The 230,686-nt window shown below is 53.2% G+C and carries 194 protein-coding genes (1 of these 194 cut by a window edge); 109 read left to right on the plus strand and 85 right to left on the minus strand.

The genetic code is table 11. The features are described from left to right. Nucleotides 1–200 precede the first annotated feature (200 nt). Entirely contained in the window at nucleotides 201–1,673 is a 1,473-nt protein-coding gene (locus tag ACO2Q8_RS09495) for a M14 family zinc carboxypeptidase (protein ID WP_423344562.1), read from the plus strand. 2 nt (nucleotides 1,674–1,675) lie between these two features. On the opposite strand, the gene ACO2Q8_RS09500 is transcribed toward ACO2Q8_RS09495, so the two are convergent. The 3 genes from ACO2Q8_RS09500 to ACO2Q8_RS09510 form a co-directional block, all read right to left on the minus strand. After that, the gene (locus ACO2Q8_RS09500) at nucleotides 1,676–2,557 is read right to left on the minus strand and encodes an alpha/beta hydrolase (RefSeq protein WP_423344563.1); all 882 of its coding nucleotides are present in this window, start codon (nucleotides 2,555–2,557) and stop codon (nucleotides 1,676–1,678) included. A gap of 158 nt (nucleotides 2,558–2,715) precedes the next feature. Then, nucleotides 2,716–4,404, minus strand: a complete 1,689-nt coding sequence (locus ACO2Q8_RS09505) for an IPT/TIG domain-containing protein (protein ID WP_423344564.1) — start codon at nucleotides 4,402–4,404, stop codon at nucleotides 2,716–2,718. A 34-nt stretch (nucleotides 4,405–4,438) separates the two neighbouring features. Next, nucleotides 4,439–7,324 carry a TonB-dependent receptor domain-containing protein gene (locus ACO2Q8_RS09510; RefSeq protein WP_423344565.1) on the minus strand — a complete coding sequence of 962 codons (2,886 nt, stop codon included), beginning with the start codon at nucleotides 7,322–7,324 and terminating at the stop codon, nucleotides 4,439–4,441. A 739-nt stretch (nucleotides 7,325–8,063) separates the two neighbouring features. Between ACO2Q8_RS09510 and ACO2Q8_RS09515 the strand changes: the two genes are divergently transcribed. Further along, on the plus strand, nucleotides 8,064–8,528 hold the full coding sequence (locus ACO2Q8_RS09515; protein WP_423344566.1) for an RrF2 family transcriptional regulator: 465 nt from the start codon (nucleotides 8,064–8,066) through the stop codon (nucleotides 8,526–8,528). A gap of 219 nt (nucleotides 8,529–8,747) precedes the next feature. Here ACO2Q8_RS09515 and ACO2Q8_RS09520 read toward each other — a convergent pair whose 3' ends face one another. The 8 genes from ACO2Q8_RS09520 to ACO2Q8_RS09555 form a co-directional block, all read right to left on the minus strand. Next, nucleotides 8,748–10,223: a DUF4301 family protein gene (locus ACO2Q8_RS09520; RefSeq protein WP_423344567.1), complete on the minus strand. Its 1,476-nt coding sequence runs from the start codon at nucleotides 10,221–10,223 to the stop codon at nucleotides 8,748–8,750. Between the two features lie 124 nt (nucleotides 10,224–10,347). Then, nucleotides 10,348–10,800 (minus strand): rRNA maturation RNase YbeY, encoded by a 453-nt coding sequence (ybeY, locus tag ACO2Q8_RS09525; protein ID WP_423344568.1) that lies wholly within the window; start codon nucleotides 10,798–10,800, stop codon nucleotides 10,348–10,350. Nucleotides 10,801–10,910: 110 nt separating this feature from the next. Then, nucleotides 10,911–12,065, minus strand: coding sequence for an acyltransferase family protein (locus ACO2Q8_RS09530; protein WP_423344569.1), 1,155 nt, complete (start codon nucleotides 12,063–12,065; stop codon nucleotides 10,911–10,913). A gap of 111 nt (nucleotides 12,066–12,176) precedes the next feature. After that, the gene (locus tag ACO2Q8_RS09535) at nucleotides 12,177–14,453 is read right to left on the minus strand and encodes an ATP-dependent helicase (RefSeq protein ID WP_423344570.1); all 2,277 of its coding nucleotides are present in this window, start codon (nucleotides 14,451–14,453) and stop codon (nucleotides 12,177–12,179) included. A gap of 234 nt (nucleotides 14,454–14,687) precedes the next feature. Then, a complete protein-coding gene (locus tag ACO2Q8_RS09540) occupies nucleotides 14,688–15,257 on the minus strand; it encodes a cupin (RefSeq protein WP_423344571.1) in 570 nt (189 codons plus the stop codon). Between the two features lie 69 nt (nucleotides 15,258–15,326). Further along, nucleotides 15,327–15,974, minus strand: a complete 648-nt coding sequence (locus tag ACO2Q8_RS09545; RefSeq protein ID WP_423344572.1) for a redoxin domain-containing protein — start codon at nucleotides 15,972–15,974, stop codon at nucleotides 15,327–15,329. Nucleotides 15,975–16,323: 349 nt separating this feature from the next. Beyond that, nucleotides 16,324–17,595, minus strand: coding sequence for an MFS transporter (locus ACO2Q8_RS09550; RefSeq protein WP_423344573.1), 1,272 nt, complete (start codon nucleotides 17,593–17,595; stop codon nucleotides 16,324–16,326). Between the two features lie 139 nt (nucleotides 17,596–17,734). Beyond that, complete coding sequence (locus tag ACO2Q8_RS09555) at nucleotides 17,735–18,982, minus strand: peroxiredoxin family protein (protein ID WP_423344574.1); 1,248 nt, start codon at nucleotides 18,980–18,982, stop codon at nucleotides 17,735–17,737. 197 nt (nucleotides 18,983–19,179) lie between these two features. On the opposite strand from ACO2Q8_RS09555, the gene rsmH reads away from it, so the two are divergent. The 6 genes from rsmH (at nucleotide 19,180) to ACO2Q8_RS09585 (ending at nucleotide 25,360) form a co-directional block, all read left to right on the plus strand. Continuing rightward, nucleotides 19,180–20,106, plus strand: coding sequence for a 16S rRNA (cytosine(1402)-N(4))-methyltransferase RsmH (gene rsmH, locus ACO2Q8_RS09560; RefSeq protein ID WP_423344575.1), 927 nt, complete (start codon nucleotides 19,180–19,182; stop codon nucleotides 20,104–20,106). 34 nt (nucleotides 20,107–20,140) lie between these two features. After that, nucleotides 20,141–20,695 (plus strand): hypothetical protein, encoded by a 555-nt coding sequence (locus tag ACO2Q8_RS09565; protein ID WP_423344576.1) that lies wholly within the window; start codon nucleotides 20,141–20,143, stop codon nucleotides 20,693–20,695. Between the two features lie 4 nt (nucleotides 20,696–20,699). Continuing rightward, nucleotides 20,700–21,242 carry a hypothetical protein gene (locus tag ACO2Q8_RS09570; RefSeq protein ID WP_423344577.1) on the plus strand — a complete coding sequence of 181 codons (543 nt, stop codon included), beginning with the start codon at nucleotides 20,700–20,702 and terminating at the stop codon, nucleotides 21,240–21,242. A 66-nt stretch (nucleotides 21,243–21,308) separates the two neighbouring features. After that, nucleotides 21,309–21,710 (plus strand): FtsL-like putative cell division protein, encoded by a 402-nt coding sequence (locus ACO2Q8_RS09575; RefSeq protein WP_423344578.1) that lies wholly within the window; start codon nucleotides 21,309–21,311, stop codon nucleotides 21,708–21,710. Next, nucleotides 21,707–23,884: a penicillin-binding protein gene (locus tag ACO2Q8_RS09580; RefSeq protein WP_423344579.1), complete on the plus strand. Its 2,178-nt coding sequence runs from the start codon at nucleotides 21,707–21,709 to the stop codon at nucleotides 23,882–23,884. Before ACO2Q8_RS09575 ends, ACO2Q8_RS09580 begins: the two co-directional genes overlap by 4 nt. Before the next feature lie 27 nt (nucleotides 23,885–23,911). Next, nucleotides 23,912–25,360 (plus strand): UDP-N-acetylmuramoyl-L-alanyl-D-glutamate--2,6-diaminopimelate ligase, encoded by a 1,449-nt coding sequence (locus ACO2Q8_RS09585; protein ID WP_423344580.1) that lies wholly within the window; start codon nucleotides 23,912–23,914, stop codon nucleotides 25,358–25,360. Between the two features lie 524 nt (nucleotides 25,361–25,884). Here ACO2Q8_RS09585 and ACO2Q8_RS09590 read toward each other — a convergent pair. Then, complete coding sequence (locus ACO2Q8_RS09590) at nucleotides 25,885–26,619, minus strand: hypothetical protein (RefSeq protein ID WP_423344581.1); 735 nt, start codon at nucleotides 26,617–26,619, stop codon at nucleotides 25,885–25,887. A gap of 112 nt (nucleotides 26,620–26,731) precedes the next feature. Here ACO2Q8_RS09590 and ACO2Q8_RS09595 point away from each other — a divergent pair, with 112 nt between their 5' ends. The 11 genes from ACO2Q8_RS09595 to ACO2Q8_RS09645 all read left to right on the plus strand — a co-directional run bounded on the left by ACO2Q8_RS09595 (nucleotide 26,732) and on the right by ACO2Q8_RS09645 (nucleotide 35,091). After that, nucleotides 26,732–27,118: a helix-turn-helix domain-containing protein gene (locus ACO2Q8_RS09595; protein ID WP_423344582.1), complete on the plus strand. Its 387-nt coding sequence runs from the start codon at nucleotides 26,732–26,734 to the stop codon at nucleotides 27,116–27,118. Nucleotides 27,119–27,209: 91 nt separating this feature from the next. Next, nucleotides 27,210–28,427, plus strand: a complete 1,218-nt coding sequence (gene mraY / locus ACO2Q8_RS09600; protein WP_423344583.1) for a phospho-N-acetylmuramoyl-pentapeptide-transferase — start codon at nucleotides 27,210–27,212, stop codon at nucleotides 28,425–28,427. A gap of 79 nt (nucleotides 28,428–28,506) precedes the next feature. Then, nucleotides 28,507–29,232: a hypothetical protein gene (locus ACO2Q8_RS09605; RefSeq protein WP_423344584.1), complete on the plus strand. Its 726-nt coding sequence runs from the start codon at nucleotides 28,507–28,509 to the stop codon at nucleotides 29,230–29,232. A gap of 126 nt (nucleotides 29,233–29,358) precedes the next feature. Beyond that, nucleotides 29,359–29,808 carry a 50S ribosomal protein L13 gene (gene rplM, locus ACO2Q8_RS09610; RefSeq protein WP_423344585.1) on the plus strand — a complete coding sequence of 150 codons (450 nt, stop codon included), beginning with the start codon at nucleotides 29,359–29,361 and terminating at the stop codon, nucleotides 29,806–29,808. Nucleotides 29,809–29,899: 91 nt separating this feature from the next. After that, nucleotides 29,900–30,286 (plus strand): 30S ribosomal protein S9, encoded by a 387-nt coding sequence (gene rpsI / locus ACO2Q8_RS09615; RefSeq protein ID WP_379848018.1) that lies wholly within the window; start codon nucleotides 29,900–29,902, stop codon nucleotides 30,284–30,286. A gap of 159 nt (nucleotides 30,287–30,445) precedes the next feature. Then, nucleotides 30,446–31,282 carry a 30S ribosomal protein S2 gene (gene rpsB / locus ACO2Q8_RS09620; RefSeq protein WP_423344586.1) on the plus strand — a complete coding sequence of 279 codons (837 nt, stop codon included), beginning with the start codon at nucleotides 30,446–30,448 and terminating at the stop codon, nucleotides 31,280–31,282. A gap of 160 nt (nucleotides 31,283–31,442) precedes the next feature. Beyond that, nucleotides 31,443–32,276, plus strand: coding sequence for a translation elongation factor Ts (tsf, locus tag ACO2Q8_RS09625; RefSeq protein WP_423344587.1), 834 nt, complete (start codon nucleotides 31,443–31,445; stop codon nucleotides 32,274–32,276). Between the two features lie 196 nt (nucleotides 32,277–32,472). Then, nucleotides 32,473–33,084, plus strand: a complete 612-nt coding sequence (locus ACO2Q8_RS09630) for an RNA polymerase sigma factor (RefSeq protein ID WP_423344588.1) — start codon at nucleotides 32,473–32,475, stop codon at nucleotides 33,082–33,084. A gap of 26 nt (nucleotides 33,085–33,110) precedes the next feature. After that, nucleotides 33,111–33,311, plus strand: a complete 201-nt coding sequence (locus ACO2Q8_RS09635; protein ID WP_423344589.1) for a hypothetical protein — start codon at nucleotides 33,111–33,113, stop codon at nucleotides 33,309–33,311. Nucleotides 33,312–33,331: 20 nt separating this feature from the next. Continuing rightward, nucleotides 33,332–34,156, plus strand: coding sequence for a mechanosensitive ion channel family protein (locus ACO2Q8_RS09640; RefSeq protein ID WP_423344590.1), 825 nt, complete (start codon nucleotides 33,332–33,334; stop codon nucleotides 34,154–34,156). A gap of 38 nt (nucleotides 34,157–34,194) precedes the next feature. Next, nucleotides 34,195–35,091 carry a DUF3078 domain-containing protein gene (locus ACO2Q8_RS09645; RefSeq protein ID WP_423344591.1) on the plus strand — a complete coding sequence of 299 codons (897 nt, stop codon included), beginning with the start codon at nucleotides 34,195–34,197 and terminating at the stop codon, nucleotides 35,089–35,091. Between the two features lie 7 nt (nucleotides 35,092–35,098). Here ACO2Q8_RS09645 and ACO2Q8_RS09650 read toward each other — a convergent pair whose 3' ends face one another. Next, on the minus strand, nucleotides 35,099–36,964 hold the full coding sequence (locus ACO2Q8_RS09650; protein ID WP_423344592.1) for a histidine kinase dimerization/phosphoacceptor domain -containing protein: 1,866 nt from the start codon (nucleotides 36,962–36,964) through the stop codon (nucleotides 35,099–35,101). Nucleotides 36,965–36,998: 34 nt separating this feature from the next. Next, nucleotides 36,999–37,775, minus strand: coding sequence for a response regulator (locus ACO2Q8_RS09655; RefSeq protein ID WP_423344593.1), 777 nt, complete (start codon nucleotides 37,773–37,775; stop codon nucleotides 36,999–37,001). Nucleotides 37,776–37,993: 218 nt separating this feature from the next. Between ACO2Q8_RS09655 and ACO2Q8_RS09660 the strand changes: the two genes are divergently transcribed. Further along, nucleotides 37,994–38,371: a LytR/AlgR family response regulator transcription factor gene (locus ACO2Q8_RS09660; RefSeq protein ID WP_423344594.1), complete on the plus strand. Its 378-nt coding sequence runs from the start codon at nucleotides 37,994–37,996 to the stop codon at nucleotides 38,369–38,371. A 79-nt stretch (nucleotides 38,372–38,450) separates the two neighbouring features. After that, nucleotides 38,451–38,807: a LytTR family transcriptional regulator DNA-binding domain-containing protein gene (locus ACO2Q8_RS09665; RefSeq protein WP_423344595.1), complete on the plus strand. Its 357-nt coding sequence runs from the start codon at nucleotides 38,451–38,453 to the stop codon at nucleotides 38,805–38,807. A gap of 94 nt (nucleotides 38,808–38,901) precedes the next feature. On the opposite strand, the gene ACO2Q8_RS09670 is transcribed toward ACO2Q8_RS09665, so the two are convergent. Beyond that, on the minus strand, nucleotides 38,902–39,840 hold the full coding sequence (locus tag ACO2Q8_RS09670) for a hypothetical protein (RefSeq protein WP_423344596.1): 939 nt from the start codon (nucleotides 39,838–39,840) through the stop codon (nucleotides 38,902–38,904). A gap of 307 nt (nucleotides 39,841–40,147) precedes the next feature. Between ACO2Q8_RS09670 and ACO2Q8_RS09675 the strand changes: the two genes are divergently transcribed. From ACO2Q8_RS09675 to ACO2Q8_RS09685, 3 genes are all read left to right on the plus strand, one after another. After that, nucleotides 40,148–40,975: an Fpg/Nei family DNA glycosylase gene (locus ACO2Q8_RS09675; protein WP_423344597.1), complete on the plus strand. Its 828-nt coding sequence runs from the start codon at nucleotides 40,148–40,150 to the stop codon at nucleotides 40,973–40,975. Nucleotides 40,976–41,179: 204 nt separating this feature from the next. Further along, nucleotides 41,180–42,370 (plus strand): acyltransferase family protein, encoded by a 1,191-nt coding sequence (locus ACO2Q8_RS09680; RefSeq protein ID WP_423344598.1) that lies wholly within the window; start codon nucleotides 41,180–41,182, stop codon nucleotides 42,368–42,370. Between the two features lie 99 nt (nucleotides 42,371–42,469). Further along, complete coding sequence (locus tag ACO2Q8_RS09685; protein ID WP_423344599.1) at nucleotides 42,470–43,582, plus strand: glycoside hydrolase family 18 protein; 1,113 nt, start codon at nucleotides 42,470–42,472, stop codon at nucleotides 43,580–43,582. A gap of 3 nt (nucleotides 43,583–43,585) precedes the next feature. Here ACO2Q8_RS09685 and ACO2Q8_RS09690 read toward each other — a convergent pair whose 3' ends face one another. From ACO2Q8_RS09690 to ACO2Q8_RS09705, 4 genes are all read right to left on the minus strand, one after another. Beyond that, a complete protein-coding gene (locus ACO2Q8_RS09690) occupies nucleotides 43,586–44,278 on the minus strand; it encodes a thiopurine S-methyltransferase (protein WP_423344600.1) in 693 nt (230 codons plus the stop codon). A 156-nt stretch (nucleotides 44,279–44,434) separates the two neighbouring features. Continuing rightward, complete coding sequence (locus ACO2Q8_RS09695; protein WP_423344601.1) at nucleotides 44,435–45,334, minus strand: alpha/beta fold hydrolase; 900 nt, start codon at nucleotides 45,332–45,334, stop codon at nucleotides 44,435–44,437. 205 nt (nucleotides 45,335–45,539) lie between these two features. Next, complete coding sequence (locus tag ACO2Q8_RS09700) at nucleotides 45,540–46,055, minus strand: hypothetical protein (RefSeq protein WP_423344602.1); 516 nt, start codon at nucleotides 46,053–46,055, stop codon at nucleotides 45,540–45,542. A gap of 4 nt (nucleotides 46,056–46,059) precedes the next feature. Beyond that, nucleotides 46,060–47,304: a TCR/Tet family MFS transporter gene (locus tag ACO2Q8_RS09705; RefSeq protein ID WP_423344603.1), complete on the minus strand. Its 1,245-nt coding sequence runs from the start codon at nucleotides 47,302–47,304 to the stop codon at nucleotides 46,060–46,062. A gap of 73 nt (nucleotides 47,305–47,377) precedes the next feature. On the opposite strand from ACO2Q8_RS09705, the gene ACO2Q8_RS09710 reads away from it, so the two are divergent. Beyond that, complete coding sequence (locus tag ACO2Q8_RS09710) at nucleotides 47,378–48,244, plus strand: aldose 1-epimerase family protein (RefSeq protein WP_423344604.1); 867 nt, start codon at nucleotides 47,378–47,380, stop codon at nucleotides 48,242–48,244. A gap of 102 nt (nucleotides 48,245–48,346) precedes the next feature. On the opposite strand, the gene ACO2Q8_RS09715 is transcribed toward ACO2Q8_RS09710, so the two are convergent. The 3 genes from ACO2Q8_RS09715 to ACO2Q8_RS09725 form a co-directional block, all read right to left on the minus strand. Next, a complete protein-coding gene (locus tag ACO2Q8_RS09715) occupies nucleotides 48,347–49,186 on the minus strand; it encodes an OmpA/MotB family protein (protein ID WP_423344605.1) in 840 nt (279 codons plus the stop codon). Nucleotides 49,187–49,319: 133 nt separating this feature from the next. After that, on the minus strand, nucleotides 49,320–50,516 hold the full coding sequence (lhgO, locus tag ACO2Q8_RS09720; protein ID WP_423344606.1) for an L-2-hydroxyglutarate oxidase: 1,197 nt from the start codon (nucleotides 50,514–50,516) through the stop codon (nucleotides 49,320–49,322). A gap of 111 nt (nucleotides 50,517–50,627) precedes the next feature. Continuing rightward, nucleotides 50,628–51,827 carry an anhydro-N-acetylmuramic acid kinase gene (locus ACO2Q8_RS09725; RefSeq protein WP_423344607.1) on the minus strand — a complete coding sequence of 400 codons (1,200 nt, stop codon included), beginning with the start codon at nucleotides 51,825–51,827 and terminating at the stop codon, nucleotides 50,628–50,630. 81 nt (nucleotides 51,828–51,908) lie between these two features. Between ACO2Q8_RS09725 and ACO2Q8_RS09730 the strand changes: the two genes are divergently transcribed. The 3 genes from ACO2Q8_RS09730 to ACO2Q8_RS09740 all read left to right on the plus strand — a co-directional run bounded on the left by ACO2Q8_RS09730 (nucleotide 51,909) and on the right by ACO2Q8_RS09740 (nucleotide 55,088). Beyond that, nucleotides 51,909–52,787 (plus strand): fructosamine kinase family protein, encoded by an 879-nt coding sequence (locus ACO2Q8_RS09730; protein WP_423344608.1) that lies wholly within the window; start codon nucleotides 51,909–51,911, stop codon nucleotides 52,785–52,787. Between the two features lie 105 nt (nucleotides 52,788–52,892). Then, complete coding sequence (locus tag ACO2Q8_RS09735; protein WP_423344609.1) at nucleotides 52,893–54,239, plus strand: DEAD/DEAH box helicase; 1,347 nt, start codon at nucleotides 52,893–52,895, stop codon at nucleotides 54,237–54,239. A gap of 72 nt (nucleotides 54,240–54,311) precedes the next feature. Continuing rightward, the gene (locus ACO2Q8_RS09740; RefSeq protein WP_423344610.1) at nucleotides 54,312–55,088 is read left to right on the plus strand and encodes a tetratricopeptide repeat protein; all 777 of its coding nucleotides are present in this window, start codon (nucleotides 54,312–54,314) and stop codon (nucleotides 55,086–55,088) included. 74 nt (nucleotides 55,089–55,162) lie between these two features. Here ACO2Q8_RS09740 and ACO2Q8_RS09745 read toward each other — a convergent pair whose 3' ends face one another. From ACO2Q8_RS09745 to ACO2Q8_RS09760, 4 genes are all read right to left on the minus strand, one after another. Then, nucleotides 55,163–55,861, minus strand: a complete 699-nt coding sequence (locus tag ACO2Q8_RS09745) for a DUF2306 domain-containing protein (protein ID WP_423344611.1) — start codon at nucleotides 55,859–55,861, stop codon at nucleotides 55,163–55,165. Between the two features lie 153 nt (nucleotides 55,862–56,014). Further along, nucleotides 56,015–56,890: a LytR/AlgR family response regulator transcription factor gene (locus ACO2Q8_RS09750; protein ID WP_423344612.1), complete on the minus strand. Its 876-nt coding sequence runs from the start codon at nucleotides 56,888–56,890 to the stop codon at nucleotides 56,015–56,017. Nucleotides 56,891–56,962: 72 nt separating this feature from the next. Then, nucleotides 56,963–57,583 carry a rhomboid family intramembrane serine protease gene (locus ACO2Q8_RS09755; protein ID WP_423344613.1) on the minus strand — a complete coding sequence of 207 codons (621 nt, stop codon included), beginning with the start codon at nucleotides 57,581–57,583 and terminating at the stop codon, nucleotides 56,963–56,965. 47 nt (nucleotides 57,584–57,630) lie between these two features. Further along, nucleotides 57,631–58,614, minus strand: coding sequence for a polyprenyl synthetase family protein (locus tag ACO2Q8_RS09760; protein WP_423344614.1), 984 nt, complete (start codon nucleotides 58,612–58,614; stop codon nucleotides 57,631–57,633). A 177-nt stretch (nucleotides 58,615–58,791) separates the two neighbouring features. Here ACO2Q8_RS09760 and ACO2Q8_RS09765 point away from each other — a divergent pair, with 177 nt between their 5' ends. Then, nucleotides 58,792–59,973, plus strand: coding sequence for an alpha/beta hydrolase-fold protein (locus ACO2Q8_RS09765; RefSeq protein ID WP_423344615.1), 1,182 nt, complete (start codon nucleotides 58,792–58,794; stop codon nucleotides 59,971–59,973). A gap of 10 nt (nucleotides 59,974–59,983) precedes the next feature. Here ACO2Q8_RS09765 and miaA read toward each other — a convergent pair whose 3' ends face one another. Further along, nucleotides 59,984–60,907, minus strand: a complete 924-nt coding sequence (gene miaA / locus ACO2Q8_RS09770) for a tRNA (adenosine(37)-N6)-dimethylallyltransferase MiaA (RefSeq protein ID WP_423344616.1) — start codon at nucleotides 60,905–60,907, stop codon at nucleotides 59,984–59,986. A gap of 134 nt (nucleotides 60,908–61,041) precedes the next feature. Beyond that, nucleotides 61,042–61,758: a S24 family peptidase gene (locus ACO2Q8_RS09775; protein ID WP_423344617.1), complete on the minus strand. Its 717-nt coding sequence runs from the start codon at nucleotides 61,756–61,758 to the stop codon at nucleotides 61,042–61,044. Between the two features lie 118 nt (nucleotides 61,759–61,876). Here ACO2Q8_RS09775 and ACO2Q8_RS09780 point away from each other — a divergent pair, with 118 nt between their 5' ends. The 11 genes from ACO2Q8_RS09780 (at nucleotide 61,877) to ftsZ (ending at nucleotide 74,509) form a co-directional block, all read left to right on the plus strand. Next, nucleotides 61,877–63,154 carry a DNA polymerase Y family protein gene (locus ACO2Q8_RS09780; protein ID WP_423344618.1) on the plus strand — a complete coding sequence of 426 codons (1,278 nt, stop codon included), beginning with the start codon at nucleotides 61,877–61,879 and terminating at the stop codon, nucleotides 63,152–63,154. 178 nt (nucleotides 63,155–63,332) lie between these two features. Beyond that, nucleotides 63,333–63,896: a thioredoxin family protein gene (locus ACO2Q8_RS09785; protein WP_423344619.1), complete on the plus strand. Its 564-nt coding sequence runs from the start codon at nucleotides 63,333–63,335 to the stop codon at nucleotides 63,894–63,896. A gap of 295 nt (nucleotides 63,897–64,191) precedes the next feature. After that, complete coding sequence (locus ACO2Q8_RS09790) at nucleotides 64,192–64,974, plus strand: transglutaminase family protein (protein ID WP_423344620.1); 783 nt, start codon at nucleotides 64,192–64,194, stop codon at nucleotides 64,972–64,974. A 99-nt stretch (nucleotides 64,975–65,073) separates the two neighbouring features. After that, nucleotides 65,074–65,406 (plus strand): large-conductance mechanosensitive channel protein MscL, encoded by a 333-nt coding sequence (mscL, locus tag ACO2Q8_RS09795; RefSeq protein ID WP_423344621.1) that lies wholly within the window; start codon nucleotides 65,074–65,076, stop codon nucleotides 65,404–65,406. A 131-nt stretch (nucleotides 65,407–65,537) separates the two neighbouring features. Continuing rightward, on the plus strand, nucleotides 65,538–66,890 hold the full coding sequence (murD, locus tag ACO2Q8_RS09800; RefSeq protein ID WP_423344622.1) for a UDP-N-acetylmuramoyl-L-alanine--D-glutamate ligase: 1,353 nt from the start codon (nucleotides 65,538–65,540) through the stop codon (nucleotides 66,888–66,890). 95 nt (nucleotides 66,891–66,985) lie between these two features. Further along, nucleotides 66,986–68,140: an FtsW/RodA/SpoVE family cell cycle protein gene (locus tag ACO2Q8_RS09805; RefSeq protein ID WP_423344623.1), complete on the plus strand. Its 1,155-nt coding sequence runs from the start codon at nucleotides 66,986–66,988 to the stop codon at nucleotides 68,138–68,140. 45 nt (nucleotides 68,141–68,185) lie between these two features. Further along, on the plus strand, nucleotides 68,186–69,283 hold the full coding sequence (murG, locus tag ACO2Q8_RS09810; protein WP_423344624.1) for an undecaprenyldiphospho-muramoylpentapeptide beta-N-acetylglucosaminyltransferase: 1,098 nt from the start codon (nucleotides 68,186–68,188) through the stop codon (nucleotides 69,281–69,283). A gap of 138 nt (nucleotides 69,284–69,421) precedes the next feature. Then, a complete protein-coding gene (gene murC / locus ACO2Q8_RS09815; protein ID WP_423344625.1) occupies nucleotides 69,422–70,804 on the plus strand; it encodes a UDP-N-acetylmuramate--L-alanine ligase in 1,383 nt (460 codons plus the stop codon). A gap of 31 nt (nucleotides 70,805–70,835) precedes the next feature. Further along, on the plus strand, nucleotides 70,836–71,612 hold the full coding sequence (locus tag ACO2Q8_RS09820) for a cell division protein FtsQ/DivIB (RefSeq protein ID WP_423344626.1): 777 nt from the start codon (nucleotides 70,836–70,838) through the stop codon (nucleotides 71,610–71,612). Further along, nucleotides 71,609–73,012, plus strand: a complete 1,404-nt coding sequence (gene ftsA, locus ACO2Q8_RS09825) for a cell division protein FtsA (protein ID WP_423344627.1) — start codon at nucleotides 71,609–71,611, stop codon at nucleotides 73,010–73,012. Before ACO2Q8_RS09820 ends, ftsA begins: the two co-directional genes overlap by 4 nt. Before the next feature lie 87 nt (nucleotides 73,013–73,099). Then, nucleotides 73,100–74,509, plus strand: coding sequence for a cell division protein FtsZ (gene ftsZ, locus ACO2Q8_RS09830; RefSeq protein ID WP_423344628.1), 1,410 nt, complete (start codon nucleotides 73,100–73,102; stop codon nucleotides 74,507–74,509). A 92-nt stretch (nucleotides 74,510–74,601) separates the two neighbouring features. Here the strand turns inward: ftsZ and ACO2Q8_RS09835 are convergent, their stop codons facing one another. Then, a complete protein-coding gene (locus tag ACO2Q8_RS09835) occupies nucleotides 74,602–75,162 on the minus strand; it encodes an NADPH-dependent FMN reductase (protein WP_423344629.1) in 561 nt (186 codons plus the stop codon). Nucleotides 75,163–75,239: 77 nt separating this feature from the next. Between ACO2Q8_RS09835 and ACO2Q8_RS09840 the strand changes: the two genes are divergently transcribed. From ACO2Q8_RS09840 to ACO2Q8_RS09850, 3 genes are all read left to right on the plus strand, one after another. Continuing rightward, nucleotides 75,240–75,938, plus strand: coding sequence for a DNA alkylation repair protein (locus ACO2Q8_RS09840; protein WP_423344630.1), 699 nt, complete (start codon nucleotides 75,240–75,242; stop codon nucleotides 75,936–75,938). 88 nt (nucleotides 75,939–76,026) lie between these two features. Then, on the plus strand, nucleotides 76,027–76,869 hold the full coding sequence (accD, locus tag ACO2Q8_RS09845) for an acetyl-CoA carboxylase, carboxyltransferase subunit beta (protein ID WP_423344631.1): 843 nt from the start codon (nucleotides 76,027–76,029) through the stop codon (nucleotides 76,867–76,869). A gap of 9 nt (nucleotides 76,870–76,878) precedes the next feature. Then, a complete protein-coding gene (locus tag ACO2Q8_RS09850) occupies nucleotides 76,879–77,856 on the plus strand; it encodes a radical SAM protein (RefSeq protein WP_423344632.1) in 978 nt (325 codons plus the stop codon). A 49-nt stretch (nucleotides 77,857–77,905) separates the two neighbouring features. On the opposite strand, the gene ACO2Q8_RS09855 is transcribed toward ACO2Q8_RS09850, so the two are convergent. Further along, complete coding sequence (locus ACO2Q8_RS09855) at nucleotides 77,906–79,000, minus strand: T9SS type A sorting domain-containing protein (RefSeq protein ID WP_423344633.1); 1,095 nt, start codon at nucleotides 78,998–79,000, stop codon at nucleotides 77,906–77,908. A gap of 122 nt (nucleotides 79,001–79,122) precedes the next feature. Here ACO2Q8_RS09855 and ACO2Q8_RS09860 point away from each other — a divergent pair, with 122 nt between their 5' ends. Next, entirely contained in the window at nucleotides 79,123–79,941 is an 819-nt protein-coding gene (locus ACO2Q8_RS09860) for an enoyl-CoA hydratase/isomerase family protein (RefSeq protein WP_423344634.1), read from the plus strand. Nucleotides 79,942–80,154: 213 nt separating this feature from the next. Here the strand turns inward: ACO2Q8_RS09860 and ACO2Q8_RS09865 are convergent, their stop codons facing one another. The 9 genes from ACO2Q8_RS09865 to ACO2Q8_RS09905 form a co-directional block, all read right to left on the minus strand. After that, a complete protein-coding gene (locus ACO2Q8_RS09865) occupies nucleotides 80,155–80,616 on the minus strand; it encodes a nuclear transport factor 2 family protein (protein ID WP_423344635.1) in 462 nt (153 codons plus the stop codon). 186 nt (nucleotides 80,617–80,802) lie between these two features. Further along, entirely contained in the window at nucleotides 80,803–82,146 is a 1,344-nt protein-coding gene (gene accC, locus ACO2Q8_RS09870; RefSeq protein WP_423344636.1) for an acetyl-CoA carboxylase biotin carboxylase subunit, read from the minus strand. A gap of 108 nt (nucleotides 82,147–82,254) precedes the next feature. Continuing rightward, nucleotides 82,255–82,722, minus strand: coding sequence for an acetyl-CoA carboxylase biotin carboxyl carrier protein (accB, locus tag ACO2Q8_RS09875; protein WP_423344637.1), 468 nt, complete (start codon nucleotides 82,720–82,722; stop codon nucleotides 82,255–82,257). A 94-nt stretch (nucleotides 82,723–82,816) separates the two neighbouring features. Then, on the minus strand, nucleotides 82,817–83,380 hold the full coding sequence (efp, locus tag ACO2Q8_RS09880) for an elongation factor P (RefSeq protein ID WP_423344638.1): 564 nt from the start codon (nucleotides 83,378–83,380) through the stop codon (nucleotides 82,817–82,819). 108 nt (nucleotides 83,381–83,488) lie between these two features. Beyond that, nucleotides 83,489–84,475, minus strand: a complete 987-nt coding sequence (locus ACO2Q8_RS09885) for a beta-ketoacyl-ACP synthase III (RefSeq protein WP_423344639.1) — start codon at nucleotides 84,473–84,475, stop codon at nucleotides 83,489–83,491. A 129-nt stretch (nucleotides 84,476–84,604) separates the two neighbouring features. Further along, nucleotides 84,605–85,543 carry a phosphate acyltransferase PlsX gene (gene plsX / locus ACO2Q8_RS09890; RefSeq protein ID WP_423344640.1) on the minus strand — a complete coding sequence of 313 codons (939 nt, stop codon included), beginning with the start codon at nucleotides 85,541–85,543 and terminating at the stop codon, nucleotides 84,605–84,607. A gap of 183 nt (nucleotides 85,544–85,726) precedes the next feature. After that, nucleotides 85,727–85,921, minus strand: coding sequence for a 50S ribosomal protein L32 (gene rpmF / locus ACO2Q8_RS09895; RefSeq protein ID WP_038121838.1), 195 nt, complete (start codon nucleotides 85,919–85,921; stop codon nucleotides 85,727–85,729). Between the two features lie 74 nt (nucleotides 85,922–85,995). Beyond that, nucleotides 85,996–86,589 (minus strand): YceD family protein, encoded by a 594-nt coding sequence (locus ACO2Q8_RS09900; RefSeq protein ID WP_423344641.1) that lies wholly within the window; start codon nucleotides 86,587–86,589, stop codon nucleotides 85,996–85,998. An 18-nt stretch (nucleotides 86,590–86,607) separates the two neighbouring features. After that, complete coding sequence (locus ACO2Q8_RS09905) at nucleotides 86,608–88,125, minus strand: ArnT family glycosyltransferase (protein ID WP_423344642.1); 1,518 nt, start codon at nucleotides 88,123–88,125, stop codon at nucleotides 86,608–86,610. Nucleotides 88,126–88,323: 198 nt separating this feature from the next. Here ACO2Q8_RS09905 and ACO2Q8_RS09910 point away from each other — a divergent pair, with 198 nt between their 5' ends. Beyond that, nucleotides 88,324–88,899, plus strand: coding sequence for a phosphatase PAP2 family protein (locus tag ACO2Q8_RS09910; RefSeq protein WP_423344904.1), 576 nt, complete (start codon nucleotides 88,324–88,326; stop codon nucleotides 88,897–88,899). 296 nt (nucleotides 88,900–89,195) lie between these two features. After that, nucleotides 89,196–90,479, plus strand: coding sequence for an anthranilate phosphoribosyltransferase (locus ACO2Q8_RS09915; RefSeq protein ID WP_423344643.1), 1,284 nt, complete (start codon nucleotides 89,196–89,198; stop codon nucleotides 90,477–90,479). Between the two features lie 55 nt (nucleotides 90,480–90,534). On the opposite strand, the gene mog is transcribed toward ACO2Q8_RS09915, so the two are convergent. Beyond that, on the minus strand, nucleotides 90,535–91,071 hold the full coding sequence (mog, locus tag ACO2Q8_RS09920) for a molybdopterin adenylyltransferase (RefSeq protein ID WP_423344644.1): 537 nt from the start codon (nucleotides 91,069–91,071) through the stop codon (nucleotides 90,535–90,537). A gap of 93 nt (nucleotides 91,072–91,164) precedes the next feature. Between mog and ACO2Q8_RS09925 the strand changes: the two genes are divergently transcribed. After that, nucleotides 91,165–92,826: an ArnT family glycosyltransferase gene (locus tag ACO2Q8_RS09925; RefSeq protein WP_423344645.1), complete on the plus strand. Its 1,662-nt coding sequence runs from the start codon at nucleotides 91,165–91,167 to the stop codon at nucleotides 92,824–92,826. 20 nt (nucleotides 92,827–92,846) lie between these two features. Here ACO2Q8_RS09925 and ACO2Q8_RS09930 read toward each other — a convergent pair whose 3' ends face one another. Next, entirely contained in the window at nucleotides 92,847–93,269 is a 423-nt protein-coding gene (locus ACO2Q8_RS09930) for a DUF1801 domain-containing protein (protein WP_423344646.1), read from the minus strand. 166 nt (nucleotides 93,270–93,435) lie between these two features. On the opposite strand from ACO2Q8_RS09930, the gene ACO2Q8_RS09935 reads away from it, so the two are divergent. Then, nucleotides 93,436–94,995: a M81 family metallopeptidase gene (locus tag ACO2Q8_RS09935; RefSeq protein ID WP_423344647.1), complete on the plus strand. Its 1,560-nt coding sequence runs from the start codon at nucleotides 93,436–93,438 to the stop codon at nucleotides 94,993–94,995. Nucleotides 94,996–95,065: 70 nt separating this feature from the next. Here the strand turns inward: ACO2Q8_RS09935 and ACO2Q8_RS09940 are convergent, their stop codons facing one another. Together ACO2Q8_RS09940 and ACO2Q8_RS09945 are read right to left on the minus strand one after the other, a co-directional pair. Beyond that, on the minus strand, nucleotides 95,066–96,001 hold the full coding sequence (locus ACO2Q8_RS09940; protein WP_423344648.1) for a CPBP family intramembrane glutamic endopeptidase: 936 nt from the start codon (nucleotides 95,999–96,001) through the stop codon (nucleotides 95,066–95,068). Between the two features lie 137 nt (nucleotides 96,002–96,138). Beyond that, a complete protein-coding gene (locus ACO2Q8_RS09945) occupies nucleotides 96,139–97,104 on the minus strand; it encodes a polysaccharide deacetylase family protein (protein WP_423344649.1) in 966 nt (321 codons plus the stop codon). 3 nt (nucleotides 97,105–97,107) lie between these two features. On the opposite strand from ACO2Q8_RS09945, the gene ACO2Q8_RS09950 reads away from it, so the two are divergent. From ACO2Q8_RS09950 to ACO2Q8_RS09965, 4 genes are all read left to right on the plus strand, one after another. Continuing rightward, entirely contained in the window at nucleotides 97,108–98,001 is an 894-nt protein-coding gene (locus ACO2Q8_RS09950; RefSeq protein WP_423344650.1) for an EamA family transporter, read from the plus strand. A gap of 96 nt (nucleotides 98,002–98,097) precedes the next feature. Beyond that, nucleotides 98,098–99,072 carry an NADPH:quinone oxidoreductase family protein gene (locus ACO2Q8_RS09955; protein WP_423344651.1) on the plus strand — a complete coding sequence of 325 codons (975 nt, stop codon included), beginning with the start codon at nucleotides 98,098–98,100 and terminating at the stop codon, nucleotides 99,070–99,072. A gap of 109 nt (nucleotides 99,073–99,181) precedes the next feature. Beyond that, nucleotides 99,182–100,351, plus strand: a complete 1,170-nt coding sequence (locus tag ACO2Q8_RS09960) for an acyl-CoA dehydrogenase (protein ID WP_423344652.1) — start codon at nucleotides 99,182–99,184, stop codon at nucleotides 100,349–100,351. A gap of 171 nt (nucleotides 100,352–100,522) precedes the next feature. Beyond that, nucleotides 100,523–101,449 (plus strand): helix-turn-helix domain-containing protein, encoded by a 927-nt coding sequence (locus tag ACO2Q8_RS09965; protein ID WP_423344653.1) that lies wholly within the window; start codon nucleotides 100,523–100,525, stop codon nucleotides 101,447–101,449. A 78-nt stretch (nucleotides 101,450–101,527) separates the two neighbouring features. Here ACO2Q8_RS09965 and ACO2Q8_RS09970 read toward each other — a convergent pair whose 3' ends face one another. The 4 genes from ACO2Q8_RS09970 to ACO2Q8_RS09985 all read right to left on the minus strand — a co-directional run bounded on the left by ACO2Q8_RS09970 (nucleotide 101,528) and on the right by ACO2Q8_RS09985 (nucleotide 103,820). Beyond that, on the minus strand, nucleotides 101,528–102,316 hold the full coding sequence (locus tag ACO2Q8_RS09970) for a geranylgeranylglyceryl/heptaprenylglyceryl phosphate synthase (protein ID WP_423344654.1): 789 nt from the start codon (nucleotides 102,314–102,316) through the stop codon (nucleotides 101,528–101,530). Further along, nucleotides 102,279–102,740: a hypothetical protein gene (locus ACO2Q8_RS09975; RefSeq protein WP_423344655.1), complete on the minus strand. Its 462-nt coding sequence runs from the start codon at nucleotides 102,738–102,740 to the stop codon at nucleotides 102,279–102,281. Before ACO2Q8_RS09975 ends, ACO2Q8_RS09970 begins: the two co-directional genes overlap by 38 nt. Before the next feature lie 77 nt (nucleotides 102,741–102,817). Further along, complete coding sequence (locus ACO2Q8_RS09980) at nucleotides 102,818–103,243, minus strand: phage holin family protein (protein WP_423344656.1); 426 nt, start codon at nucleotides 103,241–103,243, stop codon at nucleotides 102,818–102,820. Nucleotides 103,244–103,436: 193 nt separating this feature from the next. Continuing rightward, nucleotides 103,437–103,820: a TraR/DksA family transcriptional regulator gene (locus tag ACO2Q8_RS09985; RefSeq protein ID WP_423344657.1), complete on the minus strand. Its 384-nt coding sequence runs from the start codon at nucleotides 103,818–103,820 to the stop codon at nucleotides 103,437–103,439. 336 nt (nucleotides 103,821–104,156) lie between these two features. Here ACO2Q8_RS09985 and ACO2Q8_RS09990 point away from each other — a divergent pair, with 336 nt between their 5' ends. From ACO2Q8_RS09990 to ACO2Q8_RS10005, 4 genes are all read left to right on the plus strand, one after another. Beyond that, nucleotides 104,157–105,431, plus strand: a complete 1,275-nt coding sequence (locus ACO2Q8_RS09990) for a Glu/Leu/Phe/Val family dehydrogenase (protein WP_423344658.1) — start codon at nucleotides 104,157–104,159, stop codon at nucleotides 105,429–105,431. Between the two features lie 163 nt (nucleotides 105,432–105,594). Further along, on the plus strand, nucleotides 105,595–106,254 hold the full coding sequence (locus ACO2Q8_RS09995; protein WP_423344659.1) for a phosphatidylserine decarboxylase family protein: 660 nt from the start codon (nucleotides 105,595–105,597) through the stop codon (nucleotides 106,252–106,254). An 83-nt stretch (nucleotides 106,255–106,337) separates the two neighbouring features. After that, nucleotides 106,338–106,715, plus strand: a complete 378-nt coding sequence (locus tag ACO2Q8_RS10000) for a DUF5618 family protein (RefSeq protein WP_423344660.1) — start codon at nucleotides 106,338–106,340, stop codon at nucleotides 106,713–106,715. A 163-nt stretch (nucleotides 106,716–106,878) separates the two neighbouring features. Then, entirely contained in the window at nucleotides 106,879–107,316 is a 438-nt protein-coding gene (locus ACO2Q8_RS10005; RefSeq protein ID WP_423344661.1) for an SRPBCC family protein, read from the plus strand. Nucleotides 107,317–107,408: 92 nt separating this feature from the next. Here the strand turns inward: ACO2Q8_RS10005 and gcvP are convergent, their stop codons facing one another. After that, a complete protein-coding gene (gene gcvP, locus ACO2Q8_RS10010) occupies nucleotides 107,409–110,291 on the minus strand; it encodes an aminomethyl-transferring glycine dehydrogenase (protein WP_423344662.1) in 2,883 nt (960 codons plus the stop codon). 180 nt (nucleotides 110,292–110,471) lie between these two features. Between gcvP and ACO2Q8_RS10015 the strand changes: the two genes are divergently transcribed. The 4 genes from ACO2Q8_RS10015 to ACO2Q8_RS10030 are packed head-to-tail and all read left to right on the plus strand — an operon-like array spanning nucleotide 110,472 to nucleotide 113,716. Beyond that, on the plus strand, nucleotides 110,472–111,275 hold the full coding sequence (locus ACO2Q8_RS10015) for a glycosyltransferase family 2 protein (protein WP_423344663.1): 804 nt from the start codon (nucleotides 110,472–110,474) through the stop codon (nucleotides 111,273–111,275). A gap of 3 nt (nucleotides 111,276–111,278) precedes the next feature. After that, nucleotides 111,279–112,046, plus strand: coding sequence for a DUF268 domain-containing protein (locus tag ACO2Q8_RS10020; RefSeq protein WP_423344664.1), 768 nt, complete (start codon nucleotides 111,279–111,281; stop codon nucleotides 112,044–112,046). After that, complete coding sequence (locus ACO2Q8_RS10025) at nucleotides 112,043–112,840, plus strand: FkbM family methyltransferase (RefSeq protein WP_423344665.1); 798 nt, start codon at nucleotides 112,043–112,045, stop codon at nucleotides 112,838–112,840. The genes ACO2Q8_RS10020 and ACO2Q8_RS10025 overlap by 4 nt, the downstream gene beginning before the upstream one ends. Nucleotides 112,841–112,843: 3 nt before the next feature. Further along, complete coding sequence (locus ACO2Q8_RS10030) at nucleotides 112,844–113,716, plus strand: alpha-1,2-fucosyltransferase (protein ID WP_423344666.1); 873 nt, start codon at nucleotides 112,844–112,846, stop codon at nucleotides 113,714–113,716. Here ACO2Q8_RS10030 and ACO2Q8_RS10035 read toward each other — a convergent pair whose 3' ends face one another. Genes ACO2Q8_RS10035 through ACO2Q8_RS10045 form a run of 3 tightly spaced genes read right to left on the minus strand, consistent with a single transcriptional unit; the run spans nucleotide 113,717 to nucleotide 116,689 of the window. Further along, nucleotides 113,717–114,100, minus strand: a complete 384-nt coding sequence (locus ACO2Q8_RS10035; RefSeq protein WP_423344667.1) for a DUF2304 family protein — start codon at nucleotides 114,098–114,100, stop codon at nucleotides 113,717–113,719. It abuts the gene before it with no gap. Then, the gene (locus ACO2Q8_RS10040; protein ID WP_423344668.1) at nucleotides 114,097–114,780 is read right to left on the minus strand and encodes a glycosyltransferase family 2 protein; all 684 of its coding nucleotides are present in this window, start codon (nucleotides 114,778–114,780) and stop codon (nucleotides 114,097–114,099) included. The genes ACO2Q8_RS10035 and ACO2Q8_RS10040 overlap by 4 nt, the downstream gene beginning before the upstream one ends. Next, nucleotides 114,773–116,689, minus strand: a complete 1,917-nt coding sequence (locus ACO2Q8_RS10045) for a DUF7657 domain-containing protein (protein ID WP_423344669.1) — start codon at nucleotides 116,687–116,689, stop codon at nucleotides 114,773–114,775. The genes ACO2Q8_RS10040 and ACO2Q8_RS10045 overlap by 8 nt, the downstream gene beginning before the upstream one ends. A gap of 4 nt (nucleotides 116,690–116,693) precedes the next feature. On the opposite strand from ACO2Q8_RS10045, the gene ACO2Q8_RS10050 reads away from it, so the two are divergent. The 3 genes from ACO2Q8_RS10050 (at nucleotide 116,694) to ACO2Q8_RS10060 (ending at nucleotide 119,734) form a co-directional block, all read left to right on the plus strand. Further along, nucleotides 116,694–116,888, plus strand: a complete 195-nt coding sequence (locus ACO2Q8_RS10050; RefSeq protein ID WP_423344670.1) for a hypothetical protein — start codon at nucleotides 116,694–116,696, stop codon at nucleotides 116,886–116,888. Between the two features lie 57 nt (nucleotides 116,889–116,945). Beyond that, entirely contained in the window at nucleotides 116,946–117,995 is a 1,050-nt protein-coding gene (locus tag ACO2Q8_RS10055; RefSeq protein ID WP_423344671.1) for a lysylphosphatidylglycerol synthase transmembrane domain-containing protein, read from the plus strand. A 143-nt stretch (nucleotides 117,996–118,138) separates the two neighbouring features. Then, complete coding sequence (locus ACO2Q8_RS10060; protein WP_423344672.1) at nucleotides 118,139–119,734, plus strand: M28 family peptidase; 1,596 nt, start codon at nucleotides 118,139–118,141, stop codon at nucleotides 119,732–119,734. A gap of 108 nt (nucleotides 119,735–119,842) precedes the next feature. Here ACO2Q8_RS10060 and ACO2Q8_RS10065 read toward each other — a convergent pair whose 3' ends face one another. Continuing rightward, on the minus strand, nucleotides 119,843–121,468 hold the full coding sequence (locus ACO2Q8_RS10065) for an amidohydrolase family protein (protein WP_423344673.1): 1,626 nt from the start codon (nucleotides 121,466–121,468) through the stop codon (nucleotides 119,843–119,845). 263 nt (nucleotides 121,469–121,731) lie between these two features. Between ACO2Q8_RS10065 and ACO2Q8_RS10070 the strand changes: the two genes are divergently transcribed. Continuing rightward, nucleotides 121,732–122,508, plus strand: coding sequence for a hypothetical protein (locus ACO2Q8_RS10070; protein ID WP_423344674.1), 777 nt, complete (start codon nucleotides 121,732–121,734; stop codon nucleotides 122,506–122,508). Between the two features lie 10 nt (nucleotides 122,509–122,518). Here ACO2Q8_RS10070 and ACO2Q8_RS10075 read toward each other — a convergent pair whose 3' ends face one another. Genes ACO2Q8_RS10075 through ACO2Q8_RS10095 form a run of 5 tightly spaced genes read right to left on the minus strand, consistent with a single transcriptional unit; the run spans nucleotide 122,519 to nucleotide 129,546 of the window. Then, nucleotides 122,519–123,109 carry a chemotaxis protein CheB gene (locus ACO2Q8_RS10075; protein ID WP_423344675.1) on the minus strand — a complete coding sequence of 197 codons (591 nt, stop codon included), beginning with the start codon at nucleotides 123,107–123,109 and terminating at the stop codon, nucleotides 122,519–122,521. Continuing rightward, on the minus strand, nucleotides 123,091–123,900 hold the full coding sequence (locus tag ACO2Q8_RS10080; RefSeq protein ID WP_423344676.1) for a CheR family methyltransferase: 810 nt from the start codon (nucleotides 123,898–123,900) through the stop codon (nucleotides 123,091–123,093). The genes ACO2Q8_RS10075 and ACO2Q8_RS10080 overlap by 19 nt, the downstream gene beginning before the upstream one ends. A gap of 10 nt (nucleotides 123,901–123,910) precedes the next feature. Then, the gene (locus ACO2Q8_RS10085) at nucleotides 123,911–124,276 is read right to left on the minus strand and encodes a response regulator (RefSeq protein WP_423344677.1); all 366 of its coding nucleotides are present in this window, start codon (nucleotides 124,274–124,276) and stop codon (nucleotides 123,911–123,913) included. Between the two features lie 47 nt (nucleotides 124,277–124,323). Beyond that, nucleotides 124,324–127,935, minus strand: a complete 3,612-nt coding sequence (locus ACO2Q8_RS10090) for a response regulator (protein WP_423344678.1) — start codon at nucleotides 127,933–127,935, stop codon at nucleotides 124,324–124,326. Nucleotides 127,936–127,956: 21 nt separating this feature from the next. Continuing rightward, the gene (locus tag ACO2Q8_RS10095) at nucleotides 127,957–129,546 is read right to left on the minus strand and encodes a hybrid sensor histidine kinase/response regulator (RefSeq protein ID WP_423344679.1); all 1,590 of its coding nucleotides are present in this window, start codon (nucleotides 129,544–129,546) and stop codon (nucleotides 127,957–127,959) included. Nucleotides 129,547–129,847: 301 nt separating this feature from the next. Between ACO2Q8_RS10095 and ACO2Q8_RS10100 the strand changes: the two genes are divergently transcribed. Together ACO2Q8_RS10100 and ACO2Q8_RS10105 are read left to right on the plus strand one after the other, a co-directional pair. After that, nucleotides 129,848–131,137 (plus strand): Gfo/Idh/MocA family protein, encoded by a 1,290-nt coding sequence (locus ACO2Q8_RS10100; protein WP_423344680.1) that lies wholly within the window; start codon nucleotides 129,848–129,850, stop codon nucleotides 131,135–131,137. Nucleotides 131,138–131,142: 5 nt separating this feature from the next. Continuing rightward, a complete protein-coding gene (locus ACO2Q8_RS10105; RefSeq protein ID WP_423344681.1) occupies nucleotides 131,143–132,069 on the plus strand; it encodes a sugar phosphate isomerase/epimerase family protein in 927 nt (308 codons plus the stop codon). Between the two features lie 108 nt (nucleotides 132,070–132,177). Here the strand turns inward: ACO2Q8_RS10105 and ACO2Q8_RS10110 are convergent, their stop codons facing one another. The 6 genes from ACO2Q8_RS10110 to ACO2Q8_RS10135 form a co-directional block, all read right to left on the minus strand. Then, nucleotides 132,178–133,800 (minus strand): M28 family metallopeptidase, encoded by a 1,623-nt coding sequence (locus tag ACO2Q8_RS10110; protein WP_423344682.1) that lies wholly within the window; start codon nucleotides 133,798–133,800, stop codon nucleotides 132,178–132,180. 96 nt (nucleotides 133,801–133,896) lie between these two features. After that, nucleotides 133,897–136,587 carry a TonB-dependent receptor domain-containing protein gene (locus ACO2Q8_RS10115; RefSeq protein ID WP_423344683.1) on the minus strand — a complete coding sequence of 897 codons (2,691 nt, stop codon included), beginning with the start codon at nucleotides 136,585–136,587 and terminating at the stop codon, nucleotides 133,897–133,899. Nucleotides 136,588–136,827: 240 nt separating this feature from the next. Beyond that, entirely contained in the window at nucleotides 136,828–137,820 is a 993-nt protein-coding gene (locus ACO2Q8_RS10120) for an aspartate-semialdehyde dehydrogenase (RefSeq protein WP_423344684.1), read from the minus strand. A 113-nt stretch (nucleotides 137,821–137,933) separates the two neighbouring features. Next, complete coding sequence (locus ACO2Q8_RS10125; RefSeq protein WP_423344685.1) at nucleotides 137,934–138,581, minus strand: hypothetical protein; 648 nt, start codon at nucleotides 138,579–138,581, stop codon at nucleotides 137,934–137,936. A gap of 115 nt (nucleotides 138,582–138,696) precedes the next feature. Beyond that, nucleotides 138,697–140,331, minus strand: coding sequence for a sodium/sugar symporter (locus ACO2Q8_RS10130; RefSeq protein ID WP_423344686.1), 1,635 nt, complete (start codon nucleotides 140,329–140,331; stop codon nucleotides 138,697–138,699). A gap of 165 nt (nucleotides 140,332–140,496) precedes the next feature. Next, a complete protein-coding gene (locus ACO2Q8_RS10135; protein ID WP_423344687.1) occupies nucleotides 140,497–141,966 on the minus strand; it encodes a TonB-dependent receptor in 1,470 nt (489 codons plus the stop codon). An 85-nt stretch (nucleotides 141,967–142,051) separates the two neighbouring features. On the opposite strand from ACO2Q8_RS10135, the gene ACO2Q8_RS10140 reads away from it, so the two are divergent. Next, nucleotides 142,052–142,441 (plus strand): gamma-glutamylcyclotransferase family protein, encoded by a 390-nt coding sequence (locus ACO2Q8_RS10140; protein WP_423344688.1) that lies wholly within the window; start codon nucleotides 142,052–142,054, stop codon nucleotides 142,439–142,441. Between the two features lie 55 nt (nucleotides 142,442–142,496). Here ACO2Q8_RS10140 and ACO2Q8_RS10145 read toward each other — a convergent pair whose 3' ends face one another. Both ACO2Q8_RS10145 and ACO2Q8_RS10150 read right to left on the minus strand, forming a co-directional pair. Continuing rightward, on the minus strand, nucleotides 142,497–143,942 hold the full coding sequence (locus ACO2Q8_RS10145; RefSeq protein WP_423344689.1) for a S41 family peptidase: 1,446 nt from the start codon (nucleotides 143,940–143,942) through the stop codon (nucleotides 142,497–142,499). A 260-nt stretch (nucleotides 143,943–144,202) separates the two neighbouring features. Next, nucleotides 144,203–144,874, minus strand: a complete 672-nt coding sequence (locus ACO2Q8_RS10150) for a hypothetical protein (protein WP_423344690.1) — start codon at nucleotides 144,872–144,874, stop codon at nucleotides 144,203–144,205. A gap of 175 nt (nucleotides 144,875–145,049) precedes the next feature. On the opposite strand from ACO2Q8_RS10150, the gene ACO2Q8_RS10155 reads away from it, so the two are divergent. The 7 genes from ACO2Q8_RS10155 (at nucleotide 145,050) to ACO2Q8_RS10185 (ending at nucleotide 151,666) form a co-directional block, all read left to right on the plus strand. Then, nucleotides 145,050–146,087 carry a YCF48-related protein gene (locus ACO2Q8_RS10155; protein ID WP_423344691.1) on the plus strand — a complete coding sequence of 346 codons (1,038 nt, stop codon included), beginning with the start codon at nucleotides 145,050–145,052 and terminating at the stop codon, nucleotides 146,085–146,087. 173 nt (nucleotides 146,088–146,260) lie between these two features. Further along, complete coding sequence (locus ACO2Q8_RS10160; protein ID WP_423344692.1) at nucleotides 146,261–146,737, plus strand: MarR family winged helix-turn-helix transcriptional regulator; 477 nt, start codon at nucleotides 146,261–146,263, stop codon at nucleotides 146,735–146,737. 133 nt (nucleotides 146,738–146,870) lie between these two features. Next, nucleotides 146,871–149,324: a 3-hydroxyacyl-CoA dehydrogenase/enoyl-CoA hydratase family protein gene (locus ACO2Q8_RS10165; RefSeq protein ID WP_423344693.1), complete on the plus strand. Its 2,454-nt coding sequence runs from the start codon at nucleotides 146,871–146,873 to the stop codon at nucleotides 149,322–149,324. 7 nt (nucleotides 149,325–149,331) lie between these two features. After that, entirely contained in the window at nucleotides 149,332–149,718 is a 387-nt protein-coding gene (locus ACO2Q8_RS10170; RefSeq protein ID WP_423344694.1) for a hypothetical protein, read from the plus strand. A gap of 286 nt (nucleotides 149,719–150,004) precedes the next feature. Beyond that, nucleotides 150,005–150,226: a hypothetical protein gene (locus ACO2Q8_RS10175; protein WP_423344695.1), complete on the plus strand. Its 222-nt coding sequence runs from the start codon at nucleotides 150,005–150,007 to the stop codon at nucleotides 150,224–150,226. Nucleotides 150,227–150,278: 52 nt separating this feature from the next. Next, a complete protein-coding gene (locus ACO2Q8_RS10180; protein WP_423344905.1) occupies nucleotides 150,279–150,455 on the plus strand; it encodes a type II toxin-antitoxin system RelE family toxin in 177 nt (58 codons plus the stop codon). 35 nt (nucleotides 150,456–150,490) lie between these two features. Next, complete coding sequence (locus ACO2Q8_RS10185; RefSeq protein WP_423344696.1) at nucleotides 150,491–151,666, plus strand: acetyl-CoA C-acyltransferase; 1,176 nt, start codon at nucleotides 150,491–150,493, stop codon at nucleotides 151,664–151,666. Nucleotides 151,667–151,700: 34 nt separating this feature from the next. On the opposite strand, the gene ACO2Q8_RS10190 is transcribed toward ACO2Q8_RS10185, so the two are convergent. Next, complete coding sequence (locus ACO2Q8_RS10190) at nucleotides 151,701–153,668, minus strand: LysM peptidoglycan-binding domain-containing protein (RefSeq protein WP_423344697.1); 1,968 nt, start codon at nucleotides 153,666–153,668, stop codon at nucleotides 151,701–151,703. Between the two features lie 390 nt (nucleotides 153,669–154,058). Here ACO2Q8_RS10190 and ACO2Q8_RS10195 point away from each other — a divergent pair, with 390 nt between their 5' ends. Beyond that, nucleotides 154,059–155,858 (plus strand): acyl-CoA dehydrogenase family protein, encoded by a 1,800-nt coding sequence (locus ACO2Q8_RS10195; RefSeq protein ID WP_423344906.1) that lies wholly within the window; start codon nucleotides 154,059–154,061, stop codon nucleotides 155,856–155,858. 116 nt (nucleotides 155,859–155,974) lie between these two features. On the opposite strand, the gene ACO2Q8_RS10200 is transcribed toward ACO2Q8_RS10195, so the two are convergent. Beyond that, nucleotides 155,975–156,499: a pyridoxamine 5'-phosphate oxidase family protein gene (locus tag ACO2Q8_RS10200; protein ID WP_423344698.1), complete on the minus strand. Its 525-nt coding sequence runs from the start codon at nucleotides 156,497–156,499 to the stop codon at nucleotides 155,975–155,977. 226 nt (nucleotides 156,500–156,725) lie between these two features. Between ACO2Q8_RS10200 and ACO2Q8_RS10205 the strand changes: the two genes are divergently transcribed. The 4 genes from ACO2Q8_RS10205 (at nucleotide 156,726) to ACO2Q8_RS10220 (ending at nucleotide 164,680) form a co-directional block, all read left to right on the plus strand. Then, nucleotides 156,726–159,527, plus strand: coding sequence for an MG2 domain-containing protein (locus tag ACO2Q8_RS10205; RefSeq protein ID WP_423344699.1), 2,802 nt, complete (start codon nucleotides 156,726–156,728; stop codon nucleotides 159,525–159,527). Beyond that, nucleotides 159,493–162,186: an alpha-2-macroglobulin family protein gene (locus tag ACO2Q8_RS10210; RefSeq protein ID WP_423344700.1), complete on the plus strand. Its 2,694-nt coding sequence runs from the start codon at nucleotides 159,493–159,495 to the stop codon at nucleotides 162,184–162,186. Before ACO2Q8_RS10205 ends, ACO2Q8_RS10210 begins: the two co-directional genes overlap by 35 nt. 247 nt (nucleotides 162,187–162,433) lie before the next feature. After that, nucleotides 162,434–162,607, plus strand: a complete 174-nt coding sequence (locus ACO2Q8_RS10215; RefSeq protein WP_423344701.1) for a hypothetical protein — start codon at nucleotides 162,434–162,436, stop codon at nucleotides 162,605–162,607. A 135-nt stretch (nucleotides 162,608–162,742) separates the two neighbouring features. Continuing rightward, nucleotides 162,743–164,680: a glycoside hydrolase family 9 protein gene (locus tag ACO2Q8_RS10220; RefSeq protein WP_423344702.1), complete on the plus strand. Its 1,938-nt coding sequence runs from the start codon at nucleotides 162,743–162,745 to the stop codon at nucleotides 164,678–164,680. Between the two features lie 13 nt (nucleotides 164,681–164,693). Here ACO2Q8_RS10220 and ACO2Q8_RS10225 read toward each other — a convergent pair whose 3' ends face one another. Next, entirely contained in the window at nucleotides 164,694–164,990 is a 297-nt protein-coding gene (locus ACO2Q8_RS10225; RefSeq protein ID WP_423344703.1) for a hypothetical protein, read from the minus strand. Nucleotides 164,991–165,060: 70 nt separating this feature from the next. Here ACO2Q8_RS10225 and ACO2Q8_RS10230 point away from each other — a divergent pair, with 70 nt between their 5' ends. The 3 genes from ACO2Q8_RS10230 to ACO2Q8_RS10240 all read left to right on the plus strand — a co-directional run bounded on the left by ACO2Q8_RS10230 (nucleotide 165,061) and on the right by ACO2Q8_RS10240 (nucleotide 169,747). Continuing rightward, a complete protein-coding gene (locus ACO2Q8_RS10230; protein WP_423344704.1) occupies nucleotides 165,061–165,906 on the plus strand; it encodes a polysaccharide deacetylase family protein in 846 nt (281 codons plus the stop codon). Nucleotides 165,907–166,150: 244 nt separating this feature from the next. Beyond that, nucleotides 166,151–168,979 (plus strand): outer membrane beta-barrel protein, encoded by a 2,829-nt coding sequence (locus tag ACO2Q8_RS10235; protein ID WP_423344705.1) that lies wholly within the window; start codon nucleotides 166,151–166,153, stop codon nucleotides 168,977–168,979. Between the two features lie 21 nt (nucleotides 168,980–169,000). After that, nucleotides 169,001–169,747 (plus strand): GLPGLI family protein, encoded by a 747-nt coding sequence (locus tag ACO2Q8_RS10240; protein WP_423344706.1) that lies wholly within the window; start codon nucleotides 169,001–169,003, stop codon nucleotides 169,745–169,747. A 72-nt stretch (nucleotides 169,748–169,819) separates the two neighbouring features. Here ACO2Q8_RS10240 and ACO2Q8_RS10245 read toward each other — a convergent pair whose 3' ends face one another. From ACO2Q8_RS10245 to ACO2Q8_RS10260, 4 genes are all read right to left on the minus strand, one after another. Continuing rightward, on the minus strand, nucleotides 169,820–171,532 hold the full coding sequence (locus tag ACO2Q8_RS10245) for a GMC oxidoreductase (RefSeq protein ID WP_423344707.1): 1,713 nt from the start codon (nucleotides 171,530–171,532) through the stop codon (nucleotides 169,820–169,822). A 107-nt stretch (nucleotides 171,533–171,639) separates the two neighbouring features. Continuing rightward, nucleotides 171,640–172,395: a LytR/AlgR family response regulator transcription factor gene (locus tag ACO2Q8_RS10250; RefSeq protein WP_423344708.1), complete on the minus strand. Its 756-nt coding sequence runs from the start codon at nucleotides 172,393–172,395 to the stop codon at nucleotides 171,640–171,642. Then, entirely contained in the window at nucleotides 172,392–174,413 is a 2,022-nt protein-coding gene (locus ACO2Q8_RS10255) for a histidine kinase (RefSeq protein ID WP_423344709.1), read from the minus strand. The genes ACO2Q8_RS10250 and ACO2Q8_RS10255 overlap by 4 nt, the downstream gene beginning before the upstream one ends. Further along, nucleotides 174,410–176,449 (minus strand): histidine kinase, encoded by a 2,040-nt coding sequence (locus tag ACO2Q8_RS10260; protein WP_423344710.1) that lies wholly within the window; start codon nucleotides 176,447–176,449, stop codon nucleotides 174,410–174,412. Before ACO2Q8_RS10260 ends, ACO2Q8_RS10255 begins: the two co-directional genes overlap by 4 nt. A gap of 325 nt (nucleotides 176,450–176,774) precedes the next feature. On the opposite strand from ACO2Q8_RS10260, the gene ACO2Q8_RS10265 reads away from it, so the two are divergent. Together ACO2Q8_RS10265 and ACO2Q8_RS10270 are read left to right on the plus strand one after the other, a co-directional pair. Next, nucleotides 176,775–177,374 (plus strand): hypothetical protein, encoded by a 600-nt coding sequence (locus ACO2Q8_RS10265; RefSeq protein ID WP_423344711.1) that lies wholly within the window; start codon nucleotides 176,775–176,777, stop codon nucleotides 177,372–177,374. A gap of 36 nt (nucleotides 177,375–177,410) precedes the next feature. Continuing rightward, nucleotides 177,411–179,855 carry an outer membrane beta-barrel protein gene (locus ACO2Q8_RS10270; protein WP_423344712.1) on the plus strand — a complete coding sequence of 815 codons (2,445 nt, stop codon included), beginning with the start codon at nucleotides 177,411–177,413 and terminating at the stop codon, nucleotides 179,853–179,855. 51 nt (nucleotides 179,856–179,906) lie between these two features. Here ACO2Q8_RS10270 and ACO2Q8_RS10275 read toward each other — a convergent pair whose 3' ends face one another. Then, nucleotides 179,907–180,716, minus strand: a complete 810-nt coding sequence (locus ACO2Q8_RS10275; protein WP_423344713.1) for a hypothetical protein — start codon at nucleotides 180,714–180,716, stop codon at nucleotides 179,907–179,909. A 236-nt stretch (nucleotides 180,717–180,952) separates the two neighbouring features. Here ACO2Q8_RS10275 and ACO2Q8_RS10280 point away from each other — a divergent pair, with 236 nt between their 5' ends. Genes ACO2Q8_RS10280 through ACO2Q8_RS10295 form a run of 4 tightly spaced genes read left to right on the plus strand, consistent with a single transcriptional unit; the run spans nucleotide 180,953 to nucleotide 188,022 of the window. Next, on the plus strand, nucleotides 180,953–181,681 hold the full coding sequence (locus tag ACO2Q8_RS10280) for a hypothetical protein (RefSeq protein ID WP_423344714.1): 729 nt from the start codon (nucleotides 180,953–180,955) through the stop codon (nucleotides 181,679–181,681). 2 nt (nucleotides 181,682–181,683) lie between these two features. Next, complete coding sequence (locus ACO2Q8_RS10285; protein WP_423344715.1) at nucleotides 181,684–184,452, plus strand: TonB-dependent receptor; 2,769 nt, start codon at nucleotides 181,684–181,686, stop codon at nucleotides 184,450–184,452. A 6-nt stretch (nucleotides 184,453–184,458) separates the two neighbouring features. Further along, nucleotides 184,459–185,598: a DUF4249 domain-containing protein gene (locus tag ACO2Q8_RS10290; protein WP_423344716.1), complete on the plus strand. Its 1,140-nt coding sequence runs from the start codon at nucleotides 184,459–184,461 to the stop codon at nucleotides 185,596–185,598. Between the two features lie 24 nt (nucleotides 185,599–185,622). Beyond that, the gene (locus ACO2Q8_RS10295) at nucleotides 185,623–188,022 is read left to right on the plus strand and encodes a hypothetical protein (RefSeq protein WP_423344717.1); all 2,400 of its coding nucleotides are present in this window, start codon (nucleotides 185,623–185,625) and stop codon (nucleotides 188,020–188,022) included. 5 nt (nucleotides 188,023–188,027) lie between these two features. Here ACO2Q8_RS10295 and ACO2Q8_RS10300 read toward each other — a convergent pair whose 3' ends face one another. Both ACO2Q8_RS10300 and ACO2Q8_RS10305 read right to left on the minus strand, forming a co-directional pair. Then, nucleotides 188,028–188,849: a hypothetical protein gene (locus tag ACO2Q8_RS10300; protein ID WP_423344718.1), complete on the minus strand. Its 822-nt coding sequence runs from the start codon at nucleotides 188,847–188,849 to the stop codon at nucleotides 188,028–188,030. Then, a complete protein-coding gene (locus ACO2Q8_RS10305) occupies nucleotides 188,849–189,415 on the minus strand; it encodes a hypothetical protein (RefSeq protein ID WP_423344719.1) in 567 nt (188 codons plus the stop codon). The genes ACO2Q8_RS10300 and ACO2Q8_RS10305 overlap by 1 nt, the downstream gene beginning before the upstream one ends. A 136-nt stretch (nucleotides 189,416–189,551) precedes the next feature. On the opposite strand from ACO2Q8_RS10305, the gene ACO2Q8_RS10310 reads away from it, so the two are divergent. Continuing rightward, on the plus strand, nucleotides 189,552–191,177 hold the full coding sequence (locus tag ACO2Q8_RS10310; protein WP_423344720.1) for a CehA/McbA family metallohydrolase: 1,626 nt from the start codon (nucleotides 189,552–189,554) through the stop codon (nucleotides 191,175–191,177). A gap of 82 nt (nucleotides 191,178–191,259) precedes the next feature. On the opposite strand, the gene ACO2Q8_RS10315 is transcribed toward ACO2Q8_RS10310, so the two are convergent. The 3 genes from ACO2Q8_RS10315 to ACO2Q8_RS10325 form a co-directional block, all read right to left on the minus strand. Then, entirely contained in the window at nucleotides 191,260–191,829 is a 570-nt protein-coding gene (locus ACO2Q8_RS10315) for an NADPH-dependent FMN reductase (RefSeq protein WP_423344721.1), read from the minus strand. A 212-nt stretch (nucleotides 191,830–192,041) separates the two neighbouring features. Further along, nucleotides 192,042–192,872 (minus strand): enoyl-ACP reductase FabI, encoded by an 831-nt coding sequence (locus ACO2Q8_RS10320; protein ID WP_423344722.1) that lies wholly within the window; start codon nucleotides 192,870–192,872, stop codon nucleotides 192,042–192,044. An 84-nt stretch (nucleotides 192,873–192,956) separates the two neighbouring features. Next, nucleotides 192,957–194,330, minus strand: coding sequence for a methyltransferase RsmF C-terminal domain-like protein (locus tag ACO2Q8_RS10325; RefSeq protein WP_423344723.1), 1,374 nt, complete (start codon nucleotides 194,328–194,330; stop codon nucleotides 192,957–192,959). A gap of 293 nt (nucleotides 194,331–194,623) precedes the next feature. Between ACO2Q8_RS10325 and ACO2Q8_RS10330 the strand changes: the two genes are divergently transcribed. From ACO2Q8_RS10330 to ACO2Q8_RS10345, 4 genes are all read left to right on the plus strand, one after another. Beyond that, a complete protein-coding gene (locus tag ACO2Q8_RS10330) occupies nucleotides 194,624–197,830 on the plus strand; it encodes a SusC/RagA family TonB-linked outer membrane protein (protein ID WP_423344724.1) in 3,207 nt (1,068 codons plus the stop codon). Between the two features lie 101 nt (nucleotides 197,831–197,931). Next, a complete protein-coding gene (locus ACO2Q8_RS10335; protein ID WP_423344725.1) occupies nucleotides 197,932–199,383 on the plus strand; it encodes a SusD/RagB family nutrient-binding outer membrane lipoprotein in 1,452 nt (483 codons plus the stop codon). A gap of 249 nt (nucleotides 199,384–199,632) precedes the next feature. Then, nucleotides 199,633–202,809, plus strand: coding sequence for a SusC/RagA family TonB-linked outer membrane protein (locus ACO2Q8_RS10340; RefSeq protein ID WP_423344726.1), 3,177 nt, complete (start codon nucleotides 199,633–199,635; stop codon nucleotides 202,807–202,809). An 18-nt stretch (nucleotides 202,810–202,827) separates the two neighbouring features. Further along, nucleotides 202,828–204,354: a SusD/RagB family nutrient-binding outer membrane lipoprotein gene (locus tag ACO2Q8_RS10345; protein ID WP_423344727.1), complete on the plus strand. Its 1,527-nt coding sequence runs from the start codon at nucleotides 202,828–202,830 to the stop codon at nucleotides 204,352–204,354. Between the two features lie 74 nt (nucleotides 204,355–204,428). Here ACO2Q8_RS10345 and lon read toward each other — a convergent pair whose 3' ends face one another. From lon to ACO2Q8_RS10380, 7 genes are all read right to left on the minus strand, one after another. Next, nucleotides 204,429–206,963 (minus strand): endopeptidase La, encoded by a 2,535-nt coding sequence (gene lon / locus ACO2Q8_RS10350; RefSeq protein WP_423344728.1) that lies wholly within the window; start codon nucleotides 206,961–206,963, stop codon nucleotides 204,429–204,431. Nucleotides 206,964–207,169: 206 nt separating this feature from the next. Continuing rightward, nucleotides 207,170–207,670: a DUF6702 family protein gene (locus tag ACO2Q8_RS10355; protein WP_423344729.1), complete on the minus strand. Its 501-nt coding sequence runs from the start codon at nucleotides 207,668–207,670 to the stop codon at nucleotides 207,170–207,172. Nucleotides 207,671–207,761: 91 nt separating this feature from the next. Then, nucleotides 207,762–209,099, minus strand: a complete 1,338-nt coding sequence (gene rseP / locus ACO2Q8_RS10360; protein ID WP_423344730.1) for an RIP metalloprotease RseP — start codon at nucleotides 209,097–209,099, stop codon at nucleotides 207,762–207,764. Nucleotides 209,100–209,390: 291 nt separating this feature from the next. Then, nucleotides 209,391–210,560 (minus strand): 1-deoxy-D-xylulose-5-phosphate reductoisomerase, encoded by a 1,170-nt coding sequence (locus ACO2Q8_RS10365; RefSeq protein WP_423344731.1) that lies wholly within the window; start codon nucleotides 210,558–210,560, stop codon nucleotides 209,391–209,393. Then, a complete protein-coding gene (locus ACO2Q8_RS10370; protein ID WP_423344732.1) occupies nucleotides 210,553–210,951 on the minus strand; it encodes a DUF86 domain-containing protein in 399 nt (132 codons plus the stop codon). Before ACO2Q8_RS10370 ends, ACO2Q8_RS10365 begins: the two co-directional genes overlap by 8 nt. Before the next feature lie 28 nt (nucleotides 210,952–210,979). Continuing rightward, nucleotides 210,980–211,291 (minus strand): nucleotidyltransferase family protein, encoded by a 312-nt coding sequence (locus ACO2Q8_RS10375; RefSeq protein WP_423344733.1) that lies wholly within the window; start codon nucleotides 211,289–211,291, stop codon nucleotides 210,980–210,982. Nucleotides 211,292–211,294: 3 nt separating this feature from the next. Beyond that, complete coding sequence (locus tag ACO2Q8_RS10380; RefSeq protein WP_423344734.1) at nucleotides 211,295–212,797, minus strand: GH3 auxin-responsive promoter family protein; 1,503 nt, start codon at nucleotides 212,795–212,797, stop codon at nucleotides 211,295–211,297. Nucleotides 212,798–213,035: 238 nt separating this feature from the next. Between ACO2Q8_RS10380 and ACO2Q8_RS10385 the strand changes: the two genes are divergently transcribed. The 16 genes from ACO2Q8_RS10385 to ACO2Q8_RS10460 all read left to right on the plus strand — a co-directional run. After that, nucleotides 213,036–214,061 carry a rod shape-determining protein gene (locus ACO2Q8_RS10385; RefSeq protein WP_114404541.1) on the plus strand — a complete coding sequence of 342 codons (1,026 nt, stop codon included), beginning with the start codon at nucleotides 213,036–213,038 and terminating at the stop codon, nucleotides 214,059–214,061. A gap of 82 nt (nucleotides 214,062–214,143) precedes the next feature. After that, complete coding sequence (gene mreC / locus ACO2Q8_RS10390; RefSeq protein WP_423344735.1) at nucleotides 214,144–214,989, plus strand: rod shape-determining protein MreC; 846 nt, start codon at nucleotides 214,144–214,146, stop codon at nucleotides 214,987–214,989. A 45-nt stretch (nucleotides 214,990–215,034) separates the two neighbouring features. After that, nucleotides 215,035–215,541, plus strand: a complete 507-nt coding sequence (locus ACO2Q8_RS10395; protein WP_423344736.1) for a hypothetical protein — start codon at nucleotides 215,035–215,037, stop codon at nucleotides 215,539–215,541. Between the two features lie 80 nt (nucleotides 215,542–215,621). Then, the gene (locus ACO2Q8_RS10400; RefSeq protein WP_423344737.1) at nucleotides 215,622–215,822 is read left to right on the plus strand and encodes a DUF433 domain-containing protein; all 201 of its coding nucleotides are present in this window, start codon (nucleotides 215,622–215,624) and stop codon (nucleotides 215,820–215,822) included. Between the two features lie 409 nt (nucleotides 215,823–216,231). Further along, nucleotides 216,232–217,731 (plus strand): glycerol kinase GlpK, encoded by a 1,500-nt coding sequence (glpK, locus tag ACO2Q8_RS10405; protein WP_423344738.1) that lies wholly within the window; start codon nucleotides 216,232–216,234, stop codon nucleotides 217,729–217,731. A gap of 110 nt (nucleotides 217,732–217,841) precedes the next feature. After that, a complete protein-coding gene (locus tag ACO2Q8_RS10410) occupies nucleotides 217,842–218,651 on the plus strand; it encodes an exonuclease domain-containing protein (protein ID WP_423344739.1) in 810 nt (269 codons plus the stop codon). A gap of 156 nt (nucleotides 218,652–218,807) precedes the next feature. Further along, nucleotides 218,808–219,155, plus strand: coding sequence for an NADH-quinone oxidoreductase subunit NuoK (gene nuoK / locus ACO2Q8_RS10415; protein WP_124908489.1), 348 nt, complete (start codon nucleotides 218,808–218,810; stop codon nucleotides 219,153–219,155). Between the two features lie 122 nt (nucleotides 219,156–219,277). After that, nucleotides 219,278–221,191: an NADH-quinone oxidoreductase subunit L gene (gene nuoL / locus ACO2Q8_RS10420; protein ID WP_423344740.1), complete on the plus strand. Its 1,914-nt coding sequence runs from the start codon at nucleotides 219,278–219,280 to the stop codon at nucleotides 221,189–221,191. 43 nt (nucleotides 221,192–221,234) lie between these two features. Beyond that, nucleotides 221,235–222,689 (plus strand): complex I subunit 4 family protein, encoded by a 1,455-nt coding sequence (locus ACO2Q8_RS10425; protein WP_423344741.1) that lies wholly within the window; start codon nucleotides 221,235–221,237, stop codon nucleotides 222,687–222,689. 99 nt (nucleotides 222,690–222,788) lie between these two features. Further along, nucleotides 222,789–224,180, plus strand: a complete 1,392-nt coding sequence (locus tag ACO2Q8_RS10430; RefSeq protein WP_423344742.1) for an NADH-quinone oxidoreductase subunit N — start codon at nucleotides 222,789–222,791, stop codon at nucleotides 224,178–224,180. Nucleotides 224,181–224,344: 164 nt separating this feature from the next. Continuing rightward, nucleotides 224,345–224,767: a GtrA family protein gene (locus ACO2Q8_RS10435; RefSeq protein ID WP_423344743.1), complete on the plus strand. Its 423-nt coding sequence runs from the start codon at nucleotides 224,345–224,347 to the stop codon at nucleotides 224,765–224,767. A gap of 126 nt (nucleotides 224,768–224,893) precedes the next feature. Next, on the plus strand, nucleotides 224,894–225,085 hold the full coding sequence (locus ACO2Q8_RS10440; protein ID WP_423344744.1) for a hypothetical protein: 192 nt from the start codon (nucleotides 224,894–224,896) through the stop codon (nucleotides 225,083–225,085). A 67-nt stretch (nucleotides 225,086–225,152) separates the two neighbouring features. After that, a complete protein-coding gene (locus tag ACO2Q8_RS10445; RefSeq protein WP_423344745.1) occupies nucleotides 225,153–225,755 on the plus strand; it encodes a SprT-like domain-containing protein in 603 nt (200 codons plus the stop codon). Then, nucleotides 225,730–229,149 (plus strand): type IX secretion system sortase PorU, encoded by a 3,420-nt coding sequence (porU, locus tag ACO2Q8_RS10450; RefSeq protein ID WP_423344746.1) that lies wholly within the window; start codon nucleotides 225,730–225,732, stop codon nucleotides 229,147–229,149. The genes ACO2Q8_RS10445 and porU overlap by 26 nt, the downstream gene beginning before the upstream one ends. Before the next feature lie 114 nt (nucleotides 229,150–229,263). Then, nucleotides 229,264–230,511: a type IX secretion system outer membrane channel protein PorV gene (gene porV, locus ACO2Q8_RS10455; protein WP_423344747.1), complete on the plus strand. Its 1,248-nt coding sequence runs from the start codon at nucleotides 229,264–229,266 to the stop codon at nucleotides 230,509–230,511. Nucleotides 230,512–230,583: 72 nt separating this feature from the next. After that, a protein-coding gene (locus ACO2Q8_RS10460) for a M16 family metallopeptidase (protein ID WP_423344748.1) crosses the window boundary here: on the plus strand, nucleotides 230,584–230,686 show its 5' end (the start). 1,181 nt of this gene lie beyond the right edge of the window; only the first 103 of its 1,284 coding nucleotides appear in the window; the start codon lies at nucleotides 230,584–230,586; its stop codon lies off the right edge, out of view.

Consider the following 230,686-nt stretch of genomic DNA (forward strand, 5'->3'; position numbering starts at 1 on the left):
TCAATGCGTCGTCCTTCGGCACGCCGGGGGTCGGGGAGAGCCGCAAAGGCTTCATAGAGCGTCATACCAGAGAAAATTTGGCACTAATGTAAAAAAAGCAAAGAACTTAACAGCCCTGCCCTTTAGGGGGCTTTAAAACTAGCAGAGCTAAGCCCCCTTCAGGGGTTTGGGGGTTATTAACCCAAAATCAACTTCACCACATGCTGAAATCTACATCATTCCTTGCCACCTTTGCGTATACTTTTTTGCTAATGACCACTGCCCACAGCCAGGATTTGTCTTTTTCCCGACACTTGTTTGATACCTACGACACCTACCGCGAAAGCGCCCTGACCCACCGGCGGTTTAAGCAGGTTGATATTCTTCCCCTGATTGACAAGCTGAAGACCGACGCCCGGTTTGCGGTGACGCAGGTTGGCGAATCGGTTGAGAAACGGCCCATTCAGATGATCAAAGTCGGCAACGGGCCGCGCAAGGTGTTGCTCTGGTCGCAGATGCATGGCGACGAACCGTCGGCCACGATGGCGATTTTCGACATTTTCAACTGGCTCCGGACCGACGGGCCGTTCGATGCGTTCAAGCAGCAATTGCTGACCGAAACGACGCTGTATTTCGTGCCGATGCTGAACCCCGACGGGGCCGAGCGGTACCAGCGCCGGAACGCCCTCGACATCGATCTGAACCGCGATGCCCTGCGGCTGCAATCGCCGGAATCACTGATTCTGAAAGGCTTACAACAGTCGCTAAAACCGGATGTTGGCTTTAACCTTCACGACCAGAGCACCCGCTATAGCGTGGGCCATACGCCCAAACAGGCCACCATCTCGTTTCTGGCGACGGCCTATGACGAAGCCCGGAACATCAATCCGGTGCGCGAACGCTCAATGCAGTTGATCGTGGGCATGAACCGGGTTTTGCAGCAATTCATTCCCGGCGGGGTCGGGCGGTATTCCGACGAGTTCGAGCCCCGGGCGTTTGGCGACAACATTCAGAAATGGGGCACCACACTGATTCTGATCGAATCGGGCGGTTATCCGAACGATCCCGAAAAGCAATACATCCGCAAACTGAATTACATCGCCATTCTGTCGGGCCTGCAAGCCATTGCGACGGAAGCTTACAAAACCGAGTCGCGGTCGGAATACAACACGATTCCGGAAAATGAGCGGTATCTGTTCGATGTCTTGATCCGGAACGCCCAGATCATGCGGGGCGGAAAACCGGTCACGGTCGATTTGGGCATCAACCGCTACGAGGTAAACGTCGGCAACGCGACCACCTTCGGCCACCGGAGCACCATCGACGATTTCGGCGATCTGTCTACGTTTTTCGGCATTGAGGAAATCGACGCGACCGGCCTGACGCTCGCGCCCGGCCGAATTCACCCGGACACGCTGCGCTCGGTGGCTGAGTTGAAAAAATACAAACTGGATTCACTGCTGCACCAAGGTGTAACGACTTTCCGGCTGGCGAATCCCTCACGGACAACGACGCACCTGGAGCCGATTCACCTGCTTCAGCCCACTACCACAGCTGTGCGGCCCGTGCAGACCAACCGGATTCCGACCTTCGTGCTGCGCCGGGGTAATCAATTGCGATACGTGTTCGTGAACGGCTTCTGGTTGGATGTTGCCAACGGGGCCAACAAACTGGCCACGGGCGTGGTGGAGTGATCTTAGTTGTTGCCCAGCGGATACAACAACCGGAACGCATTGAAAACCGCCTGATGCGTGATCGTTCCGTGGTCTTCCTGCGGCAAATAGTCGAAGTGAATTGTCAGGTTGCGGTTTTGGGCGGTTTTTAGCTTTTCAACCAGCAGATTGGCATCGACTTCCATAACGTGCGGGATACTGCCAGGGGCCAGTCCTTCTTTGCCGACACCCACGTAAACAGCGGTTTTCGGGGCAAAACTGGGGTGCAGAACCGCTGGATTCTGGCGTAGCAGCGAGCCGTTGTCCCACCAGAGACTCGGGCTGATGATGATGTAGCGGTTGAATAAAGCCGGTTTTTTGAAGAGAATTTCGGTGGCCAACAGCCCACCCAGCGACTGCCCGATCAGCGTTCGGGCAGTCGTGGTTCGGTACCGGCTCTCGATAAACGGTTGCAACTCGGTTTCCAGGAAGCGGATGAAACGGGCTGACTGGCCGGTAGTCGGAAACCGTTTTTTGTCTTCTTCAATCGTGGTCGGAAACGTAAAATCGCGCCGTCGGTCGGTGTTGGCAATGCCGACTACGATGGATTTAGGAACCCGGTTGATCCACGAAAAGTTGTTGAACTGCACCAGCCCCACAACATGAATAAAGTCTTCGTCGGCCGACCCATCCAGCAAATAGATCACCGGATAGCGGGCCGTATCGGATTGGTTGTATCCTTCGGGCAGGTAAATGTTCAGGATGCGCTTTTCTCCTAACAGCTTCGATGGCAGTTCGTCGATAACGCCCAGTACGAACGGTTTGCCCAAATTGGCCGGGGCGGTTGCGCCCGGCTGACCGAAAAGTGGAGGGGTTAGGAGCAGGAAGCCCAAAACCACAGGAAATACGTTTATGGTGGCAAGCATTTTTTTGAAAACAAACCTATTTGAAAGAAAAAGAAAAAGCGCCCGTTTCCACCAAAAAATCTTTACCCGAGGGTTATCTTAATACAAAAGAAAAAAGCCGGAGCAAAGCCCCGGCCTTTTCGTGCGACACCAAATATAAATTGAATTGATCTTGCGTCTTAGTTATAAGGCGTAGTCTGCGGATTGAAGTTGGTCCAGCCAGTGGTCCAGTTTGTGGTTCCGAAGGCGCCCAGGAAGGTTTCCTTCGTGAAGAAGGCGTCGGCTCCCTTGCCATCCCAGATGGTGGCGCTGCCCGTCAGCAACGGCGAACCCGATTGCGGCAGGAAGTTCGGCGAACCCTCCAGGTTGAAGCTCTGGCTGTTCAGCAGGAGCGAAGATACGTTAGCCGCCGGAATGATCTGGTTTTTGAACGCCGTCGTGTTAAAGAAAGCCGTTGCCTGATCGTTGGTGATTGTTCCGGCACCGCGCACCGGCGTATTTGTGTTGCCCAGAACAACACCGCGAAGTTGGAGGGTGCCTCCCGTTACGTTGCTGTAGGTGCTGTTGCCGGTAGCGTCAGCCGGAGCATCCAGACGAAGCCCTTCGGGGTAACCCAGGAAGACCGAGTTGAAAATGCTGATGCTCGTATTCCGGCGCAGGTGCATGGCCGACTGGTACGAACCGCTACCACCCGACGTCGGCGTGTTGGAAGGCGTACCGCTGGTACCAAACACACTGATATTGGCAAAAACCGGGGCCGTCAGGGGCAAACCGTTATTCGGGCCGGTTGCGGGCGTACCGTTGTTGAAGTTGTCAGACTCGAAGGCATTGGAGCCCGACTGGTCGGCGACGTTCGGATCGCGCAGAATCACACCGTACTGAACCTTCCCGGTAAAGCCCCAGTCCGTATCAAAATCGTCATCGAAGTTGCGGTACGAAACCAGATACTTGGCATTGACGGTACCGCCAAACCATTCGAATGCATCGTCACCCCCATAGGAAACCTGAATGTGATCCATGGTCGTACCGGCACCAACCCCGTACATCGTCAACCCATTGATCTCATTACCAGCCGTTAGGGCAATACCGGCGAACTCAATCCGAACATATTGCAGCACACCTGAGTTGTCGTTGGCATCGGTTCCGGTACCCATCGTTCCCGAAATACCGCCTTCAAAACCGGTTCCGCCGGGGCGGTTGTGCGGAGCGCGTCCGATGATGACGATACCACCCCAGTCGCCGTATTTACGCTGGCCGACCGGCTGATTCGACGTGAAGACGATCGGAGCGCTGGCTGTACCGGCGGCATTGATTCTGGCACCGGCTTCAATAATGAGCGTACCCCCTTTCTGCTGACCGGACGGGTCCTGAGCGGCCCCGGCTCCTTTGATAATCGTTCCCGGCTCAATGGTGATCGTTGCACCGGATTTTACATAGACAAAACCGCGCAGGAGGTAGATATTCCCGGCCGTCCAGGTTTCGTTGGCCGTAATATTGCCGGTTTTTTCAACAACGGCCCGGTTGCCGAGAGAAAACGATTGTGAACTAACAGCACTCTGACCACCGGTTGCGACGGTAATCGGGCCGGTTTGGGCTCCGTTCGGTACGGTTACGACCAATTGAGTAGACGAAGCCGAAAGAATGTTGGCGACGGCATTGCCCGTAAACGTCACCGTGTTGCTGGCTGGCGTGGAATTGAACTGCGTTCCCGTAATCGTGACCGTTCCGTTCACCGGTGCCGTAGTCGGGTTGATACCCGTCACACTCAATACCGCTTCGGGTTCGTCGTCGTTGTCACAAGCTGTAAAGGCTATCATTAAGCCAAACAGAAGGAGGAGCGAATACGGCCACTTGTTGATAAATTGCATAAGGAAATTGTTTATTGTTAGTTGATTATTGTACTCAAGGCACTACGATCCGGCGCCCAAACGTGTAAATCGCACTGACGGTGTAATAGCTTCCCCGCCGGAACTTCCGGATGTTCTGATCGGCATCCGGTGATGCCGAGGTGGCGTCATTACCGATTTTACCATCCCGGTTGAAGTCCTGTGCAAAGCGGACGTACTGGTTCAGAATATCCTGAATACCCAGGCGTAATTCGATTTTCTTGTTAAACTGTTTAGTCAAATTCAGGTCGACAACGTGCCGGGGCATTTCATAAACCGTAGGATTCTGAATGTTCCCGACCGCAAAGATGCGTTGCCCGAACACGTTGTAGAGGACGTTGGCTTGCCACCCGGTTTTGGGAGCCGTGTAGTACAAACCGGCGTTGATCAGGTACGGTGACTGACCAGCCAGCGGGCGCTCGGCATCGGTGACGCCCCGGTATTGCTGAATCTCACCGCCCAAATCCGGGGCCGTAACCACATCGCCAACGTTGACCGTACTCCGGATCAGCGACAGGTTCCCCACCACCGTCAGGTTTTGTAGGAAGGCGCTCGGCGCTTTGGCAAAGCCCTTGCGGATTTCTACTTCAACCCCGTAGTTCCGGGCCGACTGCGCATTGATGAACGTGTAGGCAAAACCGTTCCCCTGGAGCAGCAGGAAGGATTCGACCGGCTTGTTGAAGTGCTTGTAAAAACCGGTTACCGAAATCAATTCGCCCGTTGACGGATAAAACTCCCACTTGGCATCGACGTTCTGGATGGTCGCCGTAGTCAGCGTCGTGTTCCCGCGAATGTCGGCCAGCAGGTTGAAATCGTAGTAACTGAACGGGGCCAGCTCCCGGAACTCTGGCCGGTTGACCGATGACGAATAGGCCAGACGCAGGTTTGTGCGCTCACTCAGCTTGTACATAAAGTTCAGAGACGGCAGCGGACTGAAAATCTTGTTCGACACCAGTTGCCGTTCCTGGCCGACAATCGTCGCCTTGATGCCCTGGTCGTTGTATTCGCCCCGGAAACCGAGCGTCAGGTTCGCTTTCGGGCCGAAGTATACGTCGCCGTTGATGTAACCGGCCACGTACGTGTTTTCACCTTTGTACGAATCCAGATCCCGCGTTCCGTCCAGCAGGGCAAACCCGTTTTGCCCGTTCACATTCGCCGGTGCGAAAGCCTCTCCAATATCCTGTCCGCGAGCCGTTAGGGAGTTGCCGACGGCCTGATAGCCGTAGAAACGGGCGGCATAATCGCGGTTTTTCTGTTCCAGATACACCCCGCCCTTGATGCGGTTAGGTTCGCGATCCGTCGGGTTGCCAAACGTGTGTTCGATATTACCGATAGCTGATACGACGTATTCGTGCAGTTTCGAGTTAAACCGGCCTACTTCGGTCGGCGTCGGGTCATTCGGCGTAGCAATCAGGAACGGTTGTTGTTCGCCGTCAGAACCGCCGGTTTCGGTTGCCCGCAGGTAGCGTGCCCGTCTCCAGTCGGGTTCCCAGCGGCCCGTGTAGCCGAAGCTACCTACCCAATTTACTTTGGTCAGTTCGCTCAGCGTATGTTCCCCGGCCAATTGCGAGGTCAGGATACTGCGGTTTTCGAAGCGTTGCGAATAACTCTGGACATCCGTGCTGTTTTCAACCTGTTGCCCGGTCCGAACCACGGTTTCGGTCGTACTGAGCTGGTTAAACAATGTTTTCCATTCCAGGTTGAACGAGGGTGAGAACCGGAAAGACCAGTTGTGCAAAACGCCCAGGCGGGTTCCCCGGCTGTAGTTGGCGTCGTTGTATTGCTGGGCGACCGAGTTAGCTACCGTACCGTTTTCGTACAACCGGAAGTCGATGTTGGCAAACTGGTGCGTCATCGAATAGTTGATGCTGGTCAGGTTGCTTACCCGCACATCACCAATGTCAAACCGGCGGCCCATGTTGAAGGCCACGCGGATATCCGGCGACACCGAAATATTGTTTAAACCCCAGTTATTGGGCAGCAGCCGGGCATAAGCCGCCCGTTGCAGCGGGTTCAGCGTGTTGAAATCGGAGGAGCGTTGCGGGAAGCTGCTCGGAATTTGCTGGTCGGAGCCCCACAAGCCGAGCCAGTTCAGGCCGCTGCGGGATTGTGATTGGACAGTCTGGAAAGTCGTATTGGCGCGGTAGCCCAGTGTGACACCGGCATCAACGAAGTTCTGATCGGGACGGCGCTTGGTGTAAATCTTGATAACGCCCCCGGCAAAGTCGCCGGGCAGGTCGGCCGAACCGGATTTGAAGACGATCATCCGGTCGATGATGTTGCTCGGAACCAGATCGAAAGAGAAGGAGCGGGTATCGACTTCGGTCGATGGCGTGATGACATCGTTGATCAGCACGGAGTTGTAGCGGGCGGCCAGACCCCGAATCAGCACAAACCGGTTGTCGACAATGCTAACCCCCGGCACCCGGCGGATGGCGGCTGCGGCATCGCGGTCCTGCGAGAGTTGAATCTGCTGGGCTGAAATCCCGACAGCCATCGGTTTTAGCTGCTTGATCTCGGTAATGACGGCCACTTCGGTGTTGGTCGCGCGGTTGGCCCGGACTACGACTTCCTGAAGGACAGTTCCCTCGTCGTTTAGTTCAGTATCAATTACGGTCGTATTCCCCGACTCAACCCGAACACCCGGAATTTCTTTTGTTTTGTAGGAGACGTAGGAGATAATGACTTTGTGGGTTCCGACGGGGACATTGCCCAGGGTAAAGTTCCCGTCCACGTCGGTGGTGGTACCGAGTTGCGTTCCGTCGATGCGGATTGTACAACCGATTAAAGACTCTTTGGTCTTGGCATCTTTAACCGTTCCCCGGACGGTTCCAATGGCTAACTGAGCAAAACCAAGCGGGGAGATAGCCAGGAGAAAGCACAGGAGTAAAATGCGTTTCATGTTGTTTGTTTGGTGTCTTATTGAACACCACAAAGTACCGGATCACGCATTACCCCGATATTCCTTGAATTTTATCAAATTGTTAATAAAGCCGTCAGCACGTGACAATTTGATCACAATCCTTTTTTGCGAAAAGGTGAGCGGATTAGGAAACAAAAAGATATTTATGAATCGAATAGCTAAGATTATTAAAAAATAAAACCCTGTTTTTCAGATATTTATGCTGAGCCGTTAGATTTGTTTTGCGCGAATCGTCTAAAACAAAGCAAAAGGCTTTATTGTGTTTTTAAGAACTTTAAATGGCTATTCAGGAAAATAACAGAATGTTTGTTATCAAAGAGTTACTTAATTGTTAATTTTATTTGGAAACAAAAGTGGTCCATTTAAGGATTATCGCGTATTACCCTGAAGTGTGTACGTTGCCCCGGCTTTCTTCCAAGTACTGAAATTATCGTTCTTTACATAGTTGGAACGGGTTTGATCAGCAGAGGTGTTACACGACTAAATCCATTGGCAAAGTTGTCTAAAGAGGAAAATGTCATTAACTTGCTTGGTAGATAGAGAATTAGTGGTTTAGATGAACTAATTGTTCAGATCTAAATCCGCTACCGGTTTTGCTGCGATCTCAAAACCGCAATTTTTCGGCTATCATGTCTACACGGATTCATAACATTACTGTGTTTGTTGCCCAGTTGGGACACTAGCTTACCGACACCCTGAACGTTAATACCGTAACACGATGATTTCAAAGAAAGCCAAGTATGCGATTAAGGCACTGAAAGTTTTAACAGAAGAATTTGGGAAAGGCCCGATCCTGATTTCCTACATTTCGGCGAAAGAAAATATTCCCAAGAAATTTCTGGAAGCGATTCTTCTTGAACTGCGCAACCACGGGATTCTACAAAGCCAGAAGGGCAAAGGGGGCGGTTATTTGCTGCGGGTTGATCCGGAGCGGGTTAATCTGGCCCAGGTTCTGCGGGTCATCGACGGCCCGATTGCGCCCACACCCTGCGTTTCACTCAATTTTTATGTCCGCTGCGATGACTGCAACGACGAAGTAACCTGCGCCATCCGGCCCATCATGGAGCGCGTCCGCGACGCCAACCTGGCCGTCTACGAGAAAACGACGCTCGGCGCTTTTGCCCGCCGGGAAGCCGAACACCAGGACGTGGTGGTGAATCTGGTGGATACGGAGAATAAATAGGTTATGATTTATGGTTTATAGTGAGGCTGTTTAAACTTTTCTGTCATCCCGACGGCAGGAGGGATCTTCGAGCGCCGGAGGAATGTCAGTCTCACCCGAAGATCCCTCCTGCCGTCGGGATGACAAAACGCATTCATAATGGATTGATTACAAAAAGTTTAAACAGGTTCAGTTTCTGGTGTATTGCTATAAACCATAAATCATAAACTAATGAACCTTCTACGCCGGCTGGTGTTCCTTCCGCAACAGGTCGTTGACGGTTTTGACCGGGTTGAACGTAATCAGCGGGACTTCCACAAAAATCGTGTTCCAGTCGGCCATCGCGCCGTTCCAGAGGCCGGGCAGTTCCTGTGCCTTGAGTTCCTTCCCATCTTTCGATTTTGCCGTAATAAAACCCGTCTGCGGATCTCGGTAGGCGGGCAGGTTGTACTTCTCTCCTTCCCGGTTTTTCAGTGCGCACACCAGATCGACCGGGTTGAAGTGTGTGGCCGTATCAAAAATTTGCTTCTGGTCGGCATTATCCAGGTCGATCTGCGCCGATTCCACAATTTGCAGCGAGACAGAACCGTCAGCATTTTTGGCCCAGAACGGCCCACCGCCCGGTTCGCCCACGTTTTTCACCATCCCGCAGGCCCGCAGCGGCCGGTCGAGCTTCCGGCGGAAATAGTCTACTCTCTCGTCCTGACTCCAGGCATCGAAACCGTTGGGTGGAAGCACGCAAAGCGTCGTTTTCAGGAATTCGTCGAGTTCGGCCAGGTAACCGTCGCTGATCATATCGTCGCCCAGCAACTCCTGAAACCGGAAAATCTGCTGCTGGATGTCGAGCAGAATGGTGCCCAACACTTTTTTGTACGTAATGGTCGGTTCTTTCAAGGCATCCGGCACCACGTTGTCGATGTTTTTGATGAACACCACATCAGCGTCGATGTCGTTCAGGTTTTCGATCAGTGCGCCGTGGCCCGCCGGGCGGAACAGCAACGAGCCGTCGGCATTCCGGAACGGCGTGTTATCGGGGTTGACCGAAATCGTATCCGTTGATTTTTTCTGTTCCGAAAACGTGATCTCGAACGTAACGCCCAGCATCTCCTCGTATTCCGGCTGAACGCGTTCGATGAGGGCTTCAAAGCGGCTCCGGTGTTCGGGCGAAACCGTGAAGTGAATCCGGACGAGCCCGTTCGAGTTGGCGTAGGCCGCTCCTTCGATCAAATGCTCTTCGACGGGGGTGCGCGGGCCTTCGGAATATCGGTGAAACAGCAGCAGGCCTTTCGGCAGGTTGCCGTAGTCGAGCCCTTCATCGGTTAACAGCGCACTCAGGACGTGCTGGTCGGTTTCGCCCGAAACGCCTTTCAGCGCATCGTAAAAGGCAAAATCCGACAGCCGGGCAAAAAAGTCATCCACCGACTTATCGCGTTTGCCTTCCAGCGCGGCAAACAACGACTTAAACATCCGCGTGGCGGCCCCCGACGCCGGGACAAATTTCAGCAACGACAGCGAAGAAGCCTGCCGGTCGAAGCGCGTCACAATGGTGTCCAGTTCTTGCTCATCGACGCGGATAATGCCGTCGCCCACCGTCGCGGCTTTGATGACGGGCAGAAACGGGAATGTATTGATAAAATGCTGGATCTGTTCGTCAACTTGTTCAAGCGTAGCGCCCTGTGACAGAATTTGATGCTGATCTTGTTCCGTAAATTGCATAAATGAACCTGGGATAGAGATGCGGTTTGTACGAGTGGCAAATACGAAAATTTGCCGTACCGAATCAAGCCGTTAGCTACTAAGTTCGTAAACAACGTGGTGGGTTCTCTGAAGGGAAACAGGTTTAGATCCGATGAGACGGGGGTGTGCCCAACGAGTGGTAGTTCCATTCGGCCAGGCTTTCATCTTCCTTCTGCCGCATCACTAGAGCTTCATCGTCGGTTTTATCGCCGTACCCGCAAAGGTGGAGCAGGCCGTGGGCCAGCACCCGGCGCAGTTCCTGCTCGTCGGGTACGTTCAGTTGCCGGGCGTTGTCGCGGACGCGATCGATGCTGATGAAAATGTCGCCCTCCAGCCGGTTTTCGTCTTCCGAGTTGTCGAAGGTGATGATGTCGGTGTAATAATCGTGGTCAAGGTACTCGCGATTGACCTGCAGCAAATACTCGTCGGAGCAGAAAATATAATTCAGTTCACCAACCGAAAAGCCTTCGGCCTTCGCCCGCGCCGTGAGCCATTGGCGCGTCGGTGTTTTTTCGGACAGGGTAAACTTAATGTCTTCCGTGAAAAATCGAATCATGGTGCAAAGATAGGATGGGAACACGGATCGGACGGATGGAACGGATCAGAACTGATTTTTTATCCGTTGAAATCCGTTCCATCCGTCCGATCCGTGTTCCTATCAAAAAACTAAATTTTCACGAAAATCTTGGTTCGGTAGAGGATGTACAGCATCGTCCAGACGAGGGCCAGGGAACCAAGTGCCCGCAGCGAATCGTGCCATTGTTCGGCGGTGTATTTGATCAAACCGCCAAACAGCCGTTGGGAAGTTTGGTCAAAATCGATAAACCGGTAGGCCAGGTAGACCACAATCGAGTTCATCCCGATCACCTTGAAGAAAAAGGCCCATCTCCGGTAACCCAGCACGTCGATGATGCCGTAGAATAACGCCAGAAAGTTGAGCGCCATGCCCGCCGTCAGCAAGATGAACGAGCTGCTCCACAAGTGTTTATTGATTGGGAAATGCAGGCCCCACAATACCCCAACAGCAATAGCATACAGTCCCGGAACGATGAGGGTGACGAGTTTGGTCCGGTCGGTTTTGTCAGATACCAATATTTCTCCGGCCACGGTGCCGATAATTGTCAGGCACATCGCCGGAAACTGCGTCAGCAGGGCGAGTTCGTCGTAGGTTTTCTGCAAGAGCCGCCCCGGCATGAACGTCCGGTCGAACCAGCCGACCAGGTTGCCTTCAAACGACAAATCGCCCGCGCCGTAGCCCGGAACCGGAATCAGGAACAGGGCCGCATAATACGCCACCAGAATGCCAGCCACCGACAATAGCCGTTGTCTGGTGGAGAAATTCAAAAACAAAACCGTAGCGACAAAACCGGCCAAACCGATGCGCCCCAGAACCGTGCCGAACCGGATGTGCGCCGGGTCGAAGAGATCCAGCGGGACGTTTTTGTCAAGAATACCGAGCAGGAACAGAATGCCCCACCGCCGGAGCGCCTTGCGGTACAAAACCGCCTTGTCGACTCCGCGTTCCAGGCTGTTCCGCAGCGAAAACGGAATTGACACCCCGGCCAGAAACAAAAACAACGGGAAAATAAAGTCATAGAACGTGAACCCATGCCAGGCCGGATGGGTCAGTTGCTCGCCCAGCCAGTCGACCCAGGCCAAACCGGTTTTGCCTTTGAGCAGTTCGATGAACGTGCCGCCACCGGCAATCAGCAGCATATCGAAGCCCCGGAGCGCGTCGATGGACAGGAGTCGTGGGGGCTTGCGGGCCGTTTCGGTCGCAACCGGGGACGGCGCAGCGTCGGTTTGGGGATCGGGAAGCATAGCGGGCTGAAGTCAATTTTGCTTAAAAGACTCAGTGTCAGCCGGTATACTTATGAAAAAGCCACTGCCACGCGAGGAATGCGTCTGGCAGTGGCTTGTGAGCACAATTTCTCAGGAGACAATCTTCAACTTCGCAAAACTCAGCAACAGCGTCTTTTCTCCGGCCTGATCGAATTTGATGACGGCTTTGCGGTCGTTGCCGTTCTGGTCGATCTTCTGCACGAGCCCGAACCCGAACTTCATGTGTTCGACGCGCATGCCTTCGGCCAGCTTCGAGGTGTCGCTAGGCGAAAAATCGCTCGACGGCACATGGGCGACAGCCGGTTGCGGGGCTTGCTTGCTGGCGGTTTTCTGAGCCAGGCTCCGCACAAAACTCATGGAGCCGCCCGAGGGCGTTTCGCGTTTGAAATCGTCGCGGTCTTCCCGTTCGTTCTGCCGGACTTTCGCCATTTTTAGGAAATTCGGGTCGATTTCCATCAAAAACCGGCTCGGTTCGCAGACTTTCAGTCGCCCGTAATGATACCGCGACTCGGCGTACGAAACCGTCAGCTTCTTCTCGGCGCGGGTAATGGCGACGTAAAACAACCGCCGTTCTTCTTCCAGATCGGCCCGGCTTTCGAGCATCATCTGCGACGGAAACAAATCTTCCTCCAGCCCCACAATGTATACGTTTCGAAATTCCAGCCCCTTGGCACCGTGAATGGTCATCAACGTCACCTTGTCGGTGTCGCCGTCGTCTTCCTTCTCATCGGCGCTCGTCAACAACGAGACAACTTGCAGGAAAGCGCTCAGGCTTTTGTCGTCGTTGTCCGGGTTATCGACAAATTCCTTGATCGAGTTTAACAGCGCCTGCACGTTTTCGTAGCGCGACAGCCCTTCCACGGTTTTGTCGTCGTACAACTCCTTCAGAATCCCCGACGATTTGGCGATGTGCGCGGCCACGTCGTAGGCATCTTTCTTATCGAGGAGCAACTGAAAGCTCTTGATCAGGTCGGCAAAGCCTTCGATGGCAATGCCCGCCCGCCCGGCCACGTATTTGTTCACATTGGCAACGACGTCCCAAACCGGCACCTGGTTTTCGGCGGCTACGACCGAAATCTTGGCTACAGTGGTGTCGCCAATCCCGCGTTTGGGCAAGTTGATGATGCGTTTAAAGGCCTCTTCGTCATTCTGGTTGACCGTAAACCGCAGGTACGCCAGCAGGTCCTTCACTTCCTTGCGCTGGTAGAACGACAAACCGCCGATGATCCGGTATTTGATGCTCAGCCGCCGGAGCGCTTCTTCAAACGCCCGCGACTGCGCGTTGGTGCGATAGAGAATGGCAAAGTCGGAATTCCGCAGCCCTTCCTGCATTTTGGCTTCGAACAACGAGGTGGCAATCAACCGGCCTTCTTCGTTGTCAGAAGCGGCTTTCAATACCTCGATCAGCGTGCCATCTTCGTTGTCGGTAAAAACATTTTTCTGCAACTGCGCCCGGTTGCGGGCAATGATGGAGTTGGCTGCGCTGACGATGGTTTTGGTCGAGCGGTAATTCTGCTCCAGCTTGATTGTGGTTACATCCGGAAAATCCTTCTCAAAATTCAGGATGTTTTCGATGTTGGCCCCCCGGAACGCATAGATACTTTGGGCGTCGTCGCCCACCACGCAAATATTCTGGTTGACCGCCGACAGTTTCCGCGTAATCAAATACTGCGACACGTTCGTATCCTGAAACTCATCGACCAGTACGTGTTTGAATTTATGCTGGTATTTGTTCAGAATATCCAGGTGATCACGGAACAGCACGTTCGTGTTGTAGAGCAAATCGTCGAAATCCATTGCGTTGGCCTGGAAACACCGCAGAGCGTAAGCTTTGTAAATCCGTCCGATCTCCGGCATTTTGGCGGCTGCATCATCGGCCTGAATCAAGGGGTTGGCCAGGTAGTCTGCCCAGCCCACGAGCCGGTTTTTGGCTCCCGAAATGCGGGAAAAAACCACGTTCGGGCGGTACACCTTGTCGTCCATCCCGAACTCCTTGATGATGCTTTTCAGCAGCGACTTGGAATCGTCGGTATCGTAAATCGAAAAATTGCTGGTGTAACCGAGCGCCTTGGCTTCAATGCGAAGGATTTTGGCAAAAACCGAGTGAAACGTGCCCATCCAGATGTTGCGGGCTTCGGTGCCGATGACGCTCTCGATCCGGTGGCGCATCTCTCCGGCGGCTTTGTTGGTAAACGTCAGCGCCAGAATCCGAAATGGATCGATACCGTTTTCGATCAAATGGGCAATCCGGTACGTCAGCACCCGGGTTTTTCCCGATCCGGCACCGGCAATAATCATCAACGGGCCGTTGTCGTGCAACACGGCCTGCCGTTGGGGTTCATTTAAAGTGGAAATATAATCCGTCACAACGCGTCCGCTTCAGTAGTTGGTCAGTATCGAATAACAGGCAAAACTACGAAAAAAGTTGCGGATGACCGGAACCGTACCCACGGACCGCCGGGCGACCCCGTTTAGTCCGTATGAGTTGGCTTAACCAAATAGGTGAATAAACTCCCAAAACACGGACTAAAGTTTACTTCCTTGAGGGATTTCTGGGTTACGGCTATTTCTAGCTCTCACGGACTGAAGTCCGTGGGTACGTTAGTGCCAGATACGGATTAAACCGGTTTTTGCGCCGTGGAGCGGATCGGTTTTGGGCAGGGGAACGGCAGCGATATTTTGGTCGGCCTGGGGTCGGTCGCCGGGTTCTCCGCGGAGCACGTCGTAGTCGCGGCCGTCCGGGTAAGCGCCCACGACGCCGAAATCCGGGCTGGCTTCCAGGCGTTTGTGGCCGACACCCGCCGGAATGACGATCACATCACCGGTTTGAACGCGGATTTTGCGGCCTTTCTCTCCGCCGAGGTGCAGCAAAGCTGAGCCGCTGTAGACGCCCAGTACTTCGTGGGTAATGCTATGGTAATGGTGGTACGGAAAAACGCCGTTGCGCCAGGAGTTCGTCCAGTTATTGGAAGAAAACAGTTTTTCGAGCCAGGCAGCACCCGCCGGGCCGGTCTCCGAAAAAGCGTTGCGGTACAGCAGCAGCGGATAGCGGCTGTTCGGAATGGAGCCGTCGTCTTGAAAAAGAATCGCTTCGGGTTCGGATGTGTTCATACCAGTCAGGGCGGTTAGGAACACCGAACTGCCGAGGGCCAAAAAGTCACTTCGGTTCATGCGGTATTCACGGGTTTCTTTTGGAAAACCCAAACCGGATAAACTTGTTTCGTTTCCGTGGAGAAACGGTCAGGCGGCTTTTCGCTCGTAAAAACCCAGCGTTCCGACGGCGGTTTGTTGGTCGATCTGATTCAGCGCTTCGGCCGTTGGGAAATCTTCCCGAAAATCCTTGTCGATGTAGCTGAACTGAATCTGCCGGTCGGATGCAACGACAAACAGAGCCGGGAACGGTACATCTTCGGTGATACCGGCAATGCGGTTCCAGATCGGATCATCGATGGAATAAACTCCGAATTTGGCCGCAATTTGGTTATCGACATCCTGTGCCACCGTAAATGGCAAATCCTGTTGCTCTACGAGCGTTTGCAGCGCATCGAACGAATCCGGCGAAACCACTAGCAAGGTGCCGCCCGTTTCCTGAATCCGTATACCCAGTTGCGTCAGTTGGCGGAGGTAGTTTTTGGCATAGCTGTTCCAGCCCGCGCTGTAAAAAGCGACCACCAGCGGGCCGGTTTGCAACCAGTCGTGCAGATGAACGGTTTTGGCGTAATCGGTCTGCCAGGGAAGGTATTGACCGAGGGTCCGCTGGCGCAGGACGCCGAACAGGGGCGCTTTTTCACCGGGTTGCAGAGGATTGATGGGAATCAGTTTACGGAATACCTGTGGTGCAGAATACAAGTCGGTGTCTTCGTGTACGGTGTCAAAAAAGGTAATCATTACAGTAGTGAGTTTATAGACTTTATAGACTTTTTGGCTAACGTGCGTGATTCGGTTTTGGGCCGATGTTTGCTGGGCTGGCGGATAAGCCAACCTACTTGAGAAAACGCTGAGTAAGGACAGTAAGAAGGGAGGGATCGATGAGCCTAACAGCTCAGGGGCATAAACGACCGACAACCACCACCACCGACCCAAACAGTGGACAAAGCGATCACCGGGTTGACCCGGAAAGGGGCGGTATATTGAGCTGAAAGAAACATTTATTCTACTTTGTCAATAGGATATGTGCAAATGTAGGTAATAAAGACAATTCACTCCAAATTTTGGCGCTAAAATTTGAGGATACGGTTTAGCTCGTTTTAACTGGATGCCGGGTTGAGTCGGGCTGCTCAGTCTCAGGCTGTTCTAGATCAAGCTGGGAAGGGCTGTCAGCATCGATCGGTCGCAGGTTTCGGGCAATAAAGATACTGACGAAAATGATCGCCATCGCCAGGTAACCGACCCACGAATAATGGATCAGCGCCCCACTCTCGGTTTTGGTAATCAACAAACCCGCGCCGTAGGTTGCCAGCGCCTGCCCCAGCAACTGAACCGACGAGTTCATGCTCATAAAACCGCCCCGGCGCTGCGGTTCGACGACGGCCGAAACCATCGCCTGAACCGGAATAAACCGGGCGTTGGAGAAAATGAAAAAGAACGCATTAACCGATAAGATGTAGGTCAGGCTTGACGGCTGCATGGACGTTAGCAAAAACATCGGAATCATCGATAGCAGGGCAAATACCACAAAAACCGGGTATTTGCCGCGCTGATCGGCCAGCCGACCCACCAGCGGAGCTGTAAAAATCGTGACCAGACCGCCCACAAGATAAATCAGGTACAGATTGCTTTCGCCCAGGCCCACATTGGCGACCAGGTATGTCGACAGCAGCGGAATGATGCTGAAATGGCCGAGCATGATGGTTGTGGTCAGCCAGAGTGCCCGAAGCTGGTTCGGACTTCGCAGAATGGACGTGATAACGTCGAGCGGATTGAATTTTGTCCCGCCCCGTTGCAGGTGGCCGTCCAGCCGGGGCACGTAGCGGATAATCAGCCCCGTCACCAGCAGCCCCAGGCCACCGATGGCCAGAAACGGCGCGTGCCAGCTAATTTCGGTCGCCAGATACAAGCCCATCGGAACGCCCACAACCGACGCCACTGAGAAAGCCGTTGAGATGATTGACATGGCCTGTGCCCGGCGCTCGTATGGCACTACGTCGGCGACAATAGAAAACACCTGCGCGCCGAGCACCCCGCCGAAGAGTCCGGCCGCGGTCCGGGCCACCACCAGCCAACCGAACGTCGGCGCGAGTCCGCAGGCAATCGTGCCAACGACAAAACCGATGTAGGCCGTTAGCACCACTTTTTTCCGGTCGAACCGGTCGACGAAGAAAGCTGCCAGAAAACCGGAAATTCCGGCGCTCAGGCTGTAAGCCGACACGATAAAACTAAATTCCTGCGGATTCAAGTGAAAATACCGCATCAATTGCGGTCCCATCGGCATCATGATGATGAAATCGACGACGTGCGTAAAGTTGACGCAGGCAAGAATGAAAAGAAGAAGTTTTTCCTGGCGGGACATAAATCAGATTCTGAACCGGGATTACGCGGATGAAAGGATTTTTCGGATTACTATATGCTGGATCAGTAAATCATAAAAACCCTATCGATCACGGTAACCATAGTCCGTAGGTGTGGTAAAAATCAAGTAAATCCGTTAATCAGCGTAATCCCGGTTCAGACACGAGCTTGTCGATCAGCCGGTTGAAATCTTCTACGAACTCGTCGTAGTACTTGCCGGTGCCGGGGCCGCTGAAACCGGTGTGAATCTGGCGAACCTGGCCTTTCCTGTCGATAATGATCGTCGTCGGAAAGCCTACCACCTGGTTAAGCATCGGAAGGGTTTTGGATGCCTCGGATTTGACGTTCGTTCCGGCCAGCAAAACCGGGTAATCGATCTTGAACCGGTCGATCAACCGCTGGATTTTCGGAGCCGACTCGGCCAGCTCGGCGGATTTCTCGTAGGCCAGCCCCACAATTTCGACACCGCGCGCTTTATTCTTTTTATACCACGGACTCAGGAAATTAGTTTCATCCATGCAGTTCGGGCACCACGACCCCAGGATTTGGACCACCACAACCTTGTTTTTAAACCGGGCGTCGCTGAGCGAGACCGGTTTGCCGTTTACGTCCGGAAAGCTGAATTCCAACGTTTTATAACCCGGTTTCAGGTACGTCAATGTGGTGGCATCGGGTAGTTTTGCCGTTGGATCAAAAGTCGCCGTCCAGCTTTCGTACCCGCTCTCGCCCGACCAAAAACCGCCTTCCAGCGTGTTGTCCGGTTTGCGCCGGGCCTTGAACAAGTACAGGTGCGTGCCGTCAAAGGTCGAGAGGAACAGGCTGTCGCCCACGACATTGCCGTCCAGATACCGGTAATCGCCCGTTGTGGTCAGAAACGTGCCGGTCAACTTGCTGCCTTTCTGATCGAAAACGCCCACGGCTACAGCCGAATCGCTGCCGGAGCGGAAGGTCGTGGCCCATTTTCCCGTGACATTGATCGGTGGCGTTTCGGTCTTTGGCGTAAACCTGTATTGAACGCCGTGCCGGGCTTCAAAGGGTAATGAGGTGTAATTCTGAGCCACCCGCCGACGACGCCAGAAGCCCTGCATGGTGGTGCCGGTCAGTTTCGCCCGGATTTCGGCTTCAAAAATGTCAATTGTGAGCCGGATTGAGTCGCCTTTGAGCGTGACCGCGTCGAACCGCAACCGCTCGGCTCCATTCAATGCGTAGGCCGTGTAGCCTTTTCCGTCCGGGTTAGCCGTGAATTCCAGCCCGAACGGCAGTTCCCCGCCTTTATTTTTCACCACCGCCCGCCAGACGCCGGTTTTGAGGGGCGAAACCGCTTGTGACAACCCGAAAAACGGAAGCCCAAGCAGCAATCCAATCCATACGACAGCAATTCTTTTCATACGATAAAAAATAGCAGATCCAGTTTTTGTGGGGTAGAAATAGGGGCGGTTTTGTTAAGTTTGTAACGGATGGCGTTTTTGTTTTAGTTCCGAAACGAATTTTGAAACGAGCAAGTAAACCGGAATCTGATCGAAAAAACCAGGTGACTTCACCAGATCGCGCTTAGCCGCTGGTTTCTAACTCGTTTATTAATCGTATGACAGTAACCAATTACCACGAACCGGTTTTATTGCAGGCTTGCCTCGACGGACTGAATCTCAAGCCCGGCGGTACGTACGTCGACGTGACGTTCGGGGGCGGGGGCCATTCGCGCGAAATCTTGCGGCAACTGCCCGCCGGACCGGAGTCGGCGGGTCGGCTGATTGCGTTTGATCAGGACCCCGATGCCCGGGCCAATGCCGACGCCATCAACGACCCGCGTCTGACGTTCGTAGCGGCCAATTTCCGGCATTTGAAGCGGTATTTACGGTTGTATAAAATTGAGCAGGTCGACGGTATTCTGGCCGATCTGGGGATTTCGTCGCACCAGATCGACACGCCCGAACGCGGTTTTTCGACCCGCTTCGATGCCGATCTGGACATGCGCATGAGCCAGTCGGGCGAGCTGACGGCCCGGAAAGTCATTAACGAGTATCCAGAAGACCAGTTGCACAAGATTTTCGGGATGTACGGCGAGGTGATCAACGCCCGGACGCTGGCGAATGTCATCGTGGCCAGCCGCGTCAACCGCCCTATCGAAACGATTAACGACCTGAAAGCCGTGCTGCAACGCTACGCGCCCCGGGGCAAGGAAAACAAGTATTACGCGCAGGTTTTTCAGGCGCTGCGCATTGAGGTCAACCAGGAACTCGTGACGCTGGAAGAGTTTCTGACGCAGGTGCCCGAAGTGCTGGCGCCGGGCGGTCGGCTGGTGGTGATGTCGTATCATTCGCTGGAAGACCGGCTGGTGAAAAACTTCATCAAATCCGGTAATTTCCGGGGAAACGTTGAAAAGGATTTGTACGGCAACGAGCTAAAACCGTTGCAATCCGTCACGCGAAAACCGATTGAAGCGTCGGCAGAAGAAGTCGACCGGAACCCCCGCGCCCGGAGCGCGAAGTTGCGGATTGCGGAGAAAGTGTAGCTATTGACCGTTTAGTATCCACCCACCAGAGAAAATGCCAACCACTGAAGAGTATATAGACAAAATCCAGCGTACGAGCAAGGATGGGCTTATCAAACTTTGGGAGAAAATAATTGCGCGGACTAAAGTTAGGGGTTGGGCAAAAGGAAAAGCCTTCGAATTTCTAATTCTAAGAGCTTTCGAGCTAGAAGGAGCCATCATAAGATGGCCGTATTCAGTAGATTTATTTGATGAAAAAAATGTCGAGCAAATAGATGGTGCTATACATTTTAATGATGTCAGTTTTTCAGTTCTTGTAGAATCTAAAGATCATGTAACACCTTTAAATATAGAGCCAATATCCAAATTAAGAAATCAATTACTTAGGCGTCCATCTAGTACCATTGGTTGTATTTTTAGTACTTCAGGCTTTACAGCCCCTGCTTTAACGCTTGCTCAGTTCCTGGCACCACAAACGATTTTGTTGTGGGAACCAAATCATATAGACTACTCCTTGAAAAATGGTTTTTTCAAGGAAGGGCTTTTGAAAAAATATAGACATGCTATTGAGCAAGGGAACACAAATTTTGACATCACGTTAGCGATTTAAGAAGATGAGCCAGGAAGTAGCGATAGTGACCGAAGGAGAGTTTGATGCAAAAATTCTGGAAAAACTTTTGCAAGGCAAGAGGGTAAAATCAGAATATAAAATACTACCTGCAAATGGGTATTCATCGGCTCTCTCTAAAGTTAAATCACTTTTGACTCTTAAAAACAAGAAGGTTGTACTTTTGTTAGACACCGATACGATTTCTAAGAATGAGATACGTGAAAAAGAAGAATTTGTAAACTCTTATATCAATGCAACTCTAAATAAAACTAGTTTTAAAACATTTTGGGCTGTTCCAGAGCTTGAAGTAATATTTCTTGATAACAAAGAGTTCATAAAGGAATTGCCAAAAAGTACTTTCAATGACGAGATTATAAAGAATAAAGAATTTATAAACGTAGCTCGTGTTGCTCCAAAAAAAATACTGGAAAATCTTTTCAATTTTAACCGGGAAAAACTTATAAGTCTTCTTGATAAGCCTGAAATTCGGGAAGAATTTTATAAAGAAGGCCTTATTAAAGAAATAGTAGATTATATAGAGAAATAAATGTTTTTGTTTCTGATTAAGACAGTAGATTATTGTAATATATGGTGTTAGAGACCATGTGAGCATATGGCAAAGAATACCTACAAAACACCGCCCAAAGCGCCGATTGTGAAGAAAAAGCGGGAAAACCGGCTTTTGACCTACCTGAATCAAACCATCGGTTTCGACCGGCTTTTCGGGGAGGACAATGCCTGGCCGATCAAGCATTTCGACCGGATTATGTGGGTTTCGTTCCTGTTGATTCTGTACATCGGTTTCAACCACAACGCCGAGCGGCTGGTGCGGAATATTCAGCGGCTGAAGGCGCAGGTGGACGAAAAACGGGCCAAATACACCACGCTCCAGGCCGATTTCATGAAAAGCGGCAAGCAGTCGGAAATCAGCAAGCAAGTAATAGCTACCGGTTTGACCGAACCAGTAACTCCACCGTATAAAATTGTCGTCAAATCGGACGAAACGCAGCCATGAACGTCAAAAAGGACATTTTGCGCCGGGCAACGGTGGCCTCTGTGGCAATCTGTCTGTTTGCCTCCGCCATTATTGCCCGGCTGGCATACGTGCAGTTTTTCCAGAAACAGAACGGGCGGTTGTGGAAAGACCGTATCACGCAGTACCACATCAAGCGCGATACCATTCGGGCTACGCGTGGGAATATTTACTCACACAACGGCAGCTTTTTGGCAACCTCGCTCCCGAACTATTATGTCGGGATTGATCCGTGCGTCGCCAAGCCCGATTCGTTCGAGAAAAAAATCGATTCGCTGGCGATGTTGCTGGCGCGCAAGTTTGGCGAGCGGCCCCGGCACGAATACGCGTACATGATTCGGAAAGCGCGGGAAAACGGGCGGAAGTACGTGCTGCTGAGCCATAAGAAGATTACCTTTCAGGAGCGGATGGAAATGGAGAAGTGGCCATTTTTCCGCCGGGATCGTTCGAAAGGGCTAGGGGGCGGCAAGTTTGATCCGATTTACCAGCGCTATCATCCCTACGGCCGCATGGCGTTGCGGACCGTGGGCTACCTGAATCCCGAAAACGCGAAAGGACTGGTGGGCCTGGAAGCCAGTTTCCAGAACGAGCTGGCCGGAAAAGACGGTGTAGGACTGGTGGAAGAACTGTCGGGCGGGGTTCGAATGCCGCTGGAAGATGGCTCCGACATCAAACCCGAACCGGGACTGGACATTTATACGACGATCGACGTCAATTTTCAGGACATGGCCGAAACGGCGCTGCTGCACGGGCTGGAAAAATACCAGGCTGAAAAGGGCTGTCTGGTGGTCATGGAAGTAAAAACCGGCGAAATCCGGGCGATGGCGAATCTGACCCTGCAAAAAGGCAAGTACGTCGAGAATTTTAACCATGCGCTGGCGGGCGGCACCGATCCGGGTTCGACCTTCAAATTACCCACGATGGTGGCTCTGCTGGAAGAGAAAACCATCCGGCCCGACCAGGTGGTGCATACCGGCGGTGGCGCAGTGCTGTACCGCGGGCGCCGGATTTCGGATACCAAGCGGGGAGGGCACGGCAGCATTACGGCCCAGCAGGTTTTCGAAAAATCGTCGAACGTTGGCGTGCACCTGCTGATGAGCAGTAGTAACTTTTATAACCGGGCAGAAACCTACTGCCGCTATATGCGCCGATTCCGGCTCGACAAACCGATTGGCTTACACCTCAACGGCGAAACCAAACCGGTGGTGCCCAATCCGCAGTCGCCGGGATGGAGTAAACTGTCGCTGAGTTCGATGGCCATTGGGTATGAATTGAAACTGACGCCCTTGCAGATGCTGGCATTCTATAACGCCATCGCCAACGACGGCAACTGGGTACAGCCCATGCTGGTAAAGCAGGTTCGGCGGGCGAATGATGTGGTCAAGGAATACGAGCCCTATGTGTCGCAGGAACCGATTTGCAGCCAGACGACAATCCGTCAGGTGAAAAAAATGCTGGAAGGGGTCGTCGAACGCGGAACGGCGAAGAAAAGTCAAAGCCCATACTACCGGTTTGCGGGAAAAACCGGGACGGCTCAGAAACTTATCAACGGTCGCTACCAGGTAGGCAAGTATTATACCTCGTTTATTGGTTATTTCCCAGCGGAAAAACCGAAATACAGCATTGTGGTGGTGATTGATACGCCCCACGGCGCCAGCATCGATCTGTTGTACGGCGGGAGTGTGTCGGCTCCGGTTTTTCGGGAGATTGCCGACCGGATTTATGCCTATGATGTTCAGATGCACCGTCCCGTGGCTATTGCCGCCAAACCGCCCCGCCAATCAGCCAAAGGCGTGAAAGCCGGATTTGCCGACGACATCCGGACGATTGGTTCTGAACTGAATATCGATGCGCAACCCGGTCCGGAAGGCTGGGTTAAGGCCGATACACAAGGCACACGCGTGCAGTGGATTAGCCAGACAAATCAAAATCGAGTGCCGGATCTGCGGGGGATGACGCTTCGGGATGCCCTGCACCTGCTCGAAAACCGGGGCTTCCGGGTACGCTTTGAGGGCTACGGCAAAGTAGTCGAGCAGTCGGTGCCACCGGGTGATCCCTTACCGAAACCCCGTAAAATAACCCTGACATTACGCCAAACCGCCCGACCGGATACGCTTGAAGTTGCGATGAACAAAAAAACGCAGCCTGAACGCTGATCCGGTCCGAAGGGCTACCAACCTTGTATGCAGTTAAGTACACTCTTGTATAAAGTGCCGTTGCTGTCGACGTCCGGCCATATGAATGTCGAGGTGGAGCAGTTGACGATGGATTCGCGGCAGGCGGGTCCGGGTCGATTGTTTGCCGCTATCCGAGGGACGCAAACCGATGGGCACCAGTTTATTGACAAAGCTGTCGAGCAGGGCGTTACCGTCGTTCTGTGCGAAGAACTGCCCGAAAATCGGGTCGAAACCGTCACGTACGTCCAGGTGGAAGACACCAGTTACGCGCTCGGTCTGCTGGCCGCCAATTTCTACGACCACCCTTCCCGGAAACTGAAACTGGTCGGGGTGACCGGTACAAACGGCAAAACTTCGACGGCGACCTTGCTGTTCCGGCTCTTTCGGCGGCTTGGCTATCGGACGGGCCTGCTTTCGACGGTGCAGAACCAGATCGACGAAACCGTCATTCCGGCCACGCACACCACGCCCGATACCATTGCGCTGAACGAATTATTGGTGCAGATGGTGCAGCGGGGCTGTACGCACTGCTTCATGGAAGTTAGTTCGCACTCGGTCGTGCAGCACCGCATTGTCGGCTTGCACTTTGCCGGGGGTATTTTCACGAACATCACCCACGACCACCTCGATTTTCACAAGACCTTCGATAATTACATCAAGGCCAAAAAAGGCTTTTTCGATCAACTGCCCGCGTCGGCCTTTGCCCTAACCAACCTGGACGACAAGCGGGGGCTGGTGATGCTGCAAAACACGGTCGCCCAGAAAGAAAGCTACTCGCTGCAAACGCTGGGATCGTTCAAGGGCCGGTTGTTGTCGGAAGGTCTGTACGGGATGCAGATGGACATCGACGGTCGGGAAGTCTGGTTCAAGGTGACGGGACGGTTTAATGCCTACAACCTGCTGGCGGTGTACGGAGCCGCCGTGCTGCTGGGCGAAGATCGCGAGGAGGTGCTGACCCAGCTTTCGGATTTGCCGAGTCCGCCGGGCCGGTTCGAGATGGTGATTTCGGCGGATAAGCGCGTCGGGATTGTCGATTACGCCCATACGCCGGATGCCTTGCAAAACGTGCTGGAAACCATTGCCGGATTGCGCCAGGGCAACGAAAACATCATCACGGTGGTGGGCTGTGGCGGAAACCGCGACGCGGCCAAGCGTCCGATCATGGCCGAAATCGCCTGTAAGTACAGCGACCGGGTGATCTTGACCTCCGACAATCCGCGCAACGAAGATCCGATGGCCATTCTGGAGCAAATGCAAGCCGGGGTGCCGCCGGTTTCGTTTAAGAAAACCGAGACGATTGTCGACCGTCGGGAAGCGATTTTCCGGGCGGTTGCCCAATCGCAACCCAATGATGTCATTCTGGTAGCCGGAAAAGGGCACGAAACCTATCAGGAAATCAACGGTGTCAAGTACGATTTTGACGACCGCAAGGTGCTTCGCGAAGCATTTTTTTAAAAAGATATTTAATTTATTTGGCCTTATTTTGATGGGATGGCCTGGAATAATTTTCAAACATTACTTGTGCTTTATGCATTGCAGACTGTTTTCTCAAAAAAATGAGTCCTACTGCGGAGATCGCAAACAGTGTATATATTAATATTAATTTAGAATTGTGGACACTTACTTTCCATGTATAAAACTGAAAAGTATGTAAACGAGGTTTTTGCTTGAAAATAAATGCTCTAAAAAAGATTCCAACAGCTATATATATACAGCCTATAGGAATTAGGGCCGAGTGAATAACTGGAAACTGGGGCAATAGCATGGTGCTCAAGATTAGGCAACCACAAATAGCAAATCCGATAGCGGATAACCAGATTTTATATATTTCTTTCATGATGATTTATAAACGAATATAATTGTTGATTCAATTGTAAAAACGGTTTCTAATTAGATAAAGTTAGTCGCTAACAGTAACATTGATACTACTTACTATTGGCGACTAACTTTATTGGAAAATCGTTTGCAACAAACTTTAATTACGCGTAGCAAGTATCAAAACAATCTCCAAGTGCAACTAAAGCGTAGTTTTCTACAATATAGTACGTAATCACAGCCGATATTATTCCTGCAGCGCCTGCCGCCATGCCAGCAGGGCCGCCAAAAAAACCTGCAACTCCCGCCCCAGCTGCTGCAGTTGCCAAAGTCGCTGCAGCAGCTTCAATAGTATGGTAATATACATTATTACAGTTTCCTCCGCAATTAGCGATACGGGCACTTGGTGGAGAAATCATGTATAATTCGGATATCATCTGTTTAGACATAGAAGTATTTAAGGCTTTAGCAAACACTTCCTGCCTTTGATTCACGGTTAATTCTGAAAAATGAATTCTAGAGTCCAGCTTAGTTAATACATCAGAAAGCTCCTTGGCTGCTGCTATTACTGTTGCAGGGTTACTGAAAAATAGGGATAAATTATCATTCAGCTGCTGGTCAGATTTACTGGATGCAATTATATTTTCTGCATTTTTCTGATTAGACACTTTAACTTTTAGTTGACCTTCCCGTACCTGCCTACTCATTTTTGCTGATACTTTAAACAATTCAGCAAAGTAAGGATCTCTTACAAGATCATTGGCCACCAATGTTGTATTGATTTCTTTAGCTACCAATGTACTTTGCTCAATTTCTTTCTGGCATGATAGCGTAGTGAGCAGTAGTACAACGAGTGTACATTTAAGATAAGTCCGAATTTGTGTAATTGAATTCTGCATAGCTTTATAAAGTTTAAGAGGAATAATATTGTAAAAGTATTTGTTTTTGCACAAGCAATATTATACTTTGTCTACATAATATGTTAACTGCGGATTAATAAATTAAAAATATATGGAGATAGGAGAGAAAATAAGGCATTTTCGGGTGATAAAGAAATATTCTCAAGAGAATATGGCTTACGAATTAAATATATCCATTACTGCCTATGGTAACATCGAGCGCGGAAAATCAGACATAAGTTATTCTAGATTAAAACAAATTTCTGACGTTTTGGAAATGCCTGTTTATATCATAGTTGGTTACAGTGATCAAATATATTTAAATTCGAATAGGTCAGTTCATACCAAGTACGGTCAAAACCGAGTTGAGAGTATTTTTGCTACCAACAGGGACTTTCTGCAAGAATTGCAGGTAGCTGAGCTAAAGATTGAAGCACTTGAGCGGGAGCTTTCACTTACGAATGAACTCCTAGACCTGCTAAAAAGCTCAAGATGTTGAAAAAGCTTTTCAAGTTTGATAACAGTGTACTTATATTTGGACATAAATATGATAGAAATTGGGCGGAAACTACGGGTCCGTTCCTGCAATTATGCTGTATTACCTTTTCACCTACCTCGACCAGCAGTTCGATTTTCCCGGTGCCGGGCTTTTTCAGTATTTGTCCTTTCGGGCGGGGGCGGCCATCACACTCTCGTTGCTGATTGCGGCTGTTTACGGGCGGCAGATTATCGACATGCTGCGAAGCCTGCAAATCGGGGAGGAAATCCGGGATCTGGGGCTGGCGGGTCAGATGCAGAAACGCGGAACGCCTACGATGGGCGGTTTTATTATCTTGGCGTCGTTGGTTTTCCCAACGCTGTTGTTCGCCAAACTGACCAACGTTTACATCGTTCTGCTGCTGGTTTCGACCATCTGGACCGGCCTGATCGGTTTTCTGGACGATTATATTAAGGTGTTTAAAAAGAACAAAGAAGGATTACAGGGAAAGTTCAAGGTCGTCGGGCAGGTCGGTTTGGGCGTGATTGTGGGCCTGACCTTGTATTTTAATGATTATGTAAAAATCCGGGTATACAAACCGGGTGTAATCGACACCTCGATAGGTCAGATAGAGAACGGAGCCTATCAGGACATTAAATCCATGTCGACAACGGTTCCGTTTCTGAAGAACAACGACTTCAATTACAGCGCTTTGATGCCGGATTTTATTCCGGACGGATACACCTGGATTCTGTACGTCGCCATCGTGATCTTTATCATCACGGCCGTATCCAACGGAGCCAACATCACCGACGGCATCGACGGGCTGGCGGCCGGTACGTCGGTCATCATCGGGCTGACGCTGGGCGTATTTGCTTATCTGTCGAACAACAAACCGCTGTCGCAGTACCTGAGCATCATGTACATTCCGAATTCGGGCGAAATGGTGATTTTCTGCGCGGCTTTTGTCGGGGCTTGTATCGGTTTTTTGTGGTACAATTCGTATCCGGCGCAGGTGTTCATGGGCGACACGGGGAGTTTGATGCTGGGTAGCATCATTGCCGTGCTGGCGCTGGCTACCCGGAAAGAACTGCTGATTCCGGTCATGTGCGGTATTTTCCTGGTCGAACTGGTATCGGTGATTATGCAGGTGAGTTATTTTCGGTATACGAAACGACGATTTGGGGAAGGGCGACGGATTTTTCTGATGTCACCGTTGCACCACCATTTTCAAAAGAAGGGCTACCACGAAGCCAAAATCGTGACCCGGTTCTGGATTGTTGGCATTATTCTGGCCGTTATTACGTTAGTGACTTTGAAACTGCGCTAACGTCAGAAGGAAGACTATTCACCTTCCGACGATTTTAGCCATGACCGAAAAAGAACGCTTGAACCAGTTAGAACCTTTGATGGCTGAATTTGCCCTCAAGCAGGACCGGATGCTGGGGCAGATCGGTATGCTTGTTGATCAGGTTTCGCTGCACACTGTCCGCCTGGACGACCTGACCCGGCGGGTCAATGTTATTGACCAGAAAGTTGATTCGCTCGACCAGAAAATTGATTCGCTTGACCGGAAAGTTAATTCGCTTGATCAAAAAGTTAATTCGTTCGACCAAAAAGTTGATTCGCTGGGAAGTGGGTTAGCTACTCTGACCGTTGATGTTCACAAGCGTTTTGACCGGCTGGAGCAGCGGCAAGGCAATCTTGAAGAGGGGCAAAACCGGCTCGAACAACGGCAAACTAAGCTTGAGGAAGGCCAAAACCGGCTGGAGCAGCAGCAGGGTAAGCTTGAGGAAAGTCAAAACCGCCTTGAACAACGGCAGAGCAAGCTCGAAGAAGGCCAAAACCGGCTGGAGCAGCGGCAGAGTAAGCTTGAAGAGGCCCAAAACCGGCTTGAACAGCGGCAGGGTAAGCTTGAAGAGGCCCAAAACCGGCTCGAACAGCGACAAAGTAAGCTTGAAGAAGGGCAGAAACGGTTGGAGCAACGTTTTGACCGTTTAGAGTCCCGGATGGACAAATTTGAATCCCGGATGGATCAATTTGAAACTCGCTTCGAGAAATTCGAAACCCGGATGGAAAAAATGGAGCAAAACCAGGAGCTTATTATCATGCTGTTAAAAGAACATCTGAAATAGCGGAAAATTTCGAACAGCCTTGTATTTCAGAAATATAGACTCTATATTTGCACTCCCGTTTTCGGACGGGAGTTTTTGTGTATAGCGCAAGTAATTGTCTATCAATATATAATCTCCCATAAACAAGTGGATACGTTAAGCTACAAGACCATTTCGGCCAACAAAGCGACGGCGCAGAAAGACTGGGTGGTCATTGACGCGGAAAATCAGGTGTTAGGTCGGTTGGCAAGCCAGGCGGCAAAAATCATCCGCGGCAAGAACAAAACCAACTTTACTCCGAACGCCGACTGTGGTGACAATGTCATCATCATCAACGCGGAGAAAATTAAATTGACCGGCAGCAAGCTGACCGACAAAGTCTACGTGCGTCATACGGGTCACCCGGGGGGGCAGCGTTTCCGGACACCCCGCGAAATGATGGCGAAAAACCCGGCTTTCATTCTGGAACACGCCATCAAAGGCATGTTGCCGAAAAACCGCCTGGGTCGCCGGTTATTTACCAACCTCTACGTGTATGCCGGTGGTCAACACCCGCACGCATCGCAGCAACCGAAAGAAATTAAACTGGAATATTAATAATAGAGGTTAGACGTAAGACAAGAGACAAACGGATTCGAACACCTCGTCTCGTCTCTTCTCTCTCGTCTTTCGTCTCATGTCTTAAACAATGGAACGAATCAACGCATTAGGTCGCCGAAAAACAGCCGTGTCGCGCGTGTACCTGTCAATCGGTACCGGCAGCATTGTTATCAACGGGCGGGATTACAAACAGTATTTTCCTACGGAAGTTCTGCAAATCGTTCTGAAGCAGCCGCTGGCCACCATCAACGCTCCGGAAGGATACGACGTGAAAGTAAACGTTCGCGGGGGTGGGATTTCCGGTCAGGCCGAGGCAACCCGGATGGGGATTGCCCGGGCTCTGTGCGAATTGAACCCCGAGTTTCGGCCCGCTTTGAAAAAAGAAGGCTTCCTGACTCGCGATTCCCGCATGGTCGAGCGGAAAAAATACGGTCGCGCCAAGGCCCGTCGCCGGTTCCAGTTCTCGAAACGTTAATTTTTGCAGTTTAAGGTTTACAGTTTTTAGTTTACAGTTCGGAAATGCTGTGTTAACTATAAATTATAAACTTTAAACTTAAACCGTCCAGACCGTACTTGTTGTTGCCGACGTGCGGTGCTGCGTATTTATTTTTTCATTCTTTATTCTTACTAAAAAATGGCACAAGTCGAGTACAAAGACCTTCTGGATGCGGGTGTGCATTTTGGCCACTTGACCCGGAAATGGGATCCCCGTATGGCACCGTACATCTTCATGGAGAAGAACGGTATCCATATCATTGACCTGAACAAAACCCTGGCGTCGATCGACGAAGCATCGGCTGCCATCAAAGGGATCGTTCGTTCGGGCCGCAAGGTGATGTTTGTTGCTACCAAAAAACAAGCTCAGGAAATCGTAACGGAGGAAGCGCGTCGCCTGAAGATGCCCTACGTGACCGACCGCTGGCTGGGTGGTATGTTGACCAACTTCGCTACCATCCGGAAATCATTGAAGAAGATGCAGGGCATCGAAAAAATGATGAAGGATGAAACGACCTACAAAAGTCTGGCAAAACGCGAACGGTTGACCGTATCGCGGGAGAAAGATAAACTGGAGCGTGTACTGGGCGGTGTAGCCGATCTGACCCGTCTGCCGGCTGCGTTGTTTGTGGTCGACGTAAAACGCGAACACATCGCCGTCTCGGAAGCAAAACGCCTGGGCATCCCGGTTTTCGCCATGTGCGACACCAACTCAAACCCGGATGATGTCGATTTCCCAATCCCGGCCAATGACGATGCCTATAAGTCGATCCGCCTGATTACGCTGGCGATTGGCAAGGCCATCGAAGAAGGGCTGCTAGAACGGAAGCAGGATAAAGACGATCAGCGTCTGCAGGAAGAGGAAGAGGCAAAACGCGCTGAAGATGTCCGGTCGCAGGCCGACGACGATAGCGCCGTAGAAGCGGAAGTGAGCAGCCCGGTGGCCGCCGACGAAACCGACGAGCAGGAGAGCTAAGACTATCTACGAGCAACCATGTTGCCAAACGAATATACCGGATAGCCCGTAGCCTCGCTATGGGCTATTCCGTTTCAGGCGGCCAGTAACGCCTGTTGCCCTTCAAATTGTTTACCAGCACAACAGACCAACGTAATAACCGACAATTTAGACTCAAATCATGGCAATTACCGCACAAGACGTTAACAGACTCCGGCAGGAAACAGGCGCCGGGATGATGGATTGTAAAAAAGCGCTTACCGAAGCCGACGGCGATTTCGAAAAAGCGAAAGATATTCTGCGGAAACAAGGTCAGAAAATTGCTAGCAAACGGGCTGACAATACGACTTCGGAAGGAATTGTGTTGACGCACGTGAGCCCGGACGGAAAAACCGGCCGCATCATCGGCTTTGCCTGCGAAACCGAACCCGTTTCGAACGTGGCCGACTTCCAGAATCTGGCCATGTCGCTGATGGACAATGCCGTAGCCGCCAAACCTACAACCAAAGAAGAACTGCTGGCGTTGCCGCAGGGCGATGGCCGTGCCCTGCAGGAGCACATCACGGACCTGATGGGTAAAATCGGTGAAAAGCTGGACGTCATTGCTTACGAAGTCGTAACGGCTGAGCAGGTCGTGGCTTATAACCACTCGAACGGCAAACTGGGCGTTCTGGTTGGTTTGAATAACCTGAACGGTGCCGAAGTAATCGAAGTCGGAAAGGATATTGCGATGCAGATTGCCGCCATGAAACCGGTTGCGATCGACAAAGACGGCGTGGATTCAAGCATTGTAGAGCGCGAAATCGAAATCGGCAAAGACCAAGCCCGGGCCGAAGGCAAACCGGAAGCCATGCTGGAGAAAATTGCGATGGGTAAGCTGCAGAAATTCTACAAAGAAAATACGCTGCTGAACCAGGAATTCGTGAAAGACTCGTCGCTGACAATCGCTCAATTGCTGGATAAAACCAGCAAAGGATTGACTGTTTCGGCGTTCAAGCGTGTTGCTATCGGGTAATTGCTCGATTCACTATACTAATTTTAGTTTTAGAAAGCCCGGTCTATTTGATCGGGCTTTTTTTTATGAAATATATTACTTTTTGGTTTTATTTGTACATCCAATATATTTGATTGCTAAGACAGTAACAAGGCGTGTGCTTTATGTTATGAAAAGCAAATTACGTAGCAGTTAGTAAGTATAAATCGTCCTACCTATGATTGCACCGTTAGAGATCAAGCGCATGAGCGACGAAGAACTGGTAAGGCTTTACGTCGATAATCAGAGTAACCGGTATTTCGAGCATCTATACAGCCGATATAGTGATAAAGTGTACCGGAAATGCCTCATGTTTACCAAAGACCCGGTAAAAGCAGAAGACTTTACGCACGATATTTTTCTGCGGCTCATTCTGCGGCTCAGTAGCTTTAAGGAGCAATCCCGGTTTTCGACCTGGCTGTTTTCCATTACCTATAATTATTGCACCGATCAGCTACGGACCAACCGGAAGAAAGCTGAAGTGCCGGTTGAGGAAGACATGGACTGGCTTGATGATCAGGACGACGGAAATATGATGGAAATGGAGGCTAGCCGGCTCACGTCAGCGCTGGACCATTTGACGATAGAAGAACAAAGCCTCCTCCTGATGAAATACCAGGATGAAGTCAGTATTAAAGAGATTGCGGACATTCATAACCTCAGCGAGAGTGCCGTCAAAATGCGGTTAAAGCGCGCTAAGGAGAAATTGAAGAAACGGTATATGGAAACCCTGCTGTTCCTGGGGCTGTTGGTTGCCAAATTAGTTGCATGGGCTAAATTTGACAAATAACCCCTGTCCTTTTCAGCAGATCCCTCATGGAATCAATTTACAACGTTTTCAAAGAAATTGAGTTACCGGATGCCTGCCCGCCCAATGTGAAAGAAGAACTGATATCGGAAATCGACCTAATTCGGAATTCGCTTACGGTGGTGGAAGTGTATGTCGACGATTTTTTCGGGGTCGTGTCGGCATTACTTACAGCTCTTCAACTACCCGGCGATTTACCCAAACCGTAACACCAAGCCACATCTTAATCATGGAGCGTATTCCTGCTTTTATCGATATATTAATCAATACCTTTACCTCCCTTATTAATCAGTTTATTGATTTTGTCCCCCGGATTATCGGAGCGGCCTTTATTCTGGCGGTTGGGTTCGGGGTGGCCAAAGGGTTGGCACTACTAGTGTCGAAAGTACTGGAACGGGTTGGTCTCAACCGGATTGGTGACCGGTTGACGGAAATCGATTTCATCAAGCGGCTGAAAACCGAAATCAAGCTCAGCGACATTGTTGCCAAAATTCTGTATTACTTCGTTCTGTTGATTTTCCTGATGGCGGCTACCGAAACCCTCGGAGTGTCGGCCATTACGGAAATGGTTAAGTCGCTGGTTGATTTCATTCCCCGGTTGATTGCGGCTGCGATCATGCTGCAAGTGGGGGTTCTGGTCGCCGACGCGCTGAAGGGGGCGGTTGTAACGCTCTGTCAGTCGTTTAACATTGCGTCAGGGAAGTTGCTGGGCATGATTGTATTTTTCTTTTTCCTGATCATTACGCTTATCAGTGCGCTGGGGCAAGCCGGTATCAATACCGAGTTGCTGGAGTCGAGCTTTAACCTGCTGATTGGTGGCGTTATTTTCGCGTTTGCCATCGGTTACGGGATTGCGTCCCGCGATGTGATGGCTAATATTCTGTCGTCTTTCTATAGTAAAAACCGCTTCCAAGAAGGGCAGGTCATCCGGGTCGGCGAAACGAAAGGAACCATTATCCGGATCGACAATACATCATTAACTCTCCAGACGGGCGATTCGACGACGATAATTCCGTTGCAAAGCCTTCAGGCACAGAACGTTGAAGTTTTTTAGTAGATTTGCCAATCTCCCACCGTTAAGTCCTCTGCCGTATGAAAAAATCTATTGTGCTAGTCACATTAGTTATCTGGAGTACGTTTGCAATGGCCCAAAAGCCAACAAAGCTGGATTCCATCAAGATTATCCCACTCGATACGGTTTACTGGAAGCGGTCGGCCCAGTTCGGAATTAACCTGAACCAGGGATCGTTTAGCAGTAACTGGAAGGGTGGAGGTGTCAATTCGGTGGCACTGGGCGCTTTTTTCAATGCCAAGTCTGACTACATGCAGCGCCGGTTCAACTGGACAAGCGAAGTTCAGTTGCAGTATGGTATCGTAAAAAATGAAGGCCAAAACTCCCGGAAGAACGTCGACCGCATTTTTTTGGATACGAAGGTTGGTAACCGCTTAAGCCCGGTTTGGCTGGCTTTCGGTAATATTAACTTTCTGTCCCAATTCGCACCGGGGTATCGGTACGAAACGTTGCCCAGTGGCGGAGAGCGTAGCGTACTGATTTCTAGTCTTTTTTCTCCGGCTTTTTTGACCGAATCCATTGGGCTGGAATACAAACCCGTTACGTATTTCAATTTGCAGTTTGGCCTCGGTACGATCCGGCAGACATTTGTACTCGATGATGACATTACGATTGGCGAACCGACACGGTACGGCGTTCCGCCCGGTAAAAACGTGCGGAATGAATTTGCGTTTCAGTTAATTGCCAATTTTGATAAGAATGTGGCCGAAAACCTGAATTTGAAGGCCCGGTATCAACTTTTTGCCAATTACGCAACACTCGATGCCATCGACCACCGGCTCGACCTGGCGCTGACAGCCAAAGTTAACAAGTACATCAATGTGAATCTGACCGGTATTTTCCTGTATGATCAAGACCAGGACGATGCCATTCAATACAGCCAGGGCCTGGCCATTGGCTTTTTGTATTCGTTCTGACAATCGGTTAAGCCGCTTCCGACTGCGGCAAATACAGGGGCGGAATCACCAGGCGATAATAGGTTCCATTCCGATTGGAAACTTCCAGCTTGCCGCCCGCCTGTTCACTAAGCGATGTAATCAGCCGTTTGCCAAATGAACTATTCGGAAGCTCCCACCGGCGGAGGTCCAGCCCGGTGCCATTATCCTGCACCTCGAGGGTCAATTGTGGGCGTAACAGGTGTGACTTATCGGAGGCTTCGTCGGCGGCCAGCCGGACGCGAAGAAACGGCTGCTCTACGTTTTCAAAAGCGTATTTGAACGCATTGGTCAGGATTTCATTCAGAATCAGGCCCAGTAAAATCGACAGATCGACATCGAGTTCTTCCTGTTCAATCTGCAACTCCCGGCCAAACGACCGTTTATCGTAGCCGTAGGCCAGCAGCAGGCTATCGAAAAGGTCGGTAATGTATTCCTTCATATTAATGGTCGAAACCGTATCGGTCAGGTAAAGTCGCTGGTGAATCAGGGCCATGGCTTCCACCCGTTGCTGGCTATCCCGAACGGCTTGCACGGCTCCTTCATCTTCCAGCCGTTTGGCCTGCAACCGAAGCAGGCTCGATACAATGGCGAGATTGTTTTTGACCCGGTGGTTTAATTCCCGCAGCAGTGTCTTGAGTTGGACCGACTGTTCCGTAATTTTCTGATAGCTTTCCGAAATAATTCGGTTGCTGGCTTTAAGACGGGCGTTGGTTCGGCGAATCAGGCGGTATTGCCAGAAAAGGATACCGAGTAAAAGAGCCAATGCCGCCAAACCGGCGCTTAACCAGTCCAGTTGCTGGGCTTTTCGATTATTCTCCTGATCCAGATTCTGAATTTGGGCTTCTTTTTCCCGAGCCTGGTAACGACTTTCGGCCAGAATTAATTGACGGGCCTTTTCGGCATTCAGTATGCTGTCGCTGTACATGGTTTTCTGGCGCAGGTAAGCCAATGCTTGCCGGTGCTGACCGCGTTTTTCGTAAATTCGGGTGAGTACATCGAAAACATCTTCCCGAATCTTCAATCGGTCGGGGCCGTTTTCGCTCCATTTCAACGCTAGTTGGGCATACCGCTCGGCTTCATCCAGCCGGTTCATCATCAGCAAAGTATTCGGGAAATTGACGTAAACATAACCCCGAAGGTAATCGTCGTTGTGTTCATCGGCATATTGCAGACACTGCCGGTAAATCTGTTCCGACTGGTCGTACAAACCGGCATTTTTATACTCGATAGCCCGGTTAAACAGCGTCGATATATAATCTTCGTTATGGTCTTTAAAAATAGAAATCGCCTTTTCATTGTAGGCCAGGGCTTTTTGGGAGTTATGCCGGGTATCTTCCAGGTTGGCTAATTCGGAATAGGTATCGCCCATCAAAACACCCAGTTTGTGTTGCCGGGTCAATCGCAACGCCTGGAGGTAATAACGTTCCGCCTGCTTCAGATCATTTACCAGAAAGTAGGTTTGGCCGATTCGTAGCAGAATGATGACCTTTTCGCGGGGGTTGGGGACGGCTTTGAGGTAGTCGAGCCCTTTCTGAAAGTAACCCAGCGCCTGCACAAAATTACCCTGGTCAATTTCGAGCTGGCCCAGTGAAACATATACCCGGCTGAGCTGGTGGTCATCTTTGAGGGCTTCAGCAAGGGTTAAGGCATCGCGTAGAGCGGTCAGGGCATCCCCGACCCGGCCTTTATGAAGGACGGAATCCGCGAAATTCTGATATTCCTTAATCTTGATCGTATCCGGAGCCGAAGCAACTTTTTCTTTAAGACGATCAAATGGCGAGGCAGTATAAGGATGAGCCAGCGTCGACGGGACAAACAGGAGGCTAACCCCAAAAAGAAAAAACCAATTCATGGGTTAAGGGCGGGAAAGGCTGTATGCTGGTGTTTTACCAGACCTGAAATTGTTGAATAAAGGCTTGTTTATATTGGCGGCCGAGGGGTACAGTGTGCTTACCAACGGTTATTTCCCGGTCGGTAAATCCTTCCACCTTTTTAATATGAACGGCATACGAACGATGCACACGGGCCAGTTGCATTTCACTTAGTCGGTCTAGCAGTGTGCTGATCGTGAGCCGAATGGCGTATTTTCGTTCGTTCGTGACAATGGTGGTATAGGCACCGTCGGCTTCCAGCAACAGGATATCTTCCAGCAGGATTTTAACGAACTGGTAATTGTGCTTGATGAAAATGAGATTGTCGATACGCAGAATAGTTTCGCGCGACAGGGGATCTTTTTCCAGCATGCCCTGCAGCCCATCGTCGGGTGTGACGACTTCCTGTTTGTGGCTAAAGTTATGCAGAGCAAGTTCAATGGCAATGCGAAGATTATTGATGAGGATCGGTTTGGTTAAATAAGCTGAGGGCAGGGTTTGCTTGGCCCGTTCAAGGGTTTTTTTGTCAGACAATGCCGTTGTGTAAATAACCGGTACCGGCCGGATAGCCTGAATTTGGGAGATGGTTTCGATACCGTCCCAATCGCCTTTCAGTTGAATATCGCAGACAACCAGATCGACTCGCTGGGTTTTGAAAAGTTCCAGCGCTTTCCGACCATTATTGGCAATGCCGACAACATAATAACCTTCTTCTTCGAGGGTGTCCGATAAATCCATGGCCAGGATAGCTTCATCTTCAATCACTAAAATCTGGATCTGATCGTTTTCCATATCTACACGTTGATTCAGGTACATCCGTAGTTCTTACTAAGACAGGTAACGGGCAATAACTTAATTTCCTCGTTTCTTTCCCATACCAAAATCGGCTGTTCAGGTACCAGGATCAGTCGTTAATTGCCATTTCTAAATACGGAAATTAAAGGGGGTTATATTTGTGAAATTCTTTAATAACGCCTTGTCTACCGTCTTCTTATCTGTAAAGTTAGTGTATGGTTATTCCTATTCCTACAAATGCTGGTCCGGTAACATCTGACGCTGTTCTCCAATTATATTCCCGTGGCTCACGGCAGCACTTTTTTCAGGCAGCGGATTTGATTTGCCTCCAGGGTGATGGTAATTATACCTGGTTGCATTGGACCAATCGGCCGTCGATCATCATGCCTAAAACCCTTAAACAACTGGCAGGGATGCTCCCTTCCGAAAGCTTTATTCGTGTTCATCGCAACAGTATTGTCAATTGCCATTACATTGCCCGGTTAGAACGGCTTAAGTCAGGCCAGGGAGCGGTGCATTTGGTGAACGGAACGATACTCCCTGTATCCCGGCGCCGGTGGGAAGCCATTTCCGAGAAGTTAAGTAACGCATAAAAAATAGATAAACGGACATCGAACCGTAGAAAAGTCGAGATTTATCAGTAAGTTTATTGCTCTGTTCAACCCGTGAATCATGCTGTCTATTACTATCCCTGTCCTCCAGCAGTCTGTTGACTTATTGAACATTCTCTACCTGCATAACGACGGGCCTGAGACTTGGATGGTTTATTTTGATAATAGCATACAACAGTGCACAATTGTTCCCGAATCGTTGACGCATTGGGAAAAACTTTTTCCGGATTTCTGGCGCATCAACGAAAGTTATCTGATTAATCCGGCCCTGATTTATCGCTTCCATCCGGCCGATTTGCCCCATTTCCCTTTACCGCTTATTGAAATGGTAACCGGGCGTACATTGGCCATAAGTCCCCGGAAAACCAAGCAGATCCTGCAAAAATGGGAGCAGAAACAACCGATGTTCTCGGCATAAGTATTACCTGACGATAAAAAAGATAAAATAATGTTCTCATAAAAAAGGCGCGATACCGTTGGGTACCGCGCCTTTTTTTACACGTTTAGGTTGCTTACTTGATGGCAAAAGAACCTTCACCAATCCGGAAACCTTCCGAATAAAATTCGATGGTGTATTTGCCGGGCTTGTAAGGAACCGTACCCCGGTTGTAGGTCAGTTCGACATTCTGATTGTTGTTGGTGAAAGGCACAGTTTGCTTCACCGTGTAAATTTGCTCCTGACCGTTGACCTGGAAAGTACCGGAACCGTTGGCCATATCCGACACAACAGCACCCGTCGGGTCGAGTACCCGAACGTATACCTCTTTTTCTTCCTGTTTGGTCAACGGATTTTCCGGAAGCGTATAAACAACTTTCAGTTTGTCAACCCGTTTTGATTTTACCTGATCCTCGGTTGCATCCCGTTGTTTGCCGCGGGAGTTCAGGGCAAAAACGCGAACATTCTGAGCTTTCAGCGCAGCCGCCCGAGTTACTTTTTCCGACAGATCCTTGTTGACCGTTGCAATATTGGTTACCGAGTCCTGGAGGGATTGCTTTTCGGTTTGCAGCGTGGTATTGGCGTCGGTCAGCGTTTGATTGTTTGTTAATAACACCTGATTCTCCGTGCGTAGTTGCGCGATCAGGGTATCTTTCTCAACCAGGTACGCTTCGTACTGCTTGATTTTTGCTTCATACTTGGCAATCGAGATACGCTGGCCTTTCCGAAGAGTCGCTTTGTCGCGTTCCAATTGCTCTTTCACCCGTTGCAAGTCTGTGATGTCACCGCCTAATTTCTGTACTTCAGCGATTTTAGCATCCAGAGCCGTTGAAATCGAATCAAGTCTTGTCCGGGTCGTGGCTAGTTCCTCAACCCGAGTCGCAATAGTCGCTTCCTGGTTTTTACCTACTTCTTTCTGCTCATACAACAGATAACTTGACACACCGGCCAGGATGGTCATGATTACGAGGGCCGCTACCAGCGCGCCGTTTGCTCTTGGCTTGTTGTTTTCCATAACTACTTTGTGCGGTTTGAACTAATTAGACAGAATTAATTAAACAAAAATGAGTAAATAATCGTCATTCAATCATGTTAGGGTTAAAATTGACCTCTCTGTGAACGGGTCCTGCGAGAATGCACTTATCCATAACGGGAGCTTTCCTAAAGTTAGTGTATCACAGAAATAAATTTTAGCTAAACACCGCATTTGCACTCAATTATCTGCATTATTTCCGGGTAAACTGTTGCTATTAACCGGTTTTCACCGGAATTGTTATATAAAACACTAAAACACTTCAAAATTGTTCCTGCTTTCCTGACTTATGCCCGAACTCCCTGAAGTCGAAACCTACCGTCGCTACCTCGAAACATCGTCGTTACATCAGCCTATTGAAGCTATTGATGTCGAAGATACCCGACTGCTCACCACTCCGCTTTCGGTCCTGCAGGAAGCCCTGATCGGACGCTGGTTTATCGGCACGGAGCGCGTGGGCAAAAACCTTTTTGTATTAACGGATGGCCCCTTTGCGGCCGAAAAACCGGTGATTCTCCACATGCATTTTGGCATGACCGGCGACCTGGAATACTACCATTCGTCGGTCGACCGACCCAAGTATGCGCGCATTGTTTTTCAGTTCCGCAACGGGTTCAATTTGGGCTTTATCTGCCCGCGAAAATTCGAGCGCATTGGCTTACTCAACCACATAGATACGTACTTAAAACGGAAAAAGATTGGTCGGGATGGGCTGTCAATTACGTTTTCTGAGCTAGCGGGACAGCTCCGGCGCAAAAAAGTGATGACAAAACCGGCGCTGATGGACCAAGGTACTGTAGCTGGTTTGGGCAACTGGATCGTGGACGAAGTGCTGTTTCAGGCCCAGGTTCATCCGGAAAAACGTACAGAAACGCTGACCGATGACGAGATTCTGCGGCTCCATGACGCTATCCAGTTGGTACTGACTACGGCCATCCGGCACGAAGCCCAATACCGGGATTTTCCGGCCGGTTTTCTGATTCACGTCCGGGAGTGGGACGACTCGCCGTACGACGATGTGGAAGCGCATAAATTTTGTCCTCGTTGCGGCACCCGGATTGCCAAATCTGAAGTGGGCGGCCGCACGACCTACTTTTGCCCGAACGAGCAGCGTTAATGTACGCACGGACCGCTGGTCCGTGTTTTTTTTGGTGATCCCCCGTCTTTTTAATAGCAACAAATAAAAACACGGACCAGCGGTCCGTGCGTACAAAAACTCCCCAAAATTTCGAGTCGAACGGACTAAACAGGAACGCCTGCCGGTCCGTTGGTTCGTTAGGGAAAAATGCCTTTCTTGCAGCTTCCTAACCCTGTAACTGCCTTGACGACTGCACTACCTGAATTTCGCGCCGGTCGACTAATGTCGATGGACGCATACCGTGGCTTTGTCATGTTTCTGATGGCCGCCGAAATCCTACACTACGGCCGGATTTCGGAAGCCCTGCCTGACAGCACCTTCTGGCGGTTTATGGCCCACCATCAAGACCACGTCGAGTGGTTCGGCTGCACGCTCCACGATCTGATTCAGCCTTCGTTTTCGTTTCTGGTGGGTGTTGCCCTACCCTATTCCATCGCCAGCCGCCAGGCAAAAGGCGGATCATTCGGCACGCTGTTCGGGCAAACGCTCCGGCGCTCACTGATTCTGGTGTTGCTCGGAATCTTCTTGCGGTCAGTCGGCCGTCAGCAAACCAATTTCACCTTCGAAGACACGCTGACGCAGATCGGCCTGGGCTATCCGTTTCTGTTTCTGCTTGGCTTTCGGCCCACGCGCACGGTCTGGATCGCACTGGCCGTACTTCTGGTGGGGTACTGGCTGGCGTTTGTGCTCTATCCGTTGCCCGGACCCGGTTTTTCCTACGAAGCCGTGGGCGTTCCGGCCGACTGGCCCTATCATAAAACCGGGCTGGCCGCCCATTTTAACAAAAACAGCAACCTGGCCTGGGCCTTCGATACCTGGTTTCTGAATCTGTTTCCCCGCGCCAAACCGTTTCTGTACAACGGCGGGGGCTATGCTACCCTGAGTTTCATTCCGACCCTCGGCACGATGGTGCTCGGCTTGCAGGCCGGGCGTTGGCTACGGAGTGATTTAACGACGGATGAAATCCTGAAGCGGTTTTTGATCGCCGGGGCCGTGGGCCTGGCGGGTGGCTGGCTGCTGACGGTGACCGAAATCAGTCCGTCGATCAAACGAATCTGGACGCCCGGCTGGGTGTTGTTCAGTGGGGGCTGGTGCTTTGGGTTGCTGGCGGCTTTCTACTATGTCATCGATGTGCGGCAATGGCGCGGCTGGGCCTTCTGGCTGGTCGTGATCGGGATGAATTCCATTGCGATTTACTGCCTGGTGCATCTGATCGATCATTTCATTATTGAAACGTTCAAAACACATTTGGGGCAAAACGTCTTCGCGCAGTTCGGGCCTTACGAAACGCTGGCGAGCGGGGGTGCCGCCCTGCTGGTTTTCTGGTTGATTCTCTATTGGATGTATAAAAAGAAGTTGTTTATTCGGGTTTGAAAACCGTCACGTACCCACGGACTTCAGTCCGTGTTTTAGGCGTTTTCTACTCTAGATGTTTATACTAACTCACACGGACTAAAGTCCGTGAGTACTAAAATGAAAAAACTCATTTTTCAACTCCTGACTCTCGCCGGTCTCTTCTTAGGCGCTACGTTCAAAGAAAAGCCCAAACCGATTGTGCTGGCGTACGTCGGCGGTTTTCGCGGATTGGTCAATACCGATCAAATCGAGGTTGAAAAATTGACCCATATTAATTACGCCTTCGTGGATGTGAAGAACAACCGCGCGTGGCTGCATAATCTGGCGACGGATTCGACCAATTTCCGGAAGCTCAATTTGTTGAAGCAGCGCAATCCGGATCTGAAAATCCTGATTTCGATTGGCGGCTGGGCCTGGAGCGAAAATTTTTCCGATGCGGTCTTGAGCGACAGCTCACGGCAGGGGTTTGCGGCTTCGGCCGTCGACATCGTGCGTCAGTATAACCTCGATGGCATCGACATCGACTGGGAATATCCGGGCATGAAAGGGGAAGACAACGTGTTCCGGCCCGAAGACAAGGAAAATTTCACACTCATGTTCAAAGCATTGCGCGAACACCTCGACGCTTTGAAGCAGCAAACCGGCAAGCGGTATTTTGTGACGACAGCGCTACCCGGTTTTCCGGAAATCTTTACACACACCGAAATGGGGAAATTGCACCCATACCTCGATTTCGTAAATGTGATGTCGTATGACTTTTTTACGGGCCCGGCCAAAGCGGGTCACCACACCAATCTGTTTCCTGCGGGCGGGCTCGACAACGAGCAGTCGGGCGACCGGGCCGTGAGGCTCTATCGGGAAGCGGGTGTGCCGATGGAAAAGCTTGTACTGGGGCTGGCCTTCTACGGACGTGGCTGGGAACTGGCCAGCGATGAGCATCAAAGATACCCGCGCCCGGCGGTGAAAGTCAATCGCGTCGGGGGCTATACCTATATCAAGGATAGTCTGCTGACCAACCCGGCTTTTGTCCGGTACTGGGACCGGAAAGCGAAAGCGCCGTACCTGTTCCGGCCGGAGCAGAAGTTTTTTATCTCCTACGACGACGAAGAATCGGTACGGCACAAATGTCGCTATGTCCGGAAAAACCGGATGGCCGGTGTGATGTTCTGGGAGTATTTCAACGACCCGAAAGGCTATCTGTTGGCCGAAATCGACCGCCAGTTTCGGTAACCGTCAGGAAAACTCGTAAAAACTGCGGTAGGCCGATTCAACCAGCGACGCATACGACGCGTCGTGCAGTTTTCGCATCAGAAACCCATGCTCTTTTAGGTAGTGCAGATTAAATCTGCGCACCAGGCGGTGGTGTGGAACCGCCGGACTCTCAACGTGGTCAATCAGGTAGTTCGGAAAATACCCGTAGACCTCCTCCGGGGCGATGCTGTAGGGCGCCGAATCCATTTCCGGCGCGTATTCCAGCGTAGTCAGGAAGTACTGCGTGCCCGGCGAGGTCAGTTCTTCCATTTTTTGCAGGTACCCGACCCGCAGGGGAAGCGGTAACGCGGCCAGCGAAGCGCGGTCGTAAACGAGGTTAATCTCACCGACTTCTTCGGGCGTTAAAGCGAACAAATCTTTGCAAAAGATGGTCAGATTGTTCGAGATATACCGCTCCCCAACTTTTTCATACGCAAGCTGGTTTTCCGCAAAAAATTGCAGGATGACGCTCTCGGCCTGCTCCACGCCCACGACGCGCTCCGCAAACTGACTGAAGTACACCAGGTCGAGCGACCGGCCGCAGAGCGGTACCAGAATCGATTTTTCCATCAACGCGAAGGGCGTCAGGTGCTTCAGTACGTAGGGGTGAACGTCCTGGCGGTGGAAGCGGTTGTTCGAGGCTTCCCACGATTCGGCCCAGGCTTGCTTTTCCATTCGTACTTGTTGTTGTTCTTTGTTGTTCAGTAGTATGTTGTTGTTGTCTTTCGACGCTACAAAGTTGGCGGATCAACGCGCGGTTTGGTAGAGGAAATTTACGCTTTCTGCAAAACAGGTACTTTTACGTAACGGGCAACTTTGGAAAGTTTTGGTTTATTTACCTTTACTCCCCTGAGCATCTTTAAGAACCAGTTCAATACTCGAAATGACCAAACCCGGGTCATCCCGATGTACAAAGTGGCCCGCATTGGCACTATAAAAGAAACGGCCTTTGGGTAATGGGTCAATGAACTTCATCCACCGCGCTACCCGAAACTTCGTCTTTGCGTGGAATAAAGCTTCATCGATGGGTTTGGCATTCGGAAACAGGTCATACCGGCCGCTGGTGATAAACGAGACGGGTATGTTGGGAAGGGGTTTATCCTTAAACTCGGCAAACTCTGATCGTCTCAGGTCAAACAGAACTTGTAATTCTTCCTGGAGCGAAGTCGGCATCTTGGGATCAGGGCGAAACGGTTCGGATCGGCGCTGGGCAAGGGCACTGTCCACATGGGCTCGGCTCATACCAACCTCCAGCATATACTGCCCGATGTGTTCATAGGTCTCGGTGAAGTCGGCGGGGTCAATAATCACTAAACCGGCCAACTCCTGCGGGTAATAAACGGCAAAGCCCCGGACATAAGCTCCGCCTAAGGAGTGGCCCACCAGGACATAAGGCGGTTTGACCTGTAAGGCCTGGACTACTTTTCGGAGTTTATCGGCCACATTCTTAATAGTAGGCATCTCCTGATCTGGTTGGGAATCACCAATCCCGGCCCGATCATAAGCGACCACCGGAGCAAGCTTGCTCACAGCCTCAAGGATCGTATCCCAGTGGCCCATCGGGGTGCCGAATCCACTTTCAAAAACAACCACGGGTTCTCCTTCTTTTCTGGTTTCCAGGCCCGCCGTTTGGACGGCGATTTGAGTACCATCGATCGTGATCTTTCTTACTTGTGGGTATGCCTTGCTGAAAAAGCCAGCGAACACTACCAGAAGAAGTAGCTTATTCATGGGGTTAGAAATGATAGACAGCAGAGTAAAATCGGTGACTGGCAGGCAAGATACACAAATAACTAAAAATGTAGTTACAGTGTGTAAACTATTTTCAATCTTGGGCTTGGCAGTCTTATAAAACCGGCATTTAGTAAGACGTTTGAAAGCCTGTCCGGAAGAGAAACTAATTAATGATGCAGCGGTTTCAGTCCATTGGCCTATTTCACTTAGCCACTTCAATCTTCAGAATCCGGTTGGTAACCGTGCCATCGGTGATGACCGGTTCGGCGTAGTAGTGAACCCGCATTCGCATGCCGTCGCGAATCGGAAGCTGCGTTTCGCCGTTGTTCTGAAAACCGGCCGCACTGCCACTTCCTTTAATGTAATACCCGAACGTGACGGTATCGATCCGAAAGCCTTCGTAGTGGTAATTTTGCCATTTGTTGCTGGCATCTTTGTCGCGCCATTTCTTCTCCCAATGCCCGCTGACGAGGCCTTCCGCTTTCAGGCAATCCGGCGATTCGAGCTTGCTTTTCAGGTGGGTGTAATCAAAGTACGGAATGCCGACCGTGACCACCGTAAGGACGCAGGTGACGATGAGAAGGATTTTTCGGTGTTTCCAGGTTCGGAAGAAAAGAAAGACGATCAGCGTCGCCAGCACAAAACCGGCGGAGATATACGCGAAGAGCCACTCTTCGTAACCTTCGGCCGCGATGTCGTAAACGGTGGTGTATTGCATAAAATCAACGGCCGGAAGCGGTTTCTTCCGTTTTGGGTACCATCAGATCGGTTGTTCCCAAGGCCTTTGCCACTAAAAAGACGCTGATCAGCGTCAACACGGCACCCATCAGAAAGGGCGCTCCCGGAAAATACACCGGCGCTTCGGGTTTGGTAAAATACGCAAACAAATGCGTCATGAGCAAGGGGCCGACAATGGCTGTCATGCTCGCCAGACTCGTCAACGCGCCCTGTAATTCGCCTTGCTCGTTGGGAGCGACCTGCGACGAAATCAGGCCTTGCACGGCCGGACCTGCCAGACCGCCCAGCGAATACGGAACCATGAATGCAAACATCATCCAACCCCGGCTGGCAAACGCAAACAGCGTAAAACCGATGGCCGAAAACGCCAATCCCGTAAAAACCGCCCGTTTGGGGCCGAGTTTCGGAATCGCCACGCGGATGACACCGCCCTGCACAATGGCGACCGTCAGGCCGATGAAGCCGAGCGAATACCCGACCCAGGTTTCGTTCCACCCAAATTTTTCGATGGTATAATACGTCCAGATCGATTGCGGAGCCTGCGCGGCAATGTACAGCAACACCATCGAGCCGACCAGCCCGACAATGGCCGGGTAGCGTTTCAGCCGCGCCAGCGATCCGATGGGGTTCGCCCGCTTCCAGTCGAACGCCCGGCGGTTTTCGGTCGGCAGCGATTCGGGCAGGACAAAAAAACCGTATATAAAATTGAGTAGCGACAACCCGGCCGCAATCATGAACGGCACCCGGCTCCCGTACGGACTGAAAATGCCGCCAATAATCGGTCCGACGATGAAGCCCAGCCCGAAGGCTGCCCCAACCAGTCCGAAATTCTGCGCCCGCTTTTCCGGCGGACTCACATCGGCAATGTACGCCGAAGCCGTCGTAAAGCTGGCCCCGCAAATCCCGGCAATAAACCGGGCGACAAACAGCCAGGCAATGTTGGGGGCAAAAACGCAGAATACGTAATCGAGGCCCAGGCCAAATAGCGACATCAGCAAGACCGGCCGCCGACCAAAGCGGTCGCTCAACCCGCCCAGAACCGGCGCAAAGACGAATTGCATGATGGCGTAGGAAAACGTAAGCCAGCCGCCGTATTCGGACGCTTCGCTGAGGTCTCCGCCGGTAAGTTCTTCGATGAGTCGGGGAACAATCGGGGCAATAACACCAATGCCCGTGCAGTCGATCAGAATGGTAATGAAGATGAACGTCAGTGCCCGGTTGCGTGCCATGCAGTAAAATTTTGGCCGAAGTTACAGCTTTCTGCCCATTTTTGTCCCGAAATTGCGGAAACCATCGCTGATCATGACTACACTCGAAAACGACTTTCTTCGTGTCGGTATTCGTCCGAAAGGGGCCGAACTGACCTCCATTTATAACAAGCAAACCGGCATCGAACATCTCTGGCAGGCCGATCCAGCCGTCTGGGCCTGGCACGCACCGAATCTGTTCCCGGTCGTGGGCGGGACGCTCGATAACCAAATTTGGGTTGATGGAAAACCGTATCCGCTGGGTCGGCACGGTTTTACGCGGGAATCCGAATTTGAAATTGTGGAAGCGACGCCCGAAAAAGCGGTTTTTTCCTTGAAAGCCAACGAAAAAACGCGGGTCGCTTATCCCTACGAATTTGAATTTCAGATTGAATACCAGCTTGACAAGCAGGTGCTGACGATCATCTACCGAGTGATCAACCAGGAAGCGAAACCGCTGTATTTCTCGGTGGGGGCACACCCGGCCTTTGCCGTTCCGTTTTTCCCGAATGAAAACTATGACGATTATTACCTCGAATTTCAGAAAGAAGAACCGCTCGAACGGCATTTGCTGTCGCCCAAAGGCTATTTCACGGGCGAAACCGAGCCGGTTTTGACCGTCGGCAACCAGTTGCCGCTGACGACCGATTTGTTCAACAACGACGCGCTGGTGTTCAAAAGTTTGGATTCGCGGGCAGTCACAATTCGGAGCCGCAACCACGAGCAGGCCGTGACGGTCAGCTTTCCGGCGTTTCCGTATCTGGGCATATGGGCCAAACCGGGGGCGAAATTCGTCTGCATCGAACCCTGGCTGGGTTACGCCGACCGCGAAGGATCGCCCGTGCCGTTCGAGCAGAAAGAAGCCATTCAGCACGTCGAACCGAACGGCATTTTCGAAACCGGTTTCACGATCGGCGTATAAAAAAGGGTCGGTGACAGATTTGTCACCGACCCTTTTTTAATAAGAATATTCAGTCAGGCGGTTTTGCGCAGCAAAAATCCTCTGCCCCGCGCCCTCTGCCAATTAACGCTTCTCTGTCAGCAGGTTGAAGAACTCATCCAGTTTCGGCAACAGCACGATTTCGGTCCGGCGGTTGGCCTGGCGACCGGCTTCCGTGGTGTTATCAGCCTTCGGAATGTATTCAGAACGGCCACCGGCGGTCAGGCGCGACGGCGCAACCCCAAACTGCGATTGCAGCGTCCGAACAACCGACGTAGCGCGCATTACGCTCAGATCCCAGTTGTCTTTCAGGAATTGCGTCGAGATCGGATACACGTCGGTATGACCTTCCACGAGCACATCCAGGTTGTTGTGGTCGTTGATCACCTGCGCCACTTTACCCAATACGGTTTCGGCTTGCTTGTTCACGACGTAGCTGGCCGAGGGAAACAGCAGTTTGTCGGAGATCGACACATACACGACGCCTTTTTTCACTTCTACCTGTACATCGCTGTCGTTGATGTCCGAAAGCGAGCGCTTCAGGTTTTTCACAAGCAGCAGGTTGATCGAATCCCGCCGTTGGGCCGACGAAGATACATTCGAGAGCGTTTCGAGTGATTTCCGGATGCTTTCGGCACCGGCTTTGCTGACAATCGACAGATCGGCCATCCGGTCGAGCAGGTTCGTGTTGGTCTTTTTCAGATAGTCCAACTGGCTCTGCAAATCGGCAATCTGGTTCGTCTTGGTTTGCAGTTCGGCATCTTTCGTGCCGAGCGAGCTTTGCAGACTGGCGGTTTTCTTGGAACAATCTTCCAATTCCAGTTTTACCTTATCGTGAACACTCTGCAATTCGGCCAGACGCTTCTTGCTCGAACACGATGAGATGACAGTTACGAGGGCAATAGCAAACAGGATATTTTTCATGTGACTAGTTAGGAAAAACGAATTTTATTTAGGGTTAACGCTTAATCTCTGCAAGTTACGAAGCAAATACGCAAGGTAACAAGTAGAATTTTGGATTATTTCAATTTTTAAGGTTTTTCTAATTATCCGGTCCTTAAAACCGGGTCAGTGCTTTTTCGGCTACCGTCAGCCCGATGGACAGCGAGGAAGTAGCCGCCGGAGAAGGAGCATTGCAAATGTTGATGGCCCGCTCGGTTTCCAGAATGGCGAAGTCGTCGAGCAGCCCGCCGGTGCGGTCACAGGCCTGCGCGCGAACGCCCGAACCACCCTCGATCAGGTCGTCTTCCTGAATGGCCGGAATCAGTTCTTGCAAAGCTTTCGTAAAGGCGGTTTTCGAGAACGACCGGTACATTTCGCCCAGGCCGGTTTGCCAGTATTTGGCCGCCACTTTTTGAAAACCGGGCCAGCTCAGCGTTTCGTAAAATTCTTTTAGGTTCACATCCGACTTCCGGTAGCCTTCCCGCCCGAACGCCAGCACGGCATTTGGTCCGGCTTCGATGCCGCCGTGAATCATACGGGTGAAGTGCACGCCCAGAAACGGAAAGTTCGGGTCGGGAACGGGGTAAATCAGGTTGCGGACGAGGTGCTGCTTTTCGGGCCGGATTTTGTAGTATTCCCCCCGAAACGGTACAATCCGTAGGTCGATTGGCTGCCGCTGCGTCAGTTGCGCCATCTTGTCGGAATACAGTCCGGCGCAGTTGATGACCAGTTTGGTTTCGTACGTCGCTTTTTCGGTAACGACCACCGAGAGCGTGTTGCCAGGCGTAATCTGCACGACTTTTTCGCCCAGCCGGACTTCCGCGCCCAAGTCACGCAGTTTTTCGGCGAATTTTTCGCAAACCTGTGCATAGTCGATAATGCCGGTTTGCGGCACCCACATGCCTTCAACACCCCGGACGTGCGGTTCGATCTCGTTGATTTCGGCCTGGCTTAGCTTTCTGAGTCCTTCCAGCCCGTTTTGCTGCCCACGTTCGTAAAGATTGTTCAGCAGCGGCACTTCCTCCGGCTTGGTCGCCACGACTACCTTGCCGCACAGCTCGTACGGCACGTTTTCCTGTTCGCAGAATTCAATCAGCATCCAGTAACCCCGGATGCAGTTGGTCGCTTTCAGACTGCCCGGTTTGTAATACAGCCCCGAGTGGATGACTCCGCTGTTGTGGCCGGTTTGATGAGCCGCCACCCGGTTTTCTTTTTCCAGTACGGTTACGGAGAGGGCCGGGCGCTGGCGTTTGATCTGCAAGGCCGTTGCCAGCCCCACAATGCCGCCCCCGATGATGATGATATCCTTCATGATACGTAGTTTATCGTTGCTGGTTTATAGTTTATAGTTACGGTTAACCGATTAAAAGTCAGAGGTTTGTTAAAAACTATAAACCATAAACTCTAAACTAATTAACAGGAGCTAATCCGGAAACGAAACTTTCCCCATTGACACTGTCGGAACGCCCTGCCGGTTGCCGAACGAGGTGTGGCCGCCCGCAACGGCTTCGTTGGCCAGCACCGCAAACAGAATGGCCTCCTTGGCGTCGCCCGGAATGCCCAGGTCGTCGGTATTGGCAAAACGAAAATTCGGCAACATTTCGCGTATATGGCTGGTTAAGATGGGGTTGTGCATCCCGCCCCCGCTCCAGTAGACCGAATATGGTTCACCCGGTTTGATCGCTTTCTGAATGGCTTCGACGATGGTTTCGGCGCTAAACCGGGTCAGGGTAGCCAGCAGGTCTTCGGGCGCTAGGTCGCGGTCGGTTTGGCTGCGCTGCCGGGCGGCTTCCACATAAGCAAGGCTGAACACCTCCGGGCCGGTGGTTTTGGGCACGGGCGCGGCAAAAAACGGATGCTGTTTCAGCTCGTGCAGCAAGGCCGGGTTGATGGTTCCCTGGGCGGCAATCCGGCCGTCGGCATCATAGGGCTGGTTGAAAAGCTGCCGGGTAAAGGCGTCGATGAGCGTGTTGCCCGGGCCGGTGTCGGTCGTAAACACTTCGTCGGCGTTCAGATTGCCGGGCAGGTACGTAAAGTTGGCGATGCCGCCCATGTTGAGCATCAGGCGGTTTTCGTCCTTTTTCGAGAAAATAAAATAATCGCCGTACACCGCCAGCGGAGCGCCTTCGCCCCCTTTGGCGATGTGTTTCTGGCGAAAATCGCTGAGCGTGATGATGCCGGTCGTGACGGCCACGTGGTCGCCGTCGCCGATCTGGAGCGTGGCGTTGGGAAACTGCGCAAGCTGGTGCTGGATTTTCGGAGCGTGGAAAACCGTCTGGCCGTGGCTGGCCACCAGGTCTACCTCACTAGCCGTCAGCCCCCATTGCCGCAGGCAGTCATTGACCATTTGCCCGTGCAGCCGCCCGATCCAGGGATTAAGCACACACAGATGTTGAAAATCAATTTCCTTTTTGGCAAAAACTTTCCGTATTTCCGCCTTCAGGTCGTCGGTATACGGAACCGTCTCGAAGTGGGTGAGCGAAACCCGGGTTTGCGGGCCGCTTCCCTGAATGCGACAAAGGGCGACATCAAGGCCATCCATCGAGGTGCCCGACATCAGGCCGATGATCCGGCGTTCCGGGCATTGCGCCAGGTCATAAAGGTGTTGTATCTGCGTGTTCATAGGAAATGGGTTGGCAAAAGTACCAACTGTACACTGGAAATTGAAACGGTGAACCACAGCAACCGAAAACCGTAAACAACGATGTGGCTCGGAGAAGAACAGTTTGATTTTTTTGAAGGATTATTTTTCCAGACGCTGGGCCGGTCGGTCGAAGTGCTGGAGGCCCGGTTTCTGGCTGGGGGCAACATCAATACGGCGGCTCAGGTGTTTTCGTCGGAGGGGCTGTATTTCGTCAAATGGAACCCGGCCGAGAGCGTCGATATGTTTGCCTGCGAAGCGCGGGGCCTGGAACTGCTCCGCTCAACGGAAGCCGTTTACATTCCGGAAGTAATCGGCTACGGAAAATACCGCGACAAGACCTTCCTGGTGCTCGAATATATTGACCCGGTTGTGCCAAAAACCGACTACTGGGAATCATTCGGGCAGTCGCTGGCGTTGTTACACTCACACACCCAATCAAAATTCGGGCTGAACTTCGACAATTACATCGGCTCTTTGCCACAACGCAATGCATTAACAGACAACGGGATTACGTTTTTTATCGAACAACGGCTCCAGCCACTGGCCGGAATGGCCTTGTACAAGGGGCTTCTTTCCAAAGCGTTGTACGATAAATTTCAGAAATTATACATACATCTGCCAGATTTGTTGCCCGTGGAACGACCGGCACTGTTGCACGGCGATTTGTGGTCGGGCAACGTGATGGTCAACGAGCAGGGCGACGCGGCCTTGATTGATCCGGCGGTCCACTACGGTTTTCGGGAAGCCGAACTGGCCTTCACGACGCTTTTTGGCGGTTTCGACGAGCGGTTTTACGATGCCTACGACGAAGCCTTCCCACTGGAAGACGGTTTTCAGGAACGCATTCCGATTTACAACCTGTATCCGCTGCTTGTCCACCTGAATCTGTTTGGTTCGGGGTATCTGAGCGGGATTGAAAAGGTGTTGAAACGATTCTGAACCCGGATTACGCAGATTAAGGGATTAAACAGGATGGCTGCGCAAGGCTACCTTTTATATCCTATTAATCCTTTAATCCGCGTTTAGACAAACGGAAATTAAGATATGACATTCGACGATTTTAAGCTTAACCGGCAGTTGCTGAATGCCGTTGCGGAAGCGGGTTATGAACAGCCGACGCCCATTCAGGTGCAGGCGATTCCGCTGGCGATGGCGGGGCACGATGTGCTGGGCATTGCGCAGACCGGAACCGGCAAAACGGCGGCTTACCTACTGCCGGTTTTGATGAAAACCAAGTTTGCGCAGGGGCAGCACCCGCGGGTGCTGATTCTGGCCCCGACGCGCGAGTTGGTCATGCAGATCGACGCGGCCATCGCCGAATTGGGTAAATATACCGATATCCGGCACCTGGCGCTCTACGGCGGCATTGGTCCCAAAACGCAGATCGAGGCCGTTCAGAAGGGCGTCGATATTCTCGTAGCTACGCCGGGGCGGTTTATGGATATTTACCTCCGGGGCGAAATTGGCGTGAAGCAACTGAACACGATGGTGATGGACGAAGCCGACAAGATGATGGACATGGGCTTCATGCCGCAGATCCGGAAAATCCTGGAGGTGATTCCGGTAAAACGGCAGAACATGCTGTTTTCGGCCACGTTTCCGGCAAAAGTGGAGGAACTATCGTACGAATTTCTGGAGTTTCCGATGCGCGTGGAAGTGACGCCCCAGGCATCGACGGCCGACATGGTGACACAGAAACTCTACGCCGTTCCGAATTTTAAAACGAAAATTAATCTCCTCGCGCATCTGCTGAGCGACGAAGCCGCCAGCCGGGTGATCGTGTTTGCCCGCTCGAAGGAAACCGCCGATAATATTTACAAATTTCTGGCCCGGAAAGTCGTGGCCGACGACCGCATTCGGGTCTTACACGCCAACAAAGGCCAGAATACGCGCATCAACTCGATGGAAGCGTTTAAGGAAGGCAACATCCGGGTGCTGGTAACGACCGACGTGACGGCGCGGGGTATTGATGTAAATGAAGTCAGCCACGTCATTAATTTCGATGTGCCGCTGATTTACGAAGATTATGTCCACCGCATTGGCCGTACGGGCCGCGCCAACCGCAGTGGAGAAGCCGTAACATTCATGACCATCGCCGAGGAATACCACGTTGCGAAGATTGAAAAAATCATCCGGATGCCGATTCCGCGCGAATCCATTCCAGCCGCCGTTGAGATCCCGGAAACACCGTTTGACGAGCAGCAAGCATATCTGCGCGAGATTGATAATCAGCGGAAAAAAGAAGACCCAACGTTTAAAGGCGCTTTTCACGACAAGAAAGGCGTACCCACCAAAGGGCGACCGACGCCCCCGCGTGGGAAATCCCCGCAAAACCCGAAAGCACCCAGCGCCAAATTCAAACCGGGGTCACCCCGTCGCCGAAAGACGTAACCAAATTTCATGTAATTTGCACTAAATTGAGCGCCCTTAACGTTCTATAATGGCTAGTACGTTGAACGTCACATGAATAATCGGACAAAAGGATTGCGACTTTTGGGTCTTCTGCTGTGCTTTCCACTGGGTGTCCTGGCCCAGGCCGGACAACTGGTCAGCTCGGCCCGAAAAGTCGAAGTGGGCAAGGGAGATACGGTTGTTGAGGTTTCGAAAACGACGGCTCGTACCGTGATTAACCCTTTCGTAGCGCCTTTGTTTGGAGAACAGGCCAAATCGACGGATCATATTGCCTGGGAAGTTCGTTTTTTGAGCGAATGTGACCAGAATTTCAATAACCGTACGGAAGCCAGCCAGTTTTTCTCGACCCGAGCCTGGGAGTACCTGACCGAAGGCCAACTGGACACGGCCAGCTACCGCTTCAACCTCGCCTGGCTGCTGGACGATAAAAATTCCGATTCATACTGGGGACTGGGCGTCATTTGCTACCAGCAGGGCAACAATGCGGAATCGATCCGGCTGCTGAAAAAAGGGTTGGAAGTGGCCGATACCAACGCCGTTCTGATGACCGACCTGGCGACGGTTGAACTGAAGCAATACCGGGAAAACAAAGACAACGAACTGCTCGAAGACGCCATTCAGGTGCTCACCAAAGCCCTGAAATACGACATGACCAATCCCAATACCTTCATGCGGCTGTCGTGGGCCAACTATGCCAAAGGCGACTATGCCGCAGCCTGGGACAATCTGCACAAAGCTCGCTTGCTCGAACTGTCGGCGGTTGATCTGCCGTACTTGCAAGAACTCCTCGAAAAAGCCCCCGATCCCAAAGGATTCTTCAAACGCTAACCTCCCCGTACCCACGGACTTTAGTCCGTGTTTTTTATTTGGCTATTTGAGTTTCTAGTTATAAAAAACACGGACTAAAGTCCGGTACTTGCACGGAACTTCGATTTCTTCTTATAAGCCCGGATCGTGCGGCCAATCAGCATCCCGCCGACGATGCCCGGTAATGTCCACGCGGCCAGATCGACCAGAAAATGATGGTTCGGCAAAAAACGGGTGTTGACCGTCGCAAAGGCCGTCAGCGTGGCAATGTACGAACCGCACATTCGGGAAATATGCCCGTAAAACCACTCCATGCGCCCATTGCGGGCTTTTTCGGGATTCCGGAACAACTGCACGTCGTAGCGGGCGTTGGTGAACAGAATACCGGCGAAGAACAGATACAGAATCCCGAACATATTCAGGTTGCCGGTGGTTTGCCACTTGAAAAAGGCCTGCATCCCCAACCCGAACATCACCAGCGAAGCACCCAAGGCTCCGTAAGCGGCCCATTGGTCGGTGACCGTAAACCGGTTTTGAGGGTTTTTCAGCCGCAAGATGCGCCGACCGGAGTAGCAGAAATAGAAACTCAGGATGGCGATAAACAGCAGAAACAGCGAACTGGGTTTGAAAAAAACCAGGTACACGGCGGTCAGGCAGACGGCGGCCATGCACCAGTAAAAAACCAGACCGGTTACTTTGTGCAGGCGGTTTCCTTTCTTCGTCACCATTGGGACAATCCCGACGATCAAGGCCAGAAAACCAGCCGCAATGTGGATGATCAGCAAAAGATTCATGGCGTAAAAGCGTTTGGTCGTGTTCGATTGAATGGAACAAACCTAAGCCGGGCCGACACACGAGGCAAATGAAAGGGTTGTACGTCAGGAGTTTGGGGAGTTTGGCAAGCGGTGGGCTGTTTGGCAAAACCGCCGGGGATGTTTGACAAGGCGTTATGCTAGCGATTTGAGCTGGGCCACCAGCGTGTCATTGTATTTGCGGGCCACCGGAACTTGAAACAAACCGCCGTGCAGATGCAATTTGTAACCTTGCGCATTGCCGGTTACTTTCTCTACCTTTTCGAGATTGACGATGTACGACCGATGGCACCGGACGATGGTGGGAGCCGTTGCACCAAACTGATTTTCCAGTCGGCTGAGGCTACTACGGAGCAGAGTTTTCACCGGTTGGTTTTCGTTCAGGTGAACAACGGTGGAATAATTGTCACTGGATTCGATGTACAGCAAGTCGGCGGGGCGCAGCGAAAGCGAGTCTTTTTCGTTTTCGGCCGTGAGGGTCAGCAACGGCTGGGCGGGGGCGGTTTCCCGCGGTTTTTCCGGATGCCCGGAAATGGGAAGCTGGCTGGCGGTTTGGCTGTATTTTTTGAGTTGAATGATGTAATTCAGCGCGACCGAAGCCGCCGACGGAAACAGCCCGATCACAAACGTCACGATGATGATGGCGGGCAGGTTGGGCGAGTACCGGGGATTGCCGATCAGCCAGTCGAGGTAAAGATAATTTACCACGCCAATGAGCGTGATGTGCGCCGAAATCCAGAGAATTTCGCGCCCGACCGTCCAGCGTTCGTTGGTGAAGTATTTAGCAAAAATGCGGGGGGTGGTCAGGTTGATGAAAGCTGTGACCAGAAACGAAATCAGGCCAAAACCGAGAATCTTGACGGTTTTGTTCGGCGTGTCCCAGCTACTGAGATCAAACGGTTGAAAAATCAGCAGAAACAACCCGACAAACACACCGATCCAGAACGCCTTGACCCAGCGGCTGCGGACGGATTCTTCGCAGGGATACGGTTGCCGGAAAAACTGCCACATGGTGAGAGAGACAATAGACTGAAGCAACGATGTTCAGTCTATTGTCTCTTGTCTTACTTCTTTGTTCTAAAATTAAAACAACCGCCAGCCTGAAACCTGCTCGACAAAGCTCGAAACCACGGGCGGGTAGAGCAAAATAACGACGATTACGCCGAAGATAGCCCCGAACAAGTGTGCATCGTGGTTGATGTTGCTGCCTCCGCGCCGGGATTCGTAGAACGAATAGCCCATGTACAGCGCTCCGAAAATAAAACCGGGGATGGGAATGACGCCCATGATTAAGATTTTCTCGGTCGGAACGAACATGATGGCCGCAAACAACAGGGCCGACACACCACCCGATGCACCCAGGGAATTGTAATTCGAGCGGTTTCGGTACCGGAAGAGCGTGGGCAGGTCGGAGACGACAATCGCGATCAGGTAAAAGAACAGCAGGTAAAGCGGCCCGGAGCTACCAAAAAGCGCCCCAAATACCTGTTCAATCAGTCTGCCGAAGAAAAAGAGCGTAAACATATTGAACAGCAGGTGACCGAAATCGGCATGGACGAAACCGGAAGTTAACAGCCGGTACCATTGCCCCCGCCGGAATACTTTCTGTGGATTCAGCACCAGGTTATCTAAAAGCGACTCGTTGCGCCAGGCATAGATGCTCACGAGTACAGTAATGACGATGATAGCAAGCGTGATGTTCATAAATGGTTGAGTCGTGAGCCGTCGGTGGGAACGGTTTTAAGGTTACATTAACTTTCCCGGCCAATGAGCTGTTGGGTAAACTCCAGCAACAGCGCCTTGCGGGCGGGGTCGGCCGGAATCTGTTCGAAATTCGCCAGCCCCTGCGTAAAGTAAGCGTTGATGCGGTTTTCGGTCAGTTGCCGGATGCCGAGTTGGTCGTAAATGGCCGTTACGGCCTGTACTTTTTCCGTTTTGTCGAAATCCGTTGCCTGGAGCCAGCCGACCAGCCCGGTTTTCAATTCGTCCTGAGCTTGTTCAAGGGCTTCGATTAATAGGAACGTTTTTTTGTTGGCAATAATATCGCCCCCGACCTGTTTGCCGAACTTCGCTGGATCGCCGTACACATCCAGCAGATCGTCTTTCAACTGAAAGCCCAGGCCGATGTTGATGCCGCCTTCCCGCAGAAGCTGACAGGTAGCGTCGTCGGCTCCGGCAACGATACCGCCCAATTCGAGCGCAAAACCGAGTAAAACCGACGTTTTGAGCTTAATCATTTCGATGTACTCGCCATCCGTAACGTTCCAGCGCGTTTCGAAATTCATGTCAAGCTGCTGGCCTTCGCACACCTCGGCGGCCGTCCGGTTAAACCGGGCCAGTACTTTTTTCAAATACGGCGTTTCCACGTCCAGCAACAGCTCGTAAGCATTGACCAGCATCACGTCGCCCGACAGAATGGCCGTATTATGGTTCCATTTTTCGTGGACCGTCGGCTGGCCCCGGCGCAGGGGCGCCTGGTCCATGATGTCGTCGTGCATGAGCGTGAAGTTGTGGAACACTTCGACGGCCAGCGCCGGTTTGACGGCCTTCTGCCAGTCGTCGCTGAACAGATAAGCGCCCATGAGCGTCAGGAGCGGGCGCATCCGTTTGCCGCCCAGGCTCATGATGTAGCTGATCGGGTCGTAGAGTTCGGTGGGTTTCAGGCCGTATTTTGTCTGCTGAATCTCCTGTTGAATGGCTTCCAGTAAAAACAGTGGGCTGATCGTTGAGGTCATGGCCCAAAAATACAGAAAACCGCCGGGATTAGGGAGTTAAGAATTAAGAATGAAGAGTTAAGAGTGATGAGTTGGTGAGTTGAGGGGAAAACGGCTATTCTGGGCCAACCGATTAACCCGGTTTTTGGGTTGAATTGTGTAAGTTTGTTTTTTCCTAAATCACGATTCCTTTCCCTGATGATGAACGCTGCGTTTCGGCCTTTCCGGCTCGTTATCCTCTTATTTTTGCCTGCATTAAGCTGGGCGCAAACGGGCAGCGACGATTTTCGCCCGGCGGCTTCCAATGTGCTCAACGCCGAATTTCCCAAAATCGCGGCCGACTCGCGGGTGCAGCTCCGGCTGAAAGCGCCCGATGCCACCAAAGTACAGGTGCAGGGTGGAGACGGTTTTCGGAAAGAACCGCTCGATCTGGTCAAGGATGCTGATGGCAACTGGAACGGCACGATCCCGTCGGCCGGACCCGGTTTTCATTATTACTGGTTCATTGTCGACGGCGTTCGGGTCAATGATCCGGGCAGCGATGCCTATTTTGGCTACGGCCGACCCACCAGCGGCATCGAAATTCCGGTTCCGACGGAAGATTTTTTCCTGCTGAAAAAAGTCCCGCACGGGCAAGTGCGCGAGCAGTGGTACCATTCGACCGTCACCGACAAATGGCGTCGGGCGTTTGTGTATACCCCGCCGGGTTACGACGCCAATCCCAAAAAACGCTACCCGGTTTTGTATCTGCTGCACGGCGCGGGCGAAAACGAACGTGGCTGGTCGTTGCAGGGCCACGTCAACGCCATTCTCGACAACCTGATTGCGGAGGGAAAAGCCAAACCGATGATTGTGGTGATGGACAACGGCTACGCCACCGCCAAAGGCGACACGCCCGCTGCCACCAACACGCCGAACGACATGATGAAGCGGGCCGCGACGTTGGAGCAGGTGTACATGAAAGACATCCTGCCGACGATGGAAACCGCCTACCGGATTCAGCCGGGGCGCGAAAACCGGGCGATGGCGGGGCTGTCGATGGGCGGGTTGCAGACCATGTTGATCGGAATGAATCACACGGAGTTGTTCTCTCACTACGGTTTTTTCAGCGGAGCGATTTTTGGGAACATGCTGGCCGAGCCGAAAACTGCCTTCAACGGCGTCTTTGCCGATGCCAAAGCGTTTAATAATAAAGTTAAACTGCTGTGGTTCGGGGCCGGAAGCGAGGAGAAGCAATTTGTGACGATGGCGACCGACACCCGTAAAAAGCTGGCCGATCTGGGCATCCAGTCGACCTACTACGAGTCGCCCGGCACCTTCCACGAGTGGCACACCTGGCGTCGGTGTTTCCGTGAGTTTGCGCCCTTGTTGTTTAAGTAAACCCGTTAGCCTAAAGCGCCTGATACGCCCGGACGATTTCATCGGCTAACAAATCGGTGTCTTGCCGACCGTCGAGCCAGCAGATAGCCAGTCCGTCGCGTTCCAGTTTGCGAAAAAACGTCATCTGGCGTTTGGCAAACTGGTGAATGGCGGTTTCCAGCCGGGCGGTCATCGTGATGTAATCCAGTTCGCCAGCGAGGTACTGCGTAATAAATTTATACTCCAATCCGTAAAAAACCAGCTTTTCGGCCGGAATGCCGTTGTCCAGTAATTGCCGGACTTCTTCGATCATACCGGTTTTAAGTCGTTCCCGTAGACGGTGAGAGATGCGTTCGCGCCGAACCTCCACGGGCAGATCGATGCCAAACACCAGGGCGTCGGCGAATGAAACCGGATTGGCGGGTTCTGCGTCGGGGTGTTCGGTGAGGTAGGTCGCAATTTCAATGGCCCGAATCCGGCGTTTGCGGGTGGAGGTGTCGGCCAGAGCAGAGTAGTCGGAGGGGAGTTGCTGAAACCGGGCGAGCAATTCGTCGTCGGTGAGCGCTTCGAGCGTCAGTCGGAGTTCGGGATTCACCGGAATGGCCGGGTAACGGTGGCCTTTCAGGACGGCTTCGAGGTACAAACCGGTTCCTCCGCACAACACCGGCACGTGCCCCCGCTGCTGAATCCCGGGAAGAATTCGGTGAAAATCCTGCTGGTATTGGTACAGGTTGTAATCGCTTCCGGCGTCGACGATGTTGATGAGGTGATACGGAATCTCCTGACCCTCAATCCGGTATTCATCCAGGTCTTTGCCGGTACCGATGTCCATCTTGCGGTAGACCTGCCGGGAGTCGACGCTGATGATTTCGCCGTTGAGCCGCCGGGCCACCTGCACGGCCAGCCGGGTTTTACCGCTGGCGGTCGGTCCCAGAATCACAAGGAGGTGCTGCATAGAAGGCTAAGAACTGCGGTACGGCACAAAGGTGACCACTTTCGGCGACATCCCGTACGGGCCGGGGCGGTTTTCGGGAAAACCGGTCGCAAAATGTTCCTCGTGTCGTACCGCAGGTCCTGCCGGTTTTGCATTTACTCGACCGGCGAATCGATTACCCGCACAATTTTCCAGATACCCCGAATATCCTTCAGCGGAACCGTTACGCTGCCGCCGTTCGGATTGTCGGAGTGCAGCGTCAACCGTTGTTTGGTCAGCAATTCGTTGTCTTTGATGCGTTTCACCACGAAATAGTCGCGGTAAATGACGGCGTAAATACCGCCCGACTGATACTCCCAATTGTTCGGATCGACCAGCACCGCCAGCACCTTGGCGCCGTTGGCGAGTTGGGGCGTCATGCTGTTGCCGGACACTTCGATCACGACCGGATTTTTGTGGTTGCCCACCAAATTGACCGGCACGCGGTACGTTTCCATCTGCGCCATGCTGATGCCTTCCATGTAGGTTTCGACAAAGCTGGCGTAGAAACGCGTCGGTACGAACGGAAGGTCGGTGTAGCGCACTTCCAGTTCGATGATTTTTCCATTCTGCTCCGGCTCATCCAGGACAGGCTTCTGGCCCCGCAGCAGAAAATCGGCCCGTACTTGCGGATATTGCTCCAACAACCGCATGATGGTGTCGTATGATGGTTTAGCGCGTCCGTTCAGGATGTTGTAAAACTTCGAAGAGTTTTCGCCTAAGTCCTTGGCTGCCTGGTAAATACTGATTTCCAGCGCATCAAAAACCTGCCGCAATCGCTCCTGAATCGGCTCCAATCCTTCCTCAAACGATTTTCCCGGTTCGTTTAACATGATACAAAAATTGACTTTTATAATATAACTATTATATATTGTGATCAAATTTACTAAATAAAACAACAAATCCGATGAAAACTGCCAGAATAATATTATACACAACCTGAAAAGAGCTATGAAACGGCTGGGGGAGTACACCAAACCGACGGTGTTGTTTGTGGATATGAACAGTTTTTTTGCCAGTTGCGAGCAGCAGGTGAATTATTACCTGCGCGACCGGCCGATTGCGGTCTGTGTTTATACTGGAAAACAGGGTTGCGTAATTGCGCCTTCGATTGAGGCCAAACGGCTGGGCGTGAAGCTCGGCATGCGGCTCGACGAAGCCGTGCGGATTTGTCCGGAACTGATTCCGGTCGAGATCAATTCGCAACGCTATCGGGATTTTCACGTCGCCATCATCAAGGTCTTGCAGCAATTTACGCCGGATGTGGTGCCCAAAAGCATCGACGAAGCCGTGGTCGACCTGACCCGCTGCCAGTTGATGTACAAGGATGTGCGGGAAGTCGCGCTCCAGATCAAAAACGACATCCGGACGAAGGTCGGCGATTGGCTCCGTTGTTCCATCGGCATCGCGCCCAACGCCTTTCTGGCCAAACTCGCGTCGGATCTGCAAAAACCGGACGGGCTGGTGATGATTACGCCCGAAACCATCGACGATGTCTTGAACGGCCTGACCTTGACGGACTTGCCCGGCATTGGGCAGCGCATGGCGAAACGGCTTGAAGATCACGGTATTCTGACTCCCCTCAACCTGCGCTATGCCTCGCCCGAGCGACTGCGGGCGGTTTGTAAGAGCATCATCGGCTGGCACTGGCACCTGCGGCTGAATTTCGGGGGCGAAGTCGATCTGGAAACCAGCGCCTACAAAAGTATGCAGGCCATGCGGACGATCTCGACCAACCAGCGGCAGTCGGCTGAGCGGCTGGACGAGTTGCTGCAATCGCTCTGCCTGACGCTCGAGCGCCGGATGGTGCGGCAGGAGGTGTACTGCCAGGTTATTTCGTTCCATTGCCGGTACCACGATGGCCGGCATTATTCGGACGAAATCAAGCTGCCGGAGCCGAAGCAGGACGGGATGGAAATTTATCAGTTGATCCGGGAGCGCTTCGAGCGGTTTGAGCGGGTCAACCGGTGCGAGCCGATCCTGAACCGGGGCATCCGGAGCATGAGCGTCAGCGTCTTCCGGTTGATGCCCGACCAACTCGTGCCGTTCAGTTTGTTCGAAGACAACACCCGCAAAAACCGGCTCCGCAAAACGCTCTACGAAGTGAAAGCCCGGTTTGGCAGCGATAAACTGATGCGGGCCACCGAACTACGCGAAAACCCGGTTTTCCGGGATGTGATCGGGTTTGGCTCCATCAAAGACCTGCACGACGACCAGAATCCGTTCTGAACAATAACTACCACAAGCTTAGTGATTTTTTTGGCAAAAATCTGTTACCGCCAACTACTTTCGGAGTCAAAACAAGGAGTGCGAACTTCGTACAAAAACATACGGTTTATTTGATACCTTTCGTTACTTTCTTAGCACAGCGAAACCAGTCGGCGGTTTTGCATAAAATGATCCGATTATGAATAAAGTATTCACCCTCCTGGTAGCGACGCTGCTGATGGGCGTTACGCTGGTTTCGTTCCGGCCGAAGCCCGAACCCAAAGAAGAAGGCAAAATCAAGTGGATGACGATTGAGGAGGCCTTCGCACTGAACCAGAAAAAACCGAAGAAAATTTTTATCGATGTCTATACCGACTGGTGCGGCTGGTGCAAGGTGATGGACCGCGAAACGTTCACGAATCCGTCGGTGGTTGACTACATCAGCAAGAACTATTACGCCGTGAAGCTGAACGCGGAGCAGAAAGAGGACATTGTGCTCGGGAAAGACAAGTTTGTGTACGTGGCTCAGGGCGGTCGGGGCTATCACCAACTGGCTGCGGCCCTGCTGCGGAATCAGCTCAGCTACCCGACGGTGGTGTTTCTGAACGAAAAATTCCAGGCCATTCAGCCCATTCCGGGGTACATCAAAGCGCCAGAATTCCACCAGATCATCACCTTCATCGGTGGCGACCACTACAGCAAAGAACCGTTCGACGAGTTTAAATCCAAAACCTACCCGCAGAAGTATTCAGCCAAATTGTAGGTTTTCGAAAACCGTCTGAAACCGTCCGGATGGCCTTTTGTGGGCGTCCGGATGGTTTTGCTTTTGAAAAGAATAAAATGATGAATGATAGATGTTGAATGTAAAAGTTATGGCGCTGCCGGATTAAGAAACACTTTTACATTTAACATTCGTCATTTATAATTTTACATTTAATTTCTTCCTCCGGCTGTTTCCGGTAACAAATGCAGAGCGATTTGGGTTAGAGAAAAAGGCGGCAGAAATTGAGCCGCAGGTTGTCCAACTACCTTTCACCAATCGTTACTACAAGGCTGTTATGAAACTGTTTGCTGGCTGTGAACTCCTTTACGATGTTCCGGCTCCGGCACCCACTGTGCTTATGTTACGCCCCCGTTCCGGCGCGGGGCAATGGGTTCTTTCCGAAGAATACCTGATTGAACCTAACGTGCCGGTTATCGAATACACCGATCCGTACGGCAACCTTTGCCAGCGGCTGGTTGCGCCCGAAGGGCCATTTAAAATCCACGTTAGCATCGTGGTTGAAACCGCTGACGTGATCGACGTAGCGCTTGGTGCGCCGTTTGTGCCGGTGCAAAATCTGCCCGACGATACCCTTCAATTTTTGCTGCCCAGCCGGTATTGCCAATCCGATCGCCTGGGGCCGCTGGCCGCCGACATTACCGCCGGAGCCATACCGGGCTACGACCAGGTAGAGGCCATTCGAAGCTGGATTCAAACCCATGTCACGTACCAGTACGGCACCAGCGATGCCAGCACCTCGGCTGTCGATACGGCGGAAAAGCGGGTGGGCGTTTGCCGGGATTTTGCGCACCTCGGAATTTCGCTCTGCCGCAGCCTGAATATTCCGGCCCGGATGGTGGTTGGATACCTGTATCAACTCGATCCAATGGATTTACACGCCTGGTTTGAAGCCTTCATCGATGGGCGTTGGTACACCTTCGATGCGACGCAGCAGCAACCGCGCGGCAACCGAATCGTGGTGGCTTACGGGCGCGATGCCGCCGATGTGGCCCTGGCGACACAGTACGGTGCCATGCAGTTTAAAGGCATGAAGGTGTGGGTAGAAGAAAAAAAGTGAGAAGGTGCCAACGCCGGATTTTAAATTATTTGGTGAAGAAATTTGACTATATGGTTACATTTTATAACTTCCTGCCAATCACTTAACTTATCTTAACCGATGTTGCGAGAATTTAAGATCTTTATTGCCCAAGGCAACGTATTGGACTTAGCTGTGGGTGTTATCATTGGAGCAGCATTTGGTAAAATCACAACCTCGCTGGTGGAGGATATCATAAACCCAATCCTGGGGCTGATCACCGGTGGCGTCGATTTTAGCCAGTTAAAAATTGTCCTGAAAGAAGCCGTCGGCGATACGCCGGAGGTTGCCATCCGGTACGGCAATTTCTTCAACATTGTCCTTCAATTTTTAATTATTGCCTGGGTCGTGTTCTTGATTGTGAAGGCTGCCAACCGGCTGCGGTTGTCGTCGTCGATGGAAAAGAAAGAATAACCATTCCACTGTACCCACCCATTGGCCCTGCCCAACCGGCGGGGTTTATTTTTGTTCGCAAAAAGATGATTGACCGGGGGTAGACTACGGCGAAACCTCTATTTTTGTCCCTGGTTTGCACACAAAAAAGTATGGAAGGTAATCGGCCGTTGATGGTGATTCTGGGCGGGGGCGAAAGTGGCGTTGGGGCTGCGCTGCTGGCCCAGGCAAAAGGCTATACGGTTTTTCTGTCGGATAAGAGCCTGTTGCAGGACAAATACCGGGAGATTTTGCAGCAGGTGGACATCCCGTTTGAGGAAGGGCACCATACGGAAGAACGCATTCTGGTGGCTACGGAAGTGGTCAAAAGCCCCGGTATTCCCGAAAAAGCGCCGATCATCCGACAACTTCGCCAACAAAACATCCCGATCATCTCCGAAATCGAACTCGCAGCCCGGTATACCGATGCAACGCTGATCGGCATCACGGGCAGCAACGGCAAAACCACTACAACCCTGCTCGTCTATCATCTGTTGAAAACCGCCGGACTCAAGGTGGGACTGGCGGGCAACATCGGCGACAGCTTCGCCCGGCAGGTGCTTGAAAACGACTTTGATTGTTACGTCCTGGAATTGAGCAGCTTTCAGCTGGACGATATGTACCAGACCCGGCTGAATGTGGCGATTTTGCTCAACATCACGCCCGACCATCTGGACCGCTACGAGTATGTTTTTCAGAATTACGTAAACTCGAAGTTCCGGATTCTGCAAAACATGACACCCGCCGACACGTTCATCTACTACCGGGAAAATCCGGCGATTGCGGAGGAACTGCCGCGTCGGCAGCCGGTCGCCCGGTTGTTGCCGATCTCGCTGGACGATACGCCCAAACCGGGTGCTTATCTGAAAAAGGATGCGCTCGTACTGTACAATGGTACGCAAACGGTCGAACTGGCGACGGCGGACTTGCCGCTGAAAGGGAAACACAACGCTATCAATATGCTCGCGGCTTCGCTGGCGGCTCAGGCCGTGGGTGTACCGCCGGAAGTGCTGCGGACTGGTTTGCAGACCTTCCGAAATGCGGAGCACCGGCTCGAACCGGCGGGTGAGATCCGGGGGGTTCACTTTATCAACGATTCAAAAGCCACCAATGTCGATTCAGTCTATTATGCGCTCGAAAGCATGAAAACGCCGGTCGTCTGGATTGCGGGCGGGCTCGACAAAGGCAACGAGTACGATCAACTCCTGCCGCTGGTGCGGGAAAAAGTAAAAGCCTTAATTTGTCTGGGGAAAGACAACCAGAAACTGGTCGGTTTTTTCGCGGACACGGTTCCGGCGGTTTTCGAAACGCAGGATGTAAACGAAGCGGTGGCGAAAGGGCTGGCGTGGGCTAATCCGGGCGATACGGTTTTGCTCTCCCCCGCCTGCGCCAGCTTCGACCTCTTCCGGAACTACGAAGACCGGGGCAACCAATTCAAAGAAGCCGTTAAACGAATGATGAGTTAAGAATTAAGAATTAAGAGTTGGCTGACGCATTCTTTTTTCAGCTTGCGTCAGCCAACTCTTAATTCTTAATTCTTAATTCTTAACTCCTCAAAGGCATGACTATTTCAGCAACAGACTGGTTAAAGAACAACATCAAGGGCGACTACCACATCTGGGGTGTGGTGTTGTTTTTGTCGATCATCAGCGTGGCCGTCGTCTACAGCGCGACGGGAACGATGGCCTACCAGAAGCTGCAATCGACGGAGCATTACCTGTTTAAACACGGGGCGCTGGTGGTGCTCGGGCTGGCCTGCATGTGGGTGGCCCACCGGTTTAATTACGTGTACTACGCCCGATTGTCGCGGTTTGGGATGTGGTTGTCGGTGCCGTTGCTGCTGTGGGCGTATTTCAAAGGAACCAACCTCAACGAAGCCTCGCGCTGGATCACGATTCCGCTGATCAACCAGACCTTTCAGCCGTCCGATTTGGCCAAACTGGCGCTGATCTCGAACCTGGCGGCCATGCTGGCCAAACGGCAACACATCAAAAAGGAGCAGTACGATCCGAGTATTCTGACCAACATGATCATCTGGATCGGTTTGATTTGCGCCTGTATCGTGCTGAGCAATGCTTCGACGGCGGCCTTGCTGGCGGCCACCTGCTTTCTGCTCATGTTTATCGGACGGGTGCCGGGTAAGTACCTGGTTATCATGGTACTCGTTTGCCTGATCATGGGCAGTTTCGCCTTGCTCCTCGGGCAGCGTGGCAAAACATCCATCAGTCGCGTAACTAATTATTGGGAGACATTCAACGGAAAACGCCCGCCCGAGTTTCAGGTCGAGCAATCGTACATCGCCCTGGCCCACGGCGGTATTTATGGCCAGGGACCGGGCAATAGCCACCAGCGGAACTTCCTGCCCCATTCTTACTCTGACTTTATTTTTGCCATGATCGTGGAAGAATACGGACTCATTGGCGGTATTGCCATCGTTCTGGCCTACCTCTACCTACTCTGGCGGGGCATGCGGGCCATTCGAAAGGCCAACCGGGCCTACGGGGGGCTGCTCTCGGCGGGCCTGACATTCAGCATTGTTATTCAGGCCATGATCAACATGGCGGTTTCGGTGGGACTGGTGCCCGTCACGGGTCAGCCGCTGCCGTTGTTGAGCATGGGTGGAACGTCGCTGCTCTTCACCGGTACGGCCATCGGCATTATCATCAGCGTGAGCCGGGGCGAGACGGATGAAAGCAAGTTGATGAAAACAACGTAATCAGAGTCTTTAACGGATGTTGCGAAAAAAGCCGCAGTCAGTAGTATGCCAAAACGTGTAATCATCAGTGGCGGGGGAACCGGCGGCCATATTTATCCGGCGATTGCCATTGCCAATGAATTAAAAACCATGGATCCGACCACCGAACTGCTCTTTGTGGGCGCGGAAGGAAAGATGGAAATGGAAAAAGTGCCCCGGGCGGGTTACCGTATTATCGGCTTGCCGGTCGTTGGGATCAAACGCCAACTGACGCTGGAAAACCTGGCTTTTCCGTTCAAGCTGGGCCGGAGCTTTCTGCGGGCGCAGGAAGTGGTGCGGGAATTCAGGCCGGATGTGGCCGTGGGCGTGGGCGGTTATGCCAGCGGTCCGGTTTTGCTGGCGGCTTCGCTGAAAGGCATTCCGACGCTCATTCAGGAACAGAACTCGTACGCCGGGCTGACCAACAAACTCCTCTCGCGCCGGGCGAGCACCATTTGTGTGGCGTATCCGGGTATGGAAGCTTTTTTCCCGGCCAAAAAAATAAAAATGACCGGCAATCCGGTCCGGACGGACATCATGCAGGCCGTTGGCAAACGGGCTGAAGGACTGGCTTTCTTTGGCCTGGAGCCAAACCGCAAAACCCTGCTCATTATTGGCGGAAGCCAGGGTGCCCGGACGATCAACGAAAGCATTGAAAAAGACCTGAGCATCCTGGTTCGTGCCGGGTACCAAGTTGTCTGGCAAACCGGGCCGTTGTTTATCAAGCGCGCCCGCAAGGCGATTACCGATGCCGGAGCGACCCGGATCAAGGCCTTCGATTTCATTTATGAAATGGATATGGCTTATGCAGCCGCCGATGTGGTGGTGTCCCGGGCGGGGGCTTTGTCGGTGTCGGAACTCTGTTTGGTTGAAAAACCGGCCATCCTGGTGCCCTTCCCGGCGGCCTCGGAGGATCACCAGACCAAAAACGCGATGAGCCTAGTCAATCGGAAAGCGGCCTGGCTGGTCAACGACCGGTCGGCCCTGATCGACCTGGTTCCGACAGCGCTGAAGCTCCTCGCCGATCAGGAACAACAGCACGTCCTGAGCCGACAGATTCGCGAACTGGCCCGGCCGAAAGCAGCCCGCGAAATCGCGGAAGAAGTATTAAAATTGATAAAATAAAAAGGCGTTTAATGGCTGGACGGATTGAATGGTTAAAAATGGTTGGATGGTTAAAGGGCTAAAAACCGTCCAACCATTTTAACCATCCAGCCATTTTTAACCATCCAATCCATCTTTAGCCATCATAAAGCATTAAGAATGAATAACATTCGTTACGTTTATTTTCTCGGTATTGGTGGCATCGGCATGAGTGCGCTGGCGCGGTGGTTTCTGGTGAATGGGTACGAGGTGGCGGGTTACGACCGAACGCGCACAGCCCTGACCGATGCGCTGCAACAGGAGGGCATGGCGATTCACTTTGAAGAAGACGTCGAACAGATTCCGGCGCATTTTCGGGAAAACCGGGAAGAAACGCTGGTGATTTACACCCCCGCCGTCCCGAAAACGCATCCCGAATACATCTACCTGACCGAACACGGTTTTACACTCCAGAAGCGGTCGCAGGTGTTGGGCCTGCTGGCGGGTCGGATGACGACGGTTGCGGTGGCCGGGACGCACGGAAAAACCACGACCTCCTCGATGGTTGCCCACATCCTGCGGGCATCGGGCGTTAACTGTGCGGCATTTCTGGGCGGAATCACCCAGAACTACGGCACCAATTTTCTGCTCAACGAACCGACCGACGATCTGTCGAAGGTGATTTGTGTAGTCGAAGCCGATGAGTTTGACCGCTCGTTTCTGACGCTGTTTCCGGAGGTTGCGATTGTGACCTCGACCGATGCCGATCACCTCGATATTTACGGCAATCACGACTCGGTGCTGGATTCGTTCCGGGCTTTTGTCGGACAGATCAAACCCGGCGGAACCTTATTTATGCGGACTGGGCTCGCGCTGGCCGATTCGACGCCTGCCACCGTTTACGAATATGCGTTAGACGAAGGGGCTTATCACAGCCGGAACTTGCGGATTGAAAATGCCCGGTTTGTGTTTGATATCGTTTATCCTGAGGGGGTTATCGAAAATGTCGCCCTGCAGGTTCCCGGTTTTCATAATGTGGAGAACGCGGTAGCGGCCGCAGCGGCTGCCTTGCGGGTGGGCGTAGCTCCGGAGGCCGTTCGTCAGGCCATCGGGACATACAAAGGGGTGAAACGCCGGTTTGAATACATTCTCCAATCGAAAAACACTATCTTTATCGACGATTACGCGCACCATCCGGCGGAAGTGCGGGCGTTTCTGTCGTCGCTGAAAGCCTTGTATCCGGAGCGGAAAGTAACGGCTATTTTTCAGCCGCACCTGTTCAGCCGGACGCGCGATTTTGCCGCAGAATTCGCCGAAAGCCTTTCCCTGGCCGACCGCGTCATCCTGCTGGATATTTATCCGGCTCGCGAATTACCGATTGAGGGCGTCAGTGCCGGGCTGATCTTTGATGAAATTGAATCTGAAGAAAAAATTCAGTGTACGAAAGCGGAAGTTGCCGGTATTTTGCAAAATGATCCGCCCGAATTGGTCGCGACAATCGGTGCTGGTGATATTGATCAACTGATTCCCGTCATCCGGGATCTTTTTCAGACCAATGAATAAAAATTAAATTTTTTAAAGTCGATAAAGACGGATGTTTTCTATTTTTCCCTTAAATAGAACCTTTATTCTGACCATAGCCGGTTTGGCGGTTTTGGTGGGGCTGATTGCCTTTACCGAACACCGGCAAAACCACCGGCAGTGTGAAGGGATCGACATCCGGATGGATGAAGTGGACGGTCATCGGTTTCTGAACCGGAACGACGTGCTGCGGACGCTGACGAATGACGGAGCCGATCCTTTACTCGGTGATTCATACGCCGATCTGAATCTGAAACGCCTGGAGGAGCGGCTGAAACGAAACGGTCTGATCAAAAGCTGCCAGGTTTTTCGGGATTTGAAAGGTGTTCTGATTGCCGATATTCAACAGCAGCGGCCGCTGGCCCGACTGGTTCCGGACGGAACCGAAACAAAGTCGGCCTATGCCGGGTATTACTTGACGGACGATGGTCGCTGGTTTCCGCTCTCGATGAATTACACGGCGCGGGTGGTGCTGGTTTCGGGTCCGTACTTCAGCGAACGAAAATCGCTGACGACTGAAACGAATCAGCCGTTGCTGAAACTGCTCAGACAGATTGAAGCCGATCCGTTCTGGAAAGCGCAGGTAGCTCAGGTAATCGTTGACCGAAACCGCGAAGTGACGCTGATTCCGCAGGTGGGCGACTGCCTGATCGAAATCGGCCAGCCCGTTGAACTGGAAGCGAAATTTGAGAAGATAAAGTTGTTTTACAAACACATCCTGCCCCTGAAAGGGTGGGACCGATACCGGAGGGTTAGTGTGCAGTACCGTAACCAGATTGTGTGCGAATGATACCAAAGCAGGAAGAAATTATAGTAGGACTGGACATTGGCAGCACCAAAGTCTGTGCCGTGGCTGGTCGCCTTATCCGCAGTAATGATCACCCCCGACTTGATGTCCTGGGCGTAGGAAAAGCCGTCTCCCGGGGCGTTACCAAAGGGTCCGTTGTCAACATCGGTCAAACCGTCGAAGCCATCAACCGCGCGGTGGAAGAAGCCGCCGGACAGGCCAACATTGACATTCACGTGGTCAATGTCAGCTTTTCGGGCCAGAACGTCACGGCCCGCCGGCAACACGGCAGCATCACGCGCACATCGCCGGGCGATGAAGTCGTCGCCGATGACATCGAACACCTGGTTGGCGATATGTATCGCTCAGTGCTGCCCGCCGGATCGGAGATCGTTCACGTCCTGCCGATGGATTTTACGGTTGACAGCGAATCCAATATTGATTATCCCGTAGGGCGAATCGGTGTGAAATTGGAGGCTGATTTTCAGGTAATTACGGCGCAAACGAGTTCGGCTTCGTACACCCGGAAATGCATTCAACGGGCCCGGTCGGTGTCGCCCCAGCGCGAACCGCTGGAAAACGACAAGTTTCTGCTGGCGCCCCTGGCGTCGGCTTTGGCGGTTTTGACCGAAGAGGAAAAACAAGCCGGGGTTGCGCTGGTGGATATTGGCGGAGGTACGACCGAAATCGCTATTTACCACAAAAACGTGCTTCGGCACGTCGCTGTGATTCCGTATGCCGGTAACAGCCTGACCTCCGACTTGGAAGTGGGCTGCCGGATTTTGCCGACGCAGGCCGAATTGTTGAAAACCAAGTTCGGCAGCGCCGATCCGAGCGATTTCCGGCTGAATGAGGTGGTGGCCGTGCCAAATCTGAGTGGTCGTCCGCCGAAAGATATTCTCTTGAAGAACGTGGCGCTGGTGATCGAAGCGCGTCTGAAAGAGATTGCGGCTATGGTTCAGGCCGAAATCATCCGGTCGGGCTACCGGGATAAATTGGTCGGTGGCGTCGTTCTAACGGGAGGTACGGCATCAATCTCAGGAATTGAACGTATTTTTGAGCGCGTAACCGGGATGGATGTCCGGATTGGTTTCCCGGATCAATTGGAGCACAACGTGAAAGCCGATCTGGTGAGCGACCCGGCTTTTGCGACGGCAGTAGGGCTGGTGTGGGCCGGTTTTAAACGGCTGGACGACCGGATTCCGCTGCAACTGACGGCTTTGCATCCGGTGGGTGTGAATGGCAGCAATGGTCACGGGTATGGGCATGGCCAGGGGACACTTACTGCCAAAGAGCCTGAGAAAAAGAAAGAAAAAGGTGGAGGCATTTTAACGTGGTTTCAGAAATTTCTGACCGACGATATCGGTAAAGACCTCGGCCCTGACGATCGGTACAATCAATAAGTACCCCAACAGGAATGGCATAAAGCACTGGCTAGCCAGTGGTAGTAAATTGAGAACGTTAGAACAGCGCACCAAACATTAGCAGGTATGCCAGAAGCATTGGAGTACGGCATGAGATTTGAGTTTCCCGACGAGGAAGACGAGCCAATTATCAAAGTAATCGGTGTTGGTGGGGGCGGAAGCAACGCCGTCAACCACATGTTTCGAATGGGGGTCAAGGATGTTGATTTCATCGTCTGCAATACCGACCGCCAGGCGCTGACCAACAGTCCGGTCAAAACAAAAATTCAGTTAGGTGCGTTGCTGACATCCGGGCTGGGTGCCGGAACGAACCCGGAAGTCGGTCGTCAGGCGGCTCTGGAAAATACCGAAGACATCCGGCAACTGCTGGGCGAACCCACCAAGATGGTGTTCATCACGGCCGGGATGGGGGGCGGTACGGGTACGGGTGCGGCACCGGTCATTGCCCAGATCGCCCGGGAAATGGGCTTGCTGACGATTGCAGTTGTGACGGCTCCGTTCGACTTTGAAGGCATTGAGAAGCTCGATCAGGCCATGCGCGGTATTGACGAGCTAAAAGAATACTGCGATACGGTCCTGGTCATTCTGAACGATAAACTGGCGGAAATTTTCGAAGATTTCCCGATGGATCAAGCGTTTGCCAAAGCGGACGATGTATTGGCCAATGCCGTGAAAAGCATTGCCGAAATCATTACCGTGCAGGGCGAAATCAACGTCGACTTCATGGACGTGAAGCGCGTACTGGAAGGTGCCGGACAAGCCGTGATGGGATCGGCCGATTCGGTGGGCGAAAACCGGGCGTTGACCGCCATTCAGGATGCCCTCAACTCGCCCTTGCTCAACGACCGCGATATCCGGGGTGCGAAACGGATTCTGCTCACGATGGCGTCGGGTCCCGAGGCTCGTACGACCATGAAGGAACTCCAGATCATTACCGGTTACATTAAGGAAAAAATTGGGAAGGATAAACAGGCCCATCTGTTCAAATACGGAACCATTAAAGATGATACACTCGGCAAAAACCTGCGGGTGACGGTTATTGCGGCCGGTTTTGATTTGCCGACCGACCGACCGGATTTCCCGCCCTCGGGCTGGGAAAAACCCATGCCGAAGCCGAAAGAGCCTTTTGCCGATGAGTTGCCGGTTGATGAGGGAGCCAATACGCAACCCAAGGAGGAGGAGGTTTTGCTGGATACATCAACCCCGACCGGAGCGACCCTTGATGAGCCAGTCCTCGCTGAGACGGAAACCCGTGGCCTGTATCAGAATCCCAAACTGGAAGATATTTTGGTGGAGGAAAAGCGGGAAGACGATCTGCTGCAACTTCAGAAGATGGTCGAGAGCTTCGCCCAAAATCGCTATGCCGACCGCGAACGGGAGCTCGAAACCCCGGCGTTCATGCGTCAGAAAGTTAATTTGTATGAATTACCCCTGCTCGACGAGCAAAATATCATTCGAACGAGGCTCAACGATTAAAAGAGCGAAAGAGCGAATAGCTCCGCAGGATTACAAACTGGCGGAGCTACTCGCTCTTTCGCTCTTGCACTCTTTTGATCGTTGCTCAATGGTTAAAAGTCAATCAATTGCTGGGCTTGTTGCTGGAGGAGCATATTGTACAGATCGTTTTGCAAAACTCCTTCTTTCCAGTGATTCCGGATTTGGGCCAGCTTCACCCGCAGGGCCAGCGTATTCGTTCCCAAATAGCTGAAAATGTCATTTAAATGGCTGAGAGCCAGCGCCCCGCCCTGGTGATTCGCCGATAGTCCGACCAGCGCCACTTTTTTGTTCGATAAACCGCTGGGGTAACTCATGCCGTCGATAAAGGCTTTCAGCACGCCGGGATACGAGTTATTGTATTCCGGAACGATAAACACCATCTTCTTCGCCTGTTCTACTACCTCTTTATAGCGGTTGAATTCAGGGTTTTTTCCTGTATTTTCGTACAAAGCCGTGGTGACGAAATCCGGTGGAAGACCGCTCAGGTCCAGAATCTGGCTGGCGGCTCCAAGTTGGTGCAGAATCGTATGGTAATAATCGGCGATGTGCCGCGACATGGAATTTTTCCGGTTGGTTCCGACGATAATAATGATGGGATGCTCGCTTATCGGTTCGGTAGGGTTTGTATTCATGCGGTTATTTCGTTCGGCCGACGAAAGGATCGGTTGCACCCATAACAACCCATTCCCGTTTTAGTTCAAGACTGCCAATGACTTACCAGGACGTTAAAGCCGAATTGCTGGCGCTGGCTGATCCCGAAAAAGCCGGTTTTTTCAAACGATTCTTCAAAACCGGGCCGGGGCAATATGGCGAAGGTGACGAATTTCTGGGCCTGTCCGTTCCGCAACAGCGCGTGATTGCGGCCCAGTACCGGCTGCTTCCCCCCGATGAAACCGAGCAACTCGTCCGCGACCCCTACCACGAATGCCGCCTGACCGGCCTGATCATCTGGACGAACCAGGCCAAACGCCCCGGCGAAGAAAACCGCAAACTGATTTTTGACTATTACCTTCGGAATAAAGCGTTCGTCAACAACTGGGATCTGGTCGATACGAGTTGTCCGGGCATTGTGGGCAATTATCTTCTTAACAAAGACCGGAGCATCCTGTATGAGTTAGTGCGGGAAAACCACCTCTGGTCGCAGCGAATCGCGATGGTATCGACGCTGGCGTTTATTCGGAAAAACCAGTTTCAGGACACTTTTCAACTCGCCGAATTGTTGCTGACTCACCGGCACGACCTGATTCATAAAGCCGTTGGCTGGATGTTGCGGGAGGTGGGCAAGAAAAATCCGGACGCGCTCGAGGAGTTTCTGCACGACCATGCGGGGCAACTGCCGCGCACGGCCCTGCGGTACGCCATCGAACGGTTTGAGCCTGCCCGCCGAAAGTACTACCTGGAACTGTAACGGCCCCTGCGGTTTTCTTACTATCTTTGCCCCCTGCTTTGGCCGCAAAGTAATTGAATACGAACTGTTAACTGGAGACTGACACCCTATGTCGTGGTTTATCCGTAAAGAAAAAGGAATCAATACGCCGACCGAAATGAAGCGCGAAGCGCCGGACGGCTTATGGTACCAATGCCCGAATTGCAAAAAGATCATGCACACGCGCGAGCACAAGCTCAACGCGTATACCTGCGTACACTGCAATTACCACGAAAAAATCGGCTCTGAGGCTTATTTCGCGCTGCTATTCGATGAGGGAGCGTTTACCGAACTCGACGCCAACATGACCTCGGGCGACCCGCTGAAATTTGTCGATACCAAATCGTATCCGGAGCGGGTCAAAGCCACCATTGCGAAAACGCACCTGAAAGACGCGGTTCGGTCGGCTTACGGAAAGATCAACGAGCTGGACGTGACGGTGGCCTGTATGGATTTCAACTTCATCGGTGGTTCGATGGGTTCGGTCGTGGGGGAAAAGATTGCGCGGGCCATCGACCATTCGCTGAAAACCCGAACGCCGTTCCTGATGATTTCGCGCTCGGGCGGGGCCCGGATGATGGAAGCGGGCTATTCGCTGATGCAAATGGCGAAAACCTCGGCCAAACTGGCGCAACTGTCGAACGAGAAAATTCCGTACGTTTCGCTGCTGACTGATCCGACGACCGGGGGCGTGACGGCTTCGTTCGCCATGCTGGGCGACTTTAACATTGCCGAACCGGGCGCCCTGATCGGTTTTGCCGGTCCGCGCGTGATTCGCGAAACCATCGGTAAAAACCTGCCTGAAGGCTTCCAGAGCGCTGAATTCGTACTCGAACACGGTTTTCTGGACTTTATCGTGGATCGCAAAGACCTGAAAGAAAAGCTGACGGCTTTGTTCAAAATGTTGCAGTAAATTCAGCCCATGCGCCTTGTCTCCCACCCGGTTCTCTGCAATTACTACATCACGTATCGTTGCAATGCGACCTGTAGTTTTTGCGACATCTGGGAGCGCCCATCGCCCTACGTGACGCCGGAGAACGTGCGCGACAACTTGCGGGACCTCAAGCGGCTGGGCGTCCGGGTGGTCGATTTTACGGGTGGCGAACCGCTGCTGCACCGCCAGCTTGACGAACTGCTCCGCGAAGCCAAGAACCTCGGCCTGATCACGACCGTAACGACCAACGGCTTGCTATACCCCAAATACGCCGAACGGCTGCGTGGGCTGGTCGACATGCTGCACTTTTCACTGGATTCGCCGATTGCTGAGGAGCACGACAAATCCCGGGGCGTCAAGTGTTTTGACAAGGTGATGGAGTCCATTGCATTGGCCCGTCAACTGGGGGAGCGGCCCGACATTCTGTTTACGGTTTTTGAGCATAACGTCCACCAGATCAAACAGCTACACGAAGAGATCTGTCTGCCGAATGGCCTGGTCCTGATCCTGAACCCGGTTTTTGAGTACAACGAAGTGGAAACCGGCGCCGGTTTTTCAGAGAAATCGTTGCAGGAAATGACCTGGTGGGGCAAGCAGAAGAATGTGTACCTCAACGACGCCTTCATCCAGCTCCGGCGCGACGGTGGCAACCACGTCGCCGACCCGGTTTGCCTGGCCGGAAGCACCACGCTCGTCATTTCGCCCGAAAACAAGCTGGTGTTGCCTTGTTACCACCTCGGCCTGAAAGATTTCTCCATTGACGGCGATCTGTACAACCTCTACCGCTCGGACGAAGTGCAGAAGCTGGTGGCGCTGGAAGGCCGCTTGCCAGGTTGTGAAGGCTGCGCCATCAACTGCTACATGCAGCCGTCGTTTGCCGTCGAAATGAACCGGTACTGGTGGAAAGCGCTGCCGAGCACGCTGAAATACAACCGTCTAAAAGGCACCTGGAAACAGCTTTTCTAACCCCGTCAGTGATTGCAGACCCTGACGGCGGTTTAGTGCTCAAATAGAATCATCGCTTCAGCACTTTCGTAGCTAGGATTCGTCCAAGAGCCGATGTTCGGATCAGGTACAAACCCGGCGCGAGTTGCTCGTTGCCGATGGCCTGCTGATGTTCCAGGGCGGTTTTTCCGGTTTTTATTTCCTCAATCAGCTTTCCCTGCGCATCGATCAACTGGAACGTGGCCGTGGTCGGTTTCTGACTTTTCAACACCACCTGAAAACGACCCTGCGACGGGCTGGGAGCGACCACTACCGACAAGCCAGTATCATCAACGCGCTCGTCGAGGCCGGTCAGTAAGCCGCGTTCCAGAACCGGCTCGTACGGCGGAATGATGCCCGGTGTGCCCGGCTGATCGACCACCCGTGTGACCATGTCGAACAGTGTGGAACTGATCCGCTGGCCGTTGCGCCATTCTTCGGCCACCACCGCAAAGTCGTAGATGCCGGTTTGCGTGGGCGCGTCCCAGGTTAGCTGACCGGTTTTGGCATCAATTTTAAAGGTTCCCCGGCGGGTCACATCATTCGGAAACACGTATTCCCAAACCGGCTGGCTGCGCTGGCACTCGCCGTTCCGAATCCGGACTAGGTAATGCACCACGCTATCGCCTTCCTCGTCTTTCGCTTGAAAATTATAAACGGCTTTCTGATTGACCGGAACCGTCAGGCTGCCCGGCGTCGGACCCTGAAAAACCGGCAGGGCGTTGACTACGGAAGCCGAAAAGGTCGTTTCCAGGTAAAGGGGCGTTTGAAGCGCGTTGGGCAAATTGGTCAGTTGGGACCGATTCGGAACCTGCGCCGAAACTGTGTAGGAGCTAGATCCGGTTCCGCTGTACATATAGTCAACTTCATAGATCGCGAGACTAAGGCCGTTCTCCAGCCGATTTAGGGATTTTCGGGGAACGGATAGTGCCCCGGAGCCATCACCGGGACAAAGCGTGATTTGCTCGTTGGCAGCTCCTCCGGCGTTGTCTATGTAAACATTGACGATAAATTTGAACAGGGGTGAGGCCGAAAGCCGTTTAACTTGAATGTAACCGCCAACGAGATGGGTTCCCCATCCCGGAAGTGCGCTCAATACTAGCAGGAATGTAATGATCTTTTTCATAGCATGGAGAAGGATAGGGCTAACTAAACTAATAGGTGTTCATGTGTATTGTTGAAACGGAAAAGGCAATTTTGTAGTATTACCGTCTGTGTCCTTTCGCTCGGATTTTTAACCGAAAAAGCATGCTTTATACGCCCGAACAAACCGCCGGTTTTGCCTCATACACGTTCCGGCATTTGCTGACGAAACAGGAAGACCACGTCCTGACGCTGATGCTGAACCGCCCGGAAAAGAAAAATGCACTCAATACGGTTTTGCTGAACGAACTGGCCTTTGTGCTCGCGTACGCTCACTACGAAAAAGACGTCTGGCTGGTCGTCCTGGGGGCGACGGGCGACGTATTCTGCGCCGGGATGGATTTGAAAAGCCTGACGGCCGGGGAGCAGGCCGAGTCAACCGTGCCGGAACCCTCGGGGCCGGTGCGGCTGGGCGAGTTGCTGGCCGGGTTGCAAAAACCGTGTCTGGCGCGGGTGCAGGGCGCGGTGTACGCAGGCGGTTTTCTGCTGGTGGGTGGCTGTACGCACGTGATTGCCACGGATGCCGCCACGTTCAGTTTGCCGGAAGTAAAGCGCGGGCTGTTTCCGTTTCAGGTGCTGGCGGTTTTGCTTGACCTGATGCCCGCCCGCAAAGCGCTCGACCTGTGTCTTCGCGCCCGGACGCTCTCGGCCGCTGAAGCCCTGGACGTGGGGTTGGTGACGCAGATTGTGGCCGAGGGGCAACTGGAAAGTGCCGTGCAGCAATGGGCCGACGAGCTCAGACAGTATTCGCCCACGGCCATGCAGTTCGGGCTGAGGGCGTATCAGCAACTTAAGAGCCTGCCGCCGGGTCAGCAACAGGCGTTTCTGCATGCTCAATTTCAGCAAATTCAGGAAACTGCCGACGCGAAGGAAGGCATGGCGGCTTTTCTGGAAAAACGACCGCCAACGTGGAAAGGAGAATGAAGAGGAATTTCAAATGTTAAATCAGTACTGTACGAAGGATTTGAAAACCTTTGCTTAAAAGACAAATTGCTTTCAATAAATTTGGTTACGGTTTTTGACACGGCCTCTATTTAGGCAAGAAATGGCGGTTTTTTGTCAAGGTTTCACACACGACACCAAAGAATATTGGGGCAAAACCAATCCTTCGTACAGTACTGATTTAACATTTATCATTCAATTTACGTCCGGGCAGCTTTCGCGTCGGCGAGTGTCGATGATGGTCTGGACTTTCCAGGCACCGTTTAGCTTTACCAGTGTAAAGACGTTGACGCCACAGTGGCTTTTCTGACCGTTGTAGTAGAACACGTAGGGCGTCCAGGCAATCGCCATTTCAGCGTCGATTTTGACCTCATAGGCCGAAAGCCGCTCATCGAGCGCGCCCGGTTTTTGTTTTCCGACCGACGCGACAAAACTGGGAATCGCATCGTTTCGGACGCTGACCAGGCCCTCTTTCGTCTTGGCGACACTCTGCAACGAGGCCCCGGGGGCAAAAACCGCTTTGAAGAGCGTTGTGTCGGACTTCCGCATCCCGTCGAATAGTTGCGTAATCGTGGCCCGAACGGCTTTTTCATCGTCCGACTGGGCGAACACGGGTAACGAAATTAGGCTGAATACGACAAGGAATGTGGTTCTCATCAGTAATCGAATGAGGTGGAAAGGGGGCTCTATCAACGATAAATATACAATTAGGCGCTCAAACAACCTCTGTTTGCCGTTGCAAAGACAACCGCGTTTCCGGCTGATGGAAAGAGGAAGCATGAAAAACCGGAACCTGGTGCCAGGTTCCGGTTTTCTGTACCCACGGGCGGTCCGTAGACACGATTAGAGCGTACTGAAATCGAAGGTTTCCAGGAACGCGGTGGTGAATTGGCCCGATTGGAATTTAGGGTCGTCCATCAACTTGATGTGGAAAGGAATCGTGGTTTTGATGCCTTCGATCACGAATTCCTGCAAGGCCCGCTTCATCCGGGTGATCACTTCCTCACGCGACTGCCCGGACACGATCACCTTGGCAATCATCGAGTCGTAGTTCGGCGGAATGGTGTAGCCGCTGTAGACGTGGCTATCGATCCGGACACCGTGTCCACCGGGGAAATGCAGGTTTGTAATTTTGCCGGGCGATGGGCGAAAACCGTTGGCCGGGTCTTCTGCGTTGATCCGGCATTCCATTGCGTAGAGTTTGGGCGTGTAATTCTTGCCTGAAATCGGTGTTCCGGCGGCCACTTTGATTTGTTCCTTGATCAAGTCAAAATCCGTCACTTCTTCCGTGATGGGGTGTTCAACCTGAATCCGGGTGTTCATCTCCATGAAATAAAATTCGCCGTATTTGTCCACCAGGAACTCAATGGTTCCGGCTCCTTCGTACCCGATGGCCGAAGCGCCCTTGATGGCGGCTTCACCCATGCGTTCGCGCAGCTCAGAACTGATAATCGGCGAAGGCGTTTCTTCGACCAGCTTCTGGTGCCGACGCTGAATCGAACAATCCCGTTCGGACAAGTGACACACTTTTCCGTATTGATCGCCAACGATCTGGATTTCGATGTGACGCGGTTCTTCGACGTATTTTTCCAAATACAAACCGTCGTTACCAAAAGCCGCTCCGGATTCCATTTTGGCATCGAGCCAGGCTTTCTCGAATTCGGACTCGCTTTTGATAATCCGCATCCCACGACCACCGCCCCCGGCCGTAGCTTTGATAATAACCGGGTAACCCATATCGGCAGCCAGCCGTTTGCCTTCTTCAACCGACTCCAGCAGCCCGTCGGACCCCGGAATAACCGGAACTCCGGCAGCTTTCATGGTGGCTTTGGCCGTCGCCTTGTCTCCCATCGCATTGATCTGCTCGGCGGTGGCTCCAATGAACTTGATGCCGTAATCGGCACATATTTGCGAGAATTCGGCGTTTTCCGACAAAAAACCGTAGCCGGGATGAATGGCGTCGGCGCTGGTTACTTCGGCGGCCGAAATGATATTGGGAATATTTAAATACGACTGGCGGCTTGGCGGAGGACCAATGCAAACAGCTTCGTCGGCAAACCGCACATGCAGGCTGTCGCGGTCGGCGGTCGAGTACACCGCCACTGTCTTGATGCCCATCTCGCGACACGTCCGGATGATCCGCAACGCAATTTCGCCCCGATTGGCGATGAGTATTTTCTTAAACATATTTTTTGAATGAGTGAATGAGTGAATGAGCGAATGAGTGAATTGTTTCGCAGAAAATAGGACAGCTAGCGGAGCAATTCACTCATTCACTTATTCACTCATTCACCATTAAACAGGTTCGACAAGGAACAGGGGCTGGTCGTATTCGACCGGGGTGGCATTTTCGACCAGAACTTTGACGATCCGGCCCGAAATTTCCGATTCGATTTCGTTGAACAGCTTCATGGCTTCGATAATGCAGACGGTTTTACCCGGTTTTACTTCGTCGCCAATTTCAACGAATGCATCGGTATCTGGACCCGACGAGCGGTAGAATGTCCCGATCATCGGGGATTTGATCGTCTGGTAGTTCGACGTATCGGCTTTGGGAGCGGGCGTCGGAGCGGCTGCGGGCGTGGCTGGAGCGACTGGTGCCACCGGCTGAACGACCACCTGCGGAGCCGCCTGAGTGGCAACTGCCGGAGCCTGACCATACCGTTTGACGGCCAGTTTCAATTCGTTGGTCTCAATGCTGACTTCATCCAGACCCGACTGGGCGATAAAATCGATGAGTTTCTGAATGTCTTTCGTATCCATGTTTTTCTGAATGATGAATGATTAATTATGAATGATGAATGGGATAACCCAAACAATCATCATTCATAATTAATCATTCATAATTTCTAAAAATCTATTTTACTCGTTCAACGTAATCGTACGTACGGGTATCGACCCGGATTTTATCGCCTTGTTCGATAAACAGCGGCACCATGATGGTCGCGCCGGTTTCGACCTCTACTTTCTTTTTCGGGCTGTTGGCTGTATCGCCCCGGATGCCGGGTTCGGCGTAGGTCACTTCCAGTTCGACGAAAGGCGGTAATTCACAGGTCAGCGGTGTTTCGCTTTCGGCGTTGATCAGGATCTCGACTTCCTGGCCTTCTTTCATCAGATCAGCACCTTCCACAATTTTGTCGGTGAGGTTGATCTGGTCGAAGCTTTCGTTGTCCATGAAGTTATATCCGGCTTCGTCTTTGTAAAGGTACTGAAACTTCCGGCGCTCTACCCGGACCGGATATATCGTTACTCCGGCGTTGAAGGTGTTGTCAAGCACTTTGCCGGATGTCAGGCTTTTGAGCTTCGTCCGAACGAAAGCGCCCCCTTTGCCGGGTTTAACGTGTTGAAATTCGGTAACTTGGAACAGGTCGTTGTTGAAGTTGATGACGAGCCCGTTACGCAGGTCTGCGGTCGTTGCCATGTTTTTGAACTATGATTACACTGATTTTAATGATTAACCTGAACCCTGATTACACGGATTTTTAAATCACAGTTAATCCTTCAATCCGTGTAATCAGGGTTCAGACAATCAAATTGCCCATTTAAGATAAACCGCTCCCCAAGTGAATCCGCCCCCGAAAGCGGCCAGAATCAGGTTGTCACCTTTTTTCAACACCGGTTCGTAGTCGAACAGGCAGAGCGGGATCGTAGCTGCGGTGGTATTTCCGTACTTATGAATATTGAGCATCACCCGGTCCATGCCAAGGCCCATGCGGTTGGCAGTGGCTTCAATGATGCGTTTGTTGGCCTGGTGCGGTACAAGCCAGGCGACATCGCTACCCGTCAGATGGTTACGCTCCATGATTTCGGCGGAAACGTCGGCCATGTTTTTAACCGCAAACTTGAAAACTGACGGCCCGTCCTGGTACACATAGTGCCAGCGTTTGTCGATGGTTTCATGCGTGGGCGGATACCGGCTACCACCGGCTTTCTGCACCAGGTGATTCTGCCCGGCCCCATCGGAACGAATGATTGAATCATAAATGCCGTTCCCCTCCGTATTGGCTTCCAGCAAAACCGCCCCGGCTCCGTCGCCGAACAAAACGCAGGTTGTCCGGTCGGTGTAGTCGACAATGGCCGACATTTTATCCGCGCCCACCACCACGACTTTCTTGTACTTTCCGGTTTCGATAAACTGCGAGCCAATCGTCAGCGCATACAAAAAGCCCGAACAGGCCGCCTGTATGTCAAAACTCCCGACAGCCCGAATGCCGGTCATGTCGCAGATCAGGTTCGCTGTCGACGGAAACACGTAATCGGGCGTTGTGGTGGCACAAATCAGCAACTCGACTTCCTCCGGCGCGGTCCCGGTTTTGGTCAGCAATCCTTCAACCGCTTTGGCGGCCATATGGGACGTGCCCAAGCCCTCACCTTTCAGAATATGCCGTTCTTTAATACCGGTGCGGCTGGTGATCCATTCGTCACTGGTATCCACCATTTTTTCCAACTCTGCATTGGTCAGGATGTAGTCCGGTACGTAGCCGTATACGCCTGTAATTGCCGCTTTACTGTTCATACTCGGGGGTACAATCAATTTGGAAAGATAAAAGAGAATAGATGAAAGACAATAGAGCCGCCGGGAGCTAAAATCCATGTGCCGGTGTCGTTGATCTTTTGTCTCATGTCTTTTATCTAGGGTCTGATTTCAACTTAAAGCCTGTGCAATTTTGGTATAGGCACCGGATTCAACCTGTTTTTTCGCCAGACTAAGCATATTTTTAATCGCTAAGGGCGATGAAATTCCGTGGGCAATGATCACGTTCCCGTTCACCCCGACAATCGGGCTGCCGCCCACGGATTCGTAATTGGTTTTGTCGATAAACTCGTGTTGTAAACCCAGGCCCTTGGTAATTTCGTACAGCGATTCCCCCATTTTGAACAGGATATTGCCCGTAAACCCATCGGTCACGATGACGTCGGCTTTATCGCGGAAGAAGTCGCCCCCTTCCATATTGCCGACAAAGTTAATTTTTCGGCTGTTCAGGAGCAATTGATAGGCTGCCTGTGCTACCAGCGAACCTTTCTGTTCTTCTTCCCCGATGTTCATCAGGGCAACGCGGGGTTTGTCGATTCCAAACGTATATTGGGCATAAATGGAGCCAATTTCGCCGAATTGTAGCAGCATTTCGGGCTTACAGTCGGCGTTGGCACCAATGTCGACAATAACGGCAAAACCGCCACTTAACTGGGGCACAAAACCGGCAATGGCGGGCCGCATCACGCCTTCGATGGCTTTGATGCTGAACAGCGCCCCGACGTGCATGGCTCCGGTGTTGCCGGCACTGCAGAATGCGTCGACGAGCTTGTCGCGTAAAAGTTTAAACCCAACTCCGATGCTGGAATTGGGTTTCTGCGAGAGCGCCTTGGTGGGGTGCTCGCCCATTTCGATCACATCTTCCGCATGGACAATTTCCAGACCAGAACCTGCGTAGTTGTATTTCTGAAGAAGGGTTTCAATTACCGGCTGTTTACCCACCAATACGATGGTAACGTCACTGGGTAATTCTCTGGTGGCCATTACCACTCCTTCCACAATGGCTTCCGGAGCAAAATCGCCACCCATAGCATCGACTGCGATTCTCATTGAACCAGGGTTGGGTACGCTGAATTGGTAAACGAACGTGTAAAAATACTAGTTGCCCGCCAATAAAAAAGTATTTCACGTTCATCCGGTCCAGATTCCTGTGAAATACTTGATGCCCCAACCTGCTGAAAGCGGTTTTCAAAAATCCAGAAAAAGCCCCTTCAGGGGTTGGGGGCTGATGTCTTAGGCGGTCGGTGCGTAGTTCTCGATAACGACCTTGCCTTTGTAATACAAATTGCCTTCGAATACGTGGGCTTTGTGCCGAACGTGAATTTCGCCCGTCGTGGCGTCGAAGGACAGGGCTTTCGCGGTCAGTTTATCGTGCGTTCTACGCTTGTCCCGCCGGGTGCTTGAATGTCTGCGCTTGGGATGTGCCATAACTTTAGTTAGTCAATTGTCAGTCGGTCCGTTCTTCCGCAGCCCAAACCGGCGCAGAAGCACGAACAAGAGTATTAATTATTAGTCAGTTTTCGTAATAAATCCCAGCGGGGATCAATCGGCGGTTCGCCTTCCTCCGCATCCGGTTCCGACGGCTCCGAGCGGTATACCACTTTGCCTTCCTGATCGTCGCTTTCCCCGGCTTCCTCATCCCGGAAACGCGGGTGCAGCTTCTTCATCGGCAACGATAACACAATGAAATCGAAGAGGTAACGCGCCACATTGATCTGCTGTGTATCCCACTGAATCAGCTCGATTTCATCGGTCAGTTCTTCGGTCCGGTCGGCGTATTTCAGAAACAACTGCTCCCGAATGTCGAACGGTTCGTCGAAAAGTTCCAGACTGCGGTCGCAGGTCAATTCCACCGTTCCCCGGATGTGGAAATTCAGTTGAATCATCGACGACGATTTGGTCAACACCAACTGCGTCTTGAATGATCCGCGCTGAATCAAATCCTGCTCCATGGCCTCGAAAAACGCGTCGCCCGATTCGAAATCAAATTCGTACGATTTGTTCTCCAGACTACTGATGGTGATCGTGTATTTCTGCAACTCCTTCACAACCGTCTCAAAAATAGTCCGCAAAGTTACGAACTTTTTCTGAACCATGAAAGATTAGTCCGTAATTTACAGTGACTTTGTCAGTAAAGAACCCTCCGACCGGCGGTAGAGAACGTAGCGCTCCAGCGGAACAGACACGGGTCGGTACCCGGCCCGCCGAAGCTCCTCCTCCTGCGCGACCCGGCAAACCGAATCGGTCAGGAAATAAGCCGGTTTTTGCGCCAGCGTGGTCATTTCGAGCCGGTTGTAGCGCTGAATGTAAGAATGTAGCAGCACACTCGCCATCATGTCGGGGCAAACGCCCAGCTTCGTGTCGGGCGGCACCACGGTGCCAATCCGGTAAACATCGCTCAAAATGGTCCGGTAACTGTGGTAGGGCGTTCCGGCAATTCGAATTCCGTAGAAAACCGTTGCCAGACAAGCCAGCCCGCCGAGTGCTGTCATGGTCTTCAACGCCGGTTTGGCAAGTGACCACGACAACAACAGCTTGGCCAACGACGGCCCCAGCCAGGCCGCCAGACCCAGCGCCATATACGGCAGTGCAATCACGACGTAGTAATCAATTTGCTTCGTCGTGACCATCATCGGCAGCGTTGTCGCTAGTCCCAAGCCAACATAAAACCAACTTGCTTTCGACAGCGATTGAACCGAAACTGATCCATTCCGCCAAAACCGGTTGAGCAACCAGACAAGGCCGATCAAGCCGAGCGAAGGAGCGATGTTTTTCAGCAACACCTGAACGATGTAGGTCCGGCCCAGCGGCCCGGCCGTGTCGGCAAACACTTCGCGCTTGCCGCTCAAAGCCGCCATTACCTGCTGGTTGAAGTATGCTTGCAGGAAAATCCGGGCCGGATCGTACAGCAGCAGCAGGGCCAGCAACCCGCCAAAACCGCCTGCCAGCACGAGCGTCCAACCAACTGCTTTTCCAACTTTTAACGGGCGGTCATACGCCAGGGTATACAGGCCAGGCACCGCCAGAACATGCAGACTCACTGGCCCTTTCGTCAGGAAAGCCGCCAGCAACGCTAACACCGCCAGAACAGCCGGGAGCAGCGGGCGGTTGGGATTTTGCCAGCCCGCTATTGTATATTTGACGGTCAGGAGGCAAAACAAACTCATCGTGACATCCAGATAATTCTGTTCGTAGGTCCATTCCGTCAGCGGGCAGGTAAACAGCAGCAAAACCGGCAACCACTCCCAACGGTGCAGCGGATGGGTGGCCGGAACAGCCTGCCGCCACAGTTGCACCATCAGGACAATGATGAGCGCAAAGACGACGAAGCAATACACCCGTTCGGTCGCATAACTGTCGCCGAGGAGCCGGAAAAACCACGATTGCAGGTAAAACAGCAGCGGGGGGTGTTCGTAAAACGTTTCCGTATGGTTGTAGGGCAACCAGAACGAACTGGCAAAAACCGGCGACCAGAATGAACCTTTACCAATTGCCATGTTCCGGGCAATGGCTGCGTAGGTCAGTCCATCGGCCCACATGCCTTCGCGTAGCAGCCGCCGGAACAGAACAAAAGCGCCCCAGGCCAGGGTGAAAAGCCAGCCGATCCGACGATAAGGAGCTAGTGGTGTCATTAATCCAGCAGAAAGAGACGGTAGGGGACGCATACCACGAGAAAGAATAAAAACAATGCCAAGTTACCGACTTACTAAATTTTTTCACACTATGTTATCGTATATAGGCCTTAATTACAGTTTCGTATGGAAATTTTAAGGAAGAATCGTTCCTTTTTTATAGTCTTTCTTTTTTTTCTTTTAGTTGTAGGTGGTTTGATGCTGATTTACAGCAAGACCGAAATGATGCAGTGGGTCAATGCCCGCAACTCACCTGCAGCCGACTTGTTTTTTAGGAATGTTACTTACCTGGGCGATGGTGCTTTTGCCGTCATCGTGACGGTTTTACTGGCTTTTCGGTCGTTTCGGTTTGCACTGATGGGAGCGGCTTCCTTTCTGCTCTCGACGCTGATTGCTCGCGTTCTGAAACAGCTTGTTTTTCCGGATGCCTTGCGGCCCCTCAAATACTTCGAGCATTCTGAATGGCAATACCGTGTCATCGAAGGGCTTGATATTCACAGTTATAACAGCTTTCCGTCAGGTCACTCCACGACGGCCTTTTCGGTGTTCTGTCTGCTGGCTCTGCTGGACGAGCGTAAGCAACGCGGCTGGTTTTTTGCGTTGCTGGCGGCTATTACGGCCTACTCACGGGTCTACCTCTTCCAGCATTTTGTGGAAGATATCTATGTCGGAGCGATCATCGGAACCGTTTCGTCCCTCGTCGTTTTTATCCTCCTGACCAGTCATTGGGAAAAATACCCCCGAAGCTGGCACGACCGGCGGTTGCATTTTTAAATGCAGCGTTCCGACGGGAAATTCAAGGTAATCTTAAAATAATGATAACAAGCCGGTAAATCCACGGGATTACCGGCTTTTACGTATACAGCCTCTGGAGACGCATTTCAAACCCGGATTAGGATGTTCATTATTTTGTAGATTGGTAACTTTGCCAAAAAAAAGGTTGTAGAAGTAGCCATATATCAATCTTTATTTGGCTTTTTGTTGAATTTTGTATTAAATATTGGCTGGTCTATCAGTAAAAATTCCCCCTTTTTGTAATTTCAGCTTGAAATACAAAGGTTATCAAAACTATGTCGCAACTGCCAGCCCTTGCTGATTCCGCTACGACTGCTTTGGCTCGGGGCATTCAGCATATCGGTGTCGGTAAGCAACAGAACCGGTCGTTACCGCCCGCTCTGCTGGACGAATGTCGCGAGGCTTTGCAGTCGGGCGATGCAGAACCGATTCTGGTTGGTTCGTTTTTAGGAGCCTTGCTGACAAAAGGACCTACCTCCGAGGAGCGTTCCCTGGAAACGGTTTATGGTAAAGGAGCCTTTTCAAATCCGGCTTTTTTCATCAATAAAGTTTGTCCGGATTTGCCAGCCAACCTGTTTCCGATTGCGACGAAGCTGCTAAAAGGCCATACGCTTCGCCCGAGTGAAGCGCATCAACTGGGTAACTTTCTGTTTCTGGAAGATGAATGCGAGACGTTCAAGGGAATGGCTGCCAGCATTCTGCGCATCCGGAACGAATCCAACGATGAATACAAAGGCCTGTACGAAGCCGCGATGGAAACCATCACCCCCGGTTTTCGGCAGTTGAGCTGCGTCGACCGCCCGCTGGTGCAACTCGCCGAACCGTTCGACGGTACGGATCATACCTACCTGATTACGCCCCTGCTGGCTCATTTTTTCGAGCAACGTGGCTATGGCACATTGTCGGTGGTGAGCCGGACACCGGGACCGAAGTACACGCTTAATGCGCATGATCTGTATCTGTATCTGGGTTGTCAGATGTTACAGAGTAACCACGAAATCAACACCCCGCCGGAGCCATTTGGCTGGGTACTGGATCAGAAGGCGCTGTCGCCCGCACTGAATCGCTGGGTCGACCGGCGTCGGGTGATGCTGAAGCGCCCATTTTTATCGACGCTTGAGCGCATTCTAAACCCGTGCAGTGCACGGATTTTGGTCACGTCGGTTTTTCAGGTAACGGCCCAGATGAAAATGGCTGAACTGGCCCTCATGGCCGATTTCGACGCGGTTATTGTGCTAAAACGCGGACTGGAGGGGAGCCTGGCACCGTCGACCAGCCGGGGAAGCGGGATTCTGTGCGCCGTTCGGACGGCCCGGGGGCATCTGTTTTACCAGCATTTTGATAGCAATCTGGCTTCGTTTGTCGGGTATCGCACCGAAAGTGACGATATTGTAACGAATCTCCAGGTGAGCGACAATGCCCGACTGGTCCGCGATTTCATGCAGGAAGGCGAAACCGGAAACGACGACTTCGACAACCGCGCCCGGTTCATGCAGGCACTCTTAAGCCGGGGAATGGACTGGATCGAAGGACAACTGAATGGGCAGGGAACGTATTAGAAATGAATAATGAACAATTAATAATGAATAACCAAGTTGCCTAATGGGTTGATTGTTAGCTTTGTTTGGGGCGAAAAACTTTCATGACCGCTTCGTGCGTCGTCAAATAAGGGCCGCCGATCAGGTCGATGCAGTACGGAATGGCCGGAAACACCACCGAAAGACACTGCTCAATGGCCGAGGGTTTGCCGGGCAGATTCAGAATCAGTGTCTGGTTGCGAATTCCGGCGGTTTGGCGCGATAAAATGGCCGTCGGCACGTACTTCAGACTTTCCTGCCGCATCAGTTCGCCAAAACCGGGCAGCATTTTCTGGCAAACCGCATCGGTGGCTTCGGGGGTTACGTCGCGGAGTGCCGGGCCGGTGCCGCCAGTCGTGACCACCAGACAGCAGCCTTCTGTATCGGCTAGTTCAATCATCGTCGCTTCCAGTTGCGCCACCTCGTCGGGAATGACGCGGTATACCGGTTCCCAGTCACAACTCAGGTAGCTGGTCAGCAAACTGACCACGGCTTTGCCCGGAATATCTTCGTAAATGCCCGCGCTGGCGCGGTCGGACACGTTAATCACACCAATGCGAATCGGAGTTGCCATCAACAACGGTTTTTGAATGAGGGAGCAAAGATACACGCGGCCGCGTAACGGATTGGGGAGTTTCCGTACTTTTGCAAACTCAACCTCAATGTCATGCCCCGCATTCCGTCGCGTTTGATTCCTTTTCTGATTGTTCTGGCCGGAGCCTTGTTCTATTTTCCGTTTCTGGGCCGGGTTCATCTCTTCGATTGGGACGAAATCAACTTCGCCGAGTCGGCGCGGGAAATGATCGTGACCGGCAATTACACCCGCGTTCAGATCAATTTTCAGCCATTCTGGGAAAAACCGCCCCTGTTTTTCTGGTTGCAGGTGCTGGCGATGAAAGTCTTCGGTATTGGCGAGTTTGCCGCCCGGTTTCCGAATGCGGTGGTTGGCGTCGTAACGTTACTGGTGCTTTATTCCATCGGCAAAAAAATCAGCAACGAACGGTTCGGGCTGCTCTGGGCGCTGGCCTATTTCGGGTCGCTGACGCCCCATCTGTACTTCAAATCCGGCATTATCGACCCCACGTTCAACCTGTTTATCTTCCTGAGTGTGTGGTTTATGGCGCGGGCTGTGGCGGTTTACGGTAGCGCGAAAGCGACCCGGCTGGCGGTTTTCTCCGGGTTATTTGTCGGGCTGGCGGTGTTGACCAAAGGCCCGGTGGGCGGTTTGCTGCTCGGGCTGACGTTTCTGGTGTATTGGGGTTTGCAACGCTTTCGCCCGATTCTGAGCTTCGGGAATGGGTTGGCTTTCTTCGGCTGTGCGCTAGTCGTGGCTTCGGTCTGGTTCGGGCTCGAATTGGTGAAGAACGGTTTCTGGTTTTTCGAGGAGTTTATCCGCTACCAGATCCGGCTGTTTTCGACGCCCGATGCCGGGCACCAGCAACCGTTTTACTACCATTTTGTGGTCGTGCTGTTGGGCTGTTTTCCCATGTCGTTGCTGGCGATTCGCGGTTTTTTCGCGGGCGTGGCCGATCCTGAAACGGACGGACGGAGTGAAACCGGACGGGATTTCCGGCGCTGGATGGTGATTTTGTTCTGGGTTGTCATGGTTCTGTTTTCGATCGTCAAAACCAAAATTGTGCATTATTCGTCGATGGCCTGGTTTCCGGTTTCGTACCTGGCCGCGACGGTTTTGTACCAATACATCGCCGGAAAACTGCCCTGGAACCGTTGGCTGACCGTCGGGATTGCGCTGATTGGTGGGGTGCTGGGTCTGTTGATGGCCGCGTTGCCGCTCGTCGGGATGCACGCAGCCGACCTGATTCCGCACATCAAAGACCGGTTTGCGGCCGCCAACCTGACGGCCCCGGTCGAGTGGGCGGGCTGGGAGTGGATCATCGGAACGGCGTATGGACTAGCCATTTTGCTGCTGCTGGTGCTGCGGCAACGGCGGCCGGTCGGGAGTATGATCACGCTGTTTCTGGCAACGCCCTTGCTGCTGTGGTTTATTTTACCAGCCGTAGTGCCCAAGATCGAACGCTACACCCAGGGCGCGGTGATTGATTTTTACGAAGCGAAACAGGGGCAGGACATTTACATCGAACCGATTGGCTACAAAAGCTACGCTCATCTCTTTTATTTCCGGAAAGAACCGCCGACGAACCCAAACAGCTACCGCGAAGACTGGCTCATCAACGGCCCGGTCGATAAACCGACGTACTTTGTCACCCGCAACATCAACATCGATCAATACCGCTACAACCCGAATCTGGAGATCATCGGCGAAGAAGCCGGTTTTGTGTTTCTGCGCCGAAAACCGGCGTTCAAGTGATTGAAAATGAAGCGGGGTTTTCAGGCAATTTGATGCCGGGCTTTCATGGATTCAACCGAGTTATGGACCAGTTGACGCAGCACATTTGTGTCGATGTCCTCTAATTTTTGAATGTACAGGCAGCCTTTGCCGGTTTTATGTTTGCCCAACTTTTGCAGCAACTCCTCCCGTTGGTCGAAGTTCGAACCCAGGTACAACGTAATGGCGTTGGCCCGTGACGACAGTCCGGTCAGTGGGGCATCACCTTCGTGCCCACTTTCGTATTTATAATGGTAACTCCCGAAACCGACGATGCTAGTGCCCCACAGTTTGGGTACTAACCCGGTTTCTGTCGTGATTAATTCAATAATGGCCGTACAATCACTGCGTCTTTTTTCGTTCGGAATGGCCTCCAGATACGCGGCTACGCTGCTGTCGGTTTCGGTTGTCTTATTTTTTGCCATAATCGTCCATTGGTATCAAGTGCTGTTCAAATGCCCAATCCATGCTAAAAAGGGGAAAAACCGCCCGGCCCGCTTGAAAATAGAACCTGATTTTAGATTTTAGGCAGCTAAAAGGTAGATTCGTCCCACGATTTTAAAGATGGCTAAAATGCCTTAACTTGTCAAGATGAAACAGATCTTCCTGGGTTTTACAGTGTGGCTTTCACTGGTGAGTGTTGGATGGGGCCAATCCGCCAGGTTGCCGCGCATCGCCATCGCTGGGCTGGGCATCGAGTCCAGTACGTTTTCACCGGCGGTCACGCACGAGGAAGCGTTTCATGCCCGGTACGGCGGGGAAGTCTACAATGCGTATCCGTTTATGATGCCGGTTTCGCCCCTACGGAAACAGGCTATCTGGGTGCCGACCATTGTCGGGAAGTCGCTGCCGGGCGGGGCCGTGACGCGCGAAGCCTACGAATCGCTGGTGAACAAAACGCTGGATTCGCTCAAAAAATACGCGCCTTACGACGGGCTTTATTTCGATATTCACGGCGCGATGAGCGTACAGGGCCTCGACGATCCGGAGGGCGATTTCATTACCCGCATCCGGCAGGTGATTGGCTACAAAACGCTCATTTCGACGTCGATGGATTTGCACGGCAATGTTTCCCAACGATTGGCTCAACATACCGACCTGATGACCTGTTACCGCCTGGCCCCGCACGAAGACGCCATGCAAACCAAGGAACGGGCCGTCGTTCGGTTACTGGAGCGCATTAAGAGTGGCAAAGGAAAACCAGCGTACAAAGCTTGGATTCCGGTTCCGATTCTGTTGCCGGGCGAGAAAACCAGCACGCGGATTGAACCGGGCAAAAGCCTGTACCAGCAGGTTGCGCCGATTGCCGATAACCAGGAGGGCATTGTCGACGCGGGCATCTGGATTGGGTACGCCTGGGCCGACGAGCCGCGCAACCACGCCGTGGTGATGGTGGTGGGCGACGATAAAACAAAGGTGACCCAATCGGCCGAAAAGCTGGCCACGGCGTTCTGGAACGTGCGGAACGAGTTCGATTTTGTGGCCCCGACCGGCACGCTGGATGAGGCCCTGGCGAAAGCGCTGGCGAGTCCGAAACATCCATACTTCATTAGCGACACCGGCGACAACCCGACGGCCGGGGGCGCGGGCGACGTGACCTGGACGCTTACCCAGATTCTGGCGCGGCCGGAATTTCAGAAAGTCGACGGCCCTTCGTTGATTTACGCGTCGATTCCCGATCCGGACCTGGTGAAACAGGCGATGGCGGTGGGCGTGGGCGGTCAAGTCGATGGCAAAGCCGGGGCGCGGGTCGATGCGCGGTTTGCCCCGCCGGTTCCAATCAAAGGCACCGTGAAATCCATTGTCAAGGGGGACCAGAATGCGGAGGTTGAGGTGGTCGTGAAAGTGGGCAGCGTCAATGTTATTGTTACCCAAAAACGAAAACCGTACCACAAGGAAGCCGATTTTACCCGACTGGGCCTCAAGCCCCGCGAATCCGATATTGTAGTCGTCAAAATTGGTTACCTCGAACCCGAACTGTACAACATGCGGGCCGACTGGATCATGGCGCTCACGCCCGGGGGCGTCGATCAGGATTTGTTCCGGCTACCGTACAAGCGGATTCAGCGGCCCATGTTTCCGCTCGATAAAGACATGAAAACGCCGGATTTAAAAGCCCGGCTGATACCGGTTTCGGGGGAAGGTAAGTAGGGCTTCGGGTAATTGATCGTGGACGTTTTTTCTGAAAATACGCTATTTCGCTCCCAAAACCAACGATTTGCTAATCGAAAGCCAATTGCAGAAATGCCGCCAGTTCCATTAGCCAGGCCACGCCGAGGTGGATGATGATGCCGCCCCAGATGCTGCGGGTTTGCAAGGCAATGACCCCCAGAATATAACCGCCAAAGATGGAACTGATCGTCTCGCCGGGCGGCTTCCCGAAGTGGATAAAGGCGTAGGTAATCACCATCGGAAAAACCGCCCCCCGGCCCAGCATCCGGGCCATGCCGATGACCAGAAAGCCCCGGAACATCAGCTCTGTGGGCACAAAATCCCAGCCGTAAGCCAGTTCATAGATCAGCGCCGTCACCCATTCGGGCACATTGAAAAACTCGTTGGCGCTGGTATCGCGGTAAGTCGGGTATGATTCCAGAAACGAGGGCTGGAAGGACGCGTAGGTAATCAGCGGCACCATGCAGAGCAGCAACACGAAATAAATTTGCAGGCCTTTCCATTTCGGGCGCATGCCGTAAAACCCGTTCAGTTCTTTTTCTACGAACCAATAAAACAGACTGAGTGGCAGAATAACCGTCAGCAACGACTGTAAATTGCGCAGGCAGTAGAAGGCAAACTGGTAAACCTGCCCGTCGAATACCGCGTGACTCCAGTCGTTAAAACCGTAAAAACCGGCGTACCAACTGTAAATGCCTAAACCCGCCAGGCTGTAGACCCAGAAATCCCGCCGTTGCCAGATGCCGGATTGTCCGTGAAACCGCGTCCACAGCGCAACGCCAGAATAATAGGCGAACGCATAAAACAGAAAGTAAAACAGAATCCGGATGTTCTGGCCCCGGTAGGCGTCGATGTAACTGTCTTCGAAATCCAGGTAATAATTGACACCGATGCAAACCGCCAGAAATCCGGCGGCCAAGCCGTAGAGATCGGCGCGGAAATCGGCTTTCAGGTGGTCGCGGAGGGAACGGAGCAGGGTACGCATAGCACCTCAAAGTTGGCAGGAAACCGTCGGCAAACCAACGCTCTTCCGTCGAGAAGTCTCATAAACGTGTTGAACCGTAACGGATCGTAGTTGAATTGTTGCCCTGAATAACCCCGGTGGGCTTGTTGGTTGGGAGGTTAGCGGGTTCCGGCCAGTTGGGTAATAAGCGGAGGCACTTCCGGTTCGCCCTTGAAAAAGGCTCCTTTCTTTCCCTGCGTCAGCGCCCAGCGGTGCAGCCACGAGATTCCGCCTTTGCCCATGTAGCGATCCGCCGATTGGTAGGCTTGATCGTTCAGGGCTTCGTCCAGCGATACAAAGGAGTAGCCGCTTTTTTCCAGTCGGGTGAGCAGTTCGCCCAGGTAAGCGGCATTGATCGTGTTGGCGTGCGTCAGGAGCGTTTGCGGGATCGGCCGTCCAAACAGTGAATCCGACTGCGCTTCGTAATACCGGACATAGGCCATCATGTAATCCAGGTAGTGCCGACCCACCTCGGCGGCTGCGGCCGTATCGCCTTTTAGCAGGGCGTTGTCGTAGGCTTGCGAGAACAGAAAATCGTAATTATCGACCGTCACGGGCGCTTCCCGGTATTTTCGGCGGGCCAGAAACCGTTCCAGCGAGTCTTTCTTGGCGGGCGTTTCGCCTTTTCGGAGGAACGGATGCCGGAAAAACCGGAATGATTTGCCCCGCTCCTCGACCAGTTGTTTCGTAATTTGTTCACCGCCAATTACTTCATTAAAATAATCCTGGATCGTGATGACGGTGTAATCTTTGTGCGAAAATGTATGATTTCCGAGTTCCAACCCAGCATCCAGCCAGATTTTTAGTACCTTGACCTGGTTTGAATCCGGAACGCCGTTGCGGTACAGCCAGCTTGATACCACAAAGCCGATGGCCGGAACGCGGTGGGCCGTAAAGTGCCGGATCAGCCGCTGGTTCATCTGGTATTTGCCATCCGGTGTCCGGTAATACTGCGTAACGCCCGGAAGATCATCGACCGTAATGACCATTTTTTTCTGGGCCTGAACCGAAAACACGAACGCCCAACTTGTTAGTAAAAGCCCGAGACGGGTTATAAATGCGGTTTTTAAGAACCGTTGTTTCATTCTATGCTTGTGTTCATTAGTACCCTAACCGCCGTTGCCATCCTTGTTCGTATCGTTTCGAGTCCCGTAGCCAACGTTTTCCAGAAACAATTAACCCAGCGCGAAGCCGAGCCACTGTTTGTTTCCTCTGCAACCTATGGTTTTTTGAGCGTATTGACAATTCCGTTCTGGGGAGAGCTGGATTTATTCCGGTTATCCGGCGCTTTCTGGGGAAATGTTCTGGTGTTTAGTGGGATTGGTGTGCTGGGGAATGTGTTGCTGATCAAAGCCATCCGAACCGGCGAACTGTCCGTTCTTGGTCCGATCAACGCCTATAAATCGGTGGTCAGCATGGTGTTCGGCTTGGTATTGCTGAACGAAATCCCGAGCTGGATGGGTGTGCTGGGCGTCACGCTGATCGTGGCCGGGAGTTACATCGTGCTGGGTTCGGGGCAAGACAATCGCCGGTTTTCCTTCGAACTCGTGAAAAAACCGGAAATTCAGTGGCGGCTGATTGCCCTGGTGTGCTCGGCCATCGAAGCGGTTTTTATCAAGCGCGCCATGTTGCTGTCATCGCCCACGACGACCTTCATCGGCTGGTGTGTGCTGGGGTTTCTGTGTTCGTTCGGCTGGATTCTTTTTTCGCTGCGAAACCGTTGGAAAACACAGGTTCGGATTTTGGCAGTCCAAAAAACAACGTATCTTGCTTTGTTTGTATCGGCGGGGTTGATGCAGTTTTCGACCAATACGGCCTTTGGCGGGATGCAGGTGAGCTACGTGCTGGCCCTGTTCCAAACCTCGGCCTTGCTGAACGTGTTGTTTGGGTATCAATTTTTTCAGGAAAAGCACCTGCTGCAAAAACTGATCGGTGCCGCCATCATGGTGACCGGCGCCGGACTGATTGTGGTGTTTAAATAACGTACCCACGGACTTTAGTCCGTGTGAGTTAATTTAATCGACCAGTTAGAATGAACTCCCAAAACACGGACTAAAGTCCATGGGTACTTTTTAACTATGAAAGCTGTCCTTTGCCATCAATACGGCCCACCCGAAAGCCTGACGGTGGAAGAAACCGCATCGCCCAAACCGGGTCCGGGTCAGCTCGTGATTGCGGTGAAAGCCTGTGGCGTCAACTTTCCGGATACGCTCCTGATTCAGGGCAAATACCAGTTCAAACCGCCGTTTCCGTTTTCGCCAGGGGGCGAAGTGGCCGGGATTGTCAGCGACGTGGGCGAAGGCGTCACGAACCTCAAACCCGGCGACCGGGTGTTTGCGCTCACCGGCTCGGGCGGTTTTGCCGAAAAAACGCTGGCCGTGAGCCACAAAACCTTTCGGATGCCCGACGGGATGGACTTCACGACGGCGGCTTCGCTCATGTACACCTACGGTACCTCCTACTACGCGCTGAAAGATCGGGCCGGATTACAGGCGGGCGAAACCCTGCTGGTGCTGGGAGCCGCCGGGGGCGTGGGGTTGGCGGCCGTCGAACTGGGCCGGACGCTGGGCACTACCGTCATCGCGGCCGCTTCGACCGACGAAAAACTCGAACTGTGTCGGCAGGCCGGGGCCAGCCAAACGATCAAGTACAGCCACGAAGACCTCCGCGAACGCATCCGGGCGATGACCGGCGGGCAGGGTGTCGATGTGGTGTACGATCCGGTGGGTGGCCCCTATACCGAAGCGGCTCTGCGCTCCGTCGGCTGGCGGGGGCGGTACCTGGTTGTCGGTTTTGCGGCCGGGCAAATACCGGCCATTCCGTTGAATCTGCCCCTGCTGAAAGGCTGTTCGGTGGTCGGGGTGTTCTGGGGCGCATTTGCCGAAAAACAACCGGCAGACAACCTGAAAAATGTCCGGGAACTCCTGGCGTTTTATCAACAAGGGCAAATTCGTCCGCATATTCAGGCCACGTATTCGCTCGACGAGGTGCCCCGGGCGCTGCGTTTGATGATGGATCGGCAGGTAATGGGAAAGTTCGTTGTTACTCCCTGAATGCGTAAATTTGACCCTGATTTAATAAGGTTAGAAGAATTGACAGGATTGGACGTAGACCGTCAGTTCTTTAAACTTTAAAGCGTTACGACTAAACACTTCACCACGTATGACATCATCCACATTAGAATTATCGGGACTAAATTTTAACCTTACCGAAGAACACCGGGCCGTGCAGGAAGCGGCCCGGGATTTTGCCCAACAGGAGTTGTTGCCCGGTGTGGTCGAACGCGATAATGCCGCCCGGTTTCCGGCCGAACAGGTCCGTCGCATGGGCGAGCTGGGTTTCCTGGGTATGATGGTTTCGCCCGATTACGGTGGGGGAGGCATGGACACGGTTTCGTACGTGATCGCGATGGAGGAAATCTCGAAGGTCGATGCGTCCAGCTCCGTCATCATGTCGGTCAATAACTCACTGGTTTGCTGGGGCCTCGAAGCCTTCGGTACGGAAGAGCAGAAACAAAAATACCTCGTTCCATTGGCGATGGGCGAGGTGATCGGAGCCTTCTGCCTGTCCGAACCCGAAGCGGGTTCGGATGCGACTTCGCAGCACACCACGGCCATCGATCAGGGCGATCATTACCTGCTGAACGGCACCAAAAACTGGATTACGAACGGCGGATCGGCCACGACGTATCTGGTGATGGCCCAAACGGATGTCGAAAAGAAACACCGAGGCATTAATTGCCTGATTGTTGAGAAAGGACAAGCCGGTTTTGTGGTCGGCAAGAAGGAAGATAAAATGGGCATCCGGGCGTCGGACACCCATTCGCTGATGTTTACCGACGTGAAAGTGCCGAAGGAAAACCGGATTGGTGACGACGGGTTTGGCTTTAAATTTGCGATGTCAACCCTGAACGGTGGCCGAATCGGCATTGCGGCCCAGGCGCTGGGTATTGCCGCCGGAGCTTACGAATTGGCCCTGAACTATGCCCAGGAGCGCCAGGCCTTCGGGAAGAAAATTTTTGACCATCAGGCTATCCAATTTAAACTGGCTGAGATGGCGACCAAAATCGAAGCCGCCCGGCTGCTGGTCTACAAAGCGGCCCGGCTGAAAGACGAGCAGAAAGATTTTGTGCAGGCTGCGGCTATGGCCAAATTATACGCATCGGAGGTGGCGATGTGGGCAACTACGGAAGCCGTTCAGATTCATGGGGGGTATGGTTATGTGAAAGAGTATCACGTGGAGCGGCTGATGCGCGACGCCAAGATTACGCAGATTTATGAAGGTACGTCGGAAATCCAAAAATTAGTCATCGCCCGTGAGCTAGTCAAATAGAACTTTTTTGCCGTTAGCACAATTTTTACAAAAAACACGCGCGATGCTTTATTGGTATCGCGCTATTTTTTTTATCTTTTGGCAAGAACGAATGTTGTATTAGATTTGTACAATTTATTAGATTTGTGCAACTTTGCAATATGATTCATGTAGATACATCACTTTCCCCATATGGAAGACTATAATAAAATAATCGAATCGCTGGGTGTGAAGTTCATCAAGGCGCGTAACATCCGCATTTTGCAGCCTATTACCATCAAAAACTATTACGACGTTGAAAATACGCTGACCGTTCTGTACAACGGCGAAGTATCGTTCGGCGAAGAGAAGGTGAAGGTGGAAACGGGCGACATGCTGTTCATCCCGGGCGGGAAACACATCACCGTCACCTATGGTGATGCGTCGCAGCCTAAAACCGTCACGAACGAAGAGTTCATGATTCATCGGGAGCAGTATTTCGAAGCCAACCGCGATCCGCAGAAAATCGGTAACATGCCGAATTCGTTCGGATACGTGTCATTCGAAGCGAAGGTATTCGACTCGGTGAACTTCTTCAACTCGCTGGACGTGCCCCCGTTCATCATCAAACGGGAGGATTCGCTGGTGCAGACGATCAACCAGATTCTGGCGGAAGACATGCTTGATACGGCGGGTAAAGGTCGGATTATCAAAATCAAAACCGAAGAAATCGTTATTGAAGTCATTCGCTACATTTTGAAAAACCGCCTGTTCGTCGAACAACTGGTGACCAATAGTACGTACTTCAAAGACCCGCGTCTGATTGACATCTTCGCGTACATCAAAGATAATCTGGGCGGTGATTTGTCGAACAAGGTGCTGGCCAACGTCGCCAACGTCTCGGAAGATTACGTCGGGCAGTATTTTAAGATGCTGACCGGGATTAATCCGCAGGACTACATCGAATACCAGCGGATGGAAGCCGCCGTCGGCTTGCTCCGGACTTCGAAGAAAAGTATCCGGGCGATTGGGGCCGAAGTGGGTTACAAAGATACCGCTTACTTCTGTCGCCGGTTCAAGATGATGTTCGGAATTCCGGCTGGTAAAATGCGCCGTCGGGAGTCGTTGATGAACGTCTAACCGAGACGTTATAAACCAATCAGGTGCGTACAGAACCAATCAAGGTCTTCTGTATGCACCTGATTACTTATTAGTATCTTACGCCAACTGCCGGTTCAGTTCCTGCACCAGCGAGGCAATTTCGGGGAGTAGTTCGGGATTTTTTTCGATGCCGTTGCCCACCACGATTACATCGGCTCCGGCCTGTAAAGCCGCCTGGGCGCGTTCGGCGGAGTTGATGCCGCCACCGACCACGATCGGCGTGTCGACGCACGAGCGAACGGCGGCAATCATTTCCGGATCGACCGGTCGCCGGGCGCCACTACCTGCATCCATGTAAATCAGTTTCAGGCCGAGCATTTCGCCTGCCATTGCCGTACAGGCCGCCACACCCGGTTTATCATGCGGAATTGGGGTCGTGTTGCTGATGTACGAAACCGTCGTTTGTGTTCCGCTATCGACCAGCATGTAGCCGGTCGGCAAAATTTCCAGACCACTTTTCTTCAGCAACGGAGCGGCAATAACGTGATGCCCGATCAGAAACTCCGGATTACGACCCGAAATCAGCGACAGCAACAGGATGGCGTCGGCACTGGGCTCAATGTGCAGGCTGTTGCCGGGGAAGAGGATAGCCGGAATATTTGTATACGTCCGGATCGTCTCAAGAACTTCACGCAGAATGAAGTTGGTTATCAGGCTGCCGCCCACAAAGAAGAAATCAACCCGGTTTTCGACGCTTCGGATCAGCAGGTCTTTAAACGCGTCTTGCTCGACCTTATCAGGATCGAGCAAGACGGCAAATGATTTCTGCCCTGTTTCCTTGCGGCTATACAGGGTATTGAGTAGCGAGTTACGGGTACCGGCCTGGTTCTGGTTGTGTGGTTGCATTATTCTGACGTAAACGCGAAATGAACTCAGTTGCCTGCTGCCGGGCCAGATTCGTCAGAATCGACGTCAGAATCCCGGTGATAGCGCCACTAATAGCCGATTTCTTGGGAGCTTCCTCGGCAGCTTTGGCGGCCCGGCGCGCATGGGCGCGGGTGCTGTTGGCTACGTAGGGTTCGTCTTCTTCGTAATCGTCAACCTCATACTCGTCCTCATCCGATTTATCAGACTTAGGAAGTAGGATGCTGGCAACCACGTAAGCGGCTAAACAAACTCCTGCTACCAACGCCACGGTTTTGCCGACTTCAGCAGCATCCTCTTTCAAGGCTTTGACGTTGGACTCAATCGAACTCTTGTACTGCTCGGTGGCTTCCATCAACTCGGCCCGACGGGCCGACGTATCCGAAAAGGGAACATTCGTATCCATAAAAAGAGCGTTCTAAAATTAGTAAAAAAATGGATTGGCTTACTACTTAGTTTACATTTGAGGACAATTACCGGGCATCACTCTTTCAAAGAAGTGCTTTCATTCAGTGACTTGCGGGTTTCGTTCATCAATTCCTGAATGGCTTCGGCCCGCTCTTCGGCTTTTTTCTCCTGCTGGTTTTTGAGCATATTGTACGTCATTTTGCGGAGCATATTCTCTACGGAGCCTTTGGCCAGTGCCCAGATCAGCGTCAGCAACAGGAAAAAACCGGCTACAATCAGGAAGCCTAAATACCGGCTATCCAACAGTTCATTGAGATAAGCGGCCAGCAGCGAGAACAGAAAAATGGTCGTGATGGTGGCCAGAAAACCGAGTACAATACCGTGAACGGCTTTCAATGCAATATTTTCAACCTGACTACGGGTTTCCAGTTTAAATAACTCGATCCGCGCTTCCAGGAATTTGAATATGCTTTCCCTGATTTCTTCTAATTTTTCTAACATAGCGGTTCGTCATTAAGAGCTACTGTATGTAGACCAAATCCGATCTATTTTGTTTGGAAAATTTTGCGTGCGAAACGGTTTTTCCCGTTGAAGCTACTGATTAGACGGAAAAATAGCGAATAGTCATACCGGGTTGGCAAAAAAAATCCCGCCCTGTGCTGGAGCGGGATAGAATGATGTATGATCGGAAGAATTAACTGCGTTTCAGCTTGGCTTCAATGGTTTGCTGCGTATGCGGAACGGCGCGCAGACGCTCTTTCGGAATCAGCCGACCGGTATCGATGCAAATACCGTAGGTGCCGTTTTTGATGCGGACCAGGGCCGCTTCTAGTTGTTGAATGAATTTTTGCAGACGGGCCGCCAATTGGCTTAAGTTCTCGCGTTCGCTGGTGTCAGCGCCGTCTTCCAGCAGTTTCGAGGTACCCGAGGTGTTATCCGTACCGCTATCGTTGCGTTTGCTCAGCGTCTCCTTGATGTAATTCAGCTCGCTGCGGGATGCCTCCAGCTTCTGGCTAATCAGCACCTCAAACTCTTTTAGCTCTTCTTCCGAGTACCTTTTCTTTTCTTCCTGAACCATCGTACTGATCAGCTAGTTAAGTGGGTGATTCTTTTGTCTGTCGATTAAACAACAAAATTACAACTCGATTGATTCTTTTTCAATCGTTAACGGCTACCGTTTAAAAAAAAGTTCAAAAAATAGATGTTGGCGGAAAAGATAGATTACCAATCAAAATTTGGTGCTTGACCGCTTGTCGGATGCGATGTTTGGTAGAAAAAATACTTAGGAATAGATGATTTTGATGAAAAGAATTTCACTAAATCATGAAAAAATAGTTCATAACATACATCGTTATGTTTTTTGGTAAGTTTGCTGTGGCACCACATCAGATTTGCCAACTAAAAAAATAGGATTATGGCTTACATAGAACCAGCTCCCATAAAAGATAAAGAGAACCCGCTCGAATCCATGATGTCGCGGTTCGACGCAGCGGCCCGTCTGTTGGGTATTACCGAAGAAATGTATTATATCCTGAAGGTACCGGCCCGGCAGGTAACCGTGGGATTGCCGATCACAATGGATAACGGGTCCATTAAAGTGTTTGAAGGCCACCGGGTTATTCACTCCACCATTCTGGGACCCTCAAAAGGCGGTATCCGGCTCGATCCGGATGTTTCGCTCGATGAAGTGCGCGCCCTGGCGGCCTGGATGACCTGGAAGTGCGCCGTGGTCGATATTCCGTACGGCGGAGCCAAGGGCGGTATTGCCTGCAACCCCCGTGATATGTCGGCGGGTGAAATTGAGCGCCTGATGCGGGCCTACACCGTCGCCATGCTCGACGTTTTCGGCCCCGACCGCGACATTCCGGCCCCGGACATGGGCACCGGTCCGCGCGAAATGGCCTGGCTGATGGATGAATATTCGAAATCACGCGGGATGACCATCAACGCCGTCGTAACCGGAAAACCGCTCGTGCTGGGTGGCTCGCTGGGCCGTACTGAAGCGACCGGCCGGGGTGTAACCGTGGCAGCTCTGGCCGCGATGGACAAACTCCGCATGAATCCCTACCGCTCAACGGCGGCTATTCAGGGTTTTGGCAACGTGGGTTCGTTTGCGGCTGAACTGCTGCACGAACGGGGCGTTACGGTCCTGGCGATCAGTGATGTGTCGGGCGGTTATTACAACAGCAGCGGTATCGACATCGGGGCCGCCATTGCTTACCGTAACGCTAACATAGGCACACTTGAGGGTTTCAACGGTGCCGAACGCATCACCAATGAGGAGTTGCTGGCCTTGCCGGTCGATGTGCTGGTTCCGGCAGCAAAGGAAGATGTGATTACGGCCGACAACGCCGATTCGATTCAGGCCCGGATGATTGTGGAAGGAGCCAACGGCCCCACCTCGGCCAGCGCTGACGACATCATCAACGAAAAGGGTATTCTGGTCGTGCCGGATATTCTGGCCAACGCCGGGGGCGTCACGGTTTCGTACTTTGAATGGGTGCAAAACCGCATCGGATACAAATGGACGCTCGACCGTATCAACCGCCGGGCCGACCGCAATATGAAAGATGCCTTCGACCGGGTGTTTGAAACCTCGCAGAAATACAAGGTGTCGATGCGGCTGGCGGCTTACATCGTCGCCATCGACAAGGTTGCCAGCACCTACAAATACCGGGGCGGTTACTGAGACGACCGTTCCCAAACATCCGCCGACTTCTGCGAACAACGGGCAGAAGTCGGCGGTTTTGTTTGGGAACTCAAAAGCAGCGTGTCATTGGCCTAATAACGTTTGTTTCGTACCTTCACCGCTCCAATGCTCGCTTTGCAAGCGCCCTTCATTTTCTACGCGTATGACAATCCACAAGGAAGGCTACCAGATTTTATTCTGGACCATCGTAATTTTGCTAGGAATCAACATCTTATCGATTTCCTACTTATTCAGCGGCAACGAAACCGCCATTACACTGGTCGTGGCCATCAGCTTGGTCTTGTTCCTACTGATCCTGCAGTTCTTCCGCAAACCGCGCCGGGTGACAACCCTGAACGATCAGCACGTGATTTCGCCCTGCGACGGCACGGTGGTGGTGATTGAGGAAGTCGACGAGCCGGAATATTTTCAGCAGAAGCGTCGGCAGGTATCCATCTTCATGTCACCGTTGAACGTGCACATCAATTTTCACCCGGTCAGCGGTACGGTTCAGTACGTTAAATATTACCCTGGCAAGTATCTGGTGGCCTGGCACCCTAAATCAAGCACCGAAAACGAGCGGACCTCGGTCGTGATCAAAGCAAAAAATGGGGCTGAAGTCCTGCTGCGGCAGATTGCGGGGGCGCTGGCCCGGCGGATTGTCTGGTATGCCAAAGAAGGCCAGCAGGTGCAGCAGGGCCACGAACTGGGCTTTATTAAGTTCGGTTCGCGGGTCGATCTGTTTCTGCCACTGGATGCCGAGGTGAAAGTGAAAATCGGCGAGAAAACGAAAGGCGGCATCACGGTGATTGCGGATTTGTAGTCAATGAGGATGTGACAAAACCGTCCGGTTTACGTCAGAAACAAGGACCGGTTTTTGTAACTTGTTCCTAAAGTCACCTGTGTATGAACACCGTACAGGAAGCCAAACGCTACATCGACAACGCCCGGGAGATTCTGCGGGAAAAAGCCAACAAAGAAGATGGCTATTACCAGGATACTAAGTACGTTAAAATGGCGGGGCATACGGCCTACGCGGGCGTGCTAGTAGCCCTGGATGTGTTGTTGGGCAAAAAAGGAAAAGGCCGCAAGGATGTCGATTGGTATAAGCAACAACTGGCGCGTATTGACAAAAAACTGTTGCATTCTTTCGTCGGCGTTTACGACACGCTTCACCTTTCAATGTCGTACGACGGCAATCCCTTAGCCAGTGTCGCAACAGCCGGATTGGCGGAGGCAGAAGCCATTATCCAGTGGGTCGAAAACCGCACAGCCGAAGCCTGATCTGGCATAAAGCCAGTCTTTTGTCTTTGCACTTTCTACTATTGTCTTAGTTGCGGGATTGCCCCCGCAAATTGTCACGATTACACCCCCTCGTTTCCTTCAAAATAGCGGATCTTTGCTTTGGAAAATCAGTAAACAACCAGTCTAACAAACGATCTGTAGTATGGAAAAGCAAACATTCAGTATCGCCATCGACGCACCCCGTGAAACCGTCTGGAACATTCTCTGGAGCGATGTGACGTATCCGCAGTGGACAGCGGCTTTCAGCGAAGGCTCCCGGGCCGAAACCGACTGGCAGGAAGGCAGTAAAGTCTTTTTTCTGGGCAAGGAAAATGAAGGAATGGTGGCTATCATTGCGACGAAGGTTCCTAACGAATTTATGTCCTTCAAGCACATCGGCACTGTCAATAAAGGCGTCGAAGACTTCGAGAGCGAACAAAGCCGGGAGTGGGCCGGTTCTCTGGAAAATTACACGCTTAAAACCGTTGACGGGAAAACGGAACTAACCGTTGAGATGGATATCGCCGACGAGTACAAAGATGACTTTGTCAAAACCTGGCCGCTGGCGCTGAAGAAAGTGAAGGAACTGGCGGAGCAGTGACAAAGTCCCAAGGTGCTTAAAACTGGTAATTATAACAAAAACCGCCCTGCTTCAGCAAGAGCGGTTTTTGTACCTATCTAATTATAAGTGGGTTACGAAGCTGTCTCCACCACCTCGCTGGCATATTCTTCCACTGGCAGACAGGCGCAGACCAGATTCCGGTCGCCGTAGGCGTTGTCGATCCGGCTGACGCTCGGCCAGAACTTGCGGGCTTTCACGTACGGCAGCGGGAAGGCGGCTTTTTCGCGGCTGTAGGGGCGGTCCCAGGCATCAGCAATGAACACACTCAGCGTGTGGGGCGCGTTTTTCAGCACGTTATTAGCTTTGTCGGCCTGGCCTTCTTCAATCTCGCGGATTTCGGCCCGGATGCTGATCAGGGCTTCACAAAACCGGTCGAGTTCGTCTTTCGATTCGGATTCCGTCGGCTCGATCATCATCGTGCCCGGCACCGGGAACGAGACCGTCGGCGCGTGAAAACCGTAGTCCATCAACCGCTTGGCAATGTCTTCCACTTCAACGCCCGCGGCTTTGAACGGCCGGCAATCCACAATCATCTCGTGGGCGCAACGGCCGTTTTTGCCCGTATACAGAATCGGGTAATGCGCTTCCAGCTTCGCTTTCAGGTAGTTGGCGTTCAGAATGGCGGTTTTGGTCGCATTCGTAAGGCCCTCCGCGCCCATCATGGCGATGTACGCGTACGAAATCGTCAGGATGCTAGCCGATCCGTAGGGAGCCGCCGACACCGCGTGAATGGCTTGTTTGCCACCGGTTTCGACCAGCGGATTGCCCGGCAGGAAGGGCGCCAGGTGCTCCACGACGCCAATCGGCCCCATCCCCGGCCCACCGCCCCCGTGCGGAATGCAGAAGGTTTTGTGCAGGTTCAGGTGGCAAACGTCGGCTCCAATGGTAGCCGGGCTGGTCAGACCGACCTGGGCATTCATGTTCGCGCCGTCCATGTAGACCTGTCCGCCGTGTTCGTGGATGATTTCGCAAATTTCCTTGATGGTTTCTTCAAAAACCCCGTGCGTCGACGGATAGGTCACCATCAGGCAGGAAAGGTCGTTGCTATATTGTTCAGCTTTGGCTCGCAAATCATCGACATCAATGTTACCGCGCTCGTCGCATTTCACGATGACTACTTTCATCCCGGCCATGACAGCGCTGGCGGGGTTGGTGCCGTGGGCCGACGACGGAATCAGCGAAACATTGCGGTGCCCGTCGTTCCGGCTTTCGTGGTACGCCCGGATCACCATCAACCCGGCGTATTCGCCCTGCGCCCCGGAGTTCGGTTGCAGCGAGACGGCGTCAAAACCGGTAATTTCGCACAGCCACTGGCTCAGATCGTCCACCAGTTTCTGATAACCGGCCACCTGCTCTTTCGGCGCAAAGGGGTGTAACCCGCCAAATTCCGGCCAAGTAACCGGTATCATCTCGGCCGTAGCGTTCAGTTTCATCGTGCAGCTCCCGAGCGAAATCATGGAGTGGACCAGCGAAAGGTCTTTTTCTTCCAGTGATTTCAAATACCGCAGCATCTGGTGTTCGGTATGGTGCGTGTTGAAAACCGGGTGCGTCAGGTAAGCCGATTGCCTGACGAGCCGCTCCGGCCAGGTGATCGCCAGCGTTGCTTTGGCGGCTTCCAGGTCGGCACAAACGCCGAACACATCCAGCAACTGCACGACATCATCCACGGTTTTGGCCTCGTCGAACGAAACGCTCACGCGCTCGTCGTCCAGATACCGCAGGTTGACGCCCGCCGTCCGCGCCGACTTCCGCAGCGACTCGACATCATCGACTTCAATCGTAACCGTATCGAAATAATTCTGTGTCTGTATCGTATAGCCCGTCCACCGCAGCGCTGTTACGAAGAGCTTCGTCAGGCCGTGAACCCGTTCGGCAATGGCCCGGAGCCGCTGCGGACCGTGGTAGACGGCGTAACTGCCCGCCATGACCGCCAGCAAAACCTGGGCCGTACAAATGTTGGAAGTGGCTTTTTCCCGGCGAATGTGTTGTTCGCGGGTTTGCAGGGCCATCCGCAGTGCGGGATTCCCCTGGGCATCGACCGAAACGCCGATGATGCGGCCCGGAATCTGCCGTTTGAACGCTTCGCGCGTGGCAAAGAAAGCCGCGTGCGGACCGCCGTAGCCCATCGGTACGCCAAACCGCTGCGACGAACCGACGACAATATCCGCACCCATTTCGCCGGGGGGCGTCAGCATCGTCAGGCTCAGCAGATCGGCCGCTACTGTCACAAAAACATTGTGCTCGTGGGCAGCGGCAATCAGGTCGGTATAATCGAACACCTCGCCATCGGACGCCGGGTACTGCACCAGCATCCCGAACAGATCGTCGTGCGTGACGTTCACCTGCTGATGGTCGCCCACCACCACCTGAATCCCCAGGGGCGTGGCACGGGTTTTGATCACGTCAATCGTCTGCGGGTGGCAGCGTTCCGACACGAAGAACGTCATGGCCGATTTTTTGGCCGCCGGACGCTGCGCAAACAGCACGTGCATGGCTTCGGCCGCTGCCGTGGCTTCGTCGAGGAGCGAGGCATTGGCGATTTCCATGCCGGTCAGGTCGATAACCACGGTTTGGAAATTCAGCAGGGCTTCCAGCCGTCCCTGGGCAATTTCGGCCTGATAAGGCGTGTAAGCGGTGTACCAGGCCGGATTTTCCAGTATATTGCGAAGAATCACATTCGGCGTGATGGTATCGTAATAGCCCGTGCCGATGTACGATTTATAGACTTTGTTCTGTTGAGCGAGCGTTTTGAAATCGGCCAGAAACCGGTGTTCCGACTTGGCTTCCGGCAGATCGAGCGGTTTTTCGAGCCGGATGCTGGCCGGAACGGTCTGGTCGATCAATTCATCCACCGAAGCAACGCCGATGGTTTTCAGGATGGCATTGGTTTGCGAAACGTCCGCGCCGTTGTGCCGGTCTTCGAAACGTTCCTGATAGTTTAGATTGAGCTTCATTGATGAAATTGTGGCAAATTTTGCACGCGGAAATACAAATTTACAAAGAATAAATTTGTCCGGATGGTTCCCGACGGACGAAGTTTGCCCGACCGCGTAAAAGTGCTATTGATTGGGGTTTTTATCTGATTATGAAGTGTGTGCATGAATAGCGCGACTGAGCCTCTGGTATCTGTAATTATGCCGGTTTACAACGGAGAGCGGTTTTTGTCGGCGGCTTTGGATAGTCTGCTGGCTCAGACGTATCAAAACTTTGAAGTGCTGGTGCTGGATAATGGCTCAACTGACGGAACGCGGGCTATTCTGGAAACCTACGCCCGGCGCGACCAACGAATTAAACCGTTGTACGAACAGGCTCCGCTGGGATACGGCGGGGAAGTCGCAACCAACGTGGCGACGCGACACGCCCGGGGCGAGTTCTTGGCCAAATTGGATGCCGACGACGTGGCTCATCCCGAACGACTGGCCCGGCAGGTGGCTTTTTTGCAGGCAAACCCGGACATATTTCTGGTCGGAAGCTGGCTGAAACTGATCGACGAAACCGGGAAAAAGACGGGAACACGCGAATATCCGGTCGATCACCCAGCGATTTACGATGAATTTTACCTGCGGTTTCCGATTGCCAATCCAGCTATTTTATACCGCAACCGGTTTCGGGAGCAGGATTTTTACCAAATCCGGTTTCGGCATTTTAATGATTACTATAGCTTGTTTGTGCAATTGAATCAGGGGCGAAAAATGCATAACTTGCCGGAATACCTGACAGCATACCGCATTCACAATGCAAATACGGTTTTTACGAAACTGCAGGAAAAATGGCGAAGCAATCTGCAAATCAAAGAAACGTTCGTACGGGAGTTTGGGTACAAACCACCGTTGGCACACCGCCTGAAAATTAAACTGATTACATTGGTTATCAATACCTTGCCGGAGTCGTTTTTAATCCGGATCATGAACCGGGCCCGGCGGCTCCTAAACGCCTGAGATATGATTGGTCGTCTTATAAAACTGGGTTCGGCGGTGGCCTGGAATGGCTTCCGGGGTGTTCCGGATTATGTCGGAGATTATTTCAAGCTGAAAAGCCAGTTAAACGGCCATTCAGACTTTCCGATTCGCGGGTTTTTTCCGGCCCTCACGGATCGGTACGCCGAGAGTGGTCACCTGCTCAAGCATTATTTTTTGCAGGATTTGCACGTGGCGCAGCGGATTTTCAGGAATCAGCCGGTCAAACACGTCGACATTGGCTCCCGAATCGACGGCTTTGTGGCTAATGTAGCGGCTTTTCGGCCCATCGAAATCCTGGATATTCGCCCGCTGAACCGCCCGATTCCGAACGTAACCTTTCGCCAGGCCGACCTGACGGCGCTGCCGCCCGACTTGAAAAACTACACGGATTCCATCTCGTCGCTGCACGCCATCGAACACTTCGGCTTGGGACGCTACGGTGATCCGATTGATGTGGAGGGACATTTGAAGGCGCTGGACAACATTTACACGATCCTGAAACCGGGCGGGACATTCTATTTCTCGACGCCCATCGGTCCACAAGGCATTATTTACAATGCCCACCGCGTGTTCGATGTTTCGTATCTGCTCCGGCTTTTTACACCGCGCTACCGAATCGAATCGTTCAGTTACATTGACGATAACGACCAATTTTTTGCCAACGCCGACTGGCAATCCGAGGCTGTGCGCAACAACTTCGGCTGTACGTACGGCTGCGGTATCTTCGAAATGACGAAATTAGACGCATGACACGGTTTTTGAAGTGGCTTCTGGCCCCTATGCGGGTCAACTGGCTCCAGCCTTTCTACGAAAAGCTGTACCTGTTCACGCTCTACGCGATGAATTACGGGGGCGGTTCGTACACCGAAGACAGCGGGGAAGCGTTTGTGCTTCAATACATTGCTCAAAAAACCGGGTCGCAGCCGGTCACCGTATTCGATGTGGGGGCCAATGTGGGCAGCTACGCCCGGATGGTGCTGAAAACGTTCGGGCAGCGGGCCACCGTGCATTGTTTTGAACCGGCGCGGAATACGTTTCAGACGCTGACTCAAAGCGTCACGGCCAGCAACGTGCAGAAACATCCGTTCGGGCTTAGTTCCAAAACCGGTCAACTGTCGCTGTATGCCGATGCCGACCAGTCGGGCATGACCTCCGTGTATTCCCGCGACCTCGAACACCTCAATATTTCCTTCGAGTCCGTGGAAGTCGCGTCGTTCAGTACCGCCGACGAATTTTGCCGGGAACAAGGGATCAACCACATCGACCTGTTGAAAATTGATGTCGAAGGACACGAGTTTTCGGTGCTCGAAGGGGCCGCGCAGTTGCTGCGAGACCAGCGAATCCGGTTCATTCAGTTTGAATTTGGCGGCACCAACATCGATTCCCGCACGTTTTTTCGCGATTTCTGGAAGATTCTGCATCCGGATTTTACGCTCTACCGCATCGTGGGCAACGGGCTCCGGCGCATCGATCAGTATTCGGAATTGCTCGAAATCTTCGTGGCCGTCAATTATTTTGCCGAACGAAAATCAAACCCGGCCTGACGTATGGTGATTTCGTGCCTGATGGGCGGTTTGGGCAATCAGTTGTTTCAGTATGCGTTCGGGCTGCGGCTGGCCCACGACCGGCAAACCGACCTGAAACTGAGCACCACGCTGCTGGAAAGTCGCCTGATGGCGCGTCTTCGGAACTACACCCTCCGGCCGTACGAACTGGACGTTTTTAATCTGACGATTCCCTGCACGTCGTCTTTCGAAACCGCTTTGGCGCTGGCAAAAGCCACTTCCGGTGCGTCCGGAAGTGTTTTTTTGCGGGAAACCCCGAATCTTACTCCTAATTTGCCAACCTTGAATCCTTCGGCACCGCTCGTCTTCTGCTGGGGGTACTGGCAATCGGAAGCCTGGTTCAAACCGGTTGCGCCGTTGTTGCGCCAGCAGCTTCGCTTTCGAAAACCGCTTTCCGATGCCAGCCAGCGGTACGCCGACGCCATTGCCCGCGCCCGGACGCCGGTTTTTCTGCACGTCCGGCGCGGAGATTATGTCACGAATGCCAACGCTCGTCAGTTACACGGTTTTGCCGGAGAAACGTATTACCGGAACGCCATCGAACGGATGCGCGAACAGGTCGAAGAGCCGCATTTTTTCGTCTTTTCCGACGAGTTGCTGTGGGTGAAAACAACCCTGGGGCCGCTGCTGAACCCGGCGACGTACGTGGAAGGCAATACCGGCTCCGACAGTTGGCAGGATCTGGCCCTGATGAGCCAGTGTCGGCACGCCATTGTCGCCAACAGTTCGTTTAGTTGGTGGGGCGCCTGGCTGAATCCGGCCGAAAACCGGCTGGTGCTGGCCCCCCGGCAGTGGTTTGTTTCGGCAGCGGCCCAGACGAAAGTGGTGGTGCCGGAGCAGTGGACGTTGCTGTGATTAGTTGGGGCGGTTTTTCCGGGTCGCCGGGTGAGCACTTTTCAGATCCGTCGCGTTTCGAATGGCATTTTGCCGGACGAGTTGGGTAATGATCAAATCGTGCTGCAACAACCGGCGGTACAGCACCACGCCCATGAGCAAAAAACCGGTGAACAAGAGGTAAAAGACCAGATCGACACCCCGCCCGACGCCCAGTTGCATCGCCAGAAAATACGGAATCGTCGGAATGGCCACAAAGAGAATCCCGACCGCAACGATGCCCAGAAAAAACAGCCGGTACAACAAGCGGTTCCGGAGCAATCGCAGCGAGGCAATACCGACAATGACCAGCAAAACGGTCAGTAAAAGCTGGATGGGAGTCAGGTGAATCGGGAACGGCATCATCGGAAATATTTATTGATGAAAACGTCGATCAGAATGTTGATGGCTCCCGACCACCGCTGGCCTTTTTCCTGCGAATAGGCGGTGTAAGAAATGTGCGTCGGTTTTTCGACGTACCGGAGCCGGTTTTTCCGAATCTGCATCAGAATTTCGGTAGCGTGGGCCATGCGGTTTTCCTTCAGGTTGATGTCGCGCAGCGCCCGCCAGTTCATCACCCGAAAACCGTTGTGGGCATCCGTCAGCCAGAGACCGGTGAGCAAACCGTTGGTCAGCCGTGCCAGCCGCAGCAACCAGCGCCGAAACCGGGGGACGGCTTTCAAATCCTCATCCCGCAAAAACCGGGAACCCAGCACAATGTCGACCGGCTGCGTCCGGAGCACCTCCAGGAAGCGCGGAATATCGGCGGGGTTGTGCTGGCCGTCGGCGTCGAAATGCACCACCACGTCGGCGTCGTGCAGCCGGGCAAAGTCCATCCCGGTTTGTAAAGCGGCTCCCTGGCCCAGGTTAATGTCGTGACGCAGGTAGTAAACCGGCAGGTCGCGGATGGAATTGTAGGTTGCATCGGTCGAGGCATCGTCGATGACCACGATGGTGTACGGCCCGCCCTCCAGCGACCGAATGGTCTGGCGGATCATGTTTCCTTCGTTATACGACGGAATCAGGATAAACACGCGCTCAGTCATTGCTGCGGTAGATTTCGATACTGCCCAACTTTTCAACCAGCTTCATGCATCGGATTTCGACGGCCTGCGGGGTCCGGTCGAAGATGAAATACTTCACGTTGAGTTTTTTCAGCTTCGGCGAGCAGGGATCAACGCCGACGAAATACCCGTCTTCAAAGCTGCTCTGAATCACCGTGCTGTCTTTGCCATCGATGTACGTATTGTAAACGGCATGGGCGTAGCGGTTATACGCCGAATCCCGTTTGGCCGTCGGGTCCAGCACGCGCATGGTTTTGAAATCCGGCTGGTTTTTTACCCCGCTCAACTGATTAACGCCCGTGGCCGTCACCAGGTATGTAATATACTGATTTCCCAAAACCACCCAACGGGCTGCGGGCTCTTTCAGGTGCAGTTCCCGCACTTTCTTGTACAGCGTATGCTCCGTAATCGGGGCCAGCCCCTTCGCCATCGGATTGATTTTCAGGTTTGGTAGCGTAAACAGCACGAGCGCTCCCCCCACGACCAGTTCCTTGTAGTTAAAGTTGAGAATTGGCAGCAACAGGAAGTTAAGCGCCATGAAAAAGAGCGTCGGCACAAACAACTGATGCGCTTTGTAGAAGCCCTGCGAGGTGGAAATATTCAGCCAGGCGGCATAGATCATGAAGAGCACGACGCCAATTGTCAAAGCTGCTGAGAGGGCGGTACTGATTTTGATTTTCTGCCTCCGGATGTAATCCAGGTACAAAACCGCCAGCACCACGTTGGCAATGCCAAACGGTATCTGCGTCCGGCGCGTCGGGCTGACATCCAGCAAGGTCGCTTTCGCCAAAAAAGCCGGAAAACCGACTTCCATCCAGATCAGCAGCACCAGCACATACCCCAGAATGATGGTCAGCAACGGGTCAAATTTGCGGGTATACAGAAAATAAACAACCGTACAAGCAAGTATGGCGGGGGTGAAGGTGATAAAATGCGAGAGTTCGCAGATGTTCAACCAGTGTCTCGGAAATTTCTGATCGGTTAGCAGCCAGCCCGCGTAATACTCCGAGAACCAGTTGGCAATGAAGCCCGTACCGCCGGTTTCACTGCGTTTTCCCGGATAAACCGTGTTGGACATGACCTCGATGGTCGATTTGGCGTCCAGGTAGTAGAGATAGAAAACCGCCCCCAGAATGGCAAAGGCCACCGCAAAGGTACCTAGTTTGTACGGAATTTTAGCAAACAGAAACGTCTTGTCAAAATCCCGCCAGACGAAGCCAACCAGCAGAAAAAGAAGTAAATAGCCCATCGGAACCTGGTACGGCGGATACAACGTCAGGGCGTAGGCACCGAACGACCACAGGAAAACTAGCCCCCAGCCCAGGATCGTTTTTAGATTTCGGGCATAAAAAATGTAGATGGAAGAGGTGAGTAGCAGACAGCCTGCAAAAATGCTCGTCAGAAAGAAAAACGACCACCAGGCCAGACCCGGCGAAAAAATAAGCCAGAACGCTCCGATCACCGAGAGCCAGAAGTTGTTACGGGTCAGTAGGAGGAAGGTGAGTGTGACAGCAATCAGGCTAAAAAAAATGATGAAGTTCCAGCGCCAGGCCAGGCCGATTTCGGGGCCGAAGGCGTAGAACCCCCAGTAGTCGGGCCGGAATACGGAAACGAAATGCTTGATTGGGAAATAACCGACCAGCGCCACTTTCTCGCCCCCAATGGCCGGGTTTTCGAGCGGATAATCCTGGTGGGCCTGTGAAAGCATGAAAGGCGTCAGGATGGCCCATTCATCCATCCGGATTTGCTTAGGCGTCCCGGAAAGAAGGCCGCGCCGGGTATCGGAACCATCAGGGATAATCTGGTTCCAGATCGGTATAGACGAAAAATGAATTTTGGTAACCGTGAACAACAGAAACAAGCCCAGGCAGATTCCTAAAAACCATTTCAATCGCGTGTCGAATCGAATCAGCTCAAAACCCAAGGGCTGTGGTGTCTGTTCGGTTGACGGAGCAGGCGAATGGGTGGATGGCCGTTTTAGTTCAACCGCTGGGATGTTGCTGGCTTTAGGATTTGCCGAAATGGAAGCCGGTTTTTTCTTACCCGATTTTGACATGCTTGGTGAAGCAAATTTTTTGCAACAAAACTAATATATACTTTTCCCTGTAGCTTAAAGGTAACAGGACGCTTAATTCGGGTCAAATAATATGCCACAAATTATCGGCGGTTTGCCTAACTTACCCCCATTTCGGACGGACTTGATCAGACGACTTTTCAAACAACTGGTTCCCATTGCCCTCGCCCTCGCCCTGTTGGCATATGCGCTGAAAGATATTTCGTTCGCGCAAATCGGTCAGCAGTTTCGACAGGCGCGCTACGGCTGGATTGCGCTGGTGGCTCTCCTGACGGTTTTGCTGTTTCTCGTGCGCGGGAAACGCTGGCAGCTCCCCTTGCTGGCGCTAGGCTACGCACCCACGGTTTTCCGGACCACAGTTGCGACAATGGCGGGCGTTATTGCCAGCATGATTGTGCCGGGCTCGGGCGAACTCACGCGCTGCGCCACCCTGCAACGGACCGATCAGGTGCCGTTTTCGCAGGGTGTCGGCTCGGTGGTCGCCGAGCGGGTTATCGACCTGCTGATGCTGTTGCTGCTGCTGTTGCTGACCTTCCTGCTGGAGCTAAACCGGATGCAGACGTACCTGGCAGGGCTCTCGTTTCGATGGCCGACCACAACCGCCTGGGCCTTGGGCATCGGTACTCTGCTCGTCGCTGGAGCAGGAGGCTGGTATCTGTTTCGGAATGAAACGTTTCGGGAACATCCAATAATTGCCAAACTAGCTAACACTGTTAAAGGCCTTTGGCAGGGCTTTTTTGCGATTCGACAAGTACAAAAACTGTATTTGTTTGTACTGCTAACGCTGTTAAATCAGGCATTGTCGTGGCTGAGTACCTACTGGCTGCTGATGGCGCTGGACAGTACGCGGGCGTTACCACCCACGGCCGCTCTAACCATCCTGGCCGTGAGTTCGCTGGGTGGGCTGGCCGTGCCGACGCAGGGCGGCATCGGAACGTACCATTTTTTCGTGAGCCGGGCGCTGGTGCTGTACGGTTTTACGCCCGCCGAAGGAGCCATCGTGGCTACGTTTCTGCACGCGGTCGGTTTTGCTATTAATCTGTTGTTGAGTAGCCTGAGCTTTTTACTGGTTCCGTTTCTGCTTACCAACAACCGGGTTGGCTCTGAAAATAGCGCGGTTTGACGAGTGGAACCAGAAGCGAACGACTTTGCGGTTCTGGACAAAATCAATGGCACTAAATTTACCCGCATTTTCGTTTTATCTTTGCGTGAGCAGGGTCGGTTTCGGTCCCTGCTTTTTGTTTTATTTATCTTCACAACAATTTCATGAAATACCTGCGTTACAGTGTCGGTTTGCTGCTGTGCGGCCAGTTGGCAATGGCCCAAACCGCCACCGATTATGCCCAGACCATTCAGGCGGCCGATCTCGAAAAACACCTCCGGGTGCTGGCGGCCGATGACATGCAGGGCCGCGAAACCGGCACCGAAGGCCAGCGCAAAGCCGCCGATTACATCGCCAAACAGTTTGCCGCCGAAAACCTGCAACCGATCGTCAAAACCGAGGACGGAAAAACCGGCTATTTCCAGCCATTTAAGCTCTACCAGAAAACCTGGGGTGATTTCTACGTCAAAGCAGGCGACAAAACCTACACGTATCCGAAAGATTTCATCGTCAACGGCTTGTTCGCGGTCATGCAGGAAACGAGCGTCGAGACGGTTTTTGTGGGCTACGGGATTTTCTCGGATCAATACAACGACTACGCCAAACTGAACGTCCAGGGCAAAGCGGTGGTGATGCTGGAAGGCGAGCCTAAAAAAGCGAACGGCAATTATGTCCTGACGAATTCGACCAAACCGTCGGACTGGAGCAGTGACGAAAGTCTGCGCAAGAAAGCGCTGATTGCCAAAGACAAAGGGGCCGAGCAAGTATTCATCGTGTCGGCCGAATCGCCGGAAGCCTACCGCCGACTGGTGGCCCAGCGCACGGCCCTGATGGGGCGTTTCAACCGGATGGGCCTGCGGCCGTCGATGGAGAAAATCGGTGCGGTCGGCACGTTCCTGATTACGCAGGATATGGGCGTGGACCTGCTGAACACGACCCCGGCCAAATGGCAGGCGGCTGTTGCCAAAATCAACAAAACCGGCAAGCCCAACTCGGGTGTCTTGAAAGGCAAAATTGCTCTGAAAGCCGAGCGGAAAGACGAGATTCTGGAGAGCAGCAATGTGCTGGGCTTTCTGGAAGGGACCGACAAAAAAGACGAGGTAGTCGTCATTTCGGCGCATTACGACCACATCGGCGTCAATCCCGACGGCCAGGTGAACAACGGCGCCAACGACGACGGTTCGGGAACGGTGTCGGTGCTGGAAATCGCCCAGGCCTTTGCCAAAGCCAAAGCCGAGGGCCACGGTCCGCGCCGGAGTATGCTGTTTCTGACGGTTTCGGGCGAGGAAAAAGGCTTGCTCGGGTCGGAATACTATACCGACATGAGCCCGGTTTTGCCGCTGGCAAATACCGTCTGCGACCTGAACATCGACATGGTGGGCCGCGTCGACGATTTGCACGAAGGCAAGTCCGATAATTACATCTACGTCATTGGTTCGGATAAACTGTCGTCGGAACTTCACCAGATCAGCGAGGATGCCAACCGGAAATATACGATGATGGAGCTGGATTACAAGTACAACGAACCCAGCGACCCACAGCGGATTTATTACCGCTCGGACCACTACAACTTCGCAAAGCACAAAATCCCCATCGTTTTCTACTTCAACGGCCTGCATGCCGACTACCACCGGCCCGGCGATGACGTAGAGAAGATCGACTTCAAACTGGCCGAAAAATCAGCCCGGCTGGTGTTTTATACTGCCTGGGAGATTGTCAACCGGGAGAACAGGCTGGTGGTCGATAGCAATAAGCCCTAACTGTCTTGAACCCGGATTACGCGGATTAAAGGATTAATTAGGATGGCTAACGCAATCTTCATTTATATCCTGTTTAATCCTTTAATCCGCGTAATCCGGGTTCAGAAACTAATTTCCGCCCGACATCTTCCCGGCTTTGGGAGCAACGCCCGGCTGGGTGATTTCGAAGTTTTCTTTCTGCTTCGCTTCGGCGACAATCTTGCGAACGTCGGCCAGCAGTTGCTTGGCGTCGTAGACAATGCCGTCTTTCACCGTGTATTTCACCCCACCGACCCGCGTCACCTCGTTTTTTTCGTTGAGGTGAATGGCTCCGGTGCCGTAGAGCACTTTCAGGTTGGCCAGCGGATTTTCTTCCGTAATCACAAAATCGGCCAGTTTGCCGACTTCTACCGAGCCAATCTGGTCGGCCATGCCGAGGGCTTCGGCCCCTTTCAACGTCGCGGCCCGAATGACTTCCAGCGGGTGAAAACCGGCTTCGCGCAGCAGTTCCAGTTCGCGGATGTACGCAAAACCGTAGAGTTGGTAGATAAAACCGGAATCCGAACCGGCTGTGACGCGACCACCCCGGTTTTTGTATTCATTGATGAACGCCATCCAAAGCTGGTAATTGCGTTTCCAGGTCACTTCCTGTTCGGTGCCCCAATTGTGCCAGTACGACCCGTGCGAAATCCGGCTCGGGCCGTAAAACCGCCAGAGCGCCGGAAGCGTGTACTCCTCGTGCCACTCGGCCCGGCGGGCCAGCATCAGTTCGCGGTTAGCTTCATAGATGTTGAACGTCGGGTCGATCGTGAAATCCATCGCGATCAACTCGTCCATCACCTTGTTCCACTTTTCGGTGCCCGGTTTGGCCGCTTGCTGCCAGAGCTTGCCCGCTTCCTCGAAGCGGTTTTGCTCGTTGTTGTAATTATACTCCGCCGGGTACGACTGGATGGTTTTATCTTCAAACAGGGCTTCGGGCAGGCCGTACCAGTGTTCCATCGTCGTCAGACCGGCTTTGGCGGTGGCGAGTACGTTCATCCGGGCCACTTCCAACTGGGCGTGGTGGCAGGCCGAGCGCAGGCCCAGTTTTTTGTTTTCGTCCAAAGCCGCCTTGAACACATCTGGCTCAGCGCCGAAAAACTTGATGCCGTCGGCGCCCTTTTTGGCATTTTCCCGCACCCAGGCACGGGCCTGCTCGGGCGTCGAAATCTGGTCTTTGGCCCCCATGCCGAAGGCCGTGTAAGCTTTGATGCGCGGGGCCGTGATCTCGTTGCGCTCGCTTTTGGCGCGGTGGTCGAGCACCCAGTCCAGGCCGTTGCCCGCCGATGGATCGCGGATGGTGGTGATGCCGTGCCCCAGCCAAAGTTTGAACACGTATTCGGAGGGTGTGCCCTGGGCCTTGCCGCCGATGTGGCCGTGCATGTCCACAAAACCGGGCATCAGGTACATGCCTTCGCAGTTCAGCACTTTGTCACCCGGCCCGGCCTGCGGCCGCCGTTGCTCGTCAATCGGGACGCCGGGGTAGCCGACCTGCCGGATCTGGGCGATGCGGTTTTTCTCGACCACAATGTCGATCGGGCCAACCGGGGGCGCGCCGGTGCTGTTGATAAGCGTGACGCCCCGGATGATGAGCCGTTTGTGGGGGCCATCGCCTTCGCTGCGGGCGGGGGCGTTGGTGATCTGAGCCAGTAAGCGAAACGTGAGAAGAAAGAGGGGGATGAGGAGGCTAAACCGCCGGGTAAAAATTACATTCATAGCAAGAGTGAGGGTTTGTTGATCAGCCGATTAAGCAAGATAAGGAGTTTGTTGGTACATTTGACCGCTGTAATTCTGGTTTTCGGGTAGAAGGACAGAATGCCTTTCCAATGGACAAGGATTGAATGGTAAAGTGCAAATTTTCCGGTTAGTGACTGGCGGACACAAACAACTCCTTGTGCGCAACGTTTTAGAAAAAATAACGTCTCTGATTCATCCTTCGGTGGTTTTGACTTCTACCAGCCGATGATGGCCCCGTTCCTATGAAAACGATCTTTTTTAGCTGCGTGCTGCTGCTCACCCTGGCTGGCTGTTCGTCCGATAGTGGCAAAGAATCCGGCTCGAACGCTCCGAAAACCGATCCGGTGTATACCCTGATTTTTCTGGACAAATCCGTGAGCGTCAACCCGAACAAAGCCTTTGTTGCCCAGAAATACCAGATGGCGGTCAACGAGATTATCGAGCAGAATATAAAAAATAAAGGCGATAAGCTGGAGGTGTATTTTATTCACGAAAACACCTCGAAGGCCCGGGCGCTCTCCGTGACGGCACGCTCCGAGATGGACGACGTGAGCAGCGCCAACGCCACCGACCGCGAAGCCGCCCAAACCAGTTTCGATCTGTCGCTGGGCCGCGAGAAAGCCGCCATTCGCCAGCGGGTGTTACAGCAACTGGCTACACCGAACGCATCGGCCTCGAACAAAGAAACCGACATCTGGGCAAGCTTGCCCGTCATTGCCAAAGCCAACGAAAGTGGAGCCACCGTGAAGGTGTATTACCTCAGCGACATGGTCGAGAGCGTCTACAGCGCGGGTCGGCGGGATTTTCACAAAACACCGCCCAAAGACAATGCCCAGGCCGACGCGTGGGCCAAAGGCGATGCCGGGAAGTTAAAGCAGTATACCATCGGCAGTCCGGACATTGTCATGATTCTGCCGTTTGCGCCGGATGCATCCGTGAAGCAAAATAACCCGGCCGTCACACAATACTGGCAAACGCTGTTTCAGGAATTGGGCGCGGGCAACGTGGAGGAGCAATGAAACCGGGTGGTCAGACCGGGCGGTTGAGTGAACGAAGAAAGGTGATTAGCCCGTCGACGTCCAGAACGTGATCAACGGGTGCATGCATAATAGCCTGCTGGGGCATGAAGCTCGACTGGGCGGTTTCCGGTTTTTGGGCCACGATGATGCCGCCCGCCTGTTTGATGGCCTTCAGCCCAGCGGTTCCGTCGGCGTTAGCGCCCGACAGCAACACACCCACCAGCGCCGGGCCGTACACATCGGCAGCCGACTCGAACGTAACGTCCAGCGACGGACGGCTATAATTCACTTTCTCCGAATTATCGAGAGAAAAAACTTCGTCTTTTTCGATCAGCAGGTGGTAATCGGCGGGCGCGAGGTACATATTTCCGGCCAAAACCGGGTCTTTATCTTCCACATCCTGAATCGGAACGGCGGTTTTAATCGATAATACATGGGCTAACGATGAATCGGTTGAATTTTTGCGGTGAACGACAATAATTACGGCAAACGACAACGGCATCGGCAGGGCGGGGAGCAGTTTCAGGAACACCTCGATACTTCCCGCCGAACCTCCGATCACTACAGCTTTACAAACGGTTTTCACCCGATCTTCCGCCATATTTTTTCTTTGCTCAACTGTTTGTATTTGGGTTTAAGGGCCGAAAAATTCAGGGTTTCTTTCGAGCCCAGCGCCAGATAACCAAGCTTCCCGATGCTCTCATCGAACAGATGAAGGGTTCGTTCCTGCAGGTATTTATCGAAGTAAATCAGCACATTTCGACACAGAACAAGGTCAAATTCGTTGAACGAACGGTCGGAAACCAGGTTGTGGGTCGAGAAAATCATGCGCTCGGCCAGTTTCTCATCAAACTTTACCTGCCCGTACTGCGCCGTGTAGTAACTCGAAAAGTCCTGCTTGCCCCCCGCTTCGATGTAGTTTTCGGAGTACAGCTTCATCTGGGCCAGCGGGAAAATGCCTTTTCGGGCTTTTTCGAGTACTTCGGGGTTCAAGTCCGTGGCATACAGCAGCGATTTATGCAAAAGATTGGCCTCCCGGAGCAGAATCGCCATTGAAAACACTTCCTCGCCCGTCGAACAGCCCGCGTGCCAGATCCGAATGAACGGTTTGGCCGCTAAGGAGGGTACCACTTCCGTGCGGAGGGCCTTGTAAAACAACGGATCGCGGAACATTTCGGTCACCGTGACCGTCAATCCCTCGATCACCTGTTTCAGATAACCGGTGTCCGATTTGATCCGGTAGCGAAACTCGGCAAAACTGGGAAACTTGTCCAGCGTAAACAACCGGTGAATCCGGCGTTTGAGCGACGCCCGGGCGTAATTCGTAAAGTCGTACCCATGAATGTCAAACAGATCGCTCAGAATCAGTTCAACCTCCGCGTCCTCGATCATCTTACCAGGATTAAACACGCGACAGCAACGACAATAACCGGTCCACATCGACCGGTTTTGAAATATAATCGGTTGCACCCGCTTGCAGGCACTTTTCGCGGTCGCCGACCATCGCCTGGGCGGTTACCGAAATAATCGGCGTATGAACCCGCTTTTCAATGTTTTTGATGCGCGGAATCGCTTCGTACCCATCCATTTCGGGCATCATCATGTCGATCAGGATGGCGTCGACCACTTCGTCGGTTTTCAGCAATTCCAGTGCATCCTGGGCGTTGGTGCACGAAAGACAATCGAAGGATTTAGCCCGTAACGTAGCCGTCAGCGCAAAAATGTTGCGGGTATCGTCGTCAATGATCAAGATTCGTTTCTTCTGCATAAGTTCGTTCAAAATACGGTCTCGTCGGTGCACATTGATAACGCAGGTCAGGTGCGTTCGTAGAGCCAGACCCGCAGCAGCGAAACCAGTTGATCGATATCAACCGGTTTCGTGATGTAGTCGGAAGCCCCGGCCTGAATGCAGCGTTCGCGGTCGCCGGTCATGGCCTTGGCCGTTACGGCAATCACCGGCAGGTTTTTCCACTGGTAGTTTTCCCGAATTTTACGGGCGGTTTCGTAGCCATCCATTTGCGGCATCATCATGTCCAGCAGCACCACGTCGACGTTCGGGTTTTCCTTCAGTTTCTGGTACGCTTCTTTGCCGTCCAGCGCCGTGATGACATTCATCTTGTAATTCTCGAGTGCTTTGGAAAGCGAGAAAATGTTCCGCACATCGTCGTCGGCAATCAGCACGGTTTTGTCGGCCAGTACCTGGCTCAACGCGCCCAGTTTTTTGTAATTGTCGTTCAGACTTCCCGCCTTTTTGTTTTCGTCGACCAGGTGCAGGAACAGCGAGACTTCATCGAGCATCCGCTGATACGAATGGGCGGTTTTGACGATGATCGAATCGGCGTACTTCTTAATTTTCAGTTCCTCGGCCAGCGACAGGCTTTTGCCGGTAAAAATAATGATCGGCAGGTGCTCCAGGCCCGGGTTTTTCTTGGCTTCTTCCAGCGTTTCGTAAGCTTTCGTGTCCGGAATGCCCATGTCCAGAATCACGCAGTCGATCTCGTCTTTTTGCAGTGCATCGACGCCCTCGGCGATATTACTTTTCAGCTCGGAATGAATGTGAAAGGTTTCTAGAAAATACGCCAGTGCCTTGGCGTGTTTCGGGTTATCTTCGATGATCAGCACTTTTTTGGAGGTCCGGTTCAGGACGTATTCGATTTTCTCAAACACTTCCTGCATCTGTTCAAAAGCCATCGGTTTATCCACAAAATCAACCGCGCCTTTCATCAGGCTCTCGGTTTTGACCTTGTGCGACGACATGATATGAACCGGAATGTGGCGCGTTTCGGGATTGGCTTTCAGGGCGTCCATCACCTGCCAGCCGCTCATGACCGGCAACTGAATGTCGAGGAGAATCCCGAGCGGTTTGTAGGTTCCGGCCAGCTTCAGGCCTTCGTCACCGCGAACCGCCACGATGCCTTTGTAGCCTTTTCGCCGGGAATAATCGAGCAGCGATTTGGCAAAATTCGTGTCGTCTTCGATGATCAGGATGGTTTTATCCTGCTCCGTGACGGCGTTTCGGTCGTCGGGAATGTTCTCCGGAATGGTCGTACTGATGTATTTTTTGGCGGTTTCCTTTTCGGGGTCGGCCACAGGCAACGGTTCCGGCTGACGGCTCACGTACTGGACGGATTCTTCGGAATCCACGTTCGCGGGCATTCCCTTGATGGGAATGTGGACAGTAAACTCGCTGCCCTCGTTGACCTTGCTGGCAAGCAGAATTTCGCCCCCGAGCAGTTTGGCCAGTTCGCGACTGATGGACAAGCCGAGCCCCGTGCCGCCGTATTTCCGCTTCGTCGACCCGTCGGCCTGCTGGAAGGCTTCAAAGATGAGGTGCTGTTTTTCGGGCGGAATGCCGATGCCGGTATCTTTCACGATAAAGCTGAGCGTCGAGTCGGTTTTGGGCGTTCGTTTGATCGTAAGTGCCACGCTCCCTTGCGCCGTGAATTTCAGGGCGTTGGAAATCAAATTTTTCAGGATTTGCCCCAGCCGCATTTTGTCGGTTTCGATGACCGGCGGCACATTCTTCTCGATCGAAACCGCAAAATCCAGCCCTTTTTCGCGGGCGAGGGGCGCAAAGAGCGCCTGGATTTCGTCGGTAATCTCGCCCAGCGAAACCTCCAGGTATTCCAGCTTCATTTGCCCCGCTTCGATCTTGGAAAGATCCAGAATCTCGTCAATCAGTCCCAGCAGCCCGTTCCCCGACGATTGAATGACTTTGGCGTACTCGACCTGATCGTCGGTCAGATTCGTTTCGTTGTTTTCGGCCAGCAACCGGCTCAGGAGCAGAATGGAGTTGAGCGGAGTCCGGAGTTCGTGCGACATATTCGCCAGAAACTCCGATTTGTAGCGGGTGCTGAGTTCGAGTTCCTCGGCTTTCCGCTGGATTTCGTTGTTTTTCTCCTCCAGCAAAAAGCTTCGTTCTTCAAGTTCGGCGTTGGTTTGCTGCAATTCTTCCTGCTGCACGCGCAGTTCTTCCTCCGATGCCTGCAGTTTCAGCGCCTGCGCTTCGAGTTCGGCGTTGACGTTTTCCAACTCATTATGCTGCGCCTGCAATTCTTCCGACTGGGCCTGGGTTTCTTCCAGGAAGTTCTGGAGTTTCGCGTAATCCAGCGCCGAATTGACGCCGATGGCGATGGTCTCCAGGTTGGCTTCCAGAAACTCCAGTTCCAACGGGTCCGGTTTGCGAAGCATCCCGATCTCGATCACGCCGATGCAAACCCGGCCGTAGACAAGCGGCAGAATCACCAGGGTAGTCGGTGGCGTTGCACCCAGCGATGAGTTGATACTCAGGTAATTAGTGGGTAGATCGTTGACCACCAGGGGTTTTCGGTTTCGGATCACTTCGCCAACCAGTCCTTCACCGGGTCTGACCGTTTGCGGGGCATGGGCAGCCGCAAAGTGTCCTGCCAGTTTGAAACCGGTGTTGTCATCGATGATGTAAATGGTGCCTAATGGAGCATCTATATAAGCCGTGAGCGAAGCGATCAGGTTATCGGCGAGCTTGGCCAGTTCGCGTTCATCCCGCATGGCATCGTTGACCCGCACCGTACCGGTTTGCAGCCAGTCCCGGTTTTTGAGCCGGGTAAAGGTCGTTTCCAGCGACTCAGCCATGGTATTGAACGCCCGCCCGATCCGGCCCAGCTCATCGTCACGCTCATCCTGGCTCCGGACGGAATACTTCCCTTCGGCAATGTCGGTGGTAATATCTTCCAGTACGCCGATGCGGGCGGTCGTTTCCCGATATTCTTCCTCGGCTTCCCGCTGTTTGGCAATGCGATCATCCAGGTCTTTCTTGATGCGGACGTACGCGCTGATGGTAATGACGATGGAAATCAGGGCGGCCAGAACCAGCAGGTAAGGCGTAAACCGGATGTAGAGCTGCTGTTGCTCCAGCCGCGACTGCAGGAATTTGTTTTCGTCGGTCTTGATCCGGTTAATCGCGGCTCGCAGATCATCCATAATCAGTTTGCCCCGGATCATTTCTCTATGCCGTTCGACGGTGTCGCGGCTGGAAATCCGGTTGTTTTTCGTCAGGTTGATAACCCGTTGCATCTGGTCAAACTTGGCTTCGTACAAAGCGCTGACCTGCGAAAGGTTTTTTTGCTGGGCCGGGTTATCGACTGTCAGCTCGGTCAGAGTCTTATAACTGGTCGCCATTTTCTCGTACGCGCCGTTATACGGTTGCAGAAAAAGGGGGTCTTTGGTTAGCAAATAACCCCGCTGCCCGGTTTCGGCATCTTTCATGTACGAAATGATGTTCTCAGCTTCAATCAGGATCTGATTCGTATGATTGACCAGCTCGGTATTTTGAATCAGTCGCTGGGTGCTGAGAAAAGACGCTGCCAAACTGACCAGTAGCAGTAAAACCGAAATGGAAAAGACAATTTGCAGTTGTCGGATGACCGAATTGGAGAGCGATTGCGGCATAGCCTGGCGGTTGAAAGGCGCTTAACGATTGGGGAGTTCGGGTTCGTTGGTTTGTTGAATGGGTAAAATCAGGATGAACTGACTGCCTTCATCAACCTTGCTGCGGGCGGAAATAATTCCGTTGTGTTTGTCGATGTTCTTTTTCGCAATAGCCAGACCAATGCCGGTTCCCTCGTAACTGGTTCGGTTGGTCAGCCGCTGAAACAGCACAAAGATGCGATCCATGAATTTTTCATCGAAGCCAATGCCGTTATCGCTAACCACAAAGCGGTAAAAACCGCCTTTCGGGTCCGCTTCGCTGTCAACGGTTTTTTCCCGAATCCGTTCGGCCGTCAGGCTGATCACCGGCGCCGTGTCTTTCTTCGAAAACTTGAGTGCGTTGCTGATCAAATTCTGAAAAACCTGCCGGATGCGGCCCGGGATGGTGTCGATGATGGGGAGAGGATGAACCGTAATGATGGCCTCCTTCCGGTTAATGATTTCATCGAAATCCGCCAGGATTTCTTTTATAACGGCGTTCAGATCGGTTGGCTGAAACAGGGCCGGGGTCGATAACTGCGAGTAAGTCAGCAAATCGTTGATCAGATTCGACATCCGGGCCGACGAGTTGATGGAGCGTTCGAGGTACGTAATGGCTTCCGTGTTGTCGGCCAGGTACCGTTCTTTGATCAGGTCGTTCAGAATCTGAATTTTCCGGAGCGGTTCTTTCAAATCGTGCGAAACGACCCAGGTAAATTGCTGGAGCTCGTGGTTGCTGCGCTCCAGTTCGACGTTTTTCACCAACAGTTCCTTCGTCCGTACTTCGACCTCTTTCTCCAGCACTTCAGCCGCCATTTTCTGGGGGTGAATATCCGTAAACGTTCCAACCCAGCGGACCACCGCGCCTTGTTGTTTGATGGGCAGAATGCGCAGCAGATGATAGCGGTATTCGCCGGTTTGCAGTTCTTTCAGCCGCACCTCACGCGTAAATTCGATGCCGTTCCGGAGATATACCGGCCAGTCGTCGAACAGACTGTCGTCGGCATGGGCCTCAGGGAAAGCCGCCGAGTCGGTCGAATACCGGAACCAGTGTTCGTTGACGTATTCGAGCTGGCCGTCGGGCGAGATGGTGAAGGCCATCTGCGGCAGCGATGCCAGCACCGACCGCAGTTCTTCCATGCGGGCGGCCAGTTCTTCCTGCGCTTTTTTCCGTACTTCAACCTCCTTCTGAAGCGATTGCTGCGCTTCGCGTAAGGCCTGCTGCTGGTGATATAAGCGGTGTAACGTTTTGATTTTCAGAACCAGAATATCCGGATCGACCGGTTTGGTAAGGTAATCAACCCCGCCCGAGGTGTAGCCCTGGGTGATGAATCGTTTTTCGGTATTGACCGCCGACAGAAACATGATGGAGGTATCTTTGGCCTTGCTAAAACCGGCGACGGCATTCGCTACTTCAAAACCGTCCATGCCGGGCATTTGCACGTCCAGAATGATCACGGCGTACCGGTTTTTCAGGACTTTCTTCAGAGCCTCTTCGCCCGAATCGGCCGTATCGACCGAAAAACCGTGCAGTTCGAGGATCTTTTTGAGTGGAAGAATATTTTCCGGCCTGTCATCAACGAGTAAAATCATACGCAGGGCAGGTAATGGGGGCTATGCTTAAGGGTTTTACGTTTCCGATTCACTAGCAATCCAATTGTGAAGATAGAACACTGAAGTGGGTGCATCCAAACCTGAAGCTAATTCAGTAAATAAATATATTTAAGAGGTAACGTAACGGTAAACGTCTAAACATATACGTGAAGTTTCAAAAAGTTTGTATTTGGCATGTTTGGGGGAATCGACCTGATTCGTTGACTTTCCCGGTTCAACTGGGTATATTTCCTGCGGAATCATAACGGTTCTCCACCCAATTCAACTAATCCTTACCTGAATGAATACTTCCCGTCGAGACGTCTTGAAGATGACCGGCATGGCGCTGGCCAGCAGCGTGTTACCCTCCATAACCATTTTAAATCCGCACCGGTCGTTTGCCGGTATGAACAGCGACACGCTGAAAGTCGGTTTGGTCGGCTGTGGGGGCCGGGGCTCCGGCGCGGCCATGCAGGCGCTCAAAGCCGACCAGAACGTGGTGCTGCACGCCGTTGGTGATATTTTTAGCGACAAACTGGAGGACTCGCTGAATAACCTCCGGAAAACCCACAGCGACCGGGTCAAGGTCGATGAGGAACACAAATTTCTGGGCTTTGATGCCTACAGGAAAGTGCTGGATTCCGGCGTCGACGTGGTGATTCTGGCAACGCCCCCTCACTTCCGCCCGGAACACCTGATGGCGACCGTACAGGCCGGGAAGCACGTTTTCTGCGAAAAACCGATGGCGGTCGATGCGCCCGGCGTTCGGAAAGTGCTCGAAGCGGCCAAAATTGCCAAAGAAAAGAAAATCTCCCTGCTTTCTGGCTTTTGCTGGCGGTTTCATGAACCTAAACGGGCGACGTTTGCCAAAATTCAGGACGGGGCCATTGGCGACGTCATCACCGCTTACAATACCTACAATACCGGCACGGTTTGGTCGCATCCGCGAAAACCGGAATGGACCGATGCCGAATACGTGTTTCGCAACTGGTATTACTACACCTGGCTGTCGGGCGACCACCTGGTCGAGCAGGCCATTCACAGCGTCGATATGATGTCGTGGGCCTTTGGTGACAAACTACCGCTTTCGGCCGCCGGAACCGGCGGTCGGCAAGTCCGGACCGAGCCCATCTACGGCAATATTTACGACCATTTTGCCATTACGTACGAGTACGAAGACGGGGCCAAAGGCTTTCATTTCAGTCGCCAGCAGGTCAACTGCGAAGGCAGTTATATGTGCGAAGTGCTGGGCACGAAAGGCCGGGCCGTTGCCAACGTATCCCGAAACGTGCATGAAATAACTGGCCGGAAAAAGTGGAAATACAACGGCGTGGCCAACGACATGTACCAGACCGAACACGATGAGCTATTTGCGGCCATCCGGAAAGGCGACGTGATCAACCACGGCGAAGCGATGGCGCAAAGTACGCTCCTGGGCATCATGGGCCGGATGGCGGCTTATACCGGCCGACGCGTCACCTGGGACGAAGCGATGAACTCGACCGAGAAATTGGGTCCTGACACCTATAGTTTTGACATGAAACCGCCCGTTGTGGAAGTGGCCCGACCCGGTATTACCACCTTTTCCTGAACCCCATGCATCGTAGAGAATTTCTGAAAAACGGCTCGCTGGCCGCCGTGAGCGGTGTGTCCGTCGTCCATGCCTTGCCGAAAGTCGTCGGTCCACCCGTCGCCGTTCCTGATAAAACCGCCGTCGCTCAACCGATGGTGAAAAAAAGCCTGAAGTGGGGGATGGTGAAAGAAGATTTGTCGATCCTCGATAAATTCAAACTCCTAAAAGACCTGGGCTTTGACGGCGTCGAACTCGATACGCCGAACGACCTCGATAGGAAGGAGGTGCTGAACGCCCGCGACAAAACCGGCCTGGAATTGCCCGGTACCGTCAACTCCTTCCACTGGAAATCCCCGCTGTCGGACCCGGATCCGAAGGTGCGGGAAGCCTGCGTGGAAGCGATGAAAAAGTCACTGGAGGATACGAAAGCGTACGGCGGCACCACGGTTTTGCTGGTTCCGGGCGTCGTGAAAGCCGAGGTCAGCTACGAAGACGCCTACAAACGGTCGCGGGAGGAAATTAAAAAACTGCTGCCGGTGGCCGAAAAAACCGGGGTGAAAATTGCCTTCGAAAACGTCTGGAACAGCTTTCTGATCAGTCCGCTGGAAGCCGCCCGGTTTGTCGATGAGTTTAAGAACCCAATGGTGGGCTGGTATTTCGACGTGGGCAATATTCTCCGCTACGGCTGGCCCGCGCACTGGATCGAAACACTCGGCAAGCGGATTCTGAAACTGGATGTGAAAGAATATAGCCTGAAGAAGCAGCAGGACGAGGGACTCTGGAAAGGCTTCGATGTCGAATTTCTGGAAGGCGACTGCAACTGGCCGGTCGTCAACAATGCCCTACGCAAAATCGGTTATTCCGGCTGGGCCTCCGCCGAAGTCAACGGGGGCGACCGCAACCGGCTGTTGACGATTCGGGAGAAAATGGACGCGCTGTTTAGGGCATAGTTGTCTCTCCCTTCATTATTCGGTGTTCGCTATTCATTATTCGATATTAAAAAATACTCAAAATATCGAATAATGAATAGCGAACACCGAATAACGAAATGACAAGGGCTACTTTCTGGCTTTCTCGCGAATCGCCTTAAACTCCGAGCCGGTTTTCCAGCCGGGGAAGGTGGATTCGTTGCTCAGCCGGTAGCCAACGTCGAACAGTAGTTGCATATCTTCGATGATGCCGGAAATATCCCAGTTGGGTGAATACTCATCCGAGGGCGCGTGGTAGCGGTTCAGGTTGTAGTCTTCCAATTGCGCCCGGCCCCAGGCTTCGCCGTTTTTGACCGAGTTGACGCCGGTTTTGAGGTACAGCGCCGGAACGCCGACTTTGGCAAAATTGAAGTGGTCGGACCGGAAATAACTGCCCGCTGAAGGGTTGAAATCCCCGCGAATCGTGCGGCCCTGTTTCGCAGCGGCTGTTGCGGCATACTCCTCTAGTTCCGACTGCCCCCGCCCAACAATTACGACATCCTTTGTCCGGCCCAGCGCATGAAACGCATCCATGTTGATGTTGGCGACGGTTTTGTTCAGCGGAAAAACCGGGTGCGTCGCGTAGAATTCCGAACCCAGCAGGCCCTGTTCTTCGGCCGTGACGGCCAGAAACAAGATGGAGCGAGCTGGTTTCTTTTTCAGCTTGGCAAACGTCTCCGCCAGTTCAAGCAAAGCCGCCGTGCCGGACGCATTGTCCGACGCACCGTTGTAAATCGAGTCACCCTTGATGGCTTCACCTTTGCCCAAATGGTCCCAGTGCGAACTGTAAATGATGTATTCGTCCCGGCGGCTGGTGCCCGGGAGCAGAGCCAGCACGTTCCGCGAGGTCGATTTGGTGATCTCGTTATTGATCACGAGCGAAGTCGTGACGCCCAGGCTGACGGGTTTGAAACCGCGTTCACCCGCCTGCCGGAATAACTCCGGTGAGACATTGGCGAGTTTGAACAGGTTTTTAGCGGCATCCAGCGAAATCCAACCCTCCAGAATTACCCGCGACTGGTTGTTGTCGGCGGTCTGCAAATACAGCTTCGACTTCGAGAAACTGCTCCGAATCACCGACCAGCCGTAACTGGCCGCTTTCGATTCGTGCACGATCAGCACCCCGGCGGCTCCCTGGCGTGCGGCCTCTTCGTATTTGTAGGTCCAGCGGCCGTAATAGGTCATCGTGTTGCCTTTGAACAGCGTGCTGTCAATCATTCCGGGATCGTTGACCATCACCACCGCAATCTTGCCCTTCATGTCGAGTCCGGCGTAGTCGTTCCAGTTGTATTCGGGCGCGACAATGCCGTAGCCCACAAACACCAGCTCAGCATCGCTGACCTGTACCTGCTTCTGCACGCGGGGCGTGGTGGCAACGTAGTCCGTCAGGTTCGCGAGCGAGAGGGAGCCGGTTTTGCCTTTCAACACCAGCGGCCCGGCTGGTGTCGAATTGATGGTAACCATCGGCACATCCTGAAAGTAGCTGGAGCCGTTGCCCGGTTTTAGTCCGATCTTCTGAAAGGCGGTTTTCAGGTACTGCACGGTTTTTTCTTCCCCGGCCGTGCCCGGTTTTCGGCCTTCGTAGGCATCCGAAGCCAGCACCTGGACGTGTTTGACAAACGTTTTGCCGTCGATCACGACGCTGTCGGCGGTGGCATACGCCGGAAATTGGGACAGTAATAGCAGGACGCTGATTGCAAGAAGTCGGTTCATATCCGTACCCACGGACTTTAGTCCGTGATTGCTTCTGGAAGTTAGATCTACTAATCTACTAATTATCCAGACACGGACTAAAGTCCGTGGGTACGGTTAAAAGTCATTTTCGCCGGGCGCGTCGTCGCGCTCGCGCTCTTCACGTTCCCGTTCACGCACCACCTGTTTGCTCAGGCGGTAACTGAAGCCGATAAAACCGATGCGGCTTTCGCGTTTGTTGCGGCTGGTCGAGACAAAGTTGGTCCCGAAACTTTCGTTCTGGAATTGCAGCGTGTTGAAAATATCGCTGACTCGCAGACTGATCGTTCCGCGTCCTTTCAGAATAGTTTGTTTCACGCCCAGATCGACATTGAAAAAGCCGTTTATCGTTCCCTGCGCCACAATGAACGGCGACCGGTAATTGGCCGCTACCTGAATATCCGTGCCTTTTCGCGGGTTCATGTTCGAAGTCACACGGGCCGTCCAGCTCCGGTTGGTGCGGGTCAGAATGCCCGGTATGTCGGCGCTGGCCTGAATGTTTCGCTGGAAGAACGAGAAATTGCCGTTCACCTTCCACCAGCGCAGGATGTCCTGAGTGAGTACGATTTCCAGCCCGTAATTCTGCGAGCGGTTCAGGTTCAGCGAAGTTTGTTCCGTAATGCCGTCGGGGCGCAGAACCTGATACCGGGTGATTTCGTTGTTTGTCTGACGGAAAAATAGCGAGGAGGTAAGGGTAGTGTTTTTGCCGTATAGCAAGTGGCTGATTTCGAACGAATTAATCAGCTCCGGGTTCAAATCCGGGTTTCCAAACCGGATATTCAGCGGGTCTGACAGGTCGATAAAGGGGTTGAGCGACCAGGTCGAAGGCCGGTTGATGCGTCGGCTGTAGTTGATCTGCATCTTCTGCGATTCGCTGGCGTTGTAGTTCAGGAAAACGCTGGGAAACAGGTAGATATAATCCCGCTGATTCTGAACGTTGGTGGTCCGCTGGTCCGTATTGATGTTGGTGTATTCCGTCCGCAAACCGACCTGGTAGCTGAATTTTTTGATCTCATTTCCGAAATTGGCGTAGGCTGCGCTGGTTCGTTCATCGTAAATGAAGTTGTTGCTGATGGCCGGGTTGATCGTCCAGCCTTCGTCCAGCAGGTTCTCGAAGGTGTAATCCGAGCCCAACCGGCGGTAAGTGTGTTTCAAACCGGCTTCGAACTTTTTCTTGTCCTTCATCGGTTCGACAAAATCCAGTTGCAAAACCGCCACCCGGTTGTCGCGGCCGTTGTCGGCGCGTTGCTGGCCAATCAGGAAGTTCGGCGTCAGCAGGTTTTCGGGCAGGGTCGTCGTGTTGTTGAAGTTCTGGTATTCCGTGCTCCGGTTATTGGATAAAGTCGCGTCGAACGAAAGCTCCCGGCCTTTTTTGTCGAATGTCCGGCGATAGCCAAAGGTGTAGTCCAGACCGCGTTCGGGTTCGGTTTCTTCGGTGGTGCGAATCGTCTGGCCGAGCAAAATTCGGTTAGCATCGAGCGTATTGAACACTTCGACTTCGGTGTCGCGGCTGTATTCAGGGCGATACATGACCGAGGCCGTAATGTTGTCACGGGCCGACAGCGTGTAGTCGAAACCCACGCGGAGGTTGTTGTTCACCCGCCGACGGATGGCGTCGTTGCGCTGCGCCAGAAAGCTGGTTGAGTCTTCGAAAAAGTTTTGCCGTTCCGAAATCCGGTACTGAAACCGGCGGTCGGCCCGGAAGTTGTAACTACTGAACAGGTTGAGTTTCTTAAACCGGGAATTCAGGTTGATCGACGCATTGTATTTGTCGCGCGTGCCGACGTTTAGCTGCACATTCCCGTTAAAACCGGCTCCGCGTTCTTTTTTCAGTACAATGTTGATAATCCCGGCGGCTCCGTCGGCATCGAACCGCGACGAGGGGTTGGTGATCATCTCGATACGCTCGATGTTACTGGCCGGAATCTGGTCCAGAATAGCCTGACGATCGAGACCGGTCAAGCCCGACGGTTTGCCATCGACCAGTACAATCACGTTGCTGCTGCCGCGCAGGCTCAGCGTTCCGTCGACGTCCACCGTCACCGACGGCACGTTCTGCAAAATATCGATGGCCGAGCCACCCTGCGCAATCGGCAACTGGTCGACGTTCACAATCTTCCGATCCAACGAATATTCGTATGCCTGTCGCTGACCCTGCACGGTCACTTCCTGAAGTTGCTGGGCGGTTTCGGTCAATAAAATATTACCCAGATCGACCAGCGGTTTGTCCAGGCTGATGACAATGCGCGGGACTCGCTTGGCCGCAAACCCAAGACTCTGAATCAGAATGTAATAGGCCTCTGGGGCCAGATTCGTAATTTGGAAAAAGCCCTTTTCGTCGGTCAGTGCCCCCGTGACGGAACTGGAATCCCGCGAGCGGAACAGCCCGATGCTGGCAAACTCGACCGGTTGGTTTTTACCCCCCTGCGGAGTGATCAATTTTCCACTGATTTTGCCGTTGCCGACCACCGACTCCGCGCTAACCGGACGCTGCGCCTGCGTGGTTGTCGGAACTCCGGCTGATGCAGGAACTGGCGAAACCGGGAGCGTCGACTGGGCTGGTGCCGAACGGACCGTATCCGGACGGTCGGCGACGTTATACTGGGTCGTATCCGGGCGGGTTGGGGCGGCTGGCCGGGTCGTGTCAGGTTCCAGACCGATGGCTTCCAGCATCGAATTCGATACGGGGGCAGGTTGCTGCGCCCAACTGGTTGTTGCGTTCAGAAAAACGGCTACTACTGCGCCAAGAATAACCAAAGAGATTTTCATTATGCAGAATCGTAAAATTGTATCTATCTAATAAACCGTATGAACGATGCTCTGTTTGCCTAACGAGCGATTACTCACTGAACCCGGAAACGATCAGCCTATTTTTTGAAATTCTTGAATCGAAAGTGTTACATTTTCGTTGAAAAACGCCTTTATCGAACCGTTTGTGACCCATACGCTGATAAATAAAAAAGCCTGTCAGTGTAAAACCGACAGGCTTATAATTGTATAAACTGGCCGTTAGACCAAATTGTTTTCGATTAAATATTCCGCAATCTGAACGGCGTTGGTAGCGGCTCCTTTGCGCAGGTTGTCGGCCACGATCCAGAGGTTCAGGGCGTTGGGCTGGCTTTCGTCGCGCCGAATCCGGCCGACAAACACCTCGTCTTTTCCGTGGGCCGTCAGCGGCATCGGGTAGAGGTAGTTTTTCGGGTCGTCCTGGACGATAACACCCTCCGACTCCTGCAAAATTTTCGTGACATCGCTCAGTTCGTAGTCGTTCTCGAACTCCACGTTCACGGCTTCGGAATGCCCACCGATGGTCGGAATCCGCACCGTGGTGGCCGTTACCTGAATGGTGTCGTCGCCCATGATCTTCTTGGTTTCGTTCACCATTTTCATCTCCTCTTTCGTGTAACCGTTGTCCAGAAATACGTCGATGTGCGGCAACACGTTCAAATCGATCTGGTGCGGATACACCTTCTCGGTCGACTGGTCGCCCGAGCGCTCGGCAAACAACTGATCGACAGCGGCTTTCCCGGTTCCGGTGACGGACTGGTACGTTGACACCACCACGCGCTTCACGCCGTATTTTTTGTGCAGCGGGTTCAGCACCACCACCATCTGGATGGTCGAGCAGTTCGGGTTGGCGATGATTTTATCTTCCCGCGTCAGCGTGTGGGCGTTGATTTCCGGCACGACCAGTTTTTTGGTCGGGTCCATGCGCCAGGCCGACGAGTTATCGACCACCGTAATCCCGGCTTCGGCAAACTGTGGGGCCAGCTTCAGCGACGTGCCGCCCCCGGCCGAGAAAATCGCAATGGCAGGTTTGGCCGCGATGGCATCCTCGAAGCTCACGACCGTAACGGGTTTACCCTTGAACGTCACCTGTTTACCTACCGAGCGCTCTGACGCGACAGGAATCAGTTCCGTTACCGGGAAGTTACGCTCTTCGAGCACTTTCAGGATTTCGCCACCGACCAGGCCGGTTGCTCCCACGACTGCAATTTTCATTTTTGTACCAAACGATTAAGTGAAACTGTGCTTAAAAATTGGGTGCAAAAGTACGCAGAAATGCCGATAGATCAGGGAAATATTCTAAAAATGTGCGGGGTCTTTGTTCCTTGTCAAAACCGGGCCACCAAACCGGCTCCGGCGTTGGTAGATTCCCAGTGCGGTTCGAGCCGAATCGAAACGTCGCGGGTGCGCAGGGCCTTGTTGTAGTATTGAATGGAACGCCGGAAATGAAAACCGGGCATCCGAACCAAAGCGCCCACCAGGATGAGGCTCATGCCCGTTGCCATCGTGACGACTCCGCCTTTTCGAACTTCTTTTTTCGGCTCCGTCTGGGCGTTGGGGTTGCTACCGTAATAAACCATGCCGTTGCCGTACCAGGCGCCGTTGTAATACGTCAGTCCTTTGGGAAAATCGTTCTGGGCCGGTACTTCTTTCGGAATGGCCGTAATGATCATGCCGACGAGCGTCGTCACACTCCCGACGGCCAGCAGACCGGTTCCTAATTCGCGGCCACTTTTGAACTCACGGTATTCCCGGATGGCGTCCGGATCGCCCGAAGCGAGGATGTACTGGCCTAAGTCGGTCGGTCGGCGGACTTCAATGCCGTCGTACAGATACTGCGTGACGCTGTGGGGCCGGTACCCATATTGCGTGTAAAGCGGAATAGAAGACGTGACGGTTTCAATGGGTTTTAGTTCTGACTGCGCCCATACTCCCACAGGCCATGCCAGCACTAGAAAAAGGTACAGAGTTTTCATCGTCGAAATTTTTTTATGAAATCTACAGAAAAACTCTGTTTATATGATTAAAGTTTGATTAGAAATTTCAGTAGAAGAGCTTTGATTATTTTATGAACGGTTCTTGGGTGACGAATCACCAAAAGTTAAAATACAAAACCGCCAGAATGCCCAGAATCACCGCCGAACCGGCTACGAATGAGGGCGTTACCCGGAACATCCGCCCGTCGATCTCCAGGCCTTTTTCGTTGTGGTGGCTGGCGGGGTCCGTCAGCGTGACGACGACCATGATAGCCACATCGAGGCAGAATACCCACATCGTCCGGTGCAGAAACGGAATGTCGTTGGCCTGCACGCCAACCGCGCCCATCACTTCCGCCCAAAACTTGAGCAACACCGACAGCGGAATGCTGAGAATGGCCGCCGTCAAAGCCGCCCGCGTGGTGGTGCGTTTCCAGAAAAAACCGAGCAGGAAGATGGCAAACACCCCCGGCGATACAAAATTGGTGTACTCCTGAATGTACTGGTACACCTGATCGAACGACCGCAACATCGGCGCAATGACAATCGCAATGGCGAAGGCCACAATCACGGCGTACCGGCCGACGCGCACGAGTTTCTGCTCGGACGCGTTTTGGTCGAAGAATTTTTTGTAAATGTCGAGCGTAAAAATGGTCGAGATACTGTTGCACTTTCCGGCCAGCGAGGCCACCACGGCCGCCGTCAGGGCCGCGAAGGCCAGCCCTTTCATGCCCGTGGGCAGCAGGTTCATCAAAACCGGGTAGGCGTTATCGGGCCGGACCGCGCCGTGGGTGGTCATTTCGCTTTGAAACGTGCCGTTTTTGAAAAGCACATACGCGGCAATGCCCGGAATGACCACAATCAACGGAATCAAAAGCTTCAGAAAAGCCGCAAAGAGAATGCCACTCCGGGCGGTTTTCAGGTCGGCGCCCAGCGCACGCTGCACAATGTACTGGTTACAACCCCAGTACGAGAGGTTGTTGACCCACATCCCGCCCGTCACGAGCGCCATGCCCGGCAGCACGCTGTAATGCGGGTGGCCTTCCGGAAAATACATGTGAAAATGCGAGTCGGCTTCGGTCCGGAGCGACAGCAGCCCGTTCCAGACGCCAGCGACGCCCAGCTTGGTCGACACCAGATCCAGCGCCAGATAGGTTACGACCAACCCGCCACAGACCAGCACAACCACCTGAATCACATCCGTATAGCCGATCACTTTCATGCCGCCCAGCGTGATGACGATGGCAAACAGAGCCAGCCCAATCGTGCAGGTCGTGAACGAAATTCCGGCCAGCGACTCGATGGCAATCGCGCCCAGGTACAGAATCGACGTCAGGTTGACCAGCACATACACCACCAGCCAGAAAACCGCCAGAATCGTGCTGACGGTGTCGTTGTACCGCTGCGCCAGAAACTGCGGCATGGTGTAAATGCGGTTTTTCAGGTAAATCGGGATGAAATACACGGCTACGATGATGAGCGTGGCGGCTGCAATCCATTCGTAGGAGGAAATCGCCAGCCCCATCGCAAAACCGGAACCGGCCATGCCAATGAAGTGCTCGGCGGAGATGTTCGAGGCAATCAGCGACGCGCCGATGGCCCACCAGGTCAGCGAGCCTTCGGCCAGGAAAAAGTCTTTGGTGTTGGTTTCAGCGGCTTTCCGACGGTGGTAAATCCAGTACCCGTAGCCGGATACGATGACAAAATAGAGCAGGAACACCGCGTAATCAGCGGGTTGAAGGTGGTTCATTCGAGGTTGGTATTTAGGCTGAAAGAATGGCAAAATAGAATTATTTCCCGTCCCGTTCAACTCGAACCGCCCTAAGTCCCACAATTCCTGCTTCCCAACCCCGCCAAAGGTTGACTATGGACAACCCCGGGTGCAACCCGGGGCTTCAGAGGAGTGATGGCAGTGTCAGTGCGGAGGAACCTCGGTGGCGGCCCGCAGCGGTTGGGCGGCTGGCGGGAAAATTACCTCACACGGATACCCAAACAGGCAATTATCCTTAATGATTTTGGCGACGCCTGCTGGCACCATTGCTTCCCAGCCGTCTTCCCCGGCTTTCACCATTTGCAGCACGCGGTCGGTCGAGATGTGCAGGTTTTCTTCGTTGTAATCCGTAATGTCCTCGATTTTATCGTTTGCGGTGAGGTACTGATACAGCGGCTGTAGATTCGGTGGCAACTCAAAATCCTGGCAGCGGTAGATGGCCCCGCCCGACCGCAACGTCGGATAGATAAACAGTTTTACCTTGCGGCTAAACAAGGTCGCAAACGACTCCAGAATGCCGCCGGGCAGGTTTTTGTAATGCTGTTCTTCAAAAATGTACTCCAGATTCGGGATGCCCAGAATCAGCCCGATTTTTAGCCGGGTCAACCGTGACAGGTAGGCCACGAGCCGGTAATATTCCAGGAAGCTCGAAATCATCACGGTTTGCCCAAGCGAACACAGAATGTCAACACGGTCAAGAAAGTCTTTTTCATCGATGCCGTGGTCGACGTTGGCCGCCAGGTTGTGCAGCGTCAGTTCGGCAACGGTCACAACCCGGTTGGGGTCGATGTCCGTTTCTTCCAGAAACTGTTTGAGACCGTTGCCGAGCATGTCCATGTGGACGTTTGTGACGGGCCGTAAACGCCCGCGCAGCAGCACAATGTGCCGTTTGTAGAGCGCTTCCGAGGGTTGCAGCACCCGGCCATCCGGCCCAAACAAAGCCGCATTTGTAAAACCGTTCCGGACGAGGTAGAGGCTCATCAGGCGGTTGTCGACGCTGGCGAAATCCGGGCCGTCGAACCGGATCATGTCAATCTCGATGCGCTCCGGCGAGAGGTCGTCCATCAGCGAAAGCAGCAGCGTTTCGGGCGATTTGTAGTAGTAATAACAGCCATAGATCAGATTGACCCCGATTACCCCCAGCGCCTGTTGCTGCAAGACATTCTCATTGTCGAGCATCCGGACGTGGATCACTACCTCGTTATAGGGCGCTTTGGGTTCGAGTTGAAACCGCAGGCCAATCCAACCGTGGGCTTCGTTGGTTTTCTGGTAATTAAGGGCCACAACGGTATTGGCAAACGCAAAAAACGTGGTCGTTTCACCACGTTGTTCGGCCAGCCGTTTCTCCATCAGGCTGTATTCTTTATTAAGCATCTTGATCAGCCGCGATTCGACTACGTAGCGGCCGCTTTCTTCCGGGCCGTAGATCGCGTCGCTGAAGGTCATGTCGTAAGCCGACATGGTTTTGGCAATCGTCCCCGATGCCCCCCCGGATTTAAAAAACATGGCTGCGGTTTCCTGCCCAGCCCCGATTTCGGCAAACGAGCCGTAAATCCGCCGGTCGAGGTTGATCCGTAGCGCTTTCTGCTTGGTTCCAATTGTTTTATCGTACATAAGTTGGCGAGTAGTTGGTCTATTGGAGCCGTTCGGAGCGGTTTTGGTTTAAATTTACAAAGATCATCCCAATATTGCCTACTGAATGGCTACTTCTGAAACACCGATTGCCCATCTTTTTGTTTACGGAACGCTGCTCAGCGGCTCAGAACACCCGATGGCTAATTGGCTCCGGCTGCACAGCCGTCTGCTCGGACCCGGTTTTTTCGCGGGCTGGTTGTACGATCTTAGCACGTACCCCGGAGCAGTTTTGGACCCGCTGACCGATGCAAAAGTACACGGGGAAGTGTATTGCGTACCAATCCCGGTGTTCGAAAGCCTCTTGCAAACGCTTGACGACTATGAAGGTGATGAATACACGCGGGCCGTTGTCCCGGTGCAAACCGCCGACGGGCCGGTCGACTGCTGGACGTATTTGTTCAACCAGCCGACGGATGCGCTGCCCCTGATTCGTTCCGGACGGTATGGCAAGTAACGCCAAAACCCGCTTCCGGAGCGGGTTTTGAGACACTATTTAACAATAATTTGATTTACGGTTTCAACGGATTCAGGTCATCAAACATGTTGCTGCCACCCGCCCGGCGTTCGACCGAGGAGCCGAGGACGGGCAACTGCGGACCCCGATCGGCCGAAATCCGTGCGCTTGAGGTGCCAGTAATCTGAGCGATGGCCGTGCCGAGGTACATTTCCTCCAGATCTCCGAGTTGCTTCACTTCGAGCGGTTCACTTTTCGCAATCGTCGGTTTGAAGCCGGTCGAATAATCCGATTGATTGAGCGCGTTAAACGACTTAAAGACAATTGGTTGCATGCCCCACTTAATTTTGCCGGTTTCATCCTCGATCGTAATCGAGCCCACGTTTTTGCCGTAAGTCGTTTCGCCAATCGTAATCACCGACATAAACGGTTTCAAGCCATTGATAATCAATTCGCTGGCCGAAGCTGTGCCGCCACTGGTCAGGACAAATACCCGCGACAGATTGCTGCCGATATTTTGCGATTTATTCTGAAAGCGCGTCACCAGGTCGTTCGTCTGACCTTCTTGCTCGATTTCGGCCATGAGGTCTTTGTTGTATTCCGTTCGGTAAAACGTCTTGGTGTTGTCGATGCCTTTACCGATCATGCTAGCCAGTTTAACCGACGACGACACGTAACCGCCTGGGTTATAGCGCAGATCGAGCACGAGTTCGTTCACACCCCGCGCCTTGAATTTAGTAAAAATCTGCTCCAGCTTCTGGTCGTAGGTCGGCGTGGTACTGCCGTTCGGGCCGGGAATAAACTGGTTGTAGACCAAATAACCAATACGCTTGCTGCCAATCGTATAGACGGAATCCAGAAAAACCGGGTTTTGCTGAAACACTTCCGCCGTGACGATTTTCACCGTTTGCGTGTCCACGATCTTGCCGGATTCGACCTTGCCGAGTCCGTAATTGAAGGTAGTCGGTTCATTCGCCAGCGAAGCGTAGTTGCTGGTCGTCAGCTTCTGGCCGTTCACCGCCGTAATGATGTCGCCCCGTTTCAGGCCTGCTTTGGCCGCCGGCGAACCGGGCAGCACGTACAACACCTGGATAATCACATCCGTCGAACCCTGCGCCCGCAGGTAATATTTAACTTCCAGGCCGGTCGTTTTTTCTTCCCCACTCAGCGACGATTTCAGTTCTTCGACGTTCGGCTGAATCCACGAAAACCGGTCGCGCTCCGGGTTGGCGCTGTTGTTGTAATCGTACAGCAGTGAATAAAACAAGGATTCGGGAGCGAGGGTCGTATCCGGGTTGGCCGGTATTTTATCATTCCAGTAATACACCGCCCGCATATTTTCCAGAATCCAGTTGTTGACCGACTGATCGGCTTTTGAAGGAGTGCTGGTCACCGACGGCTCGGGAGCGAGGTCAGGCTCTTTCTTACAACCGGTCATCCACAACCCAACACCCACGGCTACGATCCAGGCCTGGGATCGTACGTTCCAAAAAAGTTTCATTACTAAATCGTTTGTTGATGGTTTACTGACACTATGCTAACGCCCCATTGGCTTCTCTATTTTAAACGTAACGAGTAACCTAATTGTTCTATAGGCCTTTCTCATTAATTGGATTTTAATCAGAATATTGTTTTGTTGAACCAACGTATATAGCATATTAACGAGTTTGAAGCGCAACTGGTACCAACGAAAAAACGCCCTTCGGGTTACTACACCAGGTGTGCAATAACCCGAAGGGCGCCTTTGGGATGGATGGGAGTTTACTTGCCTTTCTTGGCCGTATCCTTGCTGCCCCAGCTCACTTTAAATTTACCCTCGGTGATCGTGATTTCTTCTTTTCCTTCGGTGCGCTTGGTGTTGTCGTGGTCGTGCGGCCCCGATTTGGTCAGCATACCGCCCCCGGCCGCCGTGATGGCTTTGTCTTCGAGGTTCTGCCGTAAACCAAAACCGGAGATCGTCGCCAGCGCCCGTTTTTTGTACAAGGCTTCTTTCAGGGTGGCTTCAAACGTACCTTCGATGCTGTTCTCCGTCACGCTCGTAATCGTCACGGTCCCTTTCCACGATTCGCCGTCGCGGAACGCGTGGCCCAGGCCTTTGGATTCTTCCGTATAATCGACCAGCGCCCAGATCACGTTGCCGTTCGACTCTTTGTACTTCCGTTCCATCTCCCGGTCATTCTCCGCGATGACCGGATAGGTGCCCGGTTTCAGTTCATCGACGTACACAAACCGAATCCAGGTCTGGACATCCGGGCTGACGTTCATCCCGGCAATGGCCAGGTACTTCACGCCCGTAAACGGAAGATTTAACCGTTGGGCCTTGGCCTGCCATTCTTTCCCGTTAATTTTGGCAGAAACCGTGTTGTCCGGCGTTTGGGCGTATGTCCATGCGCTCCAGCCGAGGGTCAGGATAAGGGCAAAAATCTTTTTCATAAGTATGTGTATTAGTTGCATTTAGCGGTAAAGAAAACAAACATACGCGAAACGGATGCGAATTAGTTTACCGTTCACGAAAAGCCGTAGACAAAGATAAACCGCCCGGATCGCGCTGGTTTCCTAAACCGTCCTGTACTGTTATTTTACCACGATAAAACCGCTCTTTTGCCGTATGAAACTACTCTGGCTGCTGCTGTTCCCGACCTGTCTTTTTGCACAATGGCAACCCCAAACCAGCGGAACGGATGCGAACTTCCGGGCCGTCAGTGCCGTCAGTCGGAAGGTTGTCTGGGTGGGCGGCAGCAAAGGTACGTTCGTGCGGACGACAGACGGCGGCAAGACCTGGCGGGCTGGAACCGTGCCGGGTGCCGAAACCTGCGACTTCCGGGATGTGCAGGCATTTAGCGCCAAAGAAGCCATTCTGATGGCCGCCGGACCCGCCGAAAAAGGCCAGGCCCGGATGTATCGCACCAACGACGGCGGTAAAAGCTGGAAACTGATCTACCAGACCAGCCAGGCCGGGGTGTTTCTGGATGGGATCGATTTCTGGAACCGCTGGGAAGGCATGGCGTTTAGCGACCCGGTGTACGGCAAATGGTTTATTCTGACGACGACCAACGGGGGCAAAGTCTGGAAACGGCTTGATCCGGAACTCCTGCCACCCCTACAACCGGGTGAAGCGGCTTTTGCCGCCAGCGGAACCAGCCTAATCACGCGGGGCTACCAATGGCGGATGAACAATTACCAACGCGCCTGGATCGTGTCGGGCGGAGCGGGCAAGGGCCGCATTTTTTCGATGCCGTCGCTCGGGGCTGCCTGGCAGGTGACCGACAGTCCCATTCCGGCCGGACCGACCGCCGGAATTTTTGGGCTCTGGTTCGACGACCGGGGCGAGAACGGCCTGGCCGTCGGGGGCGATTACAAAAACGAGAAAGCCGATTGGCCGAACGTGGCCGTCACCTCCGACGGGGGCCGCACCTGGACCGCCGGAACGCCCACCAACCCACCTGGTTTGAAAGAAGCCGTCGGAAGATTGACGAGCAAACGGCTCATCGCTGTGGGCCCATCCGGAACCTGCTACACCGACGATTTTGGCAAAACCTGGACCAAAATCGACGATTCGGCCTTTCATTCCATTGCCTGTGCGAGTGGACAATGCTGGGCCGTAGGCGCGAAGGGTACGATTGCTACCATTCAGGACGTTAAGTAGCCATAAACAGCCCTCACGGAGTACAGGCCGAACGTGCCGGTTTTCGGTTTTTGCTTTATCCAATCCTTCTTTTCTCCTATTTTTTTTACTAATTCTTTAATAGTATGCTTGCATAATACCAGGCAAAAATTGTAGCTTTACATTCCTTGACCTTTGAACAGGAATTTACGGCGATGAAGAAGGAAAAGACTGTCGATTACCACATCAAACTTGGCTGGCACGCGATTTCGCGGATGTATAACACCTACGCGGCCCGCTACGACATGACGATGGCGATCGGCTATGTGTTGTTGAACATCGATCTGGAGCAGGGCACGCCCGCGACCAAAATCGGTCCGTTGCTGGGCATGGAACCGCGCAGCCTCGTCCGGATGCTGAAAAGCCTGGAAGAGCGCGGCTGGATTCGGCGGGTGGTCGATGAGAACGACAAGCGGTTTGTCCGGATTCTACTGACCGATGCCGGAAAAGAAAAACGCGAAATTGCCCGGGAGGGCGTTATTCAGTTTAATAACCTGATTCGGGAAAACATTCCGCTCGACAAACTGGTGATTTTCTTCGACGTGATGAAAGAAATCACCCGGCTCGTCGAAGACGAAAATACCAAAACCAAGGCTAACAACATCGTTCTGAACCCGGATTACACGGATTAACAGTCTTGAACTCGGATTACGCGGATTCAACGATTAACAGGGATCTAAAAGATTGCGGTAGCCATCCTGTTAATCGTTGAATCCGCGTAATCCGAGTTCAAGACGATTCGAGACAGCTTAAGACTTTATTTATATGGAAGCAACCCTTGTAAAACCGCAATCGGGTGGGCAACGCCCAACGACCCAAAACCGTCGCATTCGCCGGGTGGCCGTATTGGGCTCCGGCATTATGGGCTCGCGCATTGCCGCCCACTTCGCCAACATTGGCGTGGAGGTATTGCTGCTGGACATCGTGCCGAACGCACTGACACCCGCCGAAGAAGCCAAAGGCCTGACGCTCGAAAAACCGGCTGTTCGGAACCGCATTGTCACCGACGCTTTTCAGAACCTGCTGAAAGCCAGTCCGGCGGCTCTGTACAGCCCGAAATTCGCCGAACGGATTACGCTGGGTAATTTCGATGACAACCTCAAGGACATTGGTCACTACGACTGGGTGATTGAAGTGGTGGTGGAGAGGCTCGACATCAAACGGTCGCTGTACGAGCGCGTGGAGCAATACCGCAAACCGGGTACGCTGATTACGTCGAATACCTCGGGCATTCCGATGCACCTGTTGACCGAAGGCCGGAGCGAGGATTTCCGACGGAACTTCTGCGGAACGCACTTTTTCAACCCGCCCCGCTACCTGCGGCTGCTCGAAGTCATTCCCGGCCCGGATACCGACCCCGCGATTATCGATTTTTTGATGAAATACGGCGATTTGTATTTGGGTAAAACGACGGTTTTGTGCAAGGACACCCCGGCGTTTATTGCCAACCGGCTGGGCATTTACGCCATGATCCAGACCATTCGCGTGGCCGAGGCCATGGGCCTGACGGTCGAGGAAGTCGATAAGCTGACCGGGCCAGTGGTGGGCCGCCCGAAATCCGGGACGTTCCGGCTGTCGGACGTCGTTGGGCTGGATACGACGGTCAACGTCGCGACGAATTTGCTGAAAGTCCTGACCAACGACGAGTCGAAAGACGCGTTTCAGTTGCCGTCGGTGATGCAGAAACTGATGGAAAACAAGTGGCTGGGCGACAAAACCGGGCAGGGTTTCTACAAAAAAATCAAGGACGAAAAAGGGCAGTCGGTCATTCTGGCGCTCGATCTGAAAACGTTTGAGTACAAGCCGTCGCAGAAAGTCAAATTTGCCACGCTGGAAGGCACCAAGAGCATCGATAACCTGAAAAAGCGGTTTTCGGTCCTACTTGCCGGACAGGATCAGGCCGGGGAGTTTTACCGCCGAACCTTTGCCGACCAGTTCCGCTACGCCAGCTACCGGATTCCGGAAGTCGCCGACGAACTGTACCGCATCGATGCCGCTATTACGGCCGGTTTTGGCTGGCAACTGGGCCTGTTCGAAACCTGGGATGCCATCGGTCTTCGGAAAGGTGTTGAATTGATTGAGTCACAGGGCGCGAAACCGGCTCCTTGGGTGTACGAAATGCTGGAAGCCGGTTTTGAAAGTTTTTATAAAGTGGAAGGCGGTGTGCGGAAGTACTACGACATTCCGACGAAAAGCTACCAGGGCATTCCGGGCACCGAGCAGTTTATTTTGCTGGAGAATTTTTCCAACAACGTGGTCTGGAAAAACGCCGGTTCGGTAGTTTACGACCTGGGCGACGGCATTCTGAACCTGGAGTTCCGAAGCAAGATGAACACGATGGGGGCCGAGGTGATTGAAGGCATTAACAAGGCGATCAGTCTGGCCGAAAAAGATTTTCGCGGTCTGGTGATCGGCAACGAATCGGCCGAAGCGTTCTCGGCGGGGGCCAACCTGGCGACGCTGTTCATGTTTGCCATCGAGCAGGAGTTTGACGAAATTAACCTGATGATTGCGCAGTTTCAGCAAACGATGATGCGGGCGCGGTATTCGTCGATTCCGGTGGTGGGCGCTCCGCATTCGCTGGCGCTGGGTGGCGGTTGTGAACTGAACCTGCACTGCGACAAGGTGGTGGCGCATTCGGAGCTGTACATGGGTCTGGTCGAAGTCGGTGTTGGCGTCATTCCGGCGGGGGGCGGCACGAAGGAAATGGCCGCGCGCGCCAGCGATCTGTACCAAACCGGCGACCCGGAACTGAACATCCTGCAAACCGTTTTTATGAACATCGCCACGGCTAAAGTCTCGACTTCGGCCCAGGAAGCCCGCGACATGAACTATTTGCTGCCCTCGGCCCAGATCGTGCTGAACCGCAGCCGCCTGATCGCCGAAGCCAAGCAAGCCGCCATCGAACTGGCTGAAAATGGCTACACCCAGCCCAAACCGCGCAAGGATATCAAGGTGCAGGGGAAAACCGGGATCGCCCTGTTCAAAGCCGGGATCACGGCCATGCGGATGGGCCGTTACATTTCGGACCACGACCAGAAAATCGCCGAAAAGCTGGCCTACGTCATTTGTGGGGGTGACCTGAGTACGCCCCAAACCGTCTCGGAGCAATACCTGATCGATCTGGAACGCGAAGCCTTCCTGTCGCTCACCGGGGAGAAGAAAACGCTGGAACGGATGCAGGGGCTGTTGCAGGGGGGCAAGCCACCGAGGAATTAGTGGGTTTATGCACAAGCCTTATGAAGAGCGGGCTGGCCATCCGCCTGATTTTGAAGTGACCTATCGCTTATTCACGGCCGACGAAGGAGGACGTCGGACTCCGGCTTTTCAGGGTATTCGATGGGATTTTCTGTATGAAGATTTCTCAAAAGAAGCTTTCATGATTTGGCCGGAGTTCTTGGATAAAAATGGTGTTCTATTTGCTGAAGAGTTCGAGCCAATTGAGCCATATGGAAGAGCACTTATGTGGATTGTTAATCCAGCGTTACGGCGAACGGTTCATCAACACCGCATCAAAGTTGGAACAAGAGGCTACTTTATGGAAGGTTTAACAAAAGTTGGGGTTTGCGAAGTGACACGAATTCTGGGGTTGATGTCGAATCCTGTAGGATAAACATCGTAAGTGTCAGTTTGAAAGTATTTTCAATCAAGAAACACAGTTTGGAAAATGAACACCATGCGGATTCGGATCGAATTGACTCAAAATCATGAGTTGCTTTTGAAAAATCTGCCTTTTTTCAAAGGCAAAAAGGTAGAAGTAATCATTTTAGAGGATGAGTCGGAGACCACACTCGCGAACGAAAACCGGTTTCCACTTCGGGGCAAACCGCTTCGTTATGACGATCCTTTTGGGCCTGCAACCGATCAGTCTGACTGGAGCGCTAATCAATAAACATATCATGAAAACGCAATTCATCACCGACGAAAAAGGCAATAAAACAGGGGTTATTTTATCCATTAAAGATTATGAAAAGTTAATGGATGAATTGGACGAAGCGCATACTGTTCGGATGTACGATAAGACTAAAGCAGAAAAACTGGCCTTTCGGCCGTTTGAAGATGCGTTAAAGGAGATTGAACAAAAAAGAGCTAAAAGCCGTGTATCAACTGTAAATCAGTAATCGCGCTAGTAAAGCTCTTGAGAAATTACCGGATGAAATTTATATCCGGCTGATTGAAGCAATAAAAGCTTTGGCCGATAATCCCCGCCCATTTGGTTGTAAAAAACTAAAAGGCCGAAAGGGCTACCGCATCCGGGTTGGAGATTACCGAGTGGTGTACGAAATCAATGATGGAATATTGGTCGTATTGATTATTGATGTGGGGCATCGCCGGGAAATTTATGATTAATCTCTCTTGTCTAATCTCTTTAATCTCAATAAAAAATGGACGCATACATCGTAGCTGGCTATCGGACCGCCGTGGGCAAAGCGCCCCGGGGCGGACTCCGACTGACCCGCCCGGACGACCTGGCGGCTGAAGTCATCAAACACTTGCTGGCGCAGGTCCCAAATTTCGATCCGGCCCGGGTGGACGATCTGATCGTCGGGAACGCCGTGCCGGAAGCCGAACAGGGCATGCAGATCGCCCGGTATGTGGCGCTGCTGTCGTTGCCCCAAAGTGTGCCGGGCATGACCATCAACCGGTATTGCGGCTCAGGCCTGGAAGCCATCGCCATTGCCTCGGCCAAAATCCACGCCGGTTTGGCCGATTGCATCATTGCCGGAGGCACCGAGTCGATGTCGCTGGTACCGGTGATGGGCTGGAAAACCGCCCTGAACTTCGAAATCGCGCAGAAACACCCGGATTATTACATCGGCATGGGCCTGACCGCCGAGCAGGTCGCCGAGCAGTTCAAGATCAGCCGGGAAGCCCAGGACGAGTTTGCCTACGAATCGCACCAGAAGGCGCTGGCGGCCCAGGCAGCCGGGAAATTCGACGGCGAGATTGTACCGATCTCGGTAAAAGAAACCTATTTCGACGCCGAGTCGGGCAAGAAGAAAACCCGTGAATGGCAGGTGACGAAAGACGAAGGACCGCGAGCCGATACGAGTTTTGACGCGCTGAACAAACTCAAGCCGGTTTTTGCCGCTGGTGGTTCGGTCACGGCTGGAAACTCCTCGCAGACTTCCGACGGAGCCGCGTTTGTGATTGTCATGTCCGAAAAGCTGGTGAACGAACTGGGTCTGAAACCGAAAGCCCGGATGCTGTCGTACGCAGCCGCCGGGGTGGAGCCGCGCATCATGGGCATCGGACCGGTCAATGCCATTCCGTTGGCGCTCAAAAAAGCCGGTTTGAAGCAGGACGATATCGACCAGATTGAACTGAACGAAGCCTTTGCAGCCCAATCGCTGGCGGTTATTCAGGAACTCGGCCTCGACCGGAACAAAATTAACCCGAACGGGGGCGCCATCGCCCTGGGTCACGCGCTGGGGTCGACCGGTGCCCGCTTGTCGGTTCAACTGATGAACGAAATGGAGCGCCGGAACCAGAAATACGGCATGGTGTCGGCCTGCGTCGGGGGCGGGCAGGGCGTCGCTGGCGTGTTTGAACGACTCTAAACCGACTGACTTAAAGAGGGGGCAGAAGCCCCCTTTATTTTTTCCGAATAACCAGCCGCATTCCGACGACGACGGTCAGATTCGGCAGGTTGTTCCATTTTTGGACCTGTTCCGGTTTGACTTTATACCGCAGTCCGATCCGGTACATGTTTTCGCCGGGCTGCACCAGGTGAATGAGTTCGTCGGTGGGCGCGGGGTTTCCAGAAGCCGCTGGTTTTGCAATGGATGGATCGACCGGTTTTGGCGAAGCCGCCAGCGGCACCAGACCGGCGCGGGCGGGTGAGGCCGATTGATCGATCAGGAGCGCCTGACCCGGTTTGAGCGGTTTTTGGGCTGACAGATTGTTCCAGAGATAGACTTGCTGAATGGTTACGTTATATTTTCGGGCCACCGTTGCATACGTATCCGTTTTCTCAATTGTGTGCAAAATCAGCGGACCACTGACTTCTTCCGGCTCGCCCTCCCCTTTATCGGGGGTAGTTTTCGGCGGTTGGGCCACCGCAACGGGCTGAATCATCTTGGCAGCTCCCGACCGAATGGGCAACTCGGGTTTGTTAAGTGCCGCAATCATGCTGTCGAGCGTCGCCAGGGTACGGCTGGTGGGCACGGCCGGGGTCGGTTTTTCCGCCAGCCGGTCCGGTTTAACTGCCGGCGGTTCAGCTCTTGGGGGAGTGGTTTTCCGGTTGACCGAATCAGTCTGGGTTTGGGCCAGCACAGGGGTGGGTTTCGGGAGCGGGCCATCCGGCGATTTGGGGGCTCGGTAATATTCCACCGGCAGGTTGGACGGCCGTTTCCGCTGCAACCATAAAATCCGGGAAACGGCGGGCTGCTGCTCCGGATTCAGATCGTTGTAGGTGATTAATTTTTCTAGTTTAATGCCATACTGCTGAGCAATGGCCCAAAGCGACTGCCCCCGCCGGACAATGTGAAAAGGGACTTTGGCGCGCTTGCTTTTTTTTCGGAGGTAATAAATCTCACCGGCCACAATCGACTGATCACCGCGCAGGTCGTTGTACCGTTCGAACTTCCGGAGGCTTAGTTTTCCCTGGTAGGCCAGCGTAATCCGGTTGTCGAACAATTGGGCCTGAATCCCTTTCCGGCCGTTGATTTGGTAGAAAACACCCCTTCGGTCGCTTGATACAGCGCTTTTTTGCAAAACCGGAAAACCGCTATCCTGCAAAACCGCCTGAGTCGGCGCGTTCTGGCTGGTTTGTCGCTTAAGCTCGGCGTATTGCTCGGACGTGACGGGCACATAAACCGTGTAATCGTCGTTGTCGGGCACTTGCGATCTGATGAGCCAGGGATTCTGGTGAGCCAGCGCGGCTTCGCTGACGTGACACTGACTCGCCAACTGCTGGAGGGTTTTGCCCTTGGTTTCTTCGAAGGGAAACAATACCAGCGGTTTTGACGGATGGTAGACCGACAGGGCGCGTTCCAGTACCATTTTGGCCGCCAGCAACCGGATCAGGAATTTGTCGCGCGGATCGGTCAGGCTGTAGGTCTTGCTATCGCCTGATTCGGGGACGGCCACGGGCTGGTCGGTTTCCGCGACGAGCAGCTTGCTATACTGATTGACCACAGCGACCCAGTTTGGTCGTTGCTGGTAGAGTTTTTTCAGGCGGTTTACCACGGCCAGGGTAGAGTGCACCGGATGCCGCCGTTCGTCGACGAGGGAGTCGATTCGGAGCTCAGCCGGTTTTTGTTTCCCCAACGCCCAGAACTCGGGAGCCGGTTCGTCCGAAACCGTTGCGGGGTCGTGCAGAGCCAGAAACAGGAAATCATCGGAGAGGGAGTGTTGCGCCAGCAGGGGGCGAATCACCGGAGAATACAACGACAGGCGTTCCAGTCGGGCGTTCACCTGCGACCGGTTGACATATAACAATTCTGCTTCCTGCTGCACAGCGTGCTGGGTGGCTTCAGTCAGGTGAATAGTAACTCCGGCAAATTCCAACTGATTGCCAATCCGGGGAACGCCCTGCGCCTGGGTTTTGCTGCCATACAATCCTGTAAAAATTGCAAAGCCAAGCAACCATTGAATTAACCGTAACCATTCACAGGCTCGGAAAATAGGCTGACTGACTCTCTCTTTCCTGGTCATAACTACGTGGTACTCATCTCGATTATTGACGAAAGATATACTTAAATAATATATGTACAACCAAAATTTCCATAAAATTTATACTTGGTTGAAAATCAACCGATGGATGGTAACATGAAAAGGTACAGAAACCATATATGTCCGACCAGCCCCGAATAGTATACTTAAAATAGACTAGAATACATCCGAATAATTTTAATTCAGTATGCTTGCATACTATTTTGAGTTCCTTTATCTTTGCATCAGGCGGTATCCGAGTATACCGCCCTGTACAACCCTATCGACCTCTACGTCATGATTGCCACGGAACCTAAAGCATCCCTGAAAGGTGGCGAGTTTCTGATCAAAGAAACCGATGCCGCCCAGGTGTTCATCCCGGAGGAGTTTACGGAAGAACAACAAATGATTGCGGCCACCTGCCGCGAGTTTCTGGAGCGCGAAATCTGGCCCCGGCTGGATGAAATTGACCACGCCAAATCGCCGGAGTTGATTGCCTCGCTGATGGATAAGGCCGGTGAACTCGGTTTGCTCGGCACGTCGGTGCCCGAGGAATTCGGCGGTTTTGGCATGAATTTCAATACCTCGATGCTGGTCACGGAAGTGACGGGCGCGGGACATTCCTTTTCGGTTGCGCTCTCGGCCCATACCGGCATCGGAACCCTGCCGATTGTGTATTATGGGAATGACGAGCAAAAAGCCAAGTATCTGCCCAAGTTGGCAACTGGCGAGTGGAAAGCGGCTTACTGCCTGACGGAGCCGGATTCGGGTTCGGATGCCAACTCCGGGAAAACGAAGGCTAAACTGTCGGACGACGGTAAATACTATCTCATCAACGGGCAGAAAATGTGGATCACCAACGGCGGTTTTGCCGATGTGCTCATTGTTTTTGCTAAAATTGACGAGGACAAGAATCTCAGCGCGTTCATTGTTGAGAAAGACTTCGGCGGCATTACCATGAACGAGCCGGAGCACAAGATGGGCATTAAAGGCTCCGACACCCGGCAGCTTTTCTTCAACGACTGCCCGGTGCCCACTGAAAACCTACTGTCGACCCGGGGCAATGGCTTCAAAATTGCCGTCAACATTCTGAACATTGGCCGGATCAAGCTCGGAACGGCGGCCGTCGGTGGCGCGAAAGCCGTCATTAACAATGCCATTCGGTATGCCAACGAACGCAAGCAGTTTGGAACATCGCTCGCTACTTTCGGGGCCATTAAGCACAAACTCGCCGAAATGGCCGTGAAAGCGTATGCCTGTGAAACCGCCTGCTACCGTGCCGGACAGAACATCGACGACCTGATTGAAAGCCTGAAAGCCAGCGGTCTAAGTGATGCCGACGCCAAACTGAAGGCTTTGGAACAATTTGCCATCGAGTGCGCCATGATGAAGGTGCACGGTTCGGAAATGCTCGATTACGTCGTGGATGAAGGCGTGCAAGTGTACGGCGGCATGGGTTATTCGGCCGACGCGCCGATGGATCGCGCCTACCGCGATGCCCGGATCAACCGGATTTTTGAAGGTACGAACGAGATCAACCGGATGCTGACGATCGACATGATTCTGAAGCGGACGATGAAGGGCGAACTCGACCTGATGGGACCGGCGATGGCGGTTTCGAAAGAAATTCTGTCGATTCCGGATTTCAGCGCCGACGAGGAAGACGTGCTGTTTGCGGCCGAGAAAAAAGTGCTGCGGAACCTGAAGAAAGCGGTTCTGATGGTGGCCGGAGCCGCCGTGCAGAAGTTCATGATGAAGCTCTCCGACGAGCAGGAAATCCTGATGAACCTGGCCGATATGGTGATTGAACTCTACGTGGCCGAGTCGGTGTTGCTGCGGGTCGAAAAGCTGATCGGTCAGCAAGGGGAAGCTGCCGTGGCGTTGCCGAAAGATCTGGCGCTGGTGTACTTGCACGAAGCCGTCGAGAAAGTGAACAATGCGGGCCGGGCGGCCATCACGTCCTTTGCCGAAGGCGACGAACTGCGCGTGATGCTGATGGGCCTGAAACGCTTCACGAAGATTGAGCCGATGAACCTGAAAGACGCCCGCCGTCGCATCGCCGACGCCATGATTGCGGAGAACAAATACATTTTCTAAGAAATACCGGCCTGCCGACAAAACCGGCGGGCCAACCGATTAACTTCTAAACTAAAAACCAAAACTGTATAAGCCGACTGCGGATTCGCGGTCGGCTTTACTGTTGGGTAGGGGCCTCAAACGGCTAGCTTGCCTTCGACGCCGTCGTCCATCGTCTTGCCCGTGACGAGCGAAGCGGCAATTTTGAGCCAGGAAACCATCCGGTTATTTTTGGTATCCCAGTAGTAACACGTCTCGGGTTGTACGGCGATGACGGTTAAATCCGGGTCGTCTTTGCCGCCCTGAAACCAGGTTTTTGCCAATGGCGTCCAATACTCTTCGATTTTTTCGCGGTCGCGCGAGATGGTAGCGGTTCCGTACAGGCTGAGGTATTCCGAGGGGCCTTCCTTGCTGAAAAAAAGCTGAACGGCAGGGTCGGCGGTTAGTTCTTTGTTTTTGTTGGAAGAAGCCGCGCTGAAAAAATAGAGTGTTCCGTTGTCATCCACACCCTGCAAGGCCATCGGTCGGCTCGGAGCCGGGCGGTTTTCGGTAAACGTGGTGAACATACAAATACCTTCGGCCAGGTCTTGTAACTTTCTGAGTGCGTCTGTACCGGCCAGATTCTGGATGTGGCCGTCTTCGTCGTGTCGGGGATCTTGCATGAGTTCCGTTGAGTCAGGGTGAATCGGTAGAACGGCTCGTGCGGGCTTTATGTTTGCTAAGCCGCCGGAACGGTTGTAACGGTCATAGAAGAACACTTTGAATACATTGCCCACTATGTTCTGATTTCACTGATTACCGGCCAAAAACCGCCATTTGTTCATTCCTCCTGCGAAATTTCAACAATTTTTTAGACCTTTCGCTGTTCGTCACCGCAACCCCTTAACCATGAAGACGTTCCTGCGTCCGCTACCGGCCCTGGCGGCTCTTTTTCTCTTCACGACCTGTTCACATCTCAGCAATTCCGTTCGACTGCTCAACCAGAATTTCGAAGATGAAGTGGCTCGGAATCAGAACCTTGTTTTCACGTTCAGCAAAGACCTGGTGCCCGAAGGACGGCTCAACGAGTGGGATTCGACGCAATACGTGGTGTTCGAACCGGCCGTCGCGGGCAGTTTTAAGTGGACCGCGCCCAACGAGCTGGTCTTTTCGCCCGCCGTGGCCTTCAAACCGGCGACGGCCTACAAAGCTGAACTGAACGACGCCCTGGTGCGTCAACAGAACGAGACCTCGTACACGCTCGATAACGAAACCATTGCCTTTCATACGCCCTACCTCCAACTGACCGACACCGAGTTCTGGTGGACGCGCGGAGAAACCGGTCGGCCCGTGGTCAAAGCCAGACTGAACTTCAACTACCCCGTGAGCGGGGCTGAACTGGCGGGGCTGCTGAAAGTGGAAGCGGAGGAAAATACACCCCTGACGACCCAGGTGCTGCAAACCGGGCTGAACGAGGCCATTCCGGTAGCCCTCGCCAACGCACCTTCCTCCCGCAACGAAACCGCGTTGACGATCCGGGTTGAAAAAGGGCTGAAGGTTCCCAATACGACCTTCAGCACGAAAGATGCTTTTGAACAGAAGACGGTTTTGCCCTCCCAGTACGCGCTGGAAGTCGTTGACGTAAAAACCGGTTTTGAAAACAACGAGGGCGTTATCCGGGTCATCACGACGCAGGAACTACAGACCAGCGATCTCAGCCTTTACTACACGGTTTCGCCGGAAGCCGAAACCCGCGCCGAACCGACCGAGAACGGTTTTATCATTCGGGGTAACTTCAACGAAACCGAAACCTATGTGCTGACGCTGACCGACCAGATTAAAGGTGTGCTGGGCGCGCGCTTGGACGAAGCGGTTTCGAAAGATGTGTTTTTCGGGAAAATGCCCGCCGGGATTTCGTTCGTCAACAAGCGGGCGGTTTACCTCTCGTCAAAAGGCGCGAAGAACGTGGGCGTCAGCATTGTCAATGTGCCGAAGGTCGAGGTGACGATTGCCAAAGTCTACGAAAACAACATCCTGCACTACCTCCGTTCGGGTCGTTACGAGGAGTACGGCGACCTCGACGGGCAGTGGCAGCCGCTCGGAACGCACGTTTACTACCAGGACGAACAGCAGCATTACAGCGATGTGCTGGTGCACAAAACCGTCGAGACGGCCAATTTGCCGAAAGTGAAAGGCGTTTCGGCCCTGAATTTGTCGCTTCCCGACCAGGCGGCCACCAATCCGAATCCGGCGCGCGGGATTTACCTGGTGACGGTCAGCTCGAAAGAAAGCGCCTACGTCAACGCCACCAAGCTGGTTGCGATTTCGGACATTGGTCTGATTACCAAGCAGGGAGCCGATGAGGTGTGGGTGTTTGCCAATTCCATCCAAACCGCCGAACCGCTGGCGAACGTCGACCTGACGCTGGTCAGCAGTAACAACCAGGCCATCGCGACCGTAAAAACGAACAGCAAAGGCGTGGCCCATTTCGAGAAACTAGCCGGGAAGAATCCGGGCGCGAAATTAGCGATGGTGCTGGCGAAAACCGCCGACGATTTTAACTACCTGTTTCTGGATGATACCAAAGTGGAAACATCCCGCTTCGAGGTCGAGGGCAAGCGCGACAACCCGACCGGTTTTGACGCTTTCGTATACGGCGACCGCAATATTTACCGACCCGGCGAAACCGTTCACTTCAATACCGTCATCCGAAACCCGGTTTGGGAGAGCGTCGGCCAGATTCCGCTGAAGATCAAAGTGCTGTCGCCCAGCGGAAAAGAATACCGGGTTTTCCGCCAGACGACCAACGAACAGGGCGCCGTTGCCACCGACGTGCCCATTGATCCGGCGGCTGTGACGGGTACCTACGTCACCGAGATTTACAACGCCAACGAGGTGCTGCTGGCGTCGCGCAACATCAGCATCGAGGAGTTTATCCCGGACCGCATCCGGGTCGAAACCCGCACCGAGCGCGATGCTTACCGGACCGGCGAAACCATCACGATGACGGCTACGGCCACCAGCCTGTTTGGGCCGCCGGCCACCGGGCGCACCTACGAAATGGACCTGCAACTGAAGCAGCGGGCGTTTACGGCCAAACAGTTTCCGGACTACACGTTTGCCATTCAGAGTAATGCGTCGTTTGAAAAAAATATACGTCAGGGCGTCACCGACGCCAACGGGCAGGCTATCGAGCGGTTTCCGGTTCCGGCCAGCTACCGCGACATCGGCGTGCTGGAAGGCAATCTGTTCGTGACGGTTTTCGACGAAAACAGCCGCCCGGTCAACCGGCTGAAACGGCTGGATGTGTTTACGCAGGAAGCGTTCTACGGCGTCCGGCTGGCCGATTCGTACGTAGGAACGAACGTTCCGCTGCCCGTTGAGGTGATTGCTGTGGATCGGAATGGTAATTTGCAAAAAGGCGCAACGGCCCAGGCCGAGGTGGTGCGGTTTGAGTACCAGACGGTGGTCGAAAAACAATACGAACAGTTGCGGTACGTCTCGAAAAAGCGCGAGAAAGTGGTGTATGCCAACACCCTGCGCTTTGGCGACGGCCGGGCCAGCTTCCGGTACGTGCCGACGGTTTCGGGCGAGTACGAAGTGCGCATCCGACGACCCGACCAGGCGGGTGAGCGGGCGACGGCCTACACGGCGGTGTCGTTTTATGCCTACGGTTTTGGCACCACGCAAAGTTCGTCGTTTGAGGGTTAGTACGGAAGGGCAGGTCTTGATGGAGTTCGACAAGGAAAAGTATCAGGTGGGTGATAAAGCGAAAGTGCTGTTCAAAACGCCGTTTGCCGGGAAGCTACTGGTGACGCTGGAACGCAATAAAGTACTGGAAACACACGTACTGGAAACCGACGAAAAATCCGCTGAACTGACGTTTACACTGACCGATGCGCACCTGCCGACGGTGTACATCACGGCCACACTCATCCGTCCGACCGACGGCTCGAACCTGCCGCTGATGGTGGCCCACGGTTTTGCACCGGTTCAGGTGCAGGACCCGGATACGAAGTTGCCCGTCGAAATCACGGCGGTGGCGCAATCGCGTTCCCGGACGAAGCAGCACATCGCCATCAAAACCAAACCGAATGCCGAACTGACGGTGGCCGTAGTCGATGAAGGCATTCTGCAACTGAAAAATTACCAGACGCCGGACATTCACGGGTATTTCTACCAGAAACGAGCACTGGAGGTCAACAGCCACGATTTGTATGCGTTCCTGTTCCCCGAACTCTCGATTGCCGGAAGTTCGTCGTTCGGCGGGGACGGCTATAACCTGGGTAAACGCATCAACCCGTTGAGCAATGGCCGGGTCAAACTGGTGGCCCTGTGGAGCGGGGCGTTAAAAGCCAACGGCAGCGGAGAAACCGGTTTTGACGTGGCCATTCCGCAGTTTTCGGGCGATTTGCGCGTGATGGTGGTGGCCTACAAAGACAAGGCCTTCGGCTCGGCGGCTAAAAACATGAAAGTGGCCGATCCGCTCGTGATCAGCACGGGCGCGTCGCGGTTTTTGAGTCCCGATGACGAACTGGAGGTCCCGGTGACGATCAGCAACACGACCAAAATCCCGGCGACGGTGACGGCTTCGCTGAAATTGAGCGGGGCTTTGCTCGCCAACGGTGCGACCAGCCAGCCGTTGACGATCCGACCGGGACAGGAAGCGCGCGCCCAGTTCAGCGTCAAGGCCAAATCGGCCATCGGAACGGGCAACATCACGGTGGTAGTGAAGGGGTTGAAGGAAACGTTTACGGAAAGCATCGACCTGACGGTTCGCCCGGTCACGTCGCTGCTGAAAACCGCCCAGTCCGGCGTGGTGGCCGCCAATCAGTCGCAAACTATTGATTTGACGAATCAATTCATTCCTGGGACCGTGCGTAGTCAGTTGACCGTTAGCCGGTTGCCCATGATTCAATTGAGCAAAGAGCTGTCGTACCTGCTCGGGTATCCGTACGGCTGCATGGAACAGACCATCTCGAAGGCGTTCCCGCAGTTGTATTTTGCCGACGTGCTCAAAACGATGGGAAAACCGGGTACGTATTTTGTAAGGGCGGGCGACAGTGATTTAAATCCGACCTACACTGTACAGGAAGCCATCCGGCGGGTCGAATCGATGCAACTGGCCGACGGCGGGTTCAGCATGTGGCCTGGTCTGCCGACGGAAGACGGTTGGGCCTCGGCCTACGCCGTTCATTTCCTGACCGAAGCCCGGCGCTCCGGTTTTGAGGTCAGCCCGGCCGTGTACGGCAAAGCCCTCGACCGCCTGACCGCCCGAACGAGTAATCCGGCGCTGGAAGACGAAATTACGTACGGCGAGAGCGGCACGACGGTTCGGAAAGTGACGAGTCGGCAAAACCTGTACGGCCTGTACGCGCTGGCGTTGAGCGGCCAGCCCAACCGGTCGGCGATGAACTACTACAAGGCGTCGGCCCTGCGTCCGAACGAGAATCTGCTGACGCCCGACAGCCGGTATTTGCTGGCAGCCGCGTTTTACCTGACCGGCGATACGCGCAGTTATGAGGCCTTGTTGCCCAGGAAATTCACGAATACGACCCAGCAACGGCAATCGGGCGGCAGTTATGCCTCGCCGATCCGGAATCTGGCGCTGGTGCTGAATACCTTGCTGGAAACCGACCCCGATAACTTGCAGATCCCGGTGCTGGCCCGGCAGCTTTCGCAGGCGCTGAACGCCAGTCCGTACCTGAACACGCAGGAATCGGTGTTTGCGGTGTTGGCGCTGGGCAAGCTGGCAAAGAAAACCGCCCTGTCGACGGCTAATGCAACCCTTTCTGCCGATGGCAAAACCGTCGCGCAGTTTACCGGCAAAACGCTGAGTCTGACCAGCGGCATTGCTAACCGCAAGCTGACACTGAGGACGCAGGGCAACGGTCGTCTGTACTGGTTTGCCCAAACGGAAGGGCTGAGCGCGACGGGCAGCTATACCGAAGAAGATGCGGGCCTGCGGGTTCGCCGGGAGTTTCTCGACCGCGATGGTGCGCCCATGAGTTCGTTCAAACAGAATGATCTGGTGGTGGTCCGGATTACGCTGGCGAGCGACAACGGCCTGCCGGTCAACAATGTCGTCATGACGGATATGCTGCCCGCCGGGTTCGAAATCGAGAACCCGCGCCTGACCGAACCACGCGAAATGCCCTGGATCAAAAACGCTTCGACGCCCGAACATTTCGACGTTCGCGACGACCGGATTCACTTCTTTACCTCAGCGGGCGAAACCACAAAGACTTTTTATTACCTGGTGCGGGTCGTCTCGAGAGGGCGGTTTGCGCTGGGGCCGGTTTCGGCCGATGCGATGTACGATGGCAGCCTGCGAAGCTACGCGGGTGGGGGACGTTTAACTATAAACTAACAAATATTTTTTGGAACTGTGACTTTTTGAGTTAGGTTGCGTCTTATAAGTAGATCTTACCAAGTAACCAGCTAAGATCTACTTCCCGTTTGTCGGATAAATAGACACTTTGCCTCTGATTAAAAGCAAGTTGATCGAAATAAACTGTTTGAATGGGTTGGAGTAGCAACATTTGTAGTCTAACTTTGTGTCACCGTAAAGATTAAGTATCCCCATGCAATACAATCGCTACTATCTCCTATCTAGTATGATGGGTGACGAGATTTATCGTCAGCATTCTTCGAAAAAGAATCAGCCCGCTGAAGAGAGAGAAAATCTGGAGAAACGCTACAATCTCCTTTCTGAAATTCCGCTGGATAAATTCATCCGTAGCGGCATGCCCTGGTTGCGCATTCTTGAAATGCTCGAACGGCGTTATTAATTCTGCCGACAGTACACGTTTACTATATCCATACAGAAACCCATTTCCAATTTCGGTTTTTAGCCGATGGAAATGGGTTTTTTCATTTTGCCTGATGATCGTTGACAAACGGTAAATGTTGTAACTTGCCTTTCGATGAGGAAATTATTTTTGCTGTTAGGTATACTTGCCGGAGTTGTCGCGTTTAAAGCCACCCCGGACGAACAAGCCTGGATACGCACTAACTATTTAGGCTACCGGCCAGCCAGTAAGAAAATAGCCGTTTGGGTGGGAAAAACGACGGAACCCTTTGCAATGCATTTTCAGGTCATTGAGGCCACAACGGGTAAGGCGATTTTCGAAGGACCGGTTGGGAAAGATTTCGGAGCGTATGGGCCGTTTGTGCAGACCTACCGCCTGGATTTTTCGGCGGTTCGAAAACCGGGTCGGTATTACCTGAAAACCGGGGCTATTCAATCGCCGGAATTTCGCATTGCCGACGATGTTTATAACGGTACAGCCGATTTTTGCCTGCGGTACATGCGCCAGCAGCGTAGCGGTTACAACCCCTTTCTGAAAGATTCCTGCCATACGCACGATGGGTATACGATGTACGGGCCGATGCCCGATAGCACGCACATCGATGTGTCGGGGGGCTGGCATGATGCATCCGATTATCTCCAGTATGTAACGACTTCGGCCAACGCAACCTATCATCTGCTGGCTGCTTTCCGCGATTTTCCGAAAGTATTCGGCGACCAGCACCAGGCCAACGGTTTAGAAGGGCCTAACAATCAGGCTGATGTTTTGGACGAAGCCCGCTGGGGCCTCGACTGGCTGCTGAAAATGCACCCGAAAGACGACTGGATGTTCAACCAACTGGCCGACGACCGCGACCATTCCGGTTTGCGCATTCCGAAACGGGATTCGGCCTACGGCAAAGGCTATGAACGGCCGGTTTATTTCGCCACCGGAAAACCGCAGGGGCTATTCAAGCACAAAAACCGGGCAACGGGCGTCGCTTCGACGGCCGGAAAATTCAGTAGTGCCTTTGCACTGGGCTATCAGGTACTTCGCCGGCGCGACGAGGAGTACGCCGACAAGTTGTGGCAACGCGCCCAAACCGCTTACACGCTGGGTTTACAAAAACCGGGCGTCAGCCAGACGGCTCCGGGCCGGGCCCCGTATTTCTATGAAGAAGATAATTACGTCGATGACATGGAACTGGCGGCTGTCGAACTGTACAATGCCGCCCGGGTGCAGGGCTACAAAGCCGGTGATTACCTGAACAGCGCCTATGCCTATGGCCTGATCGAACCCGTAACACCCTGGCTGGGAGCCGATACGGCCCGGCACTACCAGTGGTACCCGTTCATCAACATCGGGCATTACGAAGTGGCTAAACGGCTGGTCGATTCGCGTCGGCAGCACATCATCGGATTTTACCGCAGCGGCATTGAGAAAGTCTGGCAAAAAGCGCAGCAGAACGCCTTTTACCGGGGTGTACCGTTCATCTGGTGCAGCAACAATTTGACGACTTCGTTTGCCATTCAATGCTACTGGTACCGCAAACTGACCGGTGACAACCGGTATCTGCCACTCGAACAGGCGTGTTTCGACTGGTTGTTCGGCTGCAATCCGTGGGGAACGAGCTTCGTGTACGGCCTGCCCGCCGGAGCCGACACCCCCGCTGATCCGCATTCGGCCTTTACGCACCTGCATCAGTACCCCATCGATGGTGGGCTGGTCGACGGGCCGGTGTATGGCCGGATTTATAAGAATCTGATCGGTATTGAACTGAAAGAACCCGACGAATACGAAGCCTTTCAGAGCGATCTGGTCGTTTACCACGACGATTACGGCGATTACAGCACCAACGAGCCGACGATGGACGGCACGGCTTCGCTCGTGTACCTGCTGGCAGCTAAACAGGGCGAAACCAACGCGTCGGCTACGGTAGCCGCTCCGGCTAAAGCGAAAGTGGTGAAAAAGAAACCGGCGGGGCGGAAAACCGTGCGGAAGAAATCATCCGGACGGAAAAAGGCTCCGGTTCGGCGTTCGTCGGGCAGTAAGAAGAAACAGCGACGGCGGTAGAAAAGGGCACTAATCAAAACATCACCTCAATGCCAAACTCATTGATTTGCACCATCGAGGAAGCATGCTGGATGCGGAGTTCGGTAGCGATGCGCTGGATGATTTCGTCCCGGCGGGGCGTGGCGGTTCGGGCACCGGCGCTGCGGCAATAGGCGGGCCATTGCCCATCGCCCGGCACAAAGATGTAAATCGACGTCAGCATCCGTTCGTAGGAAAACCGCAGCGTCAGCATCGGTTCGCGGTAATTCACCCAACCGGATAAACCGGTGTGTTCCATTTCGACGGTGTAGTTGGTCAACGGAGTGGCCATAGGGGTCCGGGTAGCCCAGGAGTTCATCAAGTTCATGACACGGTTTTTTGGAAAGTAATGGTGCCCCGCTATGCTGATCGTTTGGTGGTTTTTACTAGGCTGGCTGATCGATTTGAGGATCGATAACCGGGTAAAAGATGCAGTTCGGCTCGCCGACGTTGCACGGTTTTTTGAAAAACCGCAAAAAAATAGTTTGATCCGGCAACCGGCCGACCGGAACCAGATCGTTCGGGGTGCCATCGTCCGGGGTGATACGACCAAACGACGGCTGGCAATTGTCTTTACGGGGGACGAATACGCGGATGGAGGTAAGATAATCCGGCAAGCACTAAATCGTCACCAGGTTCGGGCATCCTTTTTCCTGACGGGCCGGTTTTACCGGAATCCGGTTTTTCAATCGCTGATTCGTCAGTTGAAACAGGACGGACATTACCTCGGCGCACACTCCGACGCGCATTTGCTTTACTGCGACTGGACCCGGCGCGATAGTTTGCTGGTCAGCGAAACGCAGTTTCGTACCGATTTGGACCGGAATTATGCGGTTATGCAATCATTCGGAATTCGGAAAAAAGACGCCCGGTTTTTCCTGCCGCCTTACGAATGGTACAACGACACCATCGCTGCCTGGACCCAAAAAGCCGGTTTGCAGTTGATCAATTACACGCCTGGTACCCTCAGCCACGCGGATTACACCACGCCCGATCTGAGAAATTACCGCAGCAGCCAGGTGATCCTGCAATCGATTTACGACTACGAGCAGCGCCAGCCTTCGGGCCTGAACGGGTTCATTCTGTTGCTGCACATCGGTACGCACTCCGACCGAACGGATAAGCTTTACCGGTACCTTGACGAACTCCTGGATCAGTTGCAACGAAAAGGCTACGAATTTGTGAAAATTGATGCCCTAATTGGATGAACGGTATATCGTAGTTTTATCTTTTTACGTTGTGCAGGTAATTCAGTGCAACATTCCATTCCTTGTCCTTGTCTTTCCCCCGTTTTATTGAGTACCCGCCGGTTTCAACAGTAAGTTTTTTTCCTGAGTAAAATATTTTAACTATTTTTATAGTTGTAACTATTAAAATTTGTTAACTTTCAGCAATGAATGGTAATTCTTTCCATCTTGCTGACCCTTACGCGTCCATCGTTTTCCTATCCCTATGAAAAAACTTCTCCTGTTGCTGTTCCTGACGGTGTGTTTCCGGGCGGCTTTTGCACAACAATCTGCCCGGATTACTATTCGGGGGTCCATTACCGATACGACAAAAACCGTCATGCCCGGTGCCACGGTGATGTTATTGACGCCAAAAGATTCGGCGCTGGTCAATTTTGGCCGAACGAACGACAAAGGCGCCTTCGAGTTCCGGAACGTCCGGCGGGCTCCGTATATTCTGAAGGTGTCGTATGTCGGTTTTCTGCCGTTGCAGGTAGAGGTTAACCCGGATAACGGCGAAGTGACGGATTTAGGGGCCTTGCCCATCAAACCGATTCAGAAAGAACTGTTGGAAGTGGTCGTGAAAACCGCCCGGGCTCCACTGAGCATCCGGGGCGATACGATTGAATACAACGCCAGCTCGTTTAAAGTACCGCCGGGGTCGACCGTCGAGGAACTGCTCCGAAAATTGCCGGGTGTTCAGGTCGATCAGGATGGGAATATCAAAGCACAGGGGGAAGAAGTTAAAAAAGTAACCGTCGACGGCAAGACTTTTTTCGGAACCGATCCTAAACTGGCCACCAAAAACCTCCCGGCCGAAGCCATTGATAAGATTCAGATTTTCAACGATAAAACCGAAGCGTCCAAAACCACGGGCATCGACGATGGCAAACGGGAGAAAGCCGTTAACCTGGCGCTGAAAGAGAGCCACAAAAAGGGTGGTTTTGGCAAAGTTACTGCCGGGGCTGGTACAAAAGACCGGTTTCAACTCCGGGGGAACTACAACCGCTTCAATACGAAAGAGCAAATGTCGGTGATCGGCATGGGCAACAACATCAACCAAACCGGTTTGTCGTGGGACGACTACCAGGATTTCCGGGGCAGTCAGTCGTTCAACTGGGATGATCAGGGCGATTTTGGTTTCTACAGCGGGGGCGTTATCTTCTTTGGCGGAGACGACGGGTTTGGCGTGCCCATCGGTGGCTACAGCAGCAACCGGGGCTTTTCGCGTAATTACGCCGGTGGGGCCAACTACAATTACGATACCAAGAAAACCAAACTCAGTTCGAATTACTTTTACAACCAGACAGGGCAAACGCTGAACTCGACCTTAAACCGGGAAACGTTCCTGCCCGATGGCTCTTTTCTGACAGCCGAAGGCAAAAGCCAGGGCAGCCTGACGCGCAACCACCGGGCCAGCGCCCGCTTCGAAAAAAACCTCGATTCGCTGAATACGCTGGTGCTGATCGGTAACCTCCGTGCCAACAGCGGGAATAATTCCCAGTTCAGTACGCAGAACTTCTACCGGGGACTCGGCGATTCCAGCCGGACGGTTTTTGGCAACATGAACGAATTCAATGGGTTGCAACTGGCAACCACGGCCATTTTTCGGCATAAGTTCCGGAAGAAAGGTCGCAACTTTGCCGCCAGTGCCGCCTTCAACCTGAATGATAGCGATGGATCGGCCACCCAGCGGTCGACAAATACCTTTTTCAATGACACGACGGCTGCAGGCACGACGCCGAGGATCGATCGGATTGATCAGGATAACACCACCAACAGCCTGCGGACGGAAATTAAATCCAGCCTGCACTACACCGAACCGCTGTCGAAAAATACTTTCTGGGAAACGTTCTACAACTTCAGCCTACGCAACGACCGCGTGGACCGGGATGTGTTCGATGTCTCAGATCAGGGAAAGGTGCGTAACAATACCTTGAGTCGGTATTATACCAACGATTTTCTCTATAATCGGGTCGGAACGGTGATGCGGTATTCCGACAAAGGGTTCAACATATCGGGTGGTCTGGCGGGCGTGTGGTTTGACCTGGCCGGGCGGTTTGCCTCGGATCAGAGCGCGACGACCTTTACCAATGTAAACCGGAAATACTTCACCATTGCACCGAACTTTGCGGGGAGTTACCGACTCAAAAACCGCAACATCGGGTTGTACTACAACGTGAATGTGCAGCAGCCACAAGTCAGTGATTTACAGCCTGGGGTGGTCGACAACAGCAACCCGCGGTTTATCCGGGAGGGTAATCCCGCTCTGCTGCCGTCGCTGACGCATCAGGTCAATACATCCTTCAGCAGCTTCAATCCGGGGAATTTTGTCAATTACTACATCAACCTCAACTACGCCTACAACATCAACCAGATTGTGTACAACCAGACGATCAGTGAAGCGCTCATCACGACCTCCCGACCGGAGAATCTCAGTGGGGGAACGCGGATCGGGTCGTACCTCAATTTTGGTTTTCCGCTGAAAAAGACGAAAGCTACGATGAACCTGGGCGGCAATCTTAACTTCAGTGAAAACCCCACGTTTATCAATGGTGTCCGCAACAATACCAACAGCGATAACTACAACTTCCGCGTGAACCTCGACCTGACGCCGAGCGAGAAGTTTACGCTCTATCCGTATGCCAACTGGGGCTTTACCGACACCCGGTATTCCATCAATACCACCCAGAACCAGAAGATTTACACGATCAACTACGGAGGAACGATGAACGTCCAGTTGCCCGCCGGTATTTTCTTCAACGGGCAGATGAATTATCAGATTTACAAACTGAAAAACGATCAGTTCCCGTTTACCCAGCGCCTGCCGATCATGAACCTGTCGGTTTACAAACTGTTCATGAAAGACAACAAAGCGGAGGTACGGGTGACGGCCTACGACGTTTTCAACAAAAACCGGGGGATTGTGCAGCAAGCCAATCAGAATTTCGTTCAGACCGAACAGGTTCAGACGCTGGCGCAGTATTTTATGCTCACCCTTTCGTACAATGTGCGGGGCCTGAAATCGCAGATGCGCCGGAATAATGGATGGTAATACCCAAAAAACGCCTTACGAATGAAAAAGCTTCTGTTCCTTTTTTTGATGGCGGGTAGTCTGTCGGTAAGGGCCCAAACCGCCGGGGTCGTGACGTATGACTACACCCGGGATTTTCTGAAAATGTACTCGCGTCTTTCGTTTCTGAGCCTCGACCAGAAAGAGCGGATCAAGGCCACGTACAAGAACTTTGATAACAGCAACAAAATTAAAATGAAGCTGTATTTCAACGACGATCAAAGCCTGTACACCAACGAAAGCGAATACTGGCGGAGCGAAGATGGCCGTTGGTCGTCGCGTAATGCCGATTACATCATCCGGCGGGATTTTAAAAATGGCACCAAGTCGGACGTGATCGAGATGCTGGGGAAAACGTACATCATTGAAGATTCGCTGAAAACCCCCAAGTGGAAGATTCTGAACCAGTTGAAAGACATTGCGGGCCACATTTGCATGAAAGCCGAAACTGAAGATCCCATCAAGCAACAGAAAATTGTGGCCTGGTTTGCGCAGGATATTCCGGGTTCGGCGGGGCCGGAGCTGTCGTACGGCTTGCCCGGCATCATCCTGGAACTGGACCTTGACGACGGGGTGGTGCTCGTAACCGCCACGCAGGTCGAACTAAAAGATGTGTCGAAGGAATTGGCCGCCACCAAGAAAGTGAAAGGCAAAAAAATCACCCATGCCGACTACGAAAAACTCATCAAAGACCATATCCAGACCAGCATCAAAGCCCAGCAGGACCCGTATTGGACGATGCGGTATTAGAGTTAAGAATTAAGAGTTGGCTGACGCATTCTACTTCGATTGAGGCAGCGCAACTCTTAATTCTTAACTCTTCTAAAGTTTTCCTTTCTTCAATTCGGCAGCGGCATAGTTGGCGGCTCGGGCGGTCAGGGCCATGAAGGTGATCGAGGGGTTCTGGTTGCCCACGGAGGTCATGCAGGCCCCGTCGGTGACGAAGACGTTTTTGACCGTGTGAAACTGATTCCACTTGTTCAGCAGCGACGTTTTAGGATCGTGGCCCATCCGGACACCGCCCATTTCGTGAATGTCCAGACCCGGATTACGTTTGTCGTCGTACGAAGCAATTTTCTTACACCCCGATTTTTCGAGAATTTCCGCGCCCTGCACCAGAAAATCCTGGATCACTTTTTCGTCGTTATCATCGTACCCGATCGAGGTGATGAGTTGCGGAATGCCGTACGGATCCTTCTGGTCGGGGCTTAACCGGACGTGGTTTTCGTATTTCGGCACGGTTTCGCCCTGCATCATCATGTATACGCTCCAGTCGCCGGGCGTTAGCAGGCTTTCCTTGAACTCGGAACCGAAGCCCTCCTGCCCCAAACCGCGTCCCCAACCGGCCCGGCTGGCGCTGAACGCCACCATGTACCCGCGCTGAAAGTCGGTCTCCTGCTTTTTCACGTTCCGGAACGAAGGCATAAAAGCCGTCGTCGGCCGTCGCCCGTAGAAGTACTGGTCTTTATAACCCTCGAACGAAGCCGTCAGGTAGCCCCGGTAGTTGTGAAACGCCACGTAGCGGCCGAGCAAACCGTTGTCGTTCCCCAGCCCGTTCGGAAAGCGGCTGGACGTGGAGTTCAGCAGCACCAGGTTGGAGTTCAGGCAGGCGGCATTGACGAAAATGATCTTGGCAAAATACTCCACCGATTGCTTCGTGTTGGCGTCGATCACCCGCACGCCCGTGGCTTTTCCCTTTTTCTCGTCGTAAATAATCGAATGCACGACCGAATCGGGCCGGATCGTAAGCTTGCCAGTTTTGGCCGCCCAGGGAAGCGTGGCCGAGTTGGAACTGAAATATCCGCCGAACGGACAGCCCCGGTAGCACAGGTGCCGGGCCTGACAGGGGCCGCGACCTTGTTGCAAATGAATGGGTTGCGGTTTGGTCAGGTGGGCGCAGCGGCCGATGATCACGTGCCGGTCGGTGTAGCTTTTCTTGACGGCCTGCTGAATGTGTTTCTCGACGCAATTGAGTTCAAACGGCGGCAGAAACTCACCGTCGGGTAGGGTGTCGATGCCGTCTTTGTTGCCGCTGATCCCGACAAACTTCTCGACGTGGCTGTACCAGGGCGCGAGGTCGGCGTAGCGGATGGGCCAGTCAACGGCAAAACCGTCGCGGGCGGGGGCCTGAAACTCGTAGTCGCTCCACCGCTGGGTCTGCCGCGCCCAGATCAGTGACTTACCACCGACCTGGTAGCCGCGAATCCAGTCGAACGGTTTTTCCTGAATGTACGGATGGTCGGCGTCTTTGACGAAATATTGTTGCGTCGCTTCGTCGAGCGCGTAGCATTTCGTGGCAATGGGGTTGGCGGTTTCGAAGGCGTCGGGCATCCGGTTGCGGTGGGGCAAGTCCCAGGGATTGGCCATCGCCGTCGGGTAGTCGGTGACGTGCTTCACCATGCGGCCCCGCTCCAGGACGAGCGTTTTCAGCCCTTTTTCGCACAACTCCTTGGCGGCCCAGCCCCCGCTAATCCCCGAACCAACCACGATGGCGTCGTAGGTCATCTGTTGGCGGGCTTTTCCGTTTATCTGCATCGGTTTTCAGGAAATAAACTAAACGACAAGATACGGAAATACCGGGTTTGATGAAATGCCCCAAACGCTGGATGATTCGAAAACCGGTTTTCAGGCAAGCCTATTGGTCATAGCCAGCCAAACCGCTCCATCAGCCGGTCTTTCTGCTGGCGGGCGACGGGGATGCTGACCCCGTTGGAGAGCAGCAGGTACGTGCCTTCGCCTTTCACCAGCTTCTGGATGTGTTCCAGATTGACCATGTACTGCCGGTGTACGCGCAGAAAATCACGGGTTTCGAACACTTCCTGTACATCGCCGAGGGTCCGGGACACAACGTATTGCTGACCGCCTTCGAGATGAAACCGGGTGTAGTTGCTATCGGCTTCGCAGTAAATGATCTGCTTCGTATCGACAAACACCATGCCGCTGGCGTGGGGAAGTGCAATGCGCCCTTTGGCGGGAGAGGCAATCCCGGCCATGCTCGTGGGGTAATACTGCCGCATCAGTTCCAACTGCTGGGGATGGATGCGGGCGGTGGTTTCGGCCCGGCGCACAGCCGCAATCAGATCAACGGTATCGACGGGTTTGAGCAGGTAATCCAGCGCACTAAACCGGAAGGCCCGCACGGCGTATTGATCGTAGGCCGTTACAAAAACAATGTGAAAAGAAATGTCGCCCAGCCGTTCGAGGAGTTGAAAACCGTTCATGAGCGGCATCTCAATATCCAGAAACACCAGGCTGGGTCGAAGCGACTGAATGCCCCGCAGTCCTTCCGCGCTGTCTGTAAATTGCCCCACTAACTCAACCTGCGGGCAGTGCCGGTTGAGTTGCAACGCCAGCAGCCGGACGTTGTCGGGTTCGTCGTCGATGATGAGGGCTTTCATACCGGTATCTGTATCATCACTTCGGTTCCGGCAGGCTGTCCGTCAGCATCCACGAGATCCTGAATAGTTACCTGCGTGTGAGTCTGGTACAACTGGTTGACCAGAGCAATGCGTTCTGAGGTCATTTTCATGCCAAACGATTTGCGGTGGTTGGCAGACTTGCTTCGTAATTCGGCGGCTTTGGCCCGCCCTACACCATCGTCGGTAATGGTAAGTTGAAGCAGATTTTCCTGCGGCTGAGTGGCCCTGACCCGGACGGTGCCGCCTTCGGGTTTGTGCATCAGGCCGTGCCAGATGGCGTTTTCGACGTAGGGTTGCAACAGCAGGGGCGGTATCTCAACAAAATCGGTATCAAGGCCCGGTTCAATTTTCACCCCAAATGACAGCTTTTGTTTGAAGCGCATCATCTCCATATCGGCGTATAGCTGTAGCATATCCAACTCGTTGCGAAGTGTTACGCGCTCGGAGCGGGAATTCTCCAGCACCAGCCGAATGAGCCGCGAGAACTTCGTCAGGTACTCGGATGCCCGATCTGCATCATGTTCGAGTGTATAAAGCTTAATGGAGTTGAGACAGTTGAAGATGAAGTGTGGATTCATCTGGGCGCGCAGGGCGGTCATCTCCGTTTCGGCCAGTTTTTGCTCAAACTCGGCTTCCAACTTCCTGATATGCTGCGCTTCCAGCAGGCGGTTTTGGGTTTCTATCTCGTAAGTACGCTCGGCGAGTTGCGTTTCAAGGTCGCGGGTATAGTGCTCCTGCATCTTACGGTTTTCCAGTTCGACCATCCGGCCACGGTATGCTAAAGCCAGCATGAAACAAAATGCTTCAATTGCCAGCCCCAAAATGACCCAAAAGTTAACGTAGTTAACAAATGTAGCCGCCAGAGGAGGCAACCAGCTCAAGTAGATTTTGAGGGCATAGGGTAGAAAACCGATTAGTAGCAGACTGGATAAGCCGACCAGCAGAAAGTACCGGATGGGCAACCGGCTACGCAGGGTAATGCCAATCAGGAAACAGGAAGTCAGAACGGTTGGTACTAAAGAGTAGGTGTAGAAAAGGTTATTTAGGAAAAGCGGGCGGGCTAAAAGCCACTCGGCCAGGGTGATAACTTCCTGAACAAGCAGGACGGCCTGAAGGGTGCGAAGAAGCCGCCAGCTACGTGGAAAGTGGTATCGCACACCCAGTACCTCTCCACAAAACAATGCGTAGCAGAAAGTAATTAAAGCAATATGAATCGGGGCAAACGCATCAGACAACCGAACAGGAAACAGGGTGCCGTACCCAAACCCAAATCGCTGGTGTAGGTGATAGATACTGTAGCCAACACAAAAAACAATGTATAAGGTATAGTAGCAAAAAACACGGTCCCGACTCAGAAAAAAAAGATAAGTGGTAAAGAACCCGATCAACAGCAGAGTTCCCATTAAGAGGCTCATCGCAACCAGTAAGAATACGTCATTATCCCAGAACCGCTTAAAATCCAGAATGTAACTATCTTCTTTTGTCAACAGGACTGAGAGCACAGGCATTGGACTCCAGTGGGTGTCTACAACCCTGACGTAGTAAGTCTGTTCTGAACCGGGTGGCACCGACAACGGGAGGGCCATAGGAAAAGGTCTACGTGGGGGTGGCCAGCCCAAACCAGTACGGCCAATAACCTGGTTACCCTCATACAGGGTAATCAAACCATGCACATGCACATTGTGCAATAGACGGAGTGTATCTTCAGGGTGAGAGTTTCGAATTCTGAAGCGTAGCCAGGTTACGATCCAGAGATATTCTGAACGTTGAGCACGCTCGTCGAGTTTTTCGGCAAAAGGCTGAAATGTCTTGCCTTGAATCATCGAGAGCGGTAGTGTATCACCTGACACGTCTTTGTGAAACACCGTGTACGGACCAATGTCCATCTGAGGCTGAGATAGCTTACCGGGTAACACCAGGGTAGGTTGCGCCCAAAGAACAGCCCCTAACAGCCACATTAGACCAATTAATAACCAGCGGTTTCGCAAAGCTTTCATACCGGTATCTCCAGAGTTACCCGTGTTCCGCAGGCTTCGCCAAAGCTATCCACCAGATCTTCAATCCGCGTCTGGGTCTGCATGTTGTAAAGCTGGTTGATCATCCGGATACGGTCGGCCGTCACCTGCATACCGAACGACTTGTGTTTGCCCGCCGATTTGCTCTTTAGCTCAGCCGCACGCTGTCGGCCAATGCCGTCGTCGGTGATCTCGATGTGCAGGCAGTTTTCCTGGGGCTGTTCAACCTCAATGGTGATCGTGCCGCCTTCGGGTTTGTGCATCAGTCCGTGCCAAATGGCGTTTTCGACGTAGGGTTGCAACAACAGGGGTGGAATCCGTACGAACTGCGTGTCGATACCCGGCGAAACCATGATTTGGTAACGCAGCTTCTCCTTGAAGCGCATGGCTTCCAGGTCGATGTAGAGATGCAGGGCATCGAGTTCATTATGCAGCGTGACTAGCTCCGAGCGGGAGTTTTCCAGCACCAGGCGGATAAGCCGGGAGAATTTGGTGAGGTACTCCGATGCCTTTTCGGCTTCGTTTTCCAGGGTGTAAAGTTTGATGGAATTCAGGCAGTTGAAGATGAAGTGGGGGTTCATCTGCGCCCGGAGGGCGGTCATTTCGGTATCGGCCAGTTTCTGCTCAAACTCGGTTTCCAACTGGCGGATGTGCTGCGCTTCGAGCAGGCGGCTTTGCTGTTCAATCTCACGAGTGCGTTCGGCTACCTGCCGCTCCAACCTTTCGTTTTGGCTGATAAGAAGTTGCTCCTTTTCAGATGCTAATTGTTGGATTTCGATGAGCCTGGAGGCTAAACTCCGGTTGATAAAGGCAAAGTTTTCGCCCAGAAACCACGATATACAAAGGGGAATACTCATCACCCCAATGAAATCACATATACTAGCTGTGTGACCTTTCCAAAGCAGGGGGAAATAACCGTAGAGGTGTATCAGGTACCGAGTCTCCAGGGCTACCATTGATAATACCATCCCACCAAGAATCAGGAGAGCATTTCGCTTTTTGTCCACAAGGGCTTTTATCGCCACGTAAAAGCAAGCCAGCGCACTCACATTGGTTGTCCAGACTTCCGATAACCGCACGCCGTAGTCATAATCAGTATAAAATACCACGAGAAGGAAGACGCACCAAGCGACGGTACTCCAGAAAACAAAGTCTGGCTTGTAATCAAATAAAGCGAAGAAAGCCCGTAGCAGCAGCAGGTAGGTAAGTGTATAGACAGGTCCGCGCAGCAAACCACCGTACAGGATGAGGGGCAGATCGTCCATCGGTTTATTGTATACAAACAGCACCCACATCAAAGTGTGGATTCCGTAGCAGAAGGCCATGCCGGAAAAGTAGAGGTTGGCTTTCTGAACCGGATAGAAGGTGTAAAGGGCAAAATGCAGCAAAAATAAAAGCAAGAAGGCACCTATTTTAGTGAATGCAAACGCCATCATTGTTCCAATAAAATTAAGATTGAAGTTTTCAATCTCCTCAACCGGAACAAGCGATGCGTTAAAGAAAAAGTTGGGCACGCTACCAAAGTGGTTATACGGCAAGCCTTTCTGCAAGGCCCCCCGAATGGCGATCACGATAGTCGAACTGTTCGGCGGTAACCCAAGAAACGTCGAATAAAAACCGGCTTTCGCGGATGAAGCGTTCAGAGTGCCAAATCGTTTAAGTAATTGCCCATTCACATAAATCTCAGAAGCACCAACGTGGGAAACCTGGAGGGCCAGGGCTCTGCCCGGCAAGACTGTGTCAAGGCTGACCCGGAGACGAAGCCAGATGATCCTGCCGTCCTGAATCTGGGGTAAGTCCATAACGTCCATAGCGGGTTTGATGACTTCCCACGTACTGTCGTCAAACTCCGGCCTGGCCCACGCAATCGTATCGCCCCGATGCCATTTCCAGCCGTTATCGAGTTGCACTCCCTGGAAAGGGAATCTCATCGACATTTTCTCTACCGGCGTCGTTAGCCCCCAATATAGGGTTACCAAAACTAGGCTCAGCCAGATGAAGCGGTAGCGATTCTCCATAGGACGGTTCGGAAAGGGCGTTTTTAGTTCATGATTTGACAAACGTAAGTTACTAAAATTCAAAACATTATAGTGCTCAATCCCGTGCGAAGGGCACTGTCTTTTGTGTGACTGGTCGTTTTTCTGAGTGGAGCGAACAAATGGTTGTAAACGCGGCCGTTCGTTCCGTCACTCAGCAATCCGGTTCCTTACGCAGAAAACCGGTGCGCTTGTACCGGGGCATTTTTAGGCGCGAAAACCGTCCGCTAGGTTTGTCAGCATACCGCTGTTAGCAACTTCCTGTGAGTCAGAATCTCTATTGGTAAAGCATTAACCGCAAACTTCCATGAAAACGATCGCAAGTCTCTCACTCCTTTTGGGAGCCCTGACAACCACATGCGCACAGGACTTCCGGACCTTGCCACCTGTGGAGCAGCCCGGTGTGGAAGAAACCGCCTATTTCGGGGACCAGCATCCCGGTTTTTCGTCCCGAATCGTCCCGGACTCCGTTGCTGTGCGGCTGGTTGTCAGTTTTCTGAACGACCTGATGGAAGGGCGGTTTGAAGCCGCCCGTGACCGAATTGCGAGCGATTTTCAGGCTTTTGGGCCCGGACTTCACGATTTTCTGGTACTTGACGAACTGTTTACCCAATGGGAATGCAACGGACGACTGTTTACAAGTCAGGAACTCAGTATTGAAGACAGACAGGTTGTCACCGTCGCGACGGGCGAGCGGCATGGGCAGTGGGTCTTTTTGAAAGCAGTCTGGTCGGCACGGGACAAGCGCAGCCAGGGCAAAGCCGTTCGGATACCTTTCTTCGAACTCGCGCAGGTATGCGACGGTCGAATTCAACGGACTTACATCAGCTACGGCAATGATCAGCTTTTTTACGATTTCGGTTTTTCGCTGTATTCCTCCGGATTCGCACTGACTCAGAAGCGCTAACAAACTTCCGTTCACCACAACTTCCTCACCGCAGCCATGAAAACGATTTTACTCCTTCTATTTTCGTCCGTAACCTTCACCCAGCTCCGGGCACAAACGACGCTCAGCGGGTCGGTGCAGGACAAGGCGGGCAAACCGCTTCCCTTTGCCAGCGTGGCCCTGCTCAACGACCGTGATTCGAGCCTTGCCAAAGGAACCACCTGTGATGCCCAAGGATTGTACACGTTCGAGAACGTCCGGGCCGGGCAGTATCGGGTGCGCGTGACAGCCCTTGGCTACCTAAAAACGCATTCTGCCGCCGTGGTCGTAGAGAACGAACCCGTCGACCTGCCCGCCCTGATCCTGTCTGAAGCGCCGGGCCAACTGGCGGAGGTGCAGGTGACGGCCAAAAAACCGTTCGTCGAGCAGCAGATCGACCGACTGGTGGTCAACGTGGCACAAAGTATCGTGGGCAGCGGGAGCACGGCGCTGGAAGTGCTTGAAAAATCCCCTGGCGTCACGGTCGACTACCAGAACGAGCGGCTGCAACTGCGCGGCAAAGACGGGGTGACTGTCCAGATTGACGGGCGGCAGACCTACCTGTCTCAGCAGGATGTCATGGCGCTGCTGCGGTCGATGTCGAGCGACAACATCGAAACGGTGGAGTTGATTACCAATCCCGGTGCCCGGTACGACGCGGCCGGTAATTCGGGAATCATCAATATTCGACTCAAAAAAAACGCGAATCGCGGCACCAACGGTACAGTCTCTGTCGCCGGTGGCACGGGCCGGTTTGATCGGGAGCGAGGTAGCCTTCAACTGAATCACCGCCAGGGAAAGCTGAATCTGTTTGGGGCCTACAGCCTGAACCGGGGCGGAAACTACTGGGACTTCTGGATGGACCGCGACCAGTCTGACCCGGTTTCGGAGAACCCCCATCGACGCAACCTGATCGGCCAGACCACCTACCTGCGGTTTCTCGATCTGGGACAAAACGCCAAAGCCGGGCTGGATTTTTCGCCTACGAAACGGACCACCCTTGGTCTGGTCTGGACAGGTTTGTGGAGCAACCACCAGGAGCGTGGCCCCGCCGATGCCGTATTTCGGCGCACGGAATCCGGGCCGGCTTATCTGCGAACGCATACCGAGAAAACGCAGGATATCTCTAGCCAGAGCCAGGTGGGTAACCTGAATGTGCAACACTCGTTCGGCGAAAGGCGGGGTGAACTAACGGCCGACTTCGACCTGGGTAATTTCAGTCGTCAATACGGCAATCAACTGCTGACGGAAGTGCTGGAGGGCTCAGATGGCGTTATGACACCGGCCGGAGGCTTGTTGCTGTCGCAGCCGACGACCATTCGCATCCGTACCGCCAAAGCCGATTACAGTCGCCCCTTGTCAACCCGTTGGAAGCTGGAAACGGGCCTGAAAACGGCGATGGTCCGAACAGATAATGATCTGCGCGTAAGCCTGGGTACGGTAGCGGAGGGGCGGTTGGGTCAATTGCCGCCGGATCCCGGCCAGTCGAACCGGTTTCAGTACACCGAGCGCATCCGGGCGGCTTACCTGAACACCTCCGGGAAACTGGGGGAAAAAACCGACGTTCAGGTCGGACTGCGGGTTGAACATACGAAGTCGGTCGGCCAGTCGCTGACGTTGAACCAGCGCGTGGAGCGGAAGTACCTGAAGTGGTTTCCGAGTCTGTTCCTGAGTCGGCCGCTGGCAAAAAACCAGACGCTGACCGTCTCTTACAGCTACCGCATCGACCGCCCGAACTACCAGAACCTGAACCCGGCCCGGGGGTACGTTGACCCGTTTGCCTTTTACCAGGGCAACCCGTACCTGAAACCGCAGCTTACCCATTCGGCGGAAGTCCGGTATGGCCTGAAAAACGATGTATTCGCGTCGCTAGCCTACAGCCACACCACCGATTTGATGTTTTTCACGATTCACCCGCTGGATGGCAACAAGACGTATGTCACCTTTGAAAACCTGGGTCTGATGCGGGGTTACACGCTGACGCTGGGCATTCCGCTGACGGTCAGGAAAGGCTGGCAGTTGCAGACCAACTGGCTGGGCTATTACAACCGCTTTCAATACGACTATGAAGGGCAACGACTGCACGTCCGGAACGTGTCGGGCCGGATCAATGCCAATAACGCCTTGACCCTAGGCAGGGGCTGGACGGCCGAAATGACCGGTTGGGTCAACACGCCCGCCTTAAACGGCATCTGGCGGCAGGCCTGGCAGGGCTCGCTGGATGCCGGAGTTCAGAAAACCGTCAATACCCGGCTGAAAGTGAAGATAAGCGTACAGGATTTATTGCACACCAATCAGTTCATCTCTGCCATCAACGTAGCCGATTACCGGTCGACAGGGCGAATCCGGTTCGACACCCGGATGGTGTTGCTGAATCTGACCTACAGCTTCGGCAACCAGCAGCTCAAAAGCGAACGACAGCGACGCACAGCCTCCGAAGACGAAACCCGGCGAACCAATTGAAGGATAGAGTGGATTTACTGTTTCGAATTCGTTTGGGTAGCTGACGGGCCTTCACGCGTCTTCCTTCAACACCTTCAAAAACTTCAGACTCCCCGAATTATACACCGGTACAAAACCGTGCGCGGGCAGTTCCGCTTCCGTCAGGCCGTCGGGAAGGTGGTGGGGGTAAAACCGCTGCCACTCACCCGGCCGCACCCAGAACGTCTGCGGTTCGGTGGCTTCCCGTTGTTCAAAACCGAGTTTCTGATAACTCCGGCCGTCGGACCAGTCGCGGTCGGCGTAGGTCATGATGTCGTCGGGCCGCACGTCCGTCGTGAAGGCCTTCAGCAGTTTATCCAGCCCACCGACCACCGTGCAATTCCAATGATTGGCAAACCGGACCAGTTCGACGGAACGGCAGGGCGTTCCGTTGCGGACCATCGTGCGAGGATGGCTAAATGTAGCCACAGCCACCAGCAATTCGGGGTCGCTGGCATGTTCGCCCAGAAAACCGGGTGACAGAACGCGGAAATAGCGGGCGGGCAGAAACAAGCCGTATTTGTATTTCGATTGGGTAACCACCTGCAAATGATGCTCCTCTAAAAACCGGGCGGTGGTGGGTCGGTCGATGCGCCGAACCTCGGTCAGCCGGGCCGGAATCCGTTCGGAAACGCCCGCCAGCGCCCGGAGCCGCGACAGCACAATAGCCGGTTTTTGCTGCCAGACATCCTCCCAAAGGTGAATCAGCCGCCAGCCCCGGGCGGTATACAAATCCGAAAGGCGTTGGAAAAACAACCAGGCCTCCGTTTGTCGCTGCCATTCCGGGTAAGTCCTGAAATCGATGCAATGCAGGAGCGTAGCGGTGTTTCCTATTTGCCACAATGTAAATGGGGTTGGGTCGAGGGCAGGAAAAGGTACCAGCAAAAGACAGCCGGAAAGGTGCTCCCGGAGATCGTCAGGAAAATTTATGGATAGAAGAGCCAACGGTTTATGCTAAAAAACAGTCTTGTAAAGTGAAGTAGACCAGGATATAACACGAATAGTCGAAAATATAAATATACTTGTTAACTTGATCTGGTTTAACTAATCCTAAACTTATAAGCTGGCTTCTTTCCCTGATGGATCGTTTCGTACGATGGCTTGTTTTATTCCTTAGCCCGATTTGTACTCTTTGTGCGCAAAGTGTAACGCCGGATACCACGTTCCGGGAGCAGGCCGTCCGTTTTGCCCATACCCGGTACGTTAGCGCGACGTCCGAACAGGCGCGTTTATACAACGGGGCCGAATACGTCGGTCACCGGCTGACCATCAAGGGGCATCCGTACCTGGATTCGCTCTGGCAGGTCGGCTCGATTACCTACGACGGAGTCGTGTACGATAACATTCGGCTGCTCTATGACTTGGTCGATGATGTCGTGGTGGTGCCGCACAGTGATAGTGTCTATCGAGTTCAACTGCAAGGTATCAAAGTCAATCGGTTTTCGACTCCCAACCACACGGTGGTGCGAATCGTGAGCGATTCAATCCGGAATGTAGGCTTGCGGACCGGTTTTTATGACCAGCTTTACGACGGCCGCTCCCGGGTGCTGGCCCGGCGCGTCAAAACGATCCGGACCGAACTGGCTCAAAATGCCGTCAAGGAAGAGTACCTCAGCAACACCAGTTATTACGTCGGCAAAAACGGGCGGTTTTATCCCGTAAAAAGCAAGCGGTCGGTGCTGACTCTACTGGCGGATCAGAAAAAAGCACTCCGCAGGTACCTCCGCGAAAACCGCATTAAATTTGCCAGAAACCGCGAAACTGCAATTGTTAACCTCACGAAACAGTACGACGCATTATCTCGTTAACTATGCCGAATTTTTATCGAGCCTCCTTTTTGTTGGCCTGTTTTGTGTTTTCGCTGACGACCGGTTTTGGGCAACCGGCCGATAAGCCGGTTCGCGGACCGTTTACCGGTCTTTCGTTCGAGCAGTTTGCACGGGAAGTGGAAAACCAGACCAGCTACCGGTTTTTCTACAACCCGAAAAACGTCGATAGCGTCCGGGTAACGTACGAAAACCGCACTCCGCAACCCCTGCCAACCGTGCTGCGGCAGGTGCTGGAAGGTACCAGCCTGTTTTACGCGGTGGATGCCCAAAAGCGGGTTTTTATCACGCCCGAGCGCGCCATTCAGACCGAGTTGCCGATCGGTTTCTTCGACCGGGGTAGTAGTACCGAAGCCGATACCGGCGTGGTGGATTACCTGGCGGGAAAGGAAAAACGGCGGCTGACGCTCGAAACCAGCCTGTTCAACATCGGCCGACGCACGAATCCGATCCGGTCGGGCAACGCGAATCTGGCGGGCCATATCCGCAATGCCGCGTCGGGCGAACCGGTGATTGGCGTGGCGGTGTACATCGACAAACCACGCATCGGCGTTGTCACGGATCAATTTGGCTATTACTCGATTACGCTCCCGCGCGGGCGTCACGAACTCCGGATTCGGGGCATCGGCATGAAGGACACCCGGCGGCAGGTGATGCTATATTCCGAAGGCAAGCTGGACATTGAGATGGAGGAAGATGTGATTGCGCTTAAGGAAGTGGTGATCGAGGCCGAAAAGGATGTGAATGTTTCGGGCCTGCAAATGGGCCTCGAACGACTGGATATCCGGACACTCCGGCAGGTTCCGACGGCCTTCGGCGAAGCCGACTTATTGAAAGTGGTGCTGACCCTGCCGGGCGTCAAATCGGTGGGCGAAAGCAACGTGGGCCTGAACGTGCGGGGTGGTTCGACCGATCAGAACCTGATTCTGTACAATGACGCAACGATTTATAACCCCTCACACCTGTTCGGTTTTTTCTCGGCGTTCAATCCCGATATGATCAAAACTGTCGAGTTGTACAAGAGCGGAATTCCGTCGCGCTACGGCGGGCGGCTGTCGTCGGTGCTGGAAGTGACGACCCGCGACGGCAACAAGAAAAAACTTTCGGGCTCGGGTGGGATCGGTGTTCTGACGGGGCGGCTGACGCTGGAAGGCCCAATTGTCAAAGAGAAATCATCGTTTCTGATCGGGGCGCGGTCGACGTATTCCGACTGGTTGTTGAATAGCCTGAAAAACCAGGCGTTCCGCAACAGTCGGGCATCTTTTTACGACCTGAACGCGCACATTACCCACGAATTCAGCGAAAAAAACACGATTTACCTCACCGGGTATTACAGTCAGGACGCGTTCCGGCTCAACAGCGATACCCTTTACCAGTACAACAACCAGAACGCGTCACTGAAGTGGAAGCACATTTTCAACCCCAAACTGTATAGCGTGCTCACGGCCAGCACGAGCCAGTACAAGTATTCGGTTGCCAGCGAGCAGAACCCGGTGAATGCCTACCGCCTGGCGTTTCAGGTCGATCAGTCGACGTTTAAAACCGACTTTAATTACTACCCGACGGCCAAACACACGCTGGACTTTGGCGTCAGTACGAACCTGTACAAACTCCGTCCGGGCTCTTTCCAGCCGCTGGGCGGGGAGTCGCTGGTCCGGCCGGATGTGGTCTCGACCGAGCAGGCGCTGGAAAGTGCGGTGTACATCGGCGACCGGTTTGACATTTCGCCCCGGCTGTCGATCCACTTCGGATTGCGATATTCGCTCTTCAATTACCTCGGCCCGAAAGACATTTACGTGTATCCAAACGGCGTCCCGAAAACGGAAACCAACATTGTCGATACCCTTTCGTACGGTGCCGGGAAGAACATCCAGACCTACCACGGACCGGAATACCGAATTTCAGCCCGGTATGCGTTTACGCCGGATGCATCGATCAAGGTCAGTTTCAACCGGATGCGGCAATACCTGCACATGCTGTCGAACACCACGGCCATGGCCCCGACCGACATCTGGAAGCTCAGCGACCCGAACATCCTGCCCCAGGTCGGCGACCAATTTTCGCTGGGCTTGTACAAGAATTTCAAGAACAACACCATCGAAACCTCCGTGGAAGCGTATTACAAAACCATGCAAAACGTGCTGGATTTTCGGAGCGGAGCCACGCTCATCATGAACCACCACCCGGAGACGGAAGTGGTTCGGGCCGAAGGCATGGCCTACGGGGTCGAGTTTTTGATCAAGAAACTGACCGGTCGGTTCAACGGCTGGCTGAGTTACACGTATTCCCGCACGTTTTTGCGCGTCGACCGGAGTGTGCCGCAGGAAATCATCAATCGGGGCGAGTATTATCCGAGCAATTTCGACAAACCGCACGATGCAACCTGGGTCGGTAACTACCGCATCAACCGCCGGTTCAGCATCTCGCTCAACTTCACCTACAGCACAGGTCGCCCCATCACGCTGCCCTTGGCGAAATACGAACTTGGCGGAACGCAGCGGGTTTTCTATTCCGAGCGGAACCAGTACCGGATTCCGGACTACTACCGCTCCGATCTGTCGCTCAACATCGAAGGAAACCACAAGATCAAGAAGCTGGCGCACAGCTCCTGGACCGTGGCCGTGTACAACCTGACGGGTCGCCGGAATGCCTATTCGGTTTATTTTACGTCGATCGACGGGAACGTTCGTGGCTACAAGCTGTCGATTTTCGGGCAGGCGATTCCGACGATCACTTACAATTTCAAGTTTTGAGAAAGCATGAAAAAATATTTCTATATCCTTGTCGCGTTATGGATCGGTAGCTGCGTCGATCCGTACCGTCCGCCCGCGGTGGAGGCTCCCAACACCTATTTGGTGGTCGATGGGTTTCTGAACGGGTCCGGAGCGAGCACGATTCGGCTGTCGCGCACTCAGAATTTGTTGGAAGGGCAAAAACCGCCGGTCGAAACGAAGGCGACCATCCGGGTGGAGGGCCAAACCGGCGGCAGTCAGGCGTTTACCGACAAAGGCGACGGAACTTATACATTGACGGAGGGGAATCTGCAATTCGGGCAGAGCTACCGGGTGCGCATTCGTACCGCCAACGGCCGGGAATATTTGTCGGACTACGTGACCATCAAACGAACGCCACAAATCGACAGTGTGACCTGGTATCCGGGAGCCGACGGGGTGCAGTTTGAAGTAACCACCCATGATCCGACGAACAATACCAAATACTACCGCTGGGAATATGAAGAGACCTGGGAATATTACACGGCTTTTTATTCGGTGGTCGACTATGTCAACAAAAACTTTGTCTATCGGTCGGAAAACATCAACCATTGCTGGCGGTCGAATAACTCGACGGGCATTTTTGTGAGCTCATCCGTGAAACTGACGCAGGATGTGATCAACAAATACCCGCTGGTATACGTCTCGCACGTTGCGTCAAACCGGCTGCGGGTACGGTATAGCTTGCTGGTGAAGCAGTATGCCCTGACCGCTGAAGCATACGAATACTGGGAAAATCTGCGCAAAAACACCGAGAACCTGGGGTCACTATTCGATCCGCAGCCGTTTCAGGTGCTTGGCAACATCCGCAGCGTGACAGACCCCAACGAGCCGGTGGTGGGTTATCTGAGCGGTTATTCGGTGGAAGAAAAGCGGATTTTCGTTGCATCGTCGCAACTGCCGCCCTGGCGGATTCCGAGCGGCTATGAATCGTGCGTGCCGGACTCGTTGCCGCTCGTAGCAACCCGCGAAAAACCGTCGGCCTTTGAAATGGCCGAACTGGGTTACGTTCCCATCGATGAGCTTCGCCCCCCGAACGGTGGTCCGGTTTTGGGCTACCGAATGAGTTCGGCCTTTTGCGTCGACTGCCGGACCGTGGGAACCAACGTCAAACCGAGTTTTTGGTAAAACGGCATGGAGCGTTTCAGACAAATGAACTTTATCAGAAAAACCGTACAGGCGCTGGCTGTTTTGTGGATGACCCTCTCGGGGTCGGTTCGGGCGCAGCACGATGCGCCGAATTCGATCCGGCAACCCCTAGAAGCTTACCGAAACCGGGCGTTGCAGGAAAAGCTGTTTGTGCATGTCGACCGCTCGTTCTACGTAGCCGGCGAACTGCTGTGGTTCAAAATCAACTACGTCGATGGCACGTTTCACCAGCCGCTGGCCTTGAGCAAAATCGCGTACCTGGAAGTGATCGACCGCGAAAACCGCCCGGTTTTGCAAACCAAGGTGTCCCTGGCCGAAGGCGGAGGAAGCGGTTCGCTGTTTCTGCCGACTACGCTGGCATCGGGTCATTACCTGGTGCGGGCGTATACCAACTGGATGAAGAATTTCAGCCCCGACTATTTCTTCGAAAAACCGGTTACGATTGTCAATTCGTTTCGCAAACTCGAATTGCCGATCCTGAAAGATACGCTGGCCTACGACGTGCAGTTTTTCCCGGAAGGCGGATACCTGGTGCGAAATTTGCCCGGGACGGTGGCTTTCAAAGCTGTCGGGAGCGACGGGAAAGGCGCTGATTTACAGGGTGTTGTTCTTGATCAGAACAACGACACCGTTGCCCGCTTCCGGCCATTAAGGGTTGGCATGGGGCGGTTTTCGCTGACGCCTGCCGACGGAAAACAATACCGGGCGGTTTTAACCGATATGCGCGGCCGGGCCTTCACGCGGCCGTTACCGACCGTTCAGGAACAGGGCTACACGATGCAGGTCGAGGAAGCGGCAAACAGCCAGCTTCGGATTACTGTTCGGGCCAGTGTTCCGGGAACTTCGGCAGTTTACCTGCTGACCCACACCCGAATGGCCGCTATTCAGGCTATGCAACAACCGTTGCAGAACAATACGGCTTCGTTTCTGATCGATAAAAAAACACTGGGCGAGGGCATTTCGCACCTGACAGTTTTCGACGCCAGCCGGAAGCCGGTTTGCGAACGGCTGTATTTCAAACGACCGGAACGGCGGCTGGCGATAGAGGTTAAAAACACGAACGGAGCGTTATCGACCCGCGAGAAAGCGACGTTTGAACTGAGCACAACGGATGAAACCGGAAAACCGGCTTCAGCGAGTCTTTCCGTGGCGGTGTATCAGCTCGATTCGCTATCGACAAACGAATCCGGTGATGTGCTGAGCTATCTGCTGCTGACCTCCGATCTGCGGGGGGCGGTCGAATCCGCCGACTACTACCTGACGGCCCAGGGAACCGATGTCGCCGAAGCGACTGACAACCTGATGCTGACGCAGGGCTGGCGCCGGTTTCGCTGGGAAGATGTGCTAAAGACGAACGCCTTATCGTTCGAACATATTCCCGAAGTGAACGGTCATTTGATTCGCGGCCGGATCAGCCATTCCACGACGGGGCGGCCGGGCCGTACCCTGAGTGCGTACCTGTCGGTGCCGGGCAAACACATTTTGCTGTACGGTTCGCGGTCGGATGCGGAGGGGCGGATTCAATTTGAAATGAAAGACTTTTTTGGTCCAAAGGATATTGTGGCGCAGCTTAATCCGCGCGATAGCCTGTTCCGGATCGAGTTGCAGAACCCGTTTTCGGAGCGGTTTTCGGCCACCCGGTTACCGGTTTTTGACTTCACGCCCACACTGCAGGAGTCGTTGCTGGCCCACAGCGTTCCGATGCAGGTTCAGAATGCGTATTACCGCGAAAACCTGGTTCGGTACCGGATGCCAACGGTCGATAGTGTTGCGTTTTACGGAAAACCGGACGAAAGCTACCGGCTGGATGATTTCACCCGCTTCCCGGTTATGGAAGAAGTCTTCCGCGAGTATGTTCCGGGCGTGATGGCCCGCAAGCGTCGGGATGGCTATCACATCAGTCTATTTGATTTGCCGCACAAGCAATTTATGGAGAGCGATCCGCTGGCCCTGCTCGATGGCGTGCCGATTTTCGACATGAACAAAGTCATGGCCATCGACCCGAGGAAAGTGCAGAAGCTGGACGTGATGACGCGCCATTATATTCTCGGACCGCTGGTATTCGATGGTATCATCAGCTTCACGACCTACAAAGGCGACCTGGCCGGATACCGCCCCGACGCCAAAGCCTTGCTGGCTGATTACGAAGGGCTTCAACTCCCGCGCGAGTTTTACGCTCCTCGGTATGAAACCGCGCAGCAGGCCAACAGCCGGATGCCGGACCTTCGGACGCTACTGTACTGGAACCCTTCGCTGAAAACCGACGCCCAGGGCCGGGCACAACTCGATTTTTACACCTCCGACCAGGCCGGGCGGTTTCGGGTGGTTGTCAACGGCCTAACGCCCGACGGCCGGGCGGGCAGCCAGCAAAGCCTGTTTGAAGTTGCGAATGTGATTAAATAAAATCGTCAGACAAGCTCGATTTTGCCCAGTTTTTCGCGCTCCGACCAGTCGATTTTTTCGGAGCCGGTATTTTCGAGCAGGTGGTTGATGAACGTGGCAATGCGGGTGGGCACGTAGCCGGTCGCCGTGTTGTCGATCAGCGAAATCTTGCGTTTGACAAACCGGCCCACGGGCGATTTGTCGGCCAGTTCGAACAGGAAGTTGGTTTTGGTGATGCTGTTATTGAAAAAATACGGATTGCTGCCGGTGATGTAATTGATCAGAACAAGCCGCGACGACGACTGTTTGACCACCGCGTGCAGCCGGATTTGCTTTTGCTCATCGAGGTAAACGCCCAAATCCACTTTTTCTTTCGGAAAAACCGTTTGCAGAAAGTCGTTGGCCGACCGCCGGAACTGCTCTTTCACTTCGCGTTCTTCGCGTTCGACAAACTCAATTTCCGCCGTGCTGACCATCGCGGCAATAAAGCTCGACAGGTCGAAGACCAGCGACGGAACGGCAATGGGCGTAATCGTTTTTTTGTAAAAATACGTCTTCTGGCTCGGCCCCTTGATCTCCTTGATGCCGAAGGCGTTGAAATAATGGTGGGCGATTTTCCGGAAAGCGTCGTCTTCCAGATTAAACGTGTTGTCGTAAAAACCGTTGTCGAGCCAGCCGCCGTCGGAAACGATGTATTCGTCGTCTTTATAAGAAAGAAAAACGGAAATGAATTTTTGGGAAGTCGTGGTGTAAGGCGTGATGATTTCCAGCGACTTCCCGCGCTCCTTGAACGTCCAGAGCTGGCCGAAAGCGTGTTTGATGTCGTTATAGATCTCTTCGAAAACCATCACAAAAACAAAACCGTTGAATTGGGATCTTTCTGGGTTACGTGCAGCGGGAGCGCGTTGGGCAATACCCGAACGAGCGGGAATTCGTCGTCACGCAGGTTTAGTTTGGCCTCCTGGCAAAAATAAACCATGTTCCGGTTAATTGCGTTGGCGGGGTCCGGTTCTTTCCCGGGAGCTTCGGGCTCCGGTTTGTAGGTAACAGCCGCGCCCTGCTGGTTAAACCGGTTGAAATGGGGCGTCGTGATGCGCTGCTCGGCCAGCGGAACAGCCTCGTCGGCATTGCGGTGGGCACAGCCGTCGCTGTGAAACTGAAAAAATGGCTCGTCGCTCAATTCGGCACACCGTAGCTCAAACAGATAAAAATCGTGGTCCGTGCTTCGGACCCGCACCGCCAGTGTAATCTCGGCGTCGAGGTCGCTGTGGGTGACGTGGGTTTTGCCTTCCAGAAACGGAACATTTCCGGCGACTTTCACCACATCGACCGCGTCCCGGAGCACGTATTTATGCTCCCGCAGCAGTTTCCGATAAAAACCGTACTTGCTCCGAATCACTGGTACGACAGACATTGCTAATCGTGGTTAATCCTGAAAAAGAGGAAAAGGCGACAGGTAAGTAAGCAAAAGAATTTGAGAAAGCGGAGTATTTGCCGAAAATTAATGCTTTTAAGAAGCGTAAAGTTATTGTAGTGACAACGTTGGGAACATGGGTAAATTACCGGTTGGGGGCCAAAAAAGAAGTCGTTGGTTCGGGTATATAGCAGTTATTTGGCTAGCGCTGGCGGGGGAGAAGCTGGTTTGGGCGCAACCTGCCCGAACCGGACAACTCGAGGTAGTCGTGACGGCGGGCACGACCAACCCAACGCCTGTGCGGGTGCGCCTAACCCAAAAAGGCCGGGTTGTGAAGACGCTGCCGAACGAAGCCATCGGCGTCATGTATGGGTTGTGGGACCATGCCGACGGCTACGGTTTTCAGCCGGATAGCTCGTTTTACGTCGATGGCCGGTTTCGGTTGGCCTTGCCGCCCGGAACCTACCAGCTTGCGTTGTCGAAAGGTCCGGAGTTTCTGGATCAGCAGCACCAGATCGTTGTTCTGGCCGGAAAACCGCAGAAAAAAACGTACCGCCTGGCGCGCTGGATCGACATGGCGGCCCGGGGCTGGTATTCGACCGACGGCCACATTCACATCCGGCGTTCCCCGCGCGAAGACCCGCTGCTGATGAGTTGGTTACAGGCCGAAGACGTGCGTGTGGGCGTGCTGCTGCGCATGGGCGACTTCTGGGAGACGTATTACCCGCAGTACGCGTTTGGCGAATCGGGTGTTTACCGACGGGACAATTACCTGCTCGTTTCGGGACAGGAAGATCCCCGAACGCCCGAACTCGGCCACGCGCTGGGCTACGGTGCGTCGGACAAGGTGCGGTTTTCGAAAGAGTATTACCATTATGATACGGTTTTTGATAAACTCCACGAGTTGGGCGGACTGACGGGCTACGCGCACCACGCCGAAACCTTCCACGGCTACCGGGGCCTGACCCTCGACGGCCTGCGGGGTAAGGTCGATGTGCTCGAAATCCTGCAATACTGCGTCGACGAAACGCCGTTACGCACGGTTCATTACTACCACTTGCTCGATCTGGGTTTTCCGGTGACGGCTACGGCCGGTTCCGACTTTCCGTGGTGCGGGCAGGACCACGGCCACGGCCCGCCCGAGCGTTCGGCGCGGATCGGTAACGCCCGGTTTTATGTTTATACCGATGGACCGCTGACTAACCAGTCGTGGAAAACCGGTTTGAAAGCGGGAAACACGTTTGCCACCAGCGGACCGATGCTGGATTTGCGCGTTAACGACGCCCGGCCCGGCGACCGGCTGAATCTGAAAAAAGGTAACAAACTGGTGATTGCAGCCACGGCCTTCGGTCATGCCAGTCAGGTGCCGCTGGACCGGATTGAACTGATCGGTCACGGGAAAATGCTGGCGAGTGTTCGGAATGATGAACCGGGGCAATCGGCCAGTCAACTGACGCTGAAACTGAACCTAGATACCCTGACGCGCGGCATCTGGCTGGCTGTGCGGTGCTTCGCCGGTCCGCAGCAGGCGGCCCACACAACGCCGGTTTACGTGACCGTCGACGGGAGCGGTTTTCACAATCCAGCCACCGCTGACCGGTACTTGGAGCTGAGCGAAGGTTACCTGCGGGAAATTGAGCAGGAGATGGAAAAGGAGAGTCAGAACCCGGAAATGCGGTTATGGTATTACAAAAAAGGCCTGAAAACCCGCATCGCTGAAACGCGCGAGGTGATCGAAGGGTTGAAGAAGCGGTTGAAATGATAACCCTAAATCCCCTGAAGGGGACTTTTGCATCCAAATAAAGCTGTTTCCAAGTTTCCTTCAGGGGATTTAGGGGTTAACCTTATTTATTCCCCCGAACCACTAACATCCCTTTTGTCCAGCGGATCAATTCGTTGAGCATGAGCTGAGCGGCTTTGTTGCTGGATTCGGTTGGCACAAATTCTTCTTCTTCGGTGATGAACTGATCGAAGAACGGTAGGTGAACAGCTTCGAACAGCGGCACCACTTTCAGGGCGATCAGGTCAGCTTTCAGGCTGGTGGCGGCCCGGGTTCCGGCCGAAATGCCGCCGTAGCTGACAATCCCCGCAGCTTTATAAGCCCACTCCTGCACCAGGTATTGCAGCGCATTTTTCAACGGCGCCGGGTAGCTGTGGTCGTATTCGGCGGTGACGAACAGAAAGGCGTCGGCTTCGTCAATGGTCACGCTCCATTTTTTGGTGTGCTCGTGCTGGTACTGCTTCAGGCGCGGGTGTGCGGCTTCATTCATGAACGGCAGGTTGATTTCCGCCAGATCGAGTACCTCAACGTTAAAACCGCCGTGTTGCCGGGCTAATTCTGTGATCCAGGCCACCACCAGCGGGCCTTTTCGGCTCGGCCGGACAGTCGAGTTAATGATTTTCAGGTTGTACATGCTAGAACTAACTGGGTTCGTTGAACGGGGCTTCGTGCCGACTTATTCCGCCAAATCGGGGTCAAAACTGCCAGACCGTGTTCTTTCCTGAACGCCCGCCAACCGGCAAATGTTCTCGGCTTGCCCCAATGACCACCTTGCCGAAAAAAGCAGAAGCCTTCCAAACGAACGTTGGAAGGCTTCCGGTAATCCTGGTCTTGCTGTTGTTCAGCTTATTGCTGTTGCTGGTGGGCCTGCATGAGTTTCATGGCGAGGTCTTCCGAGACGCCGACGGCCGAGAAACCGCCATCGTGGTAGAGATTCTGCATGGTCACCATGCGGCTCAGGTCGCTGAAGAGCGTGACGATGTAGCTGGCGCAATCTTCGGCGGTGGCGTTGCCGAGCGGAGACATCAACTGGGCGTATTCGTAGAACACATCAAACCCGCCGATGCCCGCACCGGCCGTCGTGACCGTCGGCGACTGCGACACGGTATTGACTCGCACGTTTTTCAGCTTGCCGTACCGGTAGCCGTAGCCCCGGGCGATGGATTCGAGCATGGCTTTGGCGTCGGCCATGTCGGTGTAGAATGCAAACGTCCGCTGGGCGGCAATGTAGCTCAACGCCACGATGGAACCCCACTCGTTGATGGCGTCCAGTTTTTCGGCGGTTTGCATCATTTTGTGGAACGAAAGTGCCGAAATATCGAGGCTTTTCTGATACCACTCGTAATTCATATCGCCATAGGGGCGGTTTTTGCGGATGTTCGGGCTCATGCCGATCGAGTGCAGCACGAAGTCGATTTTACCACCCAATATATCGATGGATTTCGTGTACAGGTTTTCAATGTCTTCCACCGACGTGGCATCGGCGGGAATGATTTCAGCTTCGCACTGCTCGGCCAGTTGCTTGATGGCTCCCATCCGCATTGCGAGCGGGGCGTTGGTGAGCGTAAAGGTAGCGCCTTCTTCTTTCGCCTTCAGGGCTACTTTCCAGGCGATGGATTTTTCGTCCAATGCACCCGTAATGATTCCTCGCTTGCCTTTCAATAATCCGTAAGCCATGAATTAAGTTGCTTTGATTCGGTGATCGTGTCCATTCAGAAGAGGGCAAAGTTAAGAATTAAGTATTTTCTTTTCCGGAATGCCCTAATATTCTTTAATATCCATCCGGATGCGCCATTCTTTCGGTAAATAATTGTTGACCCGGTTGCCGACGCCCTTGAGCCAGCCCAAATTCAGCCCTTCATACCGGGCAAGCAGCCAGCCTTTCACCGGTTTATCGAGCACCAGGTTTTCTTTTTTAAAAAACCGCATCGCTTCTTCCCGGGTCAGGTCGATGGCCGGAAGGTTTTCGGCGATGGCCGTACTGAGCGCAAGGGCGTGTGCCGGAATGAAGTCGTCACCCTTGAACGTACCCATTTCCAGCCCAAATCCTTTGTTGTGTAAAGCCGAATCCAGCACGCGCAGCTCGGCCGAAATGGCTTCCGGGATGGCGTACACGTCGCCATTCGGTTTGACGTAAAAAGAAAACGCCTTTGGGTTCTTCAGGTAGGAAAGAAGCGTTTTCTGCTGCCAGTTCGGAACCGGTTTCATCGACCGGAATGCCCGGGGAACGGCCATCTCCGGGCTGGAGCGCTGTTTCTTTTTAAAGACACTCAGAAAAAAGCCTTCGCCCTGCACCCGGTTTGGGTAACACTGGTAACCGACGGCTTTTCCGGCCGTTTTTTCGACCACGCCCCAGGCGTCGGGCAGGTCGAGCGATAACGGTTCAAAGCCCTGCTCACTCAACCAGGCCGCATTGTTCAAATTTTCCTCCTCATTATACGTACAGGTGCTGTAGCAGAGCAGGCCGTCGTCGCACAGCAGGGGGGCCGCTGCGGTCAGAATCCGTTGCTGGCGGGCCGCGCAAATCCGCACGTTGTCTTCCGACCATTCGAGCATGGCCTCCGGATCTTTTCGAAACAGGCCCTCGCCCGAGCAGGGCGCATCGACCAGCGCCAGATCGAAAAAACCGTTCAGTGCTCTGAAATCTTCCGGGTCGTGGTTGCTGATGGCCACATTCGGCAGCCCCCATTTCTCCAGGTTTTCCCGCAAAACCGGCACCCGGCTCCGAATCACCTCGTTGCAAACCAGCAGGCTGTCGGGTGTCAGGAGCGAAGCCAGCAAGGTGCTTTTGCCACCGGGCGCGGCACACAGATCGAGCACGCGCAGCGGACGCTGTAACCGGGCGGTTTGTCCCAGGGCTTCGGCCAGCAGCATCGACGAGGCTTCCTGCACATAGAAGGCTCCGGCCTGAAACAGCGGATCGAGTGTGAAAACCGGTCGCGTTGGCAAATAAAAACCGGCGGAGCACCACGGTACCGAATGCAGCCCGTTGGTCGGCAAAACCGGCTTTTGCGGATTGACCCGGATGCTGACCGGGGGCGGTTGCTGCAGGGCATCCAGAAATGCCGGATACTCAGCGCCCAGTTGCTGGTGCATCCGTTGGCGGAAGGCAGTCGGTAAGGTCGTTTCGGTCATGGTGTAAAGTTACTTTACAAAGTGAGTTGTCCCATTCAATCAGATTTCAATGTCCAAAAAGTCAATTCGTGAAAGAAGGTTAGGTTCAAACATAATCCGCTGACTACGAATATGTTAGTGTTTATTTTTGCTTGTTTTTATATAGTTTCATTTCCCGGTTCTGTCTAATTAATAGGTGTTTATAGCGGTGTATATACATATTGACAAAAGAATGTTTTGTTGTAACTTCATTCTACCATTTAGTAACTCTGTTTAGTGAATGGAGAGTAGTTTCATTAACCTAAGCTAAAAACATGTTTAAACGTTTACTGATTGCCTCATTGTGCCTGATCGGTACAGTCGGCATCGCCTTTTCCCAGACGCGTTCGATTTCCGGGAAGGTGACTTCAGCCGAGGATAGCTCTCCGCTTCCCGGCGTCAACATCGTTGTGAAAGGAACTTCCCGAGGGGCTACGACGAACACGAACGGCGAATACACACTCAGTGTAGACAACAACGCCGGAACACTGACTTTCTCATTTATCGGTTTTAAAACGACGGACGTTTCAATTGGCAACCGTTCCGTCGTGGATGTGGTGCTGCAACCCGACGCATCAACACTTCAGGAAGTTGTGATAACCGCCCTCGGTATTTCGCGCGAGAAGAAAGCCCTGAACTACGCCGTGCAGGAACTGAAACAGGAAAAACTGAACATCGCCCGTGACCCGAACGTGGCTAATGCCCTGGCCGGTAAAATCGCCGGGGTGCAGGTGTTGGGGCAGTCGGGGGCCAAATTCGGTAGCCCCAGCATCCGGATTCGTGGGGTCAACTCGCTGACCGGTGGTGATCCGCTGTACGTCGTAGATGGTACGCCGACGGATGTGAGCCAAGTCAATATGGATGATGTCGAAAACCTGTCGGTGCTGAAAGGGCCTTCGGCAACGGCCTTGTACGGAAACCGGGCCTCGGCGGGGGTTATCGTCATTACGACCAAGCGCGCCAAAGCCGGAGAAACCAAGTTGGATATCAACCACAGCACCACGCTCGATATGGTGGGCATGCTGCCTGATTACCAGAACGAATACGGCGGGGGCTATTCGCAGGAGTGGATGACGTTTGAATACGATCCAGCACTTCACCCGGCTTCCTGGGCTTCGTTCAACGGACAAAAAATTCTGGATTATGCCGCCGATGAAAGCTGGGGGCCGCGTCTCGACGGTTCTCCACACCGCTCGGCGTTTTCGTGGCAGCAAGGCCCGCAGTTCGGTCAGTTGACGCCTTACTCGGCCAACCCGAACAATGTGCGTGACTTTTTTGCCAAGCCGATCAGCAACAACACCAACATTGCGTTCTCGCGCGGAACCGAAGCGTTCCAGAGCCGGATTTCCTACACGCACATCATCAACAACGGGATTGTACCGAATTCGTCGCAAACCCGCGACTTTGTGAGCGCCAAAAATACGATCCGGTTTGGCAGTAAGCTGTCGGCCAACCTGAACATCAACTACACGGCATTTCAGACCCAAAACCTGCCCGCCGACCGGTATGGTTCATCAGGAGGGACAACGCCTTCAAACAGCCCACTTGGTATTTCCAACGCGACTCTCAATGGCTACAACCAGACCGTGGGCCAGTTCAACCAGTGGTTTCAGCGCCAGTTGAGCATTGACGATCTGCGGAACTACAAAAATCCCGATGGTACGTTTCGGAGCTGGAACATCGGTGGCCCCACCGATCCCCGTCCGAAATACTGGGACAGCCCGTACACGCAGGTCTATGAGAATACGAACAGCAACCGCAGCGATCGTTTGTTCGGAGATATTGGTTTGACGTACGAAATCACGCCGTTTCTGAAAGCTTCGGCGACGGTTCGGCGTGATCAGAACTACTTCACGCAGGAATCGCGCGTGGCGCAGGGAACGCTGAATGCTGGCGGCTTGGGAGCCTATGCTACTTTCGGAGCCAGTGCGCGCGAGAACAACTACGAAGCGCTGGTGAGCTACAACCAGGATATTGCCGACTGGTCGGTCGTTGCCAACGTCGGGGGAAACATCCGCTACAACCGCATCGATGGTCAGTTCCAGGCCACCGTCGGGGGGCTTTCAGCACCGAATTTCTACAACATCTCGGCTTCAATCGACCGGCCGGTGGCCCAAAATTACCTGTTCGAGCGGCAGGTAAACAGTTTGTTTGGAAACGTGAGCTTAGGCTACAAAGACTTCGTTTTTGTGGAAGGATCAATCCGGAACGACTGGGCTTCTACGCTGCCGAAAGCGAACAATTCGTACCTGTATCCTTCTCTGTCGGCCGGGTTGGTGTTCTCGGAATTGATTCCGCAGAACAGCATTTTGTCGTACGGAAAAATCCGGGCGGGTTATGCACAGGTGGGTACGGACGTAGGGCCTTACCAGACGTCACTGGCGTATAATTCCGGTACGCCGTATTCAAACAATGCAACCCTGTTTTTGCCGGGTACGCTGCCCAATGCCAACCTTCAGCCGGGTCTGTCGTCGTCGTACGAAGGTGGGATTGATCTGCGTTTCCTGAACAACCGGATCGGGGTTGAGTTTACGGCCTATCGCAACGATAACAAAAATCAGATCATTCCGGTACCCGTAACGCCGACGAGCGGTTACACCAACGCGGTGATCAACGCCGGGTTGATCCGTACGACGGGTCTGGAACTGCACATCAACGCCGTGCCGGTTCGCTCGGCTTCCGGTTTCACCTGGGAGTTCGACATCAACCTCGACCGCAACCGGTCGGAAGTCGTCAAATTGCAAGATGGGTTGACCAACTACCAGATTGACGGCCCGCAGTGGCGGACACTAACCCTGAACGCCCGTGAAGGCAAAGAATGGGGAATGCTGGTTGGTCAGGGCATCAAGAAAGACGCCAACGGGAACCGGATGGTGTACGGAAGCGGTCCGAACGCCGGTTTGTACATCAAGGAAGAAAACGTCGAGCTGGGTTCGGTGCTGCCGAAATTCAAAGGAGGCTGGTTGAATACCCTGGCCTATAAAGGCTTGTCGTTGCGGATCAACGCCGACTTCATTGCCGGGGGTAAGTTCTTCTCAACGACCAAGATGTTCAACAACTACTCGGGTCTGGGTGCCGAAACCGCCGGTTTGAACGAACTCGGCAATCCAAAGCGGGATGATCCGGCCAGCGGTGGCGGTATTCTGCTGGAAGGAGTCACCGAAGATGGCCAGCCGAACACGACCCGCGTTGATGCGCAGACGCTGTACTCCGGCTGGTTGTTTGCCCTGAACGAATACTGGATTTACAACAAATCGTACATCAAACTGCGCGAGATTTCGGTAGGCTACAACCTGCCCAAAAGCCTGCTGGGAAGATGGGTTAAATCGGCAAACGTTTCGCTCATTGCCCGGAACCCTTTGCTGATTTACAGTGCCATTGGTGGCGGTATCGACATCTCCGAATCCGAAACGCTGTGGTACGAAGGTGGTCAGTTGCCGCCGGTACGCTCGTTCGGGGTAAACCTGCGTTTAGGCTTCTAAAAAATGTGGAAGCGACGGATAAAAATAGCTCAAATAAACGTTATAAAATATGAGCTTATAATCCTTAGTTTCGGTAGCAATTCGTTCTCAAATCAGATATTATGAAACTGTATAAATCCCTTCTCTTTGCCGGGGTGATGCTCACGACGGTCGCTTGTAGCGATTTCGAGGAAATGAACGTCAATCCCAATAGTCCGCTGCAACCCAATACCGCCAGTTTGTTCACGGGAGCCATTCGGACCGTTGGCACCATGAATAGTCAGGTAGGTCCGGGCGGTTTTAACATCGTACCGGCTTTGTACGTGCAGCAGTACGGTGACGTGATCTACATTGAGGATTCACGGTACAAAACGATCAATTTTAGCTACAACGGCCTGTATGCCGGACCGTTGGTGAACCTTCAGGCCATTATTGATCAGAATACCAACGAAAGTACGCGGGCCGGTGTGGCTATCTACGGATCGAACAACAACCAGATTGCTATCGCCCGGATCCTGAAAGCCTACATCTACCAGTGGATGACCGACCGTTGGGGTGATATTCCGTACTCACAGGCGCTGAAAGGTGCGGAGAATTTCTCCCCGGCCTTTGACAAGCAGCAGGATATTTACAACGACCTGTTCAAGGAGTACAAGGAAGCCGCAGCCCAGTTCGACGCAGGGACGACGGTTCGCGGGGATATTCTGTTGAGCGGTAACGCAGCCCGCTGGAAAAAGTTTGCAGCTTCGCAACGTATGCTGATGGCTCTCCAGTTGTCGAAAGTCGACCCGGCGAAGGGGAAGGCCGAGTTTACGGCGGCTTTGGCCGATGGCGTACTGGCCTCGAATGCCGACAATGTTCGCTACACGTTCCTGGCGGATGCCAATAACGAAAATCCGCTGTACACGAACTACGTACGGAGCAACCGGAAAGATTTTGCGGTGAGCGATGTATTCATCAATTACCTGAAGAAAGTGAGTGATCCGCGTTTGCCATACATTGCGGCTCCCAACCAGCGTGGGGAGTACGTGGGCGTTCCGTACGCGGTTTTTCCGGCAACCGGCCCGGCGCAGAACTTCTCGCTGGCCGCGTCAACGGTAGCCGCCCAAAACGCTCCGGCTAATATTCTGACTTATGCGGAGGTGCTGTTTGCACAGGCTGAAGCCGCTAAACTGGGCTGGACGACGGGAAGCGCCAAAACATTGTATGAAGCTGCCATCAAGGCTTCCCTGCAACAGTGGATGGGAACAGCGTATACGGATGCGGCCTATAGCACTTACATTGCCCAGCCGGATGTAGCTTACTCGGATGCCAAAGGGATTGAGCAAATTGCAACCCAGCGCTGGATTGCCCTGTTTAACCAGGGAACTTCGGCCTGGAACTCGTGGCGCCGGACGGGCTACCCGGTTTTGAAACCGGCAGCTTCACCCCTCAACGGGGGGACCGACATTCCGCGTCGCCTGGCTTACCCGGTCAATACAGAAGGGACACTGAACACCGAAAATTACAACGCTGTCATTGCCAGCCAGGGCCCCGATACGCCATATACCCGGGTTTGGTGGGATAAGCAGTAACAAATCTCAGTCATACATCCCGTGTTTTGAAGCACCCCTTACCAGTCTTGGTAAGGGGTGTTTTTTGTTTTAGCCTATGCGGTTCATTAAGAAAATACGAACTATTTAATAGTTTATATAATCAAAATAATAGGATATATAGTTTTACAATGTTTAAGTATGATAAAATTAAATTTTAATTAAATTAGAGTTGGCGCAATATTATTTTGTTTAAATTAGCTGTTGCTTTCATTAACCTAAGCGTAACATATGTACAAAACTTTACTATTTACACTGTTGTGTCTCTGCGGCACAACCGGACTTCTGTATGCCCAAACCCGGACCTTATCCGGAAAAGTAACTTCGGGCGAAGACGGCTCCCCACTTCCGGGGGTCAATGTTGTTGTCAAGGGAACCGCACGAGGGGCCAGCACGAATTCGGCCGGCGAATATACCCTCAGTGTTCCGACGGAATCCCGTACGCTGACGTTTTCATTTATTGGTTTCAAAACGGTCGATATCGAAGTGGGAAACCGTACTACGGTCGATGTCAAGCTGCAACCGGATGCCTCGCAATTGCAGGAGGTTGTGGTAACCGCATTGGGAATCAGCCGGGAAAAACGGTCGCTCAGTTCGTCTTCGCAGGAAATCAAAGCCGACAAGTTAACCGTTGCCCGCGAAACGAACGTGGCCAATGCTCTGGCCGGAAAAGTAGCCGGGGTACAGGTTCTTGGCGCTTCCGGGGCGGCCTTCGGTACCCCCAGCATCCGGATTCGCGGGGTCAACTCCCTGAGTGGCGGTGATCCGTTATACGTCGTAGACGGAACGCCGACCGACATTGCGTTTGTCAACATGGACGATGTCGAGTCGCTGAACGTTCTGAAAGGACCGGCGGCCACGGCCCTGTACGGAAACCGGGCCTCGGCGGGGGTTGTGGTGATTACGACAAAAAAAGGGAAAGCCGGTCAGGGACTTGGGGTTGAAATTAACCACAGCACCACCTTCGACCGGGTGAGTCTGCTGCCTGACTACCAGAACGAATACGGCGGAGGGTATTCGCAGGACTGGATTAAGTTTGAATACGATCCGACGGTTCATCCGGCTTCCTGGGCGGCTTTCGACGGGCATAATATCCTGGATTACTCGGCTGATGAAAGCTGGGGGCCGAAAATGGACGGAACCCTGCACCGCCCCTGGTACTCCTGGTATCCGTCTGATCCCGAATTTGGCAAACTCGTTCCGTTTACGCCCCAGCCGAACAATGTTCGCGATTTCTACAATACCGGCGTCAACCTGAACAACAACATCAGCATCAACAAAGCTGGCGATAACTACGGGGTCCGGGTTTCGTACACGAACCTGAATGTGACGGGAGTCGTGCCCAATACGTCTCAGAAAAAAGACTTCCTGAGTGCGAAAATCGATCTAAAGCTCAACAGCCGACTGAGTACGACGCTCAACCTGAACTACGTCTACGAAAAAACGAAAAACCGGCCGCTCGATCAGTACGGTAACCAGACCATCGGTTCCTACAGCCAGTGGTTTCAGCGCCAGTTGGACCTGGAACACCTCAAAGTCTACAAAAATCCGGATGGAACGTTCCGGAGCTGGAACATTACAAGTCCTGAAAATACCAAACCGCTGTACTGGGATAACCCGTATACCGAGATTTACGAAAACACCTCCGGTGAAGCCCGCGAGAAAATCTTCGGGGATTTCGGACTGCACTACCAGTTTACCGACTGGCTGAAACTGTCGGTCATTGCTCGCCGGGACTTCCTGAACCGCTACGGTGATTACCGGGTCGCTTCCGGTACCCTGAACATCGATGGCTACGGAGCTTACCAGGCCCGTGGACGGGAAGACAACTACGAAGGTTTGCTGACCGTTAACCACAAGTTTGGTAAATTTTCCGTAAACGGAAATTTTGGCGCAAACCTGCGTGAAAATACATCCAGTGCGGTAACCGAAAGTACGGTCGGTGGCCTTGCTATTCCCGGATTTTACAACATTCGGGCGTCGAAAGACCGTCCGAACGTGACCAGCCAGCAATTCAACCGGGAAGTGCGTAGTGTATACGGTTTGCTAAGTTTCGATTACAACGACCTGTTGTATATCGATGTAACCGCCCGCAACGACTGGTCGTCGACGCTGCCGAAAGCCAACAACTCTTATTTTTATCCGTCGATCGGCGGAAGCTTGATTTTTTCGGAGCTGTTCAACACAGGGAATATTCTCTCCTTTGGAAAACTCCGGGCTTCGTATGCACAGGTTGGCTCCGACGTAGATCCGTACAAAATCAACCCGGTTTTCTCGTCAGGCAATCCATACGGCAGTAACCCGACGCAGTATTTACCCACAGTGCTCCCGAATGAAGGGCTCAAGCCGGGGCTTTCCAGCTCGTACGAAGGTGGCGTCGATTTGAAATTCCTGAACAACCGGCTGGGTCTGGAAGTGACGGCCTACAAGCAGGATAACAAGGACCAGATTCTGCAGTTGACGGTTCCGGGATCGAGCGGGTATTCGAGCGCACTGATTAACGCCGGTAATATTACCTCCGAAGGGATTGAAGTACACCTGAACGCACAACCCGTCAAAACCGGCAACTTTAGCTGGGAGTTTGATGTGAACTTCGACCGGAGCAATTCAAAAGTGGTCGAACTGGCCGATGGGTTGACGAACTACCAACTCGATCCGGCTACGGCTGGTGGGTCATCCCTGAACGCCCGGACGGGCAAAGACTGGGGCGTGATCGTCGGACGGGCCATTAAACGGTATCAGGCTGTCGATGCCGACGGAAATCCGATCGATGATCCGAACAACGGCAAATACGTCGTTGGGGCCAATGGCCAGTTTGTCACCGAAACCAACCAGGAACTGGGGAGTATTCTGCCCAAGTTCAAAGGTGGTTTTTTCAATACCATTACGTACAAAGGAATCATGTTCCGCTTTAATTTCGACTGGCGTGTGGGGGGCAAAATGCACTCGACCACCCGGCGGTACGGAACGTATTCGGGCTTGACGACCGAAACCGTCGGGCTGAACGACAAAGGCGTGAACATGCGTGATCCGGTGGCCAACGGCGGAGGTATCCGGATCGACGGGGTGCTGGCCGACGGTACGCCCAACACCCGGTATATTCCGGCGCAAACCTACTTCCACAGCCTGTCATCGATCGGTGAATACTGGACCTCGGATGCCACGTACGTCAAGATGCGGGAGATTTCACTGGGCTACGGCTTGCCGCGCACCCTGCTTACCAAAACCCCCTTCCGCGAAGTGTACGTGTCACTCATTGTGCGTAATCCCTTCCTGATTTACAGCAAAGTGAAAGGGGGCATCGATCCGTCTGAACTGGAAAAATCGCCTTCGGGCTACTACTGGCGGGAAGGTGGGCAGCAGCCCCCGATCCGTTCGACCGGGTTCAACGTTCGCATTGGGTTTTAATCATTCAATTCCGAAATTATGAAGACATTTTTTAGCAATACATTACGTGCATTCGTGCTGGCGGCTGGCTTTCTGTTGGGTGGCTGTGAGGCTGATTTTGAAGATCTTAACGTCGATCCCAACAACCCGTCGAGCCCAAACATGCCGGCGGTTTTGACCGGGGCGATCCGGGGCTGGGGCGGAACACCCACGGCGGCCCTGCCTGTGCTGTACACGCAGCAAATGTCGGAAGTACAGTATACGACCGAATCGCGGTACAACACCATCCCACAGGATTTCAACGGGTTTTATACGGGGCCGCTGACCTCCCTCCAGTTTATCATCAACCAGAATACGGATCCGGAAACGAAAAGTACGGCAACGGTTCTGGCAGGCGGGGGAAACAACAACCAGTTGGCCGTAGCCCGCATCCAGAAAGCGTATTTGTTCAGCATCATCACGGATCGCTGGGGCAATGTACCCTACTCGGACGCGCTCAAAGGGCGTGAAAATTTCAAACCAAAATACGATGCGCAAAAAGACATTTACTATGATCTTTTCAAGGAATTGAAAGAAGCTGTAGCCCAGTTCGACGGTGGTGCCGCCGTGCAGGGAGACATTCTGTTTGGGGGAAATGCGGCCCGCTGGAAACAATTTGCCAATTCCTTGCGGCTGATCCTGGCGTTACGGCTTTCGAAAGTTGATCCGACCAAGGGAAAAGCCGAGTTTGTCGAGGCCCTGAATGCGGGGGTAATCAATTCAAATACCGCCAACATTCTGTACCCGTACCTCTCGGATGCGAACTACGAAAACGCCTGGAACAGCCGGTTCGATACCCGGATCGACTACGCGATCAGCAACACGCTGGGCGATTTTCTGATCGAAACGAAAGACCCCCGTCTGACGGTTTTCGCGAACCTGCCTTCGGGGGCGTCGACTTACATTACAATGCCGTACGGCGTCGATAGCCCGTCGGCCGTGACGGCGCGGCTTTCGCTGCCCGGCTATGCCATCCGGAACCAGGCCTCTCCGGCGTTTTTGATTACCTATGCGCAAATGCTCTTTTCGCAGGCCGAGGCTGTTAAACTGGGCTGGATTACGGGCGATGCCAAAAAACTTTACGAAGATGGTATCAAAGCGTCGTGGGAGCAATGGTCGGCCCAGATTCCGTTGATTCAAAAACCGGATAATGCCACCGCACTTGATCTGGAAGTTGCCAACAAAAGCAAAGCTTCGGCAACAGAGGCTTTTGCCAATACGACCATGGCCTCCTACCTGGCCCAGCCTAAAGTGAAATGGGATGAAGCGAAAGCCCTCGAACTGATTGGTACCCAAAAGTGGATTGCGCTGTACACCCAGGGTTACGAATCCTGGTCAGAATGGCGTCGGACGGGCTACCCGGCCCTGAAACCGGCTCCGGCTGCCATGAACACCAGCGGGCAGATTCCGCGTCGGCAAGGTTATCCGTTGTCCGAACAGACCATTAACACCGACAACTACAAAGCCGCGGTGGCTGCGCAGGGGCCCGATGATCTGGATACCCGCGTATGGTGGGATAAAAAATAAGTGGAAAGTGATTTTCACAGAAAAGTCCGGCGCTGAAAGGTGCCGGACTTTTTCGTGAAACAAAAGAACCGTATTTAGATAATCGTCACTTTTTCGGAATTGGTTTCCGGTTCTTTCTCTTTTTCTTTCGGAAAAACGAATTTCATCGGTTTGGACACCTGCTGCGGCAGGAGCGCAATTTCGAGTACCTGATCGACCGTATCGACGTAATGAATCGTCAAGTCCTTGATGTACTCGCGGTTGATCTCTTCGACATCTTTGCGGTTTTTCGAGCAGAGCAGAATTTCTTTCACCCCCGCCCGGTTGGCGGCCAGAATTTTCTCCTTGATCCCGCCCACGGGCAGCACTTTGCCCCGGAGTGTAATCTCACCCGTCATGGCCAGATACGGCCGGACTTTCCGCTGGGTGAAAATCGACGCCATTGACGTCAGCATCGTGATCCCCGCCGAAGGGCCATCTTTCGGTACGGCTCCGGCCGGAACGTGGACGTGCAGATCGTAATGGTTGAAAATGTTGTACTCGATGCCGAGTTGTTCCGAATGCGCTTTCAGGTACGACAAAGCCGTGACGGCCGATTCTTTCATCACATCACCCAACTGTCCGGACAGTGTCAAACCGCCTTTGCCCCGGTTCAGGCTTGATTCGATGAACAGAATTTCGCCCCCTACCTGGGTCCAGGCCAGACCTGTGACGATCCCGGCAATATCATCGTCGGAGTACAGATCCCGGTCGAAAATTTCGGCCCCGAGCAATTTCTGCACATCGGCGGTTTTGATGGTTTTCGGGTAGTCTTCTTCCAGCGCAATCGATTTGGCAATCTTCCGAACCAGCGCTCCTATCTTTTGCTCCAGCGTCCGGACGCCCGACTCGCGGGTGTAGCCTTCCACAATCCGCTGAATGGCTTTATCATCGACCACCAGGTCTTTGGGCTTCAAACCGTGCTCTTTCCGTTGCTTCGGAATGAGGTATTTCTTGGCAATCTGGATTTTTTCCTCAACCGTATAACCCGTCAGTTCCAGAATTTCCATTCGGTCGCGCAGCGCCGGGTGAATGGTATCGAGCGAGTTGGCCGTGGCAATAAACAGCACTTTCGACAAATCGTATTCGACTTCGAGGTAGTTGTCCGTAAACGTCGAGTTCTGCTCCGGATCGAGCACTTCGAGCAGCGCCGACGACGGATCTCCCCGGAAGTCGGAACTGACCTTGTCAATTTCATCCAGAATAAAAACCGGGTTCGAGGAGTCGGCCTTCTTGAGGTGCTGAATAATTTTACCGGGCATGGCCCCGATGTATGTTTTCCGGTGCCCGCGAATTTCGGCTTCGTCGTGAACCCCGCCCAGTGCCATCCGGATGTATTTCCGACCCAGGGCCTTGGCCACCGATCGCCCAAGCGACGTTTTTCCGACGCCCGGCGGGCCATACAGGCACAGAATCGGCGCTTTCATGCCTTCCGAGGCCCGGCCTTCCGTGGCCCGGTCGTTTTTCAGTTTGAGTACGGCCAGGTATTCGATCATCCGCTCTTTCACTTTTTCCAGGCCGAAATGATCGCTGTCCAAGATTTTCTGTGCCCGTTTCAGGTCGAAATTATCCTTCGAGTACTCGTTCCAGGGCAAATCGACCAGCAGTTCGATGTAATTCATCGTCACCGGGTATTCCGGTGCCATCGGATTGATCCGCTGGAGTTTATTGAGCTCTTTTTCGAAATGAGCGTGTACGCTGGCCGGCCATTTTTTGCGGGCCGCCCGCATCCGGACTTCTTCCAGGTCACGGTCGGGGCTGTCCATGCCCAGTTCATCCTGCAAGACCTTGATTTGCTGCCGCAGGAAATAATCGCGTTGCTGCTGGTCGATGTCGGAGCTAGCTTTGGTCTGAATCTCGCGCTTGAGTTCGAGCAACTGGATTTGCCGAAGCATGTATTCGAGCAGCAGCGTGGCCTGTTGAGCGCCCTCCGTCGTTTCGAGCAGTTTCTGCTTGTCGGCTACCTCGGCTTCGAGGTTCGACGACAGGAAGTGCATCAGAAACATCGGGCTTTCGATGTTGTCCAGCGCAATCCGGGCTTCCTGCGGGATTTCCGGGTTCAGGCGCAGAATTTTATAGGCCGACTCCTTCAGCGATTGAATCAGAGCCTTTGACTCTTTGCGGTTCGGATTTGGAAAATGGTCGTCGATCTGGCGTACGTTGGCCGTCAGGTACGGATCTTCCTGCAGGTAATTGACAATTTCAAACCGTTTTTTCCCCTGAATGATAATCGTGATATTCCCGTCGGGCAGCGTGATCATCTTGATGATGTAGGCTACCGTGCCCAGCCGGTACAGATCGTCGGCGGTTGGCTCGTCTTTCTGCTGGTTCGACTGCGCGACAACCCCAATGATGCGGTTTCCTTTGTAGGCCCGTTTGACCAGTTTAATCGACTTCTGACGCCCCACCGTCACCGGAATGACCATGCCCGGAAAGAGGACGGTATTCCGCACGGGCAGGATCGACAGGTCATTGGGGACAATGTAATCTTCGTCGGCATCATCGGAAGAGCCCAGCGGAACAATTTCCAGATTGTCCAGGTCCGAATCCGCCAACCAGAGTTGGGTATCGTATTTATTGGTTACACTCATAATAACAGTCCTGCCAAACTGACAGTCTAGATAAATCGTATCGGCTTATGGGTTGTTGAGAAACAAAGGCTTATAACTACGGCAAGCAATATGCCAAACGTTCGCTGATGAAAAAAACAGGCTGACTCGTCTGCGTCGGTACAAGTAACGAAAAAGGAAATGAAACTCAAAAAACCCGGAGAATCAATAAGCTAGCGGTACTTGGTCTACCAGTTCAGCACCTGCTGGGTGTTGCTTTTCCGAAACAGGACGGTTTTTTTCTGTGACAGGTATGACACATTGACCAGATTTACCTGATCATCAAACAAATCCGTCAGGACCGACTGCTGGAGCAGGCTTCCCTCGACGGGTTCGGCATACGGAATTTCGATGTAAATCCAGGTGGCATCCATTTCCTGCTCTTTGCCCAGGACCTGAAACGGTTTGCGTTGCCGTTTGGCGTTGGCGATGGCAAAATGCTTCCGAACGTACCGCTCGACCAGCGGGCCGTTGCTGTCGTTGTCGGCCAGTCGGACGCGCTGGTTATTGTTTTCTTTCGTCAGGGCTTCTTCCAGGTCATCGGTGAAAATCCGCAGGCTCACTTCAAACGCCTTCTCCGCCGGGTTATACTGCATCTGCGTGACGCTCGTATGCACCGGATGCGCACTGGTGAAGAGAAGAATTGTAAGGCTGGAAAAGGTTATTACACAGAGTTTATCAGAGAACATCAGAGGTGACCAGAGATGAACTCTGATAAACTCTGATTTTCCCTGATAAGCCGCCGGGCGGCCCCGCCTGTGTAATAACCTCAACTTCAACTCAAAAAACCGCTTTGAAAACATCATTGAAGATTGCAAACGCCATCAATCCGAGCAGAATCACCATGCCGACCCGTTGCGCGCCTTCCAGAAACCGGTCCGACGGTTTGCGACCCGACACGATTTCGTAGAGCAGCAGCGTCGAGTGGCCACCGTCGAGCGCCGGAATCGGCAGGGCATTCATGAAGGCCAGTGCCATCGAGAGCAAACCGGTGACAAACCAGAACCGGTCCCACATCCAGACGCCCCCAAAGAGGTTTTGGGCAATGCCGATCGGTCCGCTCAGCGCTTTGGAGGCCGAAACATCCCCCCGGAAGATTTTGCCGAAGCCTTTGATGTTGTCGTACACCACCCCGAAAGCCTGTTCCGTGCCTTTCACGAGCGCCTGTCCGAAGGTGTAATCGACGTGCGTTTTCTTCAGCAGGGATTCGGCTCCAAAACCGATCTGGCCTTTGTCGTTGACGGCCGACCTCAATGTGACAGGCTGCGGAGTGTTCGCCCGCTTCACGGTCAGCGTGATGGTTTTCTTGGTTTTTGCCTTGACGGCTTCCTGAAACTCGTGGTAAAACCGGGTCGGTTTGCCATTGACGGCGACGATTACATCTCCTTTTTTCAAACCGGCTTTTTCGGCGGGCATCCCCGGCACCACTTCACCCACCCGGAACGGCTGGATGGGTTCGATAAACTGACCGGCGTTCTTTTTGTCGGAAAGTTTGTCGATAAAATCGTTTGGAATGTCGATGTCGAGCTGCTGCACCCGGCCGTCGGCGCCTTTCCGTTCAACGGTATAGTAGCTGTCCGAACCCAGAAAGACCTCTGAACTGCGGATGTCGCTGAAATCCTCAATTTCTTTCCCATTGACCTTGACAATTTTATCCCCGGTTTTCAGGCCGATCTGTTTGGCCAGGTCGTAAGCAACAATTCCGTATTGGGCGTCGCGGGTGGCCAGGTACGTTTCGCCGTTCTTGTACGTCAGGGCCACAAAGATCAGAATCCCGGTGATGACGTTGACGATAATGCCGCCGAGCATCACGATCAACCGCTGGCCCGCCGGTTTCGAGCGGAATTCCCAGGGCTTGGGTTCGCTTTGCATCGATTTGGTATCCAGCGACTCGTCGATCATTCCCGAGATTTTGACAAAACCGCCGAGCGGAATCGCCCCGATCCCATACTCGGTTTCGCCCCGTTTGATGCTCCAGATTTTTGGCGGAAAACCAATGAAATACTGTTCAACCCGCATTCCGAACGCTTTGGCGGCCAGCAAGTGCCCCAATTCGTGCAAACCCACTAAAATTGACAGGCCCAAGATGAGCTGCCCTGCCATGATTGCTATTTCCATTCGTCTGAACTAGTTGCGCCGGATAGCCGACGGCTTTTTTAATTGATTATGACTCCTTGCGTTGCTGTCGACGCTGGTAAAAAAGATAGATTCCGATTATGGCTAAGAAACTCCCTAAAAGGGTCTTTGACCGTACCTGGATTCACCCCCAACCCCCTAAAGGGGGCTTAAAAAACCGGATTCTTTGAGCCCCCTTTAGGGGGTTGGGGGTGAAATACTGCCTAAATAACGACGAGTTGTTCAAAAATTGCCGGTAGAACCTCAAGTTAGGGGTAGTTTACCGGGAAACAATTAAACGAAACTTTTAATTCGGGCGGTGGCAATGCGCCGGGCTTCTTCGTCGGTTTGGACGTAATCCTCGTACGTCGGTTGAGTTACGAAGGAAACTTTCTGCGTCGCTTCTTCAATGATTTCCGAGATTTCCAGAAACCCGATTTCGTCCTGCAAAAAAGCCGCTACGGCTACTTCATTAGCTGCGTTGATGATGCAGGGAACGTTGCCACCCCGTTCGAGCGCGTCGAACGCGAGTTGCAAGTTACGAAATGTTTCACGATCAGCCGGTTCGAATGTGAGGGACGGATAATTCGCGAAGTCGAAACGCGGAAAATCGGCGGACAGCCGGTTTGGGTAGGCCAGGGCATATTGAATCGGGAGCCGCATGTCGGGCAGTCCCATCTGCGCCTTGAGGCTGCCGTCCCGGAACTGCACCATCGAGTGAATGATGCTCTGTGGATGCACAATCACCTCGATCTGAGCCGGTTCTAGGCTGAAGAGCCACTTGGCTTCGATTACCTCCAGCCCCTTGTTCATCAGCGTGGCCGAGTCGATCGTGATTTTGGCTCCCATCGACCAGTTCGGGTGTTTCAGGGCCTGGGCTTTCGTAACGGTTTTTAGAAACTCCCGCGACTTACCCCGGAATGGCCCACCCGAGGCCGTCAGAATAATCTTTTCAATTGGATTGTGAAATTCGCCCGCCAGACACTGAAAAATAGCCGAATGCTCGGAATCGACGGGCAGAATGCTGACGCCTTTCTCCCGCGCCAGCTTCGTAATCAGCTCACCCGCCACGACCAACGTTTCTTTGTTGGCTAAAGCGATGTGCTTCCCGGCTTCGATGGCCTTGATGGTGGGTAGCAACCCGGCGTAGCCGACCATGGCCGTCAGCACGATGTCGATACGCTCCATCTGGACGACCGACGCAACGGCTTTGGCCCCGGCGTAGACCTTGATGCCCAGTGGATCGAGGGCGGCAAAAACCGCATCGTAGCGGTCTTCGTTGCAAACCACGACGACATTTGGGCGGACCAGCGCGGCCTGTTCGATCAGCAGTTCGGCGTTGTTGTTGGCCACCAGCACCTCGACTTCAAACACATCCGGGTGTGCCCGAACCACGTCGATGGCCTGCGTACCGATGGAGCCCGTCGAGCCCAGAATGGCGATATGGCGTTTGGAGTTAGTCATCTAATTTACTGTATAAATACCGAATATGGCGGTAATAAGGTGAGTCGAGGGCCGTCTTTAAAAGACCCTTTTCGTAGTCAATTTTATCCACCATTTCGATCAATACATCTTTCAACGGTGGCAAATAGCTGTTGATGACTTCATAAACCAGGTCATAATCAATGCCGCGGTAGTTATGGGCCAGAAAATTTCTCATTCCGGCAATATTTCGCCAGGGAATTTGTGGATAACTACTTTTTAAACCGGCATCAAGTTGTTTGGACTCTTCCCCAATGACCAGCAGAAGCCCCCAGGAAGCATTGTAATTCTGCTGGTCATTAGCCCAGACAAACTCTTCTACACTGGAAAAAGGGCTGCTGTAAAGAAAAATCTTCTCGATGCATTCCAACATCGTACACACGTAGGCAAGATTTCTACTGTTATACATAGATAACCTCTTTTTGCAGGGTGTACTTTGTAAACGGATTCAAATAGCGTTGATCAATTAAATCTAACTTACGGCGTAACTGTCTTCTTAAAATACGTTGCAGCCGTTCTTTATCATCTAAAAAAAGAGAATGCCCATCCAGTAACTTATAAACAATATCAATGTCGCTGTTTTCGGTTTGCTCATTGCGGGCAAAGCTGCCAAAAAGCCCGATTTGCTCAATGCCAAACTCAGCCCGTAGCCGGTCCCGGTTGGCAACCAGCGTCTGCAGGATGAATTGTTGGTCAATTACAGGCTTTTTCATCGTCTACACGGTTTGCGTAATCTGCAACAATCCCTCGCCAATCACCCGGTCGTTCGACAGCCGGGGCACTTTGTTCTGGCCGCCCAGCTTGCCCTGCGCCTTCATGTAATTCCGGAACGTGTCGCGGGGCACCACCGTCAGCTTCAGCGGGCGCAGGATGCTGCCCGAAATCAGGTCGTCATAATAAACATTCAGCTTCGTTAGCCGCTGGTCGAGGTCGCGGGCGAAAGCGTCGGGGTCGTGGGGCGGGGTGGCAAATTCGATAAACCACTCGTGGTACGGCAATCCCTCGGCGGGCGACACCATCGGCGACACCGTAAACTCGACCACTTCGGTCTCCGGATGCCGTTCCATCGCAAACTGCAAGGCTTTCTCCACCTCCTCGCCAATGACGTGTTCGCCAAAAGCCGAAATGAAATGCTTGATGCGCCCCGTGACGAGCAGCCGGTACGGATCGGTCGAGACAAACTTGACGGTATCGCCCAGCGAATAGCCCCATAGTCCGGCGTTGTTGTGAATCACAATGGCGTAATTCTTGCCCACCTCCACCTGCTCGATGGTCAGTCGACGCGGGTTCTTGGAAAAATAATCTTCGGCCGGGATGAATTCGAAGAAAATACCGCTGTTGAGCATCATCAGCAGCCCTTCTTCCGTCTGCGTATCCTGAAACGCAATGAAGCCCTCCGAGGCCGGATAGGTTTCGATGCTGTCGATTTTCCGGCCGATGGAGTCGTATAGTTTCGCGCGGTAGGGTTCGAAATTGACCCCACCGTAAACAAACAGCGAAAAATCCGGGAAAACATCCTTGATTTTTTTGCCCGTCCGGGCCTGAATCCGGTCGAAATACATCTGCACCCAGGGCGGAATGCCCGAAATCAGCGACATGGGCTGCGTCAGCGTTTCGTCGATGATCTTTTCCAGCTTCGTTTCCCAATCCTCGATGACGTTGGTTTCGTACGACGGCATCTGGTTCGTGCGCAGGTAGGCCGGAACGTGGTGGTTCGAAATCCCAGAAAGCCGTCCGATGTTGATCCCGTTTTTAACGACCAGTTCGGGGCTGCCCGACAGAAAAATCAGTTTTTTGTCCAGAAAATCCGCCTTGCCGGTTTCGTGGATGTAATTCAGCAGCGCGTCGCGGGCCGAGTTGATGTGGTTCGGAATCGACTCTTTCGTGATCGGAATGTACTTTGTGCCCGATGTGGTGCCCGAGGTTTTGGCGAAATACACCGGTTTGCCGGGCCACAGCACGTTCTCTTCGCCTTCCCGGATTCGTTCAATATACGGTTTCAGATCTTCATAATCACGGACGGGAACAGCCTGCCGGAATTCGGGGTAGGTATGAATGTCCTTAAACCGGTGATCGCGGCCAAAGGCGGTATTTCTGGCCCCGTCGAGCAGCGCCCGGAACCACCGTTGCTGCGTTTCGCCGGGGCGGTGCATCCACTCCCGTTGCCGCTGTACGACAAACTGGGCCAGCGGTTTGCTCAAAACTGATCGGATTCCCATAGTCGGCAAAGGTAACAAGTTTTAGGCGAATCTAGGCTTGCCGATGCGTCAGACGGGCGGCTGATCGAAAACCGGATGGTCTCCGAAAACCGCCCGCTGGGGGTCAAGCCGTTACTGACGTGCGCCATTCTGTAAAAAGTAATAAAAACGTATCGGCCTGTCGGAAGTTATCTCAAATTATCTATATTTTTGCACCTCCAAAAACAGATGCTACCCCGTGCTTGCACAAATTTAACGAATGGCACTATTTAACTTTCTCTCCAGCGATATTGCAATTGACCTCGGTACTGCCAATACGCTGATTATTCACAAGGATCGGATTGTGGTGGATGAGCCTTCGATCATCGCGATGGACAAAATTAACGGGAAAGTCCTGGCGATTGGTCACAAGGCAATGCAGATGCACGAAAAGACGAATGAGAATATCAAAACGATTCGCCCGCTCAAAGACGGTGTGATTGCCGACTTTACGGCCGCCGAGCTGATGATCCGCGGGTTGATCAAGATGATCGATACAGGAAACCGGCTGTTTTCCCCTTCCCACCGCATGGTGATCTGCATCCCGTCGGGGATTACGGAAGTGGAAAAGCGGGCTGTCAAAGACTCCGCCGAACACGCCGGGGCCAAAGAAGTCTACATGGTGCACGAACCGATTGCGGCCGCCATCGGGATCGGCATCGACATTACGCAACCGAACGGAACGATGATCGTCGACATCGGGGGCGGAACCACCGAAATTGCGGTCATTGCGTTGTCGGGCATCGTCTGCGAACAGTCGATCCGGATCGCCGGGGATGTGTTCACCCGCGACATTGTCGATTACATGCGCCGGGAGCACAACCTGCTGATCGGCGAGCGCTCGGCCGAGCAGATCAAAATGGAAGTCGGTTCGGCCCTGCCGGAACTCGACAACCCGCCCGCCGACTACGAAATCCGGGGCCGCGACTTGATGACCGGGATTCCGAAAGAGATCAAAGTGACCTACAGCGAAATCGCCTACGCACTCGACAAATCGATTTCCAAGATCGAAGAAGCCGTCATGAAAGCGCTGGAAATTTCTCCGCCGGAGCTGTCGGCCGATATTTACACGAACGGGATTCACCTGACGGGCGGGGGGGCCTTGCTCCACGGTCTCGACAAACGGATTGGCGCCAAAACCAAGCTGCCCATCCACGTCGCCGACGATCCGCTGAAAGCCGTCGTCAAAGGCACCGGCGAGGTCATCAAAAACCTCGACATGTACAAGTCTGTTCTGATTAGTTAATTAACAATGAATAATGAACAATGAACCTAAGCGTCAGCCAATTCATTGTTCATTATTCATTGTTCATTAATTTCCCCGTCGTATGTTCGAGTTAGTCCAGTTCATCATCAAAAGCCGGAACTTCATTTTGTTTGTTCTGCTGGAGGTGCTGAGCTTTTATTTTATCATCAACACGAACAACTACTGGAGCATCCGGTTTTTCAACACCTCGAATTACTACGCGGCCAAGGTCCTCGACTGGTCGAATAAAGCGAAAGAATACGCCCAACTTCGGCAGGTGAACACCGATCTGGCCGAGGAAAACCGCAAGCTGCACGCCCTGGTTACGCAGTTGCAACAGCTAAAACCGCAGGGATCGACCAATTACAAAACCGACTCGATCTTCGCGACCCGGTTTCAGTACACCGTCGCACGGGTGATCAACAACACGACGCAGCACCCCGACAATTACATCACACTCGACAAAGGCACTGCCGACGGCATCCGGCCCGGCATGGGCGTGATCTCACCAACGGGCGTGGTGGGCAAGGTGAAGCTCTGTTCCGAACATATGTCGGTGGTGACGTCGGTTCTTCATTCCGACTTCATGATTTCGTCCCGGCTGCGAAAAGCGAACGACATTGGCCCCGTCAAGTGGGATGGAATCAACCCGAACCGGATGAAAATGCTGTATATTTCGCGAAATACGAAAATGTACCGGGGCGATTCGGTGGTGACGTCGGAATACAACTCGATTTTTCCGTCGGGCATTCTGGTGGGCCGCGTGATCGGTGTGCGGGAAATGCCCGACCAGACGTTCCATGATGTGACACTGGCCGTCGGCACGGATTTTAGTAACCTGACTTTCGTTTACGTGGTCGAGAATAAATTACAGGAAGAACAGGAAAAACTCGAAAAAGCCGCCGAATCGGGGCCACCTAAACCGTAAAAACCGCTCAACCAACCACCACCGCCCGAAAGTCGACCCACCTCCATGACGTTACGCGAAATCCTGAATATTTCTTTTCTTTTTCTGCTGTATCTGTCGTTGCAGATTCTGATCGTCCGGAATCTGGTGTTGTTCGATGTGGCGTTTTGTTTCGTCTACGTGGCCTGTATCCTGTTGTTGCCGATGGAAATGAGCCTGTCGGCCACGCTGTTGACGGCTTTCGGCCTCGGGATTATTGTCGACACGTTTTACAACACGCTCGGCATGCACGCGGCTGCTACGGTTTTGATGGCCTACATCCGGCCGGTTGTGGTCCGGTTTCAGTCGGCCCAGCGCGGGTTCGACAGCCGGATTGTGTTTTCCATTCGGGAAATGGGTTCGCGAAACTTCTTCTATTACGTCCTGATTCTGACCTTCATTCACCACTTCGCCCTCTTCCTGATCGAAGCCAACAACATCCTGCTGGTGCTACCGGCGATGGTTAAGATCCTCGCCAGTACGCTGTTCACCTCCGTGACGATCATGCTGATTCAGTATTTCTCCCGGAACTGACAACCGGTTTTGGCGTGACTATTTTTGTTATTTTTGGTGATCTTGATCAAACCAACCGGCCAGTGTTGCCAGAACGAACGATGAATTATCGGGAAAGAATTACAGCGGATCATCAAATCATGTTGGGAAAACCCGTGATCAAAGGCACGCGCATCACGGTGGAATTGCTCCTGCGCAAGATGTCAGAAGGGGCCACCGTTCCTGACTTACTTCGGATGTATCCGCATTTGCAGGAAGCCGATGTGTTTGCGGCCCTGACGGATAGTTCCGACCTTTCATAGTCCTGCCTAAGAAAAGAGGCTTTTAGTCTTTTCCTTTCAATAGCTTTTTTGTCATCCCGACGACAGGAGGGATCTTCGAACGCCGGAGGAATGCCTGTCTCACCCGAAGATCCCTCCTGTCGTCGGGATGACAAAATGCATTCATGGTTGCTCGATTATGAAAAGGTTAAACAGGCTCAAAAATCAAACCGTGGCCAGCAATAGAAAATCAGCAAATTCAATTTTAGTGATGCTCCTCCGGAACTTGATAGATGAGACGCTGATACTGAGCAACTAGGATGTAGGCACACTTGAAATATTGCGTTTTTTGTGGTTTGCTGGATTTATTGGCAATCCTATTCAATACCGATAAATTCATATCTTTCGGCCCTTTTTGAAACCGTATTGCTAAACCAGCCGACAAGCCCGTATGCCTTCTTACGTTGCCGCCATCGACCAGGGTACCACCAGCACCCGTTGCATTATCTTTGATCGTCAGGGAACGATCGTCTCCGTCGGACAGAAAGAACACGCCCAGATTTACCCGCAACCCGGCTGGGTGGAGCACAACCCGGACGAAATCTGGCGGAATACGCAGGAAGTCATTGCCCTGGCCCGCATCAAAGCCCAGATTCAGGCCAGCGACTTGGCGGCTGTTGGCATCACGAACCAGCGCGAGACGACCGTCGTCTGGAACCGAAAAACCGGCAAACCGTATTACAACGCCCTCGTCTGGCAGGACACCCGCACCGGCGATCTGGTAAACCAATTTGCGGAGGAAGGAGGCCAAAACCGCTTCCGGGCCAAAACCGGGTTGCCGCTGGCGACGTATTTCAGTGGCTTGAAAATCAAATGGATTCTTGACAACGTGCCGGGCGTTCGGGAAGACGCCGAGCGGGGTCTGGCCCTGTTTGGCAACATGGATACCTTCCTGATCTGGCACCTGACGGGCGGGACCTACAACGGCCAGCACATTACCGACGTGACCAATGCCAGCCGGACGCAACTGATGAGCCTCGAAACGCTCGACTGGGACGATGCGTTGCTGGAGGCCTTCACGATTCCCCGGGCGATGTTGCCGCATATCCGCTCGAGCAGCGAGGTCTATGGAACCGTCAGCTCGGAAGTCCTGCCCGGCGTTCCCATTGCCGGGATTCTGGGCGATCAGCAAGCTGCGCTCGTCGGGCAGACCTGCTTTGAACCCGGACAGGCCAAAAACACCTACGGAACCGGTTGCTTCCTGCTGATGAATACCGGCACCGAATTGCGTCATTCGACCTATGGCTTGCTGACGACGGTGGCCTACCGGTTTGGCGATCAGCCGGTTCATTACGCGCTGGAAGGCAGTGTCGCCATCACGGGCGCGCTGGTGCAGTGGCTGCGCGACAACCTGGGCATCATCTCGACCAGCGCGGAAGTCGATACGCTGGCGCGCAGCGTGGCCGATAACGGCGGGGCCTATTTCGTGCCCGCTTTTTCCGGTTTATACGCGCCGTACTGGAAAGCCGATGCGCGGGGCGTCATCGCCGGGCTGACCCGGTTTGTCAACAAAGGGCACCTGGCGCGGGCGGTGTTGGAAGCCACGGCGTACCAGACGCTTGACGTAGTGCAGGCGATGGAAAAAGATGCTGCGATTGAACTGAGTTCGCTGCGGGTCGATGGCGGGATGACGGTGAACGAACTCCTGATGCAGTTCCAGGCCGATATGCTCGGCGTGCCGGTGGTTCGGCCGACAATTACGGAAACGACAGCCCTCGGAGCCGCCTATGCTGCCGGGCTGGCCGTGGGCTACTGGAGCAATTTTGACGACCTGCGCCAAAACTGGGGCGTCGACCGGACGTTCGAACCAGCGATGGCCGATACCGACCAGCAGCGGCTGTACCGGGGCTGGCAAAAAGCGGTCGAACGGTCATTTGGCTGGGAAAACTGACCGGTTTCGAAACACGGCGGCATGAATACTGAATTAATTCAGGCCCAATTCGGACACTGGAACCGTGCGGCTGTGTATTTTTGCAGCCGCATTCACGTTCGCAACCGGTTATGAAGCACACGCTATTTCTGAAAAAACCACTGGCTTTCTTCGATCTTGAAACCACCGGGGTTGACCCCATGAAGGATCGGATCGTTGAAATCAGTATTGCCAAGGCGTTGCCCAACGGTGACGTCGTGGTGAAAACCCAACGCATTAACCCGACGATTCCTATTCCGATTGAGACCAGCCTGATTCACGGCATCTACGACGAAGATATCAAGGACGAACCGCCGTTTAAAACCGTCGCCCGTACAATGGCGCAGTTTCTGGACGGCTGCGACCTGGCCGGTTACAATTGCAACCGCTTCGATATTCCCTTACTGGTCGAGGAGTTTCTGCGGGCCAACGTCGATTTTGACCTCAAAAACCGGCGGCTGATCGACGTGCAGCGGATTTTTCACGTGATGGAGCCCCGGACGCTGAAAGCCGCCTATAAATTTTACTGCGGCAAGGAACTGACCAACGCCCACAGCGCCGAAGCCGACACGCTGGCTACCTTCGAAGTGCTGGAAGCGATGCTGGTGCGCTACGACGGGGCCATTGCCGCCGACGAAAAAGGCAATGAAGTCATCATTGGAAACGATGTTGAAGTTCTTAACAAGCTGATGCTGAACAACAACGTCGACTTACGGGGCCACATGGTCTACAACAAAGACGGCAAGGAGGTCGTGAATTTCGGGAAACACAAGGGCACGCTGGTGGTCGATGTGCTGCAAAAAGAACCGTCGTTTTACGACTGGATTCTGAAGAGTGAATTTCCGCTTGATACGAAACGCAAGTTGACCGAAATCAAGCTGCGGATGTTCAACAAGCGGTAAATTTCGACGGACAAAACCGGAATAGCCATAAAACAGCCAAATTGCCAAACCATTTGAGTAAGCGGGAATAATACTTAACTTTGTCGGGTCTTTCCCGGCCCTGCGGCCGGAACCCAGGCAAGACCGTAAACTGTACTCATCGAACCCCAGAGTCGTATGCAGCCAACCCAAGTGCCGATTCAAGTTCCCGAAGTCATCCAACTGATCGACTTGAAGTATTACCTCATCATCAGCACGGCGCTATTCGTCATTGGCATCATCGGCGTCTTGACCCGGCGAAACGCCATCATCATTTTCATGTCGATTGAGCTGATGCTCAACTCCGTCAACCTGATGCTGATTGCCTTCTCTTCGTACCGGGCCGACCCAACCGGTCAGGTTTTTGTCTTTTTCATCATGGCCGTTGCAGCCGCCGAAGTCGCCGTCGGGCTGGCCATTATTGTGATGATTTACCGCAACACCCGTTCGATTGACGTCGGGTTGCTGAATAAACTCAAATGGTAATTAATTACCACAATTATGAATTATGAGTTATGAATTAGGCTACCACAGAGCAATTCATAACTCATAATCGCACGGGCGACCCCGTCATAACTCATAATTCAAACAATCGCTCTAGCTCAACCATGCAGACGGATTTACTGATACTTTTGATTCCGCTGTTGCCTTTAATCGGATTCATCATCAATGGACTTGGTTTCCGGAAAGTGCCGACGGGTCTGGTCGGAGTTCTGGCGACCGCCGGGCCACTGGCGGCTTTTGCCTGTGTCCTGCTTCTTTTTACGAATTTCACCGCCCCCATTCATACGGTTTTGTTTGACTGGATTACCATCGGCTCTTTCAACATTCCGTTTGCGTTCCAGATCGACCAGTTGTCGCTGATCATGCTGCTGATTGTGACTGGCGTCGGGTCACTGATTCACATTTATTCGATCGGCTACATGAAGCACGACGACGGGTACGGGAAGTTTATGGCGTTCCTGAACCTGTTTTTGTTTTTCATGCTCCTGCTGGTGATGGGCTCCAACTACGTCATCATGTTCATCGGCTGGGAAGGCGTGGGGCTTTGCTCGTACCTGCTCATCGGTTTCTGGAACAAGAATACCAATTACAACAACGCGGCCCGGAAAGCGTTCGTGATGAACCGCATCGGGGACCTCGGTTTTCTGCTCGGTATTTTCATGATTATGGGCGCGTTCGGCTCCGTCGAATACCGTGAGGTGTTCGAGCAGGCCGCCGGTTTCCCGATCAGCGACCCCACGGTGGTGGCCATCACGATGCTGCTTTTTGTGGGGGCGATGGGGAAATCCGCGCAGATCCCGCTGTATACCTGGCTACCCGACGCCATGGCCGGCCCGACGCCGGTTTCCGCCCTGATCCACGCAGCGACGATGGTGACCGCCGGTATTTACATGGTCGTTCGCTCGAATGTACTCTACACGTTATCGCCCCTGACGCTCGAAATCATCGGCGCTATCGCCATCGCCACGGCCTTGCTGGCCGCTTCGATTGGTCTGGTCCAGAACGACATCAAGAAAGTGCTGGCCTACTCGACGGTCAGTCAATTGGGCTATATGTTCCTCGGTCTGAGCGTGATGGGTTATACTTCGGGGATGTTCCACGTCATGACGCATGCTTTCTTCAAAGCCCTGCTGTTCCTCGGGGCCGGGAGCGTCATTCACGCGATGGCCGACGAGCAGGACATTCGGAAAATGGGCGGTTTGCGCAAATACCTGCCCGTCACGTACTGGACCTTCCTGATTGCCACCATTGCTATTTCCGGAATTCCGCCGTTTGCCGGTTTCTTTTCGAAAGACGAAATCCTGATGCACGTCTACGAGCATAACAAAGTGCTGTGGGCACTGGGCGTGCTGGGTTCGGCGATGACCTCTTTTTACATGTTCCGGTTGCTGTTCCTGACGTTCTTCGGACGGTTCCGGGGCACCGAACACACCCGCGAACACCTGCACGAATCGCCCGCAACGATGACCATTCCGTTGCTCGTGCTGGCGGTTTTGTCGGTCATTGGTGGTTTTTTCAACGTGCCGGAAGTATTGGGCGGTGATGCCAAACTGGCCCAATTCCTGAACCCGATTTTTGAGTTATCGCACCAGGTCAATCCGAAGGCCTTCGGCGAAACCCTGCTGACCCACAGCCAGGAATACATGCTGATGGGCATTTCGTCCGGCGTGGCAATTCTGTCGCTGGTTGCAGCCTACGTGCTGTACGTGCAGCGGGTGAGCCTGCCCGAAGCGGATACCGTGGATAGGCCGGTTCTGGAAAAAGTGCTGTACAACAAATACTACATCGACGAACTGTACGACACCATCATTGTGAAACCGGTTCGGGGCCTGTCGGATGCCTTTTACAGCTTCGGCGAATTCATCATCGACGGTGTCGTGAGCGGCACGGCCTGGGCGGTGCAGCAGACGTCGGGGCAGTTGCGGAAATTGCAAACCGGCTCCATCGGCTTCTACGTTTTCGCGATGGTCGTCAGCATTGCCGCCATTCTGTGGCTGCGGTTTTTTGTGAAGTTTTAATTGTTAACAATTTGGTTGACAGTCACTTATCATAAAGTTGTAGATGCTTACACTTTCTATTCTGCTCTTCCCGATTCTGGCGGCTTTGCTCGTGCTGGCGGTGGGAGGCAAACAGGCGAAACAAATCGCCCTCGTCGGTGCGCTGGTCGAACTGGGCCTGTCGGGCTACGCGTTTCTGAACTTTGTGCCGGATGCCACCTCGCAGTTCGGCTTCGATTATCCCTGGCTGGCTTCGGGCAGCATCCGCTTCAGCGCCGGAATCGACGGCGTCAGTCTGCTGCTCGTCGTGCTAACGGGCGTGTTGACCCCGCTCATCATCCTCTCGACGTTCCAGCGGAACTACGACCGGCCCGCGTTTTTTTATTCGCTGATTCTTTTCATGCAGGCGGCTTTGATGGGTGTTTTCACGGCCCGAGATGCGTTCCTGTTTTATTTCTATTTTGAAGCAGCCCTGATCCCGGTCTATTTCCTGGCGGCTTCGTGGGGGGGCGAAAACCGGATTCCGGTCACGTTCAAGTTTTTTCTCTACACGATCTTCGGAAGTTTGTTCATGCTCGTGGCGCTGGTGTATCTCTATTTCAAAACATCGCCCGCCAACGGCCTGCATTCGGCGGCCATCGTCGATCTGTACAACCTGAACCTCAGTTCGACCGAGCAGACCTGGATTTTCTGGGCGTTCTTTGTGGCCTTTGCCATTAAAATGCCGGTTTTCCCGTTCCATACCTGGCAGCCCGATACCTACGTCGAGTCGCCCACGCCCGCGACGATGCTGCTGGCCGGTATTATGCTGAAAATGGGGGTTTATGGGGTGATCCGCCTGGTATTGCCCATCGTGCCGCAAGGCGTCGATGCCTGGGGGACCACGGCCATCGTGCTGTCCGTCATCGGGATCGTCTACGGGGCCATCATCGCCATTCGGCAGCGCGACATCAAGCGGCTGATTGCCTATTCGTCGTTTTCGCACGTGGGTTTAATGGCAGCCGGAGTTTTCTCGCAAACCACCTACGGTATTCAGGGCGCACTGGTGCAGATGCTGGCGCACGGCATCAACGTCGTCGGGATGTTTTTCGTCGCCGACATCATCATGTCGCGCACCAACACCCGCCTGATCGATCAGATGGGCGGCATAACGCGCTACACGCCGAAGCTGACGGTGTATTTCATGATTTTGCTGCTCGGAAGTGTGGCCCTGCCGCTGACCAACGGGTTTGTGGGTGAATTTCTGCTGCTGGCGGGCGTGTTCGAACACCATAACATTCTGGGCGCAATCGCTGGTCTGACTATTATTTTCGGCGCGGTGTACATGCTGCGGTTGTTTCAAAAAACGATGTTTGGCAAAACCTCCGGGTTGACCGAAGGCTTCAACGATGTGTCCGGAAGCGAAAGCTGGGTGTTTATTCCGCTTTGCTTCATGGTGTTCTGGATCGGTCTGGTGCCCAACTCATTCCTGAAACTGACCGAACCTGCCGTTACGAATCTGTTGCAATTTCTAAAATAGGATCGTTTAACGTTTGACGTTTAACGTTTGAGGAATGATTGTGTCAGGGACCTCTTTGCGTTAAACCTTAAACCTAAATACCTCAAACGAGAAAAAAATATGCTTTCGATTATACTCCTGTCAGTATCCGGAATCGTGCTTCTGTACCTGGGCTTTCTGAAATCCCGGGCGGTTCTGTTACCGGCAACGCTGCTGTTTATTCTGGTTGCGCTCGCAGCCGGTTTTACGGAGTGGAACAAATCATACCTCTATTTCGGCGATATGCTGCTGGTGAGCAATACCGCCATTCTGTTTACCAGCATCGTGCTGATTTCGGCCTTTATGGTTGTCTCGCTTTCCGGTGATTTTCTGGACGACGAAGCCGCCCAACCGGCTGAATATTACGGCATTCTCTTGTTTTCCATTGTCGGGGCCATCATGATGATTGCCTACGAAAACCTGATTATGCTCTTTGTCGGCGTCGAAATCTTGTCGGTGTCGATGTACATCCTGACCGGGAGCGATAAGCGGAACCTGCGCTCCAACGAAGCGGCTCTGAAATATTTTCTGATGGGCGCGTTTGCGACAGGCATCATGCTCTTCGGGATGGGCCTGCTGTACGGTGCAGCCGGGTCGTTCACCTTGACCGACATCAAAGGCTACATTGCCTTGTCGCAGGGCCGACCGTCGCTGTTGCTGTACGCGGGTGTGCTGCTGGTACTGATCGGGATGCTGTTTAAAGTTTCGGCTGCTCCCTTCCACTTCTGGACGCCCGATGTCTACGAAGGAGCACCCACCTTGTTCACGGCATTCATGTCGACGGTTGTCAAAACCGCCGGTTTTGCGGCTCTGCTGCAATTGCTCTCCGTCTCATTCAGCGCGATCTACGGTTTTTGGTGGCTGATTCTGGCAGTGATTACGGGCCTAACCCTGTTGATCGGAAACCTGACGGCGGCTTACCAGAACAGCTTCAAGCGCATGATGGCCTATTCCAGCATTTCCCACGCCGGGTATCTGCTGATCGGTCTGGCGGCTTTGGGCCAGCAATCGAAACAGGCGCTGGTGTTTTATTCGCTGGCGTACTCGGTGGCCACCATCGCGGCTTTCGGTATTCTGCTGGTCGTGGCCAAACAGCGCACGGTTGATGGTCGTCCGGATGATACCTATGCGGCTTTTAACGGTTTGGCCCGGCAAAATCCGTTGCTGGCGTTTATTCTGGCCGTTTCCATGCTGTCGCTGGCTGGTATTCCGCTGACGGCCGGTTTTTGGGGCAAGTTTATGGTCTTTTCGGCAGCCATCGATAAAGGCATGGTTTGGATTCTGGTGCTGGCCGTGCTGATGTCGGCTGTCGGGATTTACTATTACTTCCGGGTCGTTATTGCCATGTATTTCCGGGAAGGAACCGCAAACCGGATTCAGGTAGCGCCATTTTACCGGTTTGTATTGATTGCAGCCACGGTGCTCACCATTGTGCTCGGGCTGGTGCCGGGTTTGTTCGAAAAACTGGTCTAGGTTCATAAGCCGTTGGCTCATAAACCAGGGGTAGATAGAAATGTAGAAAAGCCATTTTTTACCTTTGAATAAACAGATATCATTAACCTACCCCGCACTTAGTGATTAGCGTGAACCGCAGCGAACCGAAAACGAAAGAGGTAAAAAGCTTTTTTACTTTCTTTTTGACTGCACTTTTGGGCGCAACCGTCAACTTCGTATCCCAAATCATTTACCGGAAATTCTTCAATTTCGATACCAGCGTCCTGCTGGGGTATCTGACGGCCACTGTGGTTAGTTTCCTTCCTACTAAAAATTACGCTTTTTCGGCCAAAGGTACCGGCAACACCGGCCGCGAAATGATCAAATTTCTCGTCATTGCGCTGGTGGCCTGGGGCGTTCAGGTGGGCATGGCCGTCGCTACGTTGCAGTGGGTCGCCAATCCCTATTTCCCGACAGTTTCGCTTTTCTGGCGCGAAAAATCCTCCCATGTCGTTGGGATGGGATTCAGTTTCCTTGCCAATTATTTCGGACACAAACTCCTGACCTTTCGTAGCACCGGGATGTACGATAAACTAAAAGCCCGATCGAGTCGAGGGAGTGAATAAGTCCTATCCGGAATGTAATATTTAGAAGGCTTTTCCAGAAAATTTTCGGTAAGCGATAAGATCGTATTGCATTTTTTGTTTTTATGTTAAATTTGTACCTGAAACCTAAAACGCTCCGGAATCATCATGAAAAAAGTATTCGCTCTCCTGTTCGTAGGTAGCATGATCACGTTCGCTGCCTGCCAAAGCAAACCGAAAACGGAAGAAACTACTACCACTGACAGCACCGCCGTTATGTCGACGGATAGCACGATGGCTACCGACAGTTCAACGGCTGCTCCGGCTGACAGTGCTGCTGCCGCCGACACCACGAAGTAATCAGTTCGCTGAACACTCGCGAAAAAGCCTTATCTTTATGGTAAGGCTTTTTTGTTTTTGCGTGTGAATGGAAGATCGCCGTATTTTTGAAAAGTACCTGCCGATTCATGCGGTTTCGTATTGTTACGAGTTGTGGAAAAAGCATCCGTTCACGTTTCTGGTTGCGCGTCCCCGGCGGACCAAACTCGGTGATTTCCGGGCCGAGCCGGGCAAGGGCTTTACTATCACGGTAAATAATGATCTAAATCCACATGCTTTTTTGATTACGTATCTGCACGAAGTGGCGCATTTGCTGGTGTATCAGCGCTATCGCCGGTTCGGTAAACCCCACGGCCCCATCTGGCAACGAACCTTCCGGGAGGTGATGCAGCCGGTATTGGATGAAGCGGTTTTTCCGGCAACGATATTAATGCCCCTGACTAATTACCTTCAAAATCCGGCTGCTTCTACGGGCGCGCATCCGGGCCTGACCCGCGCCCTGCGCCAGCTCGACGAGCAACCCGCCGGAAAACACCTGCTGATTGAAATGCCGGAAGGGCAGAGCTTTCGTTTTTTACAGAAAGAGTACATTCGGGGTATGAAACGGCGGACCCGCGTCGTTTGTACTGAGAGGCATACCGGCTTGAAAGTTTCGATTTGGGCGCATGTTTGGGTGGAAAAAACAGATTAAGTGTGGGCTGGCGGTTTGGCTGCTCGGCGTTGGCTGGAGTCTGAATGCCCGGGCGCAATCGTCGGTGCTCGCCGAAGGGTCATGGCTGAAGATCGGGATCACCAAAACCGGGGTGTATAAACTCGACGCGGCCTTTCTGAATAAGGCCGGGGTGCCGATGGCTGGTCTTGACCCGCGCACGATCCGGCTGTTTGGCAACGGGGGCGCTCCGCTGCCGCAAGCCAACCGAACCGCCCGTCCGCGTGACCTGACCGAGAACGCCATCTGGGTGCCCGGTGAAAGCGATGGCCGGTTCGACACGGGTGATGCGGTTTATTTTTTTGCCGAAAACCCGCACCCGATCTCCTACGATTCAACCGCCCGGCGACTGACGCACCGGATCAACCCTTACACAGACACTACGTACTATTTTCTGACCTATGGCCAGAAAACCGGCAAACGGATCACCACGCAACCAGCGGTTTCGCAGCCGGGAACGGTCATCAACCAATTCGATGATTACGCTTTCTACAAACCGGCCACCGACATGACCAACCCGGTTCGGTCGGGCCGGGAGTGGTTCGAATACCTCGGCGTTGGCACCACCAAAACCCTTTCGTTCAATCTGCCGGGACTCGTTGCCGATTCGGTTCGGATTACCTCGGAGGTTGCCGGACGCGCGCTGGTCAATACGCAGTTTCAGTTGAAATGGGGCACTCAAATAATTGGAACGCAAGACATTGAGAGCGTCACGGATTACACCTATGACCGGAAAGGCCGTCAGAGTAGCCGGACGTTTACAATCCTTCCAACTTCGCTGGCCAGCCCGGTTCAACTGGCCCTGACCTACGATCGAACGGGCCAGGGGTATCTGCAATCGCTCGGCATTCAGAGTCGGCGGGTGCTTCAGCGGTACGACGAACCGGTTCTGTTTCGGTCGCTGGCGTCGGTTCGGTATCCGGTAGTTCGCTATGTCATTCAACAGGCCAGCGCCACGATGCAGGTCTGGGATATAACCACCCGGGCCACGGTGGTTTCAATTCCAATAAGCGTCAACACCAATCAGGAAGGTAGTGCAACGACCGAGGGAAACCGGCTACGAGAGTTTGTACTGTTCACGCCGGACCAGGCAAAGGTGCCGGATGCGGTTTATCCGTTTGTTAACCAGAATCTCCACGCGAACAGCCCCCCGGATTTGCTGATTGTGACGCCACCGACCTGGCGAACCGAAGCCGACCGGCTGGCGGATTTCCGCCGTTGGCACGATGGACTTGAAGTCCTGGTCGTCAGTACACAGGAGGTCTATAACGAGTTTGCTTCCGGTCAGCCGGACCCAACGGCCATCCGGGATTTCGCCCGGTTTTTGCACGAACAGCAACCCGGCAAGCTCAAATACCTGCTGCTGTTTGGCGATGCGACGTTCGATTATAAGAATTACCTGAAATTGCTGAGTTCGGCGCAGTGGGCGGCTACGTTGCCGACCTACGAAAGCCGGGAGTCGCTGCATCCGGTGCTGAGTTACAGTTCCGACGATTACTTCGGTTTTCTGGAAGTCACGGAGGGAGAATGGATGGAAGATTTTTCGGGTGATCATACACTCGACATCGGTGTGGGTCGTCTGCCCGTCAAGTCGGTCGGGGAGGCCCGCACGCTGGTCGATAAACTGATTCGGTATGCCGAAACTGGCAAATTGCCGGGCGACTGGCAGACCAAACTGGCCTTTGTGGCCGACGATGGCGACCGAGATTTCCCGAACATCCACCAAACCGATGCCGATAACCTGGCTCAGTTGATCGCCGGATTACGACCTGCTTTCCGAACCGAAAAACTGTATCTTGATAGCTTTGCGCAGGAATCGGGCGCCGGTGGGCAGAAAGCGCCGGTTGTGAATCAGGCCATTACAAAAGCGCTAAATGACGGACGGCTGATCGTCAATTACACCGGACACGGCGGGGAGTCGGGCTGGGCCGAGGAGCAGATTGTGACCCTGCAGGACATTCTGGGCTGGCGCAACCAGCGGCTTCCGGTATTCGTGACGGCGACCTGCCAGTTTGGTCGCTACGATGATCCAGGCCTGAATTCGGGGGCCGAAGTGGCACTACTAAATCCGAAAGGCGGAGGAATCGCGCTGCTGACAACGGCCCGGCCGGTGTATGCCAGTACAAACTATTTATTGAACAACGCCTTTTACGAAGCTTTGGCGAAACAAACGGTCGAAGGAACACCCCGGCTGGGCGATCTGATCCGGATTACCAAAAATAACAGCCTGAGTGGTAGCCTGAACCGCAACTTTACCCTCCTGGGTGACCCGTCGATGAAACTGGCTTTTCCGCCTGCCCAGGCCCTATTGACCCACATAAATGGGAAAAGCATCGGAGCAAAACCGGATACCTTGCGGGCGCTGGAAACCGTGCGGCTGGAAGGGGAAGTTCGTCAGGGTGGGCAACGGTTGGCGGTTTTTAACGGACAAATTAAGGTGACGGTTTTTGATAAACCGGATACGCTGGCTACCCGGGGCACGGAGTTTAGTCCGCCGATGCGCTACACGGAATACCGCCACCCGCTCTTCACCGGATCGGTGCCGGTACAGAACGGGAAATTTGTCGTTCAGTTTGTGATGCCGAAGGATTTGACGTACCGGCCCGGCCCGGGGAAGGTCTTTTTGTATGCGGTTCAGGCAGATAGCTCAGGCGAAGCGGCCGGAAGTTACGACAAGTTATTAATCGGTAACAGCAACCCCAATCCGGTGGCGGATACCAAACCGCCGGTCATTCAACTCTATATTAATGATACCACTTTTGTAAACGGCGGAACCGTTTTGGGACCAATTACTACACTGATTGCCAAACTAAATGACGAAAATGGCATCAATATTGCCCGCTCTGGTATTGGTCACGAAATAACGATGCAATTGAACGACGGTCCGGTGGTGGTGGTGAACGAGTATTACGAAGCGGCCCTGGGGGATTACCGGAAGGGAACGGTTTACTATGTCTGGGAAAAGTTATCACCCGGTTCGTATACCGTTCGGTTCAAAGCCTGGGATGTTTACAATAATCCGGCGGAAACGACGTTGAACTTTGTAGTTTCCGAACAACCGACCCTGGTGATTCAGGCGGTTGATGTAACACCCAACCCATTTCATGAACAGGCCAGCTTCCGGGTTCAGCACAACCGCCCGGGCGACGAGTTGGAAGTCACCTTGTCAATTGTCGATTTGAGCGGACGAATGGTGAACGAGCGAACGTATTCCTGTGTCAGTTGTGATACCACCCTTTCGGAGTTAAGCTGGAATGGAACCATGGCCAGCGGAGCAGCGGTCATGCGTGGCATGTACGTATATCAGCTCTCATTACGCTCCAAATCGGATGGATCAACGGCGATGAAGGCGGGCAAGTTGCTCTACGTTAGATAGTTATAGAAATTTATTCCAAGCGGCCTTTTACATTCTCTTTTAAACATTGTACATTTGGCGTTCTCTACGGTTTTAACCCAGCGGACGCGTATTCGGGAGTTAATAAACCTTTTTATGACACGTACCTTATCGTCAATTTTTTTACTTGGTTGCCTGACACTTCCCTCGCTTTCTAATGCCCAGGTGGGCGGGTCTTTGCTGGGTCAGGACACGGTTGCTTATCGGATTCCGCAAACGGCCGTGCCGTTCCTGAACTTTACGCCCGATGCCCGTAGTGCGGCTCTGGGGGAGGCCGGTGTGGCGCTGAGTGCTGACGCTAACGCGATTTTCTGGAATCCGGCCAAGCTGGTTTTCGCCAAGAAAGATCAGGGAGTTGCTCTTTCCTATACGCCCTGGCTGCGCAGCATCGGCGTCGATGATATGTACTTTACGTATCTGTCGGGCTACAAGAAGGTGAGCAAAAACGACGTAATCGGTCTGTCGCTGTTGTATTTCGATATGGGAAATATCGATTTTACGACGGTTTTGGGCCAGCCCGCCGGTACGTTCAACTCCCGGGAGTATGCCGTGACGGCTTCGTACTCGCGCCGGTTGTTTCAAAACTTCTCGATGGGGGTTAACCTGCGGTATTTGAACTCAAACCTCTCAGGTAACTACGCTGTCAATGGCATGTCACTGAAACCGGCTTCGACGGCCGCCGTTGACATCAGTGCCTTTTACGAAAATGAGGTGCGCGACGACATTACCGGGGCAGGATTCAAATGGGCCTTCGGTGGGATTATTTCCAACATTGGTGGTAAAGTAACCTATGGCACGCCGGAACGCTCGCCGATCCCGACCAACCTGAAGCTGGGAACGGCCCTGACGCTGTATACGGATAAATTCAACAAGTTCAACTTCGCCTTCGACCTGAACAAGCTGATGGTGCCGACACCACCGGTTTACCAAACCGTCAACGGAGTTGTTCAATACCAAAACGGCAATCCGGTGATCAGCCAGGGGAAAAACCCGAACCGGCCGACCTTGAGTTCAATCTTCGGTTCGTTCTCCGATGCACCGGATGGTTTCTCGGAAGAGGTGAAGGAAATCAATATTGCTACCGGGATCGAATACTGGTACAATGAACAGTTTGCCGCCCGCTTGGGGTACTACCACGAGCCCCGTGTGAAAGGCGACCGGAAATTCTTCACAACCGGTTTGGGCATTCGGCTGCAACAGAAATACGGTATCGACTTCGCTTACCTGATTCCGGTCACGCAGGGAAGCCCGCTGGCGCAGACCTTCCGGATTTCGCTAATCATTGATCTGGACAAGAAAGCGCGTTCGGCGGAAACGGAAGAAGAGGACGGTAACCTTGAATAAACCGACATAAATCTGGTATGCATGATGGCATTTCTTCGGGAGTGCCATCATTTTTTATGAATAAACGGCACCATGGAAGTAGTCAATCGAACGGAAGTACCCGAATACAAAAAAATTGAAGAAGTAAAAATACCGGCGGTGGCCGAGACCGCGCTGGACAACGGCCAGCCGGTTT

Source organism: Larkinella sp. VNQ87 (genome assembly GCF_049445795.1).
GTDB lineage: Bacteria > Bacteroidota > Bacteroidia > Cytophagales > Spirosomataceae > Larkinella.

Bases quoted from the DNA above. Each gene is read 5' to 3' on its own strand.
- nuoL (WP_423344740.1), top strand. From the start codon at position 219,278: ATGCAGACGGATTTACTGATACTTTTGATTCCGCTGTTGCCTTTAATC.
- ACO2Q8_RS09575 (WP_423344578.1), top strand. From the start codon at position 21,309: ATGGCAAAGAATACCTACAAAACACCGCCCAAAGCGCCGATTGTGAAG.
- ACO2Q8_RS09915 (WP_423344643.1), top strand. From the start codon at position 89,196: ATGTCGCAACTGCCAGCCCTTGCTGATTCCGCTACGACTGCTTTGGCT.
- ACO2Q8_RS09675 (WP_423344597.1), top strand. From the start codon at position 40,148: ATGCCCGAACTCCCTGAAGTCGAAACCTACCGTCGCTACCTCGAAACA.
- ACO2Q8_RS09785 (WP_423344619.1), top strand. From the start codon at position 63,333: ATGAATAAAGTATTCACCCTCCTGGTAGCGACGCTGCTGATGGGCGTT.
- ACO2Q8_RS10250 (WP_423344708.1), bottom strand. From the start codon at position 172,395: ATGAAAGCCCTCATCATCGACGACGAACCCGACAACGTCCGGCTGCTG.
- ACO2Q8_RS10065 (WP_423344673.1), bottom strand. From the start codon at position 121,468: ATGAATGTAATTTTTACCCGGCGGTTTAGCCTCCTCATCCCCCTCTTT.
- ACO2Q8_RS09925 (WP_423344645.1), top strand. From the start codon at position 91,165: ATGCCCCGCATTCCGTCGCGTTTGATTCCTTTTCTGATTGTTCTGGCC.
- ACO2Q8_RS09665 (WP_423344595.1), top strand. From the start codon at position 38,451: ATGCTGTCTATTACTATCCCTGTCCTCCAGCAGTCTGTTGACTTATTG.
- ACO2Q8_RS09710 (WP_423344604.1), top strand. From the start codon at position 47,378: ATGACTACACTCGAAAACGACTTTCTTCGTGTCGGTATTCGTCCGAAA.
- accC (WP_423344636.1), bottom strand. From the start codon at position 82,146: ATGTTTAAGAAAATACTCATCGCCAATCGGGGCGAAATTGCGTTGCGG.
- ACO2Q8_RS10025 (WP_423344665.1), top strand. From the start codon at position 112,043: ATGACACGGTTTTTGAAGTGGCTTCTGGCCCCTATGCGGGTCAACTGG.
- ACO2Q8_RS09965 (WP_423344653.1), top strand. From the start codon at position 100,523: ATGGAAGACTATAATAAAATAATCGAATCGCTGGGTGTGAAGTTCATC.
- ACO2Q8_RS09555 (WP_423344574.1), bottom strand. From the start codon at position 18,982: ATGAAAAGAATTGCTGTCGTATGGATTGGATTGCTGCTTGGGCTTCCG.
- ACO2Q8_RS09975 (WP_423344655.1), bottom strand. From the start codon at position 102,740: ATGGATACGAATGTTCCCTTTTCGGATACGTCGGCCCGTCGGGCCGAG.
- ACO2Q8_RS10160 (WP_423344692.1), top strand. From the start codon at position 146,261: ATGAAGAAGGAAAAGACTGTCGATTACCACATCAAACTTGGCTGGCAC.
- ACO2Q8_RS09685 (WP_423344599.1), top strand. From the start codon at position 42,470: ATGAAAAAACTCATTTTTCAACTCCTGACTCTCGCCGGTCTCTTCTTA.
- ACO2Q8_RS10340 (WP_423344726.1), top strand. From the start codon at position 199,633: ATGTACAAAACTTTACTATTTACACTGTTGTGTCTCTGCGGCACAACC.
- ACO2Q8_RS10105 (WP_423344681.1), top strand. From the start codon at position 131,143: ATGCATCGTAGAGAATTTCTGAAAAACGGCTCGCTGGCCGCCGTGAGC.
- ACO2Q8_RS10235 (WP_423344705.1), top strand. From the start codon at position 166,151: ATGAAAAAACTTCTCCTGTTGCTGTTCCTGACGGTGTGTTTCCGGGCG.
- ACO2Q8_RS09775 (WP_423344617.1), bottom strand. From the start codon at position 61,758: ATGTTAAACGAACCGGGAAAATCGTTTGAGGAAGGATTGGAGCCGATT.
- ACO2Q8_RS10445 (WP_423344745.1), top strand. From the start codon at position 225,153: ATGGAAGATCGCCGTATTTTTGAAAAGTACCTGCCGATTCATGCGGTT.
- ACO2Q8_RS10200 (WP_423344698.1), bottom strand. From the start codon at position 156,499: ATGCAAGATCCCCGACACGACGAAGACGGCCACATCCAGAATCTGGCC.
- ACO2Q8_RS10335 (WP_423344725.1), top strand. From the start codon at position 197,932: ATGAAACTGTATAAATCCCTTCTCTTTGCCGGGGTGATGCTCACGACG.
- ACO2Q8_RS10175 (WP_423344695.1), top strand. From the start codon at position 150,005: ATGAAAACGCAATTCATCACCGACGAAAAAGGCAATAAAACAGGGGTT.
- ACO2Q8_RS10440 (WP_423344744.1), top strand. From the start codon at position 224,894: ATGAAAAAAGTATTCGCTCTCCTGTTCGTAGGTAGCATGATCACGTTC.
- ACO2Q8_RS10170 (WP_423344694.1), top strand. From the start codon at position 149,332: ATGCACAAGCCTTATGAAGAGCGGGCTGGCCATCCGCCTGATTTTGAA.
- ybeY (WP_423344568.1), bottom strand. From the start codon at position 10,800: ATGATTCGATTTTTCACGGAAGACATTAAGTTTACCCTGTCCGAAAAA.
- ACO2Q8_RS09760 (WP_423344614.1), bottom strand. From the start codon at position 58,614: ATGACCTCAACGATCAGCCCACTGTTTTTACTGGAAGCCATTCAACAG.
- rseP (WP_423344730.1), bottom strand. From the start codon at position 209,099: ATGGAAATAGCAATCATGGCAGGGCAGCTCATCTTGGGCCTGTCAATT.
- ACO2Q8_RS10125 (WP_423344685.1), bottom strand. From the start codon at position 138,581: ATGAAAACTCTGTACCTTTTTCTAGTGCTGGCATGGCCTGTGGGAGTA.
- ACO2Q8_RS09790 (WP_423344620.1), top strand. From the start codon at position 64,192: ATGAAACTGTTTGCTGGCTGTGAACTCCTTTACGATGTTCCGGCTCCG.
- ACO2Q8_RS10385 (WP_114404541.1), top strand. From the start codon at position 213,036: ATGGCACTATTTAACTTTCTCTCCAGCGATATTGCAATTGACCTCGGT.
- ACO2Q8_RS10230 (WP_423344704.1), top strand. From the start codon at position 165,061: ATGCTGATCGTTTGGTGGTTTTTACTAGGCTGGCTGATCGATTTGAGG.
- ACO2Q8_RS10015 (WP_423344663.1), top strand. From the start codon at position 110,472: ATGCCGGTTTACAACGGAGAGCGGTTTTTGTCGGCGGCTTTGGATAGT.
- ACO2Q8_RS09585 (WP_423344580.1), top strand. From the start codon at position 23,912: ATGCAGTTAAGTACACTCTTGTATAAAGTGCCGTTGCTGTCGACGTCC.
- ACO2Q8_RS09580 (WP_423344579.1), top strand. From the start codon at position 21,707: ATGAACGTCAAAAAGGACATTTTGCGCCGGGCAACGGTGGCCTCTGTG.
- ACO2Q8_RS09695 (WP_423344601.1), bottom strand. From the start codon at position 45,334: ATGAATAAGCTACTTCTTCTGGTAGTGTTCGCTGGCTTTTTCAGCAAG.
- ACO2Q8_RS10035 (WP_423344667.1), bottom strand. From the start codon at position 114,100: ATGATGCCGTTCCCGATTCACCTGACTCCCATCCAGCTTTTACTGACC.
- ACO2Q8_RS10120 (WP_423344684.1), bottom strand. From the start codon at position 137,820: ATGAAAATTGCAGTCGTGGGAGCAACCGGCCTGGTCGGTGGCGAAATC.
- mog (WP_423344644.1), bottom strand. From the start codon at position 91,071: ATGGCAACTCCGATTCGCATTGGTGTGATTAACGTGTCCGACCGCGCC.
- ACO2Q8_RS10245 (WP_423344707.1), bottom strand. From the start codon at position 171,532: ATGCAGATAAACGGAAAAGCCCGCCAACAGATGACCTACGACGCCATC.
- ACO2Q8_RS09520 (WP_423344567.1), bottom strand. From the start codon at position 10,223: ATGCAATTTACGGAACAAGATCAGCATCAAATTCTGTCACAGGGCGCT.
- ACO2Q8_RS10055 (WP_423344671.1), top strand. From the start codon at position 116,946: ATGCCACAAATTATCGGCGGTTTGCCTAACTTACCCCCATTTCGGACG.
- ACO2Q8_RS09540 (WP_423344571.1), bottom strand. From the start codon at position 15,257: ATGAACCGAAGTGACTTTTTGGCCCTCGGCAGTTCGGTGTTCCTAACC.
- ACO2Q8_RS10085 (WP_423344677.1), bottom strand. From the start codon at position 124,276: ATGCAGAAGAAACGAATCTTGATCATTGACGACGATACCCGCAACATT.
- ACO2Q8_RS09590 (WP_423344581.1), bottom strand. From the start codon at position 26,619: ATGCAGAATTCAATTACACAAATTCGGACTTATCTTAAATGTACACTC.
- ACO2Q8_RS10400 (WP_423344737.1), top strand. From the start codon at position 215,622: ATGAATTATCGGGAAAGAATTACAGCGGATCATCAAATCATGTTGGGA.
- ACO2Q8_RS09990 (WP_423344658.1), top strand. From the start codon at position 104,157: ATGGCTTACATAGAACCAGCTCCCATAAAAGATAAAGAGAACCCGCTC.
- ACO2Q8_RS10070 (WP_423344674.1), top strand. From the start codon at position 121,732: ATGAAAACGATCTTTTTTAGCTGCGTGCTGCTGCTCACCCTGGCTGGC.
- ACO2Q8_RS09985 (WP_423344657.1), bottom strand. From the start codon at position 103,820: ATGGTTCAGGAAGAAAAGAAAAGGTACTCGGAAGAAGAGCTAAAAGAG.
- lon (WP_423344728.1), bottom strand. From the start codon at position 206,963: ATGAGTGTAACCAATAAATACGATACCCAACTCTGGTTGGCGGATTCG.
- lhgO (WP_423344606.1), bottom strand. From the start codon at position 50,516: ATGAAGGATATCATCATCATCGGGGGCGGCATTGTGGGGCTGGCAACG.
- rsmH (WP_423344575.1), top strand. From the start codon at position 19,180: ATGACAGTAACCAATTACCACGAACCGGTTTTATTGCAGGCTTGCCTC.
- ACO2Q8_RS09730 (WP_423344608.1), top strand. From the start codon at position 51,909: ATGTGGCTCGGAGAAGAACAGTTTGATTTTTTTGAAGGATTATTTTTC.
- ACO2Q8_RS10030 (WP_423344666.1), top strand. From the start codon at position 112,844: ATGGTGATTTCGTGCCTGATGGGCGGTTTGGGCAATCAGTTGTTTCAG.
- ACO2Q8_RS09765 (WP_423344615.1), top strand. From the start codon at position 58,792: ATGATGAACGCTGCGTTTCGGCCTTTCCGGCTCGTTATCCTCTTATTT.
- ACO2Q8_RS09640 (WP_423344590.1), top strand. From the start codon at position 33,332: ATGGAGCGTATTCCTGCTTTTATCGATATATTAATCAATACCTTTACC.
- ACO2Q8_RS10040 (WP_423344668.1), bottom strand. From the start codon at position 114,780: ATGACTGAGCGCGTGTTTATCCTGATTCCGTCGTATAACGAAGGAAAC.
- ACO2Q8_RS09955 (WP_423344651.1), top strand. From the start codon at position 98,098: ATGAAAGCTGTCCTTTGCCATCAATACGGCCCACCCGAAAGCCTGACG.
- ACO2Q8_RS09690 (WP_423344600.1), bottom strand. From the start codon at position 44,278: ATGGAAAAGCAAGCCTGGGCCGAATCGTGGGAAGCCTCGAACAACCGC.
- ACO2Q8_RS10185 (WP_423344696.1), top strand. From the start codon at position 150,491: ATGGACGCATACATCGTAGCTGGCTATCGGACCGCCGTGGGCAAAGCG.
- ACO2Q8_RS09820 (WP_423344626.1), top strand. From the start codon at position 70,836: ATGTTTTCTATTTTTCCCTTAAATAGAACCTTTATTCTGACCATAGCC.
- ACO2Q8_RS10425 (WP_423344741.1), top strand. From the start codon at position 221,235: ATGCTTACACTTTCTATTCTGCTCTTCCCGATTCTGGCGGCTTTGCTC.
- ACO2Q8_RS10395 (WP_423344736.1), top strand. From the start codon at position 215,035: ATGACGTTACGCGAAATCCTGAATATTTCTTTTCTTTTTCTGCTGTAT.
- ACO2Q8_RS09495 (WP_423344562.1), top strand. From the start codon at position 201: ATGCTGAAATCTACATCATTCCTTGCCACCTTTGCGTATACTTTTTTG.
- ACO2Q8_RS10265 (WP_423344711.1), top strand. From the start codon at position 176,775: ATGAAAACGATCGCAAGTCTCTCACTCCTTTTGGGAGCCCTGACAACC.
- efp (WP_423344638.1), bottom strand. From the start codon at position 83,380: ATGGCAACGACCGCAGACCTGCGTAACGGGCTCGTCATCAACTTCAAC.
- ACO2Q8_RS09885 (WP_423344639.1), bottom strand. From the start codon at position 84,475: ATGAACAGTAAAGCGGCAATTACAGGCGTATACGGCTACGTACCGGAC.
- ACO2Q8_RS09565 (WP_423344576.1), top strand. From the start codon at position 20,141: ATGCCAACCACTGAAGAGTATATAGACAAAATCCAGCGTACGAGCAAG.
- tsf (WP_423344587.1), top strand. From the start codon at position 31,443: ATGGCAATTACCGCACAAGACGTTAACAGACTCCGGCAGGAAACAGGC.
- ACO2Q8_RS10280 (WP_423344714.1), top strand. From the start codon at position 180,953: ATGGATCGTTTCGTACGATGGCTTGTTTTATTCCTTAGCCCGATTTGT.
- murG (WP_423344624.1), top strand. From the start codon at position 68,186: ATGCCAAAACGTGTAATCATCAGTGGCGGGGGAACCGGCGGCCATATT.
- murD (WP_423344622.1), top strand. From the start codon at position 65,538: ATGGAAGGTAATCGGCCGTTGATGGTGATTCTGGGCGGGGGCGAAAGT.
- ACO2Q8_RS10295 (WP_423344717.1), top strand. From the start codon at position 185,623: ATGAACTTTATCAGAAAAACCGTACAGGCGCTGGCTGTTTTGTGGATG.
- ACO2Q8_RS10080 (WP_423344676.1), bottom strand. From the start codon at position 123,900: ATGATCGAGGACGCGGAGGTTGAACTGATTCTGAGCGATCTGTTTGAC.
- ACO2Q8_RS10310 (WP_423344720.1), top strand. From the start codon at position 189,552: ATGGGTAAATTACCGGTTGGGGGCCAAAAAAGAAGTCGTTGGTTCGGG.
- ACO2Q8_RS09700 (WP_423344602.1), bottom strand. From the start codon at position 46,055: ATGCAATACACCACCGTTTACGACATCGCGGCCGAAGGTTACGAAGAG.
- ACO2Q8_RS09780 (WP_423344618.1), top strand. From the start codon at position 61,877: ATGAAACGGCTGGGGGAGTACACCAAACCGACGGTGTTGTTTGTGGAT.
- ACO2Q8_RS10290 (WP_423344716.1), top strand. From the start codon at position 184,459: ATGAAAAAATATTTCTATATCCTTGTCGCGTTATGGATCGGTAGCTGC.
- ACO2Q8_RS10100 (WP_423344680.1), top strand. From the start codon at position 129,848: ATGAATACTTCCCGTCGAGACGTCTTGAAGATGACCGGCATGGCGCTG.
- ACO2Q8_RS09805 (WP_423344623.1), top strand. From the start codon at position 66,986: ATGACTATTTCAGCAACAGACTGGTTAAAGAACAACATCAAGGGCGAC.
- ACO2Q8_RS09850 (WP_423344632.1), top strand. From the start codon at position 76,879: ATGCGCCTTGTCTCCCACCCGGTTCTCTGCAATTACTACATCACGTAT.
- ACO2Q8_RS09505 (WP_423344564.1), bottom strand. From the start codon at position 4,404: ATGCAATTTATCAACAAGTGGCCGTATTCGCTCCTCCTTCTGTTTGGC.
- ACO2Q8_RS10225 (WP_423344703.1), bottom strand. From the start codon at position 164,990: ATGGCCACTCCGTTGACCAACTACACCGTCGAAATGGAACACACCGGT.
- ACO2Q8_RS09930 (WP_423344646.1), bottom strand. From the start codon at position 93,269: ATGGCAAAAAATAAGACAACCGAAACCGACAGCAGCGTAGCCGCGTAT.
- ACO2Q8_RS09740 (WP_423344610.1), top strand. From the start codon at position 54,312: ATGAATAATCGGACAAAAGGATTGCGACTTTTGGGTCTTCTGCTGTGC.
- ACO2Q8_RS09750 (WP_423344612.1), bottom strand. From the start codon at position 56,890: ATGTGGCAGTTTTTCCGGCAACCGTATCCCTGCGAAGAATCCGTCCGC.
- ACO2Q8_RS09935 (WP_423344647.1), top strand. From the start codon at position 93,436: ATGAAACAGATCTTCCTGGGTTTTACAGTGTGGCTTTCACTGGTGAGT.
- miaA (WP_423344616.1), bottom strand. From the start codon at position 60,907: ATGCAGCACCTCCTTGTGATTCTGGGACCGACCGCCAGCGGTAAAACC.
- ACO2Q8_RS09835 (WP_423344629.1), bottom strand. From the start codon at position 75,162: ATGAATACAAACCCTACCGAACCGATAAGCGAGCATCCCATCATTATT.
- ACO2Q8_RS09945 (WP_423344649.1), bottom strand. From the start codon at position 97,104: ATGAAACAACGGTTCTTAAAAACCGCATTTATAACCCGTCTCGGGCTT.
- ACO2Q8_RS10020 (WP_423344664.1), top strand. From the start codon at position 111,279: ATGATTGGTCGTCTTATAAAACTGGGTTCGGCGGTGGCCTGGAATGGC.
- ACO2Q8_RS09860 (WP_423344634.1), top strand. From the start codon at position 79,123: ATGCTTTATACGCCCGAACAAACCGCCGGTTTTGCCTCATACACGTTC.
- ACO2Q8_RS10285 (WP_423344715.1), top strand. From the start codon at position 181,684: ATGCCGAATTTTTATCGAGCCTCCTTTTTGTTGGCCTGTTTTGTGTTT.
- ACO2Q8_RS09645 (WP_423344591.1), top strand. From the start codon at position 34,195: ATGAAAAAATCTATTGTGCTAGTCACATTAGTTATCTGGAGTACGTTT.
- ACO2Q8_RS09855 (WP_423344633.1), bottom strand. From the start codon at position 79,000: ATGAAAAAGATCATTACATTCCTGCTAGTATTGAGCGCACTTCCGGGA.
- ACO2Q8_RS10150 (WP_423344690.1), bottom strand. From the start codon at position 144,874: ATGAAAAAGATTTTTGCCCTTATCCTGACCCTCGGCTGGAGCGCATGG.
- ACO2Q8_RS09715 (WP_423344605.1), bottom strand. From the start codon at position 49,186: ATGAAAAATATCCTGTTTGCTATTGCCCTCGTAACTGTCATCTCATCG.
- porU (WP_423344746.1), top strand. From the start codon at position 225,730: ATGTTTGGGTGGAAAAAACAGATTAAGTGTGGGCTGGCGGTTTGGCTG.
- ACO2Q8_RS10205 (WP_423344699.1), top strand. From the start codon at position 156,726: ATGAAGACGTTCCTGCGTCCGCTACCGGCCCTGGCGGCTCTTTTTCTC.
- plsX (WP_423344640.1), bottom strand. From the start codon at position 85,543: ATGAGAATCGCAGTCGATGCTATGGGTGGCGATTTTGCTCCGGAAGCC.
- rpsI (WP_379848018.1), top strand. From the start codon at position 29,900: ATGGAACGAATCAACGCATTAGGTCGCCGAAAAACAGCCGTGTCGCGC.
- nuoK (WP_124908489.1), top strand. From the start codon at position 218,808: ATGCAGCCAACCCAAGTGCCGATTCAAGTTCCCGAAGTCATCCAACTG.
- ACO2Q8_RS09900 (WP_423344641.1), bottom strand. From the start codon at position 86,589: ATGGTTCAGAAAAAGTTCGTAACTTTGCGGACTATTTTTGAGACGGTT.
- ACO2Q8_RS09865 (WP_423344635.1), bottom strand. From the start codon at position 80,616: ATGAGAACCACATTCCTTGTCGTATTCAGCCTAATTTCGTTACCCGTG.
- ACO2Q8_RS10365 (WP_423344731.1), bottom strand. From the start codon at position 210,560: ATGACTAACTCCAAACGCCATATCGCCATTCTGGGCTCGACGGGCTCC.
- ACO2Q8_RS09960 (WP_423344652.1), top strand. From the start codon at position 99,182: ATGACATCATCCACATTAGAATTATCGGGACTAAATTTTAACCTTACC.
- ACO2Q8_RS09545 (WP_423344572.1), bottom strand. From the start codon at position 15,974: ATGATTACCTTTTTTGACACCGTACACGAAGACACCGACTTGTATTCT.
- accD (WP_423344631.1), top strand. From the start codon at position 76,027: ATGTCGTGGTTTATCCGTAAAGAAAAAGGAATCAATACGCCGACCGAA.
- ACO2Q8_RS10240 (WP_423344706.1), top strand. From the start codon at position 169,001: ATGAAAAAGCTTCTGTTCCTTTTTTTGATGGCGGGTAGTCTGTCGGTA.
- ACO2Q8_RS09660 (WP_423344594.1), top strand. From the start codon at position 37,994: ATGGTTATTCCTATTCCTACAAATGCTGGTCCGGTAACATCTGACGCT.
- ACO2Q8_RS09570 (WP_423344577.1), top strand. From the start codon at position 20,700: ATGAGCCAGGAAGTAGCGATAGTGACCGAAGGAGAGTTTGATGCAAAA.
- ACO2Q8_RS09510 (WP_423344565.1), bottom strand. From the start codon at position 7,324: ATGAAACGCATTTTACTCCTGTGCTTTCTCCTGGCTATCTCCCCGCTT.
- ACO2Q8_RS09940 (WP_423344648.1), bottom strand. From the start codon at position 96,001: ATGCGTACCCTGCTCCGTTCCCTCCGCGACCACCTGAAAGCCGATTTC.
- ACO2Q8_RS09970 (WP_423344654.1), bottom strand. From the start codon at position 102,316: ATGCAACCACACAACCAGAACCAGGCCGGTACCCGTAACTCGCTACTC.
- ACO2Q8_RS09635 (WP_423344589.1), top strand. From the start codon at position 33,111: ATGGAATCAATTTACAACGTTTTCAAAGAAATTGAGTTACCGGATGCC.
- ACO2Q8_RS09500 (WP_423344563.1), bottom strand. From the start codon at position 2,557: ATGCTTGCCACCATAAACGTATTTCCTGTGGTTTTGGGCTTCCTGCTC.
- ACO2Q8_RS10305 (WP_423344719.1), bottom strand. From the start codon at position 189,415: ATGTCTGTCGTACCAGTGATTCGGAGCAAGTACGGTTTTTATCGGAAA.
- ACO2Q8_RS10220 (WP_423344702.1), top strand. From the start codon at position 162,743: ATGAGGAAATTATTTTTGCTGTTAGGTATACTTGCCGGAGTTGTCGCG.
- ACO2Q8_RS10000 (WP_423344660.1), top strand. From the start codon at position 106,338: ATGAACACCGTACAGGAAGCCAAACGCTACATCGACAACGCCCGGGAG.
- ACO2Q8_RS09745 (WP_423344611.1), bottom strand. From the start codon at position 55,861: ATGAATCTTTTGCTGATCATCCACATTGCGGCTGGTTTTCTGGCCTTG.
- mraY (WP_423344583.1), top strand. From the start codon at position 27,210: ATGCTGTATTACCTTTTCACCTACCTCGACCAGCAGTTCGATTTTCCC.
- ACO2Q8_RS10130 (WP_423344686.1), bottom strand. From the start codon at position 140,331: ATGAACCACCTTCAACCCGCTGATTACGCGGTGTTCCTGCTCTATTTT.
- ACO2Q8_RS10075 (WP_423344675.1), bottom strand. From the start codon at position 123,109: ATGGCGGAAGATCGGGTGAAAACCGTTTGTAAAGCTGTAGTGATCGGA.
- ACO2Q8_RS10330 (WP_423344724.1), top strand. From the start codon at position 194,624: ATGTTTAAACGTTTACTGATTGCCTCATTGTGCCTGATCGGTACAGTC.
- ACO2Q8_RS09550 (WP_423344573.1), bottom strand. From the start codon at position 17,595: ATGTCCCGCCAGGAAAAACTTCTTCTTTTCATTCTTGCCTGCGTCAAC.
- ACO2Q8_RS10355 (WP_423344729.1), bottom strand. From the start codon at position 207,670: ATGTTCTCTGATAAACTCTGTGTAATAACCTTTTCCAGCCTTACAATT.
- ACO2Q8_RS10005 (WP_423344661.1), top strand. From the start codon at position 106,879: ATGGAAAAGCAAACATTCAGTATCGCCATCGACGCACCCCGTGAAACC.
- ACO2Q8_RS09995 (WP_423344659.1), top strand. From the start codon at position 105,595: ATGACAATCCACAAGGAAGGCTACCAGATTTTATTCTGGACCATCGTA.
- ACO2Q8_RS10140 (WP_423344688.1), top strand. From the start codon at position 142,052: ATGGCTACTTCTGAAACACCGATTGCCCATCTTTTTGTTTACGGAACG.
- ACO2Q8_RS09980 (WP_423344656.1), bottom strand. From the start codon at position 103,243: ATGTTAGAAAAATTAGAAGAAATCAGGGAAAGCATATTCAAATTCCTG.
- rpmF (WP_038121838.1), bottom strand. From the start codon at position 85,921: ATGGCACATCCCAAGCGCAGACATTCAAGCACCCGGCGGGACAAGCGT.
- ACO2Q8_RS10135 (WP_423344687.1), bottom strand. From the start codon at position 141,966: ATGTACGATAAAACAATTGGAACCAAGCAGAAAGCGCTACGGATCAAC.
- ACO2Q8_RS10145 (WP_423344689.1), bottom strand. From the start codon at position 143,942: ATGAAACTTTTTTGGAACGTACGATCCCAGGCCTGGATCGTAGCCGTG.
- ACO2Q8_RS09650 (WP_423344592.1), bottom strand. From the start codon at position 36,964: ATGAATTGGTTTTTTCTTTTTGGGGTTAGCCTCCTGTTTGTCCCGTCG.
- ACO2Q8_RS09655 (WP_423344593.1), bottom strand. From the start codon at position 37,775: ATGGAAAACGATCAGATCCAGATTTTAGTGATTGAAGATGAAGCTATC.
- ACO2Q8_RS10375 (WP_423344733.1), bottom strand. From the start codon at position 211,291: ATGAAAAAGCCTGTAATTGACCAACAATTCATCCTGCAGACGCTGGTT.
- ACO2Q8_RS09595 (WP_423344582.1), top strand. From the start codon at position 26,732: ATGGAGATAGGAGAGAAAATAAGGCATTTTCGGGTGATAAAGAAATAT.
- ACO2Q8_RS09605 (WP_423344584.1), top strand. From the start codon at position 28,507: ATGGCTGAATTTGCCCTCAAGCAGGACCGGATGCTGGGGCAGATCGGT.
- ACO2Q8_RS10270 (WP_423344712.1), top strand. From the start codon at position 177,411: ATGAAAACGATTTTACTCCTTCTATTTTCGTCCGTAACCTTCACCCAG.
- ACO2Q8_RS10165 (WP_423344693.1), top strand. From the start codon at position 146,871: ATGGAAGCAACCCTTGTAAAACCGCAATCGGGTGGGCAACGCCCAACG.
- ACO2Q8_RS09725 (WP_423344607.1), bottom strand. From the start codon at position 51,827: ATGAACACGCAGATACAACACCTTTATGACCTGGCGCAATGCCCGGAA.
- mscL (WP_423344621.1), top strand. From the start codon at position 65,074: ATGTTGCGAGAATTTAAGATCTTTATTGCCCAAGGCAACGTATTGGAC.
- ACO2Q8_RS10345 (WP_423344727.1), top strand. From the start codon at position 202,828: ATGAAGACATTTTTTAGCAATACATTACGTGCATTCGTGCTGGCGGCT.
- ACO2Q8_RS10115 (WP_423344683.1), bottom strand. From the start codon at position 136,587: ATGAAAATCTCTTTGGTTATTCTTGGCGCAGTAGTAGCCGTTTTTCTG.
- ACO2Q8_RS09755 (WP_423344613.1), bottom strand. From the start codon at position 57,583: ATGAACATCACGCTTGCTATCATCGTCATTACTGTACTCGTGAGCATC.
- ACO2Q8_RS10430 (WP_423344742.1), top strand. From the start codon at position 222,789: ATGCTTTCGATTATACTCCTGTCAGTATCCGGAATCGTGCTTCTGTAC.
- gcvP (WP_423344662.1), bottom strand. From the start codon at position 110,291: ATGAAGCTCAATCTAAACTATCAGGAACGTTTCGAAGACCGGCACAAC.
- ACO2Q8_RS10320 (WP_423344722.1), bottom strand. From the start codon at position 192,872: ATGGCTTACGGATTATTGAAAGGCAAGCGAGGAATCATTACGGGTGCA.
- ACO2Q8_RS10255 (WP_423344709.1), bottom strand. From the start codon at position 174,413: ATGAAAGCTTTGCGAAACCGCTGGTTATTAATTGGTCTAATGTGGCTG.
- ACO2Q8_RS09910 (WP_423344904.1), top strand. From the start codon at position 88,324: ATGCTGATTTACAGCAAGACCGAAATGATGCAGTGGGTCAATGCCCGC.
- ACO2Q8_RS10095 (WP_423344679.1), bottom strand. From the start codon at position 129,546: ATGATTTTACTCGTTGATGACAGGCCGGAAAATATTCTTCCACTCAAA.
- ftsZ (WP_423344628.1), top strand. From the start codon at position 73,100: ATGCCAGAAGCATTGGAGTACGGCATGAGATTTGAGTTTCCCGACGAG.
- ACO2Q8_RS10090 (WP_423344678.1), bottom strand. From the start codon at position 127,935: ATGCCGCAATCGCTCTCCAATTCGGTCATCCGACAACTGCAAATTGTC.
- ACO2Q8_RS09530 (WP_423344569.1), bottom strand. From the start codon at position 12,065: ATGCTTCCCGATCCCCAAACCGACGCTGCGCCGTCCCCGGTTGCGACC.
- accB (WP_423344637.1), bottom strand. From the start codon at position 82,722: ATGGATACGAAAGACATTCAGAAACTCATCGATTTTATCGCCCAGTCG.
- rpsB (WP_423344586.1), top strand. From the start codon at position 30,446: ATGGCACAAGTCGAGTACAAAGACCTTCTGGATGCGGGTGTGCATTTT.
- murC (WP_423344625.1), top strand. From the start codon at position 69,422: ATGAATAACATTCGTTACGTTTATTTTCTCGGTATTGGTGGCATCGGC.
- ACO2Q8_RS10370 (WP_423344732.1), bottom strand. From the start codon at position 210,951: ATGTTGGAATGCATCGAGAAGATTTTTCTTTACAGCAGCCCTTTTTCC.
- ACO2Q8_RS10380 (WP_423344734.1), bottom strand. From the start codon at position 212,797: ATGGGAATCCGATCAGTTTTGAGCAAACCGCTGGCCCAGTTTGTCGTA.
- ACO2Q8_RS09905 (WP_423344642.1), bottom strand. From the start codon at position 88,125: ATGACACCACTAGCTCCTTATCGTCGGATCGGCTGGCTTTTCACCCTG.
- ACO2Q8_RS10325 (WP_423344723.1), bottom strand. From the start codon at position 194,330: ATGACCGAAACGACCTTACCGACTGCCTTCCGCCAACGGATGCACCAG.
- ACO2Q8_RS09735 (WP_423344609.1), top strand. From the start codon at position 52,893: ATGACATTCGACGATTTTAAGCTTAACCGGCAGTTGCTGAATGCCGTT.
- porV (WP_423344747.1), top strand. From the start codon at position 229,264: ATGACACGTACCTTATCGTCAATTTTTTTACTTGGTTGCCTGACACTT.
- ACO2Q8_RS10060 (WP_423344672.1), top strand. From the start codon at position 118,139: ATGAAATACCTGCGTTACAGTGTCGGTTTGCTGCTGTGCGGCCAGTTG.
- ftsA (WP_423344627.1), top strand. From the start codon at position 71,609: ATGATACCAAAGCAGGAAGAAATTATAGTAGGACTGGACATTGGCAGC.
- ACO2Q8_RS09840 (WP_423344630.1), top strand. From the start codon at position 75,240: ATGACTTACCAGGACGTTAAAGCCGAATTGCTGGCGCTGGCTGATCCC.
- ACO2Q8_RS09705 (WP_423344603.1), bottom strand. From the start codon at position 47,304: ATGGCACGCAACCGGGCACTGACGTTCATCTTCATTACCATTCTGATC.
- ACO2Q8_RS09950 (WP_423344650.1), top strand. From the start codon at position 97,108: ATGCTTGTGTTCATTAGTACCCTAACCGCCGTTGCCATCCTTGTTCGT.
- ACO2Q8_RS10195 (WP_423344906.1), top strand. From the start codon at position 154,059: ATGATTGCCACGGAACCTAAAGCATCCCTGAAAGGTGGCGAGTTTCTG.
- ACO2Q8_RS10315 (WP_423344721.1), bottom strand. From the start codon at position 191,829: ATGTACAACCTGAAAATCATTAACTCGACTGTCCGGCCGAGCCGAAAA.
- glpK (WP_423344738.1), top strand. From the start codon at position 216,232: ATGCCTTCTTACGTTGCCGCCATCGACCAGGGTACCACCAGCACCCGT.
- ACO2Q8_RS10215 (WP_423344701.1), top strand. From the start codon at position 162,434: ATGATGGGTGACGAGATTTATCGTCAGCATTCTTCGAAAAAGAATCAG.
- mreC (WP_423344735.1), top strand. From the start codon at position 214,144: ATGTTCGAGTTAGTCCAGTTCATCATCAAAAGCCGGAACTTCATTTTG.
- ACO2Q8_RS10410 (WP_423344739.1), top strand. From the start codon at position 217,842: ATGAAGCACACGCTATTTCTGAAAAAACCACTGGCTTTCTTCGATCTT.
- ACO2Q8_RS10300 (WP_423344718.1), bottom strand. From the start codon at position 188,849: ATGGTTTTCGAAGAGATCTATAACGACATCAAACACGCTTTCGGCCAG.
- ACO2Q8_RS10260 (WP_423344710.1), bottom strand. From the start codon at position 176,449: ATGGAGAATCGCTACCGCTTCATCTGGCTGAGCCTAGTTTTGGTAACC.
- ACO2Q8_RS10155 (WP_423344691.1), top strand. From the start codon at position 145,050: ATGAAACTACTCTGGCTGCTGCTGTTCCCGACCTGTCTTTTTGCACAA.
- ACO2Q8_RS09630 (WP_423344588.1), top strand. From the start codon at position 32,473: ATGATTGCACCGTTAGAGATCAAGCGCATGAGCGACGAAGAACTGGTA.
- ACO2Q8_RS09515 (WP_423344566.1), top strand. From the start codon at position 8,064: ATGATTTCAAAGAAAGCCAAGTATGCGATTAAGGCACTGAAAGTTTTA.
- ACO2Q8_RS09670 (WP_423344596.1), bottom strand. From the start codon at position 39,840: ATGGAAAACAACAAGCCAAGAGCAAACGGCGCGCTGGTAGCGGCCCTC.
- ACO2Q8_RS10110 (WP_423344682.1), bottom strand. From the start codon at position 133,800: ATGAACCGACTTCTTGCAATCAGCGTCCTGCTATTACTGTCCCAATTT.